Annotated in this window: 206 protein-coding genes, 2 tRNA genes and 1 pseudogene (1 of these 209 cut by a window edge); 90 read left to right on the top strand and 119 right to left on the bottom strand. The window is 66.6% G+C overall.

Annotated features, from left to right (window positions below; genetic code table 11):
- Positions 1–103 precede the first annotated feature (103 nt).
- Positions 104–3,478: an RHS repeat domain-containing protein gene (locus PX554_RS00005; protein WP_275497851.1), complete on the top strand. Its 3,375-nt coding sequence runs from the start codon at positions 104–106 to the stop codon at positions 3,476–3,478.
- Positions 3,479–4,279: 801 nt separating this feature from the next.
- Here the strand turns inward: PX554_RS00005 and PX554_RS00010 are convergent.
- From PX554_RS00010 to PX554_RS00020, 3 genes are all read right to left on the bottom strand, one after another.
- Positions 4,280–5,278 (bottom strand): HEPN domain-containing protein, encoded by a 999-nt coding sequence (locus PX554_RS00010; protein WP_275497853.1) that lies wholly within the window; start codon positions 5,276–5,278, stop codon positions 4,280–4,282.
- 335 nt (positions 5,279–5,613) lie between these two features.
- Positions 5,614–6,960, bottom strand: coding sequence for a sigma-54-dependent transcriptional regulator (locus PX554_RS00015; RefSeq protein WP_275497855.1), 1,347 nt, complete (start codon positions 6,958–6,960; stop codon positions 5,614–5,616).
- Positions 6,957–8,708 (bottom strand): sensor histidine kinase, encoded by a 1,752-nt coding sequence (locus PX554_RS00020; RefSeq protein WP_275497857.1) that lies wholly within the window; start codon positions 8,706–8,708, stop codon positions 6,957–6,959. The genes PX554_RS00015 and PX554_RS00020 overlap by 4 nt, the downstream gene beginning before the upstream one ends.
- A 151-nt stretch (positions 8,709–8,859) precedes the next feature.
- Between PX554_RS00020 and PX554_RS00025 the strand changes: the two genes are divergently transcribed.
- The 11 genes from PX554_RS00025 (at position 8,860) to PX554_RS00075 (ending at position 19,062) form a co-directional block, all read left to right on the top strand.
- The gene (locus PX554_RS00025; RefSeq protein ID WP_275497860.1) at positions 8,860–9,183 is read left to right on the top strand and encodes a hypothetical protein; all 324 of its coding nucleotides are present in this window, start codon (positions 8,860–8,862) and stop codon (positions 9,181–9,183) included.
- Between the two features lie 12 nt (positions 9,184–9,195).
- On the top strand, positions 9,196–10,473 hold the full coding sequence (locus tag PX554_RS00030; protein WP_275497862.1) for an SDR family oxidoreductase: 1,278 nt from the start codon (positions 9,196–9,198) through the stop codon (positions 10,471–10,473).
- Positions 10,466–10,939, top strand: a complete 474-nt coding sequence (locus PX554_RS00035; protein ID WP_275497864.1) for a DUF2269 family protein — start codon at positions 10,466–10,468, stop codon at positions 10,937–10,939. The genes PX554_RS00030 and PX554_RS00035 overlap by 8 nt, the downstream gene beginning before the upstream one ends.
- Before the next feature lie 494 nt (positions 10,940–11,433).
- Positions 11,434–12,636, top strand: coding sequence for an SIR2 family NAD-dependent protein deacylase (locus PX554_RS00040; protein ID WP_275497866.1), 1,203 nt, complete (start codon positions 11,434–11,436; stop codon positions 12,634–12,636).
- Positions 12,623–14,527: an ATP-binding protein gene (locus PX554_RS00045; RefSeq protein WP_275497868.1), complete on the top strand. Its 1,905-nt coding sequence runs from the start codon at positions 12,623–12,625 to the stop codon at positions 14,525–14,527. The genes PX554_RS00040 and PX554_RS00045 overlap by 14 nt, the downstream gene beginning before the upstream one ends.
- 5 nt (positions 14,528–14,532) lie before the next feature.
- Positions 14,533–14,751, top strand: coding sequence for a KTSC domain-containing protein (locus PX554_RS00050; RefSeq protein WP_275497870.1), 219 nt, complete (start codon positions 14,533–14,535; stop codon positions 14,749–14,751).
- 1 nt (position 14,752) lies between these two features.
- Complete coding sequence (locus PX554_RS00055; protein ID WP_275497872.1) at positions 14,753–15,790, top strand: hypothetical protein; 1,038 nt, start codon at positions 14,753–14,755, stop codon at positions 15,788–15,790.
- A gap of 465 nt (positions 15,791–16,255) precedes the next feature.
- Entirely contained in the window at positions 16,256–17,023 is a 768-nt protein-coding gene (locus tag PX554_RS00060; RefSeq protein ID WP_275497874.1) for a hypothetical protein, read from the top strand.
- Positions 17,020–18,225: a hypothetical protein gene (locus PX554_RS00065; protein WP_275497877.1), complete on the top strand. Its 1,206-nt coding sequence runs from the start codon at positions 17,020–17,022 to the stop codon at positions 18,223–18,225. Before PX554_RS00060 ends, PX554_RS00065 begins: the two co-directional genes overlap by 4 nt.
- A gap of 11 nt (positions 18,226–18,236) precedes the next feature.
- Positions 18,237–18,593 carry a hypothetical protein gene (locus PX554_RS00070; protein ID WP_275497879.1) on the top strand — a complete coding sequence of 119 codons (357 nt, stop codon included), beginning with the start codon at positions 18,237–18,239 and terminating at the stop codon, positions 18,591–18,593.
- A gap of 331 nt (positions 18,594–18,924) precedes the next feature.
- On the top strand, positions 18,925–19,062 hold the full coding sequence (locus PX554_RS00075; protein ID WP_275497881.1) for a hypothetical protein: 138 nt from the start codon (positions 18,925–18,927) through the stop codon (positions 19,060–19,062).
- 342 nt (positions 19,063–19,404) lie between these two features.
- On the opposite strand, the gene PX554_RS00080 is transcribed toward PX554_RS00075, so the two are convergent.
- The gene (locus PX554_RS00080; protein WP_275497883.1) at positions 19,405–20,589 is read right to left on the bottom strand and encodes a tyrosine-type recombinase/integrase; all 1,185 of its coding nucleotides are present in this window, start codon (positions 20,587–20,589) and stop codon (positions 19,405–19,407) included.
- Complete coding sequence (locus tag PX554_RS00085) at positions 20,586–21,839, bottom strand: tyrosine-type recombinase/integrase (protein WP_275497885.1); 1,254 nt, start codon at positions 21,837–21,839, stop codon at positions 20,586–20,588. Before PX554_RS00085 ends, PX554_RS00080 begins: the two co-directional genes overlap by 4 nt.
- Before the next feature lie 42 nt (positions 21,840–21,881).
- Between PX554_RS00085 and PX554_RS00090 the strand changes: the two genes are divergently transcribed.
- Positions 21,882–22,580, top strand: coding sequence for an NAD-dependent deacylase (locus PX554_RS00090; protein WP_093222803.1), 699 nt, complete (start codon positions 21,882–21,884; stop codon positions 22,578–22,580).
- 11 nt (positions 22,581–22,591) lie between these two features.
- Positions 22,592–23,128, top strand: coding sequence for a peroxiredoxin (locus tag PX554_RS00095; RefSeq protein WP_275497890.1), 537 nt, complete (start codon positions 22,592–22,594; stop codon positions 23,126–23,128).
- A gap of 30 nt (positions 23,129–23,158) precedes the next feature.
- On the opposite strand, the gene PX554_RS00100 is transcribed toward PX554_RS00095, so the two are convergent.
- The 3 genes from PX554_RS00100 to PX554_RS00110 are packed head-to-tail and all read right to left on the bottom strand — an operon-like array spanning position 23,159 to position 25,252.
- Positions 23,159–24,064, bottom strand: a complete 906-nt coding sequence (locus PX554_RS00100; RefSeq protein WP_093222806.1) for a bifunctional helix-turn-helix transcriptional regulator/GNAT family N-acetyltransferase — start codon at positions 24,062–24,064, stop codon at positions 23,159–23,161.
- Between the two features lie 34 nt (positions 24,065–24,098).
- Positions 24,099–24,764: an HAD hydrolase-like protein gene (locus PX554_RS00105; protein ID WP_093222993.1), complete on the bottom strand. Its 666-nt coding sequence runs from the start codon at positions 24,762–24,764 to the stop codon at positions 24,099–24,101.
- 5 nt (positions 24,765–24,769) lie between these two features.
- Entirely contained in the window at positions 24,770–25,252 is a 483-nt protein-coding gene (locus PX554_RS00110) for an EF-hand domain-containing protein (protein WP_275497893.1), read from the bottom strand.
- Positions 25,253–25,695: 443 nt separating this feature from the next.
- Between PX554_RS00110 and PX554_RS00115 the strand changes: the two genes are divergently transcribed.
- The 4 genes from PX554_RS00115 (at position 25,696) to PX554_RS00130 (ending at position 32,841) form a co-directional block, all read left to right on the top strand.
- Entirely contained in the window at positions 25,696–28,098 is a 2,403-nt protein-coding gene (locus PX554_RS00115; protein ID WP_093222808.1) for a TonB-dependent receptor, read from the top strand.
- Positions 28,099–28,121: 23 nt separating this feature from the next.
- Positions 28,122–29,009, top strand: coding sequence for a tyrosine-protein phosphatase (locus PX554_RS00120; protein ID WP_275497897.1), 888 nt, complete (start codon positions 28,122–28,124; stop codon positions 29,007–29,009).
- A 137-nt stretch (positions 29,010–29,146) separates the two neighbouring features.
- Positions 29,147–32,032: a beta-galactosidase GalA gene (gene galA, locus PX554_RS00125; RefSeq protein ID WP_275497899.1), complete on the top strand. Its 2,886-nt coding sequence runs from the start codon at positions 29,147–29,149 to the stop codon at positions 32,030–32,032.
- 47 nt (positions 32,033–32,079) lie between these two features.
- Entirely contained in the window at positions 32,080–32,841 is a 762-nt protein-coding gene (locus PX554_RS00130; protein ID WP_275497902.1) for a GntR family transcriptional regulator, read from the top strand.
- 6 nt (positions 32,842–32,847) lie between these two features.
- On the opposite strand, the pseudogene nagE reads toward PX554_RS00130, so the two are convergent.
- The 4 genes and pseudogenes from nagE to PX554_RS00150 form a co-directional block, all read right to left on the bottom strand.
- A pseudogene (gene nagE, locus PX554_RS00135) lies at positions 32,848–34,551 on the bottom strand (N-acetylglucosamine-specific PTS transporter subunit IIBC).
- Positions 34,548–37,061 (bottom strand): phosphoenolpyruvate--protein phosphotransferase, encoded by a 2,514-nt coding sequence (ptsP, locus tag PX554_RS00140; protein WP_275497904.1) that lies wholly within the window; start codon positions 37,059–37,061, stop codon positions 34,548–34,550. The pseudogene nagE and the gene ptsP overlap by 4 nt, the downstream one beginning before the upstream one ends.
- Entirely contained in the window at positions 37,058–38,236 is a 1,179-nt protein-coding gene (nagA, locus tag PX554_RS00145) for an N-acetylglucosamine-6-phosphate deacetylase (protein ID WP_275497906.1), read from the bottom strand. Before nagA ends, ptsP begins: the two co-directional genes overlap by 4 nt.
- Complete coding sequence (locus PX554_RS00150) at positions 38,233–39,303, bottom strand: SIS domain-containing protein (protein ID WP_275498932.1); 1,071 nt, start codon at positions 39,301–39,303, stop codon at positions 38,233–38,235. The genes nagA and PX554_RS00150 overlap by 4 nt, the downstream gene beginning before the upstream one ends.
- A 623-nt stretch (positions 39,304–39,926) precedes the next feature.
- On the opposite strand from PX554_RS00150, the gene PX554_RS00155 reads away from it, so the two are divergent.
- Genes PX554_RS00155 through PX554_RS00175 form a run of 5 tightly spaced genes read left to right on the top strand, consistent with a single transcriptional unit; the run spans position 39,927 to position 49,134 of the window.
- The gene (locus PX554_RS00155; RefSeq protein WP_275497908.1) at positions 39,927–42,623 is read left to right on the top strand and encodes a TonB-dependent receptor; all 2,697 of its coding nucleotides are present in this window, start codon (positions 39,927–39,929) and stop codon (positions 42,621–42,623) included.
- A 37-nt stretch (positions 42,624–42,660) separates the two neighbouring features.
- Positions 42,661–44,937: an alpha-N-acetylglucosaminidase gene (locus tag PX554_RS00160; protein WP_275497911.1), complete on the top strand. Its 2,277-nt coding sequence runs from the start codon at positions 42,661–42,663 to the stop codon at positions 44,935–44,937.
- Complete coding sequence (locus PX554_RS00165) at positions 44,934–46,067, top strand: acyltransferase family protein (RefSeq protein WP_275497913.1); 1,134 nt, start codon at positions 44,934–44,936, stop codon at positions 46,065–46,067. The genes PX554_RS00160 and PX554_RS00165 overlap by 4 nt, the downstream gene beginning before the upstream one ends.
- A gap of 33 nt (positions 46,068–46,100) precedes the next feature.
- Positions 46,101–47,762 carry an alpha-L-fucosidase gene (locus PX554_RS00170; RefSeq protein ID WP_275497914.1) on the top strand — a complete coding sequence of 554 codons (1,662 nt, stop codon included), beginning with the start codon at positions 46,101–46,103 and terminating at the stop codon, positions 47,760–47,762.
- On the top strand, positions 47,755–49,134 hold the full coding sequence (locus PX554_RS00175; RefSeq protein ID WP_275497916.1) for a family 43 glycosylhydrolase: 1,380 nt from the start codon (positions 47,755–47,757) through the stop codon (positions 49,132–49,134). Before PX554_RS00170 ends, PX554_RS00175 begins: the two co-directional genes overlap by 8 nt.
- A gap of 10 nt (positions 49,135–49,144) precedes the next feature.
- Here PX554_RS00175 and PX554_RS00180 read toward each other — a convergent pair whose 3' ends face one another.
- The 3 genes from PX554_RS00180 to PX554_RS00190 all read right to left on the bottom strand — a co-directional run bounded on the left by PX554_RS00180 (position 49,145) and on the right by PX554_RS00190 (position 54,418).
- On the bottom strand, positions 49,145–51,265 hold the full coding sequence (locus PX554_RS00180) for a right-handed parallel beta-helix repeat-containing protein (RefSeq protein WP_275497919.1): 2,121 nt from the start codon (positions 51,263–51,265) through the stop codon (positions 49,145–49,147).
- An 82-nt stretch (positions 51,266–51,347) separates the two neighbouring features.
- Positions 51,348–53,351, bottom strand: a complete 2,004-nt coding sequence (locus tag PX554_RS00185) for a glycoside hydrolase family 97 protein (protein ID WP_275497921.1) — start codon at positions 53,349–53,351, stop codon at positions 51,348–51,350.
- A 62-nt stretch (positions 53,352–53,413) separates the two neighbouring features.
- Positions 53,414–54,418, bottom strand: coding sequence for a glycoside hydrolase family 43 protein (locus PX554_RS00190; protein ID WP_275497922.1), 1,005 nt, complete (start codon positions 54,416–54,418; stop codon positions 53,414–53,416).
- Between the two features lie 173 nt (positions 54,419–54,591).
- On the opposite strand from PX554_RS00190, the gene PX554_RS00195 reads away from it, so the two are divergent.
- Together PX554_RS00195 and PX554_RS00200 are read left to right on the top strand one after the other, a co-directional pair.
- A complete protein-coding gene (locus PX554_RS00195) occupies positions 54,592–54,891 on the top strand; it encodes a hypothetical protein (protein ID WP_275497924.1) in 300 nt (99 codons plus the stop codon).
- Positions 54,892–54,942: 51 nt separating this feature from the next.
- Positions 54,943–55,545: a septal ring lytic transglycosylase RlpA family protein gene (locus tag PX554_RS00200; RefSeq protein WP_275497926.1), complete on the top strand. Its 603-nt coding sequence runs from the start codon at positions 54,943–54,945 to the stop codon at positions 55,543–55,545.
- A 12-nt stretch (positions 55,546–55,557) separates the two neighbouring features.
- On the opposite strand, the gene PX554_RS00205 is transcribed toward PX554_RS00200, so the two are convergent.
- Positions 55,558–56,361 carry a SirB1 family protein gene (locus PX554_RS00205; RefSeq protein ID WP_275497927.1) on the bottom strand — a complete coding sequence of 268 codons (804 nt, stop codon included), beginning with the start codon at positions 56,359–56,361 and terminating at the stop codon, positions 55,558–55,560.
- A gap of 163 nt (positions 56,362–56,524) precedes the next feature.
- Here PX554_RS00205 and htpG point away from each other — a divergent pair, with 163 nt between their 5' ends.
- Positions 56,525–58,411 carry a molecular chaperone HtpG gene (gene htpG, locus PX554_RS00210; RefSeq protein ID WP_275497929.1) on the top strand — a complete coding sequence of 629 codons (1,887 nt, stop codon included), beginning with the start codon at positions 56,525–56,527 and terminating at the stop codon, positions 58,409–58,411.
- 79 nt (positions 58,412–58,490) lie between these two features.
- Here htpG and PX554_RS00215 read toward each other — a convergent pair whose 3' ends face one another.
- Positions 58,491–58,691 (bottom strand): hypothetical protein, encoded by a 201-nt coding sequence (locus PX554_RS00215; RefSeq protein WP_275497931.1) that lies wholly within the window; start codon positions 58,689–58,691, stop codon positions 58,491–58,493.
- Positions 58,692–58,883: 192 nt separating this feature from the next.
- Here PX554_RS00215 and PX554_RS00220 point away from each other — a divergent pair, with 192 nt between their 5' ends.
- From PX554_RS00220 to PX554_RS00230, 3 genes are read left to right on the top strand one after another with little or no spacing between them, the layout of a single operon-like run.
- Entirely contained in the window at positions 58,884–59,903 is a 1,020-nt protein-coding gene (locus PX554_RS00220; RefSeq protein WP_275497932.1) for an SDR family oxidoreductase, read from the top strand.
- Positions 59,900–60,724 carry a patatin-like phospholipase family protein gene (locus PX554_RS00225; RefSeq protein WP_275497934.1) on the top strand — a complete coding sequence of 275 codons (825 nt, stop codon included), beginning with the start codon at positions 59,900–59,902 and terminating at the stop codon, positions 60,722–60,724. Before PX554_RS00220 ends, PX554_RS00225 begins: the two co-directional genes overlap by 4 nt.
- Positions 60,660–60,938, top strand: coding sequence for a DUF3734 domain-containing protein (locus PX554_RS00230; protein ID WP_275497935.1), 279 nt, complete (start codon positions 60,660–60,662; stop codon positions 60,936–60,938). Before PX554_RS00225 ends, PX554_RS00230 begins: the two co-directional genes overlap by 65 nt.
- A gap of 22 nt (positions 60,939–60,960) precedes the next feature.
- Here PX554_RS00230 and PX554_RS00235 read toward each other — a convergent pair whose 3' ends face one another.
- From PX554_RS00235 to PX554_RS00245, 3 genes are read right to left on the bottom strand one after another with little or no spacing between them, the layout of a single operon-like run.
- Positions 60,961–61,512, bottom strand: a complete 552-nt coding sequence (locus PX554_RS00235; protein ID WP_275497936.1) for a hypothetical protein — start codon at positions 61,510–61,512, stop codon at positions 60,961–60,963.
- A complete protein-coding gene (locus PX554_RS00240; protein ID WP_275497938.1) occupies positions 61,497–62,726 on the bottom strand; it encodes an alginate export family protein in 1,230 nt (409 codons plus the stop codon). Before PX554_RS00240 ends, PX554_RS00235 begins: the two co-directional genes overlap by 16 nt.
- Before the next feature lie 13 nt (positions 62,727–62,739).
- On the bottom strand, positions 62,740–64,113 hold the full coding sequence (locus PX554_RS00245; RefSeq protein WP_275497939.1) for a cation:proton antiporter: 1,374 nt from the start codon (positions 64,111–64,113) through the stop codon (positions 62,740–62,742).
- 225 nt (positions 64,114–64,338) lie between these two features.
- Between PX554_RS00245 and PX554_RS00250 the strand changes: the two genes are divergently transcribed.
- Positions 64,339–65,706, top strand: a complete 1,368-nt coding sequence (locus PX554_RS00250; RefSeq protein WP_275497941.1) for an MATE family efflux transporter — start codon at positions 64,339–64,341, stop codon at positions 65,704–65,706.
- A gap of 58 nt (positions 65,707–65,764) precedes the next feature.
- Complete coding sequence (locus PX554_RS00255; protein ID WP_275497943.1) at positions 65,765–66,265, top strand: DUF4232 domain-containing protein; 501 nt, start codon at positions 65,765–65,767, stop codon at positions 66,263–66,265.
- A gap of 113 nt (positions 66,266–66,378) precedes the next feature.
- Here PX554_RS00255 and PX554_RS00260 read toward each other — a convergent pair whose 3' ends face one another.
- A complete protein-coding gene (locus tag PX554_RS00260; protein WP_275497945.1) occupies positions 66,379–66,972 on the bottom strand; it encodes a hypothetical protein in 594 nt (197 codons plus the stop codon).
- Between the two features lie 121 nt (positions 66,973–67,093).
- On the opposite strand from PX554_RS00260, the gene PX554_RS00265 reads away from it, so the two are divergent.
- Positions 67,094–67,759 carry a response regulator gene (locus PX554_RS00265; protein ID WP_275497947.1) on the top strand — a complete coding sequence of 222 codons (666 nt, stop codon included), beginning with the start codon at positions 67,094–67,096 and terminating at the stop codon, positions 67,757–67,759.
- The gene (locus PX554_RS00270; RefSeq protein ID WP_275497948.1) at positions 67,756–69,099 is read left to right on the top strand and encodes a sensor histidine kinase; all 1,344 of its coding nucleotides are present in this window, start codon (positions 67,756–67,758) and stop codon (positions 69,097–69,099) included. The genes PX554_RS00265 and PX554_RS00270 overlap by 4 nt, the downstream gene beginning before the upstream one ends.
- A gap of 49 nt (positions 69,100–69,148) precedes the next feature.
- Here PX554_RS00270 and PX554_RS00275 read toward each other — a convergent pair whose 3' ends face one another.
- Positions 69,149–70,003 carry an MlaA family lipoprotein gene (locus tag PX554_RS00275; RefSeq protein WP_093222844.1) on the bottom strand — a complete coding sequence of 285 codons (855 nt, stop codon included), beginning with the start codon at positions 70,001–70,003 and terminating at the stop codon, positions 69,149–69,151.
- Positions 70,004–70,295: 292 nt separating this feature from the next.
- Between PX554_RS00275 and PX554_RS00280 the strand changes: the two genes are divergently transcribed.
- From PX554_RS00280 to PX554_RS00300, 5 genes are all read left to right on the top strand, one after another.
- Positions 70,296–71,087, top strand: a complete 792-nt coding sequence (locus tag PX554_RS00280; protein WP_275497951.1) for a glycosyltransferase family 2 protein — start codon at positions 70,296–70,298, stop codon at positions 71,085–71,087.
- A gap of 151 nt (positions 71,088–71,238) precedes the next feature.
- Positions 71,239–71,739 carry an RNA polymerase sigma factor gene (locus PX554_RS00285; protein ID WP_275497953.1) on the top strand — a complete coding sequence of 167 codons (501 nt, stop codon included), beginning with the start codon at positions 71,239–71,241 and terminating at the stop codon, positions 71,737–71,739.
- A complete protein-coding gene (locus tag PX554_RS00290; protein WP_275497955.1) occupies positions 71,736–72,674 on the top strand; it encodes a FecR family protein in 939 nt (312 codons plus the stop codon). Before PX554_RS00285 ends, PX554_RS00290 begins: the two co-directional genes overlap by 4 nt.
- Positions 72,652–74,958 carry a TonB-dependent receptor gene (locus tag PX554_RS00295; RefSeq protein WP_275497957.1) on the top strand — a complete coding sequence of 769 codons (2,307 nt, stop codon included), beginning with the start codon at positions 72,652–72,654 and terminating at the stop codon, positions 74,956–74,958. Before PX554_RS00290 ends, PX554_RS00295 begins: the two co-directional genes overlap by 23 nt.
- A gap of 77 nt (positions 74,959–75,035) precedes the next feature.
- Positions 75,036–75,863 carry a shikimate 5-dehydrogenase gene (locus tag PX554_RS00300; RefSeq protein ID WP_275497959.1) on the top strand — a complete coding sequence of 276 codons (828 nt, stop codon included), beginning with the start codon at positions 75,036–75,038 and terminating at the stop codon, positions 75,861–75,863.
- Between the two features lie 4 nt (positions 75,864–75,867).
- Here the strand turns inward: PX554_RS00300 and PX554_RS00305 are convergent, their stop codons facing one another.
- Together PX554_RS00305 and PX554_RS00310 are read right to left on the bottom strand one after the other, a co-directional pair.
- Positions 75,868–76,842, bottom strand: a complete 975-nt coding sequence (locus PX554_RS00305) for an SDR family oxidoreductase (RefSeq protein ID WP_275497961.1) — start codon at positions 76,840–76,842, stop codon at positions 75,868–75,870.
- A 150-nt stretch (positions 76,843–76,992) separates the two neighbouring features.
- Entirely contained in the window at positions 76,993–77,775 is a 783-nt protein-coding gene (locus tag PX554_RS00310) for a 2-keto-4-pentenoate hydratase (RefSeq protein ID WP_093222855.1), read from the bottom strand.
- 110 nt (positions 77,776–77,885) lie between these two features.
- On the opposite strand from PX554_RS00310, the gene PX554_RS00315 reads away from it, so the two are divergent.
- A complete protein-coding gene (locus PX554_RS00315) occupies positions 77,886–78,923 on the top strand; it encodes a LacI family DNA-binding transcriptional regulator (RefSeq protein WP_093222856.1) in 1,038 nt (345 codons plus the stop codon).
- Positions 78,924–78,991: 68 nt separating this feature from the next.
- On the opposite strand, the gene PX554_RS00320 is transcribed toward PX554_RS00315, so the two are convergent.
- The 10 genes from PX554_RS00320 to PX554_RS00365 form a co-directional block, all read right to left on the bottom strand.
- A complete protein-coding gene (locus PX554_RS00320; RefSeq protein ID WP_143023321.1) occupies positions 78,992–79,207 on the bottom strand; it encodes a hypothetical protein in 216 nt (71 codons plus the stop codon).
- 178 nt (positions 79,208–79,385) lie between these two features.
- A complete protein-coding gene (locus PX554_RS00325; RefSeq protein WP_275497964.1) occupies positions 79,386–80,387 on the bottom strand; it encodes an NAD-dependent epimerase/dehydratase family protein in 1,002 nt (333 codons plus the stop codon).
- Positions 80,384–81,685 (bottom strand): UDP-glucose dehydrogenase family protein, encoded by a 1,302-nt coding sequence (locus tag PX554_RS00330; protein ID WP_275497966.1) that lies wholly within the window; start codon positions 81,683–81,685, stop codon positions 80,384–80,386. The genes PX554_RS00325 and PX554_RS00330 overlap by 4 nt, the downstream gene beginning before the upstream one ends.
- A gap of 67 nt (positions 81,686–81,752) precedes the next feature.
- Positions 81,753–82,994 (bottom strand): outer membrane beta-barrel protein, encoded by a 1,242-nt coding sequence (locus tag PX554_RS00335; RefSeq protein ID WP_275497968.1) that lies wholly within the window; start codon positions 82,992–82,994, stop codon positions 81,753–81,755.
- Positions 82,995–83,008: 14 nt separating this feature from the next.
- Positions 83,009–84,160, bottom strand: a complete 1,152-nt coding sequence (locus PX554_RS00340; protein WP_275497970.1) for a glycosyltransferase family 4 protein — start codon at positions 84,158–84,160, stop codon at positions 83,009–83,011.
- Complete coding sequence (locus PX554_RS00345; RefSeq protein WP_275497972.1) at positions 84,160–85,161, bottom strand: glycosyltransferase family 2 protein; 1,002 nt, start codon at positions 85,159–85,161, stop codon at positions 84,160–84,162. Before PX554_RS00345 ends, PX554_RS00340 begins: the two co-directional genes overlap by 1 nt.
- A gap of 3 nt (positions 85,162–85,164) precedes the next feature.
- Complete coding sequence (locus PX554_RS00350; protein WP_275497974.1) at positions 85,165–86,313, bottom strand: acyltransferase family protein; 1,149 nt, start codon at positions 86,311–86,313, stop codon at positions 85,165–85,167.
- Complete coding sequence (locus PX554_RS00355) at positions 86,310–87,518, bottom strand: glycosyltransferase family 4 protein (RefSeq protein WP_275497976.1); 1,209 nt, start codon at positions 87,516–87,518, stop codon at positions 86,310–86,312. The genes PX554_RS00350 and PX554_RS00355 overlap by 4 nt, the downstream gene beginning before the upstream one ends.
- Positions 87,519–87,621: 103 nt before the next feature.
- The gene (locus tag PX554_RS00360; protein ID WP_338061550.1) at positions 87,622–88,509 is read right to left on the bottom strand and encodes a glycoside hydrolase family 16 protein; all 888 of its coding nucleotides are present in this window, start codon (positions 88,507–88,509) and stop codon (positions 87,622–87,624) included.
- Positions 88,510–88,579: 70 nt separating this feature from the next.
- Entirely contained in the window at positions 88,580–89,767 is a 1,188-nt protein-coding gene (locus PX554_RS00365; RefSeq protein ID WP_275497978.1) for a glycosyltransferase, read from the bottom strand.
- A gap of 12 nt (positions 89,768–89,779) precedes the next feature.
- Here PX554_RS00365 and PX554_RS00370 point away from each other — a divergent pair, with 12 nt between their 5' ends.
- A complete protein-coding gene (locus PX554_RS00370) occupies positions 89,780–90,091 on the top strand; it encodes a hypothetical protein (protein WP_275497980.1) in 312 nt (103 codons plus the stop codon).
- Between the two features lie 37 nt (positions 90,092–90,128).
- Here PX554_RS00370 and PX554_RS00375 read toward each other — a convergent pair whose 3' ends face one another.
- From PX554_RS00375 to PX554_RS00405, 7 genes are all read right to left on the bottom strand, one after another.
- Positions 90,129–90,839: an exosortase C-terminal domain/associated protein EpsI gene (locus tag PX554_RS00375; protein ID WP_275497982.1), complete on the bottom strand. Its 711-nt coding sequence runs from the start codon at positions 90,837–90,839 to the stop codon at positions 90,129–90,131.
- On the bottom strand, positions 90,836–91,729 hold the full coding sequence (locus PX554_RS00380; protein WP_275497984.1) for an exosortase/archaeosortase family protein: 894 nt from the start codon (positions 91,727–91,729) through the stop codon (positions 90,836–90,838). The genes PX554_RS00375 and PX554_RS00380 overlap by 4 nt, the downstream gene beginning before the upstream one ends.
- Positions 91,729–92,544: a tyrosine-protein kinase family protein gene (locus PX554_RS00385; protein ID WP_275497986.1), complete on the bottom strand. Its 816-nt coding sequence runs from the start codon at positions 92,542–92,544 to the stop codon at positions 91,729–91,731. Before PX554_RS00385 ends, PX554_RS00380 begins: the two co-directional genes overlap by 1 nt.
- Positions 92,541–93,935, bottom strand: a complete 1,395-nt coding sequence (locus tag PX554_RS00390; RefSeq protein ID WP_275497989.1) for a GNVR domain-containing protein — start codon at positions 93,933–93,935, stop codon at positions 92,541–92,543. The genes PX554_RS00385 and PX554_RS00390 overlap by 4 nt, the downstream gene beginning before the upstream one ends.
- A 15-nt stretch (positions 93,936–93,950) precedes the next feature.
- A complete protein-coding gene (locus tag PX554_RS00395) occupies positions 93,951–94,766 on the bottom strand; it encodes a polysaccharide biosynthesis/export family protein (RefSeq protein ID WP_275497991.1) in 816 nt (271 codons plus the stop codon).
- Complete coding sequence (locus PX554_RS00400) at positions 94,763–95,653, bottom strand: peptidyl-prolyl cis-trans isomerase (protein ID WP_275497993.1); 891 nt, start codon at positions 95,651–95,653, stop codon at positions 94,763–94,765. The genes PX554_RS00395 and PX554_RS00400 overlap by 4 nt, the downstream gene beginning before the upstream one ends.
- Before the next feature lie 101 nt (positions 95,654–95,754).
- Entirely contained in the window at positions 95,755–96,291 is a 537-nt protein-coding gene (locus PX554_RS00405; RefSeq protein ID WP_275497995.1) for a hypothetical protein, read from the bottom strand.
- 489 nt (positions 96,292–96,780) lie between these two features.
- Between PX554_RS00405 and PX554_RS00410 the strand changes: the two genes are divergently transcribed.
- Entirely contained in the window at positions 96,781–97,878 is a 1,098-nt protein-coding gene (locus tag PX554_RS00410; RefSeq protein ID WP_275497997.1) for an acyltransferase family protein, read from the top strand.
- Positions 97,879–97,881: 3 nt separating this feature from the next.
- On the opposite strand, the gene PX554_RS00415 is transcribed toward PX554_RS00410, so the two are convergent.
- Positions 97,882–99,231, bottom strand: a complete 1,350-nt coding sequence (locus PX554_RS00415) for an O-antigen ligase family protein (protein ID WP_275497998.1) — start codon at positions 99,229–99,231, stop codon at positions 97,882–97,884.
- A gap of 218 nt (positions 99,232–99,449) precedes the next feature.
- On the opposite strand from PX554_RS00415, the gene PX554_RS00420 reads away from it, so the two are divergent.
- From PX554_RS00420 to PX554_RS00435, 4 genes are all read left to right on the top strand, one after another.
- Positions 99,450–100,880, top strand: a complete 1,431-nt coding sequence (locus tag PX554_RS00420; protein ID WP_275498000.1) for a lipopolysaccharide biosynthesis protein — start codon at positions 99,450–99,452, stop codon at positions 100,878–100,880.
- A 65-nt stretch (positions 100,881–100,945) separates the two neighbouring features.
- On the top strand, positions 100,946–101,152 hold the full coding sequence (locus PX554_RS00425; protein WP_275498001.1) for a ParD-like family protein: 207 nt from the start codon (positions 100,946–100,948) through the stop codon (positions 101,150–101,152).
- Between the two features lies 1 nt (position 101,153).
- Positions 101,154–101,930, top strand: a complete 777-nt coding sequence (gene map / locus PX554_RS00430) for a type I methionyl aminopeptidase (RefSeq protein WP_275498003.1) — start codon at positions 101,154–101,156, stop codon at positions 101,928–101,930.
- On the top strand, positions 101,899–103,344 hold the full coding sequence (locus PX554_RS00435) for an alginate export family protein (RefSeq protein WP_275498005.1): 1,446 nt from the start codon (positions 101,899–101,901) through the stop codon (positions 103,342–103,344). Before map (PX554_RS00430) ends, PX554_RS00435 begins: the two co-directional genes overlap by 32 nt.
- A gap of 21 nt (positions 103,345–103,365) precedes the next feature.
- Here the strand turns inward: PX554_RS00435 and PX554_RS00440 are convergent, their stop codons facing one another.
- Positions 103,366–103,584, bottom strand: a complete 219-nt coding sequence (locus PX554_RS00440) for a hypothetical protein (protein WP_275498007.1) — start codon at positions 103,582–103,584, stop codon at positions 103,366–103,368.
- A 347-nt stretch (positions 103,585–103,931) separates the two neighbouring features.
- Here PX554_RS00440 and PX554_RS00445 point away from each other — a divergent pair, with 347 nt between their 5' ends.
- Positions 103,932–104,255, top strand: coding sequence for a hypothetical protein (locus PX554_RS00445; RefSeq protein WP_093222894.1), 324 nt, complete (start codon positions 103,932–103,934; stop codon positions 104,253–104,255).
- Positions 104,256–104,353: 98 nt separating this feature from the next.
- Here PX554_RS00445 and PX554_RS00450 read toward each other — a convergent pair whose 3' ends face one another.
- Both PX554_RS00450 and PX554_RS00455 read right to left on the bottom strand, forming a co-directional pair.
- Positions 104,354–104,743 carry a MerC domain-containing protein gene (locus tag PX554_RS00450; protein ID WP_275498010.1) on the bottom strand — a complete coding sequence of 130 codons (390 nt, stop codon included), beginning with the start codon at positions 104,741–104,743 and terminating at the stop codon, positions 104,354–104,356.
- A 78-nt stretch (positions 104,744–104,821) separates the two neighbouring features.
- Positions 104,822–106,342: an ABC1 kinase family protein gene (locus tag PX554_RS00455; RefSeq protein WP_275498012.1), complete on the bottom strand. Its 1,521-nt coding sequence runs from the start codon at positions 106,340–106,342 to the stop codon at positions 104,822–104,824.
- A 246-nt stretch (positions 106,343–106,588) separates the two neighbouring features.
- On the opposite strand from PX554_RS00455, the gene PX554_RS00460 reads away from it, so the two are divergent.
- The 7 genes from PX554_RS00460 to PX554_RS00490 all read left to right on the top strand — a co-directional run bounded on the left by PX554_RS00460 (position 106,589) and on the right by PX554_RS00490 (position 113,539).
- Positions 106,589–107,971, top strand: coding sequence for a phospholipase D-like domain-containing protein (locus PX554_RS00460; RefSeq protein ID WP_275498014.1), 1,383 nt, complete (start codon positions 106,589–106,591; stop codon positions 107,969–107,971).
- A 187-nt stretch (positions 107,972–108,158) separates the two neighbouring features.
- On the top strand, positions 108,159–108,770 hold the full coding sequence (locus tag PX554_RS00465) for a glutathione S-transferase family protein (protein ID WP_275498016.1): 612 nt from the start codon (positions 108,159–108,161) through the stop codon (positions 108,768–108,770).
- 66 nt (positions 108,771–108,836) lie between these two features.
- Positions 108,837–110,906 (top strand): 2Fe-2S iron-sulfur cluster-binding protein, encoded by a 2,070-nt coding sequence (locus PX554_RS00470; RefSeq protein ID WP_275498018.1) that lies wholly within the window; start codon positions 108,837–108,839, stop codon positions 110,904–110,906.
- 137 nt (positions 110,907–111,043) lie between these two features.
- The gene (locus PX554_RS00475; RefSeq protein WP_275498020.1) at positions 111,044–111,592 is read left to right on the top strand and encodes a carboxymuconolactone decarboxylase family protein; all 549 of its coding nucleotides are present in this window, start codon (positions 111,044–111,046) and stop codon (positions 111,590–111,592) included.
- A gap of 81 nt (positions 111,593–111,673) precedes the next feature.
- Positions 111,674–112,138, top strand: coding sequence for a nuclear transport factor 2 family protein (locus PX554_RS00480; protein WP_275498022.1), 465 nt, complete (start codon positions 111,674–111,676; stop codon positions 112,136–112,138).
- Between the two features lie 55 nt (positions 112,139–112,193).
- On the top strand, positions 112,194–112,586 hold the full coding sequence (locus PX554_RS00485; protein WP_275498024.1) for a hypothetical protein: 393 nt from the start codon (positions 112,194–112,196) through the stop codon (positions 112,584–112,586).
- Between the two features lie 62 nt (positions 112,587–112,648).
- Entirely contained in the window at positions 112,649–113,539 is an 891-nt protein-coding gene (locus PX554_RS00490) for a LysR family transcriptional regulator (protein ID WP_093222906.1), read from the top strand.
- Positions 113,540–113,636: 97 nt separating this feature from the next.
- Here the strand turns inward: PX554_RS00490 and PX554_RS26750 are convergent, their stop codons facing one another.
- From PX554_RS26750 to guaA, 3 genes are all read right to left on the bottom strand, one after another.
- A complete protein-coding gene (locus PX554_RS26750) occupies positions 113,637–114,041 on the bottom strand; it encodes a hypothetical protein (protein WP_476712847.1) in 405 nt (134 codons plus the stop codon).
- Positions 114,042–114,115: 74 nt separating this feature from the next.
- Complete coding sequence (locus PX554_RS00500; RefSeq protein WP_275498027.1) at positions 114,116–115,369, bottom strand: tyrosine-type recombinase/integrase; 1,254 nt, start codon at positions 115,367–115,369, stop codon at positions 114,116–114,118.
- A gap of 291 nt (positions 115,370–115,660) precedes the next feature.
- Complete coding sequence (gene guaA, locus PX554_RS00505) at positions 115,661–117,217, bottom strand: glutamine-hydrolyzing GMP synthase (protein ID WP_275498029.1); 1,557 nt, start codon at positions 117,215–117,217, stop codon at positions 115,661–115,663.
- Positions 117,218–117,364: 147 nt separating this feature from the next.
- On the opposite strand from guaA, the gene PX554_RS00510 reads away from it, so the two are divergent.
- Positions 117,365–117,679 carry a tetratricopeptide repeat protein gene (locus PX554_RS00510; RefSeq protein ID WP_256326345.1) on the top strand — a complete coding sequence of 105 codons (315 nt, stop codon included), beginning with the start codon at positions 117,365–117,367 and terminating at the stop codon, positions 117,677–117,679.
- A gap of 38 nt (positions 117,680–117,717) precedes the next feature.
- On the opposite strand, the gene PX554_RS00515 is transcribed toward PX554_RS00510, so the two are convergent.
- Entirely contained in the window at positions 117,718–118,290 is a 573-nt protein-coding gene (locus PX554_RS00515; protein WP_256326346.1) for a TetR/AcrR family transcriptional regulator, read from the bottom strand.
- Positions 118,291–118,442: 152 nt separating this feature from the next.
- Between PX554_RS00515 and PX554_RS00520 the strand changes: the two genes are divergently transcribed.
- Positions 118,443–118,931 (top strand): hypothetical protein, encoded by a 489-nt coding sequence (locus PX554_RS00520; RefSeq protein ID WP_093226318.1) that lies wholly within the window; start codon positions 118,443–118,445, stop codon positions 118,929–118,931.
- A gap of 46 nt (positions 118,932–118,977) precedes the next feature.
- Here the strand turns inward: PX554_RS00520 and PX554_RS00525 are convergent, their stop codons facing one another.
- The 7 genes from PX554_RS00525 to PX554_RS00555 form a co-directional block, all read right to left on the bottom strand.
- On the bottom strand, positions 118,978–121,122 hold the full coding sequence (locus PX554_RS00525; protein ID WP_275498036.1) for a prolyl oligopeptidase family serine peptidase: 2,145 nt from the start codon (positions 121,120–121,122) through the stop codon (positions 118,978–118,980).
- A 79-nt stretch (positions 121,123–121,201) separates the two neighbouring features.
- Complete coding sequence (gene rplQ, locus PX554_RS00530; RefSeq protein ID WP_275498038.1) at positions 121,202–121,621, bottom strand: 50S ribosomal protein L17; 420 nt, start codon at positions 121,619–121,621, stop codon at positions 121,202–121,204.
- 215 nt (positions 121,622–121,836) lie between these two features.
- Positions 121,837–122,901: a DNA-directed RNA polymerase subunit alpha gene (locus PX554_RS00535; RefSeq protein WP_093226322.1), complete on the bottom strand. Its 1,065-nt coding sequence runs from the start codon at positions 122,899–122,901 to the stop codon at positions 121,837–121,839.
- 97 nt (positions 122,902–122,998) lie between these two features.
- Positions 122,999–123,388: a 30S ribosomal protein S11 gene (gene rpsK, locus PX554_RS00540; RefSeq protein WP_034161671.1), complete on the bottom strand. Its 390-nt coding sequence runs from the start codon at positions 123,386–123,388 to the stop codon at positions 122,999–123,001.
- A 96-nt stretch (positions 123,389–123,484) separates the two neighbouring features.
- Entirely contained in the window at positions 123,485–123,853 is a 369-nt protein-coding gene (gene rpsM, locus PX554_RS00545) for a 30S ribosomal protein S13 (RefSeq protein ID WP_093226324.1), read from the bottom strand.
- 183 nt (positions 123,854–124,036) lie between these two features.
- Entirely contained in the window at positions 124,037–125,425 is a 1,389-nt protein-coding gene (locus tag PX554_RS00550; protein WP_275498050.1) for a sensor histidine kinase, read from the bottom strand.
- On the bottom strand, positions 125,394–126,086 hold the full coding sequence (locus PX554_RS00555) for a winged helix-turn-helix domain-containing protein (protein WP_275498052.1): 693 nt from the start codon (positions 126,084–126,086) through the stop codon (positions 125,394–125,396). Before PX554_RS00555 ends, PX554_RS00550 begins: the two co-directional genes overlap by 32 nt.
- Before the next feature lie 293 nt (positions 126,087–126,379).
- Here PX554_RS00555 and PX554_RS00560 point away from each other — a divergent pair, with 293 nt between their 5' ends.
- Entirely contained in the window at positions 126,380–127,075 is a 696-nt protein-coding gene (locus PX554_RS00560; protein ID WP_093226327.1) for a hypothetical protein, read from the top strand.
- A gap of 27 nt (positions 127,076–127,102) precedes the next feature.
- Here the strand turns inward: PX554_RS00560 and PX554_RS00565 are convergent, their stop codons facing one another.
- From PX554_RS00565 to rpsL, 27 genes are all read right to left on the bottom strand, one after another.
- The gene (locus PX554_RS00565; RefSeq protein WP_093226328.1) at positions 127,103–127,750 is read right to left on the bottom strand and encodes an adenylate kinase; all 648 of its coding nucleotides are present in this window, start codon (positions 127,748–127,750) and stop codon (positions 127,103–127,105) included.
- Positions 127,751–127,783: 33 nt separating this feature from the next.
- Positions 127,784–129,148, bottom strand: coding sequence for a preprotein translocase subunit SecY (secY, locus tag PX554_RS00570; protein WP_093226330.1), 1,365 nt, complete (start codon positions 129,146–129,148; stop codon positions 127,784–127,786).
- Between the two features lie 169 nt (positions 129,149–129,317).
- On the bottom strand, positions 129,318–129,860 hold the full coding sequence (gene rplO, locus PX554_RS00575; RefSeq protein WP_093226332.1) for a 50S ribosomal protein L15: 543 nt from the start codon (positions 129,858–129,860) through the stop codon (positions 129,318–129,320).
- 173 nt (positions 129,861–130,033) lie between these two features.
- A complete protein-coding gene (gene rpmD, locus PX554_RS00580) occupies positions 130,034–130,210 on the bottom strand; it encodes a 50S ribosomal protein L30 (protein ID WP_093226333.1) in 177 nt (58 codons plus the stop codon).
- Positions 130,211–130,215: 5 nt separating this feature from the next.
- The gene (gene rpsE, locus PX554_RS00585; RefSeq protein ID WP_275498057.1) at positions 130,216–130,941 is read right to left on the bottom strand and encodes a 30S ribosomal protein S5; all 726 of its coding nucleotides are present in this window, start codon (positions 130,939–130,941) and stop codon (positions 130,216–130,218) included.
- A gap of 2 nt (positions 130,942–130,943) precedes the next feature.
- Positions 130,944–131,303 (bottom strand): 50S ribosomal protein L18, encoded by a 360-nt coding sequence (gene rplR / locus PX554_RS00590; protein WP_093226336.1) that lies wholly within the window; start codon positions 131,301–131,303, stop codon positions 130,944–130,946.
- Positions 131,303–131,836: a 50S ribosomal protein L6 gene (gene rplF / locus PX554_RS00595; protein WP_093226338.1), complete on the bottom strand. Its 534-nt coding sequence runs from the start codon at positions 131,834–131,836 to the stop codon at positions 131,303–131,305. Before rplF ends, rplR begins: the two co-directional genes overlap by 1 nt.
- The gene (rpsH, locus tag PX554_RS00600; protein ID WP_069206798.1) at positions 131,836–132,231 is read right to left on the bottom strand and encodes a 30S ribosomal protein S8; all 396 of its coding nucleotides are present in this window, start codon (positions 132,229–132,231) and stop codon (positions 131,836–131,838) included. Before rpsH ends, rplF begins: the two co-directional genes overlap by 1 nt.
- 10 nt (positions 132,232–132,241) lie before the next feature.
- Positions 132,242–132,547 carry a 30S ribosomal protein S14 gene (rpsN, locus tag PX554_RS00605; protein ID WP_093226339.1) on the bottom strand — a complete coding sequence of 102 codons (306 nt, stop codon included), beginning with the start codon at positions 132,545–132,547 and terminating at the stop codon, positions 132,242–132,244.
- Position 132,548: 1 nt separating this feature from the next.
- Positions 132,549–133,130 carry a 50S ribosomal protein L5 gene (gene rplE / locus PX554_RS00610; protein WP_093226341.1) on the bottom strand — a complete coding sequence of 194 codons (582 nt, stop codon included), beginning with the start codon at positions 133,128–133,130 and terminating at the stop codon, positions 132,549–132,551.
- Positions 133,123–133,440 (bottom strand): 50S ribosomal protein L24, encoded by a 318-nt coding sequence (rplX, locus tag PX554_RS00615; protein ID WP_093226342.1) that lies wholly within the window; start codon positions 133,438–133,440, stop codon positions 133,123–133,125. The genes rplE and rplX overlap by 8 nt, the downstream gene beginning before the upstream one ends.
- The gene (rplN, locus tag PX554_RS00620; RefSeq protein WP_093226344.1) at positions 133,440–133,808 is read right to left on the bottom strand and encodes a 50S ribosomal protein L14; all 369 of its coding nucleotides are present in this window, start codon (positions 133,806–133,808) and stop codon (positions 133,440–133,442) included. Before rplN ends, rplX begins: the two co-directional genes overlap by 1 nt.
- 59 nt (positions 133,809–133,867) lie before the next feature.
- Positions 133,868–134,140, bottom strand: coding sequence for a 30S ribosomal protein S17 (rpsQ, locus tag PX554_RS00625; protein WP_093226345.1), 273 nt, complete (start codon positions 134,138–134,140; stop codon positions 133,868–133,870).
- Between the two features lie 10 nt (positions 134,141–134,150).
- Positions 134,151–134,357, bottom strand: a complete 207-nt coding sequence (rpmC, locus tag PX554_RS00630; protein ID WP_093226347.1) for a 50S ribosomal protein L29 — start codon at positions 134,355–134,357, stop codon at positions 134,151–134,153.
- Between the two features lies 1 nt (position 134,358).
- Positions 134,359–134,793: a 50S ribosomal protein L16 gene (gene rplP, locus PX554_RS00635; RefSeq protein ID WP_093226348.1), complete on the bottom strand. Its 435-nt coding sequence runs from the start codon at positions 134,791–134,793 to the stop codon at positions 134,359–134,361.
- A gap of 10 nt (positions 134,794–134,803) precedes the next feature.
- A complete protein-coding gene (gene rpsC / locus PX554_RS00640) occupies positions 134,804–135,511 on the bottom strand; it encodes a 30S ribosomal protein S3 (protein WP_093226349.1) in 708 nt (235 codons plus the stop codon).
- Positions 135,511–135,888 carry a 50S ribosomal protein L22 gene (gene rplV / locus PX554_RS00645; RefSeq protein ID WP_093226350.1) on the bottom strand — a complete coding sequence of 126 codons (378 nt, stop codon included), beginning with the start codon at positions 135,886–135,888 and terminating at the stop codon, positions 135,511–135,513. Before rplV ends, rpsC begins: the two co-directional genes overlap by 1 nt.
- Positions 135,888–136,163, bottom strand: coding sequence for a 30S ribosomal protein S19 (gene rpsS / locus PX554_RS00650; RefSeq protein ID WP_010164582.1), 276 nt, complete (start codon positions 136,161–136,163; stop codon positions 135,888–135,890). The genes rplV and rpsS overlap by 1 nt, the downstream gene beginning before the upstream one ends.
- Positions 136,164–136,166: 3 nt before the next feature.
- Entirely contained in the window at positions 136,167–137,018 is an 852-nt protein-coding gene (rplB, locus tag PX554_RS00655) for a 50S ribosomal protein L2 (protein WP_093226352.1), read from the bottom strand.
- Positions 137,019–137,022: 4 nt separating this feature from the next.
- Positions 137,023–137,337, bottom strand: a complete 315-nt coding sequence (locus PX554_RS00660) for a 50S ribosomal protein L23 (protein ID WP_093226353.1) — start codon at positions 137,335–137,337, stop codon at positions 137,023–137,025.
- On the bottom strand, positions 137,330–137,956 hold the full coding sequence (gene rplD / locus PX554_RS00665) for a 50S ribosomal protein L4 (RefSeq protein WP_093226354.1): 627 nt from the start codon (positions 137,954–137,956) through the stop codon (positions 137,330–137,332). Before rplD ends, PX554_RS00660 begins: the two co-directional genes overlap by 8 nt.
- A 2-nt stretch (positions 137,957–137,958) precedes the next feature.
- On the bottom strand, positions 137,959–138,714 hold the full coding sequence (gene rplC / locus PX554_RS00670; protein ID WP_093226401.1) for a 50S ribosomal protein L3: 756 nt from the start codon (positions 138,712–138,714) through the stop codon (positions 137,959–137,961).
- 207 nt (positions 138,715–138,921) lie between these two features.
- Positions 138,922–139,230, bottom strand: coding sequence for a 30S ribosomal protein S10 (gene rpsJ / locus PX554_RS00675; RefSeq protein WP_069206811.1), 309 nt, complete (start codon positions 139,228–139,230; stop codon positions 138,922–138,924).
- Between the two features lie 257 nt (positions 139,231–139,487).
- On the bottom strand, positions 139,488–140,681 hold the full coding sequence (tuf, locus tag PX554_RS00680; protein WP_093226356.1) for an elongation factor Tu: 1,194 nt from the start codon (positions 140,679–140,681) through the stop codon (positions 139,488–139,490).
- Between the two features lie 161 nt (positions 140,682–140,842).
- Complete coding sequence (gene fusA, locus PX554_RS00685; RefSeq protein WP_093226357.1) at positions 140,843–142,939, bottom strand: elongation factor G; 2,097 nt, start codon at positions 142,937–142,939, stop codon at positions 140,843–140,845.
- A 180-nt stretch (positions 142,940–143,119) separates the two neighbouring features.
- The gene (gene rpsG / locus PX554_RS00690) at positions 143,120–143,590 is read right to left on the bottom strand and encodes a 30S ribosomal protein S7 (RefSeq protein ID WP_275498087.1); all 471 of its coding nucleotides are present in this window, start codon (positions 143,588–143,590) and stop codon (positions 143,120–143,122) included.
- Between the two features lie 61 nt (positions 143,591–143,651).
- Positions 143,652–144,023 (bottom strand): 30S ribosomal protein S12, encoded by a 372-nt coding sequence (gene rpsL / locus PX554_RS00695; protein WP_093226361.1) that lies wholly within the window; start codon positions 144,021–144,023, stop codon positions 143,652–143,654.
- Between the two features lie 343 nt (positions 144,024–144,366).
- Here rpsL and trhO point away from each other — a divergent pair, with 343 nt between their 5' ends.
- Positions 144,367–145,308: an oxygen-dependent tRNA uridine(34) hydroxylase TrhO gene (gene trhO, locus PX554_RS00700; RefSeq protein WP_275498091.1), complete on the top strand. Its 942-nt coding sequence runs from the start codon at positions 144,367–144,369 to the stop codon at positions 145,306–145,308.
- A 112-nt stretch (positions 145,309–145,420) separates the two neighbouring features.
- On the opposite strand, the gene PX554_RS00705 is transcribed toward trhO, so the two are convergent.
- From PX554_RS00705 to cyoA, 5 genes are all read right to left on the bottom strand, one after another.
- A complete protein-coding gene (locus tag PX554_RS00705) occupies positions 145,421–146,956 on the bottom strand; it encodes an aminoacyl--tRNA ligase-related protein (RefSeq protein WP_275498092.1) in 1,536 nt (511 codons plus the stop codon).
- A gap of 98 nt (positions 146,957–147,054) precedes the next feature.
- Positions 147,055–147,444 (bottom strand): cytochrome o ubiquinol oxidase subunit IV, encoded by a 390-nt coding sequence (cyoD, locus tag PX554_RS00710; RefSeq protein ID WP_093226366.1) that lies wholly within the window; start codon positions 147,442–147,444, stop codon positions 147,055–147,057.
- The gene (gene cyoC, locus PX554_RS00715) at positions 147,444–148,124 is read right to left on the bottom strand and encodes a cytochrome o ubiquinol oxidase subunit III (RefSeq protein ID WP_275498094.1); all 681 of its coding nucleotides are present in this window, start codon (positions 148,122–148,124) and stop codon (positions 147,444–147,446) included. The genes cyoD and cyoC overlap by 1 nt, the downstream gene beginning before the upstream one ends.
- Positions 148,121–150,124 carry a cytochrome o ubiquinol oxidase subunit I gene (cyoB, locus tag PX554_RS00720; protein ID WP_275498096.1) on the bottom strand — a complete coding sequence of 668 codons (2,004 nt, stop codon included), beginning with the start codon at positions 150,122–150,124 and terminating at the stop codon, positions 148,121–148,123. Before cyoB ends, cyoC begins: the two co-directional genes overlap by 4 nt.
- Positions 150,125–150,127: 3 nt before the next feature.
- A complete protein-coding gene (gene cyoA / locus PX554_RS00725) occupies positions 150,128–150,988 on the bottom strand; it encodes a ubiquinol oxidase subunit II (protein ID WP_275498097.1) in 861 nt (286 codons plus the stop codon).
- A 227-nt stretch (positions 150,989–151,215) separates the two neighbouring features.
- Between cyoA and PX554_RS00730 the strand changes: the two genes are divergently transcribed.
- Both PX554_RS00730 and poxB read left to right on the top strand, forming a co-directional pair.
- On the top strand, positions 151,216–151,599 hold the full coding sequence (locus PX554_RS00730) for a response regulator transcription factor (RefSeq protein ID WP_275498100.1): 384 nt from the start codon (positions 151,216–151,218) through the stop codon (positions 151,597–151,599).
- Positions 151,600–151,833: 234 nt separating this feature from the next.
- On the top strand, positions 151,834–153,555 hold the full coding sequence (gene poxB / locus PX554_RS00735) for a ubiquinone-dependent pyruvate dehydrogenase (protein ID WP_275498102.1): 1,722 nt from the start codon (positions 151,834–151,836) through the stop codon (positions 153,553–153,555).
- Positions 153,556–153,652: 97 nt separating this feature from the next.
- On the opposite strand, the gene PX554_RS00740 is transcribed toward poxB, so the two are convergent.
- From PX554_RS00740 to glpK, 4 genes are all read right to left on the bottom strand, one after another.
- On the bottom strand, positions 153,653–155,026 hold the full coding sequence (locus PX554_RS00740) for an aminotransferase-like domain-containing protein (RefSeq protein ID WP_275498104.1): 1,374 nt from the start codon (positions 155,024–155,026) through the stop codon (positions 153,653–153,655).
- 89 nt (positions 155,027–155,115) lie between these two features.
- Positions 155,116–155,424: a hypothetical protein gene (locus PX554_RS00745; RefSeq protein WP_093226375.1), complete on the bottom strand. Its 309-nt coding sequence runs from the start codon at positions 155,422–155,424 to the stop codon at positions 155,116–155,118.
- A gap of 39 nt (positions 155,425–155,463) precedes the next feature.
- The gene (locus tag PX554_RS00750; protein WP_093226377.1) at positions 155,464–155,922 is read right to left on the bottom strand and encodes a DUF983 domain-containing protein; all 459 of its coding nucleotides are present in this window, start codon (positions 155,920–155,922) and stop codon (positions 155,464–155,466) included.
- A 115-nt stretch (positions 155,923–156,037) separates the two neighbouring features.
- On the bottom strand, positions 156,038–157,543 hold the full coding sequence (gene glpK, locus PX554_RS00755; RefSeq protein ID WP_093226378.1) for a glycerol kinase GlpK: 1,506 nt from the start codon (positions 157,541–157,543) through the stop codon (positions 156,038–156,040).
- Positions 157,544–157,662: 119 nt separating this feature from the next.
- On the opposite strand from glpK, the gene PX554_RS00760 reads away from it, so the two are divergent.
- From PX554_RS00760 to PX554_RS00790, 7 genes are all read left to right on the top strand, one after another.
- Positions 157,663–159,192 carry a glycerol-3-phosphate dehydrogenase gene (locus PX554_RS00760; protein WP_275498108.1) on the top strand — a complete coding sequence of 510 codons (1,530 nt, stop codon included), beginning with the start codon at positions 157,663–157,665 and terminating at the stop codon, positions 159,190–159,192.
- Positions 159,189–159,977, top strand: a complete 789-nt coding sequence (locus PX554_RS00765) for a DeoR/GlpR family DNA-binding transcription regulator (RefSeq protein WP_275498110.1) — start codon at positions 159,189–159,191, stop codon at positions 159,975–159,977. Before PX554_RS00760 ends, PX554_RS00765 begins: the two co-directional genes overlap by 4 nt.
- Before the next feature lie 69 nt (positions 159,978–160,046).
- The gene (locus PX554_RS00770) at positions 160,047–161,303 is read left to right on the top strand and encodes an MFS transporter (RefSeq protein ID WP_275498112.1); all 1,257 of its coding nucleotides are present in this window, start codon (positions 160,047–160,049) and stop codon (positions 161,301–161,303) included.
- Complete coding sequence (locus PX554_RS00775; protein WP_275498115.1) at positions 161,300–163,714, top strand: glycoside hydrolase family 31 protein; 2,415 nt, start codon at positions 161,300–161,302, stop codon at positions 163,712–163,714. Before PX554_RS00770 ends, PX554_RS00775 begins: the two co-directional genes overlap by 4 nt.
- Before the next feature lie 69 nt (positions 163,715–163,783).
- Entirely contained in the window at positions 163,784–166,069 is a 2,286-nt protein-coding gene (locus PX554_RS00780) for a TonB-dependent receptor (RefSeq protein WP_275498116.1), read from the top strand.
- A gap of 15 nt (positions 166,070–166,084) precedes the next feature.
- The gene (locus PX554_RS00785) at positions 166,085–167,392 is read left to right on the top strand and encodes an alpha/beta hydrolase family protein (RefSeq protein WP_093226386.1); all 1,308 of its coding nucleotides are present in this window, start codon (positions 166,085–166,087) and stop codon (positions 167,390–167,392) included.
- Positions 167,393–167,409: 17 nt separating this feature from the next.
- Positions 167,410–169,281, top strand: coding sequence for a glycoside hydrolase family 2 protein (locus tag PX554_RS00790; protein ID WP_275498117.1), 1,872 nt, complete (start codon positions 167,410–167,412; stop codon positions 169,279–169,281).
- Positions 169,282–169,358: 77 nt separating this feature from the next.
- Here PX554_RS00790 and PX554_RS00795 read toward each other — a convergent pair.
- Together PX554_RS00795 and PX554_RS00800 are read right to left on the bottom strand one after the other, a co-directional pair.
- Positions 169,359–169,432 (bottom strand) — tRNA-Gly (locus tag PX554_RS00795).
- An 82-nt stretch (positions 169,433–169,514) separates the two neighbouring features.
- A complete protein-coding gene (locus tag PX554_RS00800) occupies positions 169,515–170,270 on the bottom strand; it encodes a competence/damage-inducible protein A (protein WP_275498118.1) in 756 nt (251 codons plus the stop codon).
- Between the two features lie 64 nt (positions 170,271–170,334).
- On the opposite strand from PX554_RS00800, the gene map (PX554_RS00805) reads away from it, so the two are divergent.
- The 3 genes from map (PX554_RS00805) to glnA all read left to right on the top strand — a co-directional run bounded on the left by map (PX554_RS00805) (position 170,335) and on the right by glnA (position 173,279).
- On the top strand, positions 170,335–171,159 hold the full coding sequence (gene map / locus PX554_RS00805) for a type I methionyl aminopeptidase (protein ID WP_275498940.1): 825 nt from the start codon (positions 170,335–170,337) through the stop codon (positions 171,157–171,159).
- A gap of 262 nt (positions 171,160–171,421) precedes the next feature.
- Positions 171,422–171,760: a P-II family nitrogen regulator gene (locus PX554_RS00810; RefSeq protein ID WP_069206832.1), complete on the top strand. Its 339-nt coding sequence runs from the start codon at positions 171,422–171,424 to the stop codon at positions 171,758–171,760.
- A gap of 106 nt (positions 171,761–171,866) precedes the next feature.
- Positions 171,867–173,279 (top strand): type I glutamate--ammonia ligase, encoded by a 1,413-nt coding sequence (glnA, locus tag PX554_RS00815; protein WP_093226390.1) that lies wholly within the window; start codon positions 171,867–171,869, stop codon positions 173,277–173,279.
- A 288-nt stretch (positions 173,280–173,567) separates the two neighbouring features.
- On the opposite strand, the gene PX554_RS00820 is transcribed toward glnA, so the two are convergent.
- Complete coding sequence (locus PX554_RS00820; protein ID WP_093226392.1) at positions 173,568–178,184, bottom strand: NAD-glutamate dehydrogenase; 4,617 nt, start codon at positions 178,182–178,184, stop codon at positions 173,568–173,570.
- Between the two features lie 160 nt (positions 178,185–178,344).
- Complete coding sequence (locus PX554_RS00825; protein ID WP_093226393.1) at positions 178,345–179,406, bottom strand: PAS domain-containing protein; 1,062 nt, start codon at positions 179,404–179,406, stop codon at positions 178,345–178,347.
- 190 nt (positions 179,407–179,596) lie between these two features.
- On the opposite strand from PX554_RS00825, the gene PX554_RS00830 reads away from it, so the two are divergent.
- Positions 179,597–179,672, top strand: a tRNA-Thr gene (locus PX554_RS00830).
- An 86-nt stretch (positions 179,673–179,758) separates the two neighbouring features.
- Here PX554_RS00830 and PX554_RS00835 read toward each other — a convergent pair.
- The 3 genes from PX554_RS00835 to PX554_RS00845 are packed head-to-tail and all read right to left on the bottom strand — an operon-like array spanning position 179,759 to position 185,414.
- Positions 179,759–181,078, bottom strand: coding sequence for a peptide MFS transporter (locus PX554_RS00835; protein WP_256326301.1), 1,320 nt, complete (start codon positions 181,076–181,078; stop codon positions 179,759–179,761).
- Positions 181,075–183,078: a serine hydrolase domain-containing protein gene (locus tag PX554_RS00840; RefSeq protein ID WP_093225460.1), complete on the bottom strand. Its 2,004-nt coding sequence runs from the start codon at positions 183,076–183,078 to the stop codon at positions 181,075–181,077. Before PX554_RS00840 ends, PX554_RS00835 begins: the two co-directional genes overlap by 4 nt.
- Positions 183,078–185,414, bottom strand: coding sequence for a TonB-dependent receptor (locus PX554_RS00845; RefSeq protein ID WP_275498122.1), 2,337 nt, complete (start codon positions 185,412–185,414; stop codon positions 183,078–183,080). The genes PX554_RS00840 and PX554_RS00845 overlap by 1 nt, the downstream gene beginning before the upstream one ends.
- Before the next feature lie 123 nt (positions 185,415–185,537).
- Here PX554_RS00845 and PX554_RS00850 point away from each other — a divergent pair, with 123 nt between their 5' ends.
- The gene (locus PX554_RS00850) at positions 185,538–186,194 is read left to right on the top strand and encodes a helix-turn-helix domain-containing protein (RefSeq protein WP_275498124.1); all 657 of its coding nucleotides are present in this window, start codon (positions 185,538–185,540) and stop codon (positions 186,192–186,194) included.
- 51 nt (positions 186,195–186,245) lie between these two features.
- Positions 186,246–187,244 carry a dipeptide epimerase gene (locus tag PX554_RS00855; protein ID WP_275498143.1) on the top strand — a complete coding sequence of 333 codons (999 nt, stop codon included), beginning with the start codon at positions 186,246–186,248 and terminating at the stop codon, positions 187,242–187,244.
- Between the two features lie 23 nt (positions 187,245–187,267).
- Here the strand turns inward: PX554_RS00855 and PX554_RS00860 are convergent, their stop codons facing one another.
- Positions 187,268–188,518: an arsenic transporter gene (locus tag PX554_RS00860; RefSeq protein WP_275498145.1), complete on the bottom strand. Its 1,251-nt coding sequence runs from the start codon at positions 188,516–188,518 to the stop codon at positions 187,268–187,270.
- A 28-nt stretch (positions 188,519–188,546) separates the two neighbouring features.
- On the bottom strand, positions 188,547–189,833 hold the full coding sequence (locus PX554_RS00865; protein WP_275498146.1) for an MFS transporter: 1,287 nt from the start codon (positions 189,831–189,833) through the stop codon (positions 188,547–188,549).
- 200 nt (positions 189,834–190,033) lie between these two features.
- On the opposite strand from PX554_RS00865, the gene PX554_RS00870 reads away from it, so the two are divergent.
- Positions 190,034–190,966 carry a VOC family protein gene (locus tag PX554_RS00870; protein WP_275498148.1) on the top strand — a complete coding sequence of 311 codons (933 nt, stop codon included), beginning with the start codon at positions 190,034–190,036 and terminating at the stop codon, positions 190,964–190,966.
- Positions 190,963–191,805 (top strand): hypothetical protein, encoded by an 843-nt coding sequence (locus PX554_RS00875; protein ID WP_275498150.1) that lies wholly within the window; start codon positions 190,963–190,965, stop codon positions 191,803–191,805. Before PX554_RS00870 ends, PX554_RS00875 begins: the two co-directional genes overlap by 4 nt.
- 18 nt (positions 191,806–191,823) lie before the next feature.
- Here PX554_RS00875 and PX554_RS00880 read toward each other — a convergent pair whose 3' ends face one another.
- Positions 191,824–193,356, bottom strand: coding sequence for a carboxylesterase/lipase family protein (locus PX554_RS00880; RefSeq protein ID WP_275498152.1), 1,533 nt, complete (start codon positions 193,354–193,356; stop codon positions 191,824–191,826).
- Positions 193,357–193,523: 167 nt separating this feature from the next.
- On the opposite strand from PX554_RS00880, the gene PX554_RS00885 reads away from it, so the two are divergent.
- Together PX554_RS00885 and PX554_RS00890 are read left to right on the top strand one after the other, a co-directional pair.
- The gene (locus PX554_RS00885; protein ID WP_275498154.1) at positions 193,524–193,847 is read left to right on the top strand and encodes a DUF485 domain-containing protein; all 324 of its coding nucleotides are present in this window, start codon (positions 193,524–193,526) and stop codon (positions 193,845–193,847) included.
- Entirely contained in the window at positions 193,844–195,547 is a 1,704-nt protein-coding gene (locus PX554_RS00890) for a cation acetate symporter (protein WP_275498156.1), read from the top strand. Before PX554_RS00885 ends, PX554_RS00890 begins: the two co-directional genes overlap by 4 nt.
- Positions 195,548–195,552: 5 nt before the next feature.
- Here the strand turns inward: PX554_RS00890 and PX554_RS00895 are convergent, their stop codons facing one another.
- The 3 genes from PX554_RS00895 to PX554_RS00905 are packed head-to-tail and all read right to left on the bottom strand — an operon-like array spanning position 195,553 to position 196,633.
- Complete coding sequence (locus tag PX554_RS00895) at positions 195,553–195,813, bottom strand: hypothetical protein (RefSeq protein ID WP_275498158.1); 261 nt, start codon at positions 195,811–195,813, stop codon at positions 195,553–195,555.
- Between the two features lie 23 nt (positions 195,814–195,836).
- Positions 195,837–196,091 (bottom strand): hypothetical protein, encoded by a 255-nt coding sequence (locus tag PX554_RS00900; RefSeq protein WP_143023376.1) that lies wholly within the window; start codon positions 196,089–196,091, stop codon positions 195,837–195,839.
- The gene (locus PX554_RS00905) at positions 196,091–196,633 is read right to left on the bottom strand and encodes an SAM-dependent methyltransferase (RefSeq protein ID WP_275498162.1); all 543 of its coding nucleotides are present in this window, start codon (positions 196,631–196,633) and stop codon (positions 196,091–196,093) included. Before PX554_RS00905 ends, PX554_RS00900 begins: the two co-directional genes overlap by 1 nt.
- A 225-nt stretch (positions 196,634–196,858) precedes the next feature.
- Between PX554_RS00905 and PX554_RS00910 the strand changes: the two genes are divergently transcribed.
- Complete coding sequence (locus tag PX554_RS00910; protein WP_275498164.1) at positions 196,859–197,752, top strand: diacylglycerol kinase family protein; 894 nt, start codon at positions 196,859–196,861, stop codon at positions 197,750–197,752.
- Positions 197,753–197,755: 3 nt separating this feature from the next.
- On the opposite strand, the gene PX554_RS00915 is transcribed toward PX554_RS00910, so the two are convergent.
- On the bottom strand, positions 197,756–198,766 hold the full coding sequence (locus PX554_RS00915) for an alpha/beta hydrolase (protein ID WP_275498166.1): 1,011 nt from the start codon (positions 198,764–198,766) through the stop codon (positions 197,756–197,758).
- Between the two features lie 92 nt (positions 198,767–198,858).
- Entirely contained in the window at positions 198,859–201,255 is a 2,397-nt protein-coding gene (locus PX554_RS00920) for a DUF3772 domain-containing protein (RefSeq protein WP_275498168.1), read from the bottom strand.
- Positions 201,256–201,369: 114 nt separating this feature from the next.
- Here PX554_RS00920 and PX554_RS00925 point away from each other — a divergent pair, with 114 nt between their 5' ends.
- Positions 201,370–201,627 (top strand): hypothetical protein, encoded by a 258-nt coding sequence (locus PX554_RS00925; RefSeq protein ID WP_093225518.1) that lies wholly within the window; start codon positions 201,370–201,372, stop codon positions 201,625–201,627.
- A 70-nt stretch (positions 201,628–201,697) separates the two neighbouring features.
- On the opposite strand, the gene PX554_RS00930 is transcribed toward PX554_RS00925, so the two are convergent.
- Positions 201,698–202,336 (bottom strand): outer membrane protein, encoded by a 639-nt coding sequence (locus PX554_RS00930; protein ID WP_275498171.1) that lies wholly within the window; start codon positions 202,334–202,336, stop codon positions 201,698–201,700.
- Positions 202,337–202,695: 359 nt separating this feature from the next.
- On the opposite strand from PX554_RS00930, the gene PX554_RS00935 reads away from it, so the two are divergent.
- On the top strand, positions 202,696–203,436 hold the full coding sequence (locus PX554_RS00935) for a DUF72 domain-containing protein (RefSeq protein WP_275498173.1): 741 nt from the start codon (positions 202,696–202,698) through the stop codon (positions 203,434–203,436).
- On the opposite strand, the gene PX554_RS00940 is transcribed toward PX554_RS00935, so the two are convergent.
- Positions 203,406–206,522, bottom strand: a complete 3,117-nt coding sequence (locus PX554_RS00940) for a helicase-related protein (RefSeq protein WP_275498175.1) — start codon at positions 206,520–206,522, stop codon at positions 203,406–203,408. The genes PX554_RS00935 and PX554_RS00940 overlap by 31 nt on opposite strands.
- Before the next feature lie 193 nt (positions 206,523–206,715).
- Between PX554_RS00940 and PX554_RS00945 the strand changes: the two genes are divergently transcribed.
- From PX554_RS00945 to PX554_RS00955, 3 genes are all read left to right on the top strand, one after another.
- A complete protein-coding gene (locus PX554_RS00945; RefSeq protein ID WP_275498176.1) occupies positions 206,716–209,103 on the top strand; it encodes a membrane-bound PQQ-dependent dehydrogenase, glucose/quinate/shikimate family in 2,388 nt (795 codons plus the stop codon).
- Positions 209,104–209,175: 72 nt separating this feature from the next.
- Positions 209,176–209,373, top strand: a complete 198-nt coding sequence (locus PX554_RS00950) for a hypothetical protein (protein WP_275498177.1) — start codon at positions 209,176–209,178, stop codon at positions 209,371–209,373.
- Between the two features lie 86 nt (positions 209,374–209,459).
- Positions 209,460–210,662: a dicarboxylate/amino acid:cation symporter gene (locus PX554_RS00955; RefSeq protein WP_275498178.1), complete on the top strand. Its 1,203-nt coding sequence runs from the start codon at positions 209,460–209,462 to the stop codon at positions 210,660–210,662.
- Between the two features lie 106 nt (positions 210,663–210,768).
- Here the strand turns inward: PX554_RS00955 and PX554_RS00960 are convergent, their stop codons facing one another.
- Together PX554_RS00960 and PX554_RS00965 are read right to left on the bottom strand one after the other, a co-directional pair.
- Positions 210,769–211,770: a class I SAM-dependent methyltransferase gene (locus PX554_RS00960; protein ID WP_275498179.1), complete on the bottom strand. Its 1,002-nt coding sequence runs from the start codon at positions 211,768–211,770 to the stop codon at positions 210,769–210,771.
- A complete protein-coding gene (locus PX554_RS00965) occupies positions 211,740–212,657 on the bottom strand; it encodes an iron-containing redox enzyme family protein (RefSeq protein WP_420833408.1) in 918 nt (305 codons plus the stop codon). Before PX554_RS00965 ends, PX554_RS00960 begins: the two co-directional genes overlap by 31 nt.
- Positions 212,658–212,939: 282 nt before the next feature.
- Here PX554_RS00965 and PX554_RS00970 point away from each other — a divergent pair, with 282 nt between their 5' ends.
- The 6 genes from PX554_RS00970 (at position 212,940) to PX554_RS00995 (ending at position 220,229) form a co-directional block, all read left to right on the top strand.
- Positions 212,940–214,853, top strand: coding sequence for a CocE/NonD family hydrolase (locus PX554_RS00970; RefSeq protein ID WP_275498180.1), 1,914 nt, complete (start codon positions 212,940–212,942; stop codon positions 214,851–214,853).
- Positions 214,854–214,916: 63 nt separating this feature from the next.
- Entirely contained in the window at positions 214,917–216,710 is a 1,794-nt protein-coding gene (locus tag PX554_RS00975; protein WP_275498181.1) for a diguanylate cyclase, read from the top strand.
- A gap of 32 nt (positions 216,711–216,742) precedes the next feature.
- Positions 216,743–217,420: an HAD-IA family hydrolase gene (locus PX554_RS00980; protein ID WP_275498182.1), complete on the top strand. Its 678-nt coding sequence runs from the start codon at positions 216,743–216,745 to the stop codon at positions 217,418–217,420.
- A gap of 177 nt (positions 217,421–217,597) precedes the next feature.
- Complete coding sequence (locus tag PX554_RS00985) at positions 217,598–218,734, top strand: Gfo/Idh/MocA family protein (protein WP_275498183.1); 1,137 nt, start codon at positions 217,598–217,600, stop codon at positions 218,732–218,734.
- Positions 218,731–219,219 (top strand): cupin domain-containing protein, encoded by a 489-nt coding sequence (locus tag PX554_RS00990; RefSeq protein WP_275498184.1) that lies wholly within the window; start codon positions 218,731–218,733, stop codon positions 219,217–219,219. Before PX554_RS00985 ends, PX554_RS00990 begins: the two co-directional genes overlap by 4 nt.
- Positions 219,216–220,229 (top strand): SMP-30/gluconolactonase/LRE family protein, encoded by a 1,014-nt coding sequence (locus PX554_RS00995; RefSeq protein WP_093225425.1) that lies wholly within the window; start codon positions 219,216–219,218, stop codon positions 220,227–220,229. Before PX554_RS00990 ends, PX554_RS00995 begins: the two co-directional genes overlap by 4 nt.
- A 177-nt stretch (positions 220,230–220,406) precedes the next feature.
- Here the strand turns inward: PX554_RS00995 and PX554_RS01000 are convergent, their stop codons facing one another.
- Positions 220,407–221,645: a capsule biosynthesis protein gene (locus PX554_RS01000; protein WP_275498944.1), complete on the bottom strand. Its 1,239-nt coding sequence runs from the start codon at positions 221,643–221,645 to the stop codon at positions 220,407–220,409.
- A 309-nt stretch (positions 221,646–221,954) separates the two neighbouring features.
- Here PX554_RS01000 and PX554_RS01005 point away from each other — a divergent pair, with 309 nt between their 5' ends.
- A complete protein-coding gene (locus tag PX554_RS01005; RefSeq protein WP_275498946.1) occupies positions 221,955–223,382 on the top strand; it encodes an LTA synthase family protein in 1,428 nt (475 codons plus the stop codon).
- A 3-nt stretch (positions 223,383–223,385) separates the two neighbouring features.
- Here the strand turns inward: PX554_RS01005 and PX554_RS01010 are convergent, their stop codons facing one another.
- On the bottom strand, positions 223,386–224,156 hold the full coding sequence (locus PX554_RS01010) for an SDR family NAD(P)-dependent oxidoreductase (protein WP_093225422.1): 771 nt from the start codon (positions 224,154–224,156) through the stop codon (positions 223,386–223,388).
- 165 nt (positions 224,157–224,321) lie between these two features.
- On the opposite strand from PX554_RS01010, the gene PX554_RS01015 reads away from it, so the two are divergent.
- Positions 224,322–224,933: a sterol desaturase family protein gene (locus PX554_RS01015; protein WP_093225421.1), complete on the top strand. Its 612-nt coding sequence runs from the start codon at positions 224,322–224,324 to the stop codon at positions 224,931–224,933.
- Here the strand turns inward: PX554_RS01015 and PX554_RS01020 are convergent.
- From PX554_RS01020 to rfbA, 6 genes are all read right to left on the bottom strand, one after another.
- Complete coding sequence (locus PX554_RS01020) at positions 224,930–226,120, bottom strand: glycosyltransferase family 4 protein (protein ID WP_093225509.1); 1,191 nt, start codon at positions 226,118–226,120, stop codon at positions 224,930–224,932. The genes PX554_RS01015 and PX554_RS01020 overlap by 4 nt on opposite strands.
- Entirely contained in the window at positions 226,117–227,625 is a 1,509-nt protein-coding gene (locus PX554_RS01025) for a capsular polysaccharide export protein, LipB/KpsS family (protein ID WP_275498189.1), read from the bottom strand. Before PX554_RS01025 ends, PX554_RS01020 begins: the two co-directional genes overlap by 4 nt.
- Positions 227,626–227,760: 135 nt before the next feature.
- Complete coding sequence (gene rfbB / locus PX554_RS01030) at positions 227,761–228,813, bottom strand: dTDP-glucose 4,6-dehydratase (protein WP_275498191.1); 1,053 nt, start codon at positions 228,811–228,813, stop codon at positions 227,761–227,763.
- The gene (rfbD, locus tag PX554_RS01035) at positions 228,806–229,663 is read right to left on the bottom strand and encodes a dTDP-4-dehydrorhamnose reductase (protein ID WP_275498193.1); all 858 of its coding nucleotides are present in this window, start codon (positions 229,661–229,663) and stop codon (positions 228,806–228,808) included. The genes rfbB and rfbD overlap by 8 nt, the downstream gene beginning before the upstream one ends.
- A complete protein-coding gene (gene rfbC, locus PX554_RS01040; RefSeq protein WP_275498195.1) occupies positions 229,660–230,205 on the bottom strand; it encodes a dTDP-4-dehydrorhamnose 3,5-epimerase in 546 nt (181 codons plus the stop codon). Before rfbC ends, rfbD begins: the two co-directional genes overlap by 4 nt.
- A protein-coding gene (gene rfbA / locus PX554_RS01045) for a glucose-1-phosphate thymidylyltransferase RfbA (protein ID WP_275498197.1) crosses the window boundary here: on the bottom strand, positions 230,202–230,686 show its 3' portion. It continues 397 nt past the right edge of the window; 485 of the gene's 882 nt are visible here — the last part of the coding sequence; its start codon lies off the right edge, out of view — the gene reads right to left on this strand; its stop codon occupies positions 230,202–230,204. Before rfbA ends, rfbC begins: the two co-directional genes overlap by 4 nt.

A 230,686-nucleotide genomic window follows, 5' to 3' on the forward strand; every position in this document is an offset into this window, starting at 1 on the left:
ACTATCTCCTTTGCTCTGACCCCCAGGCGAGCAACGCAGATCGGAGCCAAAATGGCTCCCGGCAGTCATTGGGTCTACGATAGGGTACGATGGCAATGGCCGGGTGTCGTCGATCTCCAATGGCAGCGCGAGTTGGGGCTATTCGTGGAATTTAAGCGGGACGACGTTAACCGCGACAGTCACCGATCCACTGACGCACGTCCGAGTGACCACGGCCGACATCAACCGCGTGGTGCTCCTGACCGATAAGGATGGGCTTAACCGGACAACGACCTACCAATATGACAACGCGGGCCGGCTTGCCTATATCGTGCCTCCGGAAGGAGCGATCGTCAGCGGGACACCTACAACCGGCTACAGGAATTTTCTGTACGATGCTCGGGGCAACGTTACGTGCACGATGTCCGTTTCCAAAACTGCCTCGACGGCGCAAACATGCGCCCTACCAAGCACGGCCGATAAGATCGTCACTTTGGCAAGTTATCCTGCGAGTTGTACTAATCAGCTTATCTGCAACAAGCCGATTACGACCACTGATGCGCTCGGCCGCGTAACGGACTATACTTACGATACCAGTACGGGTTTTGTCTTGTCAGAAACATACCCTGCGCCTTTTACAGGCGGAATACGACCGCAAAACCGCGATACGTATTCCTCACTGTACGGCTATTATAAGCAAGCAAGCGGCGGTTTGCCCGTTCCGGCGCCCACGCCCATCGTCAAACTCACCGCTGTGTCGACTTGCGCCACCTCTGCCTCATGTTCCAACGGGACAGATGAGATCAAGACAAAGCTCGATTATGGGCCGCAAACCAGCGGCACGCTCAACAATCTCCTGCCGAGGATCGTGTCGCGAGGATCTGGTGACGGCTCGCTCACCGCGTCAACCAGCACCGTCTATGATATGGTGGGTAACGTGTACACTGTCGATGGCCCGCTTCCCGGAACGTCGGACACGACACGCTATCGCTTTGACGCCGTGCACCAACTCGTCGGCGCCGTCGGCCCCCGTCCCGATCCGGATGGACCGAACACGCTCAATAATCGCGCGGTTCGATACAGCTACAACCTCGACGGACAGCCTACACGCATTGAACGTGGAACCGTGTTGAGCCAATCCGACGCCGATTGGGTTAATTTTGCCTCGCTGCAGCAGGTCGATACGAAGTACGATACCCTTGGACGCAAGATTTCCGATGCTGTTAGCGACGGTACAACGACCTTTTCCGTGGCACAATATAGCTATGATGCCGCCAATCGGGCCGATTGCTCGGCACAGCGTATGGATGCGACAAAGTTCGGGGCGCTGCCGTCCTCAGCCTGCGCGCTAACCGAAGTGGGTAGCCCAGACCGAATCGTGAAGAACGGCTATAATGCCGCCAATGAGTTGATCAATGTCACCACCGGCTACCTTTCACCGGTACAGCGTGTTGATCAGACTTATACGTACACGAACAACGGCCGACTTGCGACGCTGCTCGACGGAAAGAGCAATCTGACAACCTTTGAATATGACGGTTTCGATCGGCAGCTCAAAACGCGCTTTCCTTCGCCGGCCACGCAAAACAGCAGTTCCACCACAGATTATAGGCAGATACTGCTCTATGACGCGGCGTCGAACGTCAAACAGCTACGCCAACGAGATGGAACGATCATCAACTTATATTATGATGACCTCAACCGGCTCATCACGAAAGATCTACCCAGTGGCGAGCCTGATGTCACCTATGGCTATAATTTGCTGGGCCAAGCCACGTCGATGTCGTCGAGCATCGCGACATTGGGCTTTACCTACGATCAACTCGGCCGGGTGACGCGGCAAGCCGGCCCCCAGGGCAATACAGATTCGGTGTACGACCTCGCGGGCAGGCGGACAAAGCTAACTTGGCCCGACGGCTTCTATTTGACCTATGATTATTTTGTTACCAACGAGATGTCCCATATCCGCGAGAGTGGCGCCACGTCCGGCATCGGCGTGCTAGCGACATTTCTTTATGACGATCTTGGTCACAGGAAGAGTCTGACACGTGGCAATGGCGCCGTGACCAGCTACACGTTCGACGGCGATTCTAGGCTGACCATCCTGCAGCAAGACCTTGCCGGGACGGCGTGGGATCAGACGCAAACTTTCACCTCTTACAATCCAGCCAATCAGATCACGGGCCAAACTCGCAGCAATGATGCTTATGCTTTCACGCAAAGCTATAATGCCAATCGCGATTATACCACCAATGGCCTCAATCAATACACGGGGGCTGGGTCGATCATACCGACCTACGACGCACGGGGAAACCTGACCAATTTCGCCGGAAATAATTATTCGTACAGCAGCGAAAATTTGTTGACATCCGCCCCCGGCAATACCTCACTGAGCTACGATCCGATGCTGCGATTGTACCAGATATCGGGAGGCATCACTTCCCGGTTCAGCTACGATGGCACTGACGCGATTGCGGAATACGACGGGTCAAATAACTTGCGTAGGCGCACTGTCTTCGGCCCTGGCACTGATGAGCCGCTGGTTTGGTACGAAGGTTCCGGCACGACCGACCGTCGGTGGCTGCATGCCGATGAACGTGGTAGCATAACCGCGATCTCAAATGACACGGCTGCGGCCATCGCGGTTAACAGCTATGATGAATATGGGATGCCGGCGACGGGCAATATGGGCCGGTTCCAATATACCGGGCAGATGTGGCTGCCGGAAACTGGATCGACGCCCAATGGCCTCTATAATTATAAAGCCCGCGTCTACAGCCCCCGCCTTGGCGGGTTCCTCCAAACCGACCCGATCGGTTACGGGGATGGCGTGAACATGTACAATTATGTTCATTCCGATCCGGTTAATAACAGCGATCCAAGCGGGCTGCAATGTGGCACGGATTGCGAGAACATCCTCGTCTGGGGCGACATCTGGAGGGGGTTTAGCGGCTTTCCTAGTTTACCTTCCACGACCTATTCCCAGGGCGGCGGCGCGATCACTCCCATACCGCCGGACGAGACACCGCCAATGTCCGATATCGTTGTGACTGCTAATAAAACCAAAATCAGTCCGTTTAGCGACGTAATCTTACTGCCCATTCGTTTCGATCTTGGCTCTTCGTTTGGACCTCAAAGGGACAATACGGGACGAAGAAACAGACTCGCCTGCAACTATCTCCTCAACAACAATTTCAACGCAGAAGATGCCTGGAACGCTGCCGTAAACGACAGGAACCCCGGCACACGCGATACCGCGCGCTCTTGGAACAATATTGATCTCAGACTTGCGGAGAACTTCTTGTATGCAGCTTACACGGGGCCTAGCGATTTTGAAATCTGGTTTTACCAAAACGTCACAAAACCTTGGAAACGGATTGTTGGACCTGGCAGTTCACCATACTCAGAGGACGCGATACAGGCGGGCTATGCCGGCACTCGTCTTTACGGAAAAACCCCCAAAGAAATAGCGCAATGGTGTCAAGATGCGACAGATTGAGAAAACTCTTATATATTCCGCTTTACTATGCGCCACAACTTCGGCATTAATTTTAATTTTACTTTTTTATGTCGAGAGCACTTTAATCATAACTATAAAGTTTTTATTATCAGTTATGTTGGCGAGTGGTTTTATCGGCCGCCTCATTTCTAAGCGATACTTGATTGCAATAGGCTGGTTAGGGATAGCATTATTTTTGCCAAATTCTCTTATATTTTCTGTTCCAGATCCTGAAATAGGTCACCCTATAATATCCGGTCGAGCGCAGTTCGATATTAGGTACATGGTAATACTCCTGACCTCTGTACTTTGGGCCTCTTTCTTTTACTTGACGGGTCGCTTACCTAACAAGGCCGTTTAGTAGCCGAGCATCCGCTCAAAGATGGATATTGCTCCGCCAGCAGAGCTAAAATACTACGAAATACGTCGTAATTCGCTAGCTAGACTGGAGGAGGACTTACTGGCTAGTGACGCTCCTATGGAGGCTGTCGATCACGTCGGAAAAGCGCTCGCTATCTGCAGTGCCGACTTCAAGGCGAGGTTTCATTCGAGTTAGCACATTCACCCGATCACCGTCCCATCATCCTGACCGGCACGGAACGAGAGAGGCCCATTCCAATCGACCACTTCAAAAGCTCTATGGAGGTAGTTTATGGTTAGGCAGTTTAAATTGACTACCATGATCATGACTTCGCTGTCTCTTTGGGCACCTCAAGCTCGCCCAAAATGCGCCAACTACTTCGCCGCCGCAGGATACGATGCAGACTGAACGGAATCTGCTTTAGACCTGTCAGCAGATATCTATTCGGATTCGTCCGCGCGCAACGACGCCAGACGCGCCTCGCAGATCGCGACAACATTGGCCTGCAGCACCTCGATCCGCTCCGCCATCCATGCCAGCTCCTCGGCCGTCACCCGATAATGCCGCGAGTAGCGCGCCTTCACATAGGCGGCGCGTACCAGCTCGAAGCACCGCTTCTGAAACTTGGTATCGGTCGGCCATATTGCGGCCAGCTCGGGGTGGTCGGGCTCGGTGAGCTTGCGCAAGCGCACCAGATTGTGGCTCTTGGGCGTGTACAGCGTCGTCACCAGCAGCAGCCCGTTGTAGAGGCTCTCGGCCGCCTGATGCTGTTGGAACGCGGCGGGTCTCAAGTCGCCTTCGCTGATGAAGAAGCGGGCGCCTTTCAGCCCCGCAGCCGCACCCTCCCGCAGCTCCTCGTAATAGCCCTCGGCCTCGGCCAGCGCCGTGGCCAGCGCCAAGGGCTGCGGCTCGACGAACGGGTGGCCCGGTTCCTCGAACAGCACCACGCCCTCGCGCACGATGTCCATGAAGAAGTAGCGGCCCCGCGCGAGCTGGTCGTTCACGTCGGCCAGGCTATGGACGATCAAGCTGACCGGCGTGCGCAGCAGCCTGCCCGACGACAGCTCGTCCAGCAGCCGCTTCTCGGCCGTCTCCCAGAACTCCAGCACGTCGGTGTGCGCCTCGTCCGCCACCACCACCAAGAGGTCGTAATCCGAGAAGTAGCGGCCGACCGGGTCCTCCACCCAGTCGCCCCGCGCATAGCTTCCGTACAACACGACCTTGAGGACCGCGCCGTCGCGCAATGCCGGCGACTGGCGCGTCGAACATTCCTGGGCGAACGTCTCACGCAGCACGTCTACCACGAACGCCAGCTCGCGCCGCTTGCCGGCGGGAAGATGATCCAGGGTGCGATTCATGCGTCCGGTGTCGCCGTTCGACCGCCCTCTGGCAACCCTGCCCTCCGTGCGCTGCGCGCGGCTATAGTCCCGCCGGATCATCGTCGTTCCTCATCCCCCTCGCGCGGCCCGAACGCGATCACGGTGATCGCCCGCGCAAGGTGCCGCTCGGTCGCATCCCCGTCGATGCCCAACCACCTGAACCGATATCTGGCGCCCAGACAAGACGGTAGCGATGATGGAATGTCGTGTGACAAACGACCGAATCCATAACCCGTAAAGGGGCGAAGCCTGTATCCGACTGAAATCGGATGGATTTTCCTCTGCGGACTCTATAGCATTGAATTTGTGCGCCGGTGGAAAGTTCTTGCTCTTTCGTCACATTAACAAGCGGCAGGATAGAAAACGCAGTGGCAATCTGAGCGGCAAATTGTGAGTCAGCGCAGCCCCATGCGATCCATTTTCTTGAGCAGGCCAACGCGCGATAGTCCAAGTTCGCGAGCGGTATGCGTGTGGTTATGGCCGGTGCGTCCAAGCGCCTCAAGGATGCGTCGGCGTTCGAGTGCAGCAACCTCTTCGTCCAGCGTATTAAACACGGCGGAGGCGGAGACCGACGGGGGCGGCTCGTCACCAACTGCAAAGGCCAGATCGGCTGCACCGACCATCAAACCCGTCACTCCGGGAATAGCGAGTGCGGCCGCACACTCTACGGCTGCGCGCAACTCGCGGACGTTACCGGGCCAACGTCGTTCCGCCAGCCAGTCGAGCGCGTCGGGCGTGAAGTGCGCGAGGCCCTCGCTCGTCCGCCGCAGGAATATGCGAGCGAGCAGCGGCACGTCACTTGCGCGCTCATCAAGGGACGGAGTCCGCAGGACAACGCCTTTTAGCCTATAGAACAGATCCTCACGAAAGCTGCCCTCCGCCACCGCTGAGGGTAAGTCGCGGTGGGTAGCCGCGACGATGCGGACATCGGCGATACGGGGCGTGCGCGCGCCGACCGGTTGGTAGCTGCCGTCGGCAAGGAACCGCAGCAGCTTCACCTGCATCGCAGCCGGCATCTCGCCGATCTCGTCGAGAAACAGCGTCCCACCGTTCGCGGTCTCGATCAGGCCGGGACGATCCGTGGTGGCACCGGTGAAGCTACCCTTGAGATGGCCGAACAGCTCGCTCTCGAGCAGTTCTGCCGGCACTGCGCCACAATGGACCGGCACGAGCGGCCGAGTGGCACGCGGCGATGCGGCGTGGATCGCGCGCGCGACCAACTCCTTGCCCGTCCCGCTCGGCCCGAGCACCAGCGCCGGCAACCGCGTTGGCGCGACGCGCCGGATCAATTCGCGCAAGGCTGCCATTGCCGGAGAGGCCCCCACCAACCCCATGTCTTCGTCCGCGCCAGCTTGCGCCTTGAGCGTTGCCACCTCGCGCGCCAGCCGCGCCCGCTCCAGAGCACGGGCGACCACGACGCGCAGCAGGTCGGGATCGACTGGCTTGGCGAGGAAGTCCCACGCGCCCGCCTCTATCGCCTTCAGCGCCAGCGCATGGTCGGCATGGCCGGTCATCACCACCACAAGCGCCGGCGCGAACGCCGGGATCAGGGCCAGTCCGGCCTCCGGGTGGTGGTGCGGCGGCATGGCGAGGTCGAGCAGGACGAGCTCCGCAGGCTTGGCTGCAAAGGCGGCGCGCGCGGCATCGCCGTCGCCCACTACTTCGACCTCATGGCCGAGGCCGCGAAGCCAAGCCCCGGTCAGTCGCTGGAAGGCGGGTTCATCGTCGGCGAGGAGAATCATGGCTTCGCTCCGAAAGTCAGACGGAAACAAGTGGACCAGCCGTCACGATGGGCAAGCACGACGGTGCCGCCATGCGCCTCCATGATCCGGCGGACGATCGCGAGGCCCAGTCCGGTGCCGCCGGGGCGCCGGGACACGAACGGGCGGAACAGGCTGCCGGCGATCTCCGGCGCGATCCCCGGGCCGTCGTCGCAGACGTCGAGGATGACCGGCACGGCTTCAGCGAAGACCGCAACTCGCGTGCCGAGCGCGCGGGCGTTATCGACAAGATTCGTCAGCACGCGCAGCAGCGCCTGGCGGTCGGCCACGAGCGTCAGGTCGTCCGGAACCTGCGCCTCCACTCCCAGGGCTGCAACTAGGTCGGCGACACGCAGCGGCTGTGGTGCGATCGTCCAGGCGCGCGCATAATCGAGAATGTCGGTGACGAGGTGATTCATCCGCGCGACCTGTTCGCCAATCTCGGCGCGCACCTCCGCCGGAGCGCCGGTCGCGGCCATCTGTACGATGCCGAGTGGATTGCGCAGGTCGTGCGCAATCGTCGCCGCAAGCGCGCCGATCTCGGCGAGGCGGGCTTCGCGCTCTGCCTCGACCAGCAGGCGAGCGGCGCCAAGACGGCGCGCGCTTTCGGCGACAAGGATGGCGAAGCGCTCAGCGACGTGGCGGGTGGTGGGCGGGGCGTCATCCCAGCCGACCAAGGTCACGACGTCACCCGCAATTGTGAGCGTCGGGCCGTCGGCAGGCAGGTTCAGTCGATCGCGCAGCAAACCGCGTGCCGCCTCGACAAGGGCTCCTTCATCTGGCGCCGCAGCCAATCGGTCGCGCCATTCGGCGACGTCCGCCTCGCTGACCCGCCCGCCGGGGAAGACGAGACGGTCGGCAAGCCGCTTCAAGGGCGCAAGGATCATGAGCCCCAGCGCGAGTGTCGCGGCCAACGCGGCCCAGGTCGCGAAAAGCCCGGCAGGACGCCCGGCGAGGGTGAGGGGCAGCGACGCAATGAGTGCGCTGGCGGCGCCCGCGCCGGCGACCAACAGCAGCCAGACGAGGCCACGCCGCGCCCACACGTCTGCCGCCATAAAGCGGTGGCGCAGGATGCCATAGACCAGCACGACCGAATACAGTGGAAGGAGCAGGATGGGCCAGGGGTAGGCGTCGATGCCGAGCGCGGGAAAGGCGAACCCGGTCAGCGCGATGAGGCCGATCAGGCTCGACATGAATACCGCGCCGGCCTGACGCTGATGCTCTCCCGCCTGCTCGCGCCATGCGCGTGCGAGGCGCAAATGACCTGCAACGGACAGCAGCGCCGCCAGGGCGAGCACGCCCCAGCCGACGGCCGAAGGTATGAACATGCCGGGAAAGCCCCGCCACGGCACGACTTCGCCGACACCGAACAGCAAGCCAACCAGCGCGGCGAAAGCGGCGGTCGCGTAGCTGACGATCGCAACCGGCCGAAGCGCCCCGCACAGAGCGAACGCGAAGACGAGGTGCACGAATGCCGCTGCTGGTAGCGGGGAAAGCGCGATCAGCGTCGTCGTGATTGGCGACGCTTCAAAGCCAAAGATGGCTGGCAGCGCCTGCGCAATGCTCCAAAGCGCGACACCGCCAAGGAAAAGGGCAAGAAGCGTCGACCCAGGCAGCGCGCGCGCGCGCAGAGCAACGAACACGGCAAGCAGCGCACTGGCAAGCGCGGTCAGCGATAGCGCACCGATATAGGCGAAGAGGCTGATAGCCGTATCCATCGTTGACAGCATAGCAGATCGCTCCGTTCACTGCGTTAACATTCCCGCACGTTGCCGGATCGGGAAAGCACGGTTTTCCGCCGATCTTCGCAACTGGCATGCCATTCGCAATGCGTCTTCCGAGCCGGGCGATCATCGCGCGGCGTTTGCAGGGAGACTCTCCATGTTGTTGCCGATCGCAGCCTTGCTGCTGACCTATGCGCTGACCGCGCTCATCGCGATCCTGGCCGCCGTCGTCCTGTGGCGGCCCCTGTCGATCCTACTGGCCGAACTCTGCGGCACCGAGCAGCGCTCGCGCTTCTGGGCGGTGTGGTCGACGGTGATGATGGTCACCACCCCGATGCTGTTCGTCTCAATCCGTAGCATCGCCACTAGCCCGACCGACCTGGTGCAGGGCACGATGACCAGCGCGCTGTTCGGTGTGTTGCTGGCGCTAACCGGCATGGGTTTCGCGGTCTGGAGCCGCACGCCCCGCGCCGCCGCGTGAGAGGACACCTCAATGCACGTTCTGATCGTCGGAGGCGGCGGCTTCATCGGCCGCCATATCGCCGGGCGGCTGGTGGCGGAAGGCGTCCGCGTCACTACCGCCGGTCGCGTCCCGGCACGCTTGGAACGGCTGATCCCCGGCGCGAGCGCGCTGACCTGTGACCTGTCGCGCGACACCGTCGAGGCGTGGCGCGGGCGGCTCGCCGGGGTGGATGCCGTGATCAACTGCGCCGGACTGTTCGGGGACGCGCGCGGCTACCCCTTGGTTCATGCATTCGGACCGGCCGCCCTGTTCGACGCCTGCCGTTTGGCGGGCGTCAACAGGGTCGTTCAGGTTTCCGCGCTGGGCGCACACCCTGAAGCAGCCAGCGCCTATCACCGAAGCAAGGGCGCTGCAGACGATCATCTTGCCGCGCTCGATCCTACGGGCAGCAACATGGGCTGGGTGGTGTTGCGTCCTTCGCTGGTCATCGGTCGCGGCGGGCGGAGCAGCGCACTCTTCGCGGCGCTGGCCGCGCTGCCGGTCACGCCGCACCTGGGGCGAGCCGGCGGTCTTGTGCAACCGATCCACATCGACGATCTGATCGAGGTCGTCGTCCGGTTGCTGCACGCGCCGCTGCCCCTGGCTGAAAGGCTCGATATCGTCGGTCCGGAGCCGATGACGACCGACGCGCTCACCGCGTGCTTCCGCCAATGGCTCGGCCTCCCGTCCGCTTGGCGCGTAACCGTGCCGCCGATGGTGCTTGCCGCCATCGCACGGTTCGGAGCCGGACCGGTCACCCGTGAAGGCATGGGCATGCTCGCTGCCGGCAATACCGCTCCATTCGCCCCGCTGGTTGCCGCGACCGGATATCTACCGGCACCCCTGGACCGGGCATTGGCGCGCCGCCCGGCGAGTGAGGCTGACCTTCAGGCGGCCCGATTTGTATCGGTGGCGCCTATCCTGCGGCTGATGCTGGCGCTGGTGTGGCTGGCGGGCGGGATCGTGCCGCTCGTCCTAACGCCAGAGGCGACAAGCGCCGCGTGGCTCACCCGCGTCGGACTCATCGGCATACCCGCAACAACTGCTCTGTGGGCAGGATCGCTGGCGGACATCGCAATCGGTTTGGCGTTGCTCACCGCCATGCGCGGCGCGGCACTCGCCGGGATCGGATTGATGGCCGTCTACACTCTGATCCTTGCCGGCATGGCGCCCGAGCTCTGGGCCGATCCATTCGGCGCGCTCGTCAAGAACGCAGCCGTGCTGGGGCTGTCGCTCGCCGTCCATACACTGGAGACCCGTCGTGGCTGACTATCTGCTGCTCAAAACCGTTCACATTCTCAGCTCGACGTTGCTGTTCGGCACCGGGCTCGGCACCGCCTTTCATGGGTGGATGGCGAACCGATCGGGAGATGCCGGCGCGCGTCGCGTCGTCAACCGCAATGTCGTGATCGCCGACTGGCTGTTCACAACGCCGGCGGTCATCGTCCAGCCGATAACCGGCGTGTGGCTGGCGCACATTGCTGGCTTCCCGCTGACGACGAGCTGGCTGGCCGCGTCGATCGCGCTTTACCTGCTGGTCGGCGCCTGCTGGCTGCCGGTCGTCGGCATCCAGATCGAGATGCGGCGGATCGCCGATCGCACGCCGGTGGGCGAGCAATTGCCGTCGCGCTACTTTCGTTTGTCGCGGTTGTGGTTCCTGCTCGGCTGGCCGGCGTTCATCGGCGTCATTGCGATCTTCTGGCTGATGGTGACCAAACCGGAGCTCGCTTGGTGACCGAATTTTGGTTTTGACGCCCGTTCAGCCCATCATCAGCACGTGACCGCCAGTGCTTCGGCCCCGCCCTGCTCGCTCGCAACGGCGTCACCGACCAATTTCCCCACTGGAAAGAGTGATGTTTTGAGGGGATCGGGATTCTACGGATCTGATGTGGAAGCAACCATTTGGACCCGAGGCGATGAAAGGGTCGGAAGCGGTTCGGCCCAGTAGCCGAGCCGCTTCCGCTCTCGACCCGGAGCCGGTCGTTCGCCGATCGGGCTTGGAACGGCAGCTTCCATCAAACCCAGCCATTCATTTCGGCAGATGTTCGCAAGTCATCGACAACTCTTTTGCGCAATCAAAATCAAAAACCGTAGGCGACGAAGCAATATGGGTATCAGTCTGGGAAACAGAAAAATACGGTCGTTTTAGCTTAACGGAGTTGTAACGGCAGAAGATAAAAGGCAAATGATTCCCGGTCGAACAAGAATGCCTGCAGGGGGGGGTGTAAAATGCATAAACATGATCCGGCTCGTCAGATCAGTTTCATTCAACAAGCCCTCTCGCAGAACCGTAAACCGATCGGCTTCTTCCTAGGTGCGGGATGCCCGTTGTCGATCCGCGTCAATGAACGGGAGGAGGGCGGAAAGACAGTAACAGACCCGCTGATCTGGGACGTGGCGGGGTTGACGAAAGTGATAGCGGAGCATCTGTCCAGCAAGGACGCCGCCAACCCATCGACCTGGGACAAGATAGTTGCGATCGTGACCGATGACGGCGGCGATGGTGGTAATATTGAGCTCCTGCTCAGCCGCATCCGCGTGTTCGCGAGCGTTGCCGGCGCGGGCGACGTGCGTGGACTGACTGCCGCCGAGCTCATCGCCCTCGACACGAGGGTCTGCGACGTAATCTCCAAAGAGGTCCGGCGCGAGCTTCCGGCCAAGGAAAGCCCCTACCATAACCTTGCGATCTGGAGTCGTTCGATCCGACGCGAGCGGCCGGTCCATCTCTTCACGACCAACTACGACCTGTTGATGGAGCAGGCGCTCGAGGAGAGCTCGGCACCCTATTTCGATGGGTTCATCGGCGCGCGGAAGGCCTTCTTCGACCTTGGCGCGGTCGAGGATGAGGGCTTGCTGCCGCCGCGCTGGACGCGGCTCTGGAAAATACACGGCTCGCTCAACTGGCGTCTTGAAGGGAAGACCGATGTCGTGCGCAGCGACGAGAAGACCGACAAACAGAGCTATCTGATCTACCCGTCGCACCTCAAATATGACCAGAGCCGCAAGATGCCGTATCTCGCGATGCTCGATCGCCTGAAGGCCTTCGTGCTCGCGCCATCGTCGCTGCTCTTCATCTGCGGTTATTCGTTCGCAGACGAGCATATCAACGATGTTATCTGCCGCAGTCTCGAGGCTAATCCGACCGCGCATGTCTTCGCTTGCGTGTTTGGTGAGCTTGAGTGGGAGAATTACAAACTCGCACGCCAGTGCGCCCAGGCGACGCCTAATCTGAGCCTTCTTGGGTTCGACAAGGCGATCGTCGGCCGCACGCTCGGTGAGTGGTCGGGCGAAGGGACCGATGATCTCGCGCTGCCGTCCAGCATCCTCGTTAAGGATGGCGACAAGGTTACCCTGCGGCTTGGAGACTTCGCCGCGCTCGGTATGCTGTTGCGTGGCCTTTCGGGTGATGGGATTAGCGATGATCCGGCCTGACGTTGCCAACCGGGCGACCGTCATCGGCACGGTCCAGGACGTCAGCGGCACGTCGGTCAGCGTCACTTTGACGTCGGACCGCTTCTCGGGCCTGAGCTTCGTCCAGGGCCAGGGACACAAGATCGGCCAGATCGGTAGTTTCGTCAAAATCCCGGTCGGTTATGTCGATCTCTACGGCATTGTCTCGCAGGTGGGAGCAAGTGCGGTCCCCGAGAAGGCGGCCCTCTCGATGCCCAATGGCCTACGCTGGATGACGGTCCAGCTGATCGGCGAGGGCTATCGGACGGGCCGATTTCAGCGCGGTATCTCGCAGTATCCAACCTTCGAGGACGAGGTCCATCTCGTCTCCGAGGCCGATCTTCAGGCGATCTATGGCCGGTCGGACAAGCAGAACCACCTTGTCCGCGTCGGTCATGTCGCGGGCAGCGAGTCGATTGATGCGCTGGTCGACGTCAACAAGCTGGTGACCCGTCACAGCGCCGTGGTCGGGACAACCGGTTCGGGCAAGTCGACGACGGTCGCGGGACTCTTGAATGTCTTGTCAGACGAACGCCGCTTTCCGTCAGCGCGGATCGTCGTGCTCGATCTCCACGGCGAATATGGCAGGGCGCTCGGCGATCGCGCGAACATCTTCAAGATCAGCCCCGACGCCCGCTACGCCAACGAACACCGGCTGTGCATTCCCTTTTGGGCGCTGAGTTTCGACGAGTTGTTGCGGGTGACGTTCGGGAGCCTCCCGCCCGATGGCAAGGCCCGCAACATCATCCTCGAGGAGATCCTCGCGGCCAAGATCGCGAGCCTCGCAGTCCAACCCATCGCCGGCGTGGACCCTGCCAGCATCACCGCCGACAGCCCAGTTCCCTTCTCGCTCAACAAGCTCTGGCACGGACTCTATTGCCGAGAATTCGGCACCTATCTCAGTGCTGGTGGTGCGAGCCCAGCGGATCAAGCCAACTGGGCTTATGAGCTTGACGCCTCCAACGCGAAAATCTTGGGCGATGCCCAAGCCGGCATTCCACCACGCTTTCGTAAGGTCAAAAGCGTCGCGAACGACCCGGAGAAGATCAACTGGCTTCCGGACGTCCTCAACATCCGGGGGGCGCTCGAGGCGTTGGGTGCTCGGCTCCGCGTCGCCCGGTACGACTTCTTGCTGAAGGCGGGTGACTGGCATCCCGACCTTGACGGCAAGACGACCAAGACGCTTGCGGACCTGGTCGGTCAATGGCTCGGCAGCGACAAGCCGATTACTATCCTTGACCTGTCGGGCATCCCCTCGACCGTGACGAACGACATCATCGGTAACATCCTGCGCGTTCTCTACGATGGCCTCTTTTGGGCCCGGAACCTGTCGGAGGGCGGGCGCGAGCGACCGCTGCTCGTCGTGATGGAGGAGGCGCACAGCTATCTTGGCGACGACGGAAGCAGCGCGGCCTCGATCGCGACGCAGCGTATCGTCAAGGAAGGTCGCAAATATGGAATTGGCGCGATGATCGTCAGCCAGCGCCCCGCCGAGATCAACCCGACTATCCTGTCGCAGTGCGGGACCTTCTTCGCGATGCGGTTGAGCAATTCCACCGATCGCTCTCACGTGACCAGCGCGCTCTCGGACAATCTTGAGGGTCTGACCAGCATGCTGCCCGTGCTGCGCACCGGCGAGGCGATCATCTTGGGCGAAGCAGTGCGGCTGCCCATGCGCACCATGATCCAGGCGCCACCCCGCGACCGTCGTCCCGACAGCCAAGATCCGCTGATCTGCGACGAGGTCGCGCCCGAGGATTCGATGACGCCTGGCGGTTGGAATCTGAAGACCCATATTGCCGCGGACTACCGCTATTTCGTCGAGACCTGGCTCCAGCAGAACCCGGTCCATACCCCACCCAAAAAGGAATGACGCATATGGCCTGGCAGGAATTCAACCCTTTCACCTCGTCGAACCTCGCGGCGATCCGTTATGATGAGGATCAGCTGCTGCTCGAGGTCGAATTTCTCAACGGCGGCCGCTATCATTACTATGAGGTGCCGCCGCAGATAGCGCAGGCCTTCGATCAGGCCGGATCGAAGGGGGAATTTCTCGCCGCCTCCATCAAGGGTCATTATCGTTACAGCAAGGTTTAAGATGCCGCTCGTCAGCCTCGATCAGAAAAATAGTCGCGTTCAGTTCGGTGCCTTCGAGGTCGACAACAAGATCTTATTCGAGTTCTTCAACAAACTTGCCGCCGCTGATCGCGACGAGCAGCTCCACAAGGCACTCTACATCGGTGTTCTGGCGCTCATGGAGGATCGGCTTTCGAGCTTCCTCTCGCGAACCGCGAACGAGCTCGGGACCGAGCTCGAAAGCCTGAAACTCATCTTCGACATGAAGAAGGAGCTGTTCTACCGATCCGCAGTGAAGGGCGTGCTCGCCGAGACCGATATCGCCGACTTTCTGTCCGAGTTTTTTGATCGGCAGAGAATCGGTGACCGGATCGAACTGACCGGCGACCGCGCAGGTAAGATCCGCCGCAACAAGACCGGCGACATTGTCTGCCATCTCGCCGGCGACAGCGGCAAGCGGATCGCGATCGAGTGCAAGTTCGACAAGAGCATCCGCCTAGGTGACATCCAGACCAAGGACATCTTCACTAAGAAGGCGGACACCGCCTGGAGCCAGCTCCTCGAAGCGCAGGCCAATCGCGACGGCCAGGCCGGGATTATCGTCTTCGACGCCTCGCTCGTCGACAACAGTATCCTAGTCGCCGTGCAGGACCTGAAGTTCCTGCCCGGTATCGGGTTGATCGCGATCATCGACTCTCAGAAGGGCGATTATCGCAATCTCGCCATCGCCTACATGCTCGCGCGCGACATTGCGCTCAACGCTAAAACTCTGGAGCTAGACACCGACGTCCTCAAGATCATCGTGAGCCGGCTGATCAAAGACGCTCGCGATATGGTGCTGGTGAAGCATCTCGTTGTCGCTAATATTGATAATTTGAGGCAAATCCTCACACAAATCGAGAAAAGCATTCTCCTTGCCGAGTTCAATCAGCGCTACCTCATCAAGTTCCTAGCCAGCGGAACACTCACAAAGGAGGATTTACTTGCCTTCTATGCTGGAGAAGAGGTTAAGGAACACTTCCGTCCTGTTGAGCAGGAAATAGTAAATCTTTGCTCATGATGTTGGCACCCCCCTTAATTACAGCGTATTTAATATGGGAGCCACCTTGAAAGGTTGACGATTCAGCGACGCATTGCGGATTGCGCCGCGTCTTCCGCGCCATGGCTGCCGCGCCCAGCGCCTCCTCGTGCCTCCAACGCCAATCTGAGCGGGGCTCTTCGAACCGTCCGATTGTTTCGCTGCGGCACCAGCCCGCTTCCAACCACAACCACAGAATTCTGTCGTTGGTTGGCGACGCGGGGGCTGGTGCCTCAATGCGCGCTTAGGCGCATTCTCAAACGTACACTTTGCCCACTGAGGTTTTTGCTATCGTTGCTTAGGTTCTCAGTGTTCGGACAAATATAACTGACTTGCTCGGATGATTTTTTGACTCACGTCGGTCACGTATTTTTGCGTTGTTAGCCATATTGCCAAGAGACCTATTTGCAGGGATAGTAACACCACTCGATTCGGGGGGGGTGTCGGATGCGGGCGACCTTAGGGATTATCTGTATTTTATCAGTAACTTGTTTAACTGCATGTGGCGGAAGGTTTAGCGAGGTTCATTATTTCGCAACAGTCGATAAACCGACGCAGCAACCGGTCAATTTCTTCCGGTTGAGCGTGAAGGGGGCGGCCGACGCCACCAACGCTCGCTATATTGCAGGCTTCTACGACGAACGGGCTGTAGATATCTTCCTGAATCAGACGAACAATGGTCGCGGCACCGCCACGGACAATCCCCGGGGGGAAGTCCGGTCACTCTTCGACGGCGCATTGTGCGCATCGGTGGCCACCGCGACCGAATGCGCAGCCAAGCGCAGCGCGCAACTCGAGGTTGTTCCGGTTGGCGGAACCTCATCGACCCTGGATCACGGCGCCTTTGTGATGATTATGAGTTCCAATGCCGATGCTATTGCAAAGACGATCGGCTCGCTTGCCGACAATGAAGCCGCGCTCAGCTCGACCCTTTTTCTGCTTAACCGGGATCAGATCGCCGCCAGCGCGAAAGTGAAGGCTGTGGCTGCGGTGGCCGGCGCGCAGCGCGATGCAGTAAATGCGGAGATCGCCACGTTACTGACAGCCGCAGCAGCGGTTACGGACACTGGCCAAGCAGGCATAGACAAGCGCACCGAATTGTATCTCGCGGCAGTGCGAGCGGCTGCCCGGGCTAGCGGCAGCAATATGCCGATTGGCAATATCGACGAAGCTCGGGAATGGCTGCAAACGGTCAACGCGGGGGGGCGGCCATGATCCGTCCTGCCGCCTCGCTTGTCGCCCTTGGGCTGGTCAGCGGTTGCTCCTCGCTCGGGGTTCAGGTCGATGTGCTTCGGCCGACCTACGCCGCGACTGCTGCTGCTGCTACGGAGGAGCGGGCTGCTGTCCGGAATCTACTCGACGGCAACGCTAGGCCGCGCGCCGTCTATGTCGCCAGCGTGGTCGATCGCGCCATCGCCATCCGAAAGCTATGCTATAAGGCAGCGGAGACGCGACTAAAGGCTATAGTGCCGGCAGCGGCCGACCGAGAAGCCCATGCAGTGGCCCTGACGAGGCTTGCAACCTACAGCTCAACCCAGGGAGTAGCTGCATCGCGCGCGATCAACTTCCAGGATTTTACGCCCTATTTCGCGCGGATCGATCAATCCGCTCAGGCGGCGCTGAGTGCCTCCAGTGAAGCAAGGGCCTTCATCACGCGAGAGGATGCGCAGATCACGCCTTTGATCCGCAGCGCCCTGGATCGACATGCTGCAGACTATGAACAGCAGGCACGTATATTTTTGACGGATCAACAGAGATGCCAGTTCATTGCCGGGGGCAGAGATGGGCCTGCTGTCCTCACGGCGACGAGCCAGCTTGCGTCAGGGTTGCTGCAAAGAATCGCGCCAGCGATTGCGTCGGAAGTTTCTGACGCGACGGCTAGCCTTGCTTCCCCTCCGCCGACAATTCTCGGCAATGGTATCGCGCTCACCGATCTTTCCGAAGCCTATTACGTCGCGAGTGCCCCCAAGGAGGCTTGGCAAACGCGCTTCAACGTCGCGCGCGGCAAGGGCACGTTCGGGTCAAACGATATCGTGATCAAGCTCAATTCAGCTGCCGACTTCACCGTCAAAGGGTTCACTTTTGACGGTCGTAGCACTGCGGACATGGTGAGCAAGGCCGGCGTCGCGGCAGTAAAGCTCGTCGCTGAGGCATATGGCATGCCCATCCGGGCTGGGGGCGCAGGCGAACCAAGCGCCACGACTCCGTCGCCCGCCATGACCGCGGACATCGAACTGGCGGTAGCAGAGGCACGTGAAGCTGCATTCAAGGCGACGCTCACCTCCGTCTCCAACGTCATAGTCGGCGACTGGGTTCGGCTGACTGCGGGCAACGCCGCAGCGCAGACGGCGTTGTCGGCGTCATTCGATGCCGGGAAGAATGCTTGGAAGGCCTCTTCAACCACTCCCGACCAATAGGAGAAACTCTCGTGGCTATGTATCGTGCCGGTGATGCCGTGACATATCTGTGCGGCGGAGCGCCGCGACCAGCAACCGTCTTGAAGGACGTGATTTCTGGCGACCTTGACGCCTCGATAGAGGTTGAGGGGAGCGGCCAGGGCATCGAAGTGCCGATCGGCTGCATCACCTCTGCTGGCGGATTTTCCGACGCTGCTGTTGGCGACGATGTTTTTCTGCACCGGCACAACCAGGGCCTGCTTTGGCATGGCAATGTTTCGGCCATCAACGATGGTATGGCCACTATAGCCCTTGATAGCCTTGCCGGGCAAACGCTCGTGTTGCCCTTGTCGGCATTGACGCAAGGTGTTTTAACGCCGCGGAGCTGATTGCCCCGCGACGAGTTCCGACACGAAATGGTTAGGACCTTTTGTATGCACACCCAAACAGGAATTTGGCCATCACCCTCGGTTCCTCCGGCGAAGCGGCGGTAACCATCCACGCCGCACACGCGCACGCACGCGGTACTCGGCTGGTCATACGAATGGAGCGAGCGGTTCACTGTCGGGCCCGTTTCCAACATTCGCGACGGGCAAAAGCGTCTTGTCCACATCGTAACGAACAAGCCGACCCCAGCGAGCTGGCACTCGTTTCTACGCTTTCGGCCGGATGCCTCGGGTTGGTCGAGCGGGACGGGCGCGCGGCTGACACGACACATTCGTGCCAATGCTGCTCGCGTTGATCGGTTACTGGATCGTCAGGCTGGGAACGGCGGTGGTGCTCGGCTTCTGGCTCGGCTGGGGCGGCGTTGGCGTGCGGATCGGTTGGCTGCGGGCCTTGCCACGGTGGCGGTGCTGATGGTCGCGCGCTGGGCGATGCGCAACCGCTCCTTGGGATAGTCAGGGCGCGTTCATTCGCTCGGCGAGCACGTGAGCATGGATGGCGATACAGATACCAGCTCATCTTCAGTTGCTGTGCAATGCAGGTCGAGCGAAGGTTGATTGTCGCCTTCCTGCCAGAGCTGTCGTTCGACATGTGGCGCGCCAATGGCGGCAAAGTTGCCGTCCTCCGTCATAGATGATGCAAATGGACGCCGCCGATGGCGCAATCGGCGAGATTTGCGTTCAGCGGACGTGACAAGGACCGCCCACGCCCCCCTACTCGTGGCCATATAGGCTAAAATCTCGCGGCATTCGGTCGTCAAGAAACCTCCAGCAGCTTGCTGATCAATCGACCAATACGCTCGTTATCCTCGATAGCGGCACCGTCCGACAGATGCGCATAGCGCGCCGTCATTTTCACGCTCGAATGCCCGAGCAACTTGCTGATCATCGGCAGCGTCTCGGACATGGCGGCGGCGTGGCTCGCGAAGCTGTGGCGAAGATCATGCATGCGGACATGCGCCAAGCCTGCCGCCAAACGGGCGCGCCGATAGACACCGTCGATGCGCGCCACGGTCAACGGCTTGTCCTCGATCCAGAACACCGAAGAAAGGTCCGCATGGCGAGGCATCCGCTCCAGCAGCTCAGCCGCTGCCGTACCCAGCCACACCGTGCGAGGCCCGGTTTTCGCATCGTGGAGCAGAAGGCGACGCCCCCTCACCTCGCTCCAGTCCAGGCCGCAAATCTCACCCTTGCGGCACCCGGTCAACGCGATCAGCCGGATCGCATCTGTCTCCATCGGCGCCGACACGCGTAGGTCAGCCAGCGCAGATCCGAATCGCGAAAACTCTGCGTCGGACAGCATACACTCGTGTTTGCGCGTTGGGTTGCGCCTTATCTGGGTGCAGGGATTCGAATTCGCCGGGATGACACCCCATGCATCGGCTTTGTTGAACAGCTCACTGAGCAACTGAAGCGAGCGGTTGGCCGCAGCGGGTCCCGACTTCGCAGAGAGCGCGGCGAACCAACGCGCAACGTCCGCCGGCTCGATCTTGTCGAGGAAGCACCGGGCGAAGGCGCGTTCGAGGTGCCTGCGATAATAGATGTTGCGGTCGAGCGTCGACGGCTTCCAGCGCGGCGACACCTTGTCCCAGAATTCCGAGAGGAACGCGTCGAAGCGCGGGACGCGACGGGTGCTCATAAGCACGTCGGCTGGGTTCTCACCGACCTGGGCGCGCACGAGGACGCGCCGCGCGACATCGAGCCCTTGCGCGCGCGAGATCACGCGCGCATCGCCGATCGTGACGGTTCGGGTGCGACCGCCCATCTGTGCCTGGACGACATAGATTCGGCGCCCGCTCGCATAGGATCGCATGCCAAATCCGGGCAACTCACTGGACCATTGTGTCAGCCGGCACCTGTGCACGGGCCGGACGTCAGTAGGTGGCAGGTTCGCCGTGGCGAGTTCCAGAGCGACGATGTCGCGGAGCGTGCGCGCGTTCACAGCCCGAGCTCCATCTTGTCGGCAATGGACGCGCACACCCGCGCCGCGGACTCGGAGACCGCGTCGTCCGCTAGATGCGCGTAGCGCGCGGTAGATTCAGGAAGAGCATGGCCAAGGAGCTTGCCGACCGCCGACAGCGAGACGCCATTGCGGATCGCAAGCGACGCGAAACTGTGTCGCAGATCATGCAACCGCACGTCCGTCAGGCCGGCGCGCGCGCGCAGCTTGGACCATGCCGGGTCCGGGTTAAACGGGTCCCTTGGATTTCGCCTGCCGGGGAAAACCAGGCCAGAAATCCGTTCGCCGCGAAGGTCGTCGAGGATCTTGCGGGCGGGTGCGCTGAGATAGATCACCTTCGCGCCGGTCTTGCTGTCCGGCAGGAAAATACGTGGCGGCTTGATCCACTCCCATCGCAAACCCGCGATCTCCTGTCGCCGCGCACCCGTGTACATCAACAGCCGGATGATGCTCACCGCCTCGTGCATCTCGGCTTGTGCCGCCTTCAAGACCGAAGCCAATGTGCGATACTCCGATCCGCTGAGATAGCGTTCCGGGAGCTTGCGCCTGTAGCGGGCAATGCCCTTGCAAGGATTGGAACCGGCGAGCCGATAACCGAGCGTTTCGGCCATCTTGAACATGGACGCCAGTACCGGCACGGACCGATTAAATGCGGCAGGCTTCTGACCCATCGCGTCGCGCCATTTCACGATGTCGGCACGGGTCATTTGCGCGACTGGAAGCGCACCGAATGACGGCAGAATATGCGCCTTGATCGCCCATGCGTTTCGTTTCGCGGTGCTGGCTTTCCAGCCCACCATGCACTGCATGAATTCCGGGAAAAACTGCTCGAACGTCAGCCCCGCGCTGGGCCTCGCGACGGGCCTTTGGGGTAGTCCGTCGAGTGCGCTCGATCGAAGAATTTTGAGTGCTTTGCGACGGGCCTGCCGGACATCCATTGTGGCTGTTGAGCCCAAAGTTTCGAACCTGGCATTGCCGCGTTCTCGATGCCGTAATACCCAGGTCTTGTGTCCCGAAATTCGGCATCGCAGTCCGAATCCAGGCAGGTCCGTGTCCCAGTAAATCATCGGATTTTTGGGAGCACGGCGCCGAGCGATATTGCCGTCGAGGCGGACACTTTCGTTGCCGGTGGACGTCCCCGAAAGTGGCGGCGACTCGGCTCTCAAATAGCCATCTGGACCCTCCGAAATGCTCCCTATTGCTCCGTTTTCATCCTTCTGATACTTCACCATAAATGCTTCCTTTCAACGGCTTAGCCGTGTAGGGTGTGCACCATGTCCGACATTCGCGACCTCGTGATCCTCACCGGCGCCGGCATCTCCGCCGAGAGCGGGCTCGCGACTTTTCGGGGGCCGGGCGGGTTGTGGGAGGGGCACCGCGTCGAGGATGTCTGCACGCCCGAGGCGCTCGCGCGTGATCCCGAGCTGGTTCACCGCTTCTACGACGCGCGGCGCGCCGCGCTCGCGGCGGCCACGCCCAATGCCGCGCATGTCGCGCTGGCGCGGCTCGACGCCGAATGGCCTGGCGACCTGCTGATCGTCACGCAGAATGTCGATGACCTGCACGAGCGCGCCGGGGCGACGCGGGTGCTCCACATGCATGGCGAGCTGCGCTCGGCGCTGTGCGCGCTGTGCGGGGTGCGTACCGAATGGAGCGACGCGCTGCCGCCGGGCGCGCCCTGCCCGAACTGCGACGCGCCCGCGCTGCGCCCCGACATCGTGTTCTTCGGCGAGATGCCGTATCAGATGGAGCGGATCGAACAGGCGCTGGCGGAGGCCGATCTGTTCGTCTCGATCGGCACCTCGGGCGCGGTCTATCCGGCGGCGGGGTTCGTGCGATTGGCGAGCCGCTATGGCGCCGACACGCTCGAACTCAATCTGGAAGCCTCGGCCGGGAGTGGCTATTTCGCCGCGACACGGCTCGGCCCGGCGACTAAGCTGGTGCCCGAATGGGTCGACGCGATGCTCGCCTGAAGGAGATTTCAATGCTTGGACGGACCATCCCCGAAGTCACGCTGAAAACGCGCGTGCGCGACGAGAGCGTCGGCGGCCCTAACCCGTTCCGCTGGCAGGACGTCGCCACCCGCGATCTGTTCGCGGGCAAGCGCACGGTGGTGTTCAGCCTGCCCGGCGCCTTCACGCCGACCTGCTCGACCGAGCAATGCCCCGCCTTCGAGCGCGAGTATGACCGGCTGAAGGCGCTCGGCGCGGACGAGGTCTGTTGCATCTCGGTCAACGACGCGTTCGTGATGTACCAGTGGGGCCGCCACCTCGGCGTGGAGAAGGTGAAGCTGCTGCCCGACGGCTCGGGCGATTTCACGCGGCGGATGGGCATGCTGATCCGCAAGGACCATCTCGGCTTCGGCGAGCGGAGCTGGCGCTATGCGATGGTGGTCGAGGATGGGGAGATCGTCGCCTGGTTCGAGGAACCCGGGATCAACGACCAGGGTCTCGACGAAGACCCCTATGGCGAAAGCGCACCGGACAAGGTGATCGCCTGGCTGGAGGCCAATCCGCGGTAACGCGCGGCCCGTCCCGAGCGGATGGTGGGTTTACAGCGTCAGCTCCCACGTCTCGCCCTGGACGGGTTCGCCGAAATCGCTGTGGGTCGCGGTCGCGGTGATGCGAAAGCCGTGCGCGGCATAGATGCGGCGCGCGCTTTCGAGGATGGTGTGCGTCCACAACGTCATGCGGGTGTAGCCCGCCTCCCGCGCGAAGGCGATGCAGCGCTCCACGAGATCGTTGGCGATGCCGAGTCCGCGCGCGCGTGGCTCGACATACAGCAGGCGCAGCCTGGCGATGCCGTCGCCACCGTCGGCCGCGAAGATCGAACCGGCGATCGCGCCGCCGCATTCGGCGATCCAGCAGCGTTCGCGGGCCGGATCAAAGCCGCGCAGGAACGCGGCCGTGACCTCGCCGAGCAGCGCCTCCATCGGCGCGCCCCAGCCGAACTGTTCGGCATAGAGGATCGCCTGGCGCGCGGCTATCATGCCCATGTCGCCGGGACGGTGCGTGCGAATGGTGTAGCCGGCGCGCGCTTCGCCCGAGAGCAGGCCGCGTGCGGTATCGAGCGCGCCGACCAGCGCGCGCCGGTCGGCTTCGCCCAGCGGCGCGAGGCGCGTCTCCAGCACCGCGCGCTGGCGTGAATCGAGATCGGCGAGGAGCGCCTGGCCCGCCTCGCTCAACGCCACCGGCCGGCGCCGCGCATCGCTGCCGCGGCCGCGCACGATCCAACCTTCGGCCTGGAAGCGGCGCAGCAGCCGGCTGGCGTAGCCGGGATCGAGCGCGAGGAAGTCTTGCAGATCGACCGCGAGCGCTTCGCCGCGCGTGCCGATCTCATATAGCAACCGCGCCTCGGTCAGTGTCAGCGGCATGCCCAGATAGTGCGCGTCGAGACCGACGACGAACTGGGTGTGGAAGCGGTTGAAGGCGCGCAGCGCAAGCAGGGTTTCGTCCATGCCGCGATGCTGCCAGAAAACTTGACCCAGTCAACTATTCGACGGCGATTCCGAAAAATTCCTCGAGCACCTCGCGCGGGTGTTCGAACACCATGTCGGGTTCGCAGCGCAGCAGCACCTCGCGGTTGGCATAGCCCCACAGCACCGCGCCCGCCGTGATACCGACCTTCCTCGCGGCGGCGATGTCACGAGTCTCGTCACCGATCGACAAGGTGGCTTCGCGCGAAATCCGCATCCGCCGCAGTACCTTGCGATAACGTGGCGCCTTGCCGAACAGCGACGCGCCGCATTCGAACATCTCGATGCGCGCGGCGAGCGAGCCGAGCACGGCGCGGGCATTGTCTTCGGAATTGGAGGTGACCACCGCGATCCGGACGCCCGCGTCGGCGAGCGTGTGGATCACGTCCTTGACGCCGTCGAACAGCGCGATCCGGTCGATCTGCGTGGCGAGCTTCGCGTGGACATAGCGGCCGATCGCCGGCAGCTTCCAGCGCGGAATGCCGAGGTGGCGGATCACCTCGCGCGTGGTGCGGCCGCGCAGCGATTCGACCTCGCCGGGCGGGACGCGGCGGAACTTGAAACGGTCGGCGAGTTCATCGGCGATCGACAGGAACCAGTCGCCGCTATCGGCGAGCGTGCCGTCGAAATCGAAGATCGCGAGAGCATAGCGCGCGGGCCGGGCGCCGCCGGGCTGGAGCATCCCGGTCACGATGCGTCCGCCCCCCCGCGCCGCTTGCTGCGCTTGCCCGGCGGGCGGTCGCCGGCGCCGACGCCGCTGCGGATCGTGAGCAGTTCGGCACGGGTGAGATTGCCGTCGCGATCACGATCGAGCCGGGTGAAGATCGCATCGAAACGCGCCTGCAGTTCGGCGAGCGTGACCCGGTTGTCGCCATCGCCGTCGACCTCGAACGGGCTCGGCAGGGCGTTGGCGTCCCCCAGCCATTTCAGCGCCCAGTCGCCATAGTCGATATAGCCGATCGACCCCTTATGGGCGCTGTCCGCGCTCGCAAAACTGTGCGCCACGCACGCGGCGAGTTCCGCGCGGCTGACGATCGCATCGCCGTTCTGGTCGCACGCCGCGATCATCATCGCGACCGGCTCGGCGACGATCGTGGCGAGCGGCTGGCGCGGCGCGGCGGCAGGCGGCGCGGGCTGTTGCGCGCTGGCCGCGCACGCGAGCGCCGACAAGGCCGCGAAAGCGAGGCCGTTGCCAAAGCCGCCGGATCGTACCGGATCTATCGACCGCCCGGATGGCGCGCGGGCGCTGCCGTTCCGCGACGTGAACGGCGTGAGGGCGGGTCGAGCGATGGACGCCGGACGGGGCTCGGCGCTTCGCCAAGGTCTCGCAAGAACGGCAATCCCAACACTCGGCCTCATCACGCCCTTCCCCCGGGAATCGGCCGCCGGCACCGCCGAGGCCGCCGGTAGCGATAGCCGAAATCGGCGGTGTGGCGATAGGCTTGCCGCGTCGCGATTGCCGCGCCCCGCGCCGGCGGCATGGGCGGGAGAGGCCGCGCGGGGGCCGGACATTGCTGCATTGCGTCAAAATATAATTCTGTGATCGAAACGTCACGGCACCGAAACACCCCGCACCCAGAGCGCGCCCGAACTGATCCTGGGGGGACTGATCCATGTTGCCGTATTCGCCGTCTTCGTCGCGCCGCCTGCTGGCCGCGACCGCGCTCTGCCTGAGCCTCGCCGCCACGCCCGCCTTCGCCGAGGAGCCCGCGCCCGCCGCCGCGCCGGCCGACGCGAGCGATACGCAGGGCCTCGCCGACATCGTCGTCACCGCGCAGAAGCGCCCGGAAAGCCTCCAGAAGACGCCGATCTCGATCTCGGTCATCAGCGATCAGGGCCTGCAGGACCGCCATGTCGTCTCGCTGGTCGATCTCGGCGACGGCGCGATCCCGTCGCTCAAGGTCGCGCCCTTCTATTCGCGCAATTCGGCGCTGATCGTGAACATCCGCGGCGTCGGCGTGCTTTCGGACGGCAACCAGCCGGCGCGTGACCAGGGCGTCGGCGTCTATATCGACGGCGTGTACATGGGCCGCGCGCAGGGCCTGGGCACGGCGCTGTTCGACGTCAACAGCATCGAAGTGCTGAAGGGGCCGCAGGGCACGTTGTTCGGCCGTAATACCGAGGGCGGCGCGGTCAACATCACCACAAAGAAGCCGACCGGCGAATTCCACGTCAACGCACTCGCCGGCGCCGGAAATTACGGCAGCTACAAGGGCGAACTGCACGTCGACCTGCCCGAATTCCACAACATCAGCATCAAGCTCGACGGTGTCGTCGCGCATCGCGACCCGCTGGTGAAGAACCCGCTGCAAGGCGCCTATGGCTTCAACTTCTACGACAAGCACGGCGCGCACGTCGAAGCCTTGTGGCAGCCGAGCGACGCGTTCAGCGCGGACTATTCGTATGACACATCGTACGATGCCTCGACCTCGCTGTACCTGCAACTGGTCGCGCCCGGCACCAATAAGCAGGCGGCGCTCGGCACGATCCAGTCGACTCGCGCCAGCGTCGCCAATGTCGGCGTACCCGAGCAGCCGAGCGTCGGCCGCACCGACGGCCACCGCCTGACACTCGAATACAAGCTCGCGCCGAGCCTGTTGGTCAAGTCGATCACCGCCTACCGCGAACTGACGCAGAGCCAGTATGACAACGGCTCGGCGGCGACGACGATGTCGGTGGCGCTCTCCGCCGCGAACCCGACCGGAAATTTCACCGGCATCGGCTTCTCCCGCTACAGCCTCGCGCAGTTCCGCCAGAACCAGTTCAGCCAGGAAGTGCAGGCGATCGGCGATCTGCCGGGCTTCAAATATGTGGTCGGCGCGCTCTATTATCAGGAGCACGTCCAGGACAATGCGCAGGCGTTCAACACCAACCAGTTCACCAACGCCGCCGGCAGCGCCTACACGCTCCTGTCGGGGCCGGCCTTCAACGATTACACCAAGCAGTCGATCGATCGCGCCAGCTACGTCCAGACCACCAGCATGGGCGTGTTCGGCCAGGGTACCTACACGCCGCCGCTGCTCGACGACGCGATCCACATCACCGGCGGGCTGCGCTGGACCCGCGACATCAAGCACGGCAAGCTGCTGACCGTGAACAACGCGCTGCCAGTCGACCGTAACGGCGTGTCGGGCGCGATCCACCTCGACCATAGCTGGTCGCGGGTCGACCCGATGATCAACGCCGCGGTCGACGTCGCGCAGGGGGTGATGCTCTACGGCAAGTGGAGCACGGGCTACAAATCGGGCGGCGCCAATTCGCGCTCGCAGGAATATGACGAGTTCAACCCCGAGACGGTCTCGATGTTCGAGATCGGCGCGAAGACCGAATTCTTCGACCGCCACGCGCGCTTCAACGTCGCCGCCTATGCCGGCAGCTACAAGGACATACAGGTCGATTTCAGCCGCCCGTACGAAACCGGCGGCGTGCGCACCAACCGCACCACCACCTCGACGATCAACGCGCCGGGCACCGGTGGCCTGCACGGCGTCGAGGCGGAACTCACGCTGCTGCCGGTGCGCGGCCTGACGCTGACGGGTTCCTACGCCTATAACTATGTACGCATCCCGGCGACGGTGAACCCCTATCCGAACGCGGCGGGCAACCTCAGCACGATCGCGGTGCCGATCTACCAGACCTACACGCCCGAGCATTCGGGCAGCGTCGCGGTCGATTACGAGCTGCCGATGGACGGCTTCACCGTGCGCGCGCATCTCGACGGCAATTTCGACTCGGGCTTCTACTCCAACGCCAACGATCCGGTGTATCTGGGTGTCGGCGCGGCGGGCAACGTGCCCCAGCCCAAGGGCGAGAAGGCGACCGTGTTCAACGGCAACATCGCGCTCGCCGATATCGACATGGCCGATACCGGCGCGAAGGTCTCGCTCTCCTTCTGGGTGCGCAACCTGTTCGACGAACAGCACATGTTCTACAAGGCGCTCAGCCCGACCAGCGGCATGAACGGCTTCTTCAACGAACCACGCACCTTCGGCGGCCAGGTGCAGGTGAAGTTCTGATGATCGCCGGCCAGGGAGCAACGATGATGCGTCTTTCCAACCCCATTCGGCGTATCGCCGCGCCGGTTTTGGCCCTGTCGCTCGCGGCGGGCGTGCCGGCGGCGCCCTGGCTGTTCGCCCGGACCGGCCCCGTGGCGGCAGCGGCGCACGAGCGCCTGCTGCCGCTGCAAGGCGGCCGCAATTTCCGCGACCTCGGCGGCTATCGCACCGCCGATGGCCGCAGCGTGAAATGGGGCGTGCTGTTCCGCTCGGGCTCGATGCACGGGCTGACCGAGGCGGATTACCGGTCGCTCGAAGCGCGCGGCATCCGCGTGGTGTGCGACTTCCGCGATCGGCGCGAGCGGGCGGCGGAGCCGGTCACCTGGCCGGCGGCGGGCGCGCCGCGCGTGCTCAGCGACGATTATGATCTCGACATGCGCTTCCTGCCTGCCGGCAGCCCGAAGAGCTGGACGCCCGAACAGGTCCGCGCGGCGATGACCAAGGCGTATCCGGCGATGCTCGGCCAGTTCAACGGTCAGTATCGCCGCATGTTCGCCGAGTTGCTCGCGGGCCATGCCCCGCTCGCGTTCAACTGTTCGGCGGGCAAGGACCGGACCGGCATCGCGGCGGCGCTGCTGTTGACCGCGCTCGGCGTGCCGCGCAAGGACGTGATCGCGGATTATCTGCTCACCAACCGCTATCTCGACGCGAGCGCGCTGACCAAGGGCACGCCGAACCCGGCCAACCCGCTCGCCGGGCTTCCGCCGGAGACGGCCAAGCCGCTGATGGCCGCCGATGCCGCCTATATCGAAGCGGCGCTGGCCGTCGTCGATGGGCACAAGGACGGAGCGAAGGGCTATTTCCGCGACGAATTGGGGCTCTCCGCCGCGGATCTGGTCAAGCTGCGTAACGCATACCTCGTGCGCGCGTGAGCCGTGCGGGGCGCGTCCGCGTGGGCGCGCCCCGCCGGGACGTTCGCGCGGGCGTGGCGGCGATGTCTTTCGGGACTTGAGCCGCCCGCCAAACAATGTATCTTTTTGGCCTTATAGATGTATTTCTAGGAGGCCCGATGCTAGATCGCCGCACGTTCATCGGCTCGTCCGCGCTGGCGGTGGCGACGGTTCCGCCCGCCTTCGCCAGGGGCGAGTCCGCGCCCCTGCCTCCGCTGTCGCCGGACATGCCGATCCCGCTTGGCTACCTCCCCGCCCCCGTGCCGCCGGCCGACCCCAGCCTGTACGCGTTCAACCACGGCTGGCTGTTCCACGAAGGCGACCTGCCCTTCCCCGCCGTACGCGGCAACGACCAGACCTATGCCGCGACCAAGGCGGGAAACGCGCAAGGCGCCGCCGGCGTCGATTATGACGATTCGGACTGGAGCCCGGTCCGCCTGCCGCACGATTGGGCGATCGCGCATCCGATCGAATCCGACCAGAACGACGCCTTCGGCTATCGGCGGCGCGGGATCGGCTGGTATCGCCGCTATGTCGTGTTCCCCCGGGAATGGCATGGCCAGTATCTCGAACTGCAACTCGGCGGCATGGCCAACACTGCCACCGTCTGGTTCAACGGCATTCCCGTCGCGCACAGCCTGTCGGGCTATGTCCAGCAGAATATCGACGTCACCCCCTACGCGCGCTTCGGCGACGAGCCGAACACGATCGCGATCCGCGTCGATGGCGATGTCATGGAGGGCTGGTGGTATGAGGGCGCCGGGCTGTACCGCGAATGCTGGCTGGCGGTGCGGCCGGCGCTGCATATCGTGACCGACGGCGTCCACGCGACGCCGCGCGCCCAGCCCGACGGCACATGGCGCGTGCCAATCGCGGTGACGATCAACAATGCCGGCGCGGCGGCCAGCGACGCGACGGTCGAAGCCATCTTGCAGGACGCCGAGGGCCGCACCGTCGCGCGGGCGAGCGTGCCCGCCGGCGCGGCGCCGCTCGACACGGGCACCGCGCGCATGACGCTTTCGCTGGCGAAGCCGATTCTGTGGTCGCCCGACACGCCGACGCTGTACGCGCTACAAACGCGGCTGGTGCGGGACGGGACGGTGATCGACAGCCGGCGTACCGAACTCGGCTTCCGCACCACCCGCTTCGATCCGGCGACCGGCTTTCACCTCAACGGCAAGCCCCTCAAGATCAAGGGCGTCTGCATCCACCACGACCATGCCGGCGTCGGCGTGGGCATTCCCGCCGCCTTGCTCGAATGGCGGGTGCGGCGCCTCAAGCAGATCGGCGCCAATGCGATCCGCTTCGCGCATGCGGCGCCCGCGGCCGCGCTGCTCGACGCGTGCGACCGGCTCGGCATGATGGTGATGGACGAGAACCGCCATTTCGACCCCAGCCCCGACTATCTCGCCCACGTCACCTGGATGGTGCGGCGCGACCGCAACCGGCCGAGCGTGATCCTTTGGTCGGTGCTCAACGAAGAGCCGATGCAGGGCACCGAGCAGGGTTATGAGATGGTGCGCCGCCTCGCCGGCGCGATCCGGGCGCTGGATGACACGCGGCCGATCACCGCCGCGATGAACGACGGCATGTTCACGCCGAAAAACGGCGCCGATGCGGTCGATGTCGTCGGCTTCAACTACAAGCACGATTGGTACGACCGCTATCATGCGGCGCACCCCGAACGCCCGCTCATCAGCACCGAGGATACCAGCGCGGTGATGACGCGCGGCGAATGGGCGACCGACACGCAGCGCAACGTGCTGACCTCCTACGACAGCGAGGCGCCCGAATGGGGGCTGACGCATCACGAGAGCTGGCAAATGATCGGCAGCCGGCCGTTCATCGCCGCGACCTTCGTATGGACGGGGTTCGATTATCATGGCGAGCCGACGCCGCTGCCGTGGCCGGCGGCATCGAGTTCGTTCGGCATCCTCGATCTGTGCGGTTTCGCCAAGATGGCGTATCATCTGCGGCGCGCGCAGTGGACCGACGACGCGCCCGTGCTCGCGATTGGGCCGCATTGGAACTGGGCCGGGCGCGAGGGCCAGCCGATCCGGGTCATCACGCCGGGCAATGTCGATGAGGTCGCTCTGTTCCTCAATGGAAAGCCGCTCGGACGGCAGGCGCGCAAGCCGTTCGTCACGCCGGAGTGGCAGGTGCCGTTCGCGCCCGGCAAACTGGAGGCGGTCGGCTATACCGGCGGCCGCGAAGTCGTGCGGTTCGCGGTGGAGACCGCCGGGCCGCCGGCGGCGCTGCGGCTGACCGCCGACCGGCCGATGATGCTGGGCGACGGCGACGACGTGCAGCCGATCAGCGTCGATCTGCTCGACGCCGCCGGCCGCCATGTGCCGACCGCGACCGACCGGGTCACGTTCGCGATCGAAGGCGGCGAGATCATCGGCGTCGGCAACGGCGACCCCAACGACCATGATCCCGAGCAGGGCAACGCCCGCAAGCTGTTCGCCGGCTTCGCGCAGGTGCTGGTGCGCCCGTCCGCGGGCGCGAAGCAGCTCGTGCTGACCGCGCGCGTGGCGGGATTGCCTCCGGCGCGCGCGGCCTTCCCGCTGGTGGCCGCGCGGGCGCGCGAGGTCACCGCAATCCCCGCCGTCCACCACCTCACCGAATGGCGGCGAACGCCCTTCGCCGCGCAGGCGCCCGACGCGCGCGAAATCTACCCGGCGCAGCAATGGCGGGGCTTGGGCTACGTACGCACCGGGCGGCTGGAGGAGGCGCCGGCAGCGCATGGCTTCACGCTGATCCAGGGCCGGTTCGTGCCCCGCCGTGCGGTCGCCGCGCATGGCGGCACGCTGCGGCTGGCGGGGGTGATCGGCCGCGCCGAACTGTGGGTCGACGGTGTGAGGCTCGCGACCAAGGCCGACCGGGCGGAAGCGCCGATCGTCGTCCCCCTGCCCGCTGGCGACCAGGAGCGGGTGGTGACGCTGCTGCTCGAAGCCGATGCGGGCGAGGCAGCCGGCCTCAGCCGGGGCGTGAGCGTCTGGTGACGCGACAGCGATGACACGCGGCTTCGACAATGTTAGCTGGCTTCGACATGTCTTTCATTGATCTTCTCGACATCGCCGGCACGGCCGAAAGCGGGCCGCGCTATTTGTGGCTGCAGAAGCTGATCCGTACCGCGATCGAGACGCGACGGCTGCCGGCCGGAGCGGCGCTGCCCAGCGAGCGGGAATTGTGCGACGAGTTCCAGCTCTCGCGCGTGACGATCCGCAAGGCGATGGAAGCCCTGGTCAACGACGGGCTGCTCGAACGGCGGCGTGGCGCGGGCACCTTCGTGGCGGATGCGCCGGCCGACAAGGAGCCGGGCCGGGTCGAGAAGAGCTTTTCGATGCTGTCCTCCTTCACCGAGGACATGCTGGCGCGCGGGCGCCGGCCGTCGAGCGAATGGATCGACCGTTCGGAAGGGTCGGTCACGCCGGAGGAAGCGCTGGCGCTCGGGCTGTCACCGGGATCGCCCGTGTACCGCTTCCAGCGCATCCGTTTCGCCGACGGGGAGACGATGGCGATCGAATATGCCGCCGTGCCCGGCTGGGGGCTGAACGGGCCCGATGATGTCGAGTCATCGCTTTACGGCGCGCTCGAGGCGCATGGCAATCGCCCGGTGCGCGCGTTGCAGCGGGTGCGCGCGATCGGGTTCGAGCCGGAACAGGCGGCGCTGCTCGGCATCCAGCCGGGCGATCCCGGCCTGCTGATCGAGCGCCGCGCGTTCGCCGCCGACGGGCGGATCATCGAGGTGACGCATTCCTATTATCGCGGCGACGCCTACGATCTGGTCGCCGAACTGCATCACATCTAGGCGGCGTCAGTCGCCGAGCCAGCCGCGCAGCTCCGCCGGCGCGAACAGCACCTGCCACCCGCCCCGCACCTGCACGACGCCGCGCGCGCCGAGTTCGCCGAGCGCGGCTTCATCCGGGGCCGCCGCCGCACCGAGCAACAGCCGCCCGTCGATCGCCCGCGCGCGCCGCACGACATCCGCTCCGCCGAGCGCGACGACCAGCGCGGACGGCATCCGCGCCGGATCGACCGGGCGCTCGGAGGGGCGCGGGGGCGCCGCGACCGAGCCGGCGGAGCGCCCGGCGGCGGCGCGCATCTCCACCGCGATCTGGTCCGCCTGCGGGCCGAGCACGACTTGCAGCGCCTGTGGCGCGGGCCGCACGAAGCCCTTGGCGCCCAACCGGCGCAACGCCGCCTCATCGACCGCGCTCTGATCGTTCACGACCAGGCGGAGCCGCGTCGTGCAGGCGCCGATCTCGCGCAGATTGTCCGCGCCACCAACTGCGGCGAGGAAGGCGCCGCCCCGCTCGCTCGCGGCGACCGGCGCGAAATCCTCGGCGGCTTCGTCCTCACGCCCGGGGGTGCGAAGGTTGAACCGGACGATGGCGAAACGGAACGCGACGTAGTAGATCACCGCATAGGCCAGCCCGACCGGCAGCAGCAGCCACGGGCGCTGCGCCTTGGGGAAGTTCAGCACGAAATCGAACAGCCCCGCCGAGAAGCCGAAGCCGAGGTGCGCGCCGAGCATCGCCATCAGCGACATCGCCGCGCCAGTCAGCACCGCATGGAGCACGAACAGGCCCGGCGCGAGGAACATGAAGCTGAACTCGACCGGCTCGGTCACGCCGGTGAGGAACGAAGTGGCCGCGAGGCTCAGCAACATGCCGCCGGTGGCCTTGCGGCGTTCGGGCCGGGCGGTGTGGTACATGGCGAGGCACGCGGCCGGCAGACCGAACATCATCACCGGGAAGAACCCGCTCATGAACGCGCCCGCGCCCGGATCTCCGGCGAAGAAGCGGCGCAGATCCCCGGTGACGCCGTGATAATCCCCCAGTACGAACTAGGCGATGTTGTTGAGGATGTGGTGCAGCCCCGTCACCAGCAGCAGGCGGTTGAGCAGCCCATAGACGAACAGGCCGATGTCGCCGCTGGCCAGCGCCACCGTGCTGGCCGTGTTGACCGCGTGATCGAGCGCCGGGAAGCTCGCGCCGACGACACCGGCGAGCACGAGGCCGGCCAATCCACTGACGATCGGCACGAAGCGGCGACCACCGAAGAACGCCAGATATTCGGGCAGGCGGATCGCCGAGAAGCGATTGTAACCAAGCCCGCCGACGATCCCCGAGAGAATGCCGAGCGGCACCGCGACCCGGTCGATCTGCGCGCTGCGCCATCCGGCCATGACGGCGGCGCGCGACGCGTCGGGCACGCCCGCGAGCACGCCGGGTGGCACCGCCAGCAAGGCCTTGGCGCCTTCGGTGGCGATGAGGAAGCAGACCACGCCGGCGAGCGGCGCCGCCCCGTTGCCGTCGCGCGCGAAGCCGGTAGCGACACCGATCGCGAACAGCAGGCCGAGATTGGCGAACATCGCGTTGCCGGCCGCGCTGACGAAATCGAGGCCGAGCATATCGGCCTGCCCAAGCCGCAGCAGCAACGCCGCCACCGGCAGCACCGCGATCGGCAGCATCAGCGCGCGGCCGAGGCTTTGCAGATGTTGCAAGGTCGATTTCACAGCCCCAACTCCCCAAGCAGCGCGGACGCGCGTGAGCGGACCTCGGCGGCGGTCGAGACGTGCAAGACCGCCGCCGCGAGCGCGCGGCAGCGATCGAGCGAGACGCCGCGCACCAGCGCCTTCACCTCGGCGACCGCCGCCGGCGCGGCGGACAGCTTGGTGACGCCGAGCCCGATCAGGATCGGCACGGCCAGGCGATCCGAGGCGAGACCGCCGCACACGCCGACCGGCTTGCCATGCGTCGCGGCGCCGCGACAGCACAGGTCGATCATGCGCAGCACCGCCGGATCGAGCCCGTCCACGCTGCCGGCCACCGCCGGGTTGCCGCGATCCATCGCCAGCACATATTGGGTGAGGTCGTTGGTGCCGATCGACAGGAAATCGCACTCCGCCGCGAGTCCGTCCGCCATCACCGCCGCCGCCGGGGTTTCGACCATCACGCCGAGCGGCATGTCCGCGCCGAGGCCGAGCGCGGCGCTTTCCGCCTGCATCGCGGCACGCACCGCGCGCAGCTCCGCGACCGTGGCGATCATCGGTGCCATCACCCGGACGTCGCCCGCCTCGCTGGCGCGCAGCACCGCGCGCATCTGCGCGGCGAGGATGTCCGGATGGGCGAGCGCCACGCGGATGCCGCGCAGGCCGAGCGCGGGATTCTCCTCGGGCGCGATCGGCAGATAGGGCGCCGGCTTGTCGCCGCCGATGTCGAGCAGGCGGATCACCAGCGGGCGCCCCTCCAGCGCGCGGGCGATCGCGGCATAGTCCGCCGCCTGTTCGTCCTCGTCGGGCGCGACGGCACGATCGAGGAACAGGAATTCGGTGCGCAGCAACCCGCAGCCCTCGGCGCCACCGGCGACGGCTGGCGCGGCTTCCGCGCGCTTGCCGAGGTTCGCGGACACCTCGATGCGGGTGCCGTCCAGCGTGCGGCCCTCGAGCATGGCGGCGGTCCGCGCCGCCGCCTTGCGGGCGGCGCGGGCCGCCGCCTCGGCCTGCGCGTGTCGCCACCCGTCGGTGTCCGGATCGACCGTGAGCGTGCCCGCCGCCGTGTCGAGCACCAGCGGCGTGCCCGCCGCGATCGTGAGTACGCGCCGCCCGGCGGCGACCAGCGCCGGGATGCCGCGACTGGCGGCGATAATCGCGACGTGCGAGGTCGGGCCGCCGCGCGCGGTGACGATGCCGGCGACGCGCGCGGGATCGAGCGACGCGACCTGCGACGGCACGAGATCGTCGGCGAGCAGGATCGCGTCGGCGGGAAGCGCCACATCGGGCGGAGCCTGACCGGCGAGCCGCCATTGCAGTTGCACCTCGACGTCGATCAGATCGTCGGCGCGCGCGGCGATGTGCGGATCGGGCGCGGCGCGGAGCGCATCGGCCTGATCGCGCATGACGCTTCGCCAGGCGACGGCGGCGCTGTCGCCCGCGTCGATCCGGGCGTGGGTGCGCTCGATGAGGTCTTCGTCGTCGAGCAGCGCGCGATGCGCGGCGACGATGGCGCGCTGCTCGGGGCCGGCCGCGCCACGCTCGGCTTCGAGCGCGACGGCCAGCGCCGCGAGGGCGTCCGCGAAACGCGCACGCTCGGCCGCGATGCCTTCGCCGGTTCGGGCGAGGATCGGTTCGGGGCGGACGAGATGCGCGGCGATGCCGGTCGCGAAGCCGGGCGACGCGGCGACACCGGTCAGGATGCCCTCCGGCTGCGGCACCGGGGGCGCGGCGGCTACTGGGGCGGCCGGCGCCGGGCCGGCGAGCGGCTTGCTCTCGCCCATGCCCGTCGCGATCAGATCGACCAGCGCATCGACGGCGGCGCGCGCGTCCGCGCCCGAAGCGGCGATGGTGATCGTGTCGCCGTGGGCGATGGCGAGCGTCATCATCGCGCTGGGGCTGCGCAGCCGGGCCTCACGGTCACCCTCGATCGCGCGCACCTCGGCGTCGAAGCTCCGCGCGAGATCGGCGAGCTTCGCACAAGGCCGCGCGTGCAGCCCGTGCGCGAGCGGGACGCGCACCGTGCGGGTGGCGGATGGTGCGAAGTCGGCTCCGCCGCCGGCATTACCGATGGGTTGATCGGCGGCGAGCGCGAGCAGCGGATCGCCGCGACGAACCCGGCCCGGCGGGGCGCGCCACGTGATTGCGTGGTCGCCCTCGGTCACGACGATCGGCGTGACGAGGCTCTTCGCGCCCGCCGCGACCGTGGCGAGATCGACCGCGAGCAGCGGCGCGCCCACGTCGACGCGGTCGCCGGCCTGGACCAGCGGCGTGAAGCCGGCGCCGCCAAGGCGTACCGTATCGAGCCCGACGTGCATCAACACCACCGGCCCCGCGTCCAGCCGCAACGTCACCGCATGCCCAGCCTCGTGGACCGAGACGATCACCCCCGACGCAGGCGCGTGGAGCGTGTCACCGAGCGGGTCGATCGCAACGCCGTCGCCGAGCAGCCGGTCGGCGAACACCGCATCGGCCACGTCGGCGAGCGGGACGAGCCAGCCGTCGACCGGCGCGACGAGCGTCAGGCGTGTCATCGGCCGGTCAATTCCCCCTGGGCGTGCGCGTCAACCGGCTCGGCGGCGACCTTCACCCCGCCGATCCAGGTCTGGAGCGGTTGGAGATCGGCATCGAGCACGACGAAATCAGCGCGCTTGCCGGGCGCCAGCGTGCCGCGTTCACGGTCCAAGCCGAGGAACGCGGCGGGCGAAGCGCTCGCCATCCGGCTCACGAGCGGCAGGTCGGCGCCGGTCGCGGCACGCATCGTCCGAACCGCCTGCGCCATATCGAGATGCGCGCCGGCGAGCGTGCCGTCGTCGCCCTGGCACACCCCGTCACGCACCACCATCCGGCGGCCGTTGAGCAGGAACGAATCGTCGTCCGAGCCGACGCTCGGCATCGCATCGGTGACGAGCATCAGCCGGTCGGCGCCCTTGACGCGGAGCGCGACATCGAGCGCGGCGGGCGCGACATGCACACCGTCCGCGATCAGGCCGCACCAGATCCGGTCGTCGGTGAAGGCCGCGCCGACGACGCCGGGCGCGCGGTGCAGCAGCGGCGACATCGCATTGTAGAGATGGGTCACGCCGGTGATGCCGGCGGCGAACCCCGCCCGCGCCTGTTCATAGGTCGCGTCGGTATGCCCCGCGCTGAGGATGACGCCCGCCGCCACGAGACGCGACACGTCCTGCGCCGTCACGATCTCGGGCGCCAGCGTCATCATCACGACGCCGCGACGTGGCACGCACAGCGCCTCGATGACCTCGCGATCGAGCGCGCGGATCAGCGACGGATCGTGGATGCCCTTGCGCGCGCCGCTGATGAACGGCCCTTCGATATGGACGCCGACGATCCCCGGCACCCCCGCCAGGATCGCCGCGTCGACCGCGTCGAGCGCGGCGCCGATCGCCGCGTGCGTGTCGCTGATGAGCGTCGGCAACAAAGCGGTCGTACCGAAGCGCGCGTGCGCGGCAGCGATCGTCGCCAATCCGTCGACGGTCAGCGCGTTGTTGAACAGCACCCCGCCGCCGCCATTGACCTGCGTGTCGATGAAGCCGGGCAGCAGCCAGCCGCCGGCGAGGTCAATCTCGATGTCGCCCGCGCCGGCGGGCTCGACCGCGCGCAGACGCCCGTCCGCCAGGACGAAAGTGGCGTCGGACAGGATTGCGTCGCCGACCAGAATGTGGCCGCCGTGGATCGTGATCGTGCTCATCGCGTCCGCGTCACCTTGGCGAGATAGGGCGGCTGATCGGGATCATGGCCGCGCGCCAGCGCGAGCGCGTTGACCATGCGGTAGAAGCTGGCGATCATCACGATCGGCGCGAGTTCCGGTGATACCGCGAGCGCGGGCAGCCGTTCGATTCCCACGTGCGATGTCTCCGCGTTGCTGGCGAGCCAGACCCGCGCGTCGCGTTCGGCGAACGTGTCGGCGAGCGCGCGAACATCCTCGCCGGCGATGCCGCCGGTATCGAAGGCGATCACCGGAAAGCCCGCGCGCACGATCGCCATCGGACCGTGGCGAACCTCGGCGGCGCTGAACGCCTCGCCGTGGAGCCCGCAGGTTTCCTTGAGCTTGAGCGCCGCTTCCTGCGCGATCGCGAGGCCGTAGCCACGGCTGACCAGGAACAGATTGGTCGCGTCCTGCAACCCGCGCGTCACCGATGACCAATCGAGCGCGAAGGCGATATCGACCAGCGCCGGCAGGGCGGCGAGATCCGCACGCAGCGCCTCGTCGTCGCGCCACGCGGCGACGATCGCGGCGATGCCGGCGAGCGAGGCGATATAGGATTTGGTCGCCGCGACCGATTTCTCCGGGCCGGCGCACAATGGCAGCACGACGTCCGCCGCGTCGGCCAACGGTGAGCCCTCGTCATTGACGAGCGCGACGACCAGCGCACCCGACGCGCGTTGCCGCGCCACCGTCGCGAGCAGATCCGGGCTGCGGCCCGATTGCGAGATGGCGATGCAGAGCGTGGAGACGCCTGCGCCCGCCCGCGCGGGCCGCGCATCATAGAGCGACACCGTCGAGAAGGCCGCCGAGGCGGTGGGCGTGCCGAGCAGCGTTTCGACCATGTATTTCGCATAGGTCGCCGCATGATCGGACGATCCTCGCGCGCAGGTGACGACGATCGCGGGGGCGAGCTTGCGCAGCCGCGCGCCAAGCGTGGCGAGCGTGGCTTGGTTGCGATCCAGAAAACGCGCGATCGTGGCGCCGGCTTCGCCCGCCTCCGCATACATCAGCGTCGCGGCGACTGTCGCGTCGGAGGCGTGGTCCGCCATCTGAAAGCTCACTGAGTACCTCCGCCTGACAGGAACGGCGCCGCGCGTCCAAGGAGACGCCCCGCCCCTCGGGACGGCAGCCGGCATGCGGGGCATTATGCATGGTTCGGATGTCATGACAATGGTATCTTATGTGTATTTTTAGCGTTCGGCTTCGGGTGGACACGCCATTCCATTTTCGGACGTTGCGGGACGGCGTCGAACGAGTCCCAGCCGAACGACGGGCCGTCGATCGTAACTTTACGTCGCTGACGTTCACATAGTTGATACTTTCTGTGCGATTCGGTGACATATTCCCCTGCCCCCAGTACCGATCTGCCGTAGCCCAGCCCCGGCCGGGATATGTTCCGCACCCGGCCATCGCCTTGATAGGGCGATTGTTTTCCTCGTGGTTGCGATACCAATTCGCGTTTTCGCTTTTAAATGTTATGTTTTTGTCTTTGTTTCCGCTTGACAGGCGGCAGACTTCTCCGTGACACTCGCATTACAGCCGCAGGATTCCGGTGGGGCGAAAACGGGCGGAAGGTCCGGGCGCCGCACGTAACCGACGATAACGCAGAGGGGGTTTGACGATGTACGGTATGCGAGCAGGCAAGCGGGCAATCGGTGCGAGGGAATGGCTGTTGGCGACGAGTTGCGTCGCCGCGATCGCCGCGATCACGCCCGCCGACGCGCAGACGGTGCCGGCCGGCGGCGCGGTAGCGGCGGACGTCACAGCGCCGGCGGGCGTGGGCGCGCAGAGCGACGAGACGGTCGGCCCCGACATCACCGTCACCGGCTTTCGCGAGAGCCTCCGGTCGGCCGCCGACGCCAAGCGCCGCGACATCCGCATCTCCGACGGCATCTCCGCCGAGGATATCGGCAAGTTCCCCGCGCAGAACATCACCGAGGCGATCCAGCGGATCGCCGGCGTGCAGATGTCGAACATCAACGGGCGTGGCTCGACGATCAGCATCCGCGGCCTGGGCGCGCAATATGCGCGCACCACGATCAACGGGCAGACCTTCGCCAGCGCCGACTTCAAGGACGGCTTCCGCTACGACATCATCCAGACCGATCTCGCCAGCGCGATCCAGGTCATCAAGTCGCCGACCGCCGACATGGACACCGGCGGCCTTTCCGGCACGGTCAACATCGATACGGTCAAGCCGCTGGGCTACAAGGGCCCGCACTTCATCCTCGGCGTGAAAGGCTATGATTCGGAGTATCGCGGCGGGGTGACGCCGAAGGTCAGCGGCGCCTATGTCAACCAGTTCGCGGGCGGTACGCTCGGCGTGATGGTCAACGTCGGCTTCCAGAAGCTGCGCGACCGCGGCGATTATCTGTTCATCAAGAACTGGTATGATCCCGGCGTGCTGCTGCCCGACGCCTATGTTCCCGGCAACCTGCGCTTCCGCCGCATCGACCGCGATACCGAGCAGTTGATGGCGAGCGGCGCGATCCAGTGGCAGCCGACCTCGAACTTCGAAGTGCTGTTGCAGGGCGAATATTCGAAGGACCACACCACCTACGACACGCGCCAGTTGGTGTTCGGCCGCTGGGCGACATCGGCGGTGACGGTCAACCACGTCGCGAACCGTGTCGCGGACAAGATCTCGATCAGCGACTTCAACGTCGACAACAACGACCAGCCCGAACTGCGCAACCTCGCGAGCCAGGCCTATACCGGCACGATCAACTGGGAACCGGCCGAAGGCTGGAAGATCCACGGCGTCGGCCATTATACGCAGGGCGACGCGCATCTCTATGAATGGGCGTCGATCGACGAGGTCCATTTCGCCGGCGGCGGCACGCTCGACATTTCCGATCCGAGCAACGTCAAGTTCAACACGCAGAGCGTGACCAGCGGTGCGCCCTACACGACCGCCAACCGCACCTGGTTCGCGTTCCTCGACGGCGCCACGCACATCCAGTCCGCCAAGGATACCGCCGGGCAGCTCGACGTGACGCGCGACATCGGCTGGCATGGCGTGAAGGCGCTGGTGTTCGGCGCGAAATATCACCACGAGAGCTTCCAGACCGACGCCTATCGCCATGACCGCGACGGCGACGTGAGCGACCGCGTCACCTACCCCGAATATGCCTATATCCCGGATCTGGCGACCACGGGCGTGCCGGTCACCAATTTCCTCGGCAATGCGATGGGCGTCCCCGGCACGTTCCTGTCGGTGAACGCGCCATTGTGGCAATCGGTACTCGCGCAGCACGGCATCACCGTGCCCGACACACGCGACTGGCCGAACACCTACCGCGTCGACCGCTACATCCCCTCGGTGTACGGCATGCTCAACATCGACGGCGACATCGGCGGCAAGCGGCTGCGCGGCAACATCGGCGTGCGGTATGAACACACGCATCAGAACGTCACGACCAGCATCACCAACGGCACCGACAGCAGCGCGACGCTGATCGGGCAGGAGCATGTCGTCCAGGACTACGGCAACGTCCTGCCGAGCGCCTCGTTCGCGCTCGACCTCACCCCCAAGCTGGTCGCGCGGCTCGCGCTCGCCAAGGTGCTGGTGCGCCCGCTGCTCAACAGCCAGACGCAAATGGCGGACACGATCAGCACCTCGACCAGCAGTTCACGCCCCAGCGTTTCGGTGGCGCAGGGCGAATCGCGGCTGAAGCCGCTGACCGCCAACCAGGCCGACATCAGCCTCGAATATTATTACGGCGCGGGCAATTCGATCAGCCTCGCCGGCTTCTACAAGGCGGTGAAGAACGGCACCTTCACCCAATTCTACTGCCCGACCTCATACAACGGCGTCGCGCTCAACGGACAGACCACCAACTGCCAGTCGGCCGACCTGCGCACCGACTACAGCTTCAGCCGCGTGCTGAACGACAGCAGCACGATCCACATCAAGGGCGTGGAATTTTCCGCATCGCAGAACTTCGATCCGTTCCTGCCGCTCAAAGGGTTCGGCGCGACCGGCAACATCACCTATGTCGACGCCGATAGCCCGGCGGCGGGCACCGGCTTCCACCTGCGCGACCTTTCCAAGCTGACCTGGAACCTGACGCCCTATTGGGAAAACGAGATGTTCAGCGTGCGCTTCTCGGTCAACCACCGCAGTTCGTACCAGCAGGACGCGGCCGACAGCTTCTTCGTCAACGGCGGCGAAATCCATACGGTGCGCGCGCGCACGCAGATGGACCTCGCGCTGGGCTTCACGCCGACGAAGTTCCTGAGCTTCACCGGTGGCATCATCAACCTCAACAACACGCACGAAGACGCCTATCAGACCAACGAGGACACGTTCCAGTTGGCCAGCCGCACGGGCCGGACCTTCTATCTGTCCGCAACCGCCCGGTTCTGATCCGAACGTCCAGCCAAGAAGAGCGATCGCCCCAGCCGTGAAGAGGCCGTTTCCACCCTGTATCTATGGTCTCTTGCTGCTGGCGGCGGCCGGTGCCGCCCAGGCGCAACCCCGCGATACCTTTCCGGCGCGGGAATCGCTTGGGCGGCTCGGCATCCCCGCCGGTCGGATCACTCTGGCGATCCGGCCGGCGGCAACGCCCTATTACCGGGTGCGGGTGGCGGCGGGCCGGATGACGGTCGAAGGATCGTCCGCCGTCGCGCTGGTACACGGCGCCGCGCAATATCTGCAGAGGCACGGCCGCCTGTCGGTCAGTTGGGAAGGGCGCCGCGTCGCGCCGCTCACCAATCTGCCGGCGGGCGATACCGGACCGGTCGCCTCTGCCTTCACGCTGCGCACATATCTCAACACCTGCACCTTCGGCTATACGACGCCGTGGTGGACGTGGCGGCGATGGTCCGACGAGATCGACTGGATGGCCGCGCGCGGCATCGATACGCCGCTGGCGATGGAGGGGCAGGACTACGTCTGGCGCGCGCTGTGGCGCGATCAGGGGCTGGACGACGCCACCATCGCCGCGGGCCTGTCCGCCGCACCGTTTCTGCCGTGGCAGCGGATGGGCAACATCGCCGGGTATCGCGCGCCGCTGCCGGCGGGGTGGATCGAGAAGAAACACCGGTTGCAGCTTCGCATCCTCGCCCGGATGCGCGACCTGGGCATGAAGCCGATCCTGCCGGCGTTCTCCGGCTATGTGCCCAAGGCGTTCGCGGAGCGGCACCCCGAGGCCCGCATCTACCGGATGCGCGCGTGGGAGGGGTTCGCGCCGACCTATTGGCTCGACCCGTCCGACCCGTTGTTCGCCACGCTGGCGAAGCGGTTCACGCAGCTCTACACGCAGACCTATGGCGCGGGGGACTATTACCTCGCCGATGCCTTCAACGAGATGGTGCCGCCGATCGCTGAGGACGGCAGCGATGCGAGCGCCGCCAAATATGGGGACAGCATCGCCAATTCCGCCGCGACCCGCGCCGCCGCCCTGCCCGCCCCGGTGCGCGACGCGCGGCTGGCGGCATATGGCGAGAAGCTGTTCCAGTCGGTCACCGCCGCCGCCCCCGGTGCCACATGGGTGATGCAGGGCTGGCTGTTCGGCGCCGACAAGACGTTCTGGACGCCCGAGGCGATCCGCGCGTTCCTGAGCCGCGTTCCCGACGCACGGATGCTGGTGCTCGACATCGGCAATGATCGCTATCCCGGCATCTGGCGGACAAGCGGCGCGTTCGACGGCAAGAACTGGGTCTATGGCTATGTCCACAATTATGGCGGCAGCAACCCCGTCTATGGCGATCTCGGTTTCTACCGCGACGATCTGGCGGCGCTGGCGACGAGCCCGGTGCGCGGAAAGCTGACCGGCTTCGGGCTGTTCCCGGAGGGACTGCACAGCAATTCGGTCGTCTATACCTACGCTTATGATCTCGCCTGGGGCGAGGATGCGCGGCGCCCCGTCGCGGAGTGGATCGCGGACTATGCTCGCGCGCGCTATGGAAGCGCGTCGCCCGGACTGATCGCGGCGTGGAGCAAGGTGATCGCGGGCGCATATTCCACACGCTACTGGACGCCGCGCTGGTGGCAGAACAAGGCGGGTGCGTATCTGTTCTTCAAACGCCCGACGCTGGCCGGCGCGGACTATCCCGCCGCGCCCGGCGATCCGGCGGCGTTGCGCGACGGGATCGCCGGCCTGCTGGCCAGCCGCCCACGCCAGCCCGCTCCCCTGTTCACCTACGATCTCGTCGATTTCGCGCGCCATTACGCCAGCCTCAAGCTCGACGCGCGGCTGCGCGGCGCCGTCGCCGCCTATGCGGCGGGCGATGTGACCCGCGGTGACGCCGCCGCCGCCGCCGCCGCGCGGCTGGCGCGGGAGATCGACGCGCTGATCGGCAACCAGCAGGAAACGCTCGGCAGTTGGATCGCGGACGCGCGCGCTTATGGCGACACGCGCGCCGAGAAGGATGCGTTCGAGGAACAGGCCAAGGCGATCGTCACCGTCTGGGGTGGCGAGGGCAATCTCTCGGATTACGCCTCGCGCGCATGGCAGGGGCTGTACGCCGGATACTACCTGCCACGCTGGCAGATCTTCCTCGCCGCGCAACGCAAGGCCGCGCTCGCGCATCAGCCGTTCGACGAGGCGGCGGCTACAGCGGCGGTCAAGGCGTGGGAGCAAGGCTGGCTCAGGGACGGCCGCGTGTGGCCACGGCGCCGCCCGGCGGCACCGCTCGCGGGCCTCGGCCGGTTGCTCGCCGACGCGGACCAGCCATGACCGACACGCTCGCTCCGTCCAATCCGCGCCGCTTCACCGCGCTCGATGTGTTTCGCGGCCTCACCATCTTCCTGATGATCCTGGTCAACACCGCCGGGCCGGGGGCGCCGGCCTATCCGACGCTGGTCCACGCCAAATGGTTCGGCTTCACGATGGCCGACGCGATCTTCCCGAGCTTCCTGTTCGCAATGGGCAATGCGATGAGCTTCGCGAGCCGGCGGCGCATCGAGACCGCACCGTATCTGGCGCGGCTGTTGAAGCGCGGCGCGATCATCTTCGCGCTCGGGTTCCTGATGTACTGGTTCCCGTTCGTCGCGCGCGGCGAGGCCGGCTGGGCACCGATCCCGTTCGCGCTGACCCGCGTGCCCGGCGTGCTGCAGCGGCTCGCCTTATGCTATGTCGCCGCCGGCCTGCTGGTGCGCTGGCTCGGCGTGCGCCAGATTTTGATCGCGAGCGCGCTGCTGCTGCTCGGCTATTGGGCGATGCTCGTGTTCCTGTCGCCGCCGGGCATGGCCTATGACAAGTTCGGCACGATCGGTACGCGGCTGGACCTGTGGCTGTTCGGGCCGGGGCACCTCTACAAGAAAGACGGCGGCTTCGATCCCGAGGGGCTGCTCGGCACGCTGCCGGCGATCGTCAACGTGCTGGCCGGCTATCTCGCCGGGCTGGCGGTGCAGCGCGGCGGCGATCTGGCGCGGACGACACGCACGATGGCGGTGATCGGTGTGGCGCTGATCGTCGCGGGACTGGCATGGTCGCCGTGGTTCCCGCTCGCCAAGAAGCTGTGGACCGGCTCCTACGTGCTGCTCACCATCGGCATCGATTGCGTCGCGCTGGCCGCGATCATCGCTCTGGTCGAGATCATCGGCGTGCGGCGGGGTACGCGCTTCTTCATCATCCTCGGCCGCAACCCGCTCGCCATCTATCTGTTTTCGGAACTGTTCGTGACGGCGATCAACATGATCGACACGGGGCCGGACGGCGGCCTGTACGGCTGGATCGGCATCGAACTGTTCCAGCGGATCGCGCCTGGCGCTTTCGGATCGTTGCTGTGCGCCCTTGCCTATACCATGCTGTGCTGGTCGGTAGGATGGTGGATGGACCGCAAGGGCCTGATACTGAAGGCATGAACCGGCGCCGCTGCGCCACGATGGAGGTTTCGCATGATCGTCAATCGTCGTGACGCGATCGGTACGGTCGCAGGTGCCGGTCTCGCCCTGCCGGCGGCGGCGCAGGGCGCGCGCGCGGCCGCCCCCGCCTTCACGCCGGACTGGGGATCGCTGACACAGGGCTATCGCGCGCCCGAGTGGTTCCGCGACGCCAAGTTCGGCATCTGGGCGCACTGGAGCGCGCAGTGCGTGCCGGAGGAAGGCGATTGGTACGCGCGCAACATGTACCTGCAGGGCACGCGCGCGAACAAAGCCCATGTCGCCAAATACGGCCACCCGAGCGAGGTCGGCTATCTGGAGATCATCGGCAAATGGCGCGCCGAACGCTGGCAGCCCGAACGGCTGCTCGATCTCTATGTCGCCGCCGGCGCGCGCTATTTCGTCGCGCTGGCGAACCACCACGACAATGTCGATACGTTCGCGTCCTCGCACGGCTGGAACACGACGCGGGTCGGGCCGCGCCGCGACATCATCGGCACGTGGCAGCGCGCGGCGCGGGCGCGCGGCCTGCGTTTCGGCGTCTCGAACCACGGCGCGCATGCGTGGCATTGGCTGCAGCCCGCCTACGGCTATGACCCCGAGGGGCCGCATGCCGGCCAACGCTACGACGCCGATCGCCTGACCGCGCGCGACGGGCGTGACACGTGGTGGGACGGGCTCGACCCGCAGGCGCTCTACACCGGCCGCACCCTGCCGCTGCCGGCCGGAGTCCGCACGATCGCGGAAGCCGATGCCATCCACGCGCGCACCGACGAATTGTGGGTGGAGGAGGCGCCGGCGGCGAAGGCGGCGTTCGTCCGCGCCTGGGCGCAGCGCTGCCGCGAGCTGATCGACCGCTACGGGCCGGATCTGCTGTATTTCGACAATTTCGGCCTGCCCTTCGGGCAGACCGGGTTGGAGGTGGCCGCGCATTTCTACAATGCCAGCCGCGCCCGCGCGAACGGCCGGCTGGAGGCCGTGCTCAACGCCAAGATGATGCCGGCAGAGCATCGCATGGGGCTGGTGGAGGATGTCGAGCGCGGCGGCAAGGCGAACATCGAAACCTATCCGTGGCAGACCGACACCTGCCTGGGCAACTGGCATTACGACCGCGCGCTCTACGACCGCGACGGCTACAAGAGCGCGGCGACGGTGGTGCATACCTTGTGCGATGTCGTGTCGAAGAACGGCAACCTCCTGCTCAGCGTGCCGATGCGCGGCGACGGCACGATCGACGAGAAGGAGGAGAAGATCCTCGGTGAGATCGCGGGGTGGATGCGGCTCTATGGCCAGGCGATCTACGGCACGCGGCCCTGGCGGCTCCACGGGGAAGGGCCGACCAAGCCGGTATCGGGCATGTTCGCCGAAAGCGGGCCGAAATCGCCCTATACGGCGCGAGACGTTCGCTACGTCCGCCGTGGTGACGACGTACACGCGCTGGTGCTGGGCTGGCCCGACGACGGCGTGGTGCGCCTGAGGCTGTTCGCGAGCGGGAACGCGGTGGGGCGCGGGCGGATCATGCGCGTGGCCCTGCCCGGCGATCCGGCGCCGCTCGCGTTTCGCCAGACCGACACGGCGCTCGAGGTGACGGTGCCGGCGGCGCGGCGCAACGCGATCGGGGTGGCGCTGGTGCTGTCCGGGAGCGGGCTGACCGAAGGGAGTCTGCCGGATGCGTGACATGCGCCGCGTGGTGGCGTGGGCGGTCGGGCTGGCCTTGACCGCCCCCGTTGCCGGCGCGGCGGCGCCGCCGCCGGCGACCCGGTGGGACGCGCCCGGCGCACGCAACCCGCTGTTGCCGGGCTATTTCGCCGATCCCTCGATCGTCCATGACAAGGGGCGATGGTACATCTACGCGACGATCGATCCGTGGGGCGACGACCGTCTCGGCTTGTGGACCTCTGACGATTTCCGCAACTGGACCTTCTCGACCCCGGCATGGCCGGCCAAGGCCGCCGCGACCAGCCCGACCTCGGGCGATGCGAAGGTGTGGGCCCCCTCCGTCGTGCGGGCCGCCAACGGCCGGTGGTATATGTACGTCTCGGTCGGGAGCGAGATCTGGGTCGGAAGCGCCCCCTCCCCGGCTGGCCCGTGGTCCGACGCGAACGGCGGCAAGCCGCTGATCCCAGGGAACTTCCGCCCCGGCTATCACATGATCGACGCCGAAGCGTTCGTCGACGATGACGGCACGGCATATCTCGTGTGGGGATCGGGGCTGAACTGGGTCAACGGGCGCTGTTTCGTCGCGCGGCTCGACAGCAGCATGACGAAGCTGGACGGCGCGCCGAAGGATTGCACCCCGGCGCATTATTTCGAAGCGCCGTTCCTCATCAAATCGGGCAAATCCTACCTGCTGACCTATAGTTGGGGCAATACCACCAAGGATACGTATCAGGTGCGCTACGCGGTCGGCACGTCACCGATGGGGCCGTTCACCGAAGCGCCGAACAGCCCGATCCTGGAAACGCATGCCGACCGGCAGATCATCAGCCCCGGCCACCACGCCATCTTCCGCGACCACGGCCGCGCCTTCATCCTCTATCATCGGCAGAGCCTGCCCTGGCCGCCCGCCGATGGCGCGGTGCTGCGCCAGGTCGCGGTCGACGCGCTGACGATCACCGGGGACCGGATCGCGCCGGTGACGCCGACGCATGACGGTGCGGACATTCCCGGCACGGCGCGGCGGCGCGATGCCGGGCTCGCGTGGCGCGCCAGCGCGTCGAGCGCGCGCGACGCCGCGCATTCGCCCGAGCGCGCCGACGACGACTCGTACGCGACCGGCTGGGCGGCACGCGCCGACGATCCCGCACCGTGGTTGCAGGCCGATCTCGGGCGCGAACGGACGCTGCGGGAAAGCCGGTTACGCCCGCTTTTCCCGACCCGCCCGGTGCGTGTCACGCTCGAAAGCTCGCGCGATGGGCGGCATTGGAACACCGCCCTCGCCGAGGTGGCGCGGAGCGGCTCGCCGATCGTGCTGCGCCATGCCGTTACGGCGCGTTACCTGCGCCTGCATGTCACGCCGGCGAGCCTGCTGGAGTGGACGATCGAGTGACGCCGCCCCGTCAGGGGTTCAGCCGGGGGTCGATCACCAGGGACTGCCCGCTGCGGAGATCGGCGAGCGGACCCGCGATTCGCGTCGGACCGGTCGCCCTGCCGCGAATGTCGGTCTCTATCCCGCCCGGCGCACGCAGCCGGGGCAGACGAGCCGTGGTCGAGACGGTGAGCGTCAGCGTGGCGGAATCGAACGCGATCCGCGCGTCGGCGGCGAGCGAGGTCCGGTCCCAGCCGTAGGCGCTGCGCCAGCTCGCCAGATCACTGTACCGCACCCGACGCCACGCATCGGGGGCGGAGGCGACGGTCTGCGGCTCCGGCAGAATGCCGAGAAAGTCGTTCGGCATGTCGACGTACACATTGCCGTCCGACCGATTGTTCGTACTGAGGAAGACCATCGCCGACTTGCAGGCGACGAAAATGTTGTTCGCGACCTCGTTGTTGTCCGCCACCGGGCGGCGGCGGTCAGGCCGGACAATGGTGAAAACGCCCGCGTTGTCGCAGCGGCCGATCAAATTCTGCGCGATGACGAGGTTGCTGCTCGCATTGTCGAAGATGCCCGACCCCGCGCACCCGCGCTGCCCCGGCGTACCGGGTTCGGCGTTGCGCACGTCCCAGACGATGTTGGTGTCGATCATGTTGCGCGCCGGCGTCATTTCGAAATGGACGGCGGCGCTGACCGTCAGCACGTCGGCGACGACGTTGCGGGTGACGCGGCAATTGTCGTTATCGACATCCCACCACGCCGCATTGGCATGGCGCATGTGACGGATGACATTGCGGCGGAACAGCATGTTCCTCGCGCGGTGGAACTTGGCGCCCGCCGCCTCCCAGCCGCGTTCCGCATCGGCCCAGCCGCACCATTCGATCAGATTATCCTCGATCAGCGCATCGGTGGTGCCCATGCCGCCGATCCCCTCGACGCCGCAGTAGCGAATGGTGTTGCCGCGCACGACGATCGACGTACCGGGCTGCGGCGCCCCGGCGCTGTTGCCGTCGCTGCCGATGGCCAGACCGATGCCGTTCGCCCATTCGAACGTATTGCCCTCCAAGATCCAGTGATCGCCGCCGGCGAGCGAGACCATGCCGTATTGCGGGAACGGATAGGCGTTTCCCGCGTGCCGAAAGGTGATCCCCTTGACCCGGATGAAGCCGGTGCCGCTGCGCGCGGGGATGAAGGCGTGCTGGCGGGTGGTGACTTCGATCTGGTGATCGGCGGGCGTGCCCGACGCAAGCCGCACGTACACCGCCGTGCCGGCATGATCGGCCCAGAAGCGCGCGGTGGGGGCACCGCCGATTTCCTGCATGATCGGCCCGCCGCGCCGCCGCGCCGGCATTCCGTTTTCCGGCACCGCCGCGCGCGTGAAGTCGGGCATCGGCGGCAGATCGGGCATCGCGAGTTCGCGAAGCTGCTCCATCGGCTCGAGCGGTTTGCCATCGACGAACACCAGCCCGCGCCGGCGCAGATACGGCCCCAGATCGGCGGTCGCGCCGTCCAGCCATCCCCATGATCCCATGATGCTGGGGAGCGCGAACGGATTATAGGCATCCGGAAACAATGCGCCGGTGAGGTCGTGACGCCACACTGTGACGCCCGGCCCGGCCGGGCTGCCAGGAAAGGGGAAACCGGGCGTTACCGTTTCCTGTTGCCAGCCATCCTTCAGCACTTCCGAGCCGGTGATATGGACGGTCGCGCCCGGTGCGGCTTCGTAGCTTATCATCCGCGCCGGGCTGGTGCCGCCGCGCGCGGGACGGACGCATTCGCGGTAGGTGCCCGCCGCGATGATGACCCGCTCGCCCGGCTGGAGGATTTCGGCGGCCTTGCCGATCGTGCGGAAGGGCCGTGTCGCGTTGCCGGGGCCGGCATCGTCGGCGTTCGACGCGGTGTTGTCGACATAATAGGTCTTGGAGAAGGTCAGCGGCCGATCCCAGCGCCGGAAGCGCGAGCCATCGGGCAGGCGCGCATCGTCCGCGACGGTCTCGCCACGCGGCGCTGCGGCGGCCTGATCCCACGCTCCGACGCCGGCGAGCGCGCCGATCCACGCCGCGCTTTCGAGGAAGCCGCGCCGATCGACGCCCTCGCGCGCATCCGTGGCGGACGCGGCGCTTCGCTGCTCTTGCTCTGAACTCACCAATCCTGCTCCTGTTTTATAGTGCCGGCGCGGCCGGCTTCGTTCGCGAGATTCTGGAGGGCGGATGGGGCCGGCCCGGCGCCTAGTCGCCCGCCGGTTCCAGCACCATTGCCGCCCCGCCCGATGGCGCGAGGGTGAGTTGGACATGGTCGCGCGACTGGACCAGCGTAGTGGACGTCTTGAGGTGGTTCATATCCGCGCCGTCCTGCCAGATGCGCGCGCGCCAGCGCTTGCCGGCTCCCAGCGTCGCCAGCGGCACGGAGATCTTGCGCCCCTGCTCGTTGGTCATCGCACCGATATACCAGCGATCGCCCTTGCGGCGCGCGAGCACGATCGACTGGCCGATCTCGCCCGAAATGAAGCGGGTCTCATCCCAGCTCGTCGGCACCTGCTTGAGAAAGTCGGCGCCGTCGGTCAGCCGGCCATCCGCGCCGATATAGGCGTCCGGGCTGTCCGACAGCATCACCAGCGGTGATTCATAGACGACGTACATCGCGATCGCCTGCCCGCGCGTGGTCTGGACATAGGGGCGCAGCAGCCGGTGCTTGGTCGCGAACTCGGCCGGCGGCAGCGCGCGGAAGCCGCCGGGCGTATAATCCATCGGCCCGAGCAACATGCGGGTGAAGGGCAAGGTGACGTTGTGCGTCGCGGTGATGCGCGCGCCGAATTTGTTATACTCGGCGCCGAGCACGCCTTCCTGGGTCACGAAATTGGGATAGGTGCGCAGCAGCCCGTCGGGCGGATAGGCGCCGTGCAGATCCACCATCAGGTGATGCGCCGCCGCCTTGGAGAGCAGTTCATGGTAGAATTCGACCATTTCCTGGTCGTTGCGGTCCATGAAATCGACCTTGATGCCCTTGATGCCCCATGCCTCGTACAACGGCAAAGCGGCATCGAGCTGGCGCTGGAGCTGCTTCCACTGCAGCCACACCCACACCCCTACATTGCGCTCGGCGCCGTATTTGACGAGACCGGGGATATCGACCGCCGGCACGGGCACGGTGACGTCCGCCGGGCGCGGCCCTTCCGAACTGCCCTTGTACCAGCCCTCGTCGATCAGGATGTATTCGAGGCCCATCGCCTTGGCGAAATCGATATAGGCCCGGTAGGTCGCGGTGTTGATGCCAGGATTTGGGACGTTGACGGCCCAGCCGTTCCACCAGTCCCAGGCGGACTTGCCCGGCTTGATCCAGCTCGTGTCCGCGATCGCCGAAGGCGCGGCGAGAAGCTGGACGAGGCTCGATTCGATCAGGTCGCCGGGCCGATTGGCGATCATCACCGTCCGCCACGGCGTCAGCAGCGGCCCCTGCGTGAGCGCGGCGTGCGCGGACACTTTGAACGCGGGGCTGTCGGGAATGTTGTCGCGCCGCGACGTCAGCGCGACGTTGACGCCCAAGCCGGCATCGGCACGCCGCGCGTAATATGCGCCGGGATAGTCGCGTTTGTCGGCCTCGACGATGGCGAAGCTGGTCTCGCCCTTGCCGGTCCGGCACAGCAGCGGCGCGTCATAGAGGTGGAAGCCGCGCATCGCCGACGCCTTGATCGGATCGAACTCGGTCTCGTGCGAATTCTCGAACCGACCGCTGTTCGCGCCCCAGCACGCGTAATCGGCCGGGAAATAGAAGCCGGTCGTTTCCCAATACACGTCGAGGGCGTCGAAGCGGGGCTGCGCGGCGACCACGAAGCGGAAGGCGACGCCGTCATCATATGCGCGCGCGACGAGATCATAGGTGACGCCGTCCTTGCCGCGCGTGAGGTGCAGCACGACCTGATTGTAGCGGTCGGCGACGCGGCTCGCCTTGCCCGCGACCGGAACGTACGTGTCGTTGACCGCGCTCGCCTCCGACGATGTGACGGCGGACTCGCTGGTGCCGAAACCGCCCTGGCTCGTCACCATTCCGATCGGCGAGGTGGCGATCACTTCGGCGCCGTCGCGCACGACGCGGTAGCGCAGCCCGGAGGCCGCGTCGATCTCCAGCCGCGTGCGGCCATCGGGCGAGACCACGACGGGCGGCGTCTGCGCGTTCGCCATCGCCGGCGCGAGCGTGGCGACCGCCGCGAGCAGGATCGGTAGCAGTCTCATCATCTTCCCCCTCGTTCGAATCGCGGCGACGCCGGCCGGCTGTGGCGGCGCGACCTGCCGGCGCCTTACTTGGGCGGCGCCGAGACTCCTGCCTCGGTCTGGACCACGGGCTTCATCGTGCCGTCGGGATTGTAATGGAGATATTCGACGGTGACCGCGCGCCGCCCGATCGCCCCGCTCTGGTCACCGATCGCGATGTTCGCATTGTGCAGGAACAGGTACCAATTGCCCTTGAACTCGGCGATGCCGGGATGGATCGTGAAGCTGTACTTGCCCGATCCGGTCAGTTCGCCGCGATACGTCCACGGTCCAGTGATCGCCGGCGCGGTCGCGTAGGAGACATGCTCGTCGCGCTGGGTCGCGCGATCGAGCGACGCGTAGGTGAGATAGTACATCTTGCCGCGCTTATGCAGCCACGGCCCCTCTTCGTAATGCGGCGGCGTGATCTCGGTGATCGGGCCGTCGAGCTCGATCATGTTGGGCTTGAGCTTGGCGATGTAGCAATTGCGGTTGCCCCAGGCGATCCAGGTGGTGCCGTCGGTGTCGGTCAGCACGGTCGGGTCGATGTCCTCCCAACTGTGCGGCCCCTTGGGCGTCATCTCGTTGGTGATGAGCGCCGACCCGCGCGCATCGACGAACGGGCCGGTCGGCTTGTCCGAAACCGCGACACCGATCGCCTTGCCGGGGTGCGTGTTATCGTGTTCGACGGGGGCGTAGAAATAGAACTTGCCGTTCTTCTCGATCGCTTGCGGCGCCCAGGCGTCTTTCTTGGCCCATTTGAAATCGCTGACCTTCATGACCGGGGGGTGCGCGGTCCAGGTCTTCATGTCGGTGGTCGAATAGACCAGCCACTCGCGCATGTTGAACATCTCGTCGCGCTGCGCCTCGTCATGATCGACGTAGAGGTAGAGCGTGTTGCCCACGACGAGCGGCGCCGGATCGGCGGTGAACTTGTCGCGGACGATCGGGTTCGATCCGGGAGCCGGCCTCGGCTGATCCGCCGCACCGGACGGCCCCGCCGTCAACGCCGCCAGCACCACGAGAGCCGTCGCACCGAATGTCCGTCCCATCATCATCCCCTATTCTTCGTTAGCGTTAACAATAGTCCGACAAAACGCCGCGTCAACAGGTGACGGACCGCGCGCGGGCATCTCGCGAACGACGATTTCCGCGATCCTCGCACGCGACCAAATCGGCGCGCGCGCGTTGGCGCTGGCATCATCACGAGACCAGGGAGACTGACATGGCGACGATCACGGCGACCTTCGAAACGCGGCGCGAGGCGGAACTCGCGGTGGAACATCTCGTCCAGGAGCATGATATCGACCGCGACGATATCGTGATCGAGAGCGCGTCGGATGAGAATAGCGCCGGCAGCGAGGCGAGCGGCGCCGATCTCGAGACCGAATTCGAGGACGGCAGCGAGGAGGACGCGGCGTTGAACGGCGGCGTCAAAATCACCGTCACGCTCGACGATGTGGACATGGCCGAGGATATCGAAGACGTGTTCCACGAGTTCGGGGCGAGCGAACTCCGCGACTGACCGCGCGCGTGACCGCTTTTCGCCGGCGCGGGGCTGGCCTACACTCAACCCATGTTTGGCCTCGCGTTACCCCGATCGGCATGTCTTGCCGGCGCACTCGCGCTCTCCGCATGCGCCGGCGGCACATTCCGACCCCCGAGCGACGTTCCGGTTCGGATCGGCAAACCCTATGTCGTGCGCGGCACGACGTTCGTGCCGGCCGCCGACCCTACCTATGACATGCTCGGCTATGCGAGCTGGTACGGCAGCGAATCAGGCAACCGGACCGCGAACGGCGAGCGTTTCCGTCCCGACTGGATCACCGCCGCGCATACGACGCTGCCGCTGCCGACCTATGTCGAAGTCACGGCGCTCGCCACCGGGCGGCGGATCGTCGTGCGGATCAACGACCGTGGCCCGTTCATTCCGGGGCCGCGAATCATCGATTTGTCACGCGGCGCCGCCGAGCGGCTCGGCATTCGCGCGGCGGGTCAAGCGGCGGTGCGCGTGCGCCGGATCGAGCCATCCGACGCCGAGCGCCGGCGCTTGCTCAAGGGCAAACCGACCCCCGAGCTTCCGCCGGTGACACAGCCGGTCCTCGATACGCTGCGCCGACAATTCGAGGCCGCCGGGATGACCGTGACCGGGCCGACGCGGCGGGCCGCCGGGCGGTGACGGCCGGCCGCGTCAGGGCGCTACGAGCGCGGTGAGCGTCTCCGCCACGCGGGCGCGCAGTTCGGGGTCGCGCGTCACTTCGAGCAGGGACGTAAGGCTGTTCCTCGCCGCGGCCACGTCGCCGTCGATGCCTTCGAGCCGGGCGCGCTCCCACCATGCCGGCCCATGATCCGGCGCCATCATCGTCATGCGCGTGTAGAGTTCGAGCGCACGACGCCCCTTCCCCGACCGCTCCGCCCGGATCGCCTGGTTGAGCAGCAGCCTGACCAGAACCGCACGGTTCGGCATGGCCGCTACCTGGCGGACGGCGGGCGACGGGCCGGGGCTCGCCGCCATCAACAGCGCGCCGAGATCCTCCGGTTCCACCAGAGCGCCGCCGCGAAACGGATCGACGATCACCGGCGCGCTCTCATCACCGACCAACACGAGGACATGGCCCGGCACGTCCAGCACGTTGGCCGCCCAGCCGAGCCGCCGCGCGGCGGACACGTACAGGATCGACAGGCTGACCGGCAGGCCGCGACGCCGATCGATCACGCGGATCAGATCGGCGTTCGCCGGATCGTCATAGGTCGTCTCGTCGCCCGCGAAGCCGAACGCGTCGGCGAGCACAGACGACAGCGCCGCCGCGCGCTCGTGCGCGGTGGCGGCGCCCTCGCCGATCGTCTCGAGCCGGACCGCCACGGCTTCGAGCAGGCGGTGGTATGGTCCTTCATCCACATCCGGGTGGTCCAGCCGCGCCAGCGACAGCGCGGCTTCATCGAGCACGATCTCGTCTTCATCGACGAGGCCAAGGCGGATCACATCTTCGAGCATGGCCGATAGATGGGGGCGCCGCCGGCGCGCGCCAAGCCGGGTCGCGGACCCGACCGGCGCGGCCTGAAAACATGACGCGCGATGCCGGGGCGCGATCTTGAAAGGTGCGGGGTCATCGGCCATCTGCTGCGCGACCCACCTTTGGAGATCATTGGGAAACAGCATGACCACGACGACCGAAGCCGCGCCGGAAACCCGTTCCTTCGAAGCCGATGTCGCCAAGCTGCTGCACCTCATGGTGCATTCTGTCTATTCGGACAAAGACGTCTTCCTGCGCGAACTGATCTCGAACGCGGCGGACGCGTGCGAGAAGCTCCGCTACGAGGGGCTGAGCGACCCCGCCCTGCTCGGCGACGACGGGCAGCCGCGCATCACCGTGACGCTCGATGCCGAAGCCCGGCGCGTGACGATCGAGGACAATGGCATCGGCATGAGCGAAGCCGAACTCGCCGATGCGCTCGGCACGATCGCGCGCTCGGGCACCAAGGCGTTCATGGACAAGATCGCCGGCGCCAAGGACGCGCAGGAGAGCCATCTGATCGGCCAGTTCGGCGTGGGTTTCTATTCGGCGTTCATGGTCGCCGACCGGGTCGAGGTGATTTCGCGCCGCGCCGGCACAGATACCGCCGCGTCCTGGGCGTCCGATGGCCTGGGCACCTATACGATCCAGCCGGTCGACACCGCCGATGCGCCGGCGCGCGGCACCCGCGTGCTGCTGCATCTGAAAGAGGACGCGACGAGCTATACCGAGAGCTACACGGTCGAGCGCACCATCAAGACCCAGTCGGGCCATGTGCCGGTGCCGATCTTTCTGAAGGACGCACCGGACGCCGAGCCGAAGCAGATCGCCGACGGCGCGGCGCTGTGGACCAAGCCGAAATCCGAGATCACGGCCGAGGACTACAAGGATTTCTATCGCAGCGCGGCCGGGCAGTTCGACGAGCCGGCGCTGACGCTGCACTACCGCGCCGAAGGGCTGCACGAATATACCGTGCTCGCGTTCGTGCCCGAGACCAAGCCGTTCGACCTGTTCGATCCCGACCGCGCCGGCCGCATGAAACTCTATGTGCGCCGGGTGTTCATCACCGACGAGGCGCAGATCCTGCCACGCTACCTGCGTTTCGTGCGCGGCCTGGTCGATTCGAACGATCTCCCGCTCAACGTCTCGCGCGAGATGATTCAGGAAAGCCCGGTTCTCGCCGCGATCCAGAAAGCCGTAGCGAACCGTGTCCTGTCGGAACTCGACAAGCTCTCGACCAGTGATGCCGACCGCTACGTCAAGCTCTGGGAGAATTTCGGCGCGGTTCTCAAGGAGGGTCTCTACGAGGATTACGCGCGGCGCGAGACGTTGCTCGGGCTCGCGCGCTTCAAGACCACCGCGTCGGGGGGCGAATGGCGTTCGCTCAAGGACTATGTCGCCGGCCTGAAGGACAATCAGACCGCGATCTATTATGCGACCGGCACCGATCTCGATCGTCTTGCCACCTCCCCGCAACTCGAAGGCTTCCGCGCGCGCGGGATCGAGGTCTTGCTGCTCGCCGACCAGGTGGACAGCTTCTGGGTCACCTCGGGGATGGACTATGAAGGCAAGCCGTTCAAATCGGTGACGCAGGGGCTCGCCGATCTCAGCCTGATCCCGCACGCGGACGGCGAACAGCCGGCCCCGGCCGCTTCCGAGGCGGTGAACGGATTTATCGCGTTCGTGAAGGAGACGCTGGGTGACGCGGTCGCCGACGTGCGCGCGTCCGATCGGCTCACCGAGAGCGCGGTCTGCCTCGTCGCGCCCGAACATGGCATGGACCGCCAGCTCGAGAAGCTGCTTGCCGGCGCCGGCAGGCTCGACGCGGCGGCGAAGCCGGTGCTGGAGATCAACCCGCGCCACGCGCTCATCGAGAAGCTGAGCGGACTCGAGACGGGCGACACGGACGCGCGCGCCGACGCGGCGCACCTGCTGTTCGACGAAGCCCGGATCGCCGACGGCGAACTCCCGGTCGATCCGCGCGCGTTCTCGGCGCGATTGATGCGCGCGTTGCAGCGCGGCATCGGCTGATCGGGGCGGCGACCGCTCGCCGCCCTGAATAGCGCTGTCGGCCCCGACGCCTCACCGCGTCGGGGCCGGACTCCCGCGCCTATTGGTAGCCGCCGTTTTCCTCGCGTTCCTCGGCGGCCTCTTTCTGGGCCTCTTCCATCTCCTCGGCTTCATCGGCCGCGTCGCTGCCGTCTTCCTGCCCGCGCGTGAGGTCGTTCGTCGTCGTTCCGCCGGGGTTCTGCTTGTGGATGTCGTTCGAGGGATCCGCACCCTCGTTCGTGTTCGCTCGATCGTCGGACATGCTACACTCCCATATCGGTGATCCCTCAACGAGCGGGCGCGCGGATCGGGCCCGGCCGATGCGGAAACGATCGCGCGAAACGATCATGCCCCCTTTCTGCGGCGTTGATCGTTAGGGCGACGGGCGCGTCTGCCGCCCGCATCGACCGACACCGCGCGGCGCACGCCGCTCCACACCGGCCAAGGACATGACATGGCGATCCCATTGAAGCCGCTCCGCGAGCAGGTGCTCGTCGTGACGGGGGCGACCAGCGGCAACGGCCTCGCGACCGTCGAAGCCGCGACTGCCCGAGGCGCCGCCGTGGTCGCCGTGGCGCGCGACCGTGCCGCGCTCGACGCGCTCCACGAGCGGCTTTCCGCCAAGGGCGCGCGTATCGCCATCTGCGCCGCCGACGTGAGCGACCCCGTCGCGGTCGAGCGGATCGTCACGGTCGCCGTCGCGGCGTTCGGTGGCTTCGATACCTGGGTCAACAACGCCGGCACGGGTACCTACGGGACGCTCGAGCGAGTGCCGATCGCGGACCATCGCCGCGTGTTCGACGTCAATTATTTCGGCGTCCTCCACGGTTCGCTGGTCGCGGCGCGGCATCTGCGGGCGCGCGGGGGCGGCGCGATCGTCAACGTCGGCTCGATCCTCGGCGATCGCGCGATCGTGCAACAGGGGCCATATTGCGCGACGAAGCACGCGGTCCAGGCGCTTACCGACACGCTGCGCATGGAACTCGAACAGGCGGGCGCCGGCATTTCGGTGACTCTGATCAAGCCGGGCGCGGTCGACACACCCTTCCCCGAACATGCCCGCAACTTCATGGATGAGCCGGCGCGCTTGCCGCCGCCGCTCTACACGCCGGAGGTCGTCGCCGATGCGATCCTGTTCGCCTGCGCCACCCCGCGCCGGACGCTATATGCCGGTGGCGGCGGGCTGCTGTCCTCGCTGCTCGGACGCGCGGCGCCGCGCCTTACCGACGCGATCATGGCGGTGGCCGGCACGCGGCAGCAACAAGAGCCCGGCGATGCGGGAGACCCGGCGCGGTGGGACAATCTCTACCATCCCCGCGCGAACGCCCTGCGCGGCAGCCGGCACGCCAGCGCGCGGGGTTCGAGCGTTGCGTTGCAGATCCAGAAAGCGGCATCGCCGATGGTGATGCTGGGGATACTGAGCGGGGGAGCGGCGCTGGCCCTCGGCGCGCGCATGATGCGGGCGCGGCGATGACGCCCGACACCGCCGCTCCGAAAGCGGAACGCGACTTCGATGTCGTGCTCGTGCTGAGCGGCGGCAACGCGCTCGGGGCGTTCGAAGCGGGTGTGTCCGAGACGCTGCACACGCACGGCCTCCAGCCCGATTGGGTGGTCGGCGCTTCGATCGGCGCGATCAACGGCGCACTGATCGCCGGATTGGCGCCAGACCGAAGGATCGAGACGCTGCGGGCGTTCTGGCGCCCGAACCCGCTGGGCGCGACGGGCATGGCGACGCCGTGGCTTCCATCCGCGATCGAAACCGCCCGACGGACCACGGCGGTCGCCTGGACGGCGGCGGCCGGACGGCCGGGCGCGTTCGGACCGCTTCTGTCCTCGCTCACGCCGTGGACCGACGCCAAGCCGTCCCTCTTCGAGACCGACCAACTCGGCGTCACGCTCGCGCGGCTGATCGATTTCGATCTTTTGAATGCCGGCCCGTGCCGGTTCACCGCGACGGCGGTCGATCTCGAGACCGGAGCCGATGTCGCCTTCGACAGCCGGCACCGGGCGATCGGACCGGATCACATCCGTGCCAGTGCCGCGCTGCCGGTCGTGTTCCCGCCGGTCGAGATCGACGGCCGCTGGGATGGTCGATGGCGGGCTGTCGGCGAACCTCCCGCTCGATCCCGTGCTGGCCGATGCGCCCGCGCGGCCGACCCTGTGCATCGCCGTCGATCTCCTGCCGTTGTGCGGGCCGCTGCCGGCGACGCTCGGCGAAGCCGCCAGCCGCATGCAGGATCTGATCTTCGCGGCACAATCCCGCCGCACGATCGCACGGTGGCAGGCCGCGTATGACCAGCACGGCGAGAGCCGGTTAGCGTTGCTGAGGGTCGCCTATACCGAGCAGGACGACGAGGTGGCGGGCAAGGCGCTCGACTTCTCGGGATCGACGATCGAGCAGCGTTGGGCGGCCGGGCGCGCCGCTGGCCGGCGTATCGCCGCGCGCATCCAGGCCGGGGCCGTGGCGATCGGCGCGCCGGGGTTGAACGTCGTCGACCTGGAAGGCTGACCCGGGCGTGGCCGCGGCGGCTCTAGCCGCGCCACCGCCGCATCGCCGCGTCATAAGTGGCCTGGGCCCGCTCGGCCTCGTCGCGCAGCTTCGCGAGCTCCGCCGCCTGGCGCCGTTCGGTCTCGCGCCGTTCGCGGGCCAGCGCCGCCTCGCGCGCGGCGAGCGCGTCGATTTCGCGACGGTGGCGGGCGGCGGCGGCGTCGAGCGCGGCGCGTGCCGCGTCGCGTGGTGCGCGATCCGGTTTGGGCTTCGGCTTGGGCTTGGTGGCGGAAGGCGGCGATGGCTCTACCGCCGCCCGAGGTGCCCGCTTCGGGCGATCGGCGGGAAGCGCCGCGATCTGTTCGGCGGTTGTGCCGCGTGAACGGCGGATCACCTCGCCGGGCCGCGCGAGCGGCTCGCGGGTGAGTTCGGGATCCTCGACGCGCTCGGCGACCCCGCGCGCGAACAGATCATGCTCGCTGCCCCAAGCCGCCAGCGCCGCTTTTTGACTTGGCGCCGCGACATAGGTGTCATGAAACCCGATGGGGGTACGATAGACCTTGAGTTTCGCCGCGCGCGTCAGTTGAACACCCATTCCACCGACAGCCACAGCTTGTCGGTATCGGTCGCAAACGCGTCGGCACGATAATGCGCGTAGCGTGCGCCGACCGTATAGCGCGCGATCTTCGCCTGCGCGACGACATCCAGTTCGTCACCATAATGGCGCGACATGCGATCGCTGTCGAAGCGGTGGAAGCTCGCGCTGATGCCGTAGCCGCTCAGCGCCCCGGCATGTTTCCAATTGGCGCCGACCGTCACATAGCCGTCGCGCACGCCGTCCGGCGGGGTGGTGGCGAACTTGTCGGCCCACCCCTGGAAGCCGAAGATCGACCCGAGCGGCGTCTGCACGCTGGTCAGCGCGCGCCCTGCGGCATCACCGCGCGCGGCGCCGAGCACCTCGTAGCCGACCGTGCCGCTCAACGCCTTGCGCGACAGGGTCGCCTCGCCGAGCCAATAGGTCGCCGCATAGCGGTTGGGGTTGCGTGCGTAATCGCTCTGCCGTGCGACGCTGGCGATATAGCCGAGCTTCCATGCGCCGCCGAACGTCTGGGTGCCCGCATAGCGTCCGCCATAGGTTTGGCTCGACAGGCGGGCGCCGGCGATGCCGTTCGATCGCTCGTCGAGCAGATAGGCGAAACCCGAGAGCGTGCCGAGCGGCGCCGTATAGGCGACAGTGCCGAACCAGAAATTGCCGTCGATCGCCTGGGGGCGCTCGGGCGTTCCCTGGATACCGGTGATATCGCGCACCGACCAGGAATAGGTCGCATCCACGGCGAGGCGGGGCGACACTGCCCACTGCCCGCGCACCGCATCGAAGGTGCGCCGGTTCTGCCGCCAATTCGCCGAGCCGACGAATCGCTGGTCGCCGAGTTCGACCAATTGCCGCCCGGCGGTGAGGCCGACGCCGTGATCGGCATAGCGGAGTTGCGCGCGGTTGAGTTCGATGTTCTCCGCATCGCCCACCACCGGCAGCGGCTTGCCATTATAGCCATCGTTATAATGGGGGCCGATCGCGAGCGTGCTCTCCGCTTCGACCAGCGCCGAGAACGGTCCGGTGCTCGCCTGCACGCCGCTGCGCACGCGCAGCGTCACCGCGTCGGCGGTGTCGGCGATGCCCTGCTGATCGACATGTTCGTAGCGCAGCCGCGCGTCGATCAGCGGCTTGAGCACGACATCCTGTGCCCGTGCGGCGGACGCACCCGCCACACAGGCCGCGAGCGCCAGCGCGCCCGCAGCCACGTTCTTCATGCAATTCCCCGATTCAGGCGGCTTTGGCCACCATAAGCGTGTCGAGCGTGCCGATTTCGCCATCGGCGCGCGCGCGGCGGCCATAGACGAGCTCGAACAGCGGTCCGGCCATCATCGTCGTGACGATTGCCATCAGCACGAGCATCGCGAACAACGTCGGGCCGATGATGCCCTTTTGCAGCCCGATGTTGATGATGATGAGTTCCATCAGCCCGCGCGAGTTCATCAGCGCGCCGATGCCGAGCGCGGTGCGATTGTCCTCCCCCGAGAGCCGCGCCGCCGCCCAGCACGCGCCGAACTTCGCCAGCACCGACACCGCGAGGACGACGAGCGCCACCAGCAGCAGTTGCGGCGAATTGACCATGTCCATCCGCGTGTTCAGCCCCGAATAGGTGAAGAACATCGGCAGCAGCAGCACCACCGCGAGCGGCTCGACCTTGCGCTTCAGTTCGGCGACGAACAGCCCGCGCGGCATGCATGCGCCGAGCAGGAAGCCACCGAAGATCGCGTGGATGCCGATCGCGTCCATGAGGAAGGCCGACAGGCAGAACAGGGCGAGCGTGATGGCGAGCACCGACATGCTCATCTCGCCCCGTGCCTCGACCGCCCGGCCGAGCAGAGCGAGCAGCCGCCGCCCGACGAGGAACATGAAGGCGACATAGAGCAGCGCGCCGCCGATCGCGAGCAAGGCGACGCCGGACCCGCCGCCGAAGGTCGCCAGCACCACCGCCAGCACGCACCAGGACGCGGCATCGTCGAACGCGCCCGCGGTCAGCGACAACGTACCGAGCGACGACTCCGCCAGCCCGCGTTCGTTGATGATCCGCGCGAGCATCGGAAAGGCGGTGAGCGCGATGCACGCGCCGAGGAACAGCGTGGCGTTGGCGGGGCTGATGCCGGGGGCGAACAGACCGTCGATGCGGGTCAGCCACGGTGCGAGCAGCGCGGCGAGCAGGAACGGCACGATGATGCCCGCCGCCGAGACCATGCTCGCGCTGCGCAGCTTGCTCTGGACGTGATCGAGCCGGAGCGTCAGCCCGACCAGGAACATATACAGGCCCACGCCGAGCTGCGCACCCGCATAGAGCACGTTGCGCGTTTCCTTGGGGAACAAGGCGAGCTGGAAATCGGGAAACAGCAGCCCGAGCAACGACGGGCCGAGTATGACGCCCGCGATCATCTCGCCGACGACCTGCGGCTGGCCGAGCACTTTCTGCCCCAGCCAGCCGGCCACACGACACGTCAGCAGGATCACCGCCAGTTGCAGGAAGAAATGCACGCTGAAGTCGCCAGGCGTATAACTGCTGGCCGCCTGCACCGCCGGCCCGTGCGGCGAAAGAATTTCCGCCAGCGTTTTCGACAGACTTCCGATCGCGTCCTGCGCCATATCCACCCCCACAGCGTCGGCGTCGCGATCCGTTCACCGCGACGCGGCGCAAGGGACACCAGACTTCGCGGAATCGCAAGCGGGAAATGGTAGCGCTACAGTCATTCGTCGAACCATAGCCGCGCGCATGTTGCCGGTGCGTTGCCAATAGTTGACGTTATGTATCTGCTTTCGCTTCGTCATGGCGGACTTGCTCCGATCGCTCGACCCGTCCATCGGCGACGCATGGCACGGGACGAACGACATTGGTGGCGGCGCGAGGCACTGGCGATGGTGGTGCTAGCCTATCCCCTGGTGCTGACCAATCTCGCGCAGGCGCTGATCGCGACGACCGACGTGGTTCTGCTCGGCTGGGCCGGCCCGCATGCGCTGGCGGCGGCGTCGCTCGGCGTAAACCTCGTCAATGCCTGCGTGTTCTTCGGCACCGGCCTCGTCACCGCCGCGGCACCGATGATCGCGCGCGCGCTCGGCGAGCGCAGCAACGCGGTGCGCGACGTGCGCCGCACGGTGCGGCAGGCGCTGTGGGTCTCGGTGACCCTGGTGGTGCCGATGTGGCTGGTGCTGTGGCAGGCTGAGCCGATCCTGCTCGCCTTCGGCCAGCAGCCCGATCTCGCGCATGACGCGGTGCGGCTGGTCCGCCCGATGATGCTCGGATTGCTGCCGCTGATGGGATATTATGTGTTGCGCGCGTTCGTCTCGGCGCTGGAGCGGCCGATCTGGGCGTTCATCATCGGCGCGGCGGCGGTGCTGTTCAATGCGGTCCTCAATTATGCGCTGATCTTCGGACGGTTCGGCCTGCCCCCGCTCGGGCTGTTCGGCGCCGGGCTCGGCAGCGCGCTGTCGAACCTGTGGATGTTCGTCGGTCTCGCCGTCGTGGTCTCGCGGCACAGGCGCTTCCGCCGCTACCACCTGTTCGGCAACTGGTGGCGCGCCGACTGGCCGCGGTATCGCGCGCTGTGGCGGCTCGGCCTGCCGATCGCGGTGACGGTCGGGCTGGAGGTGACGATCTTCAACTGCGCGGTGTTCCTGATGGGGCTGATCGGCGCGCCCGAACTGGCCGCGCACGCGATCGCTATCCAACTCGCGGCGCTGTGCTTCATGATTCCGCTGGGGCTCGCACAAGCGGCGACGGTGCGCGTCGGGCTCGCGTTCGGGCGGGGCGACGCGGCGGGCGTGTCGCGCGCCGGGCGGGTCGCGCTCGCCATCACGATGGCGGTCATGGCGTGTACCGCGACGATCCTGCTGGCGTTCCGCCACCCTCTCGTGGCGCTGTTCCTCGCGTCGAGCACGCCGGCCGAGGCGCATGTCGTCTCGCTGGCGGTATCGTTCCTGATCGTGGCGGCGCTGTTCCAGTTCTTCGACGGCGCGCAGGCGGTCGGCGCCGGGATGCTGCGCGGGCTGCACGATACGTTCGTGCCGATGCTGCTCGCGCTGATCGGCTATTGGGTCGTCGGGCTGGGGACGGCGGTGGCGCTCGGCTTCTGGCTTGGCTGGGGCGGTGTCGGCGTGTGGATCGGACTTGCCGCCGGGCTCGGCACGGTCGCGGTGTTGATGGTCGCGCGCTGGGCGATGCGCGCGCGCCCCGCCGGCTAGTCATCGCGCGTTCACGCATCGCGCTTCATGCCGGGCACGTAGCTCCAAGGAGACGATGATGCCGCTGATCGCGCTGATGATCGCCGCGCAAGCCCTCACCGGCACGCCGGCCGCACCCGCTTGCCGTCCGGCGCAATTGCGCGTTTCGCTCGATGGACGCGACGGGGCGTTCAACGGCATGTCGCACGCGGGCACCCAACTTTCGATCCGCAACACCGGGCGGGATTGCGCCCTGCCCGCGCTACCCACGATCCAGTTCCGCGATTCGCGCGGGCGCGTGCTGCCGGCGGTGCGGCGCGCGCCGGTCGGGATGCACCCCGGCCCGGTGATGCTGCCGCTGCGGCTCGCCGGCGGGCACCGCGCCACCACCGATCTGCGCTGGGTGGCGGGGCCGGTGTTCTCGCAGAACCGTAGCGTCCACGCGGCCAGCATCGCCGTGAGGATCGGGGCGGGTACGGTGCGCGTGCCGACGACGGCGGTGCTGTATGGCGAGACCGGCAAGAGCATCGGCTTCGAGCAAAGCCCGCTGCATGCCGAAGAAGGCATGGCAGCGGGCTGAAGTCACCCTCACCCTTCCCACCCGGCTGCGCCGGGCGGGCCCCTTCCCTCTCCCATTGGGAGAGGGAGGGAGGCGCCGTAGGCGCCGGAAGGGTGAGGGTGAGCCGGCTTCCGTCAGTTCGCGTTCTGCACGGCTGGCGCGGGTGCCGGTGCGGGAGCCGTGGGGCCTGCCGATACTGGTGCGGGAGTCGTTCCGGCCGGAGCGACACCAGCCGGCGGCGGGGGCGGCGGGGCGCGATCCGGACCTTCATCGCCCGGACCGGGGCCATGCGGACCAGGGCCACCCGGACCGCCGGGACCACCGGGGCCATGCGGCGGACGTCCGACCGCCACGACCTTGCCCGAAGGATCGACGAGGAACATCGGATGCAGCGTGCCGCGATCGAAGCGGCCCTGCACGCTGACGATCGCCCCCTTCGGCGCGAGCGATCCGTCCTCGACCGCCGGGCCGCCGTCGATCAGCGCTTTGCCGGTGCCGTCCTCGATGGTGAACTGGTTGCCGTAGGTCTCGGCGACGCGGCCTTTGACGGTGACGATGCCGCCGTCATCGGCGAGACTCTTGATCGCGACGGCATGCGTCGGCGCCATCGCGATCGACGGCTGGATGGCGTGACCGGCGACCGCACCGGCGGCACCGCCCACGGCGAGCAATGCAATGGCGGCGGCGCCGAGGCCTAGCTTGCGGCGTGAAGAGAAAGACGTGGTCATAAGTGTCTCCGTTCGTGGTTGATGTCCGCTTGTACGGCGACCACGCCGACGCAGACTGAACCAGGGCGTTCAGTTTCGGTTTAACCCCGTGGCATAACGCGGCCGGCAAGGAGGCGAGACGATGCGGGTGTTGCTGGTCGAGGACGATGTCGCGCTGGCCGAGTCGATCGCGCGCGCGTTGCGCGCCGAGGCGTTCGCGGTCGATGTCGCCGACAATGGCGAGGATGGCGGCCATCTCGGCGCGACCGAGGCGTATGACGTCGCCGTGCTCGATCTCGGTCTGCCACGCCGCGATGGTCTGTCGGTGCTCGCCGAATGGCGCGGCGGCGGGCGCACGCTGCCGGTGCTGATCCTCACCGCGCGCGATGCCTGGTCGGACAAGGTGCTCGGCTTCAAGGCCGGCGCCGACGATTATCTCGTCAAGCCGTTCCGCGTCGAGGAACTGGTGATGCGGCTGCGCGCGCTGGTCCGCCGCGCCGCCGGCCATGCCGCGAGCGTGATCCAGTGCGGACCGCTCAGCTTCGAGGCGCAGACCGGCCAGTTCCAGCTTGATGGACTGCCGCTCAAGCTGACCGCGTTCGAATGGCGCGTGCTATCCTGTCTGATGCTGCGCAAGGAAGCGGTGGTCGAGCGGCTCGACCTGCTTGAACGCGTCTATGAAGGCGATGCCGATGTCGATTCGAACTCGCTCGAAGTCATCATCGGCCGTCTGCGCCGGAAGATCGGGGCGCCCCTGATCGAGACGGTGCGCGGCCTCGGCTACCGGTTGACGGCGGGGCCGGCATGAGGCTGCTCCCGCGCTCGCTGGCGGGCCGGCTGCTCGCGACCGCGGCGGTGACGATCCTGATCGCGCTCGCGCTCGCCGCCGCCGCGATCGGCCATGTCCTCGAACGGTTCGTGATGAGCGGCCTCGACGACCGGCTCGACGCGCAGATCGCGATCGTCGCGCGCGCGGTCGGGCCAGACGGCACGCTCGACCCGGCCAAGGCGATCGACCTGCCGCCGTTCGATCAACCGGGCTCGGGCTGGGCATGGGAGGTGATCGGCCCCGGCGCCACGCTGCGCTCCGCTTCCCTCAATGGAACAAACCTACCGCTACCACCAACGCCAGACGATCGGTTCGGCCCGGAGCGGCGCGAGCATATCCCCGAGCGGCCGCATCCGCTCGAAGGCGTGGATGCCGGAGGGCAGCGCATCCACTATCGCATCGCGCACGTTCCGACGCTGCGCGGCGATGCATTGGTGCTGGCGGCGGGGCCGCGCGCGATCGTCGATCGACCGATCCGCGCGGCGATGGTGCCGCTGCTGCTGTCGGTGCTGCTACTGGGCGGGTTCCTCGCGGTAGCGTTGGTCGTGCAGTTGCGCATCGGCCTGCGCCCGCTCGCCAAACTGCGCGACCGCGTGGCGGAGGTGCGCACCGGCCGCGTGCGCCACATCACGGTCGAAGAGCCGACCGAATTGCTGCCTTTGGTCTCCGAACTCAACGCGCTTATCGACGCCAACGAAACGGCGGTCGCGCGCGCGCGCGGCCACGTCGCCAACCTCGCACACGGCCTCAAGACTCCGCTCGCGACGCTCAAGCTCGATCTCGCCGAGGGCGACGGGCGCCTGCGCGAACAGGTCGAGCGGATGGAACGCCAGATCCGCCACCACCTCGGCCGCGCCCGCGCCGCCGAACCGGGTGCGGCTGCGGCGCGCGTCGAACTCACCCCCCATCTGAACGACCTGATCGCGGCGATGGCGCGAATCCATGCCGATCGCGATATTACCCCACTGGTCGATCTCGCGCCCGCTCTGGAGGTGCGATGCGACGCGCAGGATCTCGACGAGATGCTCGGCAACCTGCTCGACAACGCCTGGCGACACGCCCGCACCCAGGTCCGCATCAGCACACGCGTAACAGACCGGATGGTGCGGATCGACATCGCCGACGACGGCTCCGGCATGACGCCCGCGCAAATCGCCGAAATCACCCGCGGCCACCGCCTCGACGAGCGCGGCGAAGGCCACGGCTTCGGCCTGGCGATCAGCCGCGAACTCGCGGAGTTGCACGGCGGCACGCTCGAACTTGGCGCAAGTGCCGACGGCGGGTTGGCGGTCGTCCTGAACCTACCCGGCGCGGTTTAGCCGGAACAAACTCCCCTCCCTGACAGGAAGGGAGGGAAGGTCGGGCGCCTCAATACGGCTTCACACCTCCAGCCGCCGGCGTGTCCTTGCCGCGCAGATGGTCGATCTCGGCCTTGCGCCCGTTCAGGTAGAAATCGCGCCGCGCGCTATACGGGTCGCTGGTCGCGCGGAACGCCTTTAGCTGATCGTCGAATTTGACGCGGCGATCGAGCGTGACGCCGGTGCCGGTGCCGATGTTGTAATAGGGGCTGGTGAACGGCGAGCCGACGATCGTCGGCAGGATCAGCCGGTCGAGCGTGCCGCCGATGAGATCGCGCAGCGTCGTCGGCCCGGCGATCGGCAGGAAGAAGAACGGTCCGGTTCCGACCCCGTAGAAGCCGAACGTGTCGGCGAAGCCATTAGGGCGACGCGGCAGATGGAAGGGCTTGCGTCTGGCGATGTCGAACAGCCCGGCCACGCCCACCGTCGAATTGATGACGAAGCGGCCGACCGTCTCGGTCGCCTTGCCGATCTTGTGCTGCAACACGAAGTTGATGAACACGGCGGGTTCGCGCAGGTTCTTGATGAAATTGCCGAGTCCGTCGCGCATCGGCTCCGGCACCACCGAATCGAACCCCATCGACACCGGCTCGACCACCGCCGTGTCGAATTTCTGCGTCAGTTCGAAGCTCTTGGCGTTCAGAGCGACGAACGGATCGCCGGGCACGTTGCGGCGCGCGTTGACGACGATGTCGGCCGGTTCGGCCTGGTGCGGCGCGGGTTTGTCGGCGGGTTCGCGAACCGGTTCTTGCGGCGGGACGGCGGTTTGCAGCGCATCGGACGCGATCGCGCCGGGCGCCGGCGCGTTCGCGGCGGGAGAGCCGGGTGTCAGCATCAACGCGGCGATCGACAGTGCAACGCTCATCCGGGGGTGTTCGCCATCGTCGCTCGCATCATTCGTGCCCCCTGATCTTGGTCTCGTGCTTCTGCCAAGACGCCACCGACTATCATGTCCGCAGTTTGCGACCATGACAAATTCTTCATCGATGCCGGGCTGCGGTTTGTTTCGGGTGCGGCGTCTCTCGCTTGGGGCAAGGGTGGGCTGATCCACCCGACAGAGCGAGTGGGACCGAATGTATCAAAGTTTCGGGAGCGACGAGACGGCGTCGCCTAATCGGAGCGGCAGCGTGCGGGGGCACGTATGCGCTTGGAGCGTCGTGCTTCCTTTCTTCAACGAAGCGGAGCATCTCGCCGACACGATCGCGGGGCTGGCGCGGCAGAGCGTGCCGTTCGAGCTGATTCTGGTCGATAACGGCAGCACCGATGGCAGCGGCGAGATCGCAGGTGCCGCCGCGCGCCAGTTCGGGCTCGACTGGCGGCTGCTGGTGCAGCGGCGGCCGGGCAAGGTCTCGGCGCTGGCGATGGGGCTCGCGGCCGTCACGACGCGCTGGGTGGCGACCTGCGACGCGGACACCTGGTATCCGCCCCACTATCTCGAAGCCGCCGGCGCTCTGCTCGCACGGCCGGGCTGCGTCGCGGCGGGGGCCTATTACGTCCGCACCGATCAGCCCGTCGGGCGCGCCGAGCGGGCGGCGCGGAAGATCCTGCTCGCCTCGCGGCTGCTGCCCGGCCAGTGCCACACCGGCGGCGCGGGCCAGGTGTTCGACACCGCCGCGCTCCGCCGCGCGGGCGGCTTCGATCCGGCGCGCTGGGATCTGGTGCTGGAGGATCACGAGATCATCCACCAGATGCTCAAGCACGGCCGTGTCGATTATGCGGCGGCACTGTGGTGCGCGCCCTCCCCGCGCGAGCGCAAACGCCCTTCGACGCGCTGGACGCTGGTCGAGCGGATCGCCTACCATATGCTCTCGGATCGCGCCGGCGACTGGTTCTTCACTGCGTTCCTCGGCCCGCGCCTCGCCCGCCGCCGGTTGACCAGCGAGCGCCTGCGCGAGATCCCCGCGCCCGCGTGGCATGAGGCGGGCATGCTCCAGCAGGCGGCGGCGTAGCGCGGTGCGCGCCGGGCATGCCATATCCACGGACCAGGACGGGGCGCATGACGCCCTGCTATGGTCTTGCCCGGCACCGCAAAGCGCGCCAAACACCGCGTCCTTGTTTGTCGAGGGATACCGGCCCGTTAGCACGCAATCTTCCGGACTCATGCAGATCTATCAGGAGTCGCGTGGCGAACTGCTGCGTTTCCTGACGGCGCGCGTCGGCGACCGCGCCGAGGCCGAGGATCTGCTCCACGACCTTTGGCTGCGCATCCAGAGCGCGGACGCCGGGCCGATCGCGAACGGTCGCTCGTACCTGTACCGTGCCGCGCAGAATCTGGTGCTGGACCGGGCGCGGGCGCGCCAACGGCGACTGGTGCGCGAAACCGCGTGGTCCGAGCGCGGCGACGATCACGCCACCGAACCGGCCGATCCGCGCGCCGATATCGAGGCGGAGATCGCCGCGCGCGAGGACGCCGCCGCGCTCGCCGCCGCGATGGCGAAGCTGCCCGAAAAGGCCGGGCTGGTGTTCAGGCTGCACAAGATCGACGGGCTGCGGCACGCCGAAATCGCCGCGCGGCTCGGCATCAGCCGCAGCGGCGTGGAAAAACATATCGCGACCGCCATGACGCATCTGCGCCGGGCGCTGGACGGGGGCACGACATGACCGACGCGATCACGGAGGCCGCCGCGCGCTGGCACGCCGCCCAAGCGGATGACGCGATGGACTGGGATGGCTTCACCGTCTGGCTGGAGGAGAGCCCGGCGCACCGAACAGCCTATGACGCGGTCGCTCTGCTCGATGATCGGATCGATCGCGCCGTTCCGGCGCTGCGCGATCTCATGCGAGAGGACGAACCCGTCGCCTCGCGCGGACGCCTGCGCCTGGTCGGCTGGAGCGCCGCGGCGGCCGCGCTGCTGATCGGAGCGATCGGCCTCGGCACCTGGCACACCGCGCGGCCCGGCGCCGCCGAGGTCGCGCTGTACCGGGCGCCCGCCGGGCAGACCCGCGCGGTCGCGCTCGCCAACGGCTCGCGCGCGACGCTCGCGCCCGGCGCGACGCTGCGCGTCTCCGCCGGCGCGCAGGTCGCGCTGGAGGGCAAGGGCTATTTCGAGATTCGGCACGATCCCGCGCACCCGTTCACGGTGACGGCCGGTGCCTATCAGATCCGCGATATCGGCACCCGCTTCGAGCTGGTGTCGGACGCGGGCATGCTGCGCGTCGCGGTCGCGGAAGGGACCGTGGGGGTAACCTCCCGCGCCGCGAACGGCGAAGTGCTGGTTTCGGCAGGCAGGACGCTGACCGCGTTCGCCCCGGATCAGCTCGCCGAAGTGCGCACCACCCCGCCCGCGCCAATGGCCGCGTGGCGGGGTGGACGCTTCAGCTATGACAACGAACCTTTGGGGTTGGTGGTGGCGGACATATCCCGCTACGTGGGCGCTCCGGTGCTGATCGACGGCGCCCCGGCGCGGCGGCGATTCTCCGGGATCATCGCGCCGGGATCGCGGGCGGTCATGGTCCGCAATTTGGAGCAGTTGACGGGTCTCGATGCTACGACCGAAGGCGACGCGATCCGTCTTGGCGACCGTACTGGCGGTTAGCGGCACGTTCCATGCGCACGGCGCGGCCGCGCGCGAGGCACGGTACCGCGTGACGATCGCACGCGGCGATCTAGCCGCCGCGCTGGAGACGCTGGGCGCACAGACCGGAATCTCGATCGGCTGGGACGGGCCGCTGCCAAGCGCCGCCGCCGCGGCGGTGAGCGGACAGATGACGGCGCGCGCCGCGCTCGAGCGTTTGCTGCGCGAGACCGGCTTCCACGCCGTCCGCGCCGGGCCGACCACGTTCCGGCTCGTTCCGACCGGCCCCGGCGGGGCGCCCCGCACGGACATTCCCGAGACGATGCCCGACGTGATCGTCACCGCGCGCAAACAGCCCGAGGCGCTGTCCACCGTCGCCGCGCCGGTGGCGACCTGGGTGCCCGGTGCCGACCCCGCCCCGTCCCGAAACAACACGCACGGCGTCGCCGAGGATGTCGAGGGGATGGTGGTCACCCACGCCGGCGCCGGCCACGACCGGGCGTTCATGCGCGGCATCGCCGACAGCCCGTTCAACGGCTTCAGCCAGGCGACGGTCAGCGTCCAGCTCAACGATGCGCGCATCACCTACGACGCCGCCGAGCCTGGGCTGAGCCTGATCGACGTCGCGCGCGTCGAGGTGCTGAAGGGGCCGCAGGGGCCGCTCTACGGCACCGGCTCGCTCGGCGGCGTGTACCGCGTCGTCACCAATCCGCCGGTGCTCGGCTCGGTGGCGGGATCGGCGGGCATGGGCGTCACCGCGATCCAGCACGGCGGCGTGGGCGCCTCGTCCGAAGCGACGTTCAACCTGCCGGTGATCGACGACCGCGCCGCGATCCGGCTGGTCGGCTATGCATCGGTAATGCCGGGCTGGGTGAATGTGGCTGGCGGCGCGCGCGGCACCAACCGCAGCGAAACCTACGGCGGCCGCGTGTCGGTCCGCATCGCGCCCGCGGCGGGCTGGATGATCGACGTGGTCGCGACGGAACAGTCGGTAGCGGCGCGCGACAGCGCCTATGTCGATGTCGGCAGCAGGGATCTTACGCGCCACGTCGCCTTTCTGGAGCCGCGCGACGGGCGCGTGCGCGTCGCCGAAGGCAAGGTGACCGGACAGATCGGCGCGACCCAGCTCACGCTCGTCACAGGATATACGCGGCAAGACCAACGCGAAGTCTATGATGCCACGGCCTCGGCGGTGGCATTGGGCCTGCCGCGCGGAGCGTCGGCCAGCTATCAGGACACCCGCGCCTACAGCGTGTTCGATCAGGAGGTGCGGCTCGCCGCGCCGTCCGGGCACAGCTTCAACTGGGTGGTCGGCGCGTCCTATCTCTCCGCCACCACCGCCGCCGATGGTGAGCTGTTGCAACCCGGGCGGCCACTGCGCCCGATCTTCGCGCTCTCCCGTTGGGCGACCGAGATCGCGCTGTTCGCCGACACGTCCTTTCCGCTGCTCGATCGGCTGCGCGCGTCGGTGGGCGCGCGCGCGTTTCGCGCCACCACCGAGGACAGCCGGCGCGAGCGACGCAAGCTCGAAGCCGACGCCAAGGCGACGTTCGGCCTCACCCCCAGCGCGTCGCTCGCGTACCGCTTCGCGCGCGACCAGCTCGTGTTCCTGCGTTTCGGATCGGCGTTCCGGTCGGGCGGGCTCGATTCGACCAATACGGCCACGGGCCGCTATGCGGCGGACAAGGTGCGCACGCTCGAACTCGGCGGGCGGCTGCGCGTCGGCGATCGCCTCTCGATCGAGGCCGATCTGTTTCGCTCGGTGTGGACCCATCTGCAATCGGACTATCTCGAGCCGAACGGGCTGACCGCCACGCACAACGTCGGCGACGCGGTGATTCCGGGCGGGGAACTCGCAGTGGAATGGCGCCCCATAACCGCATGGCACATCAAGAGCGGCATCACCTGGCAGCGCCCCCGTCTCGACCGCGCGATGGACGGCAAGCATCTCATCAAGGACGCCCGGCTGCCGGTAGTGCCCGACCTGTCGGCACGGATCGAGGTCCGGCGCGACTTCACCGCCGGGGCGTGGCGCATCACGCCCTATGCGGCGGCCAATTACGTCGGCGCGTCGCGCCTGAGCTTCGATGCCGGGCTCGACCGTCACATGCCGGGCTACGGCCTCGCGCGCGCCGGTGTCGCCGCCGTCTCGGACCCGCTGACGGTGCGGCTCGACATCGACAATCTGTTCGATGCGCGCGCGGACACGTTCGCGTTCGGCAACCCCTTTTCGGTGCGCACCGCCGCGCAATTCACGCCCGCCCGCCCGCGCGCGGTCACCCTCTCGGTCTCGCACCACTTTTAGCGGCATCGCCATCTCGCTATGACGCGCCGGACCGACAGCGCCTGAGCGGCGCGACTTCACCGCATGAGGAAACCGGGATGACCAAGCCGATGGTTGGGCGCGATACCAAATTGTGCATGTCGCTGGCGGCGCGGCCGGGGACGTTCGGCTCGCGCTTCCACAATCGGCTCTATGAGATGCTCGGGCTGGATTTCGTCTACAAGGCGTTCACCACCACCGATCTGCCCGCCGCGATCGGCGGCATCCGTGCGCTCGGCATTCGCGGCTGCGCCATCTCGATGCCGTTCAAGGAGGCGGTGATCCCGCTGCTCGACGGTCTCGACGCCTCCGCCGCCGCGATCGACAGCGTCAACACGATCGTCAACGATGACGGCCGGCTGACCGGCCACAACACCGACTATAGCGCGGTGCGCGCGTTGCTGGAGGAGAGCGGACTGGCGCCGGACACGCCGTTCCTGCTGCGCGGTTCGGGCGGGATGGCGAAGGCCGTCGCCGCCGCGCTGCGCGACGCTGGCTTCACTATCGGCACGATCGTCGCACGCAACGCGGATGCGGGCCGCGCCATCGCCGAAACCTATGGCTTCGCATGGCGCGCCGAGATCGGCGATGAAGGCGCGCCGTTGCTCGTCAACGTCACGCCGATCGGGATGACCGGGGGCGATGCCGACCCGCTCGCCTTCCCGCCGGCGATGATCGAAGCCTGCGCCGCGGCGTTCGACGTGGTCGCGCTGCCGGCCGAGACGCCGTTCCTCAAAGCCGCGGCGGCGGCCGGCAAACAGCGCATCACCGGCACCGATGTCGCCAAGCTGCAGGCGCTCGAGCAGTTCGTGCTCTACACCGGCGTCACGCCCACGCCCGATCAGGTCGATGCCGCCGCCGCCTTCGCGCGCGGCGAGACCAACTGAGCGCTCAGATCACGCCGGTGCCGCCGTTCGCGCCGAACACACTGCCCGACGTGAAGCTGGTGCCGCTCTCCGCCAGCGTGACGTAGAGCGAGGCGAGTTCGGCGGGCTGGCCGGCGCGGCCAAGCGGGGTGTCCTGTCCGAACTCGCCCATCTTGCCCGGCAACTGCCCGCCCGCGACCTGAAGCGGCGTCCACACCGGCCCCGGCGCGACCGCGTTGACGCGGATGCCTTTGGGGCCGAGCTGCTTGGCCAACCCCTTGGTGAACACCATGATCGCGCCCTTGGTGGTCGCGTAATCGAGCAGTTCCTCGCCCGGATTGACCGAATTGACCGAAGCGGTGTTGATGAAGCACGCGCCCGGCTTCATCAGCGGCACCGCCGCCTTGCTGATGTGGAACATCGCATAGACGTTGGTCTTCATCGTGCGGTCGAACTGTTCGGCGCTGATCTCCGCGATCGATTGCTTCGACTGCTGATAGGCGGCGTTGTTGACCACGATGTCGAGCCCGCCCAACGCCTTTGCCGCCTTGCCCGGCAGGCTGTCGCAGAACGCCACGTCGGTGAGATCGCCGGGGATCAGCACGACCTTGCGACCCTCACCGCGCAGCAGCCGGGCCACATCCTGCGCATCGGGCTCCTCGGTGGGATAATAGTTGATCGCGACATCGGCGCCCTCCCGCGCGAAGGCGATCACCGCCCCGCGGCCGATCCCCGAATCGCCGCCGGTCACCAGCGCCTTGCGGCCAGCCAGCCGCCCGCTGCCCCGGTAGCTCGCCTCACCGCAATCGGGCACCGGCTTCATATCGCGCTGGAGCGCCGGCCAAGGCTGCCGCTGTTCGGGGAAAGGTTCGCTGCGGAACTTCGTCTTGGGGTCGGGCGCGGGGCGGGCCGCTTGCGCCAGCGCAGGCGCGGCGGCGAGGCCGGCACCGGCAACGGCCGCCCCTTTGAGCATCGCGCGGCGGGTGGTGTCGTCGGTCATGAGGGGCCTCGTCATGTCGGGGGACAAGGGCCGCGAGGCGGCGCCGGCGTTGCCCCCGGTGCGCTCGAAAGCCTGTGTCCTCAACGGTTTGCCGCGTTGCCCGTTCCGAACGACCTGGTTGATCTGGCCTGTTGATCTGGATTGTGTTCGCTACCGCGCGACGATCGCGCACGTCACCGCCAGCCGCGCGTCGAAACGCGCCCGTACCCGATCTCCCGCGACGACGCGATGGACACCGGTAACCGCGCCGGTGGAGATCCACTGCCCCGCCTCGACCGGAATACCGCGCGCGGCGAGCAGTTCGAACAGGAACCGCGCCGCGCCGAACGGGCCGTCGAGCATCGTCGCGGTCGTGGCGCTGCCGATCAGCGCATCGTTGATCCACAGTTCGACAGGCCATGTGTCGAGATCCACGTCACGCCAATTCTCGATCGCCGCGCCGACGATCAGCCCGTTGTTGTTGCCGAAATCCGAAACGGTGACGGTCGGCCCATGATCGTTGATGCCCGGAAACGGCGAACTCGCGATTTCGATGCCGACATGTACCGCGTCGATCAGCGCGGTCGCTTCCGCGATCGTGTAGCGTGTCTTGGCGGGGTCCGGCGCGGTGCCGACGCGCAGCAGGAACTCGGCTTCGGCGGCGCCGAAGCCCTGCGCGAAGATCGGCATGGCGAGATCGTCCGTCGCCGGCACGACATGATCGGCGAAGATCGGGCCGGCGAGGCGATCAACCCCGTCGAACGGCGGGCTGATCTTGCCGACCTTCCACCCTCCGATCCGCGCATCGGACAAAGCGATCGCCCGCTCCTGCACGGCATAGGCTTGCGCCAGCGACTCCGGGATACGGCCGGGGAACTCTGGCAAGGCCATCCCGGCGCGGCGCGCGTCGGTGAACGACCGTGCGATCCGCTCTGCATTGTTGTCCGGCGTCACCGCATCCCTTTCCCGATCCGTACTGCGGTAATGTGTATTGGAAACCGGTGTCAGTGACAAGCATCCCGCTAAGACTGGCTCGCACGGTCACCAGCGACTATGCAGGTGCGATGGAGAAGACCGGCCAGCCAACCATCAACGATGTCGCGCGCGTCGCCGGCGTGTCGAAAAAGACCGTGAGCCGCGTCATCAACCGCTCTCCCCTGCTCAACGAGGACACCCGCCGACGCGTGGAGGAGGTGATCGGTGACCTCGGCTACATCCCCAACCCGCAGGCGCGCGCGCTCGCGCTCGGGCGCAATTTCCTGATCGGGCTGGTCCATGACAACCCCAACGCGCAGACGGTGATGAATGTGCAGCAGGGCATGCTCGAAGCCTTGTACGATACCGAGTTCGAGATGATCGTGCGCCCGCTCAACCGCGGTTCGCCGACCATGCTCGAGGATCTGCGCCACTTTCTCGAGCGCCAGCGGCTGTTCGGCGTGCTGCTGATGCCGCCGATCAGCGAGAATGACGCGATCGCCGAATTGTGCGTCGAGATCGGCTGCCGCTATGTGCGGATGGGATCGACCGAACTCGACACCGACGAGCATATGGTCGCCTCGAACGATCGCGAGGCGGTGCGGGACGCGACCCGCTATCTGATCGAGCTTGGCCATCGCCGCATCGGGCTTGTGTCGGGGCCGCACGGGTTCCGCTCCGCGCGCGAACGCCGACTCGGTTTCGAGGACGCGCTGCGCGACGCTGGTATCGCCCTGCCCCGCAGCATGATCGCCGACGGCGATTACCGCTTCGAATCCGGGCTTGTCGCGGCCGACCGCCTGCTCGATCTGGTGCCGCGGCCGACCGCGATCTTCTCGTGCAACGACGAGATGGCGGCGGGCGTCATCCACGCCGCCTGCCAGCGCGGCCTCACCGTTCCGCGCGATCTCTCGGTGATCGGCTTCGACGACACGCCGATCGCGGCGCATATGTGGCCACCGCTGACGACGGTGCGCTGGCCGATCGCGACGATGGCGCGTTCGGCGGCGTTGAAACTGATCGCGGGGGTGAGTTCACAGGAGACCGAGGCGGCGGTGGCCGAACCGTCACTGTTCCGCTCGACATTGATCCGCCGCGCCTCGGTCTCGGCACCTGCGGCGGAGTGACGCCCCCTTCGCGACCTGACGCGCTCTGACCGCGCTGGGAAACGACGATCTGGCGCGTCTCTCGCGGATCAGCGCAGCTCGTCCTTCTTGCGGCTGACGAGGCGCACCGCGATCGACAGGCCGACGAGGATCGCGGGATAGAGCAATGTACCGCGAACCGATGTCCACATGCCGCCGGGCTTGCGCTGCGACAGCCGCGGCGGCTTCGACGAGGTGCGCGCCGAAGCGTCGCCGGATTGGCCGAGGCGCGGCAGCCGGGCGACCGCCGACTCGGCTGGAGACATGGAGCCATTCCGCGACTTGGCCATTCGATACCACCATTCTCGACGCGTCCGTTACGCTGGGGCGTTCGTACGGCAGGGATCGGATGATATCCACACCCAAAACCGTCCACACGGCCTGAACCGATCCGCGGCGCGGGGTGCGGGTGCGGGTGCGGCGGGGTATCGAACGCTTCCGGTCTCAGCCCGGCTCCGCGTAGAACGCGCGATACCAGGCGGCGAAGCGCTTCAGCCCATCCTCCAACATCACCTGCGGGTGATAGCCGGTCAGCGCATGCAGCTTCGACACGTCGGCATAGGTCGCGGTCACGTCGCCGGGTTGCATCGGCCGCATGATCTTGCGCGCGGTCCGCCCGAGCGCGGCCTCGAGCGCCTCGATCATCTCCATCAGCCCGACCGGGCGGCTGTCACCGATGTTGAGGACGCGGTGCCCGCCCGTAGCGGGCGGATGATCGAGCGCGCCGATGATGCCGTCGACGATGTCGTCGATATAGGTGAAATCGCGGGCCATCCGGCCTTCGCCATATACCTCGATCGGCTCGTCGTTCAGGATCTTCCGCGTGAAGCCGAAATAGGCCATGTCGGGCCGGCCCCAAGGGCCATAGACCGTAAAGAAGCGCAGCCCGGTCTGCGGGAAGCCGTAGAGCTTGGCGTAGCTCTGGCTCATCAGCTCGCACGCGCGCTTGGTGGCGGCATAGAGCGAAACCGGGTCGGTCGCCGGCTCATCCTCGGTGAACCCCGCCCCGCCCATCGGCTTGTCGCCATAGACCGACGACGAGGAGGCGTAGACGAGATGTTCGAAGCCCGGTGCGTGCCGGCTCGCCTCCAACAGCGACAGATGCCCGGCGAGATTGGAGCGTTCGTACGCGAACGGATTGTCGAGGCTGTAGCGCACCCCCGCCTGCGCGGCGAGATGGACGATCCGCTTGACGCCGTTGTCGCGCACCAGCGCGGCGATCGCGGCGGCATCGGCGATATCGCGCTTGTGGAAGCTGAAGTCCGCAATCCCCGCGAAGGTCGCCAGCCGCGCCTCCTTGAGCGCGGGATCGTAATAATCGTTGACGATATCGACGCCGATCACGCGTTCACCGCGCGCGAGCAAGGCATGCGCCGTCGCGTGGCCGATGAAGCCGGCGGCGCCGGTGACGAGAACGGGGTCGCCGTTGGCGCGCGGGCCGCTCATCGTCCCACCCCCGTATAGGTGAAGCCGGCCGCCTCGACCATGTCGCGCGGATAGATGTTGCGCAGATCGACCAGGATCGGTCGCGCCAGCAGGCTTTTCACGCGCTCCAGATCGAGCGCGCGGAACGCATCCCATTCGGTGACGATGACGAGCGCGTCGGAGCCCTCCATCGTCTGATAGGCGTTGCCGCAATATTCGACGTCGCTCAGCACCCGCTTGGCCTGCTCCACCCCTTCCGGATCATAGGCGCGTATCGTCGCGCCGGCATCCTGCAAGGTCTGGATCACCGCGATCGCGGGGGAATCCCGCATGTCGTCGGTATTGGGCTTGAAGGTGAGGCCGAGGACCGCGACCGTCTTGCCGCGCACGTCGCCGCCCATCGCCGCGATCACCTTGCGCCCCATCGCGCGCTTGCGCGTGTCGTTGACTGCGACCACCGCCTCGACGATCCGTTGCGGCGCGTCATAATCCTGGCTGGTCTTGAGCAGGGCGAGCGTGTCCTTCGGGAAGCATGAGCCGCCATATCCCGGCCCGGCATGGAGGAATTTCGCGCCGATCCGATTGTCGAGCCCGATGCCGCGCGCGACCTCCTGCACATCGGCGCCGACCTTCTCGCACAGATCGGCGATCTCGTTGATGAAGGTGATCTTCACCGCGAGGAAGGCGTTGGCGGCATATTTGGTCAGCTCCGCGCCGCGCCGGCTCATCTCCACGATCGGCGAGCGGTTGAGGTAGAGCGGGCGATACACCTGCCGCATCACCTCCATCGCGCGCGGATCGTCCCCGCCGATGACGATCCGGTCGGGCCGCTTGAAATCGTCGATCGCCGCGCCTTCGCGGAGGAATTCAGGGTTGGAGACGACCGCGAATTCGGCATGGGGATTGGCCTCGCGCATGATCCGTTCGACCTCGTCGCCGGTGCCGACCGGCACGGTCGATTTGTCGACGATGACGGTGAAGCCGGTGATCGCCTGCGCGATCTCGGCGGCGGCGGCATAGACATAGGACAGATCGGCATGGCCATCGCCGCGCCGAGAGGGCGTGCCGACCGCGATGAACACCGCGTCCGCGCCCGCCACGCCCGCCGTCACGTCGGTCGTGAACGACAGCCGCCCGGCCGCGACGTTGCTCGCGACGAGCTGGTCGAGTCCGGGTTCGAAGATCGGGATGCGCCCCGCCCGAAGCGCGTCGATCTTCGCCGCATCCTTGTCGACGCACACCACATCATGCCCGAAATCGGCGAAACACGCTCCGGATACCAGGCCGACATAGCCCGAACCGATCATCGTAACCTTCATGGAATAACCCCCGGTTGAATGTGCGATATGTGCAAAAGGTTACCGATTTGACGCGAGCCGACGCGCATCACGAACCGAACGCGCGGGTGACGGAAAACGTCACCGCATCCGCGACATAGGGAAACGCGACCTTGGTCGATTCGCGCTGGGCATGTTCATAGGCGAGGCTCAGCGTGAATTTGGACCCGGTCGCATAGGACAGGCCCGCGCTGACGCGCGTCGTCACCTCGTTGCGGTTTAGCGCGAGCGGTGCGGGCGCCTGCACGTCGTAGCGGAAACGCCGGCTCCCCCGGCTCACGCCGAGATTGAAATTGACCCTGCCGAACAGCGTCTCGCTCGCGCTGATGCCGTAGCTCGTCACCTGCACGCCATTGGAGAAGACGCGGCTCTCGGTCGAAAAGCCACGGCGGAAGGTCGGCGTGATGACGAGGTTGGGCAGCGGCGACCAGACCAGCGCGATATCCGCCTGGATGCCGCGCCCATCCTTGTTCAAGATCGAACGATCGTCGTGCCAAGTATAGCCGAAGCTGCCGCGCAGGCTGGTGATGCCCGTCAGATGATAATCGATATAGGAGATGACCGAGCGTTCCCGAAAATCGCTGCGATAGGGCGCCAGCCCGCTCCCGGTCTGGATTTGCGTGGTCGCGAGGCCGTCGGCGCGCTGCTCCGAATATTCGAGCGTGACGCTGTTGCCGGTCGGAGAGAAATAGCCGAGCCCGCCCGAGAAGCGCACGATACGGGTGCCGTTCGCCTCAAGCTCTCGGCTGTCGACCGCCGAACGCTGATAGCCGGCCCGCCCGACCACGCGAAAATTGCCGAGCAGATCGCGCGAAGCGACCACACCGACGTCGGCGGTCGATCGTAGCGTCTTGTGGGTGATGAACGCATCGTCGAACAGCACCGGTTCGCGCAGATAGGATGCGGTCGCATTTACCTCGCCTTGCCCGGTCTTGTATGTCGCCGCCGCGCTGCCGGCGAAATTGAATGCGTTGAAGCGCGGATTATAGGCATGGATGCGCTGCCCGGCCGTGCCTTTGAGGTCCACCGCGACCACCCCGATCCGCGTCGCCACCCCGCCGCGCACGACCAGATAGGTCACGACTTCCTCGCCGCTGTCGGGCAGCGTTTTGCGCAGCGCCGAGGGAACGCGATAGAGGTTGTCATCATAGCGGATCGACGCGGACGCCGCGAGGTCGTAGCTCTGCGCTTCGGCCTGCGCCGGCAGCGCGACCCACGCGACGCCGATGAGCAGACAGGCCGCGCGGGCGCCGGCGGCGCGCCCCATCACGCCGCTGACCGGCATCGGCATTCGCCCCCCTACGATCATGCGGAAACCCCGCCGAGCAGTTCCGGAAAGCTGTCCCGCGCGCACTTCGCCCAGGTGAAGCCGCTCGCCCGCCCTCGCGCGGCCGCGCCACGATCAGCGCGCAACGCCGCATCGCCCGCATAGGCCGCGATCGTCGCGGCGAAGCCCTCGATATCCCCCTCGGCGACGAGCGATCCCGTATCCCCCAGCACCTCGGGAATACCGCCGGTCGCGGCGGCGACCGAGGGACAGCCCTGCGCCGCCGCTTCGAGCAGGACGAGGCCGAAGCCCTCGATCTTGCCCGGCAACGCGCGTGCGAACAGCAGATGCGCCGCCGCACGGCGATAGATGCGCTTGATATCGTCGATCGAGAGCCGCCCCGGCATCGCGATCCGCACCCCCACATCGCTCGCGGCGGCGCGGATCGTGCGCGCATAGCCGTCATCCTCGGCGCGGCCGATCACGACATACACCGGATCGGCCATGCCGTGCCGGTCGCGCGCGAGCGCAAGCGCGGCCAGCGTCTCGACATGGCCCTTGCGCGGCTCCAGCCGCCCGACGCTGCAAAACAGCGGCGCCCCGTGCGGCAGCGCGGCGAGCGCCGCATCGTCGAACGCACCGCTTGTCGGTGGATCGAACCACTCGCGGCCCACGCCCAGATAGGTGATCGCCTCGCGCCGTGGGCGGCCGAGCTGCGCGCGGAAGATGTCGCGCGTCGCCCGCGAATTGTAGGCGACCAGCTCGGCGGCGAGATAGGCGTTGCGCGCCGCCGCGAAGATCACGCCGCCCTTGCGGACCTTGCTCGCCTCGCTGCCGTGAACCATCACGCGGTAGCGGCGGCGGTGCAGCGGTTGCAGCATCCGCACCAGCAACAGGCTTCGGATATCGGCGGCGAGGACGATCGCACCGGCGGGCAGGCCGCGCAGGATCGCCGGCAGCGCCCGTACCGCGCGCGGCGGAACGGCGTGGTGGCGAAGGATGAAATGATGCTCGACGTCGGCTGGGAGCGCCGCCGCGCCGGCGTCATAGGCGGGCGCGACGACGACGACCCGGCAACCGGCGCTCGCGAGCGCGCGCGCCAGCTCCGCCGAATAGGTGCCGATCCCGCCCGCGAACGGCGGATATTCGCAGGTGATGATGGCGACGGTTCGCGCCGGCCGCTGCAACATCACGACACCCCCAGCGCGGCTTGCCGCGCGCGCCCACCGCTGCCGAGCAGCCGAAGCGCCAGCGCCGGAAACAGCGTCGCGGCGAGCAACGACTGCCACGCGCGGCGGTTGAGCGGATCGAGCCGCACCGCCAGCCGTAACAGCCGCACCGCCCCGGCGCGGTCGTTGAGGAGGAAACGCTGGTTGCCGAGCTTGCGCGCCCGCTCGGCCAGCCGGCGCGGCACGAGCGGCAGCAGCGCCGGCTCGTCGGCCGCCGCCTTCAAGGCGACGAATGCGTGATGCGCCATCAGATCGGCGCGGCCCCCGGTGATGCTGCTGCCGCGCTGGCGCTTGTAGAGGAGCGGCGCTTCGACCAGGGCGAACCGCGTGACGCGGGCGAGCCGCAGGTAGAAATCGGTATCCTCGAACACCCGCACCGCCGCATCGAACCCGCCGGCCGCGTCATAGGCGGCGCGGCGCAGCAGCGTGGTCGACGGGATGATCGGCGGATCGTTGAGGAAATAGCGGCGCGACAGCCGCGCGTCATGCGTGATGTCGAGCACCCCCGCGCGCCGGGCGGCGGCCAGGTTCTGGTTGGGAAACACGCAGAAATCGGCATAGACCAGCCCGATCGCCGTGTCCTCCGCGAGCACCGGCCATTGTCGTTCGAGCTTATCGGGCGTCCACAGATCGTCGCCGTCGAGTATCGCCAGCACCGGCGCATCGGTTTCGGCGATCGCCTTGCGCCGTTGCCCCGGCAGGCCGACACCGCCCGGCCCATATAGCACCCGGATTCGCACGTCCCACGTCTCGATGTCGCGCAACACCGCCAGCGTCTCGCCGTCCGATCCGTCGTCGGCGATCACGATCGCGTCGATCCACGCGGCGCGGCTCTGGTCGAGCACGCTGCGCACCGCCGCGCCGATATACGGCCCCTCATTATAACACGTCATGATGACCGCCACGCGCGGCGGCGCGGCCTGCTCCGGCGTGGGCCGGGGATCTGGCGGGGATACTGCCATCGCTCAGGCGACCGGCGCTTCTACCGGTCGCACCGGCGTGGTCGGGTTGGGCTGGGCGAACCGCTCGAACAACCGCTGTCCAGGCAATTCGATCCAGCGGTGGCTCAACACCGCTAGTCCGATCACCATCGCGGCACAGACCAGCGCCAGCAGGTCCATCGTCCCCGGCGGGCCGAAGTCGATCAGCGTGGCGCCGCCGACGCCGCGATACAGCGGCACGTGAAGCAGACTCTGCGCCGCCCGCACCACCCCGCCGAGCGCCGAGAAGAGCACGAAATGCAGCAGGTAGATCGAATAGGAGAGCTTCCCGAGCAACGCCCAAGGCCGCCCCGCCAACACACGTGACACCGCGCCGCCATCGAACGCGAACACCAGCACGACCAGCGCGAAGATCAGGATCGACGAGAAGCCATCGACCGGCGCGAACCAGTATAGTCCGACGACCAGGCCGACCGCGCCGACCTCCCACATCGTCGCATGAGGCAACCGCGCGCCGCGCAGGCTGTGAAAGATCCGGTACACGAGATGCCCGGTGAAGAAGCCGCAGATACAGCTCGCCAGCCCTTTGAACTGCGTCTCGGGCCAATCCGGGCGATAGAGTTCGAGTGCGACCAGCGCGGCGCCCCCCGTCGCGACCAGCAGTACGGCGGGCACGATCGTCCGGCCGCGACATGCCACGGCAACCGCGCCGAACACCAGGCAGGTGTAGAATTCGACGCTGATCGACCAGCTCGGCCCGTTCCAGCTATAGTCGCGAAGCGGGATGATCGCTTGCAGCAAGAGTACATTGGCGACCAGCGAACCGATCCCGTTCGCGCCGACGAACGGCGGCTGGCCGCTCGGCACCCCCGCTTTCACCATCGCCCATTTGACCAGTTCGAGCGCCACCAGCGCGCCGAGCGTCACGACGTGCAACGGGTAAAGCCGCCCGATCCGCCGCACGACGAACCGCCGCGCCTCCCCGCCACCGGCGAGCCGGGCGCCGTAAGCGTGGGTGATGACGAAGCCCGACAGCACGAAGAAGAACGGCACCGACAGCCCCCCATGCCGGATCGGCGGAAACGCGTAAAACGCGCCATTGGCGGACAAATGGAATAACAGCACGAGCAGCGCCGCCAGCCCGCGCCACGAATCGAGCGCGCGGAACCTCATGCCCCGCCCTCCCCGATCAACAGGCCGCGCGCCGACCGTGACATTGCCGCCGACGGGCCATGTCGCACGCTGGCGATCGCCGCCAGCGTGCGTTCGGCAATCGCGTCGATACCAATATTGTCCTGTGCGAAGTCCCGCGCGGCGAGCGACATGCGACGCCGCGCCGCCGGGCTGAGTGCGAGGGCGCGGCGCATTGCCCCGGCGAAAGCGGCCGGCGTCGCCTCATCGACGATGACGCCATTATGCCCATGCGACACGACCTCCGCCACGCCGCTCGCCCGGAACACGATCGGGATGACCCCCGCCGACATCGCTTCCAGCAGCGCGTTCGACTGGCCTTCACGCCGCGACGCGCAGACGAAGAAGTCGCTCGCCTGCAACTCGGGATAGACATCGGCGACGAAGCCCGCGAACGTCACCGGGGATCCCGCGGATGCGAGCGGCGCGAGCCGGTCCCGCTCCGGCCCGTCCCCGACGAGCCGCAAGCGGAAGTCGATTCCCGCCGCCGCCAGCGCCATCGCGGCTTCGTACAGCACATCGACATTCTTGTCGGGGTGAAGCCGCGCGGCATAGATGAAACCGCGCCCGTCGCGCTGCGCGAGCGCGAGGTGCAGATCGTCGAGCGGCGGCAAGGCGACGCCATTCGGAAACTCGGCGATCCGTGCCGGTGCGACCCGCGCCTCGCGCAGTTCGTTCGCGATCTGGCTGCTGTTCGCGACGAACATATCGACCCGGCCGCGCAGCAACCACTCGACCAGCCGCCCGTACAGAAACTTCTTGCCGCGCAACGCGGCGAACTCGGACGCGTCGCCGCCGCCGCCGAGCTTCACCAGCAGCGGCGCGGCATTCCACCATGCCGCCAGCGCCGGCCCCAGCGCGTGCAGCCGCGCATGGAAGACATAGACGGGAACGCCGCGCCACTCCGGGCCGCGCAGCCGCCACGGCACCCATAGGCTCCACGCCAGGAAAGACAGAATGTTGCGGCCACCGAGGTTGGGCCAGGCGCGCACGCGTTTGCGCACGATCCGTCCGAAGTCGGTCCGCTCCTCGAGCCGCACGTCTCGCGAGCGCGTCGGCGCGACCAATGTCACCGTCACGCCCTTGCGCCCCAGCGCTTCGGCGAGGATGCGCGCCTGCCGCTCCGCACCGCCGTAGCTGTCGGGGAAATAGGTCGCCACCGCGAGGATCAACGATCGCTCAGCCATCATACCCGCCGGTCGCGTGCGAGGGAGCGCGCGCCGCGCCGCCTTCGCTGCCGTCGTATCTCGCGCGCATCGCCGCCCCCACAGACGAAACCAGGATTCATCACTATTTGTAGACCCGCAGGTCATCGAAGGAGACCGTCTGCGGCAATGTCCGCACACTATCCTGAGGATTGATGGACAGCGTCATGTTGAAATAGAAAGGACGCGTGAAGAAGTCGGCATCGGCCGCGATGCGCGCGACTTCCTTGCGGTCCATGTACACGACCAGCGCCGGCTTTCCGTCGATCTCGGCGATCCCGCGCAGATCGACACCGTAAAGATGCCAGCCGAAGTCGGCGATCGCATCCATGCCGGTGTAATCGGATCGTTTGGCATGCCCGCCCGGCTCTTGCGGACCCCAACGGTGTATCGAGTGATGATGGCCGCGCTTGTCGCCCGCGCCGAAATATTCGATCGCATCGACTTCGAGATGGCCGCGGCGGCGTGGGTCGTCCGGCGTCAGCAGCCAGAAGGCGCCCCAGGTACCGCGTGCGTTGGGGAACTGCGCGCGCACTTCGAAATAGCAGCCGACACAGGTGAAACCGTTGCGTCCGGGCACGATCTGCGCGCCCTGATAGGCTTGGTTGGCGTTGGTCGATTGCACGTTGCCGCTGTGGATGCCGTCCGCAGCCTGATAGGCGCGCAGCTTGAGCACGCCGCCGGCGATGCTGTATGCGGCGGCGCCCGCCGGATCGAACGTCTCCAGCCCCACGTCGGCATGTTGCTTGGCCCAGAGGATCGGGCCGTTCAACGTGTGCGGGGTGTTGAAAAGGTCTTCGAACGCCAGCTTCGACGTGCCCAAAACAAGCGGGCTGCCGCGCTGGGCCTCACTCCAGCCATTGTCGGCGTGAGCGACGCCCGGCAACAGGACGAGTACCGGCGCGAACAACAGCGCGGCAAGCGATGATCCCGCCCGGCCGCTCAGCCTCCGCATCTCCAATGCCGTCATCACCTGTAACCCCCGTCACCGTGGCCTTTGCCAATCGGCACCCTCTCCTGAACCTCCGCTTCGGTGCGCTGCCTCACGCCCAGCGGTAAACCACTTGCTCCCCCCGCGCGGCGTCGCGCGCGGCCAGCCGCTCCGCGACGCGCGGCAACGCCAGCGTCTCGCGATATGCCTGGTCGAGCTGCGCGAACATCGCCGCGAACTTCCAGTCCTCGACCGGGGCGCAGGATGCCGCATGCGTCATCCGCGCGAGCCGCACGTCGTCCCGCAACAGACCCACCGCCTCGTACGCGACCGATTGCGCGTCGGTACGCCGCACCACGATGCCGTTGACGCCGCTCTCGATGATCTCCTCGATGCCCCGCAGCGGGCTGACCACCGCGGGCTTGCCGCCGGCCAGGCTTTGCACGATCGTGCGCGGCAGGCCCTCTCGAAGCGACGCGAGCGCACAGATGTCGGCGAGCGCGACGAGCCGCTCGGGGTCCGATCGATGCCCGAGCAGTTTCACCCGGTCGCCGACATCGAGCCGCTCGACCAGCGCCGCGAGCGTCTCGCGCTCGGGCCCATCTCCGGCGATCAGCAACCGGATATCCTCGCCTGGCCGCGTCACCTCCGCGAAACCGGTGATGAACTCGGCCTGCCGCTTACGCGCTTCCAGCACCGCCATCATCAGGATCGTGCGTGGCTTGGCGGCGTCGGGTCCGACGCCGATCAGATCGCGCCAGTCGTCGGGCCATGGGGCATTCTGGTAACGGTCGATATCCATGCCCGAGCGGACCACCGAGTGCAGCCGATTTCCGCCGAGCCGGGCAAGCGCATAGGCATCGCGCGTGCCGTGGCTGACGTGGATGAAATGGTCGGTCAGCGGGGCAGCGATATGTTCCGCCGCGAGGTAGATCACCTTTTCCGCGAGACCGACATTGCTGAACGGCAAGATGTGGACCCCGTGAATGACCGCCGGCACCTTGGCGTTGCTCGCGGCGAAGCGACCGACGATCCCCGCCTTGCTGGTATGGGTATGTACGACATCGGCCTGGATTTCCTCGAATAGCGCCGACAGGCGACGGTAGGCGGCGATGTCGCTCTTCGCGGACACCTCACGGACCATCTCTTCGACGAGATGCACCCGGACCGGAGTGCCGCGCGCGGTATATTCCTCGACATCCGACGAGCGCCCGCAAAACAGATGCACGATGTGGCCGGATTGCGCCTGATGGACGCACGACGCCCAGGTGTTCTCCTCGGCACCGCCCAACCGGTTCATTCGGGTCTGGACATGCGCGATAACGAGCGGCTGCTCGAAGCGCATCGATCTTGCGACATTCTCCCGCGCCCGCTGCATCATGACGGATTTCCCCAAATCCCGCGCACCATCATCCGCAATCTCACCGCGGAGACTTACGCAAACCACCCTTACTTCATCGAGATTTTTACGATCATCCCCACGGTGATCGTGGCATCATTTCTATGCGCGGCGCGCTATCGCGTCAATATTATGATCTATACTTACGTATATGACGTGTCCGTTTCGGATTTATATGAAACTCCCTTGAAGGTGCGGGATATGATTCCGAAATCCGGGGCTTAACCTGGTCCGCATCATCCGCCTAACATCGCGCAGCCGCTCACGCCGATCGGAGCGCGTCACCGATGAGCATCTTCAACAATGGGCGCCCCGCGTCGGCGAGCAGTTTCTCGAAGAAGCTCGCGAGCACGGCGTCCGCCGCGGCCGGATCATCGGTGTCGAGCTCGTCGGTCAGGAACGAGGCACGCACCATCACCCCATCGGGCAGGCGCAGCGCCAGGCTTTGACGGAACAAGGCCGCACGCACCGCCAGCGACCCCGCCGGCAGCGCATCACCGATCCGCATGAAATACCCGACCAGCTCGTTGCGCCCGAAGCGATCGCCGAGGAACCGTGTCACCACCGGCCCATCCGGCAGCGCAAGAGGCGCGAGGCGGCGGACCTTGAAGCCCTGGGTGGCGTAACAGAATTCGGGCCAGTGAAACCGGTCCTCCTGCCGAAGCTCGCGCTTGTAGACGATGCTGAGCATGATGCGCGGCAGCGCCGGTGCGACATAGTCGCGCTCGACGATGCGATCGTACATGTCCAGCGCCGCCGCGAAGGCGGCGTCGAGTTCGATGGGATCGACCATGTCCGCGCGGGAGGGCTGCAGCCGCCACGCGCCGAGTTGCGGCGGCAACGCCGTGAGCACCACGTCCCCCCCCGGCGGCACCGCGCGTTGCGCGCGCCGAAAGCCGATCGCCCCGACCGACGTGGCACCTGCGAGACCCGCGAACAACGCCGCGCCGAGCACGTCGCGGCGCTGGATCATGCCCGCGCCTCCACCGGGCCCAAGGCGCGGCCGAGCAGCATGAAGGCCGTCAACACCACACCCACCTCGACATAGGCGGCGACATCATGGACGATCGCTTCGCCCGATACGCCGAACAGCGCGGCGGTGACGATCAACGCAAAGATCCGGATGAAATTCGCCGACAGGGCGATCACCGGCATCAACACCACGAACAGCAGTGCGGCACCGCGCGACCGTGCCGGGAAGAAATGCAGGAAAAGAAAGCCGATCGCGGTCATCGACACCATCGCACGCAACCCGACGCAGGCGCCCGCGACGTTGAGCCGGACGAAGCCGACATAGATGAGCACGCCGGAGGTCGTCACCGGGAAGCCCAGCGCGGCGGCGAGCCGTGCCGCCGAATGCGTCAGCGCCAGCCGCAGCGGCACCAGCAGCGCATCCGCGATCGGGCCGAACCACGGCACGATGAAGATCAGCAGCGCGGCGAGCAGCAACCAGCGCCGCGCGAGCGCCGTTCCGCCGGTCGCGAGCGCGAGGCTGGTCATCACGATCGGCAGCGACACGCCCTGGAGTTGCACCGAATCGGTGACGCGGCCGATGAAGTAGAGAATCAGGGCAACGAAGACCCCAGACGCGCCGACCACCCGTTCGCGCCGCGTCGCCGACCAGGTGAAGGCGCGCCGATCGCGCCAATACGCGAACAGCACCAGCGCGAGCAGCAACCCGCTGTGATTGTCCTCCTCGCTCCACAGCAACAGCGCGCCATATTCGACCAGCACGGGCACGTAGAGCGCGACCAGACCGAACAGGATCAGCGCCAGCGCGACACCCTCGGTTCGATGCACGGGCGCGCCCGCCGCACGCTCGCGCACATGGGCCGGTCCCGGCGTGGCGGTCGCGGCCGTCATCATGGCCGCAACATCACGCCGCCGACGATCACGATGCCGGCGTCTTCGCACAAATCGAGCATCCGCGACGAGCGGCGGGCGCGGGTGACGCCGGCGCGCGTCACGCACAGCGCACCCGTCGTCGCGAGCGCGGCGACCTGATAGTCGTTCGAGGTCGCGGCCGCGGGCGTATCGACGAAGATCACTTCGAACTCCTCGCGCATCGTCGCGATCAACGATTGCAGCGCGGACTGCATGAAATGATCGTGGCGCAACGCGGTCAGCGTCGCAGCCGGTGTCACCCACAGATTCTCGACGCCACGCACGGGCCGATGGGTCGCCCCCGGGGGGGCATCCGCGATGCTGAACTTCGTGTGGATCGCGGGGTTATGCAGATCCGCGTCGATCAGCAACGTGCGGACCCCCGATTGCGCGAAGATGCAAGCGAGGTTGCTGGCGACGGCGGTCCGGCCCTCGCGCCGGTCGGCACTGATGATCGACAGCGCCTTATGCTTTGGCTCGGCCAGAAACCAGCGCATCGCGAGGGTCTGCGCGACACGACGCAGTTCAGCGACGCGGGGCGAATGCGGGCTTTTGAGCGCGAACAGATCGTCGGCGAAGCCTGGTCCGGCCGCGGGCGGCCAGACGCTCTGCACGGTGCCGGCCGCGGCCGAAGCATCGCCGAGCATCGCGGCGGCGCGCCGGAACAAGAAGGTACGATCCCGCGACAACCTTGCCGCTTCCTCGGGCAAGGTATCGCCAACCCGAGCCTCCGCGACGAGCAGATCGGCGATCCGCACCGACAGTTCATCCCATTCGCGGCTGTTGTACTTCATTCCTCGACCCTCATGTTCGGCAACAGGCCGGCTACCATTCGCGGCAGGCGGAGCGGTCGCGGCGGGCTGATGCGAATGGTGCCGAGATCGGGAATGCCGAGCCAGGTCTCCATCTCGCCACTGAAGCGGATGCGGCGGTCGAAGAAAGCGATGCCGATCACGAGCACCGTCCCCGCGGCCAAGCCGAAGGCGAGACCGAACGCCATCGTCACGAACCGCCGCGGCAGCACCGGCTTCTCGCTGGGCGTCGCCGGGGACAGAATCGAGATGTTGGTCTGCGCGGTGGCGTCGAGAACCTGCAATTGCGCGCGACGCTGCGCGATCTGATCGTAGGATGCCTGTTGATTGGCGATATCCTGCTGCAATATCGACACTTCGTTTTGCGCCGCGCGGACCTTGGTGACGCGGTCGCGCTGCGCCGCCACCGCGCCGCTCAGCCCGGCCTGCACCGTTCGCGCCTGTGCCGCGCTCGCCGCAGCCGTCTTGCGGATCAGCGCCTCCTGCCCGGCGAGCTGGCCGCGCATCGCGGTGATCTGCGCGACGAGCTGACGATAATCGGGATTGTTGGGCCCGGCGGTCGCGCTGAGCTGGCTGCGTTGCGCCTCCAGCCGCGCGATCTCGGTTTGCAGGCCCATCACCACCCCGCTCGCCATCGTGTCGGGCAGCGCCGCGCCCCCGGCGTGCGACGAGGCCGCGACGCTCTGCGCCTGGGCGGCGGCGAGTTGCGTCGACAAGGCATTGAGCCGGGCGCTGTCGGGATCGGCCTCGCCCTTACCGGCAACGAGATTGAGCGCGCGTTCCTTGGCGGCGAGTTGCGCCTGCATCCCGTGCAGCGTGCGGCTCATGTCGTTGAGCTGCCGAGTATAAGACGCGACCGTCCGCCGCGCCGGATCGGCCTGTAGCTGGATGTTGACGTCGATGAACGCCGCCGCGAAGGCGTTGGCCATCGTCGCGGCGAAGCGCGGGTCGCCGCTGAGAAAGCTGATCTCCATCACCCGGGAATTGACCGCGCTCGAATCGATCATCAGCGAGGCCCGCAGCCGGCGCGCGAGGAAATCGGGCAGCGCCCCGTCCTTGGGTTTCCAACCGAACTGACGTGCCGCATCGGGCATGGTCGCCAGCCCGGTGTCGGTGACGACCTGGCGCGCGACACGATCGCTCTTGAGGATGTCCTCCTGCGTCAGCAGATAATCGGCCGAAAGCTGCTCTGCGACCGATTGCGGCCCGATCGTCTCGGGCGCGCGCACCCCCGCCACCACCGTCGCGGTCGATTTGTAGATCGGGCGCGTCATTACCAGGCTCAGCACCGCGAACGCGAGCGATACCGCGACGCATGCGGCGACGATCCGCCACTTCTCGAACAGAACCCTGCCAATATGTCTGGGAGTCACGCTCTCGCCCCCTGCCTAGAACAGACGCGCGCCGACCAGGATGAGGTCGCGCGGCTTTACCGGGTCTTGCGGTTTGGCACGGATGATCGCGTCGGCGGTGCCTTCGTGCCGCGTCACCTTGAGCCGGCTACGCGCGCCGCGCTGCGTGATGCCGCCGGCGAGCGCGATCGCGCGCTCCATCGTCAGCCCCGGTTCGAGCGGGAAGTTGCCGGGCCGCTGCACCTCGCCCGAAATGTAGAAGGTCGCGCTTTCGGTGACGATCAGCGTGTCATGCGGTTGCAGCGTCGGATTGGCGGTACCCGCAAGCAACTGGTCGGCGGGCAGATCCTGCTGCGTTCCGTCCCGCCGCACCACCCGTACCGTGCCGCCGCCGACGCCGAGCGTGGCGCCGGCGCGCGCGAGGATTTCGGTGGTGGTCATCCCGCCACGGTCGAGCGGATATTCGCCAGGCTTTCCTACCGCCCCCAGCACCGAAACGGTGCGACTGCGATAGGTCTGCACCATGACGTTGACGAGCGGATCACGGAAGATCCCGCCGGTTTGCAGCCGCCGCGTGATCTCATTGCCGACCTGGGCCGGCGTCATTCCCGCCGCTTGCACCCGGCCGACCGCGTTCAAAACGATCGTGCCATCCTCGGCGACTTCGACCACGCTGTTGTAGTCCGGGGCGCGGTACACCGTCACCGCCAGCACATCGCCCGCGCCGACCAGATAGGCGGCATCGTTGGCGACGCTCACCGCGGCCGCCGAGCCAGACGTGGCGGTCTGCGCCTGCGCGAGGGGCGAAACGGCCGACGCGGAGAGCGCGAGCGCGCAGGCGAGCCGCCTCACGACCGGGGGCCCTTGGGCGGGATCTCGGCGACCGCCTGCTTCAGATTGGCGTTGAGAATCTCGACATTGCGCGATTTGCGCAACGTCTTCACCGCGGCTTGCGCGATCTGCTCGACCCGATCGTCCGCGAGGCTGCGCTCGATCTTGCCGGTCGCCGCCTCCAGCGGGACCGGCTCGAGGGTGACCGACTGAATTCGGCCGAGGTGAAGCTGGCCCGGCGATTGATAGACGATACTGGACCCGACCGTCAGCGTATCGAGCATGTCGCGATTGTCGGGAAGTTCGTCGGTGAACCGGGCCACGGTGGTCGGCTGCAAGAAGGGAATCTTGTTTGAAACCACCGCCGCGAGCGTGTTGAAGTCACCATTGGTGAGTGCGTCCACATAGCTGCGGATGTCCGGCATGTCGCTCTTGAGGACATATTCCTCGACGATGAACCGGCGGCGGTTGGAAAACAACGCGGGGTGCGCGTTGTAATAAGCCTCGATCTCGCGCGGCTCGGCCTTCGGCAGCTTGCCGGTCAGATTACGGATATAGGCTTGCGCGAGGATCGCTCTTTTCGCTGCGGCGATCGCCTGGCTGTTGGCGGGATCGTCCTCCATTTTCGCCGATATCGCCGCTTCCGCGAGCAATTTCTCATTGACGAGTTGCTGGAGCAGCATCCGCCGCATCGGCGCGACCGCCTCCTTCGTTACCGGCGGCATCTGCCGCAGGAATTGGTCATACTCCCCAAGCGTGACCTCGAACTTGTCACCTTTGGCGATGAGCTGATCGGGGGTCTTCGGCGTACCGCAACCGGCAAGCCCCGCGGCGGCACCCAGCACCGTAGCGACCTTGATAACGTGAAAGCGCCGGGCGATCCGGCACACGATGCCATCCTCGAACATCAATTTCCCCGCATAGATGATACCGCCGTGCCCCCGGCGGCCCCCGCTCCCGCTCGACGAAATCGGTGCGGCCACATGGATGGCCGCACCGATCCGCGACTTCAGGCAAGCGCGAGCTTGGCTTTCTGACGGCGACGACGCGACGCCATCAACGCGGCCGCACCGCCGACGAACAGGAAGCCGGCCGGCCCAGGCGCCGCCGCCGGGAGGAGGTTCAGACTGTAGCTCCCCCCCAGCCCGTTCACCGACGTGCCGGTGACATCGACGTAGTAACTGCCCGCGACCAGGTTCGTGAAGGTCTTGGTCTCACCGGCGATCAATTCGCCGAGGAACACGTTGCCCACGACCGAATAGAACTTGGCGCTGAGCGTGGTGAGGCCGATCGTGACCGACCCGATCGTGACCGGCGGGCTGACATTGCCACTGCCGCCAACGTCCCACGGCTTGCCGGCCGGGGCAAGCGTGAAGGTGATGTGATCGCTCGGGTTGCTGGCGCTGCCGATGAAACCGCCGGTGCCGGTCCCGACATTGTTCGTAAGCGTCCCCAGGTTGATGGTGTTCGCCATCGCGGGACCGGCGAGGAAAATGGCCGAAGCCCCCGCCAGAACAGCGATTTTTTTGCCAAAACCTACCCCCATGAAATCCCTCCTCCAAAATGGGCCCGAGAGCCAAGCGAATGATCCGTGCTTTGATTACGTGGTTCGCAATCGGCACTATCAAGCGCCGTATTTATACGTACGGAAGGCCGAGTCATCAAACCGCATCGGCACGATATCACACATTATACGTCCGATCCGGATCATGTGCTTTAAAATAGGGAATGCTAAGGTGAATTATCCATAATGGATGTATCGCGTTCTTGTTTCTATTCTCTACGGTTTAACTTGTAACTGACGTTCGCTATCGTGTTGACTGTCGCCTTAGGACGACAGAAATCCATCGAAGCAGGGTGTTTTCCGACGCCGACATTTGCGGACGACACATGAGCATACCGCGTCCTCCTTCATCTGCGTCGTGATATCCGATCGAGGCGGTAACTCGACTTCAACCGCCGCTGAACGAGGCGCGGCGGCTCGCTTCAGCGCTGGAGCGGCCGGTGCGATGTGTCCAAAACGACGGAGGGCATAGTGTCATATAGGCAGGTCGGTCACGGCTCCGTGCCTCCGATCGCGATCGCACCGGAAACCGCGTCGCTGGTGATCGGTGCCGGGCGCGCAAAGACGGTCGCGGGCGCCCATGCCTGGCGTGGCGTTCTGATCGCATTGATCGTGCTCGGACACAATCGCCTGTTCGAATCGCATTTCTACGGAGCCTATCGGCTTCTCTACAATTTTCACGTCGAGGCGTTTCTGCTCATCCCTTTCCTGCGCCGGGCAGATAGCGGTCGCCGGGTGGATTGGCTGTTTCCGCTGAAGGCATATTACCGTCCGTTCTGCGTGTTCGTGACGGCCTATGCCGCGCTGTTCGCTTTGTCCGGGGTTGCCGAAGCGCCGCGATCCGTCGGTGATGCGTTCATGCGCTATGCGGCCGCGCTCGGCCTGGCGAACAGCGCCGCGCTGGATCGCGCGACCGGGTTCGAAATGTTCTGGTTCCTGCCAGTCTTCATCGTCCTGGCGACGATCCGGCCGTTGCTCGAACGTGCCACCCGTGCGGGGTTGATCGCCGCGCTGCTCACCGCCGCCGCCCTGCACGTGATGGTCGGCTATCTCGATGCGGCGGCCGCCGCGATGCTGCCGTGGGGACTGCCGATCGTCTGCTACATGCTGTTCCCGTGCCTGATCGCCGCCGCTTTGGCGAAGTCGGGATGGGCCGAGGCGGTTCCCGTCTGGGCGGCGGGTGCGGCATTCGTCACGATGATCGGCCTGTGCTTCATCGATAAATTCTGGATCAACCTGTCGGACTTCAAGGTTTACGATGCCGGACATCCCGGCGGCCTGATCGTCACCGATACCGTCATGATCGCCGCCTCGCTCGCCTTGTATCGCGGCGGCGCGCGCCTTCGTTCACCGTGGCTCGACGCGTTGGGGCGCTACTCGCTCCAGATCTACCTGATCCACGGCGTGATAGGCTATGCGCTGGTGCGTGTGGCCGGGCAGGATCATACGCTGGCCGCGACGATATCGCTGCTCGCGGTCACATACGCCGCGACTCTTCTGCTATCGTTCCTCGTCGCCCGGTGGATGATGCGCAGCCCGATCGGCGGCTGGATCTTCGCGCCGCGGTGACAGTCAGGATCGGGCGCGCAAGCTGCCGGACAGGGCCTGCGTGCGCGCGCCGGAACCGGGCCCGGCGATCCGGGCGACACGCGCGCGCAAGCTGCCCGCCGGCACCGGTAGCGCCCCAACGACCACCCCGACCCCGCCGATCAGCAACAGCATCGCGGTATCGACCGCCTCGGCATAGCAATAGCTGAGCAGCAGGATGATGCCATAAAGCGGCATCCGGTCGAGCGACGCCGCCGCGAACCCGCCACTGTTCACCAGATGCCGTACCGCCCGCCACAATGCGAGGCCGAAGAAACCCGCGACGAGCGCGATCCCGAACACGCCGCCCTCGGCGGGGATGCGGTGGACCTCGCCGTGGACGTTCATCGCGAACCCGGTCGGGCCATAGGTCGCGGCCGCCCACGCCCAATAGCCGGTCGCCCCCACCCCGAACGCGGGATGATGCACGAACAGGGTCCAGGCGTTGCGGTTGACGAACTCGCGGACGATGTCGCTCTGATCGTAGATGCTCTGTACGGTGAAGAAGTAGCGCGTCGGCGTGTGCGAATAATCGTGCGAGGCACTGGTGAGTTCGCGGTGGATATGACCATCGTCGAGCAACAGCGCCAGGCTGGCGACGGCGCCGATCATGGCAGCGAGGCCGAGCTTCGCCCCGAGCGAAAATCGGCACAGCGCGAACAGCGCGCAGAACAGGATCAGCGCCTTGCGCTCCCCGCTCAGCAGCACGATCGCGAAGGCGACCACCAACAGCGCGGGGAAGAGATGGCGCCCCTTGGCCTTGATCCAGTCCTCCAGCCCGAACAGCGGCATCAGCGCCAGCGACAGGACGAGCTTGGTGTCGGACAGATATTTCCAGGTGACGAGATGGTGATGCAGCACGTGCCAGATCACCAGATGCGCGGTGACGAGCGCGCACAGCGCCCCCATGCCTTTGAGCAGGAACTCCGCGTCGGCGCGCGTTGCGGACTGCGCATAGGCGTACAGTCCGACCAGCGCGACCACGATGATCCCGAACTGCACCGTCCGCGCCACGCCCGCCGGAAAGGACACCATGAAACTCGTCACCGTCGCATCGGCGATATAGGCGAGCGCCAGCACGAAGACGCCGTCGAAGCGGCGGAAGCTCTCGCGGCAGGTCCAGATCGCGAGGCCGAGCGCCAGCATCACGACCACACCCAGCGCGGCGATCTTGTAGCACAAGGAGAGGACGAGAAGCGCCAGCGCCGCGAACACGGCCCGCGCCGCAAGTGGATGAGCGACGCTCCCACGATCGAGCGCGCGTGGCCGCATCTGCGCCCGCGCGCGACCGCGCCGGAGCGGCGCGCGGTGCCGGTGGCTGAAGACCCTGCTCACGCGCTCCTGATGCCCCCACTTCCGACCTCGCCCGGCATGCGCGGCGGCAGCCGTTCGAAACAAGCCATCCGCGCCATAACGGAGCATTCCAGTCGGCATGACGCGCCCGCGTGACCTTGGCGCACCACTCGGCTATCGCGGCGAGGCCGCCGATCGGTTCGGCGGACAGCGGGGGTTCAGTGGCAGGCAGTCTGATTCGCCGACTCGGCGCGAGCCGGATGGTGACGAACACGGGCGCCTATCTGCTCGGCACGGTGATCAACCGGCTGTTCCCGCTCTTGCTCGTGCCGCTCTACACACGGCTATGGAGCACCGGCGAGTTCGGCGCGTGGGGCTTCTGCATGACGGTGCTCAACGTGCTGCTGATCGTGTCCGGCCTCGGGCTCGATGCGGCGACGACGCGGCTGTATTACGACCATCACGACCCGGATGAAATCCGCCGCTTCCTCGTCGTCGGCTTCGTGCTGCGGATCGTGGTGGCGGTCGGCACCGCGCTGCTGCTGATCGGGCCGCTGATCGCGGTCTGGCCGTGGATCAGCGGCGGCGCCATCCCGGCGCTGCCATTCGTGCCGCTGCTGCTGGCGGGATCGTCGCTGCAGGCGGTGGTGGCGTTCAACCTCGCCAACGCGCGCGCCGAGCGTCGCGCCAAGGCATTCGTCCAGATCCAGCTCCTGCAGGCGCTGTTGCAGGCGCTCGCCAGCGTCGCGCTCGTATTGGCCGGGTGGGGCGCGGCCGGCGCGTTCTACGGCTATGCGATCGGTGCGGGGATCGTCGCGGTCGCGGCGGGCGCGCGCTTCCTGCGCCGTAACCGCACCGCGGGTCCGCTGCCGTGGCGGCAGATGCGCGAGAACCTCGGCTATGGCGTCAAGACGCTGCCGGTGGCGCTGTCGACATGGCTACGCCGCATGGCGGATCGCGTCATCATCGGCCGCTCGGTGTCGATGACCGACCTTGGCCTCTACCAGCTGAGCGCGAGCGGCATGGCGCCGCTGTCGGTGCTGATGGGCGCGTTCAACGCCGCCTATCTGCCGTTCTTCTACGAAAAACGCCGGCAGGGCGACGCCGCGCTGCCCTTGATCGCGGCGATGGACATGGCGATCGTCGCGGTGCTGGCGACGCTGTCGATAGGCGTGATGGCGCTCACGCCCGAGCTGATCCGCTTCCTCGGCCCGCCGCGCTATGCTGGCGCCGCGCACATGACGCCCGCGCTGGTGCTGGCGGTGATGCTCGACGGCATCCAGTTGCAATTCACCAAGGAACTGATGTTCCACAAACGCCCGGGCCTCGCGAGCTGGATGACCACGCCGCCCTCGCTGCTCGGCGTGGCCGCCGACATCGCGCTGATCCCGCATTTCGGCGCGATCGCGGCGGCATGGGTGGCGGCGGCGGTGTCCGCGACGATTTTGATCGGCTGCGTCGCCGCGACCCGGCGCGTCGAGCGCACCGGCCACGATTTGCCCCGGCTCGCGCTCGCCTGCGCGCTAGTGGCGGGCTACGCGCTGGCGGCGAGCGAACTGCTGCCGATCACCCCATTCCACCTGCCAGCGCTCGCGGCACGGCTGGGCAGCGGCGCGCTCGTCTGCGCGGTGATCCTGCTGATCCTGGCACCCGGCAATGTCCGCACGGTTCTGAAGGCACTCGGACGCTGAGAGCGCGGGAGCGTTGACCTAAGACGATACGAACCATATACGGTTCGTATATTGGGAGCGCGCGCATGGGCATCGTGAAAATCGCCGACGATCTGCATGAGGAGGCGCGCCGCGCCAGCGCCGTGATGTGCCGCTCGATCAACGCGCAGGCCGAATTCTGGATGAAGATCGGCATGTTGGCCGAGGCCAACCCCAGCCTGTCCTTCAACGACATCGTCCAGGCGCGGATCGCCGCCGCGCATGTGCGCCTCCCCGGCGCGACCACCGCCTGACATGGTCAAGACCCCCGACGAACTCGCGCTGATGCGCATCTCGGGCAAGCTGCTCGCCTCGGTGTTCGAGATGCTCGACGGCCAGACCCTCGCCGGACTGTCGACGATGCAGGTCAACGACATGGTCGATCGCTTCATCACCGTCGATCTTGCCGCGCGGCCCGCGAGCAAGGGGCAATATGGCTTCAAATACGTCCTGAACTGCTCGATCAACCACGTCGTCTGCCACGGCGTCCCCGACCCGGACGAGATCATCCGCGACGGCGACATCATCAATCTCGACATCACGCTCGAAAAGAACGGCTTCATCGCCGATTCGAGCAAGACCTACCTCGTCGGCGATCCGCCCCCCGCCGCCCGGCGGCTGGTCCGGGTCGCGCAGGAGGCAATGTGGCAGGGCATTCGCGCGGTGCGGCCCGGCGGCTATCTGGGCGACATAGGCTTCGCGATCGAGCGGCACGCCAAGAAGCACGGCTATACGATCGTCCGCGAATATTGCGGGCACGGCATCGGCCGCGAAATGCACGAGGCGCCGCAGGTGCTCGCGTTCGGCAGGCCCGGCACCGGCCTCAAGCTCCGCGAAGGCATGGTCTTCACGATCGAGCCGATGGTCAACCAGGGCACGCGCAAGGTGTCGACCGAGGACGACGGCTGGACCGTCGTCACCGACGATCGCAAGCTGTCCGCGCAATTCGAACACACGGTCGCGGTCACCCGCGACGGGGTCGAGGTTCTGACGCTGCGCCGTGACGAAACGCCCATCCGGGGGCACGCGTAACGGCGATCACGCCGCCGAAAGCAAATCTCCATCGACCCGCCGCGTCGGCCATGCGAATGCCGCCGGATCGGGGGCAGGTGCGATGGCGATAGCGGGAAAATGGACGTTCGCGGCGGTCGCGCTGATCGCGACGCCGGCGGTCGCGCAGGATCGTGAGGGGCTCGACCTCTCCGGCACGATGCGGCTGCGCTACGAGGCGATCGCCAATCAGCCACGCGCGGGCTTCGGGCGCGACGACGATCTCGTCAACCTGCGCACCACCCTGCTCGCCAAGTACCAGACGGGGCCGTTCACGATCGGCGCGGAACTGTGGGACAGCCGCGTCTATGGCGAGGATGCCGCCACGCCGGTGACGACGGGCGAGGTCAACGCGTTCGAGCTCGTGCAGGCGTGGGTCGGCGCGCGCGCCACGATCGGTTCGACCAAGCTGAGCGCGCAGGCCGGCCGGTTCACGCTCAACATCGGCTCGCGCCGGCTGGTCGCGGCCGACGAGTATCGCAACACCACCAACGGCTATACCGGGCTGCGCGCCGACCTCGCGACCGCCAGCGGCATCACCGCGACCGCCATCTACGTTCTTCCGCAGCAGCGCCGGCCCGACGATGCCGAGGCCTTGCGCGCGAACGCCGTCGCCTTCGACCACGAAGGCTTCGATCTGGTGCTCTGGGGCGGCACCGCGGCCAAGGCGCGTGCGCTCGGCCCCGCCACAATCGAGGCGAGCTTCTACCATCTTGGCGAACGCGACGAGCCTGCCCGCCCGACGCGCGACCGCTCGCTCGACACCTATGGCGGCCGCGTTTTTCGTGATCCCGCGAAGGGCAAAGCCGACGGGGAAGTCGAAGCCTTCTACCAGTCAGGCTCGATCAGCGCCTCGCTCGCGCCGGCGGCGGCACGCCTGCCGGTCTCGGCCTGGTTCGTCCACGCGTCCGCCGGCTACAGCTTGCGCGACCCGCTCAACACGCGGGTATCGCTGCAATATGATCGTGCCAGCGGCGACCGCGCGGGCGGACGCTACGGGCGGTTCGACACGTTGTACGGCATGCGCCGTGCCGATCTGGCGCCGGCTGGTCTCTACAATGCGGTCGGGCGGGCCAACATCTCGACGCCCGGCGCGCGCATCGAGATCGCACCGTCGAGCCGCTGGGACGCGTTCGTCACCTATCATGCATTATGGCTGGCCGAGCGAACCGACGCTTTCTCGACGACGGGGGTGCGCGACGCGAGCGGGCGATCGGGCGGGTTCGCCGGACATCAGATCGACAGCCGTTTCCGTTGGTGGCTACGCCCCGCCAAACTCCGCTTGGAGCTTGACGGGGTGTTGCTCACCAAGGGGCGCTTCCTCCAGGCGGCATCCAACGCGCCGCCGGGCGGAACGACCACCTATGGCGCGATCAACCTGAGCGCGTCCTTCTAGGCGATCGGCCGACCCGACGGGTTACTGGTGCGCCCGCGCCGCCTTTTGCGCGCGCGCCTGTTTGGCGTAATAATGGTGCGCGGCAACGCAACCGGCGACCGCGCCCATCACGGCATGGCCCTTGCCGACGTAATGCCCGGCGACGCCGCCGGCCGCCGCGCCACGGATACAGCCCTTGGCCAGCGCCGGCGAAGCGGACGCCACGAGAAGGGGCAGCGCGATCAGCGATACGAAGCGCATGGCGGTTTCCTTAAACAAGATGCCTCGCCTGCGAATACCAACGACAGTCTCAGGATGTTCCGTGACGTTTCGTTCATGGGACGCGGGTGCCGGATGTTGCAGTCGATCTCGAACGCGCGACCTATCGCGCGCAAATGAAAATCGGCTTACTCGGTCAACGCACGTGCGTTTGGCCGTACATCTCAAGCAGAGCCACGCATAAAGGCAGCTCATTTCGGGCATGGTAATTTTCCGCGATCCGGCATCATCGGTGTTTTTCCGCGAAACGTATCAGATCGGCACCGTTGCACGCGTGGAACATTCGAGAAAGCCCGGTGTTTTTGCCTCTTCAACGAGGGAGAGTTACGATGACCGAGTATCGCAATGCAGACGGCACCACCACCTATGTGGAGAAGCGCAGCAACACCGGCATGGTCGTCGGTGGCATCATCCTGGCGATCCTGATCGTCATCGGCGTACTGTTCGCGACCGGCTTCTGGAGCGCGGACGTGAAGGGTGGCGCGCTGCCGAAGGTCAATGTCAGCGCCAAGGGCGGCGACCTGCCGGATGTCGACGTGCATTCGAAGGAAGTCGTGGTCGGCACCAGCAAGCAGACGGTGACGGTGCCCAAGGTCGAGACCAAGAAGACCTCGATCGACGTGCCGACCGTCGGCGTGAAGGACGACAAGTAAGCCAAGCGAGCAATGGGTGCCGGCGCGGGAGCGGCCCGGCACCCTTTCTTCATGCCGATCGGCAGTACGCCAATGCGCGCTCCTGACCGAGCGACTTTCTAATTCGCGGCGCGCCGGTTGAGATCATGCCCGAGCGCGAGCACCGCGACGCCGGCCAACGTCCAGATCGTCTCGCCGCCGCCATCATGCGGCAGCGACATCGCGCCGGCCATCATCCCCAGCCCGAACGACCCAACCGCGGCGGGCAGCATATAGCCGTGCGTCACCGCACCACGCCCCAGCGCGATCACGCCGAGCAGGATCGCGATCGACAGGCCGACCTCGTGGAAGATCGGGTTGAGCAACAGCCCGCCCGCCGACGCCGCGAGCGCGACCAGAACGGAACTGGCGACACAGTGGATCACGCATAGCCCCGACAGGCCGATCGCGAGGCCGTCGAAGCGCGACTCGATCCAGTGGATCGCCGGATGATGGACGTGAGCGCTCATTGCCGGACGCATGTGGCATGGCCGGTCCGAAGTTACAACATATCATCGCAAGGATTTTGCGGCTCCCGTCCAGCCCGCTCAAGAAAGCAGCAGCGCGCCCGACAGCAGCGCCGCTCCGACGACGATGGCACCCGCGATCCAGCGGGCCGCCGACAGCATCGCCTCGGCCTGCTCCGTCGAGGTGGCGCCGTTCACGGGATCGGCCTCGAGGCGGCGGATCGCCGCACGCAAAAGGCGGGGCGTGTCGTCGCTGACCTTGCTCAGTTCCCACGCCAGTGCGCGCAAGGTCGGCGCCCAATATTCAGGCGAGAGCCGCGCCCTGGCGATCCGCAGCGACGAGCGCTGCATCGCCGCCGACAGATCGAAATCGGGTTCGATCCTGGAGAGCACGCCATCGACCGTGACCAAAGCCTTGAAGATGAGCAGCAGGTCCGGCGGCATCGTCATGCCCTCCTCGCGCATCAGTGGCAGGAAATCGCCGACCATCGCGCTGAGCACGATCCGGCCCCCGCCGTGGCGCGCGATCAAGCGTTCCGCCGCCCGCTGCGCACGCTCGCGCGGCACGCCGCTTCCGGCCGACCACGTCGCGAGCACGTCGGCCAGTTGCGCGGGATCGGCTTCGTTCAGCGCCTGAACGAAGCTGATGAATTCCTCCCGCCTGCGTGGCGAGACGTGTCCGATCATGCCGAGATCGAGGAGCGCGATGCGATCGCCGGGCAGGCACAGCAGGTTGCCGGGATGCGGGTCGCCGTGGAAGCGGCCGTTCACCAGCACCATGTCGAGGACGATATCGGCGCCGAGCGCGGCGATCGCGGCCGGGTCGATCCCGGCCGCCCGCAGCGTATCGCCGTCGCGCGGCGGCACGCCGTCGATATAGTCCATGACGAGCAGGCTTTCGGACGTCCACGCCCAGTGGATTTCCGGGACTAGCACGCGCGGCTCGCGCGCGAAATCCGCGCGGAGCCGGTCGGCGTTGCGCCCCTCCGTCGTGAAGTCGAGTTCCTCAAGCACCGCCTCCGCCAGTTGACGTATCATCGCCGCCGGGGCGAAACGGCGCGCCTCGGCGCTCGCCGTTTCTACGACGGCGGCGAGTTGGGCGATCAGCCTGAGATCGGCCTCCATTCGCGGCCGGATGCCGGGGCGGCGGATCTTGAGCACCACCTGCCGACCGTCGTGTAGCGTGGCGCGATGCACCTGCGCGATCGACGCGGCTGCGAGCGGCTCGGGATCGAAGCGCGCGAACGCGGTTTCGGGAGGCTCGCCCAATGCATCCTCGACGGCGGCGCGCAGATCCTCGAACGGCAGCGTGGGCGCGCGGCTGTGGAGCTGCTCCAGCTCCGATATCCACTCGGGCGGCAGCAAGTCTCCCCGCGTCGCGAGGATCTGGCCGAGCTTGACGAAGGTCGGCCCGAGTGCCTCCAGCGCAAGGCGCGTCCGCCGGGGAAGCGTTTGCGGTTCGGCGGCAGCTTTGGCTTCCCCCTCGGGGCGTTCGAGCCCGAGCCGCGCCAGCAGCACGCCAAGCCCGAAGCGCGAGGCGACATGCAGGATTTCCGCGAGGCGATGATGGTCCCGGCCGGCGATGAGCAGCGTCTTGATCATGCCGGCCTCTATAACGGGGAGATCGGCCCGGTCATCCACCCGCTTGCGGAACTGTGAAGATCGGCGATGGGCGCAATCTTGGTCCCTCTCGGCCGGCGGTGACCGCCACGTCGTTTCGCGACCGAGCTTGCTTGCGCCAGCCGCCTTCGCCACTGAGCGCTCAGGCGCAATATTCGTTTATGGGTTGGGAAACATCGGGTGAGCATGGGCAGCAAGGCATTCTGGCGCGTCACCAAGGCCACCCGAATGAGCGTGCTCATCGATGCCGACGAGTATTTCAAGAATGCGCGGCTCGCGATGCTGCAGGCGAAGCGCCGGATCATGTTGATCGGCTGGGACTTCGACGCGCGCATCCACCTGGTCGGAACGAGGGGGGAATCGGACGAGCCAGTCGCGGTGGGCGATTTCATCTATTGGCTCGTCGAGCGGAACCCCGACCTCGAAATCTTCCTGCTGCGCTGGGATGTGGGTGCGCTCAAGACGCTCGTCCGGGGTTCGAACATCGTCACCCTCGCGCGGTGGATGCGGCATCCGCGAATTCACACGAAGCTCGACGGCGTCCACCCGACCGGCGGCTCGCACCACCAGAAGATCGTCGTGATCGACGACTGCCTCGCCTTCTGCGGTGGAATCGACATGACGAGCGAGCGGTGGGACACGCGGCGGCATCGTGATGTCGAGCCTCGCCGGGTCGTCCCGAACGGCAAACAGTATAAACCCTGGCATGACGCGACGACGGCGTTGCAGGGGCCGGTCGCGGCGGCGCTCGGCGAGCTGGCGCGCGACCGCTGGGAGCGCGCGAGCGGCGAGGCGCTCACCCCGGTCGATGCGCTCACGGATTGCTGGCCCGAGGGCCTGCCTGTGGGGTTCAAGGACGTCGAGGTCGGGATCGCGCGAACCTCTCCCGAGATGCCGGATTGCCCGGGAATCCGCGAGATCGAGACTCTGTTCGTGGAGCAGATCGCCTCTGCTAAAGTCTCGATATACGCGGAAAGCCAATATTTCGCGTCGCGCCGCATCGCCGAGGCGATCGCCGCGAGGCTGGCGGAACCGCACGGCCCGGAGATCGTGATCGTCAATCCGCAGCAGGCCGAAGGCTGGCTCGAGCCGGTGGCGATGGACACCGCGCGTGCCCGCCTGGTGGTCGCGCTGAAGCGGCGCGACGCGCATGCCCGTCTGCGGCTCTACCACCCATTCACGGCCAAGGGTGCGCCGATCTATGTCCATGCGAAGGTGATGATCGTCGATGGGCGCACCCTGCGCATCGGATCGGCGAATATGAACATTCGCTCGATGGGTCTGGATACCGAGTGCGACGTGACCATCAATGCCGGGGACGAAGGCGCCGACGCCATTCGCGCGATCCGGGATGGCCTGATCGCGGAGCATCTCGGCCTGCCCGTCGAAAGAGTCGCGGCACAGATCGACGCGCAAGGTTCCCTCATCGGCACGATCGAGGCATTGCGCGGCAACGGCCGGTCGCTTCGGCCTTATGAAGTCCCCGATCTCAGCACGGTCGAGGCGTGGCTCGCCGACAATGAGGTGCTCGATCCCGAAAGCCCTTCCGAGATGTTCGAATTAACTGCCAAGCGCGGCCTTTTTCGCCGCCTTCGTCATCCCTTCGGTTGACGCGGAAGCCTGCCCGCCGGTTTCGCTGACCGGCCAAAGCCGCGCCTGTCCCCTGCCACACACCTGGCCATTATTGCATGTGCCGGAATAATGAAGTGCAGTCGCGGATCGTTCTCAACGGATCACGATAGACGCACAATGGCCCTGCGGATCGGGACTGGCCCGAACCCTATCGCAGGATATCGTCATGAAGCTGTATCATCATCCCCTTTCGGGTCACGCGCATCGCGCCGCGCTGTTCGCCTCGCTGCTTGGCATTCCCCACGATTTGGTCGAGGTCGATATGGCGGCCGGCGCGCACAAGCGTCCGGAATTTCTCGCGCTCAATCCGTTCGGTCAGGTGCCGGTCCTCGAGGATGACGGCGTCGTGATCGCGGATTCGAACGCGATCCTCGTCTACCTTGCCAAGAAGACCGGCCGTACCGACTGGCTGCCGGAAGAGCCCCAGGCCGCTGCAGCGGGACAGCGTTGGCTGTCGGTCGCGGCCGGGGAGGTCGCCTACGGCCCCGCAGCGGCGCGGCTCATCACGGTGTTCGGTGCCAAGTTCAACGCGGACGAGGTGATCGGCCGCGCGCACACGCTGCTCGGCCGTCTCGAAGCCCATCTGAAAGACACCGACTGGCTGGCCGGCGCGCAGCCGACGATCGCCGATGTCGCGATCTACAGCTACGTCGCGCGTGCGCCGGAGGGCAATGTCGATCTCTCGGGCTATCCGAATGTGAATGCATTCCTGCGTCGGGTCGAAGCCCTCCCCAGCTTCCGGCCCTTCATGCAAACCCCGATCGGCCTGGCGGCATAATCCTGCCGCCGACAGCGGGCGCGCCGCCGGTGCGCCCGCCGGCCCCGAACATGAGGCGCGAGAATGATGACGGCGAACCTGACAAAGCTTCCGGTTTGGCATGAGGGCGAGCGCCTCATCCAGGAGAGGCTCGGCGTGGCCGAGCGCATGGCCTCGGTCGGGCAGCGGGTCATCCGGGACTATATGCCCGATCAGCACCGCGAGTTCTACGCGCAGCTCCCGTTCATCGTGGTGGGCAGTGTCGACGAGGCAGGTGCCCCGTGGGCGACGATCCTCGAGGGACGTTCGGGGTTCATCACCTCCCCCGATTCCGCTGCGCTCGAGATCCATGCCAGCGCGGACCCGGCCGATCCCGCCGCGCCGGGGCTGCGGTCGGGCAAGCCGATCGGGCTGCTCGGCATCGAAATGCACACGCGCCGGCGGAATCGCCTGAACGGCGTGATCGGCGAGGCCGAACACGGCGTTCGGGTCGATGTCGAACAGAGTTTCGGCAATTGCCCGCGCTACATCCAGCTTCGCGATGTCAGCTACGCGCGCGATGTTGGCATTCCCTATGACGGCGAGAGCGAGGCGCTGGCCGGACTCGATTCCTCAGCGCGGGCCATGATCGGGGGCGCGGATTCGTTTTTCGTCGCCTCCTATGCCGATCGCGGCGATCGCCGGCAGGCCGACGTCTCCCACCGCGGCGGAAGGGCCGGGTTCGTCCGCGTCGCCGAAGATGGCACGCTCACCATCCCCGATTTCGATGGCAATCTGTTCTTCAACACGCTTGGTAACATCGTCCTCACTGGCAGGGCCGGGTTGCTCTTCGTCGATTACGCGACGGGCGACATGCTGCAAATGACGGGCACGGCCGCAGTGATCTTCGACAGACCCGAGATCGCCGCGTTCCAGGGCGCGGAGCGGCTCTGGACGTTCGAGCCGCAAACGATCGTGCGTCGGCGCGGCGCGCTCGCCTTGCGCTGGACCATGCAGCGCGAACCCTGGTCGCCGAGTTCGCTCTTGACCGGTGATTGGAACGAGGCCGCCAGCCGCCTCCGCGCCGCCGAGCTATCGTCCTGGTGGCGCCCGTTCACTGTGACGAAGATTGTCGACGAGAGCAGCACGATCCGCTCCTTTCACCTTCAGCCCGACGACGGCGCGGGGCTGCTGCCCCACCGGGCGGGACAGCATCTCCCGATCCGGCTGACGCTTCCCGGAGCGGACAAGCCCATCATCCGCAATTACACGCTTTCCTCCGCCCCGTCCGACGGGATCTATCGCATCAGCGTCAAGCGCGCGGGCGCGGCCTCGCGGTATCTCCATGAGACGATGCGGGTCGGCGACGTGATCGAGGCGCGCGCACCCGCCGGCGATTTCACCATCGATTCGCGCGAGACGCGCCCCGCCGTCTTGCTGGCGGGCGGGGTAGGCATCACGCCGATGCTCGCGATGCTGCGCCACATCGTCTATGAAGGTGTGCGCAAACAGCGGGTTCGCCCGACCTACCTGTTCCATGCCGCGCGCACGAAGGCGGAGCGTCCGTTCGGTCCCGAACTGGCCGAGCTGGTCGAGACGTCTTTCAATGCGGTGAAGGTCATCCGGGTGCTGAGCGATCCAACGGGTGCGGTCGAAGGCGATGATTACGACGCGCTTGGCCGGATCGACATGGCGCTCCTCACCCGCGTGCTCCCTTTCGACGATTATGATTTCTACCTCTGCGGGCCGCCGGCCTTCACCCAGGCGCTCTATGATGGCCTGCGCGCCCTGAACATCGCCGACGCGCGCATCCATGCCGAAGCCTTCGGGCCGTCGTCCCTGATACGCTCGTCGGGCATCGAGGCTAGCGCTCAAGCGCCGCTGCGGCCCGCCGCGACGAAGCCCGTGCCGGTCGCTTTCATGGCATCCGCCAAGGAGGCGCGGTGGACGCCGGCGTCCGGAACGCTCCTGGACCTTGCCGAGGCGCGTGGCCTGTCGCCGGAGTTTAGTTGCCGGGAAGGCACGTGCGGAACCTGCAAGACGAAGCTGCTGCGCGGGGCCGTCACCCACATCCGGCAGCCGGGCGTCAGCCTGGCCGATGATGAGGTGCTGATCTGCAGCGCAGTGCCCGCTGAACAGCCGTCGGCCGAGGAGGACCGGATTCACCTCGATCTGTGAACGCACTCGGCCAGCGAACGGCAGTTTGCATCCACCAAGTGAAACGATCCCTTCCGGCTTTTCGACATTCATCGCCGCCCGGTGAGGCGCCATCTTCCCCTTAGCGAAGACGTCCCGTCTTCCAGGAGTTCGATACCATGTCCGTGATCCCGACCCCCGCCACGATCGACGACGCTCCCGAGGCATCGCGCCCGATCCTCGAAGCCGTCCAGAAGCAGCTCGGCACCGTGCCGAACCTCTTCCGGCTCGTCTCCGCCAGCCCGGCCGCGCTCAATGCGCTCGCTGGTCTTCAAGGTGCGCTCGGCAAGGGCAAGCTCTCCCTCGCGACGCGTGAGCGTCTGGCGCTGACGATGGCCGAAGCGAATGGCTGCGATTATTGCCTGTCGGCACACACCTACACCGGCGCCCGCTTCGCCAAGCTCGATGACGCCGAGATCACCGCCGCGCGTGCCGGCACGTCCAGCGATCCCAAGGCCGCCGCCGCGGTGGCATTCGCCCGAGCGCTGACCGCCGCGCGCGGTTCGGTCGCGCCGGCCGAGGTCGAGACGGTCCGCGCCGCCGGCTACTCGGACGCCGAAATCCTCGAGATCATCGCGCACGTCGCGCTCAACACCTTCACCAATTACGTCAACGAGGCGCTCGGCACCGAGATCGACTTCCCCCGCGTCGATCGCCTCGCGGCATGACCTACGGTGGGCGGCCGACCGCCCATCCCGGCCGCCCGCCCCACCGATCCCGACACACGCCCCCGACCACAGGAGATTAGCATGAGCCGTCCCCCTCTCCCTCCGTTCACCCGCGAGAGCGCCATCGAGAAGGTGCGCCTGGCCGAAGATGGCTGGAACAGCCGCGACCCGGCCAAGGTGGCGCTCGCCTACACGACCGATACACGCTGGCGTAACCGCGTGGAGTTCGCGACCAACCGCGAGGAAGCGCAGGCGTTTCTCGCCCGCAAGTGGAACAGGGAGCTCGAATACCGGCTCATCAAGGAGCTGTGGGCTTTCACCGACAACCGCATCGCCGTCCGCTACGCCTACGAATATCGTGACGACAGCGGCCAGTGGTTCCGCGCCTATGGCAACGAGAATTGGGAATTCGCCGAGGATGGGCTGATGGCGCACCGCCATGCCAGCATCAACGAGCATCCGATCCGGGAAGAGGATCGCAAGTTCCGCTGGCCGCTCGGCCGCCGCCCCGACGACCATCCCAGTCTGAGCGACTTCGGCTTCTAGCCGGTCTGGGGGTGCGCTGTAGCGCACCCGTCGCGCGGGGATCTGACCGATACGAATGTTCACCCTCGATGCGCCGGCCCGCTTGTCCATCGCAATGGCGCTGACGGGCAATCGCGGCGATCCCGCCCTGATGCGGCGCCAGGATGAGGAAGCGGCCCAATTCGGCATGTCCGGTGCCGAGATCGACGCGGCGCGGGCCGGGCGCAGCTTCGACCTGCGCAGGGCGCGGGTGCTGCGGCTGGCGCTGGCGGTGAAGGGCGAAGAGCGAGCAGACGCGCGAAGGCTCGCCATCCAGGCGGGGATCGACAGTCAGGTCTGCCGTGAGATCGAAACCATCGCCAAGGCCCATCTCCCGCCCACCTCCATCGTCGGCACCGTTCTTGATCCATATCCGAAGCCTGTTCGGCCGAGCGGGCTTGGACAATCCCCGACCCGATTATTACGCTGACCTGATAGGCATGGTCGGCCGCGGATGCGGATACTCTGACGGTCAAAGCGAACGGGGGCCAGATGGATCGGTGGCAGGCGATGCGGATATTCGTGAAGGTGGCGGAGACCGAAAGCTTCGCGGAGACCGCGCGCGCGATGCACATGAGCGCCCCGGCCGTCACCCGCGCCGTCGCCGCGCTCGAGGATCTGATCGGCGCGCGTCTGTTCGTCCGCACGACGCGCTCGGTCAAGATGACCGAGGCGGGCGCGCGCTATTTCGAGGACTGTCGCCGCATCCTGTTCGATATCGCCGAGGCCGAAGCGGCCGCGGCCGGCTCCTACGCCACGCCCGCGGGCACCATCGCCGTCACCGCTTCGGCCATGTTCGGGCAGATGTACGTGCTGCCGATCGTCACCGAATATCTCGACGCTTACCCGACGATGGGCGCCCGCACCTTCTTCGTCGATCGGCCGGTCAACATCGTCGAGGAGGGCATCGACGTGGCGATCAGGATCGGCCGCCTCCCGGATTCCGGTTTCAGCGCGATCAAGGTCGGCACCGTCCGGCGGGTCGTCTGCGGCGCCCCGGCCTATTTCAACAAGCATGGCGTGCCCACGACCCCTGCCGAGTTGAAGCGGCACCGCATCGCAGCATCGACGAGCGCCTGGGCGTCACCGGAGTGGCGCTTCGCCAACGATCAGCGGATCACGATCGACGCGGTCCTGCAAACCAACACGAACGAGGCCGCGATCGCGTCGGCCAAGGCCGGCTGGGGCCTGACCCGGGTGCTGCACTATCAGATCGGCCCGGCGCTGGTCGCGGGGGACCTCCAGATCGTGCTCGCCGATTATGAGGAGCCGGCGCTCCCCATCCACGTCATGCATCCGGAGGGCCGCCACGCTCCCGCCAAGGTGCGCGCCTTCGTCGACATGGCCGTATCGAGGCTGCGGAAAAACCGGCTGCTGAACTGACGCGGATGGCGTGACGGCGCCGCTCTGAGCGTGCCGCTTGCGGACTCGACGATCTACGAGATGGAGCAGCGGGGCGAATTCCCGCGGCGCTTCGCGCTTACGAGCCGTGTAGTGGTGTGGGATCTTGATGAGGTCGAAGCGTGGCTCGCTGTTCGTCGCAACGAGACTCATAGCCGCGCACCCAATCCGAACGTGCGGTTGCGGAAGACCCGTCCGGTTTGCAGCTCCCGTCGAGCGTCATAGCTTGCCATGCGAAAGGTGGGCGTCCGAGTTCCCGATACACTGGACATCCCTGATGGCTTCGCGAGGCGCGCTTACCACGCTCGCGGAGCAGTCCCCATTTTCGTCGCGACAGCCAGTTCAATCTCATGAGATCATCGCGCGACAGCGCGCCGGCGTGAGCGAGCGGGCGCATCAGTTCATCGACCATAGCGGCCAGAAAATGCACCTCAGCGCGCTCACTTCCAGTGTCTTCGCCGGCGTCGTTGATCTCAGATGTCATGTCTTGCCCTCCCGGGTGACCAAGAGGGGCATTGGACAGGATCGTCGATTGTCGTGCAACCACCCTTGCAGCGTTCAGAGTGCGGGATCGAGGGTAACCGGCAGCGTCGCTACAGCGGCGACATTGGGGCTTCGGGTTTCGCCGATGACCCATGCATCGACGGTGTCCGACCATTCCTGCATCATGTGGCGACGCTGCGTCTCGTACTCGGCCTTGTTGTAGACGCCCCGAGACGAACGGCCATCCTCGTGCGCAAGGCACTTTTCGACCCAGTCGCTGTTAAAGCCCATCTCGTTCAGCAAGGTCGATCCGGTCCGCCGCAGATCGTGAACAGTGAACGGCTCCAGTGGAAGCCCTTCACGCATCGCACGCTCTGTCACCGCGTAGGTGATCCGGTTGAAGGTCGCTTTCGACATGTGGGCGTCCGCGTCGTACCGGGACGGGAACACGTATCGGGAGTTCCCGGCGCAGGTCTTCAACGCGATGAAGATGTCATACACCTGGCGGGACAGGTAGACGTTATGCGCCTTGGAGCGCTTCATGCGCTCCTTCGGGATCGTCCAGACCGCATTCTCGAAATCGACTTCATCCCAGGTCGCTTCCAGCAGTTCGGATTTGCGGACGAGGGTGAGAAGGTACAGACGGATACCGAGCCGAAGCGTCGGTGTCGTGGCGACATGCTCTAGTTGATTGAGCATGATCCGAATCTCCTTCGGCGAAAGCGCCCTGTCCCTCGGGACGAAGTGCGCAATCGAACTCGGGCCGACCTCCGCCGCGGGGTTGGCGACCTTCTCGCCATGGACGATAGCGAAAGCGTAGATCAGTTTCAGGATGTCGCGGACATGCACGGCCGTGGCGGGCGCGCCGCGCGCGACGATCTTGGCGCAGTGTGCCCGGAGGTCGCCAGGCGTGATCTCCGTCAGGAGCCGGTTCCGCCAAACGACCAGGTCGGGATCGTAGACCCCTTTGCGCATCGCTCTCGTGCTCTCGGCCATCGGCGTCTTCTCGAACCATTGCTGAGCGAATTCGTCGAAGGTCTTGGCCTGCTTCAGACGGATCTTCTCGCGCTGCTTCTCGATCGCCAGCGACACGCCTTCCCGGATTTTGCGCTTCGCATCGATGCACATTTCCCGGGCGACAGCGAGCGAGAGGTGGCCGTGTCCGTAGCGGCCGAACTGGATGGTCTCCCGGCGGCCGTTAAGCCGGTAGTCCAGACGGAAGGTCAGAACGCCGCCGACGGACATGTGGACGTAGAGGCCGTAACCGTCGGTGACCTTGTATGGTTTTTCTTTCGGTTTCAGAGACTTAAGAGCAACATCCGTCAGCATCGCAAAATTCCGCTACCAAAATACCGTCACGTGGTTTTGACGGGTTCAGTGACCATATTTTGCTTATTCTTCAGGAACTTATCCCGAAAAAAATACCGTCACGAGCCCGATGCCCCTGACGGTATTTACGTTTCGGCCTAACGGCAATTGCACCACGTACCGTCAATCAGGCCATCACGTAAAAGCGTTGGCCACTGATAGACTGCGACGATCAATCGGCAATTGTGTTGTTTATTCAGATACTTAGGATCGTACTAGATCGTAGAGATAGAAGGGTTTGGCGGGGCCAAATCACTCCCACTCGATCGTACCGGGCGGCTTGCTCGTATAGTCGTAGGTCACGCGGTTAACCCCGCGCACCTCGTTGACGATGCGGGTGGAGACGCGCGCGAGGAAGCCGCCGGGGAATTCGAACGCCTGCGCGGTCATGCCGTCGGTCGACGTGACCGCGCGGAGCGCCAGGACGTTGTCATAGGTGCGGCCGTCGCCCATCACGCCCACGCTGCGGACCGGCAGCAGCACCGCGAACGCCTGCCAGATCGCGTCGTACAGACCTGCGGTGCGAATCTCTTCGAGATAGATCGCATCGGCCTTGCGCAGAATGTCGCAACGCTCCTTGGTGACCTCGCCGGGGATCCGGATGGCGAGGCCGGGACCGGGAAACGGATGACGACCGACGAACGCCTCGGGCAGACCCAGCTCGCGGCCCAGTACACGCACCTCGTCCTTGAACAATTCGCGCAGCGGCTCGACGAGCTGCATGTTCATCCGCTCGGGGAGGCCGCCGACATTGTGGTGGCTCTTGATCGTCACCGACGGGCCGCCGGTGAAGCTCACGCTCTCGATCACGTCCGGATAAAGCGTGCCCTGGGCGAGAAAATCGGTCCCCCCCACCTTCTTCGCCTCGGCCTCGAACAGATCGATGAACGCCGCGCCGATGAACTTGCGCTTCTTCTCGGGGTCGGTGACGCCCGCGAGTCCTTCAAGGAAGGTCGCCTCGGCGTTCACATGGACGAGCGGGATGTTGTAGGAGTTGCGGAACAGGCTGACGACCTGATCGGCCTCGCCGCTGCGCATCAGCCCGTGATCGACGAACACGCAGGTGAGCTGGTCGCCGATCGCCTCGTGGATCAGCACCGCCGCCACCGCCGAATCGACACCGCCCGACAGGCCGCAGATCACCCGGCCCTTGCCGACCTGCTTGCGAATTTCGGCGATCTTGGCGGCGCGGAATTCGGCCATCGTCCATTCACCCGCGAGACCGCAGACGTGGCGGACGAAATTGGCGAGGAACTTGGCGCCGTCGGGCGTGTGGACCACCTCGGGGTGGAACTGCGTGGCATAATAACGCCGCGCATCGTCGGCGACGACCGCATAGGGCGAGCCCGGGCTGACCGCGACGGGGCGGAACCCCGGCGCAAGTTCGATCACCTTGTCGCCGTGGCTCATCCACACCTGATGACGCTCTTGCGGAGCCCACAAGCCATCGAACAGCACGCATTCGTCTTGAATCTCGATGAAGGCCTGCCCGAACTCGCCCGACTCGCCCAGCACGACCTGCCCGCCGAGCTGCTGCATCATCACCTGTTGCCCATAACAGATGCCGAGCACCGGAACCCCGCTCTCGAACACCACCGGCGGCACGCGCGGGCTGCCGTCATCGAGCACCGAGGCGGGGCTTCCCGACAGGATCACGCCGCGCGGCCGAAGGCGGGCGAACGCCTCGGCGGCGGTCGTGAACGGCGCGATCTCGCTATAGACGCCCGCCTCGCGCACGCGCCGCGCGATGAGTTGCGTCACCTGGCTGCCGAAATCGACGATCAGGATCGAATCAGTGGGATGTGTCATGCCGAGCCGATACCGGCTCGGGCCCGATCGCGCCAGCCTGTGCCGTTCCCGGAGGGACTGTAACAAAAAACCATTTCACATATCTGACGCATTTGTGTCATCATTCTGTAACATCGCAAAAACGCGGTGATATGGAAGGATGATCTCATGGCTAAGATGATTGCTCTGGCATTGCTTGTCGCCGCGCCGCTGTCGGCTCCGGCAGTGGCCGCCCCCGCCGGTTCCGGCTCCGTCTCGACGCTGGAAGCCGTTACCCTCGTGAACCCGAACGATGGCGGTACCGCGATCGAACTCGCGCAGGCCTATCTGCGCGCCGACCGCCCCGGCGAGGCGATGACGGCGTACCGCCGCGCGCTCACGCTCGACAATGTGATGCTCGAAACGCGCTTCGGCGATGCCGTATGGTCGCACACGGTCGCGCGCCAGGCGCTCAAGCACGAGACGGCGCTCTCCGCGCGGTGACATGATCGGCAGGGGCGCCGTGGCGCCCCTGCTCGTCCTCACGACTCGTTTGGCTCCGCGATCACGTCGAGCGGCCGAGCGCCCCGCGCCTTGAGATCGGCCAACAGGGTCCGCATCGCCCAACCCGTGGCGCGCGCGATCTGCGCACCATCAAGCCCCCATTGATCGCGCATTTCCAACCACAGCGTCGTATGCAGCGCCTGGAGCATCGCCGTCGCGAGCAGCCGATCCTCCGCGGGCAACTCGCGCACCGCGTCGGCGGCGGCGGCGCGATATTTCTCCACACGCAGCGCGCGTTGCGACAATCGCATCGCCCGCCCTTGCGGCGTGCTGCGCACAACCGTGGCGAGCGGGGCGATCGCGTCGAACCCGGTATGGATCGCGTGGAGCGCCTCGGTCAGGTCCGCCTCGCTCTCCGGGAAAGCGACGCGCGGACCGGCGCGGGTCCGCACCGCCTCGTTCGCCGATTGCATCAGCGATTCGCGGTCCGGGAAATACCGATAGACCGTCCGCCGGCTGATCGCGGTTCTTTCGGCGACGCGGTCATGCGAAATGTCGGTGCCGCCCTCGGCAAGCAGGTCGATCACCGCATCGACAATGCGGTCTCGCACACGGATTTTCGCGACTTCACGCCGTCCAGGCACCCGCGGATCGATATCGGCCATCCCGCACGCGCTACAAACTGGCACGATTGGTGTCAAATTTATGTTGACACTTTTTGTGCCATATTTTAGCAGGTGCGTGACGAGAGGGGAGGTTCACGATGCTGTTCCACATGTCCATGAGCGCGAACGACCATCGCAAGGTCGCTGCCGTCATCGCCGAACTTTGGAACGGCAAGGCGTTGCCCTTCCCGCCTGTCTCGGATGACGGCTGGATCGTGCTGGCCGGCGATGATCGCGGCACCGCGATCGAGGTCTACCCCGCCGGCACGGTGCTGCGCGAACGGCCGGGCGACGCCGACGCCTATGGCGAAGCCGGCGAAGTTCGTGCCTACACGCCGACCCACGCGGCGATCGCCAGCCCGCTCGACGCCGATGCGATCCTGGCTATCGCCGCGCGCGAGGGATGGCCGGCGAAGTACCGCAAGCGCGGCGGCGCGTTTGGCGTGATCGAAATGTGGATCGAAGGGTGCCAGATGATCGAAGTGCTGGCGCCCGAGATGCAGCGGGAATATCTCGCCACGATGACGATCGCCCAATGGGAGGCGATGCTCGCCGCGGGCCCGCCGGCGCGAACCGCCACCCTGTAGGCGACGGCGGGACACGCGGCGACACCGGCCATTATCGCGCAACCGGTCAGTTCACCGGTCTGATCGCCAGCCCGGTCCATTTCGCCGCAAACGCCCATGCATCCGCCGTCTCGGCGATCACCTTGTCGGTGGGCTTGCCGCTGCCGTGGCCGGCGCGCGTCTCGATGCGGATCAGGTGCGGCTTGGGCCCGATGTCCGCCGCCTGCAACGCCGCCACATATTTGAAGCTGTGCCCCGGCACGACACGATCGTCCGTGTCGGCGGTTTCCGCCAGGATCGCGGGATAGTCCCGGCCGCCCTTGATATTGTGGTATGGCGAATAGGCGTAGAGCGTACGGAAATCGGCTTCCTTCGCGGGATAGCCGTAGTCATCGACCCAATAACGCCCAGCCGTGAACCGGTCGAAGCGCAGCATGTCCATCACCCCGACCGCCGGCAGCGCCGCCGCGAACAGATCGGGCCGCTGGTTGGTGACCGCACCGACCAGCAGGCCGCCGTTCGATCCGCCCTGAATGGCGAGACCGTCCTTGGACGTGATCCCCTGCGCCTTGAGATCCTCCCCCGCCGCGATGAAATCGTCGAACACGTTCTGCTTGTTGGCGAGCCGGCCGCCGTCGTGCCACGCCTTGCCATATTCGCCGCCGCCGCGAATGTTCGCCACCGCGAGCACCCCGCCCTGCTCCAGCCACGCGATCCGCGTCGCCGAAAAGGCCGGCGTCACCGAGATGTTGAACCCGCCATACGCATACAGCAGCGTCGGCGCCGGCCCGCGCACATCCTTGCGGCGCACGATGAACATCGGCACCCTGGTGCCATCCTTCGAGGCGTAGAAGCGCTGTTCCACAGCATAGGCGGTGGGATCGAAAGCGACCTTGGGTTGCGCCCACACGGTCGATGTGTCGGTCTTGACGTCGTAGCGGTAGATCGTGGTCGGCGTGGCGAAGCTGGTGAACGCATAGAAGGCCTCGCTGTCGGCCTGGGTGCCGCTGCCGCCCACCACCGCGCCGATCCCCGGCAGCGCGACCTTGCCTTCGGGCGTACCGTCGAGGCCGTAACGGCGCACCTCGGATTTCACATCGACCAGATAGTCGGCGACGATCTTGCCGCCGAGGATCGAAGCGCTCTCCAGCACCGCGCCGTTCTTGTCCTCCGGCACGACTTCATGGATCGGCACTTCGGCCGAGCGCGCGAACAGGTTGGTCGAGACGATCCGCAGCCGCGGCGCATCCTTGTTGGTCGCCCAATAGAGGTTCGGGCCATCATTGCCGACGAGCGTCCACTCATTCTCCAGCCCCTTGAAGATCGTGCGCGGAACAGGTTTGGCCGCGGTGAGATCGATGACGGTGATCTCGTAGCGGTTGTCGGTGCCCTCGGTGGTGGTGATGACCAGCCATTTCCCGTCTTCGGTCAGTTGCGCGCCGTGGCCGCGCTTGGGGTGATCGGGCGTCTCGTAGATCAGCCGGTCACGCTCCTGCGATGTGCCGAGAGCGTGGAAATAGACCTTCTGGTTCTCGTTGAGCGCCTGGAACTTCTCGCCCGACGGCGGGGCCGGGAAACGCGAATAATAAAACCCGGAACCGTCCTTCGCCCATGCGAGGCCGGAGAATTTCACCCACTCCACCGTATCGGGCAGCACCGAGCCGCTGGCGACGTCGAGGATCTTGAGCGTCCGCCAGTCGGTGCCGCCATCCTGCACGCCGTAGAGCAGCTTGCCGCCATCCTCCGATGGCACCCATTCGGAAAGCGCGGTCGCGCCGTCCTTCGACCATGTGTTCGGATCGAGCAAGACGCGCCCCGCGCCGGTCAGGCTGTCGCGGACATAGAGTACCGCTTGATTCTGAAGGCCGGCATTGCGCGTGTAGAAATAATGGCCGCCTTTCTTCACGGGGACGCCGAACCGTTCGTAATCGAGCAAGGTCTTGAGCCGCTCTGCGAGGATGTCGCGGCCGGGCAGCGTCGCGAGATAGGCGTTGGTCGCCGCGGTCTGCGCATCGACCCATGCCTTCACCTTCGCGTCGGTACGCACGTCGTTCTCGAGCCAGCGATACGGATCGGCGACCTTGACCCCGAACTGTTCATCGACCTGATCGACACGGGGGCTGGCGGGATAGGTCATGGTCGGGGCCTTGCTGGTCTGGGCGATAACGGGGGCGGAAAGAACAAGCGCGATCAACGGCATAACGATGCGCATCGGGCACTCCAGATACGAAAAAGGAGCCGCACCCTAGCAGGTGCGACTCCTTTCTCAACTCGGTCTCAAACCGTTCGGTTTACGCGGCTTCGTAATCCTCGTCCGTCATCACCGGGCCCGAATCCTGCCCCTTGGCCGAGACGTCGCGATCAACGAACTCGATGATCGCCATCGGCGACGCGTCCGAAGCGCGGATGCCGGCCTTGATGATGCGGGTGTAGCCGCCGTTGCGATCCGAGTAGCGATCGGCGAGCACGTCGAACAGCTTCACCAGCATCGCATCGTCGAGCAGACGGGCATGCGCGAGACGGCGGTTCGACAGGCCACCCTTCTTGGCGAGCGTGATGAGCTTCTCGACGTAAGGGCGCAGTTCCTTCGCCTTGGCGACGGTGGTGGTGATCTGCTCGTGCTTGATGAGCGCGGCCGACATGTTGCGGAACAGCGCGATGCGGTGGGCCGAGGTCCGCTGAAGCTTACGGCCGCCTACACGGTGACGCATGGGTATATCCTTTTCGTTCGTTAAGGGGCCGTGTGAGGTACCCCAGACCTGGTGGCCGTAAGGCCGCCACCACCGCCATGTTCCCCCGCGAAGGCGGGGGTCCAGTCCTGCCAAACATCGCCGCGGCAAAGCCGCGTCGTCGGACGGGCTGGCGCCCGCCGGCCGAGCCTGCCGATTGATCCGGGATTAAGCGAGCTTAATCCCGGACGGCAGGCTCAGCCCATAATCTCCTGCTCGAGCTTCTTCGCCATCTCTTCGATGTTCTCGGGCGGCCAGCCGGGGATTTCCATGCCCAGGCGGAGACCCATCGAAGACAGCACTTCCTTGATCTCGTTGAGCGACTTGCGGCCGAAGTTCGGCGTGCGCAGCATCTCGGCTTCGGTCTTCTGGACCAGATCGCCGATGTAGATGATGTTGTCGTTCTTGAGGCAGTTGGCCGAACGAACCGAGAGTTCGAGCTCGTCGACCTTCTTGAGCAGGTAGCGGTTGATCTGCTGGGTATCGCCCGACACCTCGCTCGCCGCCGCCGGCGCCGCGACGCCGATCGGTGCAGACCGCGTCATCGCCGAATCGTCGAAGTGGACGAACAGCGCCAACTGGTCCTGCAGGATGCGACCGGCATAGCCGACCGCGTCCTCGGGGGTGACGGTGCCGTCGGTCTCGACCGTCAGCGTCAGCTTGTCGTAATCGAGCTCCTGCCCGACGCGGGTATTCTCGACCTTGTACGAGACCTGCCGCACCGGCGAGTACAGGGCATCGACCGGGATGAGGCCGATCGGCGCATCGGCAGGACGGTTGGCGACCGCCGCGACATAGCCCTTACCGACATCGGCGGTGAGTTCCATGTTGAGCGTCGCGCCATCGTCGAGATGGCACAGCACCAGCTTGGGGTTCATCACTTCGATGTCGCCCGTCACCGCGATGTCGCCCGCCGTGACCGTGGCCGGCCCGGTCGCCGAGAGCTGGAGGCGCTTCGGCCCCTCGCCCTGCATGCGCAGCGCGATCTGCTTCACGTTGAGGACGATGTCGGTCACATCCTCGCGCACGCCAGCGAGCGACGAGAATTCGTGCAGAACGTTCTCGATCTTGATCGAGGTGACGGCGGCACCCTGCAGCGACGACAGCAGCACGCGGCGCAGCGCATTGCCGAGCGTGAGGCCGAAGCCGCGCTCGAGCGGCTCGGCGACGAAGGTCGCCTTGCGCTTGGCGTCGCCGCCCGGCTTCACTTCGAGGCCGTTGGGCTTCTTCAATTCCTGCCAGTTCTTAGCATTGACGGACACGGGCTTCCCCTTGGTTTTGGGCGGGAGCAGGAGGGCAACTCCGGCCTAGGGCGACTCGTCCGCGCCGCGTGATCAATCGCGCGCGGACGAGACGAATTCAGACGCGGCGGCGCTTCGAGGGGCGAACGCCGTTGTGCGGGATCGAGGTGACATCCCGGATCGAGGTGATCTGGAAGCCGACCGCCTGCAGCGCGCGCAGCGCCGACTCACGGCCCGAACCCGGACCCTTGACTTCGACTTCAAGCGTGCGGACGCCGTGCTCGGCCGCCTTCTTGCCGGCGTCCTCGGCGGCGACCTGGGCCGCATACGGGGTCGACTTGCGGCTGCCCTTGAAGCCCATCATGCCCGCCGACGACCACGAGATCGCATTGCCCTGGGCATCGGTGATCGTGATCATGGTGTTGTTGAAGCTGGCGTTCACATGGGCGACGCCCGAGGTGATGTTCTTCCGCTCGCGGCGCTTGATGCGCTGTGGTTCGCGTGCCATTTTTTCGTCCTGTTCCTATATCCTGAGCGGAAGGCGGCAGCGCTGAGCATGACCGCCTCCGACGTAAAAGAGGTAAAGATCGCCTAGAGCGACCTCTTACTTCTTCTTACCGGCGATCGGCTTGGCCTTGCCCTTGCGGGTGCGCGCGTTGGTATGCGTGCGCTGGCCGCGGACCGGCAGGCCCTTGCGGTGACGCAGGCCGCGATAGCAGGCGAGGTCCATCAGACGCTTGATGTTCATCGCGGTCTGGCGGCGCAGATCGCCCTCGACCGTGTGATCGGCGTCGATCGTCTCGCGGATCTGCAGCACTTCCGAATCGGTGAGATCCTGAACGCGGCGCTCCGGCGCGATGCCCAGCTTGGCGGTGATTTCCTTCGCCTTGGTATCGCCGATACCGTGGATATAGGTCAGCGCGATCACCACGCGCTTGTTGGTCGGGATGTTGACGCCCGCGATACGTGCCATGAAACTCTTTCTCCTGCTCCACAGGGTCTGCATGGCTGCACACCCCATCTCAACGCGTTGCCTGTTCCAACACGCACGATTGCGGCGCGCGCCATGAGCGCCGCCGTAGCCGGTGTGTCGGAGGGAAGCGCACGTAAGGGTTCAGCTCTACGCTGTCAAGCGAGTCGAAGCGGCGCATCGGCGCTATAATGGTACGACAATGGTGACGATCAGCCCCGGCGCATTGTCACCCAATTCGAGCCGCCCACCATGCAGCCGCGCGACCGCTTCGACCAGCGCCATCCCCAGCCCCGCACCGGGCGTGGTGCGCGCGCGGTCGAGCCGGCCAAAACGGCGGAGCGCCTGGGCGCGATCGGCCTCGGCGATGCCGGGGCCGCGATCCTCGACCTGGAAGCGCAGCCAGCCTCCCTCCGGGATCAGCCGCAACGTCACCGCCCCGCCCGCGCCGGCGTGCCGCAAGGCGTTGTCGATCAGGTTGGTGATCGCCTGCGTCATCAGCTCACGGTGCAAGACCACGCGCGCGGCCTCGCCCTCGATCGCGGTGGTAAACACCATGCCGGCATCCTCGACGACCGGCGCATACAATTCGGCGATCTCCTCGACCAGCGCGACGGGATCGACGCTGGTGAAGCGGTCGCGAGACACAGATTCCGCGCGGCTGATCTCGATCAGCGTCGTCAGCATCCGCATCACCAGATCGGTCTCCACCAGCAGCCCGCTCATCGCAGCCTCGCGCTGTTCGGGCTCGGCGTGAAGGACGGCGGCCTCCGCCTTGCTGCGCAACCGCGCGAGCGGCGAGCGCAGATCGTGCGCGAAGCCGTCGGTGACGACACGCAGTTCCGCCATCAGCCGCTCGAGCTTGTCGAGCATCGCGTTGAGCCGTGACGCCAGCCGGTCGAACGCGTCCTGCCCGCCGGCCAGCCCCTGCACCCGCCGCGTCAGATCGCCGGCGGCGACTCCTTCGATCACGTCGGACACTTCGTTGAGACGGTGGCCGACGTAGCGGGTCACGGCCAATCCGACGAGAATGCCGAGCGCGAGCGAGAGCAACGTCGCCGCCACCATCGCCTGTTCGATGCCGCGCTGTTCCTGCTCCCAATCGTCGAGCAGCCGGCCGCTGATGAGGAAATCCGGGCCGAGCCGCCGCACCGAATAGCCTGCCTCACGTTCGGACCAGGGGCGATCGCCGCCGAGCGTACCGATCCGAAAGGTGACGGGTTCGGGCGCGCCGACCAGCGCGATGTCGCGTGGGCCGACACCGATCCGCCGCTGGCCGCCGCCATCCACCACCGCGAGGATCAACGAGATATCTCCGGGCGCGCGTGCCTCCGCGATCGCCCGCGACAGCGCGGGCAGGCCACCGGAACGCCACACCGAGACCAGCGCGTCGGATTGCTCGATCGTGTCGCGCCGGAGCGCGTCGATCGAATCGTCATGGATCTGCCGCCACACGAACGCGACCAGCACGAGGTTCGAGATCAGCGCCAGCCCGATCGCCAGCAGCGCGATGCGCGCCGTGACGGTGAGGCGAAACGGGCGCTTAGCCGTCGGCAGAGAGTCGGTATCCGGCACCGCGCACGGTATGGAGGATCGGCGCGCGGAAGCCATCCTCGATCTTGCGCCGCAGCCGCCCGATGTGAACATCGACGACGTTCGAACCCGGATCGAAATGGTAGTTCCAGATCTTCTCGAGCATCATCGTGCGCGTCACCACCTGCCCCGCGTGCCGCGCCAGATATTCGAGCAGGTTGAACTCGCGCGCGCCGAGCGGGATTGCGCGCCCCTCGCGTGTGACCGTCCGCGCGAGCAGATCGATTTCCAGATCGCCGACGCTGAGCTTGGTCACCTGGTTCTTGGATACCGCGAGATCGACCCGGCGCAGCAGCGCCTCGATCCGCGCGAACAGTTCGGCGAAGGAGAAGGGTTTGCACAGATAATCGTCTGCACCCACCTTCAGCCCGTCGATACGATCATCGACGGTGGCGAGCGCGGAGAGCATCAGCACCGGCGTGCGAATCCCCGCCGCGCGGATCGCCCCGATCATCGCGAGGCCGTCGAGCCCCGGCAGCATGCGGTCGGCGATGACGAGATCGAAAATGCCCTCGCTGGCAAGGAACAGCCCGTCGCGTCCGTCGCTGGCGGTCTCGATGGAAAACCCCGCCTCACCCAGCCCCTTGGCCAGATAGGCGGCGGTACCGGCGTCATCTTCGACGATCAGGATCTTGCGGGTCATGGGCTGCGACATTCCGGACGGGCCCTTTAGCCTAGAACGGATTGAGGCCGGCGGAAAGACAACCTTCCGCCGGCCAACGGCGCCCCCGGGAGTGCGGACGCCGATCTCGAAAATCTCTTGGGCCAAGCGCATCGGCCATGCCGCCTTCCTAGCGGAGGCGCGGAAGCGATTCGGTGAAGCGAGCATGACGAAGCCGTCATATTCCAATTCGCACCGAATCGGATCAACGGCTGACCGACACGGCGGCCGGCGCGGTGTACCGCGCACGGAGGATCAGGAGAGGAAAGCTTGCGATGACAAGCGCCACGTCACTCGTTCGTCAGGTCGCGCGCCGTGCCGGGCTGTTGCCGCGCGATTACGCCTCGGCCGCCTTCGGGGTGCCGAGGCGCTGGTCCAACGCGGAACTGCGCCGCTTCGCACCTTTGTTCGAAGGCGCCGCCGTCAACGTGAGCGCCTGGGAGGACCGCGACAAGGAAGGCCGATTCTATCGCAGCTATTTCGTTTCGGCGTCGTCGTGGAGCATCACGAACTTCGGCACCGACCAGGGCGCGCTCCAGGGCGCGGACAACGAAATCTTCCTCGATCTGGAAGCGGAATTGCCGCCATCTCTCTCGCGCAAGTTCGCGACCGTGTTCAACCACACGACGCTGGAGCACATCTGGAACTTCCGACTGGCGTTCCACAATCTGTGCGCCATGTCATCGGACGTCGTCATCATCGTCCTGCCGTGGCTACAGCCTCAGCATGCCGATTACGGGGACTATTGGCGGTTCTCGCCGCAAGCGACCACGCGATTGTTCGAGGAAGAAGGCTTCGAGCCGCTGTATCTCTCATGGACGCAGACCCCGAACGCCGCGGTCTACATCTTCGCGATCGCGTCGCGACAGCACGGCAAATGGAACGCCCATTTCCCCGCGCCGCCCATCCGCTCATGCGATCCGGCGTCCCTGCTCACCACCAAGGGCGCGGCCGGCACATGCGCGTTCTGAACGCGCGCGCGCGCCGACCCAGCCGCGCTACCGGTCGAGCACACTCGCGATCTGCGCGCTCACCTCGTCGATATCGGCCATGCCGTCGACCTTCGCCACGATGCCGCGCGCCTCGTACAGCGGCAGGATCGGCAGCGTCTTGGCGCGATATTCGGCCATCCGCGTGCGCACGGTTTCCTCATTATCGTCCGGGCGGCGCTTGAACTCGGTCGAGCCGCACACGTCGCAGACGCCCGCGACGAGGGGCTGCTTGAAATGATCGTGATAGCCTGCGCCGCATTTGGCGCAGGTGTACCGCCCGACGATGCGCTCGACGAGCGCATCCTCGTTCACCTCGAGTTCGACCACGACGTCGAGCTTGCGGCCATGCCGCGCGAGAATCACATCAAGCGACTCGGCCTGCGCCGCGGTGCGCGGATAGCCGTCGAAGATCGTGCCCTGCTCGGCCGAAAGCGTGCCGAGCTTCTCGTCGATCAGCGCCGAGACGATCTCGTCGGAGACGAGCGCACCCGAATCCATCACCGCCGCGACCTGATGACCCAGGGGCGTGTCCGCCTTGCGCGCGGCGCGCAGCATGTCGCCGGTCGAGAGCTGCACCATCCCGCGCTCGGCTTCGAGCCGGCTCGCCTGCGTGCCCTTGCCCGCTCCCGGCGGCCCAAGCAGAATGATGTTCACGAGTCTCCGTCCCCTATTCTCTCTCCGCCCCGCTTAACGCAGGCGGCCGCCCTTCAGCTTCGATTTCTTGATTAGATCGCCATATTGATGCGCGAGCAAGTGGCTCTGGATCTGGGTCACCGTGTCCATCGTCACGTTGACGACGATCAGCAGGCTCGTGCCGCCCAGGTAGAAGGGGATCTGCAGCATCGAAACCAGCTCTTCGGGCAGCAGGCAGATGATCGCCAGATAGCCCGCGCCGATCACGGTGATGCGCGTCAGCACGTAATCGAAATACATCTCGGTGTTCTTGCCGGGGCGAATGCCGGGGATGAAGCCGCCGTAGCGCTTCAGATTGTCCGCCGTCTCCTCCGGATTGAACACGACCGCGGTGTAGAAGAACGAGAAGAAGATGATGCCCGCCCCGTAGAGGAGCATGTACACCGGCGAACCGTGTTGGAGATACTGGTTGAGCGTCAGGATGACGTCGCTCCACCAGCTATTGCCCTCCACCCGCTTGCCCGCGAACTGCATGATCGTCAGCGGCATCAGCAGCAGCGACGAGGCGAAGATCGGCGGGATCACGCCGGCGGTGTTGATCTTGAGCGGCAGATGGCTGCGATCGGCCTGCATGCCGCGCTGGGTCTGGCGCTTGGGATATTGGATCAGGATGCGGCGCTGGGCGCGCTCCATGAAGCAGATGAACAGGACGAGGCCGACGACGGCGACGATGATGCCCACGATCCGGAAACCGTCGAGATTGCCCGAACGGCCGCCCTCGAACAGATTGTAGAGCGTCGTCGGGAGGTTCGCGACGATGCCGGCCATGATGATGAGCGACATGCCGTTGCCGATGCCGCGGCTGGTGATCTGCTCACCGATCCACATCAGGAACATCGTGCCGCCGATCAGCGAGATGACGGCGGCGATGCGGAACATCATGCCGGGATCGACCACCGCCTGGACGCCCTGGTTGGCGCCGAGCGTCTCGAGGCCGACCGCGATGAAATAGCCCTGCACCGCCGTGAGCGCGACCGTGCCGTAGCGGGTATATTGGTTGAGGCGCTTGCGCCCGCTCTCGCCTTCCTTCTTAATCGCGGCCAGCGTCGGCGACAGCGAGGTGGCGAGCTGGATCACGATCGAGGCGGTGATGTAGGGCATCACGCCGAGCGCGGTCAGGCTCATCCGCTTGAGCGAGCCGCCCGAGAAGGCGTTGAAGAAATCGAGCACGCCCCCGCTCGTCGATTGCGAGAGCTGGCTGAGCGCGGTCGGGTCGATGCCGGGCAGCGGCACATAGCTGAGCAGCCGGAACACGATCAGCGCGCCGATCGTGAACCACAGGCGCTTCTTGAGATCGGTCGCCTGTGCGAATTTCGACAGGCTGATGCTGGATGCCATCTGGTCGGCTGCGGATGCCATGCTGGAAATCGTCCCGAACTACGGTCTAGGAAACAAAAGCGGCGGAAAGCGTTTAACCGCCCCGCCGCTCATATAGTCATGCGTTTGGGGTTGCCTAGCGCCATTGTGCCGCCGCGCCCGGCGGGGACGCCGCAGCCCGCTCCAGATTTCGCTGGAGCGGGCCGGCGGATCACGCCTTGAACGACGCCTTGTGCGCCTTGCGCTCGGCGTACTTGACGCCCTTCTTCGCGGCAGCCTTTTCGGCGGCGGGGACGACCGCGATCACCGAAACCGAGCCGCCCGCCTTCTCGACCGCCTCGATCGCGCCCTTCGAGGCGCCGGCGACGGTGAAGGTCAGCTTCGCGGTCAGTTCGCCCTTACCCAGCAGACGGACGCCGTCCTTGCCGCCGCGTGCGAGGCCAGCGGCCTTGAGCGACTCGTGATCGAGCGCTGCGCCAGCGGCGATCTTGCCGGCATCCACCGCCTTCTGGATCGCGCCCAGGTTCACCTCGGCATAATCCTTGGCGAAGATGTTGTTGAAGCCACGCTTCGGCAGCCGCATGTGGAGCGGCATCTGGCCACCCTCGAAGCCGGCGATGCTGACGCCCTCGCGGCTCTTCTGACCCTTCTGGCCGCGCCCGGCGGTCTTGCCCTTGCCGGAACCGATACCACGGCCGACACGCATTTTGGACTTACGGGCGCCCGCGTTGTCGCGGATTTCGTTCAACTTCATGGGATGCACTCGCTTTCGCTTTTGTCGCGCTGATGGATTGGAAGGCGGAGCGTCTAACGAGACGCTCCACCCTTGTCACGCTGATTCTGGGCCACGAAGAACGCCGCGGCCTCACATAGAAAGGGCCGCCACGCCGGTGACGGCCCTTTCCTGTTGTCGACGCCGAGCGAAGCTTACGCTTCGATCTTCACCATGTGCGCGACCTTGCGGATCATGCCCCGAACCTCGGGGGTGTCCTCCAGCTCGCGCGTGCGGTGCATCTTGTTGAGGCCGAGACCGATCAGCGTCGCGCGCTGGTCCTTCTCGCGGCGGATCGGCGAACCGGTCTGCGTGATCTTGATGGTTGCCATGTGTCTTACTCCACCACGGCCGCGGCGTCAGCCTCGGCGGTCTGCGAGCCGCCACGGCCCAGCAGATCGGCGATCTTCTTGCCACGACGCTGCGCGACCGCCTTGGGGCTGGTCTGCGAGGTCAGCGCCTCGAAGGTCGCGCGGATCATGTTGTACGGGTTCGACGTGCCCACCGACTTCGTCACCACGTCGGCGACGCCGAGCGATTCGAAGACGGCGCGCATCGGGCCACCCGCGATGATGCCGGTGCCCTGCGGCGCCGAGCGCAGCGTGACGAGACCGGCACCGAAATGGCCGTTGCCGTCATGATGCAGCGTGCGGCCTTCCTTGAGCGGAACGCGGACCATCGCCTTCTTGGCAGCAGCCGTCGCCTTGGAAATGGCTTCCGGCACTTCGCGCGCCTTGCCATGCCCGAAGCCGACCCGGCCCTTGCCGTCGCCGACAACGACCAGCGCCGCGAAGCCGAAGCGCTTGCCGCCCTTCACCGTCTTCGAGACGCGGTTGATGTGGACCAGCTTTTCGATCAGCTCTTCGCCGCCGTCGTCAGCACCCGGACCACCACGGCCACGGTTGTCGCGACCGCCGCGATTGTCGCGACCGCCACGGTTGTTGCTGCCGCCCGGGCCGCCACGACCACGGCCGCCACGCGGACCACGGTTCTGCGGCGCTTCGGCGGTGCCGGCCTCGGCCGGAGCGCCTTCCTGCGACTGGATTTCGTTGGTGTCGGCCATTCTTAAAACTCCAATCCGGCTTCACGCGCGGCAGTCGCCAGCGCCTTGACGCGACCGTGGAACAGGAAGCCGCCGCGATCGAACACGACCTGCGTCACGCCAGCGGCCTTCGCCGCCTCGGCCACGCGCGTGCCGACCGCCGTCGCCGCGTCGATGTTGGCGCCGGACGTGCCGCGCACGTCCTTCTCCAGCGTCGAGGCCGAAGCGATGGTGCGGCCTTCCGCATCGTCGATCACCTGCGCATAGATGTGCTTGCCCGAGCGATGCACCGAAAGGCGCGGCCGGCCTCCGCTGCGCGCACGCAGCGCGGAACGGTTGCGGCGACGCCGCTTCTCGAAGAGAGACATACCCTTGGTCGACATTACTTCTTTTTCCCTTCCTTGCGGAAGATGAACTCGCCGTCGTACTTGATGCCCTTGCCCTTGTACGGCTCGGGCTTACGCCAGCGGCGGACTTCTGCGGCGAGCTGACCGACCTTCTGCTTGTCGGCGCCCGAGATCTCGACCGTCGTGTTGTCCGGGGTCTTGACCTCAAGACCTTCCGGCACGTCGATGTTGACGTCGTGGCTGTAGCCGAGCTTCAGGTTGAGCACCTTGCCCTGCGCGGCGGCGCGGTAGCCCACGCCGTTGATCAGCAGCTTCTTGGTGAAGCCCGTCGTCACGCCGGTGATGAGGTTCTGCACCATCGTGCGCTGCATGCCCCAGAAGGCACGCGCAGCCTTGCTGTCATTGGCCGGCTGCACCGAAATGCCGCCATCCTCGAGCGTGTAGGTGATCTCTTCACGCAGCGAGAGGCTCAGGGTGCCTTTCGGCCCCTTCACGTTCAGCTTGCCGCCGTCGATCGTCGCGGTGACACCGCTCGGGATCGCGACCGGCTTTTTACCGATGCGGCTCATCAGAATACCTCCGCCAGCACTTCGCCGCCGACGTTCTGCTCGCGCGCTTCCGCGTCGGAGAGAACGCCCTTCGGCGTCGAAACGATCGTGATGCCGAGGCCGTTCATGACGCGCGGCAGTTCGGTAGACCCCGAATAGACGCGGCGGCCGGGCTTCGAGACGCGCGCGACGTGCTTGATCGCGGGCTGGCCCTCGAAATACTTCAGCTCGATGCGGATGCCCGCAGCCGGGCCCATCTGCTCTTCGCTGTAGCCACGGATGTAGCCCTCGCGCTGGAGCACGTCGAGCACGCGGACACGCAGCTTGGAGCCCGGCGTCAGGACCGAGTCCTTGCGCGCGCGCTGGCCGTTGCGGATGCGGGTGAGCATATCACCCAGGGGATCGGTCAATGCCATCTCGTGATCCTTACCAGCTCGACTTCGTGACGCCCGGGATCATGCCCTTGTTGGCCAGATCACGAAGCTGCACGCGGCAGAGGCGGAACTTGCGGTAGTAAGCGCGGGGACGACCCGTCAGCTCGCACCGGTTGCGAATGCGCGTCGGATTGCCGTTGCGCGGAATCTCAGCCATCTTGAGGCGCGCGATCATACGCTCGCCATCGTCGAGCGTCGCGTCGGCGGCGATCGCCTTGAGCTTCGCGTAGCGGCCGGCGTACTTCTTGACGAGCAGCTTGCGACGCTCGTTCTTGTTGATCGAACTCAGCTTTGCCATCTTATGCCGCCTTCTTTTCTGCGTCGGCTTCAATCGGGAACGGGAAACCGAACAGACGGAGCAGCTCGCGCGCTTCGTCGTCGGTCTTCGCCGTCGTCGCGACGATCACGTCCATGCCGCGGATCTGATCGACCTGGTCGTAGCTGATTTCCGGGAAAATCAACTGCTCCTTGAGGCCGCAGGCATAGTTGCCGCGCCCGTCGAAGCTCTTGTCGCTCAGCCCACGGAAATCGCGGACGCGCGGCAGCGCGATCGTGATGAAGCGGTCGAGGAATTCGTACATGCGCTCGCGACGCAGCGTGACCTTCACGCCGATCGGCATGCCCTCACGCAGCTTGAACTGCGCGATCGACTTCTTCGCCTTGGTGACGACGGGCTTCTGGCCGGCGATCAGCTCCATTTCGGACGCCGCCTTGTCGACCTTCTTCTTGTCCTGCGTCGCCTCGCCAACGCCCATGTTCAGGACGATCTTGTCGATGCGCGGAACTTCCATCGCGTTCTTGTAGCCGAACTTGTCGGTCATCGCCTTGACGATCTTGTCGTCATACAGGCCCTTCAGCCGGGGCTTATAGGCATCAGCCACTGATCTTCTCCCCGGTCTTGACGGCGACGCGGACCTTCTTGCCGTCCTGGGTCTCGAAACGGACGCGCGTCGGCTTGCCGTCGGCGGTCACGTGCGCGACCTTGGAGACGTGCAGCGGCGCTTCGGCGCGCTTCAGGCCACCCTGCGGGTCGCCCTGGGTCGGCTTGGTGTGACGGACGTGGACGTTGATGCCCGAAACGACGACCTTGCCGTCCTTCGGGAATGCCTGCGTCACTTCGCCGGTGCGGCCCTTGTCCTTGCCGGACAGGACGATCACGCGGTCACCCTTCTTGATCTTTGCGGCGGCCATTACAGCACCTCCGGCGCGAGCGAGATGATCTTCATGTGCTTCTTGCCGCGCAGTTCGCGCACGACCGGGCCAAAGATACGGGTGCCGATCGGCTCCTCGTTCTTGTTGACCAGCACCGCGGCGTTGCCGTCGAAGCGGATCACCGAACCGTCGGCGCGGCGAATGTCCTTCGCCGTACGCACGATGACGGCACGATGCACGTCGCCCTTCTTCACGCGGCCACGGGGGGCGGCTTCCTTGACGCTGACGACGATGATGTCGCCGACGCTGGCAGTACGGCGCTTGGAACCCCCAAGCACCTTGATGCACATGACCCGCTTCGCGCCGCTGTTGTCAGCGACGTCGAGATTGGACTGCATCTGGATCATAGATCCGCTTCCTTCTCATATGGGGCCGATACCGACCGGACCCCGCCTAAAAGTGACGCTTACGCGTCGACGTCGACCCGTTCCGGCGTCGCATGGGTGTTCACCCGATCGATCACCTTCCAGGTCTTCAGCTTGGAGATCGGCGCGGTCTCTTCGATGCGCACCGTTTCACCCTGCTTGTACTCGTTCGCCTCGTCATGGGCGTGGTACTTCTTCGAGCGGCGGATGATCTTGCCGTAGAGCGCGTGCTTGACCTTGCGCTCCACGTTCACGACCACCGTCTTGTCGCCCTTGTCCGAGACGATCAGTCCCGTGAGCACGCGCTTCGGCATGTCTAAATCCTTACTTGGCGGCCGCGTCGCGCGAGCGAGCGGTCTGCAGCGTCTTGATACGGGCGATGTCACGGCGGACTTCGCGAACGCGGCTCGGCTTTTCGAGCTGGTTGGTCGCGGCCTGGAAGCGGAGGTTGAACGCCTCGCGCTTCAGGTTGCCGAGCTCCTCGACCAACTGGTCTTCGGACTTCGCCTTCAAATCGTCGATCCGTGCCATATTACACGACTCCCAGATGCGAGGTGTCGCCGAGACGGGCAACGACCTTAACCTTGATCGGCAGCTTCATCGCCGCGCGGCTGAACGCGACCGCGGCGATCTCGCCGGGCACACCATCCAGTTCGAACAGGATGCGGCCGGGCTTGACGCGCGCCGCCCAGAATTCCGGCGAACCCTTACCCGAGCCCATGCGGACTTCGGCGGGCTTGCCCGAGACCGGCACGTCCGGGAACACGCGGATCCACAAACGCCCCTGGCGCTTGATGTGGCGCGTGATCGCGCGGCGAGCCGCTTCGATCTGGCGGGCGGTGAGCCGGTCCGGCTCCATCGCCTTCAGGCCGTAAGACCCGAAGTTGAGCGTGGTGCCGCCCTTGGCGTCGCCGTGAATGCGGCCCTTGAAGGCCTTACGGAACTTGGTCTTTTTCGGTTGCAGCATGAGTCAGTCCTTAGCGGCGGTCGTCGCGCGCGGGGCGCACGCCGGAGGTCTGAGCCTCCATCATGATGCGCTCCTGCGCGAGCGGGTCATGGCCGAGGATCTCACCCTTGAAGATCCAGACCTTGACGCCGCAGACGCCATAGGCGGTGTGCGCCTGCGCTTCGGCATAATCGACGTTCGCGCGCAGCGTGTGAAGCGGCACCCGACCCTCGCGATACCATTCGGTCCGCGCGATTTCGGCGCCGCCGAGGCGGCCGCCGCAGTTGATCCGGATACCCTCGGCGCCGAGCCGCATCGCCGACTGCACCGCGCGCTTCATGGCGCGGCGGAACGCGATACGACGCTCGAGCTGATCGGCGATGCCCTGCGCGACGAGCTTCGAATCGACTTCCGGCTTGCGGATCTCGACGATGTTCAGCGACACGTCCGACGAGGTCATCGCGCCGAGCTTCTTGCGAAGCTTCTCGATGTCCGCGCCCTTCTTGCCGATGATGACGCCCGGACGCGCGGCATAGATCGACACGCGGCACAGCTTGGCCGGACGCTCGATCACCACCTTGGAGATCGCCGCCTGCGGCAGCGTCTTCATGATGTACTGGCGCATCTTGAGGTCTTCGAGGAGAAGACGGCCGTAGTCGGCGCCCTCCGCGTACCAACGGCTGTCCCAGGTGCGGTTGATCTGCAGACGCAGACCGATCGGGTTCGATTTCTGACCCATTATGCTTCTTCCTGCTCGCGCACGACGATGCGCAGACGGCTGAACGGCTTGAGGATGCGGGTCGACTTGCCGCGACCGCGCGTGGCGAACCGCTTCATCACGATCGACTTGCCAACCGAAGCCTCGGCGACGACGAGCGCGTCGACATCGAGGTTGTGGTTGTTCTCGGCGTTGGCGATGGCCGAGGCCAGCACCTTGCGCGCGTCGATGGCCATGCCCTTGGTCGAGAACTGCAGGATGTTCATCGCATCGCCGACCTTCTTGCCGCGAATGAGCGCGGCGACGAGGCCGAGCTTCTGCGCGGAACCACGGATCTGCGTGCCGACCGAGAGAGCTTCCTTCTCACCGACCTTGCGGGGGGATTTCGGCTTAGACATCAGCGCTTGCCCTTCTTGTCCGCGGCATGGCCGGGGAAATAGCGCGTCGGCGCGAACTCGCCGAGCTTCATGCCCACCATGTCCTCGTTGACGGAGACCGGCACGAACTTGCGGCCGTTATAGACGCTGAACGTGAGGCCGACGAACTGCGGCAGGATCGTCGAGCGACGCGACCAGGTCTTGATCGCACCACGCGCGTTGGTTTCCTGCGCGGTTTCTGCCTTCTTCAGCAGGTGAAGGTCCACGAACGGACCCTTCCAGACGGAACGAGCCATCGTTTAGCCCTTCTTCTTCGCGTGACGCGACCGGATGATCATCTTGTCGGTCGACTTGTTGTGACGGGTGCGCGCACCCTTGGTCGGCTTGCCCCACGGCGTGACCGGATGACGGCCACCCGAGGTCCGGCCTTCACCACCGCCGTGCGGATGGTCGACCGGGTTCTTCGCGACGCCGCGCGTCAGCGGGCGGATGCCCAGCCAGCGGTTGCGGCCGGCCTTGGCGAGGTTGGTGTTGCCGTTGTCGGGGTTCGACACCGCACCGATCGTGGCCATGCAGCCCGCGTGGATATAGCGCTGCTCGCCCGAGTTGAGGCGGATCATCACCATGCCCTTGTCGCGGCCGACGACCTGCACATAGGTGCCGGCCGAGCGCGCGAGCTGACCACCCTTGCCGGGCTTCATCTCGACATTGTGGACGATCGTGCCGACCGGGATCTGGCCGAGCTCCATCGCATTGCCGGGCTTCACGTCGGTCTTCTTGCCGGCGATCACCTTGTCGCCGACCGCGAGCCGCTGCGGCGCGATGATGTAAGCCTGGTTGACCTTGCCCGCGGCATCGGCGCCATAGTTGATGAGCGCGATGAACGCGGTGCGGTTGGGATCATATTCGATCCGCTCGACCGTGCCTTCGACATCCCACAGGCGACGCTTGAAATCGATGATCCGGTAGCGCTGCTTGTGGCCGCCGGCGATGCCGCGCGACGTGACATGGCCCTTGTTGTTGCGACCACCGGTCTTGCGCTTGCCTTCGGTCAGCGCCTTGACGGGGCCGCCCTTGTGCAGGCCGGAACGGTCGACCAGGATGAGACCACGGCGCGCCGGGCTCGTCGGGTTATAATGCTTCAATGCCATCGGATCAGATCCCCGTCGTCACGTCGATGGACTGGCCGTCCTTCAACGTCACGATCGCTTTCTTGACGTCCGAGCGCGTATAGTCCGCGCCCTTCCACTTCTTGGTCTTGCCCTTCTGGACAATGGTGTTCACGCCAGTGACGTTCACCCCGAACAGCGCCTCGACCGCAGCCTTGATCTCAGGCTTGGTGGCATCGTTCGCGACCTTGAACACGACGGCGTTGTGCTCGGAGAGCAGGGTCGCCTTTTCGGTGATGTGCGGCGCAACGATCACGTCATAGTGACGGATCGCAATATCGCCCTTCTGCTTCTTAGCCATTGAAGCGCGCCTCCAGCTTTTCAACGGCAGCGCGGGTGAGAACCAGCGTGTCGTGCTTCAGAATGTCATAGACGTTGGCGCCGGCGGCCGGCAGCACGTTGATCGTCGACAGGTTGCCCGCGGCGAGCGCGAACGTCGTCTCGACCGTGTCACCGTCGATGACCAGCGCCGTCTTGCCGGTGCCGAGCTTCGCCCAGTCGGCGATCAGCGTCTTGGTCTTGCCCTCGGCAACCGCGAGGCTGTCCAGAACGACCAGCGAGCCGGCCTTGGCGTGGCTGCTGAGCGCCATCTTGAGACCGAGCGCGCGGATCTTCTTGTTCAGCGACGGATTGAAGTCGCGGGTCCGCTGACCGTGCGCCTTACCACCGCCGATGAACACCGGAGCGCGGCGATCGCCGTGACGGGCGGTACCGCCACCCTTCTGGCGACCGAACTTCTTGCCCGAGCGCGCCACGTCGGCGCGCTCACGCGTGCCGCTGGCCGTCGCACGGCGCTTCTCGAGCTGCCAGGTGACGACGCGGTGAAGAATGTCACCACGCGGGTCGAGGCCGAAGACCTCGTCGTTGAGCTCGATATCGCTGTCCGCGGTACCGGCGAAGGATTGAAGCTTAACCTTCACGATCAGCCCTCCTGGCCGTCGGTGGCCGCTGCATCGTCCACCGTCTCGGCGGGCGTCTCTGCGGGCGCATCGTTGTTGTTCTGAGCGGCCTTGAGGCCGGCGGGGTACGGAGCGGCAGCCGGACGAGCGACCTTGACCGCGTCCTTGACGAGCAGCCAGCCGCCCTTCGAGCCGGGCACCGAGCCCTTGACGAAGATCAGGCCGCGCTCGACGTCGGTCGAGACGATCTCGAGGTTCTGCTGGGTGCGCTGCGCGTCACCCATGTGGCCGGCCATCTTCTTGTTCTTGAAGACCTTGCCCGGATCCTGGCGCTGACCGGTCGAACCGAGCGAGCGGTGCGAGACCGAGACACCGTGCGTCGCGCGCAGACCGCCGAAGCCCCAGCGCTTCATACCGCCCTGGAAGCCCTTGCCCTGCGTGTAGCCCTGAACGTCGACGATCTGGCCAGCGACATAGTGATCGGCCGAGATCTCGGCGCCGACTTCGAGGACGGCGTCCTCGGCGACACGGAATTCACGGACGATCGCCTTGGGCTCGACTTCGGACTTGCCGAAGTGGCCGCGCTGCGGCTTCGAAACGTTCTTTGCTTTGGCAACGCCAGCGCCCAACTGGACGGCGACATACCCATCACGATCGGCCTCGCGAACGGCCACGACCTGGAGATTGTCGAGCTGCAGAACCGTGACCGGCACGTGCCGACCATCGTCCTGGAACAGACGCGTCATCCCCATCTTCTTCGCGATCACGCCAGTGCGCATGATCTGATCCCTTTCCATAACAGAGGCACGCCACGGACGATTCCGCAGCGTGCGTGCTCAACCCGAAAACATTTATACTGCGTCGGCCCCGACCCGGGCTGGAGCTTCCTTGAGGCAGGAAGCCTGTCGGGGGACGCAGACCCGAGCAAGCCCGGCGGTATCCCTATCCGCCCCGGTTACAGGGTCGAATCTCTTGAAGCGGCGCGTTTACGCGAGCTTGATCTCGACGTCAACACCGGCCGCGAGGTCGAGCTTCATCAGCGCATCGACGGTCTGCGGGGTCGGCTGCACGATGTCGAGCAGGCGCTTGTAGGTGCGCGTCTCGAACTGCTCGCGCGACTTCTTGTCGATGTGCGGGCCACGGTTGACCGTGAACTTGTCGATGTGAGTCGGCAGAGGAATCGGGCCACGGATGAGTGCGCCGGTGCGGCGGGCGGTGTCGGCGATGTCGCCGGCAGCCTGATCGAGCACGCGATGATCGAACGCCTTAAGGCGAATGCGGATGTTGCTGTCCATGTACCCTACCAATGCGAAAGAGCGGGGTGACTTTCCTCCTGCTCCGTCATCCCAGCGAAAGCTGGGATCTTGTGCCACAGCCGCGAGGCCGGAGGCGAGAGACCCCAGCTTGCGCTGGGGTGACGAAGTGGACTGGGGCCACCGCTGATTGTTCAGTTCAAAACCGGAGGCGCGCCATTACAGGCGCCTCCTATAAAAAGCAACCGCCCGCGCCTCTTGTGAGACGCGGGCGGCAAACTTTTTTTAGAAGCGTCGGATTACTTCGAGATACCGCTGACGATACCCGAACCAACCGTACGACCACCCTCGCGGATCGTGAAGCGCTGGCCCACGTCCATAGCGATCGGGGCGATCAGCTTCACGCCGAGCGCGATGTTGTCGCCAGGCATGACCATCTCGGTGCCCTCGGGCAGCTCGACGGTGCCGGTCACGTCCGTCGTGCGGAAGTAGAACTGCGGACGATAGTTGGCAAAGAACGGCGTGTGGCGGCCGCCTTCGTCCTTCGACAGCACGTACACTTCCGACGAGAAGTCGGTGTGCGGCTTGATCGAGCCGGGCTTGCAGAGCACCTGGCCACGCTCGACCTCTTCACGGCCGACGCCGCGGATCAGCGCGCCGATGTTGTCGCCGGCCTGGCCCTGATCGAGCAGCTTGCGGAACATTTCGACGCCGGTGACCGTGGTCTTGCGGACCGACGGGTGGATGCCGACGATCTCGACTTCCTCGCCGACCTTGACGACGCCGGTCTCGACTCGGCCGGTGACGACCGTGCCGCGACCCGAGATCGAGAACACGTCTTCGATCGGCATCATGAACGGCTTGTCGAGCGGACGCTCGGGCTGCGGCAGATAGGTGTCGACCGCTTCCATCAGCTTCAGAACGGCTTCCTTGCCGATCTTGTCGTCCGAACCGTCGAGCGCCTTGACCGCCGAACCGGCGATGACGGGGATGTTGTCGCCGTCGAAATCATACGACGACAGCAGCTCGCGGATTTCCAGCTCGACGAGCTCGAGGATCTCGGCGTCATCGACCAGATCGACCTTGTTCATGAACACGACCATCGTCGGCACGCCGACCTGGCGGGCGAGCAGGATGTGCTCGCGGGTCTGCGGCATCGGGCCGTCGGTCGCCGAAACGACGAGGATCGCGCCGTCCATCTGCGCGGCGCCGGTGATCATGTTCTTCACATAGTCGGCGTGGCCCGGGCAATCGACGTGCGCATAGTGACGCGCGGTCGTCTCATACTCGACGTGCGCGGTCGAGATCGTGATGCCGCGCTCGCGCTCTTCCGGGGCCTTGTCGATGTTGGCATAGTCGACGAACGTCGCGCCGCCGGTCTCGGCCAGAACCTTCGTGATCGCTGCGGTCAGCGAGGTCTTGCCATGATCGACGTGACCGATGGTGCCGATGTTGAGATGCGGCTTAGTCCGCTCGAACTTTGCTTTAGCCATGATTCCCTACCTTAATTGATCGTTTCCGTGCCGGGATTGCCGCGCGAAAGCGGCCCCATAGCGGCTCAAAAAGAATTGCGCCAGCCCTGCGTGTCTTAATACGCAACGTCAAGCGCGTTGTGGATCGGCACGCGGCGCCGGGCGCCGCGTGCCGGCTCCGATCAGGCCAGCTTCGCCTTGACTTCGTCCGCCACGTTCTGCGGAACTTCGTCATAATGCGAGAACTGCATGCTGTACTGCGCGCGGCCCTGCGTGAACGAGCGCAGCGAGTTGACGTAGCCGAACATGTTGGCCAGCGGCACCATCGCCTCGACCGACTGCGCGTTGCCGCGCGTGTCGGTGCCCTGGATCTGGCCGCGGCGGCTGTTCATGTCGCCGATGACGTCGCCGAGATAATCCTCGGGAGTGACGACCTCGACCTTCATGATCGGCTCGAGCAGCTTGATGCCCGCCTTCTGTGCCGCTTCGCGCATCGCGGCGCGGCCGGTGATTTCGAACGCCAGCGCCGACGAGTCGACGTCATGGTACGCACCGTCATACAGCAGAATCTCGAAGTCGATGATCGGGAAGCCGACCAGCGAGCCCGTGGCCGCCGTCTCGCGGAAGCCCTTCTCGATCGCGGGGATATATTCCTTGGGAATGTTACCGCCCTTGATCTCGTCCTTGAAGATGATGCCCGAACCGCGCTCGCCCGGCGTCAGCTTCACCTTGACGCGACCGAACTGACCGGTGCCGCCCGACTGCTTCTTGTGCGTGTAGTCGATGTCGACCGGCTTCGCGAGATACTCGCGATACGCCACCTGCGGCGCGCCGACATTGGCCTCGACCTTGAACTCGCGCTTCATGCGATCGACGATGATCTCGAGATGGAGTTCGCCCATGCCCTTGATGATCGTCTGGCCGCTCTCGGCGTCAGACGACACGCGGAACGAGGGATCCTCGCGCGCGAGACGGTTGAGCGCGACGCCCATCTTCTCCTGGTCGGCCTTGGTCTTGGGCTCGACCGACAGCTCGATGACCGGCTCGGGGAATTCCATCCGCTCGAGGATGATCGGCGCCGACGGCGCGCAGAGCGTGTCGCCAGTCGTGGTGTCCTTGAGGCCGGCCAACGCGACGATGTCGCCCGCATAGGCCACCTGGATGTCCTCACGCTCGTTCGCATGCATCAGCAGCATACGACCGACCTTCTCCTTCTTGTCCTTCACCGTGTTGGTGACCTGCGAGGAGGTTTCGAGCTTGCCCGAGTAGATGCGCGCGAAAGTCAGCGTGCCGACGAACGGATCGTTCATCACCTTGAACGCGAGCGCCGCGAACGGCACGTTGTCGTCCGAAGCGCGCTCGTCCGGCGTCTCGCCGTCGAGCTTGACGCCCTTGATCGCCGGAACGTCGAGCGGACTCGGCAGATAATCGACCACCGCGTCGAGCAGCGGCTGCACGCCCTTGTTCTTGAACGCCGAGCCGCAGACGACCGGAACGAACGTCATGTTGAGCGTGCCCTTGCGGATCAGCTTCTTGAGCGTCGCGACGTCGGGCATTTCGCCTTCGAGATACGCCTCCATCGCCGCGTCGTCCTGCTCGACGACCAGTTCGATCAACGCCTCACGCGCCGCAGCGGCCTTGTCGGCCAGCTCGGCGGGGATGTCCTGATATTCGAACTTCGCGCCCAGGCTCTCCTCGAGCCAGATGATCGCGCGGTTGTTGACGAGATCGACCAGGCCCTTGAAATCGCCTTCCATGCCGATCGGCAAGTAGAGAACGGCCGGCTTTGCGCCGAGGCGCTCGATGATCGAGTTGACGCAGAAGTCGAAATTCGCGCCGGTGCGGTCGAGCTTGTTGATGAAGCACATCCGCGGCACGCCGTACTTGTCGGCCTGGCGCCACACCGTCTCGGACTGCGGCTCGACACCGGCAACGCCGTCGAAGCACGCGACCGCGCCGTCGAGCACGCGCAGCGAACGCTCGACCTCGATCGTGAAGTCAACGTGGCCCGGCGTGTCGATGATGTTGATGAGGTGCTCGTCGCCCTTGCCGTCCTCGGCGCGCCACTTGCAGGTGGTCGCAGCGGACGTGATCGTGATGCCGCGCTCCTGCTCCTGAACCATCCAGTCCATCGTCGCGGTGCCTTCGTGCACTTCGCCGATCTTGTAGGACTTGCCGGTGTAGTAAAGGATGCGCTCGGTCGTCGTCGTCTTGCCGGCGTCGATATGCGCCATGATGCCGATGTTGCGATAGCGTTCGAGCGGATGGCTGCGGGCCATGATGCGTCACTCCTGGGTGCCTGGGCGGCGATGAATTGGTAGGCGTTCTTTGCGCAACCCCCGTTCGGGCTGAGCGAAGTCGAAGCCCAAGCCTCGAACCGCGCCTCGTGCCCTTCGACTACGCTCAGGGCGAACGGATGTTGGGGTGAGGGGAACGAATCCCCTCACCTCATATAGTCATTACCAGCGATAATGCGAGAAGGCGCGGTTGGCCTCGGCCATGCGGTGCGTGTCTTCGCGCTTCTTCACCGCGTTGCCGCGATTGTTCGACGCGTCGAGCAGCTCGCCCGAGAGACGCGCCGACATGGTGTTCTCGCTGCGCGAGCGCGCCGCCGAGATCAGCCAGCGGATCGCCAGCGCCTGCGCACGCTCGGGACGAACCTCGACCGGCACCTGGTAGGTCGCGCCGCCGACGCGGCGGCTGCGGACCTCGATGCCCGGCTTCACGTTCGCCAGCGCGTCGTGGAACACGCCGAGCGGATCCTTCTTCGCACGCTGCTCGACGGTGGCGAGCGCGGTATAGACGATGCCTTCGGCGACGGACTTCTTGCCGTCGAGCATCACGCTGTTCATGAACTTGGAGAGAACCTCGTCCCCATACTGGGGATCGGGCAGGATGACCCGCTTTTCGGGCCGACGACGACGTGCCATTTCAAATTCCTTATCTGTGCTTCAGCCGGTCCGGAACCTGTCCGGGGCTTACTCTGGCGGATTACTTCGGACGCTTGGCGCCGTACTTCGAACGCGACTGCTTGCGGTCCTTGACGCCCTGCGTATCGAGCACGCCACGCAGAACGTGGTAGCGCACGCCGGGAAGATCGCGAACGCGGCCGCCGCGGATCAGCACCACCGAGTGCTCCTGCAGGTTGTGGCCCTCGCCCGGGATGTAGCTGATGACTTCGCGGCTGTTGGTCAGGCGGACCTTGGCTACCTTGCGCAGCGCCGAGTTCGGCTTCTTCGGGGTCGTCGTGTAGACGCGGGTGCAAACGCCACGCTTCTGCGGATTGGCTTCCATCGCAGGAACCTTGGACTTGGCCTTCTGCGGATCGCGGCCCTTGCGGACCAACTGATTGATCGTCGGCATGAATCTCTTCACCTTGAGAGTTGGTTACTTTGCTGGAGCCATGACGCCCCCCCGGAACAATTTGGGGAATACAAAAGGGCCTTCGGGAATCGTGCGATTCCCCCTGGCCCTGAATGCATCCAGCAATGTTCAAGCACCCACATGAAAACGTCAGTCCTCATGCGAGCAGCGGCGCCTATACAGGGGGAGTCGAAAACCGTCAATGCCGGCGCGTCGCCCCGGCACAGGCCGGGGCCGCTGGATGGCTTGGCAGGCCGATTTCCTCCTAAACACAGCGGCCCCGCCTGCGCCGGGGCGACGGTGGCTTTGACGGCACCCGACAAATTCCTCTAGCGAGCGCGCGATGAATGCCCCCCTGCCCATCCGTGTCGCCGCGCTCTACCGATTCGCCCGCTTCGACGATCCCGCCACGCTGCGCGCGCGCCTGCACGATCTCTGCGCCGGGCTCGGCATCAAGGGCACCTTGCTGCTCGCGCGCGAAGGGATCAATGGTACGATCGCCGGCGGCGACGCCGCGATCGAGACGGTCGTCACGGCGATCCGCGCGTTGCCCGGCTGCGCGGGAGCCGAGATCAAATATGCGCATGCCACCGAGATGCCGTTCCACCGGCTCAAGGTGCGCCTCAAGCGCGAGATCGTGACGATGGGCGAACCCGAGATCGATCCGCTTGAGGATGTCGGTACCTATGTCGCGCCCGCCGACTGGAACGCGCTGATCGCGCGTCCTGACACGGTGGTGATCGACACGCGCAACGCTTACGAGGTGCGCGTCGGCAGCTTCGAAGGCGCGATCGACCCCGGTACCGACACGTTCAGCGACTTCCCCCGCTGGTTCCGCGAACACCAAACCGACCTCGCCGGCAAGACGATCGCGATGTTCTGCACCGGCGGCATCCGCTGCGAGAAGGCGACCGCGTTCGTGAAGGCGCAGGGGTTCGATTCGGTGTTCCACCTGCATGGCGGCATTCTCAAATATCTCGAAGAGGTGCCCGCCGAGGAAAGCCGCTGGCAGGGCGAATGCTTCGTGTTCGACGAGCGAGTCGCGGTCGGCCACGGTCTTTCGCCCGGCAGCCATGCGCTGTGCCGCGCGTGCCGGATGCCGGTCAGCCCGGAAGATCTCGCCTCACCGCTTTACGAGGAAGGGGTGAGTTGCCCCGCCTGCCATGGCACGCGTGACGCGGAAAAGCGCGCACGGCTTGCCGAACGGCACCGCCAGGTGAAACTCGCCGAGTCGCGCGGCGAGGCCCATGTCGGCGCTGCTCCAAAGTTCGACCCGCGTTCTTAAGGCATCGGTAGAGCCATAGCCGTCGCCCCGGCGCAGGCCAGGGCCGCTATGCGCAGGGCGTCCGGCCCGCCAAGCTATCCAGCGGCCCCGGCCTGCGCCGGGGCGACGGGCATCAGTACGCCCGACCCACGATCACCCGCTCGACCGCAGCATCACCGGTGAACACGCACACGCCATCGGCGGGCGCCGCATCGGCGGGAACGTTGCGCAGCGTCAGCTTGAGCGCTTTGAGACGCTCGACCACCTTTTCCAGCGCCGCGCCGGTCGGCTTGGACCATTGCACTTCGAGGAAGCCCGGGTTCTTGACGCCTTCCGCGAAGAACGCCTCGACGCCGGCGAAGTCGGTCACGTCGCGGACGATATTGGCGTCGAGCCGCGCCTTGGCGTCGGCGTAGAGCACCTGCTGGATCTCGGCCAGCATCGCCGCCGCGTCGCGCACGAAATCGCCCTTCGCCACCACCGCGCTGTCGAGCTTGCCATCCTCGCGGTACAGCCGGTCGCGACGGATCACCGAGACGTTGCCGCCCGCCACGTCGCGCCCGCCGACCTCGATCACGATCGGCGCGCCCTTCTTGACCCAGCCCCAGCGCTTGGTCGCGGCCTTGACCGCCTTGAGATCGAGCAGCGCGCGCACCGGTTCGCCGAGCGCGGTCAGCGCGCCGAGTTCGGCACGGAGCGCCTTGCAATAGTCGACGATCGCCGCATCCTCGGGCTGGTCGCGCAGCATCGGCACGATCACGATCTGCCACGGTGCCACGCGCGGCGGCACGCGAAGGCCGTCGTCGTCACCGTGGACCATGATGAGCCCGCCGATCATCCGCGTCGAAACGCCCCAGCTCGTCGTGTGCGCCAGCTCGACCTGACCTTCCGCATTCTGGAAGGTGATGTTCTGCGCCTTGGAGAAATTGGTGCCGAGGAAATGCGAGGTGCCCGCCTGGAGCGCCTTGCCGTCCTGCATCATCGCCTCGATCGAATAGGTCGCGACCGCGCCGGGGAAGCGCTCGTTCTCGGGCTTCTCGCCGGCGATCACCGGCAGCGCGACGCAGTCCTCGGCGAACTCACGGTACACTTCGAGCATCCGCAAGGTTTCCTCGCGCGCCTCGGCTTCGCTGGCGTGCGCGGTATGGCCTTCCTGCCAGAGGAACTCGGCGGTGCGCAGGAACATACGCGTGCGCATCTCCCACCGAACGACGTTCGCCCATTGGTTGATGAGCACCGGCAGATCACGCCACGATTGCACCCAGCGCGCGAAGGCGGTGCCGATCACCGTTTCCGAGGTCGGCCGCACGACCAGCGGCTCCTCCAGCCTGGCGGCGGGATCGGGCACGAGTCCGCCCTTGCCGTCCGCGATCAGCCGGTGGTGCGTGACGACCGCCATTTCCTTGGCGAAGCCATCGACATGCTCGGCCTCCTTCTCGAAGTAGGAGAGCGGGATGAACAGCGGGAAATAGCAATTCTCGTGGCCGGTCGCCTTGATGCGGTCATCGAGCAGCCGCTGCATCCGCTCCCAGATGCCGTACCCCCACGGCCGGATCACCATGCAGCCGCGCACCCCCGATTCCTCGGCCATGTCGGCCTCGGTGATGACGGTCTGATACCAGGCGGCGAAATCGGCTTCGCGCGAGACGGGAAGGGCGTGCTTGATCATGGTGCGCGCCGATAGCGCTTGGCCGCGCCCGCGTCACCCCCTGCGAGATCCGCTCCCGTTCCGGCGCGATCGACCGATTGGCGGAGAGCCGTCGCCCGTCACGGCTGGGCCTGTGGTGACATCATCGCCGGCATCGGCATCATGTTGGCGTTGAGGTTCGACATGATCCACAGCGAGCCGGCGACCACGAGGAAGACGATCAGCACGCCGAACGCGAGCGCCAGCAGGTTGTTGGTGTTGTCGGGGCCGCTGGTGATATGCAGGAAGAACACCAGATGAATGCCCATCTGCGCGATCGCGAGCACGCACAGCCCGATCGGCACGCCCGGCCCCCACAGCATATGCGTCCTTACCGCCCAGAATGAGATCGCCGTCAGCCCGAGCGCGAGCACGAGCCCGAGGGTATAGGTGGCGACCTGGACGAGCACCGAGGCTTGATGGCTGCCGGGCGTCCGATCGTCCTCACGCTGATGATCTCGATCGCTCATCACCGAACTCCAAACAGATAGACGATCGTGAACAGCGCGACCCAAATGATATCGAGCGCATGCCAGAACAGGCTGAAGCACATCAGCCGGCGCGCGATGTTGGGCTTGAAACCGCGTGTCCAGACCTGCGCCATCATCGTACCGAGCCACAGCAGTCCGGCGGTGACGTGAAGCCCGTGGCAGCCGACCAAAGTGAAGAAACCGGACAGGAACGCGGAGCGCTGCGGCCCGGCGCCGCGACCGATGAGATCGATGAACTCGCGCAGTTCGAGCGCGAGGAACACGGCGCCCAGGAGGCCCGTCGCAAGCAGGAAGACCTGCGTCCATACAGCGCTCCGCCGCTCCGCCGCGATCGTCGCCAGCCCGCAGGTGAAGCTGGAGAACAACAGGCACACCGTCTCGACCCACGCATTGTCGATATCGAACAACTGCCGCGCGGTGGGTCCGCCGTCGGTCGCACCTTCGATCACCGCATAGGTCGCGAAGATCGCCGAGAACATGACGATGTCGGACAGCAGGAAGATCCAGAAGCCGAAGCCGACCACGGTGCGCTTGTCGGCCGGCCCGCCGGCGCCATGGCCGGTGACGCGGTCGCCGCCCCCTCCGCCGGCGCCGCGACCGATCCGATGGGGGTCGTTGGTGGGCGGTCGCGTGTCTCGCCATTCGGTCGTCGCGGTCATGCGGCCCTCCGGGCGGCGAGAAGCTGTTCACGGGAACGGCGGCGCTCGCGGTCGATCGCGGCGACCTTGTCCGCCGGGATCACATATTCCTCCTCCTCCCGCCAGGCGAAGACGACGAATACCGCGTAGGCGCCGACCAACCCGAGAATCACCAACCACCAGATGTGCCAGATCAGCGCGAACCCGGTGACGGTCGCGAAGAACGCGGTGACGAAGCCGGTTGCAGTGTTTCGGGGCATCTCGATCGGTTCATATTCGGGTTCGTCGGCGAGCCGCTGGTCCTCGATCGCGCTCTGCTTGACGCCCCAATACGCCTCCTCCCCCTGAACGTCGGGCAGAACCGCGAAATTGAACGGCGGCGGCGGCGAGGTGGTCGACCATTCGAGGCTGCGGCCGTCCCATGGATCGCCGGAAAGGTCGCGGTTCCGATCGCGCTGGCGGATCGAGACGACGAGCTGGAGCGCCTGACAGCCGATCCCGGCGAGGATGATGAGCGCGCCGACGAAGGCGGCGATCATCAATGGCTGCCAGTTCATGTCGTCATAATGCTGCATCCGCCGGGTCGCCCCCATCAGACCCAGCGCGTAGAGCGGCATGAAGGCGATGTAGAAGCCGGTCAGCCAGCACCAGAACGCCGCGCGGCCGAGCCCGTCGTGGAGCTTGAAGCCGAACGCCTTGGGGAACCAATAGGTATAGCCGGCGAACGCCCCGAACAGCACACCGCCGATGATGACGTTGTGGAAATGCGCGACCAGGAACAGCGAATTGTGCAGCATGAAATCGGCCGGCGGCACCGCCAGCAGCACGCCGGTCATCCCGCCGATCACGAACGTCACCATGAAGCCGACCGACCATAGCATCGGCACTTCGAAGCGCACCCGCCCGCCGTACATGGTGAACAGCCAGTTGAAGATCTTCACGCCGGTCGGGACCGCGATAATCATCGTCATCACGCCGAAAAAGCCGTTGACGTCGGCGCCGGCGCCCATCGTGAAGAAATGGTGCAGCCAGACCAGGAACGACAGCACGCAGATGCACATCGTCGCCAGCACCATCGAGCGATAGCCGAACAGCGCCTTGCTGGAGAAGGTCGAAATCACCTCCGAGAAGACGCCGAACACCGGCAGCACCAGAATATACACCTCGGGGTGGCCCCACGCCCAGATCAGGTTGATGTACATCATGGCGTTACCGCCGCCATCGTTGGTGAAGAAATGGAAGCCGAGATACCGGTCGAGCGTGAGCATCGCGAGCGTGGCGGTCAGGATCGGAAAGGCCGCGACGATCAGCAGGTTCGAGGCGAGCGCGGTCCAGCAGAACATCGGCATGCGCGTGTAGGTCATCCCCGGCGCGCGCATCTTGAGGATGGTCGTCACCAGATTGATGCCGGACAGCAAGGTGCCGACCCCGGCGATCTGGAGCGACCAGAGATAATAGTCGACGCCCACGCCGGCGGAGAATCGCAGTTCGGACAGCGGTGGATACGCCAGCCAGCCGGTGCGCGCGAACTCACCGATCACGAGGCTCATGTTGGTGAGAAGCACCCCGCTCGCGGTCAGCCAGAAACTGACCGAATTGAGCGTCGGGAACGCGACGTCGCGCACGCCGAGTTGCAGCGGCACGACGAAGTTCATCAGCCCGACGACGAAGGGCATCGCCGTGAAGAAGATCATGATCGTGCCGTGGGCGGAGAATATCTGGTCGTAATGGCCGGGCGGCAGATAGCCTTGTGATGTGCCCGCCGCGATCGCGAGGTGCGAGCGCATCATGATCGCATCGGAAAAGCCCCGCAGCAGCATGACCAGCGCGAGCATGCAGTACATCACGCCGATCCGCTTGTGATCGACCGAGGTGATCCACTCGCGCCACAGATACGGCCACCAGCCCTTGAGCGTGATGAGCCCGAGCACCGCCGCGAGGACGAGCACGACGACGCAGCCCGTGACCAGCGGGATCGGCTCGCCGAACGGTATCGCGCTCCAGTTTAGCTTGCCGAGCATCGGTCAGACCTTCTTGCCGGGAATGGACGCGGTTGTATCGACTGTATCGGCGCTGGGCGGCGCCGACTTCTGCCCGACGATGGCATCGAACAGGCCGGGGGCGACCGCGCCGTAGGTGAACGGCGCCAGCCCCTGGCTCGGTTCGCGCAGCGCCGCATAGGAGGCCGCGTCGAGTACCGGAGCCCCGCCTTTCGCCTGCGCCGCCCACCGCGCGAACTGCGCGTCCGGAACGGCATCGACGGTGAAGCGCATGCGCGAAAAGCCATCGCCGCTGAACTGCGCCGACAGGCCCTGATAGCTGCCGGGACGATCGGCCTGGAGATGCAGTCGGGTGGTCATCCCCGCCATCGTATAGATCTGGCCGCCAAGCTGCGGCACGAAGAAGCTGTTCATCACCGTGGCCGAGGTCAGTTGGAAACTGATCGGCGTACCGCTCGGCACGACGAGGCGGTTGACGCTGGCGATGCCGAGATCGGGGTAGATGAACAGCCATTTCCAGTCGAGCGACACGACCTGAACGGTGATCGGCTCGGTCTTGGAAACCAGCGGCTTGGGCGGATCGAGATCGTGGCTGCCGACCCAGCCGATACCGCCGAGCAACAGCACGACCATCGCCGGGATCGACCATGTCACCAGTTCGATCCGACCCGAGTAGGACCAGCTCGGACGGTAGCGCGCGCGCGTGTTGGAGGCGCGGAACCACCATGCCACCGCCAGCGTCCCGATGATCGTCGGGATCACGATCGCGAGCATGATCGCGAGCGAGTTGAGCAGGATCAGCTTCTCGGCGGCACTCACCGGGCCCCGCGGATCGAGCACACCGCCCGCACAGCCGGGCAGCATCAGCAAGATACAGAGCGGCATCGCTGTCGCCGCGCGCGATCGGCTGGGCCGTTCTCGTATCATGATCGCGTCCCCCGGTTCTTGATATTGCTTAAAGTGGCTGAACGAAGGAGCCTTCGCTTTGTTACATCGAAGATGCGAAGCGCGGGGCGGCTAGAAACCTCCGTATGATAGCCAGCGGGGTTTCGATCGGCGAAGAGCTTGGGGAAACAGGCCCGACGTCCGTATCCCACGCTGAAAGACTCCTTATGCCGCCTCCATCCACCATCGGCGTGGTCGACGACGATCCCGCGATACGCGGGAGCATCGACAGCTTCATCCGCTCCATCGGCATGGCGACGATGGCGTTCGAAAGCGCCGAAGGCCTGCTCACCTCGGGCATGGAGGGCGAACTCGCGTGCATCGTCACCGACATCCACATGCCCGGTCTTTCCGGTCTCGACCTTCAGCGCGAGATGAAGCGACGCGGATGGCCGCACCCGATGATCCTGATGACCGCCTTCCCCACGCCCGAAGCGCGCGAGCAAGCGATGCGCGCCGGCGCGATCGCGTTTCTCACCAAACCGATCGACCCGGATCACCTGCTTGACGCGATCGAGAGCATTACCGGAAGAGACCGGCCGCACCATTGAGCGTCGCTTGAAAGTAGCGGGGCCGAATGATCCCCGCCGTCCCGGACGCCCAAGCGAGCGACTAAACCAAAGGGTGATTCAGTCCGGCAGCGGCGGCCGGTAAATGACCCGTGTCGGTCGGTATGCCGATCCGGTCGGGCACGAGTTCGACCTCGGCGGGTCCGGTACGACCGTTGGCATCATCATCCCCGGGGCGCTCCGCGTGAGCCCGCGCCGGTTTCGAAAGGAACGACAATGGGCAGGACGGCAGCGGATTACATGGCGGAGACGCTCTCCGCGGCAGGCGTCAAGCGGATCTACGGCGTGGTGGGGGATTCGCTCAACGGCTTCACCGATTCGTTGCGCCGCCTGCGGACGATCGACTGGGTGCATGTCCGCAACGAGGAGGGCGCCGCTTTCTCGGCGGCGGCGGAAGCGCAACTCACCGGCGAGCTCGCCGTGTGCGCCGGCAGTTGCGGGCCGGGTAACCTTCACCTCATCAACGGGCTGTTCGACGCGCATCGCAGCGGCGCGCCGGTGCTGGCGATCGCCGCGCACATTCCGAGCACCGAGATCGGCATCGACTATTTCCAGGAGACGCATCCGCAAATCCTGTTCCGGGAATGCAGCCACTACGTCGAGCTGGTGAGCCGTGCGGACCAACTGCCGCAAGTGCTGTTGCGCGCGATGCGCGTCGCGGTGGCCAAGCGCGGCGTGGCGGTCGTGGTGCTTCCGGGCGATGTCGCGCTCCAGAAGCTCGACAAGCCGGTCCCCGGGCTGGTCGTCCCCAATCTGCCCGTCGTTCGGCCCGCCGAGGCGGACGTTCGGGCGCTCGCCGCGAATCTCAATGCCGGCGAGCGCGTGACGCTGTTCTGCGGCGCCGGCTGCGCGGGCGCGCACGATCAGGTCGTCGCGCTCGCCCGCAAGCTGCAGGCGCCGATCGTCCATACGCTGCGCGGCAAGGAATTCGTCGAGTACGACAATCCTTATGATGTCGGGATGACCGGCCTGATCGGCTTCGCCTCGGGCTATCACGCGATGAAGGCGTGCGACACGCTGCTGCTGCTCGGCACCGACTTCCCGTACCGGCAATTCTACCCGGAGGATGCGCGCATCCTCCAGATCGATCTTCGCCCCGAGGCGCTCGGCAACCGCGCGCCGGTCGATGTGGGCGTGCTCGGCACGGTCAAGGACACGCTCGACGCGCTACTGCCGCTCATCGCCGAGAAAAAGGATTCTACGCATCTCGACCGCGCGGTGAACGACTATCAGGAGGCGCGCGCCGCACTCGACGCGCTGGCGGAAAGCGGCCCGCATAGCCGGCAGATCCATCCGCAATATCTGTCCCGCGTGGTCAGCGAACTCGCGTCGGACGATGCGATCTTCACCTGCGACGTCGGCACGCCGGTGGCGTGGGCCGCCCGCTACCTGAAGATGAACGGTAAGCGTCGGCTGATCGGCTCGTTCAACCACGGTTCGATGGCCAACGCCATGCCGCACGCGATCGGCGCGCAGGCCGCCCATCCGGGCCGGCAGGTCATCTCCTTCTCGGGCGACGGCGGGTTCACGATGATGATGGGCGAGTTCGTCACGCTCCTCCAGACCGGACTGCCGGTGAAGATCGTAGTGCTCAACAATGGCACGCTCGGCTTCGTCGAGCTGGAGATGAAGGCGTCGGGTTTCCTCGACACCAACGTCGATCTCAAGAACCCCGATTTCGCCGCGATGGCGGAAGCCATGGGCATCAAGGGCATTCGTGTCGAGACGCCGCAGGACTTGCCGGACGCGGTTCGGGCGATGCTCGCGCATGATGGACCGGTGCTGCTCGATGTCGTCAGCGCGCGGCAGGAATTGGTGATGCCGCCGACCGTGACGCTGGACGAGATCCACAAGTTCGGGCTCTTTACACTGAAGGCGGTGCTCGATGGGCGCGCCGGCGAACTGATCGATCTTGCCCGGACCAGCCTGCAACGCTGATCGCCAAACCTTCCCCCTTGCCGAGGCACGTCGCGAACGTGCCGCTCCGCGCCGCGCGCCAGCCCCCTCCCCCAAGCGCGTGGCGCGGAGACGTCAGTCAGACCAGCGATATCTTCCCGGTGGCGCCCGGCGCGGTCAGCGCTCCGAGCAAGCGCAGACCGCGTTCGAGGCGGTCTCGCGAGATCGTCCCGCCGATCGACACGCGCAACGCGGGGGGCGCGGTCGCGCGATCGACAGCGAACGCCTCGCCGCCCACCACCGACAGGCCGTGCGGACGCAGCGCGTTGACGATCTCGCCGGGGTTGGCGTCGGCGTGCAGCCGCATCCATATGTGATAACCCTCGGGCTGATAGTGAAAGCTATCGGGACCGAGAAACTCCGCCGCGAGGGACAGTCGCGTCCGCGCCTCGGCGCGAACCGCGCCGATCAGTTGCTCGAACACGCCGGTACCGATCCAATCCACCACGACCGCCGCGTTGAGCGGCGGTGCCATGATCGCGGTTTCGTGGAGTTCCCCCGCCAGCCCCCAAGCCTGCGCGACCGCCGGCGCACGCAGCCACGCGACCCGCAAACCGGGCGACAGGATTTTCGAAACGCTGGCGATATGCCAGGTCCGGTCCGGCGCGAAGGATGCGATCGGCGGCAAGGGGCGTTCGCGCAAGAGCCCGTAGGCATCGTCCTCGATGATCGTCAGGCCGTGCCGCTCGGCGATCGCCGCGAGCGCCTGGCGACGCTCGACGCGCATCGTTGCCGTCGTCGGATTGTCGTTGGTGGGCACCACATAGATGGCGCGTACGTCCCCTTGTGCGCAGGCGACGTCGAGCGCCTCCGGGATCAAGCCTTCGGCGTCCGAGGCGATGATGGCGAGCCGCAAGCCGTAACGGCGCGCGACCGCCTGAAAGCCCGGATATACGAAACTGCCGACCGCCACAGCGTCGGCCGGTTGCAATGCCGCACTGACGATGGCGTGGAGCGCGTGCTGCCCGCCAGCCGTGACGACAACGGTATCTTCATGACAGGGGATGCCGCGCGCGTTCAGCAGATCGGCCCCGGCCTTGCGCGCCGCGACCATCCCGCCGCTCGGCTGATATTGGAAGAGGGCGGCACCGTCCGGGCGGCCCGACAGAGTTTCCACGGAGTGCCGGAACGCGGCCGCCATGCGCCCGCCCGCAATCTCCGGCGGTGCGTTCATGCCGGTATCCCCGGGTTCGCCGTGGCCGGTTTTCGCGGCGTCCGCCGCCGTCTGGCGAACGAAGCTGCCGCGGCGACCGTCCCCCTCGATCAACCCGAGCCGCCGCACCTCGCCATAGGCACGCGTGACCGTGGTCAGATCGACGCCGAGCGCTTCGGCCAGGCTGCGCTGGGGCGGCAGGCGCATGCCGCCCGTCAAGCTGCCGGCCTGGATATCGCGCGCGAGCGCCTCGGCGATCGCGAGATATTTCGGCCCCGGCACCGCCGCGATATCAGGCATCCAACTTTGCATGGCCGTCACGACATCATCCCGGCTATCATCTCCATACATAAAGCCCATGCAACCATCCGTAAGATGCCGAGGCAGGATCAGTCGCGATGAAGTCCGTACAACTCCTTGCCGTCAAGCGCGGACCGGGCGATTTCGCCCTGATCGTGATGCGCCAGCGACGTATCCAAACAATCCGTTTCCCAGAAGCTCGCATCGGCATAGCAGGCGAGCGCCCGTTCGAGGCGCCCGACCCGCTCCGTCGTTTCGGCGAGCGCTTCGAGCGCCACACGAACCTCGACATAGTCATCGCCGCCGCCTTCTCGGACGATGCGGGCATCGCCCATTCGATCGGCGCCGGCGAGATACGCCGCGGCGATCCGGCGGGCATCGTCAATCAACCGTCGCATGGACTACCCCAGCATCGCGGCGCCGCACACGCCTCCCCCTTAATCGTCGAAATTGCTGCTGCTTTTGGTGCTTTCGCGTCCATGAAGCTGATCCCAGATCTTGTCGGTGCCCGCCTCCTGCGCGCGGTTCACATATTGCGACGCGACCAGCCAGCCCTTGATGGGACGCAGCGGCAAAAGGCAGCCGACCAACATGATCGGCAGCGAGGTGAACAGATGCACCCACCAGACTGGATCGAAAACGACCTGAAACCACACGATGAAGAAGGTCAGCGGGAACGCCACGATGCACAGCGAGAAGAAGGCGGGCCCATCATCCGGCGCCGCGAAGCGATAGTCGAGGCCGCATACCTCGCACCGATCCGCGACCTTCAGCCACGACCGGAACATGCGCCCCTTGCCGCATCGCGGGCACAGGCCTTTCCAGCCGGCTTTCAAGATCCAACGGAGTGTATCGCTTTGGGTATCCTGGGTCACGCGCGCACCGTTTGTTTGCATGTTTATCCATACATAATGTAGAATGTACGGATATCCAGAGGATCCCGGCGCGCCTCCGAAATCTGCCACGCGTCGAGGACCGATACGAGTTGGCTTCCCAGGAACGCCCGCCTGGTCAGTCGCTCTCGAAACGCGAACCGCTCAGGGTACGGCGAAGCGCGTCACGCCAGCCGGCGACGAGGAAGGCGCGTTTGTCCGCAGCCATCGCGGGCTCGAAGCATCGGGCGCGGGACCAAAGCGCGGCGAGTTCGGGCAGGCCCGACCATAATCCGACGGCGAGACCGGCGAGGAAGGCGGCGCCACGCGCCGTCGTCTCGAGATCGCCCGGACGCTCGACCGGCATTTCAAGCAGATCGGCCAGGAACTGCCCGAGCCAGTCGTTCGCGGCCATGCCGCCATCGATACGCATCATCGCCGGTCGCACGCCACCGTCGGCGACCATCGCCTCGATCAGATCCAGCGTCTGGTATCCGACCGACTCGAGCGCCGCGCGAGCGAGGTGGGCGGCGCCCGCGCCGAACGTGAGGCCGTGGATCGAGGCGCGCGCTTCCGGATCCCAATGCGGCGCGCCGAGGCCGACGAAGGCCGGCACCATGTAGACGCCGTGGCTGTCGGGCACCTGTGTCGCCATATCGTGAGTCTGGCTGGCATGGGTGATGACGCCGAGTCCGTCGCGCAGCCACTTCACCGCCGCGCCGGCCGCGAAGATCGAGCCTTCCAGCGCATAGGTGGTGCGCCCGGCGAGGCGATATGCGGGCGTGGTCAGCAGCCGATTGGCCGAACGCAGCGCCTCCTCGCCAGTGTTGAGCAGCATGAAGCAACCGGTACCATAGGTCGATTTGGCGCTGCCGCGCGTGAAACACGCCTGTCCGAACAGGGCCGCTTGCTGATCGCCCGCCATGCCCGCGATCGGGATGGCGGAATCGAACAGCCCCGGCGCGGTCGTGCCGTACAGATGCGCGTTGTCATGGACCTCCGGCAACAATGCCATCGGCACGTCGAGCAACCGGCACAAATCCGCATCCCAGCAGCCCCGGCGGATATCGAACAGCAGCGTGCGCGCGGCGTTGGTGACGTCCGTCGCATGCACTTGCCCCCCGGTCAGACGCCACAGCAGGAAGCTGTCGATGGTTCCGAACGCGAGTTCCCCACGTTCGGCGCGTGCGCGAGCGCCCGGCACATGATCGAGTATCCAGGCGAGTTTGGTGCCCGAGAAGTACGGATCGAGCAGCAATCCGGTCCGCTCGCGCACCATCGGCTCGGCGCCCGACGCCTTCAGGTGTTGGCAGCGCTCGGCGGTGCGCCGGTCTTGCCAGACGATCGCATGGTGGATCGCCGCGCCGGTGCGTCGATCCCACACCAATGTGGTTTCGCGCTGGTTGGTTATGCCGATCGCGGCGATGTCCGCGGCGCGCACGCCGCTCGTGGCGATCGCCTCGCGCGCGGTCGCGAGCGCGTCACGCCAGATCACCTCGGGATCATGCTCGACCCACCCCGGCTCGGGATAAAGCTGGGCGAACTCGCGCTGCGCCGCGGCGACGCGCTTCGCCTGCGAATCGAAGATCAGGCTGCGCGTCGACGTCGTCCCTTGGTCGATCGCCAGAATATGGGTGCCGGCCAACCTCGCTCTCCTGTTCGTTTGTTTTCGTTTGCACGATTTCTCATTTTCGTTCGCGCGTCAACGCTTTCATATTGGCGTTCCTTGCGGTATAGCGAGTCGCAACGGGAGTAAGCGAACCGATGACATCGGGCACAGCGCAAGGGGAGATGATCGACCTTCTGGTCGTCGGCGGCGGCATCAACGGTGCCGGCATCGCGCGCGACGCCGCTGGCCGGGGATTGTCGGTGCTGCTGGTCGAGCAGGACGATCTCGCCGGACATACCTCCTCCGCATCGACCAAGCTGATCCACGGCGGTTTGCGCTACCTGGAATATGGCGAGTTCCGGCTGGTGCGCGAGGCCCTGATCGAGCGCGAGCGGCTTTGGAAGATGGCGCCGCACATCATCTGGCCGCTGCGTTTCGTGCTGCCGCAAACCCATTCGCCCCGGCCCGCCTGGCTGGTCCGCGCCGGGCTGTTTCTGTACGATCATCTCGGCGGCCGCGACGAACTGCCAGGCACGAAGACGGTGCGCCTCGACCGGACGCCCTATGGCGCCGGATTGTCGGCCGGCGGGCGCGGGTTCGTCTATTCGGATTGCTGGGTGGAAGACAGCCGGCTCGTGGTGCTGAACGCACTGGACGCGGCCGAGCGTGGAGCGACGATCCTGACGCGTACCCGCCTCGTCGCGGCTGCGCGCGAGGCGCAAGGATGGGCCGCGACGATCGCCGACGCGGCAGGCGAGCGCCAGGTACGAGCCCGCGCGCTGGTCAATGCCGCCGGCCCGTGGGTGGCGGAGGTGATCGGCCATGTGGCGGGGGCGAAAAGCGAGCGCGGCGTGCGCCTGATCAAAGGCAGCCACGTCGTCGTTCCCAGGCTTTACGAAGGCGATCATGCGTTCATGCTCCAGAACGCCGACCGGCGGATCGTATTCGCCATTCCTTACGAGGGGCGCTTCACGCTGCTGGGCACGACCGACCAACCGTGGGACGGCGCGCCCGCGAAAGCCGCGATCGACGCGGATGAGACCGCCTACATCCTGGAAACCGCCAATCGCTATTTCACCCGCCGCCTCCGCCCGGATGATGTCGTGTGGAGCTATGCCGGCATCCGCCCGCTCTACGACGATCGGAAGGGAAGCGCCTCGGCGGTGACCCGCGATTATGTCCTCGATCTCGACGGCGGACATGGAAAGGCGCCGATGCTGAGCATCTTCGGCGGCAAGATCACGACCTACCGCAAGCTCGCCGAGCACGCGCTGGGTGAGCTCGCGCGGTTCCTGCCGAACGTCGGCCCGGCCTGGACGGCGGGCGCGCCGCTCCCCGGCGGGGCGATGCCGGGCGGCGATTTCGCGCGCTTCCTCGCCGGAATCGAGGCGGAGCGGCCGAATTTCCCGCCCACGCTGCTGCGGCGGCTGGCGCGCGCGTACGGCACGCGGATCACCGAAATCCTCGGTCCGGCGGCCAGCCCGGACGCGCTCGGCGCCGATCTCGGCGGCGGGCTGCACGAAGCGGAGATCGACTATCTCGTGCGTGCCGAATGGGTTCGCACGGCGGAGGACATTCTGTTCCGCCGCTCGAAGCTCGGCCTGCACGTACCGGCCGAGACCGCATCCCGCATCGACACGCTGCTCGCGGCACGTAGCGACCTTTCGCGGAGCGCGGCGGCATGAGCGTCGCCGATGCCGATGATATCGTCGTTCGGCGGCACCGCCGCATCCTGGAACTCGCCCGCCAGACCGGCAGCGTGTCGGTCGAGGCGCTCGCATCACAGCTCGGGGTGACCCCGCAGACGGTGCGGCGTGACCTCAACATCCTCGCCAGTCGCTCGATGCTGTCGCGCGTGCATGGCGGCGCGGTCATCACGTCGGGGGTCGACAATCTCGATCATGACGCGCGAGGACAAGTGGCGGCGGAGGCCAAGGCGGCGATCGGCGCCGCGGTCGCCCGGATCGTGCCCAACGGCGCGAGCCTGTTCATCAACATCGGCACCACCACCGAGGCGATGGCGCGCGCGCTCGTCAACCATCGCGACCTGCTCGTCGTCACCAACAATTTCAACGTCGTCGATATCCTCGTCGATCAGCCCTCGATCGAGGTGATCGCGGCCGGTGGGCGGGTGCGGCCGGGCGACCGCGCGATCGTCGGCGCGCTGGCGATGGATTTCGTGCGCGCGTTCAAGGTCGATATCGCGCTGATCGGCGCGTCCGCGGTCGATCCCGACGGCACCTTGTTCGACTTCGACGTTGACGAGGTGCGCGTCGCGCAAACGATCATCGCGCATGCGCGCAGCACGATCCTCGGAGTCGATCGGACCAAGTTCGGCCGCGCGGCGCCGGTGCGGATCGCCGGACTCGACGCGATCGACCATTTCGTCACCGACCGGCTCGACGACGCGGATCTCGCCGCCGCCTGCGCGGCCGCCGACGTGCATGTGATCGAAACAGAGGCCAGTTGAACCGAACACCATAAGCGCGAGCGACCGGTCATCAGAACCGGCGGTCGGATACAGGAGAGGAAGACGGAATTGAGGCGGGTGCGGCATCTTCGCTGGTGGATTGTGGCATTGATCTGCGCGGGCACGGTCGCGAACTACCTCGCCCGCAACTCGCTGGGCGTGCTCGCACCCGAGCTCAAGCTCCACCTGGCGATGACGACGCAGCAGTACAGCTACGTCGTTGGCGCGTTCCAGCTCGCCTATACGGTGATGCAGCCGGTCGCGGGCTTCATCGTCGATCGTTTCGGGCTGCGCGCGGGCTTCGCTCTGTTCGGGGTCGCCTGGTCGCTGGCCAACATGCTGCATGCCCTGGCCGCCGGCTGGATCAGCCTCGCGCTGTTTCGCGGGCTGCTCGGCCTGGCCGAATCCGCGGCGGTGCCGTCGGGTATCAAGGCCATCGCCGAGTGGTTTCCCGCGCGCGAACGGTCTGTCGCGGTGGGATGGTTCAACGCCGGTACGTCGCTGGGCGCGCTGATTGCGCCACCGCTCCTCGTCGCGGTATCGCTGTGGGCCAACTGGCGCGTGGCCTTCGCGGTCACCGGCGCGGTCGGGTTGCTCTGGGCGGGTGCGTGGTGGATCTTCTACCGATCACCGGGCGAACATCCCGCGATCACCGAAGGCGAGCGCGCGATGATCGCCGCCGATCGACCGGTGAAGCCGTCGCGCCCGGCCAGCGCCGGCGAGATCGTCCGCACCGCGCGCTTCTGGATCATCGCCGTGCCGCGCTTCCTCGCCGAGCCGGCGTGGCAGACGTTCAGCTTCTGGATCCCGCTCTACCTCGCGACCGAGCGCGGCATGGACCTGAAACAGATCGCCCTGTTCGCGTGGCTGCCGTTCCTCGCGGCCGATCTGGGGGGCGTGCTCGGCGGCTATCTGTCGCCGTTCCTGATGCGTCGTGCCGGGCTGCGGCTGGTGCCGTCGCGTGTCGCCGGCGTCGTGCTCGCCGCGCTGCTGATGATCGCGCCTGGATGCATCGGTCTCGCGGTCAGCCCGTATCTCGCCATCGCGCTGTTCTGCATCGGCGGCTTCGCGCACCAGATGCTGTCCGTCCTCATCAACACGCTGTCCGCCGACGTCTTCACCCCGGAAGAGGTCGGCACCGCCAACGGCTTCATCGGCCAAGCCGGCTGGCTGGGCGGCCTGCTGTTCTCGCTGCTGATCGGGCAACTCGCTGACACGATCGGCTACGCCCCGCTTTTCGCGGCCTTGTCGGTGTTCGATCTGATCGGCGCCGCCGTCCTGCTGCTCGGCATGAAGCAGCTTCGTTTGCCGGAGACCGTGCGATGAAACGCGTCACCCTGTCCGATCCGCCGCGCTTCAAGCTCAGCGAGCGCGCGCCTGGCCGCATCACCCTCGCCGCCGATACGGGCGCGATCGCCCATGTGTTCGTTCTCGAAGAGGACGTGATGCGTCTTCTCCTGCTGCCCACCGGCGCCGTCACGAGTCCGCCGAGCTGGGCGATAGCACCGGGCGCAGATGACATCGCCGAGCCCGGACGCGACCGGATGAGCACCGAGGGCTTCTCCTGCCCGCCCCCCCGAATCGCAGAAGACGACGGCATGCTGCGGATCGAGACCGCGCGGCTGCGGCTTACGATCGGCTTGCACGGCTTGCATTGCACCTGGGAGCAACGCGACGGCGACGCCTGGATCGCCGCCGCCGCCGACCGCCCCACCCAGGCTTATGACTTCGGCTGGTGGGACGGCCGCGCGCATCATTACGTCGCGCGCAAACCCGGCGACCGGTTCTTCGGGCTGGGTGATCGCACTGGCGATGTCGATCGCGCCGGCCGACGCTTTCGGCTGACCAATCTCGATCCGATGGGCTTCGACGCGGAGCATAGCGACCCGCTCTACAAAGCGATTCCCTATCTCTTGATCGCCGATGCGGCGGGCCGCTGCCACGGCGCCTTCTATGACAGCGTCGCCGACGTGACGGTCGATCTCGGGCGCGAACTCGACAATTATCATGGCCTCTACCGCCACGTCGTCGCCGACGCGGGCGACCTCGACCTGTGGATGATCGCCGGCCCCGATCCACTGGCGGTAACGCGGCGGTTCACATGGCTGACCGGCCGCCCGGCGCTGATGCCGCGCTGGTCGCTCGGCTATTCGGGTTCGACGATGACCTATACCGACGCGCCCGACGCGTCGACGCAGATGGCGGGTTTTCTCGAGAAATGCGCCGAGCATGATCTCGGCTGCACGTCCTTCCATCTGTCGTCGGGCTATACGTCGATCGGCGACAAGCGGTACGTGTTCCACTGGAACCGCGACAAATTCCCCGATCCGGCGGCGTTCGTCGCATCCTATGCCGAAGCGGGGGTTCGCCTCGTCCCCAACATCAAGCCGGCGTTGCTGCGCAGCCATCCGCGCTATGACGAGGTCGCCGCCGCCGGCCTGTTCGTGGCGGATGCGGAAGGCGTCCCGGTCGAAGCGCAATTCTGGGACGAAGTCGGCAGCTATATCGATTTCACCAAACCGGAGGCGGCGCGCTGGTGGCGCGAACAGGTCACCACCGCCCTGCTCGACACCGGCATCGAGGCGAGCTGGAACGACAACAACGAATATGAGCTATGGGATGCCCGCGCGCGCTTCGCCGGCTTCGGCGCGGCATGCGCCGCCGCGGCAATGCGGCCCGTGCAGCCGATGCTGATGATGCGCGCTTCGCGCCGGGCGCAGCGGGACGCGCGGCCCGATCGGCGCCCCTATGTGGTGACGCGATCCGGTATGGCGGGGCTGCACCGCTACGCCCAGACATGGAGCGGCGACAATCGCACCGAATGGAAGACCATTCGCTACAACGCTCGGCAGTCGATCGGCCTCGCCTTGTCCGGCATTTCCAACAGCGGGCACGATGTCGGCGGGTTTTCGGGACCGGCGCCCTCCCCCGAACTGCTGGTGCGGTGGGTGCAGGCTGGCGTGCTGATGCCGCGCTTCAGCATCCACAGTTGGAATGACGACCGCACCGTGAACGAGCCGTGGATGTACCCCGAGGTGCTGCCCGCGATCCGGCGCTTGATGGCACTGCGGCAGACGCTGCTGCCGTTCCTCTATGATCTGCTTCACCGCTATCACGCGCAGTACGAGCCGATGGTGCGGCCAACCTGGCTCGACTTCCCCGCCGATACGGCCTGTTGGGCGGAAAACGACGATCATCTGCTCGGCCCGGCGCTGCTGGTTCCGTTGGTGTGCGAGCCGGGGGTGACGATGCGGAGCGTGCGGACGCCCGCGGGCGCGGACTGGATCGACGTCTGGACCGGCGCGATGGTCACCGGCGGCCACACGATCACGCTGGACGCGCCGCTGGACGGGCCGCCCCCGCTCCTCGCCCGGGCGGGCTCGGCGATGCTCGTCGATCTCGCGGTCGGCGGCTGGCGGCCCCAGCCCTACACGCGTGGCCTGTGGCTGTTTCCACCACGGGCGGGGGTGTTCGCCTGCGACGCGCTCGAGGATGCCGGCGACGGGGACGGCCCGGTCGATCGATGGCATCTGCGCGGCAGTGCCGATGCCACGCGCATCGACGTGACGCTCAGCCGCGAAGGTCCAGGCACGATCGGCGATGACCGCGTGACGCTCCTACTGCCGCCGGGCGACCCGCGCACGCTGCTGGTCAACGGCGGCGCGGGTGAGCGCGTGACCATCGACGGCCGCGACGGCGTGGTCGTGACGATATCGTCGGGAGAACACCCCGACTGACCACAATCAGTCGATCTTTCACAACCACGCCGCCGACAGTGAATCGCGCGGCATCATGAGGAGGGGATAATGTTGAACTATCGTACCACCGTTTCGAGCGCCGCCCTGGCCGCGATCCTGACGCTGAGCGCGTCACCTGCCTTGGCGCAAACCGCACCGGACGCCGCGCCGCCACGGGAGACCGCGAATCCGCCCGCCGCCCCTGTCGATGCGGCGACGATCGGCGACATCATCGTCACCGCCAACAAGCGCGCGGAGAACATCCAGAGCGTCCCGCTCGCCGTATCGGTCATCGCGCCGGCGCAGCTCGCGGTCGCGGGGGTGCGCAACTTCGCCGATCTCGGCAAGATCGCCCCGTCGCTGGTCGTGCGTCCCGCCGAGCAGCCGCAGAACTCCAACATCTCGCTGCGCGGCGTGGGCACGCTCGCGTTCGGCATCGGTGTCGAATCGAGCGTCGCGGTGCTGGTCGACGAGGTGCCGGTGCCGCTCACCGCGCGCGCGTTCAACGACCTGCCCGACATCGAACGCATCGAGGTTCTGCGCGGGCCGCAGAGTACGCTGTACGGCAAGTCGGCTTCGGCCGGGCTGGTCAATCTCATTACGCGCGACCCGACCGATACCCTGCGCGTGCGCGCCAATGCCGTCGTGACGAGCGATCAGGAACGCGGCGCGAACGTAAGCGTCTCCGGTCCGTTGTCGCCCGATCTCGGCTACGTCTTCTCGGCGGCGTATAATTTCTGGGACGGGAACGTCCACAACGTCTTCGATGACAAGCAGGTCAATGGCCGCGAGGCGGTGAACCTCCGGGGCAAGCTGCGCTGGAAGCCGATGGACGACGCCTCGATCACGCTGTCGCTCAATTACGTCAACGGCAATACCGACGTCGGCCGACCGTTCATTCACGTCGCGCCGGGCGCGCGGCTGCGCGGGGTCGCCGCGCTCGATCCGGCGACGGTGTTCCCCGGCGTGACGATCGGCCCCGACAATCAAGACATCAGCAACAACTTCGATTCGCGCACGAAATATCAGGGCGGCGGCGGCTATCTGCGCGGCGAGTTCGGCGTGTTCGGCGACATGAACCTCATCTCGATCTCGTCGTACGATCGCTATCATCTCGACGACTATCTCGACCAGGACGACACATCCTCGACGACGACGTTCGGCAACAACAATCAGATCGGCTCTTTCGATTCGGAGCAGTTCACGCAGGAACTCCGCCTCCAATCGCCCGGCGACAAGCCCTTCCGCTATACGATCGGCGCCTATGCCGCGACCAACGCGTTCGCACGCGCCTTCGTTCGCGGGCCGTATTTCTCCATCGCGAATTGGGACGCCACCTCCAAATCGCGGCAAGTCGCCGGCTTCGTGCAGGCGGATTGGACGGTATATCCGGGCCTGACGCTGACGGGTGGCGGACGCGTGCAGAACGAGCGCGTGTCTTACTCCTTCGTCGATCACGCGGCGGGCAACGCGGCGTATAGCGGCAAGGCGTATGACACCGCCGGAACGTATCGCGGCAGCATCCGCTACGAATTCACGCCGACCGTCAGCGGGTTCTTCACCTATTCGACCGGGTACAAGGGCCAGACCTACGACCTGACGACCGGCTTCAACCAGAACCGCGCGCTCGCCGGGCCGATCCGCCCCGAACGCTCGCGCGACAAGGAACTGGGCCTGCGCACGCAGTTCTTCGGGCGTCGGCTCACGCTCAACGTCACGCTGTTCGACACCGATTACGACAATCTTCAGGCGCAGACGATCGAAACGCTCGCGGATGGAACCTCGAACTACCGGCTCACCAACGTCGGCGGGCTGAACACCAAGGGTATCGAGTTCGAAGGCTCGGCGACCCTCGCGAGCGATCTCACGCTCGGCGGTTCGGTGACGTACCTCGATGCCAAATATACGTCATTCCCGGTCGCGCAATGTTACCCGCTTCAGACGGCGGCGCTCGGCTGCACCGGCACGCCCGCGCGACAGAATCTCACCGGCACGCGCGTGCCCCAGGCGCCCGAATGGAAGTTCAACTTCAACGCGGATTACTCGCCACGGCTGACCGACACCCTCAACGGCATCGCGCAGGTGAACTGGCAGTATCAAAGCAGCCTCTATTATGCCGCGCGCGACCCCGAGACGTTCCAGCCCGCCTTCCACATCGTCAACCTCGGCATCGGCATTCGCGATGAGGATCGCCGCTGGGAGATCGTCGGCTTCGTCAACAACCTGTTCGACCAGCAATATTACAGCTCCCTGGTCAACACCGCCGGCAATTTCGGCAACCAGATCGCAACCCAGGCGCTGCTGCCGCGCGACTTCCGCCGCTATGGCGGCGTGCGGCTGGCGCTGAACTTCTAAACCAGGGGGGACGACATGCGGAAATGGACACGGGCGCTGACTGCGGCGGCGGCCGCGGCGGCGCTGATCGGCGCCGCGCCCCCCGCCGAACCCCCGTCGCGGCCGGGTGTGGATGCGCCGGAACTCGCGCGCCTCGGCGCCGATCCGGTCGGCGTCGCCGATCTCGAATTGGTTCAGCTCGCCCAGCCGAACGTACTCAAGGGGCAGGACCGGCCTATCGTGGAAGACCGCCATCTGCCGCTCAAGGTCTGGTATCCGGCGACCCGCTCCGGCCCCGGCACGATCTATCGCACGGCGCTTTCTGGCGAAACGGGGGTCGACGTGCCGTTCACGATCCCCGGCGTGGCGACGCCGGATGCGCCGCCACGCAGCGGGCGCTTCCCGCTCGTCATCCTCGCGCATGGCTATGGAAACACGCCCGAACTTCTGGCGTGGCTCGGCGAGAATCTGGCAAGCAAGGGCTATGTCGTCGTCGCCCCCGCGTTTCGCGACCCGCCGATCAGCGATCGCAGCGCATTCGCGTTCGCCGGGCCGCTCAGCCGGCGGCCGCTCGACATCGCCTTCGTCGCGGCGGAGGTACAGCGGCGCGCGCGGGCGGGGCAGGCTCCGTTCGCGGCGGCCGACCCCGACAGCACCGCGCTGATCGGCTATTCGATGGGCGGCTACGGCGTCCTCACCGCCGCAGGCGCGCCGCTCGATCCCTGGCTTGGCGGCACGACGCGCGGCGTGCTCGCGCCCTATGCGGCGGGTGGCGCGAACGCGGATTCGCTCGAGGTCGCGCACCTCAAGGCGGTAGTGGCGATCGCGCCGGCGGTGCGGCTGCAGGACAAGGGGCTCTGGGCCGGGGCGGGCGTGGCGGCGGTCACCGCTCCCACGCTGTTCATCGTCGGCAGCCAGGATCATGTCGTCGGCTATGATCCCGGCGTCCGCACCGCGTTCGACCAGCAGGTCCACGCCCCGCGCTACCTGCTGACCTTCAAGGAAGCCGGCCACAGCATCGCGCTGAGTGGCGCGCCGGCCGAAATGCGCCGCACCTTCTGGGATATCGACTGGCTGGAAGACGCCGTCTGGCGCAAGGACCGGTTGCTCGCGGTGCAGACGCATTTCATCACCGCGTTTCTCGACCGGTACGTGAAAGGCGACGCGGCCAAGGCGAGCTACCTCGACGGACTCGTGCCCGATTCGGACGCCGGTGTGTGGCCGGGTCTGCCGCGCGGCCGCTTCGCCGGTTTCAGCCCCGGCGCGCCGTCCGCGACCGTCTGGAAGGGCTTTCAGCCGAGCAAGGCGACTGGCATGATGTTCGAACACAAGCCCGCGTCATGACGGGCCGGGAGGGAAGCATGAAAACGCTGTTCCGCATGATCGGTGTGCTGATGCCGATAGCGATCGCCGCCGCGCCGCTCGGCGCCCAGGATGCTCCTCCCGCGTCGATGCCGACGCCGACGCTCGCCGCCGGGGATCTGCGGCCGGGCACCGATCTGTCCGGGCCGTGGCATTATTCGATCGATCCGTTCCGCTCGGGCATCGCCGGCTTTCATGGCGAGGCGCCCGATGCCGGCCAGCAACGCTGGCGGGACGTCGATCCGCGCGCGGCGATGGCGTCCGACAACCGCATTCTCTACGAATTCGATCTGGGCCATTCGCCGATCACGACCCTCCCCTCCTCATGGCTGACGGAGGCGCCGGAGTTGCGCCATTATCAGGGGCTGATGTGGTATCAGCGCACCTTCGCGGCGCCAGGCGGGCGGCAGGGCCGCGCCTTCCTCCGCTTCGGGGCGGCGAACTATGCGACAATCGTGTACCTCAACGGCCAGGAAGTCGGCCGGCACGAAGGCGGCTTCACGCCCTTCGCGTTCGAGGTGACGAAGCTGCTGCGCGACGGCGACAACCAGATCACGGTGGGCGTCGATTCGCAGGCGAGCGACACGACCGTGCCCCCCGCCGTCACCGACTGGGAGAATTACGGCGGCATCACCCGGCCGGTCCGCCTGATCGAGACCCCCGCGACCTATGTGGATGATGCGTGGGTGCGGCTGTCGCGTGACGGGCAGTTGGTGGTCGATGTTCATCTCGATGGCCCCCAGGCCGCGAACCGGCCCGTGCACCTGCGCATCGCCGAGTTGAAACTGGACCGCGCCGGCGTCACCGACGCGCAGGGCAATTGGCACGCGACCATGTCGGCGCCGCGCGCCCTCGTTCGCTGGTCGCCCGATCGGCCGAAAATGTATGACGTCGCCGTCGATACGGGCGAGGATGGCTGGCGTGACCGCATCGGGTTCCGCACGATCGCGGTGCGCGGGGCCGACATCCTGCTCAACGGCCGGCCGATCTTCCTGCGCGGCATTTCGATGCATGAGGAGGAACTCGGCGTCGATCCGACCCGCGCGATGACGACCGCCGCCGCGCGCGCCCTGCTGGGCGAGATCAAGGACGGCCTTCACGGCAACTTCGTCCGGCTGGCGCATTACCCGCATTCGGAGGTGACGCTGCGGCTCGCCGACGAAATGGGTCTGCTGGTCTGGAGCGAGATCCCCGTCTACTGGCGCGTGGCGTGGTCCAACCCCGATACGCTGGCGCGCGCGCGAACCATGCTGGCGGAAAACATCCGGCGCGACCGCAACCGGGCATCGGTCGCGATCTGGAGCGTGGCCAACGAAACCCCCGTCACCGACGCGCGTAATACGTTCCTGCGCACGCTGATCGCCGATGTCCGCCGGCTCGACGACACGCGCCTCGTGAGCGCCGCGCTGCTCGTCGAACGATCGAAGGCGGAGAGTCACCCGGTCATGACGCTCGCCGATCCGCTGGCCGACGCGCTCGATGTCATGGCGATCAACACCTATAACGGCTGGTACACGCAGGATCGGCTGACCGACCTTCCCGCGAGCGAATGGCGGGTACCGGCGAACAAGCCGCTGATCTTCTCCGAATTCGGCGCGGACGCACGCGCGGGCTTCCACGATCCGGTCAAGGAACAGAAGTTTTCCGAGGATTTCCAGGCCGGTTACTACCGCTATACGCTGCGGATGGCCGACAGGGTGCCGACGCTGCGCGGCATGTCACCCTGGATTTTGAAGGACTTTCGCTCGCCCCGGCGGCAGAATCCCGATTTCCAGCAAGGCTGGAACCGCAAGGGCCTGATCTCCGAGACGGGCCAGCGCAAACAGGCGTTCGACGTGCTCGCAACCTATTACCAACGCCGCGGCGGCTGACCGAGCGGCGCGACGCCTTGGCGCGACTCCCGCAAGCGAACGAGAGGCGGTCCATAGTTGTCAGCGGGGGAAGAGCTTGGAGCGGGTGAAGGGAATCGAACCCTCGTCGTAAGCTTGGGAAGCTTCTGCTCTACCATTGAGCTACACCCGCGTCGTGCCGTCAGTTGCACCGTCTTCGTGCGCAGGTCAATGCGTTTGCGCGCCGAACGCGGCGCTGTTGCCCGCGCGGTTCGCTAGATTCCGCCCGCCACCACCGCATGCCCGAGCGCTTCCAGCCGCACCGTCAGTTCGGCGAGACAGGCATCGACCAGCGCGGCATCGGTCGCGCGGACGACGAAATTGGCGCCGGTGCGGCCATCGCGGAAGAACGGATAGCTGCCGATCGACACCCCCGCGAACGCACGCTCGGTCGCCCCAAGCAGGTCCGCGACCTCGCTCTCGGCCACCCAGCAGCCGATCGTCCCCGCGACGACCGGGCGCCCGCCTTCCAGCGTTCCGGTCAGCGCGTCGAGCATGCCGGCGGTGATGTGCGGCACGCCGGCCATCACATAGATATTCTCGATATGGATGCCCGGCGCGCCCGACATGCGGTTCTCGATCAGCCCGGCGCCTTCGGGCACGCGCGCCATGCGTTTGCGCGGCTCGGTCAACCCGCCGCGCGTGGCGTAATATGCGTCGAGCGTGGCGAGCGCCTCGGGATGATACACCACCCCCACCCCCAGGGCGGCGGCGATCGCGTCGACCGTGATGTCGTCGTGCGTGGGGCCGATGCCGCCGGTGGTGAACAGATAATCGTTGCGCGCGCGCAAGGCGTTGACCGCCTCGACGATCGCCTCGGTCCGGTCGGGCACGATCCGCACCTCGACGAGCCTGATGCCCTGTACGTTGAGCCAGCTCGCCAGTTGCGCGACGTTCTTGTCCTGCGTCCGGCCGGACAGGATTTCGTCGCCGATCACCGCCAATGCGGCCGTCCAGATGCGCTCGTTCATGCGCACCCGCATAGCCCGCGCGGCCGATCTCGCAAAGGCCGGCCGTTGTCGCTATATGCCGGTGATGACCGATTATATCACCGTCACCGCCGACTCGGACACGGGCCGTACCGGCGCGATCAAGCTGCATGGCCCCGAGGCGTTCGAAGGAATGCGGCGCGCGGGCCGGCTCGCCGCCGAGACGCTGGACATGATCGTGCCGCATATGGTTCCGGGCGTCACGACGGGCGAGATCGACGACCTCGTGCGCACCTTCACGCTCGATCACGGCGCGGTTCCCGCGACGCTCGGCTATCGTGGCTACGCGCATTCGTGCTGCATTTCGATCAACCATGTCGTGTGCCACGGCATTCCGGGCGAGAAGACGCTCAAATCGGGCGACATCGTCAATGTCGATGTCACGCCGCTGCTCGATGGCTGGCACGGCGATACCAGCCGCATGTATCTGATCGGCGACGTGCCGATCAAAGCCAAGCGGCTCGTCGACGTAACCTATGAATGCCTGATGCTCGGCATCGAGCAGGCCAAGCCCGGCAACCATCTCGGCGATATTGGCCATGTCATTCAGCGCCATGCCGAGAGCCACCGCTACGGCGTGGTGCGGGACTTTTGCGGCCATGGCGTCGGCAGGATGTTCCATGATGCGCCCGAGGTGGTCCATGTCGGCCGGCCCGGTACCGGGCCGGAGTTGAAGCCCGGTATGATCTTCACGATCGAGCCGATGATCAACATCGGCCGCCCGGACGTGAAGCTGCTAGACGATGGCTGGACCGCGGTGACGCGAGACCGCTCGCTGTCCGCGCAGTTCGAACACTCGATCGGCATCACCGAAGACGGCTGCGAGATCTTCACCGGCAGCCCAAAGGGGTTCGACCGCCCGCCCTATTGAGGCGGGTGACGAACACCGCGCATCGCCCCGCCTCATCGTCACCCCAGCGTGCGCTGGGGTTGATGCGGACGATGGAACGACGTGGGCGAGCGCAAACCACGTGCCACAAAATACGGCACCTTTCGCCCGCATGCGCGTGTGTTAGGCATTCCCGCCGCACGGCGGTCGCCGCTTTGCGAGGTTGCAGGCCGCGCGCGCGAGTGGCACGTTTGTTGTAAGGTGCGGCGCGGGTGTTGTGCCGTTAACGACCGGGGGCTGTTGCGTGAAGAAGATCGAGGCGATCATCAAGCCGTTCAAACTCGATGAGGTGAAGGAAGCGCTCCACGAAGTCGGTGTGTCGGGCATCACCGTGACCGAGGCCAAGGGGTTCGGGCGCCAGAAGGGCCATACCGAACTCTATCGTGGCGCCGAATATGTCGTGGATTTCCTCCCGAAAGTGAAACTCGAAGTGGTGGTGGAGGACGGCATCGCCGACCGCGTGGTCGAGGCGATCGCCGCGGCGGCGCAGACCGGCCGGATCGGTGACGGCAAGATCTTCGTGATCCCCGTCGAAACGGTGCTGCGCATCCGCACCGGCGAGCGCAATGAGGACGCGGTCTGACGAACGTTTGACGCGCCGCAGCATAATGTGACAGGCAACGCTCCTCCGGGAGCAACATTGATTCTCCGGCCGGGCCGGACGAGCGAACCAGAAAGGGTTGGGACATATGGCTAATTCCGCGAACGACGTCCTGAAGATGATCAAGGACCAGGAGATCGAATGGGTCGATGTCCGCTTCACCGACCCCAAGGGCGCCTGGCACCACCTGACGATGTGCTCGGCGGTGATCGGCGAGAACGAACTGACCGACGGCCTGATGTTCGACGGCTCCTCGATCGAGGGCTGGAAGGAGATCAACGAATCGGACATGATCCTGAAGCCGGATCTGGACGCCGTGTATGTCGATCCGTTCAGCGCGACGCCGATGCTCATCATCGTCTGCGACATCGTCGAGCCGTCGGACGGCTCGCTCTACACGCGCGATCCGCGCTCGACCGCGAAGCGCGCCGAGGCGTACCTCAAGGAAACCGGCCTCGGCGACACCGTCTATGTCGGCCCCGAACCCGAATTCTTCATGTTCGACAGCGTCGAATTCGACACGACCTACAACGGCAGCTTCTTCAAGGTCGATGACGTCGAACTGCCGACCAACACCGGCACGAAGTATGAGAGCGGCAACCTCGGCCACCGTCCGCGCGCCAAGGGCGGCTATTTCCCGGTCGGCCCGGTCGATGTCACCACCGACATCCGCGCGGAGATGGTCTCGACGCTGATCGAGATGGGCCTGCCGATGGACAAGCACCATCACGAGGTCGCCGGTTCGCAGCACGAGCTCGGCCTCACCTTCGGCAAGCTGGTCGAGACCTGCGACCGCATCCAGATCTACAAGTATGTCGTGAAGATGGTCGCGCAGGCCTATGGCAAGACCGCGACCTTCATGCCCAAGCCCATCAAGATGGACAATGGCTCGGGCATGCACACCCACATGTCGATCTGGAACAAGGGCGAGAACACCTTCGCCGGCAACGGCTATGCGGGCCTGTCGGACACTTGCCTGTACTTCATCGGCGGCGTCATCAAGCACGCCAAGGCGATCAACGCCTTCACCAACCCGACCACCAACAGCTACAAGCGTTTGGTGCCGGGCTTCGAGGCGCCGGTGCTGCTCGCCTATTCGGCGCGCAACCGCTCGGCATCGTGCCGCATTCCGTATGGCGCCGGCACCAAGGCCAAGCGCGTCGAGTTCCGCTTCCCCGATCCGCTCGCCAACGCCTATCTCGGCACCTCGGCGCTGCTGATGGCGGGCATCGACGGCATCCAGAACAAGATCCATCCCGGCGAGGCGATGGACAAGAACCTGTACGATCTGCCGCCGGCCGAGCTGTCGCTCGTCCCGACGGTGTGCGGCTCGCTGCGCGAAGCGCTGGAGAGCCTGATCGCCGACCACGAGTTCCTGCTCAAGGGCGGCGTGTTCACGCAGGACCAGATCGATGCGTATATCGAGCTCAAGTGGGCCGAAGTGTATCGCTGGGAAATGCAGCCGAGCCCGGTCGAGTTCGATATGTACTACAGCGCCTGAGGCGCTGTCGGCCGGCGCCGCCCACGCGGCGGCCGACGACGCGGGCTTTGCCTGCGGCGGATTTGGAAAAGGCGTCCGGAGCGATCCGGGCGCCTTTTTTCGTTCAATCAGCGGGCAGCTCCGTTCGTTCCGAGCATAGCCCAGGAACCAGCGCACCGCGCCCGTGTCTCGACTGCGCTCGACACGAGCGGGTTGGCGGAATTGACACAGACAGGCTGACGTAGCCGACCCGAACGGGCCCGCAGAGCCAACCCGAACGGCCGGCGGGGGCGAGCCCCGCCCCCGCCCTTACCGCCCCAGCAACACGCGAGCCTGCCCCGCGATCTGTGCGAGCATTGCCGCGCTCGGCGCCGGCGTGCTGCGCGCGCGGTCGATGCCGGCGCGGAATTGCGCGACGCGGCTGGCGTTGTCGGCGAGCCAGCTCTCGACGCGCGCCTGCGGATCGCCGGTCTTGGCGCCGTCGGCGCCGCGCGCGAGGAATTCCAGCCGCAATTGCTGGAAATCACGCGCGAGGCCCGCGATCAGCAGGCGCTCCCAAGGATCGCTCGATGCGATGCGCGCGGCATTCGCCTGCGCCCAATCGAGCCCCAGCGCCTGCCCCAGCCGCGTGAACGCGCGCGTCAGCACGATCTCGTCGAGGCCGACGCGCTGGCCCAGATCGGCCAGCCCGACGGCGCCGTCCAGTTCGAACAAACGCACCACCTTCTGCGCGAGCGCGCGCGGCGCGCCGACCGCTTCCAGACTGGTGGCGATGCGCGCGCTCTGGCTGCTCGCTTCCTCCAGCAACAGCGCCTTGGTCTGCCGATCGAGCTGCCCGATACCGGCGCCGATCCGCGCCATCACCACGCCCGGCCCCGTGCCGCTCTTCGTGACGCGGAGCAGATCGGCGATGTGCGATCGTGTCGCCACCGCGACCTCATCGAACAGGGCGATGCGTGCGGCCTCGGGCATCGCCGCCGTCTCGATCTCCGCCCACAGCGTCGGCAGGTCGAACAGCCGTTCCGCGACGACGAACATCGCCGCGATGTCGGAGAGCGCCGCGCCCTCCTCCTCGGCCAGTTCGAACGGATGGAGCATGCCAAGCCGGTTGATGATCCGGTTGGCGAGCTTGGTCGCGACGATTTCGCCGCGCAGCCGATGCCGGTCGATCGCCGTCTTGTATTTCTTGCGCATCGCCGGCGGGAAGGCGGCGTGCAGATCCGGCGCGAGATCGGCATCCTCACCCAGACCGCCATGCTCGATCGCCGCTTGCAACGCGAGCTTGGCGGTCGCCAGCAGCACCGCCAGCTCGGGACGGGCCAAGCCGAAACCCTCCTGCGCGCGGCGCAAGAGGATGTCGTTCGCCGCGAGCCCCTCAACCGCCCGGTCGAGGCTGCCAGCCGCCTCGAAGACCTCGATAAGCCGTACGTAACTGGGGACGTCACGCGCGCCCGCGCCCTCGGCGATCGACAGGGCCAGCGTCTGGAGGCGGTTATCCTCCAGCACGATATGCGCGACGTCGTCCGTCATCGTGGCGAGCAGCGCGTTGCGCTTCTCATAGGCGAGCCGCCCCTCGATCATCTCGCGGTTGAGCGCGATCTTGATATTCACCTCATTGTCCGAGCAATCGACGCCCGCCGAATTGTCGATGAAGTCGGTGTTGATCCGCCCGCCCTTGAGCGCGAAGGCGATGCGCCCGGCCTGCGTCACGCCAAGGTTCGCGCCCTCGCCGATCGCCGTCGCGCGGACCTGCTCGGCATCGACGCGCAGCCGATCGTTGGCGGGATCGCCGACCTGGATGTTGTTCTCGGCCGCCGCCTTCACATAGGTGCCGATGCCGCCGAACCACAGCAGATCGACCGGGGCTTTCAGGATCGCCGAGATCAGCGCACCCGGTTCGAGCTCCGCCGCCTCGATGCCGAGCACGGCGCGGATCTGTTTGGAGAGCTTGATGACCTTGTCGGTGCGCGGGAACACGCCGCCGCCCTTGGAGATCAGGCTCGCGTCGTAATCGGCCCACGACGAGCGCGGCAGCGCGAACATGCGTGCGCGCTCGTTCCAACTCGCCGCCGGATCGGGATCGGGATCAAGGAAGATGTGGCGGTGATCGAACGCCGCGACGATCTTGAGCGTCTTCGAGAGCAGCATGCCGTTGCCGAACACGTCGCCCGACATGTCGCCGCAGCCGACCACCCGGATCGGCTGGGTCTGCACGTCGATGCCCCGCTCGGCGAAATGGCGCTGAACCGATACCCACGCGCCGCGCGCGGTGATCGCCATCGCCTTGTGATCGTAGCCGACCGAGCCGCCGCTCGCGAACGCGTCGCCCAGCCAGAAGCCGTGCTCGATCGCGATCGCGTTGGCGACATCGGAGAAGGTCGCCGTGCCCTTATCGGCGGCGACAACGAAATAGGGATCGTCACCGTCATGCACGACGACATCGGCGGGATGCGTCACCGCGCCCTCGACGATATTGTCGGTGACCGAGAGGAGCGCGCGGATGAACACGCGGTAGCTTTCGGTGCCCTCCGCCAACCACGCGTCGCGGTTCGAAGGCGAAGGCAGTTGCTTGGGATAGAAACCGCCCTTGGCACCGGTCGGTACGATCACCGCGTTCTTGACGCGCTGCGCCTTCATCAGCCCGAGGATTTCGGTGCGGAAATCGTCACGCCGGTCGGACCAGCGCAGACCGCCCCGCGCGACGGGGCCGGCGCGGAGATGGATGCCTTCGACACGCGGGCTGTACACCCAGATTTCGCGCCACGGCAGCGGCGCCGGCAGCCCGGGAATCGCGTGGCTGTCGAGCTTGAACGCGAGCGCCGCCTGCCCGGCGGGCGCGAAGGCGTTGGTGCGCAGGGTCGCGGCGATCACGCTGCGCAGCGCGCGCAGGATGCGATCGTCGTCGATCGCCGAGACTCCGTCCAGCCCGTGTTCGATCGCGGCATCGGCTGCGGCGACATCGCGACGCTTGCGCGCGGGATCATGCGCGGCATCGAAGCGCTCGATCAACGCCGCCGCGACCTTGGGCGCACGCCGCAACGCATCCGAGACGGTGGCGAGGCCATAGGTCAGCCCCGCCTGGCGCAGATAGCGGAACCAGGCGCGCAGCAGCACCACCGAACGCGGGGCCACGCCGGCGTCGATGATCAGCCGGTTGAACGCGTCATTCTCGGCCGCGCCCTCCAACACGGCGCGAATCGCCTCCTCCAGCACGGCGACATCACCGGCCAGCGGATCGCCCGCCGTCTCGACGAGGAATTCATGGACGAAGCTCCTGCCCTCGTCGCTGAGTGCGGTCGGCTGCTCCTCGATCACGCGGAAGCCGAAATTCTCCAGCACGGGCACCGCGTCCGACAAGGCCAAGGCACCGCCCTGCCGGTAGATGTTGAGCCGAAGCGCCCCGGCCGCGTCGCGGTAGAGCCGCACCGAACGCGCATCGGGCGTCTCCAACCGCGCGAGGCGGACGATGTCGCTCGCCGCTTCCTCCGGCGACTTGGCGTTGCGATAGCCCTGCGGGAAGCTCGCGGCATAGCGGAGCGCCAGCCGCGTCGCGCGCGCCGGCTCGACCTGTTCGCCCAGCGCCGCCTCGACCGCAGGAACCCAACCGCGCACCATCCGCGCGATCCGCGCGTCGAGCGCGGCGGCATCAGGCATCACCCCCGCCCCGCGCAGATCGAGCGTGTAGCGCATCAGCGCGGTCACGCCGTCCATCGCGATCGCCCAATTGAGCAGGCTGCCGTTCGCGGCCTCGACCAGCAACTCGCCGATCGCGACGCGCCGCCCGGTGGTAAGGTCGTCACGCGGCAGCCAGACGAACGCGAACAGATGCCTCCCAAGGATGCTGCGCACCAGCACCAGCTTGGGGCGTGGCCGGTCGGCGAGCGACATGGCGGTGAGCGCCAGTTCCTCGAGCGCATCGGGCGCGAAACCCGTCGCGAGATCGTGCGGCAGCGAGGCGAGCGCATGCGTCAGCGCCTTGCCGGCATGGCCGTTGGGATCGAAGCCGAACTTCTTCTCGAGCGCCGCCAGCCGCGTGCGCAGCACCGGCACCTCCTGCGGCGGCGACGCGACCGCCCCGCTCGTCCACAGGCCGGCGTGGATCGACAGGCCCACGACCTCGCCATCGCTCAGCACCGGCACCAGCGCGAGATCGAGCGGCACCTGGCGATGCACCGACGAAATCTGGTTGGACTTAAGCAGCAGCGGCGCCTCGCCCCCCTTGGCGAACCACGCCATCGCCAGTTCGCGCGACGTTTCCGCGAGGATCGGCACGGCATGGCCGTTGCGCGCGATGCCCAGCGCGGAGACCAGCCCATCGTGCCACAATTCGTGCGCGAGCAGGGTGAAGTTGCGATCGAGGAACCAGCGCAGCAGCGCCGCGCCCTCGCTGTCGCCGAGGGCGTCCGCATCGGCGGCCATCGCGGCCTGCAATGCGTCCCAATCCTGCACCGCCGCGCGCACGTCGGCGAGGCTGTGTTCGAGCGCGGCGATCAGCTCGCGCCGGTCGCGCGCGTCGGCCCGTTCCAGTTCGAGATAGATCATCGATTCGGGTGTGCCGCCCGCCCCGGCATCGCCGATCGCGGTGAGATTGCCCTCGGCGTCGCGGGTCGCGCCGATCACGGGGTGGATGATGCGGTCGATCGCGACGTCATGCGCGCCGATCACGGCGGCGATCGAATCGACGAGGAACGGCATGTCGTCGTTGATGATGGCGAGGCGCATGCGGCGGCGCGGATCGGTGACCGCGAGCGGTTCCAGTGCGAGCACCGGCGTACCGGGACGCCGCTTCGCGCCCGTCGCCGCGACGAACGCGGCCGCCTCCCTGCACGCCGCTTTGTCGAATCCCTGCAGCTCGCCCGGCAGCGCATTCTTGGTCAACCGGGCGGCGAGCGCCTCCGCCAGCGGTTTCTGCGTCGTCTTTGCCATGCCTCGTCCCATGCGTGTTCGTGTGCGAACTCTATAGGGTGCGGATTTGGTTGGGGCACCCTGTAGCGGGTAACCTGATGCGAAAAAATCAGGCAGACATCCGGCGGACTGCCTGATTAAGCAGCACGGAATCGTTGCCGCGCGTCAGGACGATAGCAACTCACGCCGGGTCGATGCGCGCATCGCGCTCGGCACAGGCGATGCCTTCAAGGCCACCCTCGGCCTGTTCGAGAAAGGCCCGCAGCCCGTCGGCCGCGATACCGATGCGGTGCGAATAGGCGAGGACCGCGGCATATTCGGCCAGTCGGGCCTGGTCGTAGTCGCGGCCGAAGACAAGTTCGAGGACCGGCACCATCGGCGCGCGTAGATGAAGGCGCACCCCGGCATCTTCCAGCAACGCCTCATAGCCGCGCGGATCGGCATTCGTCGCGGCAGCCAACGCATAGGCGCGATGCAGCGTACGAAAGAGCGCGTCGCGCGCCTCGGCCTCGGCGATGCGCACCGCTTCGGCGCTGTCGCGTGCAAGCGCGAGGTGATCGAATATCGTCGCGCCGGTCGCGGCGACCGGCAGGAGCGGGTCGTCGTCGAGCACGCCGCTCGGCCCGTCGGCCCATCCGAGCGCCGCGCCGGCGGCCGGTCCGCTCCGCACCGCCGCCGAGAGTTCGCGGTCGAGCGCGGTCTGCGTCGCGTCGTCGACCAGTTCCTTCCAGTTGATGACGCCGTAGATGAAGTCGATCGAGTCCCCGTGCGAGGAGAATGGCATAAGGATGCCGCGGTACAGCGTGTTGTGCCCGCGCGCGTTGACGAACTCGGCTTCGAAGCCGATCGGCGCGGCGTTCGCGATGATCTGGAGGTAATGGTCGGTCAGCCGCGACAGCAGCGATCGGCTCGGGACGTGCGATATATGCGTGATCGAGCAGTCGATCGCGCATTCCTCGCGCAGGGCACCGCCGACGAACGATATCGCGGGGTTCTCCACCCCTGCCGAGAAGTCGAGCAGCACACCGTTCGGCGCGAAATCCGTGGTCTCGGCGGGATCGAGATCGTCGATCGACGGGTAGGCGCGCCCGCGCAACAGCGAGACCCAATGGTTGTACGCGCGCACATGTAAACGCCGCTCGTCGGCACCGATGTCGAGCCGGGGCCCATCGACATCGCCCGCGCGAGCGTCCGTATCGCCCGCCGCATCCCGGTCGTCCCCGATCCCGCGAACATCATCCATGCGCCACCCGACCCTTTGCGCGATTCGGCTGCGAATCCCGTTTCCCGGGCGATCATGCCCCCGCCTTGGTAAACGCCGCGTAAATCGGCGCCGCCGACGGCTCCGCGCAATCCTGCGCTTGCCACACCCGCTTCCGCCTGATAAGCGCCCGCCCTCACGAGCGACGATCCACATCGTCGCTCAAGAAGATGCCGCTTTAGCTCAGTTGGTAGAGCATCGCATTCGTAATGCGGGGGTCACAGGTTCGAGTCCTGTAAGCGGCACCATTTTTCAAGATTCAGCGACAGTTCAGAGCGTCGGCGGGAAGCTTGCACCGCTTTCGCGCGAGCCATCGCGCACATATGCCGCTGACTTACCCGATCCGGATCGGCCGCGCCCGGCTCAGCGCCAGAAGGAACACCGCGGCGATGAACACCGAGCCGGCGCCGAGCCCGAAAAACAGCGTCGCCGGAACGGTTCCCCAATAGCTGCCGGTCGCTCCTGCGAGCAGGCTGCCGAGAAACTTGGCGATGTACCAGGATCCCATCGCCATTGCCGCGATCCGCAGTGGAGACAGGGCGCCGACCAAAGTCAGCCCGACCGGGATGACCAGCAATTCTCCGATCGTCAGCAGGACGAAATAGCCGATCACCCATGCGGCGGAGACCGGCTGACCGGTCTCGGCGTTGAGCGCGGCGGCGATCACCATCACCACCATCGACAGCGCCGCGATCAGGCAGCCAAGGCTCATCCGCGCGAGCAGGTTCGCCGGCCCCCGATGTCTGGCGCGGTACGCCCAATACCGCATCAGGAAGGGCGTCAGCACGATGATGAGCAAGGGATTGATCGACTGGAACCAGGTCGCCGGGATTTCGAAGCGCGTGCCGAACAGCGCGACGCCGCGGTCCGTCTGCTGCGCGACCCATAAAGCGATGACGTTGCCGCTCTGCTCGTAACCGATGCGGAACAGCACCACCACGCCGACGATGGCGATCAGCAGCCGCAGATCGCCCCATTCCGCCGCCGAAAGCCCGACGGGGGCACCGGTCAGCGTCCGCACCGTGCCGCGCGGTTCGTCCGGGAGCAGATGCCGGAAGCGCAAGTAGATGACGAGGCCCGCGAACATGCCGAAGCCCGCCGCCGCGAAGCCCCAGTGCCAGCCATAGAGTTCCCCCAGTGTGCCGCACACCAGCGGCGCGAGCAGACCGCCGAGATTGATACCCATGTAATATGCGCTGAACGCCTGCGCCTGCCGCGGGTCGCCGTCGGCGTAGAGATCGCCGACCTGAACCGCGAGCGGCGGCATGAACAGCCCGTTGCCGACCGCGACCAGCGCCAGCGCCGGGAACAACAGCGCCTCGAACGCCATCGCGAAATGGCCGCACATCATCAGCAAGGCACCGGCCACCACGCTGCGGGTCCGCCCGAGCCAGCGATCGGCGACGATGCCGCCGAAGAACGGGCTGAAGAACGCCGCCGCGCCATAGGCGCCGTAGATCAGCGACGACTTGGCCTGGCCGAAGCCGAGATGCTGGGTCATGTAATAGACCAGCAGCGCCTGCAGGCCGAAATAGGAGAATTCGGCCCACATCTGCGTCATGAACAACACGGTCAGACCGGGCGGATGCCCGAACAGGGTTCGCCCCTTCGCGGGAGGCGCCCCCGCCGTCACCGTGCCGAGCGGCGCGTTCAAAAGTTCAGGCTCGGCGTCAGGGTGCGCATGTCGAACATCAGCCACACCAGGAACAGCATCGCCACCGCGACAACGACCGACCATAGCAGCGCCACGATACGCCTTTGTGGCGCGCGCGCGATCGACACGGCGTTCCAGACCGCGAACGCCGTGCCGACGATCGCCGCCAGCGACAGCAACTGCAGCAGCCGCATCCAGATATCGAGACGCCCGTCGAAATAGGCGACGTCACTGCTCAGCGCGCTGAGCATTCCCATCCAGCCGACGGCGATGACCAGCATGATCCAGGCGGTGAGCGCGGTCGTGCGGCGCAGCACCAATGGCCTTCCCGACAGCGGCGAGCGATAGCCGTAACGCCGGCGGGCGAGCGCAACGATCGGCCAGTTCAGCGCAACCACCAGCATCACCGCCAGCGCGGCGAGCAGCACCGGCACGATCCACACCGCGTTCATGCCCGTGCTTGCCGGCACGAACAGGAAGATCGGGGCGAAACCCTGCGGCGCGAACGCGAGTACGCGACCGTCGCGCACCTTGGCGCCGAGCCGATCGGAGCCGCCGACCTCCTGCCATTGCCACGGCGCCACTTCGCGCCAGCGCTTCGGCACCCCGGCCGGATCGGTCAGCGCCGAGACCGTGATCGTGCCGTCCGCGTTCAGCGCCACGGTCGGCTGGCCGATCAGATTCGCGATGCGCAGCCAATTGGTCGTCGAACCGCGACTGCTGACATAATTGCCCGCCATCGCGCGGCCATGTTCGGCCGCGGTGTCGAGTGTCGGCTGCGCGGCAGGCTTGGCGGGGAAGTAACGGTCGGTGAAACTGTCGAACACGCGCTGGCGCAGGACGTGCGCGGCGCCGTCCTTACCCGCGCTGTTGAACGACATGTACAGCCCTACGCCCTTGTCGAGATAGAGGTGCAGGTCGGAGTGGAACCAGTCGGTATCACCGCCGTGGCCGATGATGTTCAGCCCGTTCCGATCTTCGTGATAGAAGCCGAGCGCCATACCCGGCATGCCCGGGATCGGCGTGTTGGCGGTGGCGTACATCAGCCGGGCGGTCTTCGCGTCGAGCAACGGATTCGCCGACGAGAGATGGGCGATCATGAACTTCGCCATGTCCGCGCCGGTCGCGGACAGCGCACCCGCCGGCGATAGCGGAATGATCTCATAAGGCTTGGGATCGTCGGACGCGGTGACATAGCCTTTCGACAGCAGCGGCGCGAGATCGGCCGGCAGGGGCTGTACGAAACTCGACCGGGTCATGCCGAGCGGCGCGAAGATGTGGCGCTGCACATAGGCCTCGAACGCCTCGCCGGAGACGCGCTGGACGATATACCCCGCCAGCGACGCACCGTAATTCGAATAGGCCGGCATGGTGCCGGGCGCGTAGATGCGCGCGGGGATCGAGCGTTTGAGCGCGACATCCAGCGGACGATTGTCGCGCGGATCGGTCGCGATCAGATATTTCGCGGTCTCCTCGAATCCGCCGGTATGCGTCATCAAATTGCGCAGCGTGACCGGCTTGCCGTACGCGGCCGGAATCTTGAAATCGAGATAGGTGTTGATGTCGCGGTCGAGGTCGAGTTTGCCCGCCTGGACCTGCTGCATCACCGCGGTCCAGGTGAACAGCTTCGAGATCGAGCCCGGGCGGAACAGCGTGGTGTCGGGATCGACCCGTTTGCCCGCCTTGCGGTCGGCATAGCCATAGCCGCGCTCGGTCACGACCTGCCCGTCCTTCACCACCACCACGACAGCGCCAGCGATGTTGCCGGTGTCGAGACCGTACGGGAACAGCCCGTCGAGCCAGGCGTCGACATCGGCCTTGGTCAGCGCCGGCACGCCGGTCGCCGCCGTCGCGGCGGGGGCGGTTTGGGTCGCCGCCGCCGGCTTCGCGGGAACGAGGGTCGCGGGTACCTGCGCGGCGATCGGCCCTCCGATCAACAGCAGGGACGGCATGACCAGCCCGAGCAAGCGGGCAACGGCTTGGGTGAGTTGCTTGCGCATCAGAATTCGAATCCCGCTGTGAGGCCGATCGTTCGTGGGCGGATGAGCGCGACGTCGCTCAAGCCCGCATAGCGTGTGCCGTAGGCGCCGGCGTAGGTCTGCCCGCCGGCATTGGCGAGGTTCCTGGCATAGACGCTGAGCGTGAACGGCTTCATCTCGAGGCCGGCGCGCAGATCGATCGTTTCATAGCCATCGAGGATGAGCCGATGCCCGAACGTGGTCTGATAGCCGGTGTCGAAATCCGCCGGACGGTCGCTGATCATCGCGATGGTGCCGCCGACGAACGCCTTCACCTTGCCGCCGATCGCCCAGTCGTAATCGGCGGAGAGCGTCGCGGTCCAGCGCGGCGCATAGGGCAGTTGATCGCCGTCCGCGCCGCCGACCAGGATGTCGCCCTTGAGCGCGGTGTAATTGTACGCGGCCGAACCGACGACGAGGAACCCGCGCGTCGGCCGCAGGGTCGCGGTCACTTCGCCGCCGTAGCTCTTCGCCCCCTCGCCGTTGCCGTCGGCGCTGACCGGTCCGATCGAGGTTTGGAAGGTCGTCGTGACCTGCGTGTCCTTCCAGTCGAGATAATAGACGGACGCATCCACGCCGAAGGTGCGGTCGGGGGTTTCGGCGCGGACGCCGGCTTCATAGCTGATCAGCGTATCGGCGCGGAACCGTGCGGGGTAGTCCGCTGGTGCGCCGGGTGGAACGACGTTTGGGCCGCCGGGGCGATAGCCCTTGGCGACGCGCGCATATACGGCGACCCGCCGGTTGAGTTCGTAGCGCGGCGAGAATGACCACGTCCACACGCCTTCGGACGATCGCCCCAGCGAGGTTACGTCCGCGCCCTGCACCACCGCGAACGCGCCGCCGAGCGTCTGCGCGGTGTCCTGCTCATTATGGCTGTAGCGGACTCCGCCGGTGATATCGAAGGCATGCGTCAGATGCAGCGTGGCGCTGCCGAACCCGGCATATTCCTTATAGGTGGAATCGAGTTGTGCAACGAGGAACTGGCTGAACGGCAGGGGCGCGGCCGGAACACCGGGGCCGAGCAGATCGGCCGGGATCGTCCCCGCCTGCGGCAGAAGCGCGCCGGTCGTCGGATCGAACGGACGATAGAGTTGGAAGATACGGCCCGGTTCGCGCGTGTAATAGCCGCCGATCAGCCACTCGAAACGGGAGGATTTGGCGGAGGTGAGCCGGATCTCCTGTGAAAACTTCTTCTGACGGATGTCGGAGGGCTGATTGGTGCCGAACGGCGTCGCCGCGCCGTAGAAAGGGCCGATGTCGCCGAGCAACGGGGTCGCATCGATGTCTTCGTGCTGGCGCAGTGTGGCGTAACTCGTGATCGACGTCAGGCTCACCGGCCCGAAATCATAAGCGACCGTCCCCGAATAGAGCCGGTAATCGACGCGGTTTCCTTCCCGCAGCGTCTGGTAGCGCAGCAGGCCCTTGCCCGGTTCGCCGGTGAACGGATCGGCGGTGATCGGCTTGAGCGTCGCCGGATCGACATCGACGGTGTCGCGTCCGTGCGCGCGGATATTCTGCGCGAGCGCGGTCAACCGGACCGAAAACCGCTCGCTGGGCCGGAACAGCAGCGACGCCCGCCCACCGTAATTCGCGGTGTGGTTTATGTCCGAGGCGCGGATGCCGACACTGTCGATATAGCCTGGAATCTCGCGATAAAAGCCGCTCGCGCGCACCGCGAGCGTATCGCTCAGCGGCACGTTGACGACGCCGTTCCCCGACCAGCCGACGCCGCCGCCATCTACGGTCTCGATGCCCCCCTGCCCCCGCACCGAAATCCGGTCGAATTTGGGCTCGGCGGTGACGTATTTGACGAGGCCGCCGAGCGAGTTGGCGCCGTACAGCGTGCCCTGCGGCCCGCGCAGCACTTCGATCCGCTCGATGTCGAAGGGATCGATATCGCCGGCCAGATGCGCGGCGTTGGTTTGGCCCGTGCTCGATCCAAACGGCGTGTCGTCGATATAGACCGCCACGGTCGGGCTCGAGCCGCCGGTGTTGATGCCGCGCAGGATGATGCGGCTCTCGCCAGCATTCTGCTGCTGGATGCTCAGCCCGGGAACAAGCGACGCATAATCGATCAGGCTGGTGGCGTGGCGCTGTTCGAGCACGTCGCCCGACACGACCGAGATCGACTGCGGGATTTCGATCAGCGTTTGCGCCCGCTTCTGCGCGGTGACGACGATATCGTCGATGGTGTCGGAATCGGCAGCCGTCCGATCAATGACGAGCGGCGGACTCGCTTGCTGCGCGTACGCGCCCGAGGCGGTGAGCAACGCCGCGGAGGACAGCCAGCACGCTCTCGCTCGAAATCCGGACGTCATTGCCATACTCCCCTGGATTTGGCCGCATCATGCCGCATGTTTCATTTAAAGCAACATTTTTCTCCTGCGCGCACGACAGTTCCCCACATCCAGGCTTTGCGCTAGGCTGCGCGCGGAGAAGCAATGACGAAACCGGCCCCCATTCCCCATCCCGGCCGCGTGCTGCGCGCCGCCCGCCTCGAAAAAGGGCTGACGCTGAGGGCGCTCGCGGCACGTCTCGACATGCCTTTTTCGACGCTGTCGAAGCTCGAAAACGGCAAGATGGCGATGACCTATGACAAGCTGGTGCGGTTGGCGCAGGGGTTGGAGATCGACATCGCCGGCCTCATCGCCGCCGCGGCTCCCGAGGAGAAGCCCCCTGCCGCGCTGGGCCGCCGCAGCGTCGCGCGCGCCGGAGATCGCCAGGGTGCCACGACGGACCGCTACGCCCATCTCTACCCGGCCGGTGATTTGCTCGACAAGATGATGGTGCCGATCATCATCGATGTGAAGGCGTGCAGCGTGGAGGAGATCGGCGGGCTCGTCCGGCATTCGGGCGAGGAATATCTGTACGTCCTCTCGGGCACGATGGAATTGCATTCCGACTTATACGCGCCGCTGCGGCTCAGCGCGGGCGACTCGGTCTATTTCGATAGCGGGATGGCGCATTGCTACGTCCGGGTGGGCGAATCGCCCTGCCGCGTGCTGTCGGTCTGCGCGGGACCGGGCATGCAGCGCTTCGCCACGCTCGCCCGACAGAGCGCGAGCTCTGACGGCGCGGAAAAACCGGCGGGCCACTGAAACGCTGTTTCTTATATTGAAACATGGCTGCATCCGTGGGATGGAACGGCCATGACCAGCGCCCTCATCCTCGCTCACCGCCGCGACGCCATGCTGTTTCGCGAGCCGTTCCGGATTTCCGGCTATCTGTTCGAATCGATGCCGGCGGTGATCGCGACAGTGTCGGACGGCACCTTCACCGGACGCGGCGAGGCGGCGGGCGTCTATTACCTTGGCGACGATCCCGATCATATCGAACGCGAACTCGAACGATGCCGAAGCGCGGTGGAGACGGGGATCGACCGGCAGGCGCTCCGCACGCTGCTGCCGCCGGGGGGCGCCCGGAACGCGCTCGATTGCGCGCTATGGGAACTCGAATCGCTTCGGGCGGGTACCCCCGTCTGGCGGCTCGCCGGCATTTCTGCGCCGCTGCCGCGCGTTACCACCTTCACGCTGCCGGCGGAGGATCCGGCGGAAATCCTTCGCCGCCTTGCCGGCTTTCCGATGGTGGCGGCGCTCAAGCTCAAGCTCGACGGCGATCTTGTCGCGGATGCCGAGCGCGTTCGCGCGGTGCGCGCCGCGCGGCCGGACGTCTGGCTCGGCGTGGACGCCAATCAGGGCTATGGCGCGACGGACCTGGATGCGCTGGCGGCGATGCTGGTCGACCACGACGTGTCGCTGCTCGAACAGCCGGTGCCACGTGGGGCGGAGGCGCTGCTCGACGGTTGGCGGTCGCCCGTTCCGGTCGCCGCCGACGAAAGCATCCTCGACTTGGCCGAGCTCGAAGCGCGCCACCATCTTTTTCAGGTTCTCAACATCAAGCTCGATAAATGCGGCGGCTTGACCGAGGCGCTGATGATGGTGGAGCGCGCGCGTCACCTCGGTCTCAAGGTCATGGTCGGCAACATGGCGGGGGCGACGCTCTCGGCGGCGCCCGCTTTCGTCCTCGCCCAGCTCTGCGACATCGTCGACCTCGACGGCCCGTGGTTCGTGGCGGACGATCCGCTCGCCGAGGGACTCTATGAGGATGGCAAAATCATGGTGCCGGAACGCCTCTGGGGCGCTGGCTGATCGCCGCCGGCGCGTTCGATGCGTCAGCCAAGCGCGAGACGCACGCCGAGCGCCGCGACCAGAGCCAACGGCATCGTCACCGCGCCGACCTTGAGGAACGCGCGGAACCCGACATCCTCCCCCTCGCGCCGGATCACCTGAAGCCACAGGATCGTCGCGAGCGACCCCGTCACCGACAGATTGGGGCCGAGATCGACCCCGATCAGCAGGGCGTCCGTGACGACGGCGGGTGGATGCGCCTGCGCCACCGCGGTGCTGGCGATCAGCCCGGCCGGCAGGTTGTTCATGAGGTTCGAGGCCAGCGCCACGATCGCGCCCGAGGCCGCGGCGCCGCCGCGTGGATCGCCCGTGGTCCCGCGAAGCGCGGCCGCGACCAGCCCGATCACACCGGTACGGTCGAGCGCTTCGACCAGCACGAACAGCCCCGCGACCAGCGGCAGCACGCCCCACGACACCCCCCGCACCAGGATCATCGGTGAGCGGCGGGCGAGCGCCGACACGCTCGCAGCCGTGACGATTCCGGCGAGTGCTGCGGGCAGGCCGAGTTGCCGGTCGAGCGCCGAGACCGTCACGAGGAGCGCGGCCGTCGACAGGATGCCGGCCGCGGCGACTTTCCCGCCGATCGACAGCGCCGGCCGCGCGACGTCGCTCTCGCAATCGCCCGCCAGCCGTTCGCGCTCGATCACGCGCAGCGCGACGAACGTCACCGCGACCGACGCGAGCGAGGGCAGCGCGAACGATCGCAGCCACTGCGCCAGCGGCGGCATATGTCCGCCGTATAGAACGAGATTGGCCGGGTTCGAGATCGGCAACACGAAGCTCGCGGCATTGGCAATCAGCGCGCAGGCGAACAGCAGCGGCAATGGGTCCGCCTTCGCCTTCCTGGCGGCGGCGAATACGGCCGGGGTCAAAACGACGGCCGTCGCGTCGTTCGACATGAAGGTCGTGACGACGACGCCGGTCGCATAGACGAGGGCGAACAGCCGCGCGCGTGATCGCCCGGCGTGGTTGACCGCCGTCGCCGCCACCCAGTCGAACACGCCATGTTCGCGCGCGGCTTCGCTGAGCAGCATCATGCCGACCAGGAACAGATAGACGTCCAGCCCCTTGGCAACGGCCACGCCCGCTGCCGCCGCCGGCATCAGCCCGAGCAGGATCAGCAGCGCCGCGCCCGCCAACGCCCAGATCCACTCGGGCCAGCGCATCGGACGCGCGATCACGCCCGCCGTGGCGAGCCCGGCGATCGCCCAGGTCGTGAACGTCGCCATCGTCATCGATCGCGACCGTGCTTTCGAGGGACGTTCATCGTTCTGCCACCGCGCGCCTGCCGGAGCAGGCCGGCCGCAGCGTGCCGGCGAAGCCGAGCCACAACGCGAGGCTCGCGAAGGCGAAGCTGCCGAGAATGAGGAACGCGGCGTGATAGCCGAGAAGCTGCGCCAGCCATCCACCGATCGCGGGCGACAGGCTTGCGCCGATCCCCTGAACGGTCATCACCGCGCCCTGCCCGACGTTCACGCGCCCGGTACCGTTGAGGAGACAGGCGACGAGGCCGGGCACGGCGACGCTCTGCAGGCCGGCGCCGATCCCGTCGAGCGCCTGCACCGGCCACACGCCCCAATGTTCGATGAACGATCCCGCGAGGAACGCGCGCAGCGGCAACGCCGCGAACGAGATCAGCAGCACCAGCCAATAGCCGCGCCCGGCGGCAACCTTCATCGCGACGAGGCTCGCGACGATCATCACCGCCTGCGCAACCATCACCGTCGTCGCCGTGAACATCGCCGCATTGCCCTTGCCCGCCCCGACCACCGCCATGCCATAGAGCGGCAGCATCGCACCATTGCCGAGGTGGAAGCAGGCCAATGCGGCGGCGAGGATCAGCATCGGCCTGTTGCCGAGCAAAGTCCTGAAGCCCTCGGCCTGGCCGCGATGCGTGCCGTCGCCATCCTTCTCCGTCTCGAGCCCACGCGCCGCGCGGTGATCGATCGCGCGCTCGGGGATCGAAAGCACGGTGATGATCGCGAGCACGCCGAAAGCGGCGGCGAGATAGAAGATCGCCGGCATCCCATATTTCCAGCCGAGCCAGCCGGACAATCCCGCGCCGACCATGTTCCCGGCGTGGTTCCAGGCCTGGTTGCGGCCGTTCTGAGCGTTGAAGCCGCTCTGCCGCACGACGCCGAGCGTCATGCCGGTGACGGCGGGGCCGATCGCCGCGCCGGCGACCGCCGTCGCCACCTGGCTTACCGTCACCACCGCCCAGGAATGCGACCACAAGATCAGGAACGACGCCAGCACCGTGCAGATGCCTGTGATGACGACGACCCAACGTTTCTTCTCGGTATGATCGATGAAGGCGCCCGCCGGGACGGTCATGACCATGCCGGCCACGCCGCCGATCGTCATCACCGTTCCGATCGGCCCGGTCGCCCAGCCGCGCTGCTGGAGAAACACGCCGAGGAACGGGCCGATCCCTGCCTGCATGTCGGCCATGAAGAAGTTGAGCGCCTGGAGCGCCCCAGTCGCGCGCTTCCGCTCCGCTCCCGCGGAGCCTTGCGGGGTGCCGATTCGCGAAAAGGCCGTCGCCGTCATGGTCTCCCCCCTGCTGGTCAGCGCCCAACTCCGGGGAGGGAGGAAATATCCGGTCCGAACCTTATCTCGATCAATTTTGGCAAGGCCCGGCGTGCCATTTGCAGCCGCCCCGTTCGATCGGCTGCGCCGCTATTCGGGCGACAGCGCAGACAGAACGCGGTACGGGAACGCTAACGACAAGACAAATCAGGAGAGGGTTCATGAGACCAAGGATCCACTGGAGCGCCGTATTGGTAGCGCTCGCGCTGCCGGCATCGGCGATCGCGCAGGCGCCGGCGCGTCCGCCGCTCGCCAGCGTGTCGCACATCGCGGTCTATTCGAGCGATATCGCAAAAAGCGAGCGGTTCTACGTCCATGATCTGGGGGCGGTGAAACTGGCCGATCCCGAAAACACGACGGGCGCACGCTATCATTTCGCACCCACCCAGTTCGTCGAGGTGCTGCCGCTGCCACCCGGCTATCGCTCGATCAACCGGCTCGCGCATATCGCGTTCGATACGCCCGACGCCGAGGGTATGCGAAAATACCTCTCGGCGAAGGGCGTCAAGGTTCCCGCGCGGCTCACCACCGCGCCCGACGGCAGCCGCTGGTTCGCCGTGACCGATCCGGAGGGAACGACGGTTCAATTCATGCAGCCGCCGGCGACGCCGCCCGCCGTGCCGGCCAACCCGCTGTCGAGCCATGTCATGCACGCCGGCTTCGTCATCCACAATCGCCCGAACGAGGACCGGTTCTACAAGGATATCCTCGGGTTCAAACCCTATTGGGAAGGCGGGATGCGCGACGACCATCCGACCTGGATCTCGCTCCAGCTTCCCGACGGGCGCGACTGGATCGAATATATGGTGATCGGCACCCCGAACACCACCGGCATCCCCGCCGATATGAGCGCGGCGAATTTGGGCGTGCTCAACCATTTCGCGCTCGGTGTGCCCGATATCCGCGTGGCCTATACCTTGCTGTGGAACGGCGAGCGACTCGACGGCCAGCAACAGACGCCCAAGATCGGCCGCGACGCCAAATGGCAGCTCAATCTGCTCGATCCCGACGGCACCCGCGCCGAGATCATGGAGCTGCACGCGATCGGCAAGCCGTGCTGCTCGCCCTTCGTCGCGGCGGACCCGGAGAAGTGAGCATCGCAACCCGCATCCGGCTGATCGCGATCGCAGCCCTCGCCGCGCAGGCGGCCCCGGTCGATGCGCAGGAGCACGCCGACGTGCCGGGCAGCTCGCTTCAGAATAGTCCACCGGGCGCGCCGATCGCGCCCGACTGGGCTTATCCGCAATCGACCACACACGCTCAGGTCGGCCCTCCGCCCGGCTTCCACCGCGACAGCCGCGTCGAGGCCACGCCGGTCGGCGTGTTCGAGGGGCAAGCCGATGTCGGCGCAGCGGTCGCGCCCGGCAGCGCGAGCTTCGCGAACGGCACCTACACGATCCGCTCGGCCGGGTACAATGTCTGGTACACGCGCGACGAATTCCGCTTTCTGTTCAAAAAGATGTCGGGGGACGTCTCGATGGCGGCGGACATCGCCTATCCGGCGGGCGGGTTCGGCGACCACAAGGCGCTGCTGGTGATCCGCCAGTCGCTGGAAGACGATGCCAAGGAGGCGTTCGTCGCGCTGCACGGTGACGGCATGATCCACCTCGCCCAGCGGCCCGAGCCGGGCAAACGGATCAGCGACATGGAATATCGCATCGGCAGCCGTGGCGGGTTGCCGGGGGGCAAGTCGCCCGACAGCCTGGTGACGCTCCACGCCAAGCGGATCGGCATCGAGAAGCGCGGCGACCAGTTCATGCTGTGGGTAAGCGAGCAAGGCGAGCCGATGCACCAATATGGCGCGCCGATCACGCTGCACGTCGCCGCGCCCTTCTACGTCGGCATCGGCTTCGCCTCGCACCTTCCGGGCGTGGTCGAAACCGCGACGCTGTCGAACGTCGTGCTGGAGAACCGCGCCGGGCGAGTACGCTGAGGCACGCCCGATCTCGGCTCAGCGGCGGGGATTGTCTTCGTTATGAAGCACCTGATCGAGCGCGCGGAGTGTGGCCGCGCGCAGCGGCCGCGCGTTTTTCAGGCCCGCCGGGCGGAACCACAGTGCCGTTCGTTCACCCGCATAGGGCGCCCAGCGCGGCAGGCCGGGGCCGTTCGGATCGCCGTTTCGCATGAAGGTAACCCAGTAACGCTGCATCACGCCGGCCAGCGCGGTGTCCGCCGCGGTCCAGCGCCGTGCCGGATCGTGATTGCCCCAGACATAATCGAGCTCGTCGGAATGCACCGCGCCGTCACTGCGCGATCCGTCCGCGCGAGGCGGCGGATTGTCGAACTGATACAGGAACACCGGCGCCGTCCCTCCGATCGCGCGCGCCTCGGCGATGCTCCAGCTCCGCCAGCCGAAGCTGATATCGCTCATCAGATTTCGCGCCGCACGCGGCGCCGTCGCATCACTGTTCGCTGGATACAGCCGTAACAGTTCGGGCGCGATGACCGGATAGGTCTGGCGGGTATCGGTGAGATACCCGGCCAGTGTGCCACCATTTCGGAAGCGCGCCGCTTCGTTACTGTTCCAGCCGAGCAGGACCGGAACGCCGGCATCGCGGCGGCTCCGATAGGCCGCGGTGATGTCCAGCGGGACGATCTTGCCATCGCGGATCGGCGCGGTGGCGATGCGCGGCGCGACCGTCGCGATCAGCGCCGCCGCCGGCATCGCGCGAAGCTGCGCGATCGTGCCGGCGTGAAGCCGCTGCGCAAACGCCACGCCGGCCTGCTCGGCCGAGGCGAGGCCAACGTCGCTCCCTGCCCCCGGTATGCCAAGCGCCGCGCCGCTTTCGAAGATCGCTTTGCGGAACAGCCCGCGCGCCAGCGGAGACACCGTCACCAGCATCGCCGAGCCGCCGCCCGCCGACTGGCCCGACACGGTCACGTTCGCCGGATCTCCTCCGAATTTGGCGATGTTCGCGCGCACCCAGCGCAGCGCCGCGATCTGATCGAGCAGCCCGTAATTGCCCGACGTGGCGTAAGGTGATTCCTTGCTCAGCGCCGGATGCGCAAGATAACCGAACACGCCCAGCCGATAGTTGATGGTGACGATCACCGCGCCCTGCCCCGCCAAAGTGGAGCCTTCATAGGTCCGCTGTGAGCCGGCGCCGGCGGTGTATCCGCCGCCGTGAAACCACACCAGCACCGGCAGGCGGGCACCGGTCGCCATGCGCGGCGTCCACACGTTCAGCGTGAGGCAATCCTCGCTCGTGCGATCGAGATCATGCCCGGCCCATCCCACCGGCGCCTGTGGACATACCGGCCCGAACGCGGTCGTCGCCCGCACGCCGGGCCAAGTGCGTGGCGGTCGCGGCGCGCGCCAGCGCAGGTCGGCGACGGGCGGCGCGGCATAGGGGATCGCCTTGAACGCCGACACGCCTCGCGTCGTGGTGCCCTCCAGCCGGCCTTGCGCGATGTTCACGATCGGGGCGGCCGATGCGGCGGAGCCGACGAAGCCAGCCAGCAGAGTCAGCAAGCGCACCTTCATCGATCGATCTCTCCATTTCGCGGCGTGCGGCGCCCGCATGCCATCCGTTGCGACGAGCTTGCCCCAGCAGGCACATTCACGCCAGAGATTTCAGATGCTTAGCACGGCAAATCGACCCGCATCCCGGCAGCCGTTGCCATCGCGGCCGTCCTCGCCGATGATGCGGCATGACGCCACACGCCGCTCCCGACACCGCCCGCGAAGCGCGGATCACAACCGACCCACGCTACCGCGCGCTGGTGCGTGACCGGCAACGCTTCTCCTGGACGCTGACGGCGATCACCGTGATCGTCTATACCAGCTTCATTTCGCTGATCGCGTTCGACAAGCCGCTGATGGCACAACCCATCGCCGGCGGCGCGACCAGCATCGCGGTCGTGCTCGGCGCGGCGATGCTGGTGGGAACGGTCGCGATCTGCGCGGTATATGTCTGGCGCGCCAACGGCAGCTACGACGCGCGGCTCGCCGCTTTGTTGGAGAGTATCGCGTGACGGCGCGGCTCGCACGGGGCGCCCTCGCGTTCGCGCTGCTCGGCTGGGCCTCGGTCGCGAACGCCGCGCTCTCTGGCGCGGTGGTGGCGCGATCGACCAACTGGACGGCGATCCTGATGTTCCTCGGCTTCGTCGGGATCACATTGTGGGTTACCGCCGCCGCCGCGCGACGCACGCGCACCGTATCCGATTTCTACACCGGCGGCGGTATCACCGGCTTCCAGAACGGGCTGGCGATGGCGGGCGATTATTGCTCGGCGGCGTCGTTCCTCGGCATCACCTCGCAGATTTTCAACGACGGCTATGACGGGCTGATCTACGCGATCGGCTTCCTCGTCGGCTGGCCGATCGTGCTGTTCCTCGTCGCGGAGAAGCTTCGCAACCTCGGCCGCTTCACCTTCGCCGATGTCGCCTCATACCGTTTCCTGCAAGGGCCGGTGCGCAGCTTCTCGGCGGTGAGCACGTTGCTGGTCGTGTCCTTCTACCTGATCGCGCAGATGGTCGGCGCGGGGCAGTTGATCCAGTTGCTGTTCGGCCTGCCCTATCTCTACGCGATCATCGTCGTGGGCGGGCTGATGATGGTTTACGTGTTGTTCGGCGGCATGCGCGCGACCTCCTGGGTGCAGATCATCAAGGCGGTGATGCTGTTGTGCGGCGCGACCTTCCTCGTGCTCGGCGTGATGTCGCACGTCGGCTTCTCGTTCGAGACGCTGTTCGCGCGCGCGGTCGCGGTGAAAACCCGGCTCGCGCTGGAAACCGGGCTGTCGCCGGCCGACGCCGCAGCGAAAGGCCGCGCGATCATGGGGCCGGGCGGGTTCATCAAAGACCCGATCTCGGCATTGTCGTTCGGCTTTGCGCTGATGCTCGGCACGGCGGGTCTGCCGCATATCCTGATGCGCTTCTTCACCGTTCCCGACGCGCGCGAGGCGCGCAAGTCGATCCTGTGGGCGACGGTGTGGATCGGCTATTTCTACGCGCTGACCTTCATCCTGGGCTTCGGCGCGATCGTGCTGATCTCGTTCAACCCGGCCTATGTCGATGGCGCGGGCGCGCTGCTCGGCGGCAACAACATGGCGGTGATGCACCTCGCCCATGCGATCGGCGGCAACCTGTTCCTCGGGTTCATCTCGGCGGTGGCGTTCGCGACGATTCTCGCAGTGGTCGCCGGGCTGACGCTGTCGGCCGCCTCGGCGATCTCGCACGACATCTACGCGAGCGTGATCCGCAAGGGGCGTGCCGAACCCGCCAAGGAGTTGCGCGTGTCGCGGATCACCACCGTGCTGCTCGGCATCGCCGCGATCATCCTCGGCATCATCTTCCAGAAGCAGAACGTCGCATTCATGGTCAGCCTCGCGTTCGCGCTGGCGGCGTCTGGCAATTTTCCGGTGCTGGTGATGTCGCTGCTGTGGAAGGGCTGCACAACGCAAGGAGCCGCCTGGGGCGGCGCGATCGGGCTGCTCAGCGCGTTCGGGCTGACCGTGCTGTCACCGGTGATCTGGGTCGCGGTGTTCGGGTTCGAACACGCGATCTTCCCGTACAGCTCGCCCGCGCTGTTTTCGGTGCCGGCCGGCTTCGTTGCGATCTGGCTGATCTCGACGCTCGATCGCTCGCCGCGCGCCGCGATCGACCGCGCCGGCTACCCGGCGCAGCGCGTGCGCTCCGAGACGGGCATCGACGTCCACCGCCCGGCGGATCACTGAGCACGCTAGACGCGACGATCAGGCGGTGGCGTCGATCGCTGCCGCCGCCACCGATCGCTGACAGCCACTCGATCGAAGACATGATCGCCGAGCCAAAGCAGCGCGCTGCCGAGGCTGCCGCATAGGAAGCCGATCGCGGCCAGTGCGAGCCGAGGCGCGGCGGCATCGACCCGCGCCACCGCGCCGATCGCGAAATACGCCGCCAGACAGCCCGCAACCCCGCCGCCCCGCACCGCCAGCGCACGCGCGCGGAGAAGGCGCGTCATGCGAGGTCGACGATCGGTCGCGGTCATCGATGCGGGCGCGCGGCACGCCGGCGCGCGCGGATCGCCGAGGCGAGCAGGCGGTGACGGCTGCGCTCGATCCGGACCAGCAGCGCGACACGCTTGCCCTGGAGCATCAGCACGATCGCAAAAATGGCGAGTACGAAGCGAACCACGCCATCCACCCCGCCGTTGCTCTGGCGATCGACCAGCGCATTCGCGCACGCGAGTCCGAACAGGACAGCGCCGCCGCAGCGCCACGCGAGATCACGGCGAGTCATCAGCGCGCTCCGCACCGCGCCGGCGCATCGGTGATGATCCGATGGGCAGCGGCGGCGACGGCGCGGACCACGACCGGCTGCTCGATCCCGGCGGCGTGGCCATGCCAGAGCAGGATGTCCGCCGGGAAGTCGTGCTCGGCGACGAGCGCGGTCATCAGGTCTGCGGTCTCGAAGCTGATGCCGATCGCCGGATCGATCAGCGCGGCGGCGGCGGCGCGGGCGCGGCCGATCAGCGCCGGCACGCCATCGACGCCGCGCGCCTCGATCGCGGTGAAGCCGAGCGCGCGGGCGTGACGGACCGCGTGCAGCAGCACGCTGCCGGCGCCGCAGTCCATGTCGAGGATGCGGATGCTGTGGCGGTTGGCGTGCCGCAGCTCGGCGAGCGCGGCGAGCACTGCAGGCCAGCGCGCGTCCTCGCAGACCGGCGGCGGCGCGAGGCGTGCGGCGCGCCGACCGCTGTCCTGAACCAGCCAGTGCCCGGCGGCATCCTGCCCGACCTGGCGAGTCTCAGGGTCGGGCTCCGGCGTGCAAACCAACGCCACGGCGATGTTCCTCATGCTGTTGCTGAGCGAAGACGCACGACGCCGCCGGACACCGTGGAAACAGCGCGATGAAGGCGGGCGCTCGGTCATGCGTGCAACGAATTATGCGTCGCCGCATAGCAATTCGAGAGCGATTCCGGGCCGCGCCATAGCATTTGCGTAAGGATTGCAGATTCCCTCGCGTCGCCGCCGGGAGCCGGTGCGCACGTCTCGCGTTGTTGCAGCATGGAAATGAAACCGCTGCCGCGCGAGGCCACGCTGATCGTCAACACGCATTCGCGCAAAGGGCAGGATCTCTACGATGCCGCGCGTACCAAGCTCGCGGCGGCGGGCGTGACGCTCCTCGCGACGCACGCCGTCGAGGAGCCGAAGGAACTCGCCGCGGTCACGCGCGCGGCGGTGGCGAAGGGCACGCCGATGGTGATCGTGGGCGGCGGCGACGGCACTTTGGCAGGCGTGGTCGATGAACTGGTCGGCAAGGATTGCGTGTTCGGCGTTCTTCCGCTCGGTACGGCGAACAGCTTCGCGCGCTCGCTCGATCTGCCGCTCGACCTCGATGCCGCGATACATGTGATCGCCACGGGTCGCAGGAAGCGAGTCGATCTCGGCATGATCGACCAGGATTATTTCGTGAACGGCGCGTCGATCGGCCTGTCGACGATGATCGGCGAGACGGTGCCGCACAAGCTCAAGAAATATGCCGGTCGTGCCGGCTATCTGGCCTGGGCACTCAAGTCCGCGGTCAGCTTCAAGGCGTTCCGGCTGGAACTCGACGACGGATCGCGGACGCACCGGCTGTGGGCGACCGAAGTCCGCATCCTGAACGGCACGCACCACGGCGGTGTGGAGCTTTCGGACAAAGGCGGGGTGGTTTCACGCGACCTGTTGATTCAGGCCGTCGTGGGGGAGAGCAAGCTGGCACTGGCGCAGGACTGGTTCGCCAAATTCTTCAAGCTGCGCAATCGGGACGCATGCAGCCGGGATTTCCGGGGCAAGTGCTTCCGCATCACGACGCGGCCGCCACAACGCATCTCGATCGACGGCGAAGTCCTCGCCTGCACCCCCATAGTGGCGAAGGTCGCCCCGGCCGCGATCGAAGTGGCCGTGGCCGCCTCCTGATCCTCAGCGCGGATAGCCGCGCCACAGCCATTCGAGCGCGCCGGGCAAGGTCTGGGCGATCACGTCGCCGTCGACATGCACCGCGCCGGCGGCGGTCACGTACCGATAGTCATACCGTTTGGCGCGGAGCGCCGCCGCCATGCGATCATTGGCCATCGGCCAATTGTGATAGGTGGTTTCCGGGTCTTGCCAGTGCAGGTCGCGCTCGCCCACCTCCATCCAGATGCGGATCGGCTTCGCCGGCGCCGCCGGGATCAGCCGGTCATGATAATCCCAGGCACCGTGCGGTGTCGCGGGATCGGCGGGCGACGCCTGATTCACGAACGTTCCCGAATAGGACAGCACCTTGCCGAACCACTCGGGATGGAACCAGGCCATCGTGAATGCCGCCGCAGCACCCGAGCTGCCGCCCATCGCCGCGCGGCCGGCAGGATCGTCGGTGAAGCGAACGCCGTAGAGGTGTTCCACACGCGGCAGCACCTCGGTCTGGACGAACCGCGCGTAACGGTCCGACACGGTATCATATTCCAGCCCGCGCTCGGACCCTTGCGCGTCGCCACCGCCGGACTGGATCATCACCGCCACCATCGCGGGCACGCGATGCCGCGCGATCAAGCCGTCGAGCGCCGCCGCCACCCGTGCCGCATAGTCGCGCCCGTCCTGCACCACCAGCAGCGGCGCCTTGGTGCCCGGCCGATACCCGGCGGGAACATAGACGAAAACCTCGCGTCGATACGGCGCCGGTTCGGACTGCGCCGCTTCGGGCGCGGCGAGCCGGTTGCCATATGGGTCGCGCCGGCGCGTCGCCTCGGTGTCGCGCTGGCGAATGCCCGGATAGATCCGGCTCTCGCGCGAGGTCATGATGAAACCGCGCAACGTTCCCTTGGGCTCGCCCGCGCGTGCCGTCATTTCCGGCGCATCCCGATAGGGTGGCGCGATATGAACGTCATCGGCTCGCGCTGGGCCAGCGGCAGCGAGCATCATGGCGATCAGGGTCGACGATCGGGTCCGCATGCATCTCTCCGCTTCTTCGCCCTGTAATCTTGGGTCTGAACACGGATTTGCGCGATTTCGCGCCCGGTGCCAACGCCGAAGTCGGCGCGCGCCTACGGCGTTCCGCCCGTTCCGCCGATCACGCCCTGCGCGCCGGTCGGCTGCGCGCCGATCCATTGCACCTGCTGCGGCGTGGTGCCCAGCTCGATGCCGGCTTCCGGCAGCTTCGTCAGCAGTTCGAACCAGATGTCGCTGCGCGTCGGATAGACCGCGCGCGGCGAGTTCACATAGGCGAAGCTGTTGAAATTGACGCGGCCATCGACGAGCGAGTCGATGAACAGCACCGGTTTGGGATCGTCTAGCACCGCCGGCTGCGCGTCGTAGATCGCCATCAGCATCGCGCGGACCTGCGCGATGTCGCTCCCCATCGGCACCGAGAATTGCAACTGGATCCGCCCGATCGGATCGGACAGCGTCTTGTTGACGATCGACTTGGTGATGAGCTCGGAATTGGGCACGATCAGCGTCGAGCGGTCCGCGATCTGGATCTCGGTGGCGCGCACGCTGATCCGCTTCACGTCGCCCTCCTGATCGCCGATCCGCACCCAGTCACCGATTTTGACCGGACGCTCGGCGAGCAGGATCAGGCCGGACACGAAATTCTGCGTGATCGCCTGCAGACCGAAGCCGATGCCCACCGACAGCGCCGAGAGCAGCAGCGCGATCCGCTCCACGCCGATGCCGAGCGACGCCAGCGACCACAGCACGACGAGGATCAGCCCGATATAGCGCGCGACCATCGCGATCGAGTTGCGCGCGCCCGCGTCGAGCTCGGTCGCCGGCAAATAACGCGTGGTCAGCCACTTCTGGATGCCGCGCATCACGAACAGCCCCACCGCGAGCACCGCCGCCGCGCGCAGGATCGCACTCGGCGAGATCGTCACCTGACCGATCGTGATGCCCTGCGCGATCCGGCTGATCTGCCCGAACAGAGTCGGGATGTCCGATCCGAACGGAAACAGCACAAGGCCCATCGCCAGCAGGATCATCATCAGCCGGAGCAGCGCGGACAGGGCCACACCGAACTGGTCGATCAGGCTGCGGCGCACCCCGAAACCGTGATGGACCGCGTCGGCGAGCTTGCCGTCGCGGCGGAACACCGTCGAACAAATGTCGTCGATGCCCACCAACAGCAGATATAATGCCGCCGCGACCACCGCGATCCAGACCGTGAACCGCGCGAGGAAATAGGCAAACGCCACATATCCGGTGGCGAGCGACACCGCGGATACCGCCAGCACCACCCAGGTGGTGAGCGAGAGGAAGGCGACGATCGACTGATCGCCGTGCTCCTCGTCCGCCGTCCGCGCAGCGGTCGCGCGCATGCGCGCGCCGGTCAGCAGGATGCCGAGCACGAGCATGAGATAGAGGACCGTGGCGAAGGCTTCGGTCACCGCCTGCACCGGGCCGCTCGCGCCCACGCCGCTGCGCACCGCGAGCAGCAGCACGCTCAGCATCGTCACCGCCGCCGCCGCGAAAGTCCACGGGCGCAAGCGGTTGGCGCTTTCGTCGGTGAGATCGACCAAACGCCACGATGCCTGGCGGCGCTGGAGCAGCGCGCCGCCCAGCGCCGCGATCAGCGCGGCGACGAAGCTGGTCTGTTCGAAGTTCGCGGCCAGCTTGTCCCAGGCCGGCGCGATCATGCCGCCCGCGCGCAGCCCGCTCACCACCGCGACCGAAGCCAACCACGGCACCAGCGTGCCAACGAACGTAAGCCACAGCGCGAGACCCGAACGTCGGATCCGATTGCCGGGCACCCGCTCGATGACGTAGCGCCGCCCCGCCGCGCGCAGCCCGATCCGCACCGGCCAGATCAGCGCGATGCCGACGATCAGGCCGAACAGCGCCGCCGGCAGGCCACCGCGCAGCGCGCCGGTCCTGATCGCGTCGGCCTCGGCGCCGACGAAGGCGCTCAGCCGCCGCCCGTCACGCGGCAGCGAGCGAATCAAAGGCCCCCAGAAATCCGGCGTCAGCGGCGAGGCGACCTGCACCGACATCCGCTCCGAAAAGGCTTCGGTGCGGCTGCGGCCGATCTCGGCGGAAAGCTGATCCGCCTCGGTGCCGAGCAACTTGCCGCGCTTGATCGCCGAATCGACGACCGAGCGCTGGCGGGTGAGCAACTTGCGCTGCGCCTGGATGTCCGGCGTCTCGATCACGCCGGGCGTGACCGGCCCGATCTGCGCGACGCGCGCGTCGATGAGCTGGAGCTGCGCCGACAGCGCGGCGACCTGCATCGCGCTATCCTGCTTCACGGCGTTCGCCCGGTCCTGCAACGCCTCGGCCTCGACCGGATCGGTATGGCCGTTGAAGGCGGCATCGACCGCGTCGAATTCGCGACCGTCATTGTCCAGCGCGCGGGTGGCGGCGATGATCGGATCGACATCCTGCGCGACGGCGGGGGTGATCGCCAGGAGCATGGACAGCAGCGGCACGAAGAAGCGCGAAATCATGCCGCTCCCTATCGCCTGCCAAACGCCAAGCCCAGATGGAACGCGCATCGCGTTATGGCTCGATCCGCGCCGATCCGGTAGGCGGTGCGGTGACGCGTGTGATGGAGGTGCCTGATGTCCGACGATTACGCGCATGGCCAGCGGGACGGCCTGCGCCTCGCGCTCGCGATCCTGGCGGCGGAGGAGGCCAAATGGGCCGCTTTGCTCGGCGAAAGCCGGTCGTGGCGCACCAACGCGATCCGCGATGTGCGACACAAGACGCTGCAGGTCGCGCAGAAACGGGTCCAGACCGCGCTCAACCGCCTGACACCCAAGGGCGGTACCGAGATCGACGTCGAACTCGCGTCCGCACTTGAGAAGGTCGGCCTCTGAGACCGGGCATGAGAAAGGGGCGGGGAATGTCGCATCCCCCGCCCCTTCCAGGCACACCAAGCCGGACGGCTTAGAAGTGCGTGATGACGCCCATCATCGGGCGGAAGCTGTGGAAATCGCCATAGGTGTTGACCTCCGCGCGGATACGGAAGCCCGCGTTGCCGGTGATGCCCTTCAGGCCGATGTCCTTGGGGCCGAACTCGGTGCCGATCCCGTAGGTCATGTCGTTATAGTTCTTCTTGTTCCGGTTGCCGGTCGAATAGGTGGAATAATGGTCGAAATCGACCCACTGATAGCCGACCTTGCCGTAGAACATGCCGCTATCGCCGGCGCGGACACCGAAGCGGCCGGCGGCGCCATATTCCCAGTCGATGTTGCCGGAAACGCCCTTGGCGACGCTACCTTCCACACCGACGAACACCGGCCCGAGCGGAACGTTGACGCCCGCGATGCCCTGCACCAGCGCGCCGGCGAGGCGATAGTTGTTCCGCAGCGAACCATTGGCGTTCAGCGCGCGCGGGATGCCGTGGTTCGGCTCGTTGTCGAACTGCTCCCAGCCGCCCATCACGCCGACATACGGCTCGATCCCGAACGCCTTGGTGCCGTCGGGCGCGGTCTCGGTCCCGGCCGGAGCCGCCGTATCCTGAGCGACAGCCGGAGCGGCTGCGAAGACGGCCAGAGCGGCGGCGGCGAGTTTAAGTTTCAGCATCTTTATGACCTTTTAATCTGACACGTCGGGCTGGCCGCCGAGGCGTCCGGTGTCCCGAGGCCCACTGAACTAGGTTCGACCGCGGTTGTTGCACTGCAACGGCGATTAATCGGCAACCGCCGAATTTGTCACATTTCTGCAACGGTTTCTTGCGGCAGGATGAACGAAAGGCGGCGACTTTGTGGCCTGCGTACGCTCAGGCGCCTCAGGACGAAAGTGTGGCGCAGAGACCGGATGCCGGTTTCGGCCGGCAAGCAACGCATTGGAACACGCAACCCCCGGCGTCCGCCCGCCGTTCCAGCAGCAACAGGAACTTTGCGTTATTCCAATATGATGCAAGTTATTGCGGATATGGTGCAATGGTGACGGGAACGGCTTTCAGGATCGGCACGGCAGGTTGGGCGATCTCGGCCGCGACACGCGGCGACTTTCCTGCCCAAGGCAGCGGGCTTGAACGCTATGCCGCGCGACTTGGCGCGGTCGAGATCAACAGCACGTTCTACCGCCCGCATCGCCCATCGACTTTCGCGCGTTGGGCGGCGAGCGTTCCGGCCGATTTCCGTTTCGCCGTGAAACTGCCCAAGACGATCACCCACGGCGCCCGGCTGGTCGGGTGCGACGACCTGCTGAGCGCGTTCGCCGGACAGATCGCACCGCTCGCGGAGCATCTCGGTCCGCTGCTAGTCCAGCTTCCGCCGAGCCTCGTGTTCGACCGGGCGGTCGCGGTTGATTTCTTCGCGACGCTGGCACGGACGATTCCCGCGCGAGCCGTGTGTGAGCCGCGGCATCCATCCTGGTTCGAACCCGAAGCCGACGCTTTGCTCGCCGAACACCGCATCGCCCGTGTCGCCGCCGATCCGGCTTTGTGCGAGGCCGCCGCACGCCCCGGCGGGTGGTGCGGTCTCGCCTATCACCGCCTCCATGGCAGTCCGCGAATGTATCGCTCGCCCTATTCGGACGAGCAGGTGCGGACACTCGCCGCGCGGATCGCACACGGCCAAGCGGCGGAAAGCTGGGTGATCTTCGACAACACCGCTTCGGGCGCGGCGCTGCCGAACGCGCTCGCACTTCAGGCCGCGAGGTCTTCCAGCAAAGCGTGAACGCGCTCACTACGGGCGGGGTCGTCGGCGGGCTCGCGCAGCAGCAGCCGCCCGTTCTTCTCGTCCAGCCCCGCCGCCTTCGCATCGGCATCGAACCCGCGCCTGGGCGTGAGCGCGATCGCCGCCGTGCCGGCATCGATCCGCTCGATCCTGAGCGCATGCGCGGCGATCCGGATGCGCGCGCGCAGCATCAGAGCGGCGGCGGCGGGCGGCAGCGGCCCGAAGCGATCGAGCAATTCCTCCTCGAACGCGTCGAGCGCGGCATCGTCCTCGATCCGCGCGTAGCGAACGTAGAGCGCCAGCCGCACGTCGGGTTCGGGTATCCAGCTTTCGGGGAACGCGCCCGCTTCGCCGAGATTGAGTTCGGGCGTCCAGTGCTCCACCGTTTCGCCCCGCGCCTCGCGCAAAGCGCCGCCGAGCAGATGCTGGTACAGATCGGTGCCGATCAGCTTCATATGCCCGGTCTGATCGTCGCCGAGCAGATCGCCCGCACCGCGCATGTCGAGATCGCGCGCGCTGATCTCGAAGCCGGCGCCGAGCCGGTCGAACGTCGCCAGCGTGCGCAGCCGCTTGAGCGTGCGCTCGCCGATCGCATCCTCGGTCTTGGTGAGCAGGATCACCTGCCCGCGCCGGTTGCCCCGCCCGACGCGGCCGCGCAACTGGTGGAGCTGCGCCAGCCCGAAGCGGTCGGCGCGCCAGACGATCATCGTATTGGCGCGCGGCACGTCGAGCCCGGCCTCGATGATGTTGGTGGCGAGCAGGATGTCGCCCTCGCCTTCCGCGAAGCCGACCATCACCGCGTCGATCTCGGCGGCCGGCAGCTTGCCGTGCGCCTGTACCAGCGCGAGGTCGGGCGCGGCGCGGCGCAGTTTCTCCGCGAGCGGCGCCATGTCCTCGATCCGCGGCACCACGACGAAGCTCTGCCCGCCCCGGCTTTTCTCGCGCAACAAGGCGGTGCGCAGCCGCGCGTCGTCATAATGGTCCACGCTGGTGCGGATCGGCTGGCGCCGCGCCGGCGGGGTGCCGATGACCGAGATTTGCTGGAGCCCGACCAGCGCCATCTGCAGCGTGCGCGGGATCGGCGTGGCGCTGAGCGCGAGCAGATGCGTCTCGCCCGATCCGCGCAGCCGCGCCTTGTCAGCCGCGCCGAAGCGCTGCTCCTCGTCGATCACCACCAGCCCTAGCTTGGCATAGCGCACGCCCTTGCCCATCACCGCGCCGGTTCCGACGACAATCTGGATCGATCCGTCGGCGAGCCCGGCCTTGACCGTCTTCTTCTCCGCCGCGCTCGACAAGCGCGAGAGCCCGGCGACGGTGATGCCAGATGCCGCGAAGCGACGGCGGAAGCTTTCGAGATGCTGGCGGACCAGCACGGTGGTCGGCGCGGCGACGATGACCTGATAGCCAGCGAGCGCGGCAAGCGCCGCGGCGCGCAGCGCAACCTCGGTCTTGCCATAGCCCACGTCGCCGACGACGAGCCGGTCCATCGGTTTGCCGCTGGCGAGATCGGCGCGCACCGCATGGATCGCGCGCGCCTGGTCGGCGGTCTCGTTGAACGGGAAGCCGTGGACGAACCGCTCATAGGCGGCGGGATCGGGTTCGATCACCGGCGCGGTGAGCGTCTCGCGCGCTGCCGCCAGCTTGGCCAATTGCCTGGCGCTTTCCGCGATCGCCGCCTGGATCGTGCCGCGCCGCTTCTGCCACGAGGACCCGTCGAGCTTGTCGAGCGTGACCGCATCGGCATCCGCGCCATAGCGCCAGATCCGGTCGGCATCGTCGATCTCGACCAGCCGGCGCGCGCCGTCGGCATATTCGAGCGCGATCATCTCGCGGCCCGCGCCACTCGCCTCGGGCGCGGGTTCGAGGCCGGCGACGCGCGCCGCGCCGTGATCCTCGTGGATGACGACGTCGCCGATGCGAATGTCGCCGACACCGCCGTTCCAGCGCTCCGACGCCAACGCCGGTACATCATCGAGCACCGCGCGGCTGCCGAGCAGGTCGCCGGCAGCGATCACGATCCGCTGCGCGTCGACAAACCCGCACTCGACCGGCATCACGATCGCGCTCGCCGCGCCGGGCGTGAGCGCGGCAAGGTCGGCGAGACTGTCAGCCTCGCCGATCTCGATGCCGAGCCGCTTGGCGATCTTGCCGCGCAAGAAGCGCAGGTCGCGCCGGCTGCCGGCCAGCACCAGCGCGCGCGTATCGAGGCGTGGCGTCGCGAACTTGGCGAGCGCGGCCAGCGCGCCGCGCTTTTCCGCGAAACGCGGCACAGGCTCGAACTCCTCACCGATTTCGGCGATCTTCCAGTCCGCCAGCGCCGCCGTCCAATCCGCCTCCGCGATGGCATCGACCGCCCCGCCGCCGCGCTCCGCAGCATCCGACGCCAGTTGCAGAAACCGCGCGCGCCGCCGGTCGGCCTTGTCGGCCAGCACGATCGCGCCGGTGGTCAGGTGCGACAGGATCGGCACCGCCTGGCCGAGCGGCGGCTCGGCGGCGCGACCGATTTCGAGCGCGTCGAGCGTTTCGACGGTGCGCTGGGTGGCGGGATCGTACGATCGGATTTCGGTGATCCGCCCGTCGGCGATGTCGATCCGCGCCGGCAGCCCGGCATCGGCAGGATAGATGTCGATCACGGCGTCGCGGATCGCCATCTCGCCCGGCTCATCGACGCGGTCGTCGGCGAAATAGCCGAGACCTTCGGCCAGCGCGGCGAAAGCCTGCGCGTCGATCGACGCGCCCGCGCGCAGTTCGGGCGGCGCGCTGTCGAACGCCTCGGCGGGCGGATAGCGCCGCGCCGCCGCCTCGCCACTCAGGACCAGCGCGACATGCGCGCGGTCCTGCCGCTGTTGCACAAGCCGCAGCCGCCGCAGCGCCGCGACGCGCTTGCCGGTATTGGCCGGGGACGCTGGCGAGCTGTCCCCCGGCAACGCATCACTCGACGGCACGAAGATGACGCGATCGTCCGACAGCAGCGCGCCGAGCGCGGCGGCGAGCGCCTCGGCCTGTTGCTCATCGTCGGCGAGGAACACGACATCCTGCTCGGCCAGCATCTCGGCGAGACGAAATGCGGTGAAGGCGAGGTTCACGCGCCGGGGTCCGCGTAAATTTCCGCGACACAACGCTTTCTCGGGGAATCAGCCATTATCTCTCCACTTCAGGCAGGCAAGAACAGGAGAGCGCGAACGGTGTTCCACGCGGGAGATGCGCGAACCTGAATCGCATGGCGGAACCATCGCGCCGCCGCGATGGTATTGCGGCAGTCGCTTCGCGGAGTCTCCCATGCCCCATACCAGCCATCCTGCCCGGCTGCCGCATATCCTCGCCGTGCTGATCGGCACGGTCGGGGTGCTCAATCTGGTCGGCGGCGGGTGGCTGATCCTGCTCGGCGGAAGCCTGTTCTACGCGGTCGCCGGTCTCGCGATGCTGGCGACGGCGGTGCTGCTGTGGCGGCGGAACGTCGCGGCGCTCCATCTGTTCGCCGCGCTGGTGCTCGGTACGGTGATCTGGGCATGGGCCGAAATCGGCGCGGACTGGTGGCCGCTGGTGCCGCGCGGCGACCTGATCTTCCTCTTCGGCGTACTGCTCGTGCTGCCGTGGACGGTGAAGCGCCTCACGCCGCGTACCGGCTGGCTGCGCGGCGCGGGGCCGCTGGCGGCGATGCTGGCGCTCGCCGCGCTGTTCGGCGGCGTATCGCTGGCGCGCGATGTGCATGACCTCGAAGGCACGCTGCCCGGCCCGCCCAACGCGCTCGCCGCGAACCTGCACGGGGTTCCCGACGACGACTGGCAAGCCTATGCGCGAAGCTGGTACGGTGACAAATTCTCGCCGCTCACGCAGATCACGCCCGCCAACGTCGGCAAGCTCAAGGTCGCGTGGCAGCTCGAGACCGGCGACCGCAAGCGCGATACCGATCCGGGCGAGACCACATATGAAATGACGCCGATCAAGGTCGGCGACACCGTCTATCTGTGTACGCCGCATGATTGGGTGATCGCGGTCGATGCCGAGACCGGCAAGGAGCGTTGGCGCTTCGATCCCAAGATCGCGACCTCGAAGACGAACATGCAGCACCTCACCTGTCGCGGCGTGTCTTATTGGGACGGGGCGAAAGCCGGGGCGCGTGTGGACGATTGCCCGCAGCGTATCTTCCTCGCCACCAACGACAGCCGGCTGATCGCGCTCGATCCGCGCACCGGCGCGCCGTGCCGCAGCTTCGGGCGGAACGGCACGGTCAGCCTGCTGCCCGGCCAGACCGACTATAATCAGGGCTGGTATCAGGTCACGTCCGCGCCGCTGGTCGCGCGCGGCATGGTCGTGACCGGCGGCGCGGTGTTCGACAACATTTCCACCAAAGTGCCCTCGGGCGTGATCCGCGGCTATGACGCCGCGACCGGGCGGCTGGTGTGGAACTTCGATCCCGGCAACCCTGACGACACCGCGCCGCTCGGCGCCGGCAAGCATTATACTCCGTCGTGGCCGAATAGCTGGAGCACGCCAGCCGCTGACGAGGCGCTCGGCCTCGTCTATCTGCCGATGGGGATGGGCGCGGTCGACCAATGGGGCGGCAACCGCCCGGCGACCACCGAGAAGTTCGCGACTTCGGTACTCGCGCTCGACATCGCCACCGGCAAGCCGCGCTGGATCTACCAGACCGTCCACCACGACCTGTGGGACATGGACGTGCCCGCGCAGCCCGCCCTGGTCGATCTCAACCTGCCAGGGCGCGGCGCCGTTCCGGCGCTGGTACAATCAACCAAGACCGGCAATCTGTTTGTGCTCGACCGGCGCACCGGCGTGCCGATCTTCCCCGCGCCCGAACGCCCGGTGCCCGGCGGCGCCGCGCCGGGCGACCACACCGCGCCGACGCAGCCCTTCTCCGCCGTGTCGCTGATGCCGCAGCGCGCGCGAGAGACCGATATGTGGGGCACGACGATGCTCGATCAGCTCTGGTGCCGCATCCGCTTCAAGTCGCTCGATTATCAAGGTCCGTTCACGCCGCCCTCGCTCAAGGGATCGCTCGTGTTTCCCGGCAATTTCGGGGTGATGGACTGGGGCGGCATCTCGATCGATCCGGTGCGTCAGGCGATCTTCGCCCATCCCAATTACGTCGCCTTCGTCGACCGGCTGGTGCCGCGCAAGGACGATAGCGGCGGCCCGAACGAACGCGGTCCGGCGGGTGGATCGGATCGCAAGGGCTCCAACGAGCAGGGCTATAATCCGAATACCGGCGCTCCGTTCGCGGTCGACATGAACCCGTTCCTGTCGTTCGCCGGCCTGCCCTGCCAGGCGCCGCCCTGGGGCTATGTCGCCGGGATCGATCTGACCACCGGCAAGACGGTGTGGAAGCACAAGAACGGCACGATCCGCGACGAGACGATCCTGCCGCTTCCGTTCAAGCTCGGCGTTCCCTCGCTGGGCGGACCGATCACGACCGCGGGCGGCGTCGCCTTCATGGCGGCGGCGATCGACGATTACGTCCGCGCCTATGACACGCGCACCGGCAAGGTGCTCTGGCGCGCGCGTCTGCCCGCTGGCGGTCAGGCGACGCCGATGTCGTATCGCTCGGCGGCGAGCGGCCGGCAGTTCGTCGTCGTCGTCGCGGGCGGACACGGCTCGCTCGGCACCAAACTCGGCGATCACGTGATCGCTTACGCTCTGCCGAAATAGACGGCACCGACACGCCGCCCGGGCGTTCACCGCACAGCGGCGTACCCCCGCGCCGCGCATCAGGAGGATCTCATGGCCGACGAAACCGCCGCCCCGACCAGCAACGGCAAGACAGCGCTGACCGACGCATTCCGCGAGCACTTCTCGGGTGACGCACCCCTTACCGAGAAAGCCAAAAGCTTCGCCAAGGCCCGCCCGTGGACGAGTGCCGCCTTCCTTGGCGTCGCCGCCATTGCGGTACTGAACTCGATCCGCGGCGTCCGTCGCTAACCGATCAGCGCGGCGCGGCGGGTCACCGCAGCCGCCCGCCGCGCCGCTCGCAGCGGCTTTCCCACCCCGCCACCCGCGAGCCCGCCATGAACCTTCGTTCGATCCTGATTCTCGCGGGCCTCGTGCTCGGCCTCGGCGTGGGCGCGCTGCTCGGCGACTCAGCGACCGGGATAACGGTCGTGGCGGTGGCACGGCCGATCGGGACGCTGTGGCTCAACGCCTTGACGATGACGGTCGTGCCGCTCGTGTTCTCGCTGCTGGTGACCGGGATCGTCGCCGCCGGACGTGAAGCGGGCGGCAGCCGGATCGGCATACGCGCGTTGGTCTGGTTCGCGATCCTGCTCGTCGCGGCATGCCTGCTCAGCGTGGTGGTGACGACGGTGCTGCTCGATGTCTGGCCCGTTCCCGCCAGTGCGGCGGCCCTGCGCACCGGTGCCGACGCCGCACCCGCGATCGGATCGACCAGCGACTGGCTGACCGGCTTCATCCCCACCAACCCGATCAAGGCGGCGAGCGACACCGCGATGACGCCGCTGGTGGTCTTCGCGCTGCTGTTCGGCTTCGCGATCAGCCGGATCGAGCCGGAGCTTCAGCGCCAGCTCGACCTGGTGTTCAAGGCGATCGTCCAGGCGATGCTCGTCATCGTGCAATGGATCCTGTGGCTCGCGCCGATCGGCGTCTGCGCGCTCGCGATCGGCGTGGGCGCGAAGATGGGCACCGGGGCGGCGGGGGCGCTCGGACATTATGTCATCGTCATCGCGATCGCCTGCATCGCCACCGCGCTCGCCTGCTACGTCGCCGGCCCGCTGCTGGGGCGTGTTTCGCCGCTGGCGTTCGCACGCGCGGTGTTGCCCGCGCAGGTGGTCGCGCTCAGCACGCAGTCCTCGCTCGCCTCGCTCCCGGCGATGATCGATGCGGCGAATGCGCTCGGCGTCCGCAAGGCGGAGGCGGGCGTGGTGCTGCCGCTGGCGGTGTCGATCTTCCGTGCGGCCAGTGCCGCCGCCAATGTCAGCGTCGCGATCTACCTCGCGCACCTGCTCGGCATCCCGCTCGGCGCTGGGCTGCTGTTGCTCGGCGCATGCGTCGCCGCGGTGGTGAGCCTCGCGGCGGTCGGCCTGCCCGCGCAGGTTTCGTTCTTCGCGACGATCGGCCCGGTCTGCCTCGCGATGGGCGTGCCGATCGGCATCCTGCCGCTGCTGCTGGCGGTCGAGACCTTCCCGGACATCTTCCGCACCGTCGGCAACGTCACCGCCGATCTCGCGGTCGCGCGGATCGTGGGGAGCCGCTAGCCGCGTTCGGCTGGGCAGGACGCGGTGCTGGAGGCGGGGCGCGCGTGACACGAAGGACAGGCACAGCGCGCAGCGATCGCCTACCCGCGGCCCGCACGCAGGATCATCACGCCGGTCGGGTCAGAACCGCCGCGACTAGTGCGATCCGCTCGACATCGGCATAGCCGGGCTGATCGAGTTCCTCGCCGAACACGTCAGGGTCCAGTTCGCGATAGTCGAGGCCGAATCCCCCTGCCGATGCTGCGTCGGCGAGCGCCCGCTTCAGCGCATCGTCACCCTCGACGATCGCGCTGCCGGTGTACAGGATCATCCTGCCACCCGGCGCGAGCCGGTCGAGCGCCATGCGCGTCATGTCGAGCGAGAGTTGCGCGCCGTGCATGCCGCCGCCGTCGCGGTACAGGCGGCTATTCGCATCGATGATATAGGGCGGATTGGCCGTGATGACGTCGAACGCGCCCTCGACCGTGTCGAGCGTCGGTGCGTGATGCGCGTTCACCGTCACCCCGGCGGCCGTGGCGTTGATGCGCGCGAAGCGTAGCGCGCGCGGATTGATGTCGGTCGCGCAGACCTGCGCGTCGCGACAGGCCGACGCGGCGACGATCGCCCCGACGCCCGAGCCGGTGCCGATATCGAGGATGCGCAGCCGCGCACGAACGGCAATTGAAGCCAGTTCCACGCGGATCAGATCGGCGAACCGGTAACTGTCCGGGCCGAAGAACACCGCATCGGTATCATGAGTCGGATAGGCCGAATGCAGGAACAGCCGGTCGTGCAGCGACGACACGCGAACGCGCGATCGCGACAGCGCGCCATCGGCGTGCAACATTCCCGCGCGATCGAGCAGCATCTCGACCTCGGCGTCGATCTCGCCGCGCGCGAACGGCAGCGACCAACCCAGCACATCGCGGACACAGCGCGCGCGTTGGCGGTCCGCACGCGCCACCACACGCGCATGCGTCAGCGGCGTCGGCGTGACGAACGCATATCCACCTTCGTCCAGCCGCCGGAGCAGCGCCAGCAACGCCGCGTCTTCAGATCCCGAGGCAACCGTATCGGCCTCCCCGGCATGCGCCGCAATCACCCCCGCGACCGGTCGCCGCCGTTCCACAACGACGCGCGATACTGATCGAAACAACGCTCGCCGCAGCGCAGCCGGATCAGCGCGCCTTCGGCGATCGCGGTCGCGCGCCGCGGGTCTTCCGCCACTGCCGGGCGCAGCGCCTCGCGGTTCCAGTCCTCGCTATGCTTGATGTCGAGCACGGCGTGGAGCTGGAAGTAGCGGCGCTCGCGATCGGACAGGCCGATACGGCGCAGACCCTGCGCGACGCACGCGGCGCGCGCGGGCGCGGTGAGTTCGATGACGCCGAGCGCACCGACCGAATGCCACGCGTAACGCCGCGTCGTGGCCATCGCGGTCATCGCATTGGCGAGCGAGAGGCTCTGCCACACGGTGTTCTCGATCACCGGGTTGACCTCCAGCGTCTCGACCAGCGCATCGAGCATCGGGCCGTGCATGCCCTTGGCGTTGCCGCGTCCCATCTCGTCCCAATAGTTGCGGGCGAGCTCCATCTTGGGGGCGGTCGGCAGCTTGACCTGCGTATAGGCGACGAGATCGTCGAACCCGGCCTCGCCGGCGGCCTCCTGCTCGAAGAACCAGCGCAGTTCGTCGCGCGTGGCATGTTCGGCGAGCCACGGGAAAAGCGGATCGCCCTGCCCCGGCCCCGTCGCCTTCAGCTCTTCGAACCAGGCGATGAACCCTTCGACATCGGTCGGCGCGGCCGCCGCCTCGTCGCGGATTTCGGCGCGCAGTTCCTCCAGGAACGCACCTTCCAGCCGCAACATGCGGCTGTCGCGCTCGAACTGGCCCTGCCAGTCCGCGCTCGGAAAGCCGGGCTGGAGCCGCTCCCGGTTCCAGCGGGCGAGGCCGCGCTGGAAACTGTCGGTCAGGAACTGCGACGTGCTGGTGGGCACGCCTTGATCTAGAGTGTGAAGCAAGGGATCGATCCTCTCAGTCTTGCCGCTCCAACGAACCGACTTCGCCGAAGTTGCTTTCAGGGGCGGAGTCCCGCGCCACAATCGCGTTGATATACCTCAAGTCCTCGGCGCGGCGGGCCGCGACGTGCCCGGTCTGCGCGGCCACCAAACGATGCTGGAGGCCTGTCGCGAAGCGCGTGCCGTTCGGGGGGACTTGCTCTAGCGGCATCGCCGCGCCGAAATCCGCCTGTGCGAAACCCGCGCGCTGTGGCACGGCGGGACGAGACTGAGGACAGGACGGATATGAAGACTTTCGGGAAGCTGCTGGCCGGCGCGGCCTTGATGATGGCGGCTGCGAGTGGCGCGCAGACCCTGCCCAACGGCATCCCGGCCAAGTTCACGCCGGTCCGGACCACGTTCGACTACGACCGCCGCGAAGTCGACGTGAAGATGCGCGACGGTGTCACGCTGCACATGGTGCTGATCGTTCCCAAAGGCACGCGCGACGCGCCGATCCTGCTCGAACGCACGCCTTATGGCGCCGACAAGGCGACCAGCCGCGCGGAGAGCAGCCATGGCGTGATGCTGGTGGGCGCGGCGTTCGCCGAGTTCCTCAAGGCCGGTTACATCCTGGCGTTCGAGGATGTGCGGGGCAAACATGGTTCGAAGGGCCAGTATGTCAACGAACGCCCGCTGATCGGCCCGCTCAACGGCACAAAGGTCGATCATTCGACCGACGCCTATGACACGATCGACTGGCTGACCAAGCACGTGCCGGAATCGAACGGCCGGGTCGGCATCGTCGGCACCAGCTATGACGGGATGATGGCGGCGATGGCGCTGGTCCATCCCCACCCCGCGCTGAAAGCCGCCGCGCCGATGAACCCGGTCATCAACACCTGGATGGGTGACGACGACTTCCATGGCGGCGCGTTCCGCCAGATCGGATATGATTACTATTTCAGCCAGGATACCGCGCGCGGCGAGGGCGATGATCTGTGGCGCGACGCGTACGACGACTATGACACCTTCCTGCGCGCCGGCTCCGCCAGCGGCTTCGTCAAGAGCCGCGGACTCGACCAGATCCAGGTCGTCAAGGATCTGCACGATCACCCCGCCTATGACGCGTACTGGCAAGCGCAGGCGCTCGAGACGATCCTGCCCAAGCAGCCCCAGACCGTACCGACGCTGTGGATCGCCAGCCAATGGGATCAGGAGGACATGTACGGCGCGGTCGCCGCCTATGAAGCGGTCAGCAAGAGCGACCCGAACCACGTCAACCATCTGGCCTTGGGGCCGTGGGCGCATGGCGGCTGGAGCGGCACCGGCGACAGCTTGGGCGCGATCCGCTTCGGCTCGGATACCGGCGCGTGGTTTCGCCAGCAGGTGCTGATCCCGTTTCTCGACGGCCACCTCAAGACCGGCGGCACCCCCGCCGACATCGCGCCGGTCACCGCGTTCCAGACCGGCACCAACACCTGGCAGCGGCTGCCCGGCTGGCCATCGGCCTGTGCGGCCGGCTGCCCGGCGCCGACGCGGAAACTGTATCTCCAGGCCGACGGCGCCCTCGCCTTCACCGCGCCCTCCGCAGAGGGCGCGGACGAGTATGTGTCGGACCCGGCCAAGCCGATCCCCTACCGGCTTCGCCCGATCCGCCCGACCTACGCGACCGGATCGACGTGGCGGCAATGGCTGGTCGACGACCAGCGCCCGTTCGCCGACCGCACCGACGTGCTGACCTATCAGACCGCACCGCTCGATGCCCCGGTCGCTCTGGCCGGCGCGCCGGTCGCAGATCTGATCGCCTCGACGACCGGCAGCGACGGCGATTTCGTCGTCAAGCTGATCGACGTCTACCCCGACGAATATGCCGAGAAGCCGGAACTCGGCGGCTATCAACTGCCGGTCGCCATGGACATCCTGCGCGGCCGCTATCGCGAGAGCTTCTCCGATCCCAAACCGATCACCCCGGGCGCGGCGCTCAGCTATCGCTTCGCCTTGCCCAACGTGAACCACGTCTTCCTGCCCGGCCATCGCATCATGGTGCAGATCCAGTCGAGCTGGTTCCCGCTCTATGATCGCAACCCGCAAACCTTCGTGCCGAATATCTTCGATGCGAGGCCACAGGATTACCGCAAGGCGACGATCCGCGTGATCCATTCGCCGGCACAGGCCAGCGCGATCGAACTGCCGGTGGTGGACGCCCCCGCGAAATAGCGCTCCGCCATACCACGAACCGCGCTTAACGCTTCATCATGATCCTCAGAGTATAAGACAGCCATGCGGCTCGCGACCATCACCAACTGGGCATATGGCATCACCGTGCTGCTGACCCTCGCCTCGGGCAGCACGATGCTGCTGGCCTCCTCCGCCCAGGAGCGCGAACGCGTCGCGATGGTCCAGCGCGCCGATCTCGACCAGGCGACCTCGACCATCGACGAGGACGTCGCGCAGTTGAGCAGCCTCGCCCGCCAGTTCGCGATCAGCGGCAGCCAGGCCGATCTGATCGCCTATCGCCGCGAGTCGGGATTGCTGAAAGCGGTGGAGACACGCACCGCCGCGATCCGCGACGCCGGCGCGACCGCACCCGAGCTGCGCGCGCTCCATGAGACGCTGCACTGGGCCGATGCGCTGCGCGGCGAACAAGCCACCGCGATCGAGGCGCGCGCGCGCGGGAATCAGCAGGCGGCGCTGGCGATCCTGTTTTCGCCGGAATATGAGCGCGAGCTCGACCGCATCCAGTCGAGCGTCGAGCATTTCCAGGACCGTATCGATCAGCGCACCGCTGCCGCCGTGGACCTCGCCGTCTCGGCGTCGCGCACGTGGCGCCGCGTTTCGGAGATCGTGCTCGGGCTCACCGGCCTCGTGTTTCTGTGCGTTTTGTTCTTCGTATTCCGCCAGCGCGTGCTGCGCCCGGTCGTGCGGCTGAGCGATGTCGTTACCCGGCTCGCCGCGCAGGACTATGCCACAGAATGGCCGCATTATCCGCAGGTCGACGAGATCGGCGACATGGCCCAGGCGCTGCGGGGCTTCCGCGAGAACGGCATCGTCCGGCAAAGGCTGGAGAAGGAGCGCGATGCCGATCGCGCCGTCCGCGATCTGCTGTCGCGGATGACGCAGCGGATGCAGCGCTGCGACAGCGTGCAGGATCTCACTGGCGTGATCGAGCGGTTCGCGCCCGAAGTCGCGCCGCGGCTCGCCGGCAGCTTCTATCTGTTCGATCCCGAACGCAACGCGATGCAGGTCGCGGCGCAGTGGCACGGCCCGGTCCGTTCGCGCGACGCATTCGTGGCGATGGCGTGCTGGGGGCTGCGGCGCGGCCGGCAGCATCGGCCGGCGGGCGATCATATCGATGTGCCGTGCGATCATGTCGTGCAGGACGGTGACACGCTGGTCGACAGCATCTGCCTGCCGCTGATCGGCCAGAACGGCATACTCGGGCTGCTGTACTTCGAACGCCGCGGCGACACGGCGGAGATCGGCCCGGACGAGAATTACCTCAAGATGCTCGCCGAGAATGTCGGCCTCGCGCTCGACAATCTGCGGCTGCGCGACGCGTTGCGCGCGCTCGCGATGGTCGATCCGCTCACCGGCCTTTCCAACCGCCGCCAGCTCGACGACGCGTTCGAGGCCAGCCTGGCAGTCGCCACGCGGACCAACACGCCGGTCAGTTGCGCGATGATCGACGTCGATCATTTCAAGCACTTCAACGACAAACACGGGCATGACGCCGGCGACGCCGTGTTGCGCGCGGTCGGCGAGGCGCTCAAGCGTTCCATTCGCAGCGAGGATCTCGCGTTCCGGTACGGTGGCGAGGAGTTCCTGCTGCTCATGCCGGGGCTTGGCGTCGCCGATGCCCGCGCGCGCGCCGAGGATATCCGCGCGCGCATCGCGAACTTGGCGGTGCGGCATGACGACCGCGATCTCGGCCCCGTCACCGCGTCGATCGGCGTCGCCAGTTGGCCCGAACAATGCGCCGCCGACCGCCTCGTGCAAGCCGCCGACGCCGCGCTGCTGCGGGCGAAGCGCGGCGGCCGCGATCAGGTCGCGACCGTGGTGACACGCGACACTTGATCTCCGCGCCATTTCCGGGGAACGCGGGCGCGATGACCAAGCCCCCCATCCCCTATTCCGATCGCCGCTTTCAGGCGCTTCTGTTCGACATGGACGGCACCTTGCTGACCTCGATCGAGTCCGCGGAGCGCGTGTGGTCGCGCTGGCTGACCCGCCACGGCCTCGATCCGCTCGACATCCTGCCGACCATCCACGGCGTCCAAACGCTCGAAACGATCCGCCGGCTCGGTATTCCCGGTATCGACCCTCGGCAGGAGGCGGACTGGATCGCCCGCGAGGAACTCGCCGATCTCGAAGGTGTCCGCGCGATCGAGGGCGCCGCCGAGTTCGTCGCCGGCCTGCCGCATGACGGTTGGGCGATCGTCACCTCCGCCACCCGTACGCTGGCGGAAGCGCGGCTGGCGGCGGCGGGGCTGGTGCCGCCGCCCCTGTTCATCACCGCCGAGGACATCGCCAACGGCAAGCCCGCGCCCGATTGCTATATCGAGGCGGCACGCCGCCTCGATGTCGACGTGACGCAATGCCTCGTGTTCGAGGATGCGCCGGCCGGCATCGCGTCCGGTCGCGCCGCCGGTGCGGACGTCGTCGTCATCACCGCGACGCACACGCATCCGCTCGCCACCGATTATCCCAGCATTCGCGACTATCGCGGTCTCACGACCGCGCACTCAGAAGGTATGGCCATGCTGCGGGCCGGCACGGCGCGCTGAGCGTCCCGGCGCCCCAACCGGCGCTTGTACTCCCCCGCATGTTCGCGCTACCAACGCCGCACACGCCTCCGCGCCGGGGTTCGCCCCGCGAACGGCGGCGTGGCCGCAGCAGGCCCGAGAGCTTGCGCAACGAGAGGGCCGGCGGATGCCCGGCGCGCCAGTGAGAGGATACGCCCGATGGATCTTGGACGCCGCGACTTCCTGCTTTCCGCCGCGATCGGCTCGATCGTTCCCGTCGCGCTCGCGCCGCACGCGCTTGCGCAGGGCGCGCCGGTGCCGCTGCCGGGCGGGCGCAAGCTCGGCTATGCCATCGTCGGGCTCGGCACCTATGGGCTCGGCGTCATCATCCCGCAGTTCGTGAATTGCACGCACAGCCGGCTCGCCGCGGTCGTCACCGGCGATGCCGCCAAGGGGCGCAAGGTCGCGGCCGAGCACGGGCTCAGCGACAGCGCGGTCTATTCCTACGCCACTTTCGACAGCATCCGCGACAATCCCGATGTCGATATCGTCTATGTCTGCCTGCCCAATTCGATGCACGCCGAATATACGATCCGCGCCGCCAAGGCGGGCAAGCACGTGATGTGCGAGAAACCGATGGCGATCTCGGTCGCCGAATGCGAATCGATGATCGCGGCGTGCAAGGCCGCCAAGCGCAAGCTGATGATCGGCTATCGCTGCCATTTCGAGGCGTTCAACCTCGAAGCGATGCGGCTCGCGCGCGCCGGCGCAGCGGGCAAGATCCGCTATGTCCGCTCCGAACATGGTTTCGTCCAGCGCGATCCGTCGAAGTGGCGGCTCAAGCGCGCGCTGGCCGGCGGCGGCTCGCTGATGGACATGGGCGTCTATTCGCTCCAGGCGGCGCGCTACATGACCGGTGAAGAGCCGATCGCGGTGACCGCGCGCGAATCGACCGACCGCAACGATCCGCGCTTCCACGAGGTCGAGGACATGATCGAATGGACGCTCGAATTCCCCTCGGGCGCGATCGCCGGATGCCAATCAATGTACAGCGCCAACCAAAACCACATCCTGCTGATGGGCGACATCGGCCGGATCGAGCTCGAACCCGCGACACGCTACGACGGCAACCATATGTGGACCGGGCGCGACGGGCGCGAACGCGAGCTGACCCCACCGCCGGGGCCGCGCGCGACTCAGTTCGCGGGCCAGCTCGATCATCTCGCCGAGTGCATCCTCACCAACCGCGAACCGATCGTCTCGGGCGAGGAGGGGCTGCGCGATCTGCGGATCGTCGAGGCGATCTACCGCTCGGCGCGCGAAGGCCGCACGATCCGTCTGGACGGCCGCGCATGAGGGCGCTCCGCTACATCGCGGCGCTCGCGCTGGTCGCGACCGCCGCGCCAGCGCTCGCCCAGACGGCGCCTGCCGATCCGACCGGCCTCGCCAGCGCCGCCGACATTCGGGCGCAAGTCGCGACGATGGCGCGCGAGATGAAGCCGGACCAGCATTTCGCCTGGCGCCCGCTGCTGCATGACGGGCAGACGATCGCCGCGCTCGAATATTGGACGGCGCCGGGCAAGCCCGCGACCCACCCGACCGATGCGGAATATACCACCGTCATCGAAGGCGCGGGAACGCTCGTCTCCGGCGGCCGGATGGTTGATCCCGTCACCACCAAGTCCGGGATGATCGAAGGCAGCCGGATTGAGGGCGGCACCACCCGCGATCTCAAGCCGGGCGACGTCATCCTGATCCCCGCCGGCACGCCGCACTGGTTCGGCATTACCGGCGGCAAGCTGGTGCTGCTCGGCATGAAGCTGCCGCGGGCGGCGAAATGAGCGGCTATCCGATCGGCCGCCGCGGCTTCATCGCCGCCGGCGCGGCGCTGGTCGCGACGCCGGGCTTCGCCGCCGCTCCCACCCCGCACGTGCGACGGCTGTCCCCCGCCCTCGACCGGATCATCGCGCCCGACAGCACGATCGAGACGATCGCCACCGGCATCCGCTGGGCGGAGGGGCCGCTGTGGGTGCCGGGCACGGGATTGCTGTTCTCCGACCCGCCCGCCAACCTGATGCGTCTCTGGACGCGCAACGGCGGCGTGACGCCGTTCCTGTCGCCTTCGGGTGCGGCGGGCACCGATCCCAAACTGGTGCGCGAGCCGGGATCGAACGGGCTCGCGCTCGCGCATGACGGCGCGCTGCTGATCGCCAACAGCGGCGGCCGCAGCATCGATCGCTTCGACCTCAAGACGCGGCGGCGTCGCGTCCTTGTCGATCGTTTCGAAGGCGCGCGCTTCAACAGCCCGAACGATCTGCATGTCGCCAGAAGCGGCGCGATCTATTTTACCGATCCGCCCTATGGCTTTGCCGATGGCGATACTTCGCCGCTCAAGGAAGCCAAGCAGAACGGCGTCTATATGTGGTCGCCGGGCGGCAAGGTCGCGCTGATCGATGGCACGCTCACCCGTCCCAACGGCGTCGCGCTGTCGCCCGACCAACGCCGGCTCTATGTGTCCGTCTCGGACGAGACCGCGCCCAGGATCATGGTCTATGATCTCGACGCACGCGGCACGCCCACCGCAGCGCGTGTCTGGCTCGACGCCGCACCGTTACGGACGGGCGACGCCCCCGGCCTACCCGATGGGATGAAGGTAGCCCGAAACGGCATTTTGTTCTGCTCGGTGCCCGGCGGCATGATGGTGCTGAGCCCGCAAGCCGAGCCGCTGGGGCTGATCGTGTCGGGCAAGGCGATCGCCAATTGCGCGTTCGGCGAGGATGGCGCGACGCTGTTCATGACCGCCAGCGACCGGGTGCTGCGCCTGAGGTTGCGTGGCGGCAACGGCGCGTGACCGGAACCGCCGGTGGGCCGCACGGGCTTTAGGCGCCCGGTCTCGGCATTTGATGGGGCGGGAACGGGAGAAACCCTGTGCGACCGTGGCGGCTCCTTCGTCAACGCCTTCCCGCCGCAAAGATGCTCGAACGCCCTCGGTCGTGCGAACCATGCTGCCGTCTGATCGCAACCCGCTCTAGCTGTCCGCCGCAGGGATTTTGGTTTGTCCGTAGGTCAGTCGGCTTTGCGGCGCCGCCACCTTCAGCGGACTCCCGGCTTCAAAACGGGCGAGCACCCCCTGCGTTACCTTGTCCAACGCCTCGTCCGAGAAGAACCCCCCGGCCACCAGGCAGCGGTCGATCAGCACCCGGCAGAACGCGGCGAACGTCTCGGCATCGGGCTTGCCGGGGTCGCGCCAGAAATCGTCGAGCCGGCCCTGGAAGGTCACGTCCTCGATATCGTACACCGCCTGCCCGAGCGCGATCACCGGCACGTCGAGCGCCAGCGCGAGGGTGCCGCTGGTGCTGTTGATCGTCACCACGCCTTCCGAATCGCGCGCGATCGGCACGATATCGCCGGCTTCAAGATAATCGACCCGGTCGCCGACGCCATACAACTTGGCGAGAGCGGCGGTCTCCATACGCCAATCGCGTACGCCGTTGTCGAGCGGATGCTCCTTCACCACCAGCCGCATGTCGGAAGGCGCGTGAGCGGCGAACGAGGCGATCACCATGCGCAGCGCATCGGCGATGCCGGCGAAGGAAGAATGCAACCGAATCTGCGCGTCCGAATCGAGTTGAAGCGGAAACAGCATGTAGCGCGGCTTGCCCGCAGCGAGTTTCGCCAGCACCTCCTGCGCCCGCGCCGCCGCCGCTTTGCGGCGCAGCAGCCGGCGAGCCCAGCCCATTCCCTCGACCAAGGGGTGCCAGGGGCGGTGATTCTCCCAAAAGGGATAGTACCAGCGCGTCAACACATCGGCGGCGTTATAGGCGAGGCCCTCCAGCGCGCGCCGCTGGAACGAGGACGGCACCGGGTGATGCTGGGCCACCGGCGGCAGCGCGGCGGCCTCGGCACGGTACCAGGCCGGATCGCGCGGCAGCGATGAATGACCGTTCACGCCGCCGAGTTCGAGCGTGACCCAGTCGGGCCGGATATAGCCTTCCTCGAAGACGTGGACCGGAACGTGCAGATCGCGGCACAGCGCGATCGCTGCCATATGCAGCGGGCGACAATCGCCGAACAGCACGACGTCGGTGATCTGGCGCTCGGCGATGATCCGCCGGAGCGCCTCCGGCCAGCCCTCCGCGCTGCCGCGATACTCAATCCCGTTCGGCAGGCGCCAGAACAGCCGGTCTCCACCATTGAAATTGACCTTGTGGACGCCGTAGCCCGCGCGGCTGAGCGCCTGCCCGAGCCGCCGGAACAATGGCCCCATCAGCCCCTGCAACAGCAGGATATTGCGTTGCGCGAGCGGCTGCGGGACGCCGGGCGCGGCGACCTGCGGAATCAGCGCCGGTGCTTGGACGGGCAGTTCGGGCAATCAAACATTCCTTCTTCGTGCCCGGCACTTCCCTGGAATTGTCGCCGGTGCGCGCGGCCATATAGATCGCGCTTGGTCTTTCAAGTCACGGCGCGGTGACAGCCACAAGGACCGCCGCTATAGCCGCCGCGTCGTTCTCTCTTTTGGGCGCGCGGCGTGGCATAATCGAGGCTGGCAACGCGACCAATTGTGGCAAAGGCTGTGATGTATTTGCTGGCGACGCTGGTCGGGTCGTTGCTGCTCGACTCGATAGTGCGTCCGCGCCCGATTCGCGGGCGCCACGGTCTCGGCGTGGCGCTGCACCTTCTGGTGGTGACGGCGACATTCGGGCTGTTCCTCACCTTGGCGGGGAACGCGGCGGTGGCGGCGGTGCTTGGCTGCGCGCTGATGGCGCTGTTCACGGTGGCATCGAACGCCAAATACAAGATGCTCGGCGAGCCCCTGGTCTTCACCGATCTGGCGCTGCTCGCGGCGGTGGTGCGCCACCCGCGCTTCTATTTCACGGCGATTTCGGTCCGACAGCGCGTGTTGATGGCGTTTGGTGCGGCGGCGGCGCTGGTCGCGCTGATCTCGCTAATCTCGCTGGAGGCGTCGCCGCATGTGACGGGCGCGGTGATGTTGCTGGCGGCCAGCGGCGGATTGTGGCTGATGCTGCGCGAGGGTGCGCTCGGCGACGCGATGCGCGTACCCGACCTGGAACGCGACCTGCTGCGCTTCGGCCTGATCGCGACGTTGGTGAGCTATTGGCGGCGCTGGCGTGACACCGCCGACCCGCCGCCCTGCCCGCCCCGTGCCGCGACCGCCCCCGCCGCGCCCGAACTGATCGTGATCGTGCAGTGCGAATCCTTTGTCGACCCGGTCGAGATCGGCGGCGACGCGAGCCTCGCCCTGCCGGGCCTGACGCGCGCGCGCGTCGGCGCATGGCAACATGGCGATCTCGCGGTGAGCGGATTCGGCGCCTACACGATGCGAACCGAATATGGCGTGCTGTTCGGCCGCAGCGAGGCCGAGCTCGGCTTCCGCCGCTACGGTCCGTTCCTGACCGCGCACGGCGAGACGACGCTCGCGCTGCCGGCGCGGTTGGGCGCGGCGGGGTATCGCGGCATTTTCGTCCACCCGCACGATCTGGGCTTCTACGGGCGCGACCGGCTGATGCCCGCGATCGGGTTCGACCGGGTGATCGGCGAGGACGGCTTCGCCCCGATACCGCCGGGCGCCGGCCGCTATGTCGACGATCGTACTCTCGGCGCGAAACTCGGCGACCTCGCCGAGACGGCGGAGGCGCCGACCCTGCTCTACGCGGTGACGATGGAGAATCACGGCCCGTGGGACGCCGGTCGCGTACCGGGGTCGCCGGGTGGGCTCGACGCCTATCTCCAGCATGCGCGCAGCAGCGACACGATGCTGAGCGACCTCGTCGAACGGCTCGCCGCCGACGGCCGCCCCGCGCTGCTCGTGTTCTTCGGCGATCATCGGCCGAGCATCCCCGGCGTCAGCATGCCCGGAGGCGCGCGACATACGCCCTATGTGATGATGCGCTTCGCCGCCGGTGGCGTACCGATGCGGGGGCCGGGCCGGATCGACCTGACGCCCGACGAACTGCACCACGCGGTCTTGCGCAGCGTCTTGTGAGGCTCACACCTCGGGCGGTGTGAGGCTGAGCAGCAGGCGGTCGCGCAAGGCGCGGGGCAGCAGGCGGTCGAACCAGCGCAGCCACACGAAGGGCCATGGCAGGATCGCGTGCGCTTGCCCCCGCGCCGCCGCCCGTGCGATCCGCGCGGCCGCATCGGCCGGGCGCATCAGGAACGGTTTGGGGCCGGGCGTGCGCCGTGCCGCCGCAGTATCGATAAAGCCTGGCGAAACGAGGGTGACCCGGACCCCGTGCGGCTTCACCCCGATCCGCAGGGCCTCGGCGAAGCGCGCCAGCCCCGCCTTCGATCCGGCATAGCCCGCCGCGAAGGGCAAGGCATGGAAGGCCGCCGCCGATCCGATCAGGACGATCCCGCCCCCGCCGCGACGTGCCATGCGATCCGCCAGCGCCGCCGCCAACGCCGCCGGCGCGACGAAATCGACGAGAGCGAGCCGCGCCACCTGCGCCGCGTCCTCGACCAGCGCGCCGGGTGCGCGGGTATCGCCGAGTCCCGCCGCGAAGATCGCGAGGTCGATCGCATTCGTGGCGTCGTCCTCGTCCAATGCGCTGATGGCGGCGCCGCTGTCCGAAAGGTCGAGCATGCGGATCACGACGCGCGCGCCCGCCGCGCGGCAGGCGGCGGCGACCCCCTCCAGCCGCGCCGCGTCTCGCCCCCATAGCAGCAGGCTGCGGCTTGGCGCGGCATACTGTCGCGCTAGCGCGCCACCCAAGCCACCCGACGCGCCGGTGATGAGGATATGGTTCGGGGGCGTCATTGGCCCATCATGCTAGCGACATTGAAAGTGTTGCTTTTATGCATTCGGTCCCAGTCTTATGCACATTGGCGGGTTTCTGCTGCGTCGCAACTTGACAGCGGGCGCGCGGCAGTGCCCATACGATCCGAACGTGTACGCGTCGATCCGGGAAGAGCGAAGCAATCCATGATGAAGTCCGGGTCCAGGCCCCACCGCATAAGGCTGTTCCAGAACAATCTGCTCGAGCGCTTCACGTTGATCTCGCCGCTCGCCTTTGCCGCGACATGGGCGGTATTTCTTGCGATCACGGTGCGCGCGAGCTGGGGCGCGGTGAGCTTTCTGCCCTCGCTCGCGCTCGTCGCGGCGGGGCTGCTGATCTGGTCACTGTTCGAATATGCGATGCACCGCTTCATCTTCCACCTCAAGCTGCGCTCCAAGTTCGGCCAATGGCTGATCTTCCTGACCCACGGCAATCACCACGTCATGCCGAACGACGAGATGCGCAACATCATGCCCCCGATCGTCAGCGTGACGATCTCATGCGGGGTCTGGGCGTTGTTGTACGCGGCGTTCGGGCCAGCCGGATCGGTGATCTTCCTTGGATTCGCCATCGGCTATGTCGTGTACGACAGCGTGCATTATGCTTGCCACCAGTTCCCGATGCGCGCGCCGGTGCTGCGGCAGTTGCGCAAACACCATATTCGGCATCATTACGCCAAGCAGGAAGGCAATTTCGCGATCACCGCGATCTTTTGGGATCGGGTGTTCGGCACCGAGGTTCCCATCAAGAAGCGCTAGGCGCACAGCGCTTCGATCGCATCGCACAGGATGGCGATGTGATCCTCCCAGCTTGGCGCCCGCCACGCCGCAAGCCGCGCATGTTGGGCGACATGGAGCGGCCCGCCGCGGAAATGATCGAGGATCGCCGCGCGCCAGCCAGGGCCGTCGAGCGGGTCGATGAAGTCGGGCGCGTCGCCACCGGCTTCGCGCAAGGCCGGCAGATCGCTGCAAATCACCGGCGTGCCGACCGATAAAGCCTCCGTCACCGGCATGCCGAACCCCTCGGCGAAAGACGGCAGCAGCAGCGCGCGCGCGCCGCGGAGCAGATCGCGCAGAGCGCCATCGGAGCAGCCGTTGCGTTCCTCGACATGGCCGACGAGCGCCGGGCAGCGTTCGAGCATGTCGATCACCTGTTCGTTCTCCCAACCGCGCCGACCGACGATGACGAGGCGCGGCACCGCGGCGGCCTGCAGCGATTCGGCCATCGCACGCCACAGGTTGAGCAGCAGCAGGTGATTCTTGCGCGGTTCGATCGTACCGACGCAGAGGAAATAGGGTTGCTCGGGGATCGGCTCGCAAGCCTCCACCCGGGGCATGTCATGCGTGCCGAGCAACGCGACGTGAGTCGGGATATCGCGCCCCGCCCGCTCCAGCCATGGCCTCAGCGATTCGCCGGTCGCGGCGGAGTTGACGATGACGCCGTCGGCAAGCGCGGCGACCGTTTCTATCCGCCGGCGGTGGAGCGCCGCGCCGTTGGGGCGGGCATATTCGGGATAGTCGATCGGGATCAGATCATGGACGAGGCACAGGAAGCGCGCCTGTTCACGCGTCAGGATCTGTCGCACCAGATCGGGTTTGGTGAGGTGATGCGGCGAGGCCTGCACGTAAACGCTGCTCGTCGCCCCGCGCGGCGCTATCGGCAGCAGGTCGAGCAGCGCGGGCAAAACGGTCGCGATCGAACGGGGTTTGGCGTCGCCATCCTCGAGCGCCCAGCGCGCCTCCAGCATATCGAGAAACCGCAGCGCCTTGGCGGCGGGCAGCCGGCCATAGCGCCCGAACGGATGGACGATCGCGAAGCCCAGCCGATCACCGTATCGCGCGTGCAATCCGCGCGCATAGGCCATTTCGACCCGGTCGACGCCGGACGGCGTATGATGCCGCACGCGCGACACCAGCCGGGACAGATCGAGAATCACCGCGCTCATCGCCGCCACGTCACCAACCGCCCTTGTACTTGCTTGAGCCGGGTCACCCAGCCGAGCCGATTGCGCGCCGCGCCCGCTTCCATGCGGCCGATCAGCACCTCGGGCGTACAGGGTAGTCCAGTCACCGGATCGAGGTAGCGCGGGTAGGCGATCAGCACCCCGGCGACGAGCGCCTCGAGCGTCAGCGCGCGCGCGCGCCGGGCGGGCACGGCGGCGAGATCGCGCGTCAGGCCCCAACCCGCGTAAAAGGGCACGCCGTGACAGGTTACCTCACGTCCGCGCAGCAGCGCCTCGAACCCGGTCAGCGAGGTGAGAACATGCACTGCGTCGACGGTGTCGAGCAACGGCGCCATCCCGCCGCCGCGCACGATCCGGTCGGCATGGAGCAGAGCATCGGCATCGCGCACCGCGCCGACACGGTGCCCGGCATCGACATCGGGATGGGGGCGGAACCAGATCTCCGCATCCGGCTCGAGCGCACGCGCGCGCCGCAACACCTCGAGATTGCTGGCCAGCCCCGCCCCGCCCAGCCGCACCGACATGTCATCTTCAACCTGCCCCGCCACCAGAACGAGCCGGCGGCCCGCGTTCCGGCTCCGGACCGGCTGAGCGGCATCCTGGCCATATTTGCTGATCCCGGTCGAGACGATCGTCTCGCGAAGCCGCGCGGCGCGGGCGAGCATCGCGGGTGGGAAATCCTCGTGCGCGAGCAAGGTTTCGAGGTCGCTCGGATCCGCGGGATCATAATGGATGCCGAGCCGGTCCACCGCGATCGAAGACGGCGGCACGAGATTGCTGCCCAGCCCGACCGAGCGCACAAAGCCATCCTCGACCCGCACCAGCGGCACCCCGCGGGCCGCCGCGTCCGCGATCAGCGCCGCCGAGACCCGCGACGGCCACACCGCCAGCGCGCCGCGCTGTCGCTCGGCATGGGCCAGCGCAGCGCGTTCGGAACGGAAGAAGCGCATCGGGTGTGCGGGCGTCCACAGGAAGCGCGCGATCTCACGCCGCTTCCACCAACTGAAGCCGCAACCGGCGACGATATTGCGATTGGCGGCGAAGATCCGCCGCCACTCGCCGAGCAACGCCACCGTCGCGTCGACAGTCGCATCCTCGCCTGTGAACGGATCGCGGTAGCGCGTCGCCGCGAGGTCGTCCGCTACGCGGCGGCGCAGCACCATAGCATCATCGCCGGGCGCACCAAATCTACCGGGGCTGAGGACGCGGACCGGGTCGCCCGCGATGATTGCCAGCCCCAGCCATTCGTCGTCACCATCCGCGACCAGCGTCGCACCGCCGCCGAGCAGCGACCACGGATCGACCGCCGCCGCCGGATCGACCAACAGCGCATCCGGCACGTCGGCCAGCGCGGCGCGGGCGCGCACGATCGCGGTTTCGCCACCCCGCTCCACCGGCCGCGCCCAGAACGTGCCGCCGACGCGGGCCTGTCGAACGCTCGTGAACAACCGCTCAGCCGCCGCAGGGGCAAGCGTCCGCGACGGCATCGGATCGAGCCGGGTGACGCACGCATCAATTCCGGGAAATGGCGGAGAACGAAGCAACGGAGCACCCATCCTCGCGCTCTTCCGCAATGGCCCGATGGATGCAAGCGAAGGTTCGGCAGCGGTACGTGCCGCGCACTATCGTGTCAGCGGCTTCCACCAGTCCTCGCGGTCGAGATACCAGCGCAACGTCTCCGAAAAGCCCTGCGCGAAATCGCGTTTCGGCGCATAGCCGAGTTCGGAGCGCGCCTTGGTTTCGTCGATCGCATAGCGGCGATCATGTCCCTTGCGGTCGATGACGAAGGTCTTGAGCTCGGCGCTCGGGCGCCCACGCGCGGCGGGCGCGTCCGGATAGCGACCCGCAAGCGTCGGATCGCTCGCGAACGCCGCGTCGACGGCGTCGCATATCTCCTGAACCACCCGGAGATTCGGCAGTTCCTGCCCACCCCCGATATTATACGCCTCGCCCGGTCGGCCGGCGCAAATCGCCAGTTCGATCCCGCGGCAATGATCCTCGACGTGAAGCCAGTCGCGTACGTTCATGCCGTCGCCATAGATCGGCAGGGGCCGGCCGCTGAGTGCGTTGATCAGGAACAGCGGGATCAGCTTTTCCGGAAATTGGTACGGCCCGTAATTGTTCGAGCAGTTGCTGGTCGTCGTGTCGAGGCCGTAGGTATGGTGATAGGCGCGAACGAGGTGGTCGGACCCGGCCTTGGACGCCGCATACGGAGAGTTGGGCGCATAGGGCGTATCCTCCCGAAACGCGGCATCATCGGGACCGAGTGATCCATAGACCTCGTCGGTCGAAACATGGTGAAAACGGTGCGGGCGCCCCGTTCCCTCGTCCAGCCAAACAGTTCGCGCGGCCTTCAACAAACTGTGCGTACCGACGACGTTGGTCGTGACGAAAGCGTCGGGGCCGGCGATCGAGCGATCGACGTGGCTTTCGGCGGCGAAATGAACGATCGTGTCGATCCCGCGACCACGCAGCAGCGCCTTCACCAGATCGTCGTCGCAAATGTCCCCGACGACGAGTTCCACGCCCGGCAGGCCACCGAGGTTGGCCGGGTTGCCAGCATACGTGAGCGCATCGAGCACCACGATCGCATCATCGGGCGCGACCTTGCGCCAATAATGTACGAAATTGGTGCCAATAAAGCCGGCACCCCCGGTCACGAGGAGGTCAGCCATCAGCCTTGATCGCTTCGATCATGACACGCAACTGTACGCGCCAATGCGGTGCGGGATCACCAAGCATCGCAGAGGTCAATTGCGTGTCGAGCACAGAATATGGTGGCCGCTCGGCCAAGGTCGGATAATCCGCGGTCTTGATCGGAACGATCGGGACCGCCCGGTCGAGCAGGCCCGCGGCCAGTCCCTCTTCCTGGATCGCGACCGCGAAATCATACCAACTCGCCACGCCGCTGTCGGTATAATGGAAAATCCCTCTCGCGCGGCGCGCCGCCAGTTTCCACAGAGCGTGGGCCAGCCCAATCGCATAGGTCGGCGTACCGACTTGGTCGGCAACCACCCGCACTTGGGACCGCTCGCGCACCGCGCGAAGCATCGTCCGCACGAAATTATGGCCCGTCGGCGCATAGAGCCACGCGGTACGCACAATCAGCCCCTCGGGTCCGGCGGCGTGTTCCCCGGCGAGCTTGGTACGGCCATACACGCCGAGCGGCCCCGTCGGCGCGTCCGGGGCATAGGGCACGCCGGAGCGGCCGCCGAATACGAAATCGGTGGAGACGTGGACGAAATGCGCGCCCACACCCCGCGCCGCGTCGGCAAGATGGCGAACCGCGATCGTATTGATCGCATGCGCTCGCGCCGGCTCGCGCTCGGCCTCGTCGACCGCGGTGTAGGCGGCCGAGTTGAACACCACGTCCGGCGCCTCGGCCGCGACCACGGCCGCCACGCGCGCCATGTCGCAGATGTCGAGCGCGCCGCGATCGAAGGACGCGACCACCGCTCCCGGTGGCACGGTCATCAGCAACGATCGGCCGAGTTGTCCGCCGGCTCCGACGACGACAGCCTTCACGGATAGCCCTGGATATCGGCGAAGGCGCCGCCGAGCGTGTCCTTGCCCGAGAGTCGCGGCTCGAAGCCGTCGATCGGCCATTCGATGGCAAGATCGGGGTCATTCCACATCAGCGCTCGCTCCGATGCGGGATCATAAAAGCTGGTGCACTTGTAGAGGACGTCGGTATCATCCGCCAAGCTCAGGAAGCCATGCGCGAAACCGGGGGGCACCCAAAACATGCGCTTGTTCGCCGCCGATAGCTCGAGTCCGAACCATTTGCCGAAATGGCTCGATGAGCGGCGGAGGTCCACTGCCACATCCCACGCCCGCCCGGCGGTGACGCGAACAAGCTTCCCTTGCGCATTCGGGTTCTGATAGTGCAACCCGCGGAGCACGGCGCGCGCGGACCGGCTGTGATTGTCCTGAACGAACACCGAACCGAGACCCAGCTCGGCGAACCGCGCGGCGTTCCAGCTCTCGAAGAAAAAACCGCGAGCGTCATCGAAGACCACTGGCTCCACGATCAACAGGTCGGGAATGCCGGTTGCGATGATCTTCACGCGAAAACCTTCCCGTCGAGCAGGCTCATCAGATACTCGCCATAGCCGCTCTTGCGCAGCGGCGCGGCGATTCTTTCGAGCGCCGAGTCGTCGATAAATCCCTTGCGCCAGGCGACTTCTTCAGGGCAGCAGATCTTCAATCCCTGCCGCTCCTCGGTTATCCGGACGAACTGGGCGGCGTCGATCAGGGAATTGTGCGTGCCGGTATCGAGCCAGGCATAACCACGCCCCATCAACTCGACCGAAAGTTTCCCCGCCGTGAGATACAGCCGGTTCAGATCGGTGATCTCCAGCTCGCCGCGCGGCGACGGCCTCAGCGTGCGGGCGCGATCCACCGCCGTGCCATCGTAAAAATACAGGCCGGTCACCGCATAATTGGAACGCGGGTAGGTAGGCTTCTCTTCGATCGTCTCGGCGCGCCCTTCCGCATCGAAGGAGACAACACCGTAAGCGGTGGGATCGGCGACGTAATAGCCGAAGA

This window comes from Sphingomonas pollutisoli (assembly GCF_029167165.1).
Taxonomy (GTDB): Bacteria; Pseudomonadota; Alphaproteobacteria; order Sphingomonadales; family Sphingomonadaceae; genus Sphingomonas; species Sphingomonas pollutisoli.

What these genes read in the sequence shown, in the direction of transcription:
- PX554_RS00050 (WP_275497870.1), top strand. Translation starts at nt 14,533, where the DNA reads ATGGCCTGGCAGGAATTCAACCCTTTCACCTCGTCGAACCTCGCGGCG.
- PX554_RS00825 (WP_093226393.1), bottom strand. Translation starts at nt 179,406, where the DNA reads ATGGATGATGTTCGCGGGATCGGGGACGACCGGGATGCGGCGGGCGAT.
- rplN (WP_093226344.1), bottom strand. Translation starts at nt 133,808, where the DNA reads ATGATCCAGATGCAGTCCAATCTCGACGTCGCTGACAACAGCGGCGCG.
- PX554_RS00090 (WP_093222803.1), top strand. Translation starts at nt 21,882, where the DNA reads ATGTCCGACATTCGCGACCTCGTGATCCTCACCGGCGCCGGCATCTCC.
- PX554_RS00980 (WP_275498182.1), top strand. Translation starts at nt 216,743, where the DNA reads ATGACCAAGCCCCCCATCCCCTATTCCGATCGCCGCTTTCAGGCGCTT.
- PX554_RS00765 (WP_275498110.1), top strand. Translation starts at nt 159,189, where the DNA reads ATGAGCGTCGCCGATGCCGATGATATCGTCGTTCGGCGGCACCGCCGC.
- PX554_RS00915 (WP_275498166.1), bottom strand. Translation starts at nt 198,766, where the DNA reads ATGCGGACCCGATCGTCGACCCTGATCGCCATGATGCTCGCTGCCGCT.
- PX554_RS00055 (WP_275497872.1), top strand. Translation starts at nt 14,753, where the DNA reads ATGCCGCTCGTCAGCCTCGATCAGAAAAATAGTCGCGTTCAGTTCGGT.
- PX554_RS01005 (WP_275498946.1), top strand. Translation starts at nt 221,955, where the DNA reads ATGTATTTGCTGGCGACGCTGGTCGGGTCGTTGCTGCTCGACTCGATA.
- rpsH (WP_069206798.1), bottom strand. Translation starts at nt 132,231, where the DNA reads ATGGCATTGACCGATCCCCTGGGTGATATGCTCACCCGCATCCGCAAC.
- PX554_RS00185 (WP_275497921.1), bottom strand. Translation starts at nt 53,351, where the DNA reads ATGATGAGACTGCTACCGATCCTGCTCGCGGCGGTCGCCACGCTCGCG.
- rpsG (WP_275498087.1), bottom strand. Translation starts at nt 143,590, where the DNA reads ATGGCACGTCGTCGTCGGCCCGAAAAGCGGGTCATCCTGCCCGATCCC.
- PX554_RS00200 (WP_275497926.1), top strand. Translation starts at nt 54,943, where the DNA reads ATGTTTGGCCTCGCGTTACCCCGATCGGCATGTCTTGCCGGCGCACTC.
- PX554_RS00225 (WP_275497934.1), top strand. Translation starts at nt 59,900, where the DNA reads ATGACGCCCGACACCGCCGCTCCGAAAGCGGAACGCGACTTCGATGTC.
- PX554_RS00095 (WP_275497890.1), top strand. Translation starts at nt 22,592, where the DNA reads ATGCTTGGACGGACCATCCCCGAAGTCACGCTGAAAACGCGCGTGCGC.
- PX554_RS00870 (WP_275498148.1), top strand. Translation starts at nt 190,034, where the DNA reads ATGAGACCAAGGATCCACTGGAGCGCCGTATTGGTAGCGCTCGCGCTG.
- nagA (WP_275497906.1), bottom strand. Translation starts at nt 38,236, where the DNA reads ATGAGCACGATCACGATCCACGGCGGCCACATTCTGGTCGGCGACGCA.
- cyoA (WP_275498097.1), bottom strand. Translation starts at nt 150,988, where the DNA reads ATGCCGCTCTGTATCTTGCTGATGCTGCCCGGCTGTGCGGGCGGTGTG.
- PX554_RS00880 (WP_275498152.1), bottom strand. Translation starts at nt 193,356, where the DNA reads ATGAAGGTGCGCTTGCTGACTCTGCTGGCTGGCTTCGTCGGCTCCGCC.
- PX554_RS00425 (WP_275498001.1), top strand. Translation starts at nt 100,946, where the DNA reads ATGGGCATCGTGAAAATCGCCGACGATCTGCATGAGGAGGCGCGCCGC.
- PX554_RS00730 (WP_275498100.1), top strand. Translation starts at nt 151,216, where the DNA reads ATGCCGCCTCCATCCACCATCGGCGTGGTCGACGACGATCCCGCGATA.
- rpsC (WP_093226349.1), bottom strand. Translation starts at nt 135,511, where the DNA reads ATGGGTCAGAAATCGAACCCGATCGGTCTGCGTCTGCAGATCAACCGC.
- glnA (WP_093226390.1), top strand. Translation starts at nt 171,867, where the DNA reads ATGGCTAATTCCGCGAACGACGTCCTGAAGATGATCAAGGACCAGGAG.
- PX554_RS00780 (WP_275498116.1), top strand. Translation starts at nt 163,784, where the DNA reads ATGTTGAACTATCGTACCACCGTTTCGAGCGCCGCCCTGGCCGCGATC.
- PX554_RS01020 (WP_093225509.1), bottom strand. Translation starts at nt 226,120, where the DNA reads ATGAGCGCGGTGATTCTCGATCTGTCCCGGCTGGTGTCGCGCGTGCGG.
- rfbB (WP_275498191.1), bottom strand. Translation starts at nt 228,813, where the DNA reads ATGGCTGACCTCCTCGTGACCGGGGGTGCCGGCTTTATTGGCACCAAT.
- PX554_RS00865 (WP_275498146.1), bottom strand. Translation starts at nt 189,833, where the DNA reads ATGACGGCGACGGCCTTTTCGCGAATCGGCACCCCGCAAGGCTCCGCG.
- cyoB (WP_275498096.1), bottom strand. Translation starts at nt 150,124, where the DNA reads ATGCTCGGCAAGCTAAACTGGAGCGCGATACCGTTCGGCGAGCCGATC.
- PX554_RS00820 (WP_093226392.1), bottom strand. Translation starts at nt 178,184, where the DNA reads ATGGCAAAGACGACGCAGAAACCGCTGGCGGAGGCGCTCGCCGCCCGG.
- PX554_RS00205 (WP_275497927.1), bottom strand. Translation starts at nt 56,361, where the DNA reads ATGCTCGAAGATGTGATCCGCCTTGGCCTCGTCGATGAAGACGAGATC.
- guaA (WP_275498029.1), bottom strand. Translation starts at nt 117,217, where the DNA reads ATGACACATCCCACTGATTCGATCCTGATCGTCGATTTCGGCAGCCAG.
- PX554_RS00170 (WP_275497914.1), top strand. Translation starts at nt 46,101, where the DNA reads ATGATCGTCAATCGTCGTGACGCGATCGGTACGGTCGCAGGTGCCGGT.
- rplP (WP_093226348.1), bottom strand. Translation starts at nt 134,793, where the DNA reads ATGCTGCAACCGAAAAAGACCAAGTTCCGTAAGGCCTTCAAGGGCCGC.
- tuf (WP_093226356.1), bottom strand. Translation starts at nt 140,681, where the DNA reads ATGGCTAAAGCAAAGTTCGAGCGGACTAAGCCGCATCTCAACATCGGC.
- PX554_RS00885 (WP_275498154.1), top strand. Translation starts at nt 193,524, where the DNA reads ATGACGCCACACGCCGCTCCCGACACCGCCCGCGAAGCGCGGATCACA.
- PX554_RS00480 (WP_275498022.1), top strand. Translation starts at nt 111,674, where the DNA reads ATGAGCCGTCCCCCTCTCCCTCCGTTCACCCGCGAGAGCGCCATCGAG.
- cyoD (WP_093226366.1), bottom strand. Translation starts at nt 147,444, where the DNA reads ATGAGCGATCGAGATCATCAGCGTGAGGACGATCGGACGCCCGGCAGC.
- PX554_RS00490 (WP_093222906.1), top strand. Translation starts at nt 112,649, where the DNA reads ATGGATCGGTGGCAGGCGATGCGGATATTCGTGAAGGTGGCGGAGACC.
- PX554_RS00785 (WP_093226386.1), top strand. Translation starts at nt 166,085, where the DNA reads ATGCGGAAATGGACACGGGCGCTGACTGCGGCGGCGGCCGCGGCGGCG.
- PX554_RS00085 (WP_275497885.1), bottom strand. Translation starts at nt 21,839, where the DNA reads ATGGTGAAGTATCAGAAGGATGAAAACGGAGCAATAGGGAGCATTTCG.
- PX554_RS00350 (WP_275497974.1), bottom strand. Translation starts at nt 86,313, where the DNA reads ATGAGGTTCCGCGCGCTCGATTCGTGGCGCGGGCTGGCGGCGCTGCTC.
- PX554_RS00330 (WP_275497966.1), bottom strand. Translation starts at nt 81,685, where the DNA reads ATGAAGGTTACGATGATCGGTTCGGGCTATGTCGGCCTGGTATCCGGA.
- fusA (WP_093226357.1), bottom strand. Translation starts at nt 142,939, where the DNA reads ATGGCCCGCAGCCATCCGCTCGAACGCTATCGCAACATCGGCATCATG.
- rpsN (WP_093226339.1), bottom strand. Translation starts at nt 132,547, where the DNA reads ATGGCAAAGCTGAGTTCGATCAACAAGAACGAGCGTCGCAAGCTGCTC.
- PX554_RS00165 (WP_275497913.1), top strand. Translation starts at nt 44,934, where the DNA reads ATGACCGACACGCTCGCTCCGTCCAATCCGCGCCGCTTCACCGCGCTC.
- PX554_RS00045 (WP_275497868.1), top strand. Translation starts at nt 12,623, where the DNA reads ATGATCCGGCCTGACGTTGCCAACCGGGCGACCGTCATCGGCACGGTC.
- PX554_RS00315 (WP_093222856.1), top strand. Translation starts at nt 77,886, where the DNA reads ATGGAGAAGACCGGCCAGCCAACCATCAACGATGTCGCGCGCGTCGCC.
- rplB (WP_093226352.1), bottom strand. Translation starts at nt 137,018, where the DNA reads ATGGCATTGAAGCATTATAACCCGACGAGCCCGGCGCGCCGTGGTCTC.
- PX554_RS00840 (WP_093225460.1), bottom strand. Translation starts at nt 183,078, where the DNA reads ATGCGCAAGCAACTCACCCAAGCCGTTGCCCGCTTGCTCGGGCTGGTC.
- ptsP (WP_275497904.1), bottom strand. Translation starts at nt 37,061, where the DNA reads ATGACACGCCTGACGCTCGTCGCGCCGGTCGACGGCTGGCTCGTCCCG.
- PX554_RS00235 (WP_275497936.1), bottom strand. Translation starts at nt 61,512, where the DNA reads ATGGGTGTTCAACTGACGCGCGCGGCGAAACTCAAGGTCTATCGTACC.
- PX554_RS00510 (WP_256326345.1), top strand. Translation starts at nt 117,365, where the DNA reads ATGGCTAAGATGATTGCTCTGGCATTGCTTGTCGCCGCGCCGCTGTCG.
- map (WP_275498003.1), top strand. Translation starts at nt 101,154, where the DNA reads ATGGTCAAGACCCCCGACGAACTCGCGCTGATGCGCATCTCGGGCAAG.
- PX554_RS00560 (WP_093226327.1), top strand. Translation starts at nt 126,380, where the DNA reads ATGACAAGCGCCACGTCACTCGTTCGTCAGGTCGCGCGCCGTGCCGGG.
- rplQ (WP_275498038.1), bottom strand. Translation starts at nt 121,621, where the DNA reads ATGCGTCACCGTGTAGGCGGCCGTAAGCTTCAGCGGACCTCGGCCCAC.
- PX554_RS00525 (WP_275498036.1), bottom strand. Translation starts at nt 121,122, where the DNA reads ATGCGCATCGTTATGCCGTTGATCGCGCTTGTTCTTTCCGCCCCCGTT.
- rpsK (WP_034161671.1), bottom strand. Translation starts at nt 123,388, where the DNA reads ATGGCACGCGAACCACAGCGCATCAAGCGCCGCGAGCGGAAGAACATC.
- PX554_RS00120 (WP_275497897.1), top strand. Translation starts at nt 28,122, where the DNA reads ATGATGCGTCTTTCCAACCCCATTCGGCGTATCGCCGCGCCGGTTTTG.
- PX554_RS00935 (WP_275498173.1), top strand. Translation starts at nt 202,696, where the DNA reads ATGGTGACGGGAACGGCTTTCAGGATCGGCACGGCAGGTTGGGCGATC.
- rpmD (WP_093226333.1), bottom strand. Translation starts at nt 130,210, where the DNA reads ATGGCAACCATCAAGATCACGCAGACCGGTTCGCCGATCCGCCGCGAG.
- PX554_RS00300 (WP_275497959.1), top strand. Translation starts at nt 75,036, where the DNA reads ATGACCAAGCCGATGGTTGGGCGCGATACCAAATTGTGCATGTCGCTG.
- PX554_RS01025 (WP_275498189.1), bottom strand. Translation starts at nt 227,625, where the DNA reads ATGCCGTCGCGGACGCTTGCCCCTGCGGCGGCTGAGCGGTTGTTCACG.
- PX554_RS00130 (WP_275497902.1), top strand. Translation starts at nt 32,080, where the DNA reads ATGTCTTTCATTGATCTTCTCGACATCGCCGGCACGGCCGAAAGCGGG.
- PX554_RS00040 (WP_275497866.1), top strand. Translation starts at nt 11,434, where the DNA reads ATGCATAAACATGATCCGGCTCGTCAGATCAGTTTCATTCAACAAGCC.
- PX554_RS00925 (WP_093225518.1), top strand. Translation starts at nt 201,370, where the DNA reads ATGTCCGACGATTACGCGCATGGCCAGCGGGACGGCCTGCGCCTCGCG.
- PX554_RS00920 (WP_275498168.1), bottom strand. Translation starts at nt 201,255, where the DNA reads ATGATTTCGCGCTTCTTCGTGCCGCTGCTGTCCATGCTCCTGGCGATC.
- PX554_RS00115 (WP_093222808.1), top strand. Translation starts at nt 25,696, where the DNA reads ATGTTGCCGTATTCGCCGTCTTCGTCGCGCCGCCTGCTGGCCGCGACC.
- PX554_RS00950 (WP_275498177.1), top strand. Translation starts at nt 209,176, where the DNA reads ATGGCCGACGAAACCGCCGCCCCGACCAGCAACGGCAAGACAGCGCTG.
- PX554_RS00500 (WP_275498027.1), bottom strand. Translation starts at nt 115,369, where the DNA reads ATGCTGACGGATGTTGCTCTTAAGTCTCTGAAACCGAAAGAAAAACCA.
- PX554_RS00010 (WP_275497853.1), bottom strand. Translation starts at nt 5,278, where the DNA reads ATGATCCGGCGGGACTATAGCCGCGCGCAGCGCACGGAGGGCAGGGTT.
- rplF (WP_093226338.1), bottom strand. Translation starts at nt 131,836, where the DNA reads ATGAGCCGCATCGGTAAAAAGCCGGTCGCGATCCCGAGCGGTGTCACC.
- PX554_RS00355 (WP_275497976.1), bottom strand. Translation starts at nt 87,518, where the DNA reads ATGGCTGAGCGATCGTTGATCCTCGCGGTGGCGACCTATTTCCCCGAC.
- PX554_RS00290 (WP_275497955.1), top strand. Translation starts at nt 71,736, where the DNA reads ATGACCGACGCGATCACGGAGGCCGCCGCGCGCTGGCACGCCGCCCAA.
- PX554_RS00385 (WP_275497986.1), bottom strand. Translation starts at nt 92,544, where the DNA reads ATGAAGTACAACAGCCGCGAATGGGATGAACTGTCGGTGCGGATCGCC.
- PX554_RS00370 (WP_275497980.1), top strand. Translation starts at nt 89,780, where the DNA reads ATGCGCGATAACGAGCGGCTGCTCGAAGCGCATCGATCTTGCGACATT.
- PX554_RS01010 (WP_093225422.1), bottom strand. Translation starts at nt 224,156, where the DNA reads ATGACGCCCCCGAACCATATCCTCATCACCGGCGCGTCGGGTGGCTTG.
- rpsL (WP_093226361.1), bottom strand. Translation starts at nt 144,023, where the DNA reads ATGCCGACGATCAATCAGTTGGTCCGCAAGGGCCGCGATCCGCAGAAG.
- PX554_RS00860 (WP_275498145.1), bottom strand. Translation starts at nt 188,518, where the DNA reads ATGACGATGGCGACGTTCACGACCTGGGCGATCGCCGGGCTCGCCACG.
- PX554_RS00740 (WP_275498104.1), bottom strand. Translation starts at nt 155,026, where the DNA reads ATGCCTGATATCGCGGCGGTGCCGGGGCCGAAATATCTCGCGATCGCC.
- PX554_RS00105 (WP_093222993.1), bottom strand. Translation starts at nt 24,764, where the DNA reads ATGCTCCAGCCCGGCGGCGCCCGGCCCGCGCGCTATGCTCTCGCGATC.
- PX554_RS00485 (WP_275498024.1), top strand. Translation starts at nt 112,194, where the DNA reads ATGTTCACCCTCGATGCGCCGGCCCGCTTGTCCATCGCAATGGCGCTG.
- PX554_RS00900 (WP_143023376.1), bottom strand. Translation starts at nt 196,091, where the DNA reads ATGACTCGCCGTGATCTCGCGTGGCGCTGCGGCGGCGCTGTCCTGTTC.
- PX554_RS00460 (WP_275498014.1), top strand. Translation starts at nt 106,589, where the DNA reads ATGAGCGTGCTCATCGATGCCGACGAGTATTTCAAGAATGCGCGGCTC.
- PX554_RS00285 (WP_275497953.1), top strand. Translation starts at nt 71,239, where the DNA reads ATGCAGATCTATCAGGAGTCGCGTGGCGAACTGCTGCGTTTCCTGACG.
- PX554_RS00340 (WP_275497970.1), bottom strand. Translation starts at nt 84,160, where the DNA reads ATGTTGCAGCGGCCGGCGCGAACCGTCGCCATCATCACCTGCGAATAT.
- PX554_RS00335 (WP_275497968.1), bottom strand. Translation starts at nt 82,994, where the DNA reads ATGCCGATGCCGGTCAGCGGCGTGATGGGGCGCGCCGCCGGCGCCCGC.
- PX554_RS00520 (WP_093226318.1), top strand. Translation starts at nt 118,443, where the DNA reads ATGCTGTTCCACATGTCCATGAGCGCGAACGACCATCGCAAGGTCGCT.
- PX554_RS00100 (WP_093222806.1), bottom strand. Translation starts at nt 24,064, where the DNA reads ATGGACGAAACCCTGCTTGCGCTGCGCGCCTTCAACCGCTTCCACACC.
- PX554_RS00025 (WP_275497860.1), top strand. Translation starts at nt 8,860, where the DNA reads ATGTTGTTGCCGATCGCAGCCTTGCTGCTGACCTATGCGCTGACCGCG.
- PX554_RS00400 (WP_275497993.1), bottom strand. Translation starts at nt 95,653, where the DNA reads ATGTTCGAGGATGGCATCGTGTGCCGGATCGCCCGGCGCTTTCACGTT.
- PX554_RS00750 (WP_093226377.1), bottom strand. Translation starts at nt 155,922, where the DNA reads ATGCAAACAAACGGTGCGCGCGTGACCCAGGATACCCAAAGCGATACA.
- PX554_RS00440 (WP_275498007.1), bottom strand. Translation starts at nt 103,584, where the DNA reads ATGCGCTTCGTATCGCTGATCGCGCTGCCCCTTCTCGTGGCGTCCGCT.
- PX554_RS00850 (WP_275498124.1), top strand. Translation starts at nt 185,538, where the DNA reads ATGACGAAACCGGCCCCCATTCCCCATCCCGGCCGCGTGCTGCGCGCC.
- PX554_RS00270 (WP_275497948.1), top strand. Translation starts at nt 67,756, where the DNA reads ATGAGGCTGCTCCCGCGCTCGCTGGCGGGCCGGCTGCTCGCGACCGCG.
- PX554_RS00365 (WP_275497978.1), bottom strand. Translation starts at nt 89,767, where the DNA reads ATGAACCGGTTGGGCGGTGCCGAGGAGAACACCTGGGCGTCGTGCGTC.
- PX554_RS00990 (WP_275498184.1), top strand. Translation starts at nt 218,731, where the DNA reads ATGAGGGCGCTCCGCTACATCGCGGCGCTCGCGCTGGTCGCGACCGCC.
- PX554_RS00245 (WP_275497939.1), bottom strand. Translation starts at nt 64,113, where the DNA reads ATGGCGCAGGACGCGATCGGAAGTCTGTCGAAAACGCTGGCGGAAATT.
- PX554_RS00030 (WP_275497862.1), top strand. Translation starts at nt 9,196, where the DNA reads ATGCACGTTCTGATCGTCGGAGGCGGCGGCTTCATCGGCCGCCATATC.
- PX554_RS00775 (WP_275498115.1), top strand. Translation starts at nt 161,300, where the DNA reads ATGAAACGCGTCACCCTGTCCGATCCGCCGCGCTTCAAGCTCAGCGAG.
- PX554_RS00455 (WP_275498012.1), bottom strand. Translation starts at nt 106,342, where the DNA reads ATGATCAAGACGCTGCTCATCGCCGGCCGGGACCATCATCGCCTCGCG.
- PX554_RS00220 (WP_275497932.1), top strand. Translation starts at nt 58,884, where the DNA reads ATGGCGATCCCATTGAAGCCGCTCCGCGAGCAGGTGCTCGTCGTGACG.
- rplC (WP_093226401.1), bottom strand. Translation starts at nt 138,714, where the DNA reads ATGCGCACTGGCGTGATCGCGAAGAAGATGGGGATGACGCGTCTGTTC.
- PX554_RS00760 (WP_275498108.1), top strand. Translation starts at nt 157,663, where the DNA reads ATGACATCGGGCACAGCGCAAGGGGAGATGATCGACCTTCTGGTCGTC.
- rplV (WP_093226350.1), bottom strand. Translation starts at nt 135,888, where the DNA reads ATGTCTAAGCCGAAATCCCCCCGCAAGGTCGGTGAGAAGGAAGCTCTC.
- rplX (WP_093226342.1), bottom strand. Translation starts at nt 133,440, where the DNA reads ATGGCCGCCGCAAAGATCAAGAAGGGTGACCGCGTGATCGTCCTGTCC.
- PX554_RS00705 (WP_275498092.1), bottom strand. Translation starts at nt 146,956, where the DNA reads ATGATCAAGCACGCCCTTCCCGTCTCGCGCGAAGCCGATTTCGCCGCC.
- PX554_RS00465 (WP_275498016.1), top strand. Translation starts at nt 108,159, where the DNA reads ATGAAGCTGTATCATCATCCCCTTTCGGGTCACGCGCATCGCGCCGCG.
- PX554_RS00895 (WP_275498158.1), bottom strand. Translation starts at nt 195,813, where the DNA reads ATGACGCGCCTTCTCCGCGCGCGTGCGCTGGCGGTGCGGGGCGGCGGG.
- PX554_RS00255 (WP_275497943.1), top strand. Translation starts at nt 65,765, where the DNA reads ATGCCGCTGATCGCGCTGATGATCGCCGCGCAAGCCCTCACCGGCACG.
- PX554_RS00470 (WP_275498018.1), top strand. Translation starts at nt 108,837, where the DNA reads ATGACGGCGAACCTGACAAAGCTTCCGGTTTGGCATGAGGGCGAGCGC.
- PX554_RS00995 (WP_093225425.1), top strand. Translation starts at nt 219,216, where the DNA reads ATGAGCGGCTATCCGATCGGCCGCCGCGGCTTCATCGCCGCCGGCGCG.
- PX554_RS00855 (WP_275498143.1), top strand. Translation starts at nt 186,246, where the DNA reads ATGACCAGCGCCCTCATCCTCGCTCACCGCCGCGACGCCATGCTGTTT.
- PX554_RS00320 (WP_143023321.1), bottom strand. Translation starts at nt 79,207, where the DNA reads ATGTCTCCAGCCGAGTCGGCGGTCGCCCGGCTGCCGCGCCTCGGCCAA.
- PX554_RS00375 (WP_275497982.1), bottom strand. Translation starts at nt 90,839, where the DNA reads ATGATCCAGCGCCGCGACGTGCTCGGCGCGGCGTTGTTCGCGGGTCTC.
- PX554_RS00945 (WP_275498176.1), top strand. Translation starts at nt 206,716, where the DNA reads ATGCCCCATACCAGCCATCCTGCCCGGCTGCCGCATATCCTCGCCGTG.
- rpsQ (WP_093226345.1), bottom strand. Translation starts at nt 134,140, where the DNA reads ATGCCGAAGCGCGTGCTCACGGGACTGATCGTCTCGGACAAGGGCGAC.
- PX554_RS26750 (WP_476712847.1), bottom strand. Translation starts at nt 114,041, where the DNA reads ATGACATCTGAGATCAACGACGCCGGCGAAGACACTGGAAGTGAGCGC.
- PX554_RS00660 (WP_093226353.1), bottom strand. Translation starts at nt 137,337, where the DNA reads ATGGCTAAGAAGCAGAAGGGCGATATTGCGATCCGTCACTATGACGTG.
- PX554_RS00175 (WP_275497916.1), top strand. Translation starts at nt 47,755, where the DNA reads ATGCGTGACATGCGCCGCGTGGTGGCGTGGGCGGTCGGGCTGGCCTTG.
- PX554_RS00015 (WP_275497855.1), bottom strand. Translation starts at nt 6,960, where the DNA reads ATGATTCTCCTCGCCGACGATGAACCCGCCTTCCAGCGACTGACCGGG.
- PX554_RS00345 (WP_275497972.1), bottom strand. Translation starts at nt 85,161, where the DNA reads ATGGCAGTATCCCCGCCAGATCCCCGGCCCACGCCGGAGCAGGCCGCG.
- rplR (WP_093226336.1), bottom strand. Translation starts at nt 131,303, where the DNA reads ATGTCGACCAAGGGTATGTCTCTCTTCGAGAAGCGGCGTCGCCGCAAC.
- PX554_RS00450 (WP_275498010.1), bottom strand. Translation starts at nt 104,743, where the DNA reads ATGAGCGCTCACGTCCATCATCCGGCGATCCACTGGATCGAGTCGCGC.
- PX554_RS00845 (WP_275498122.1), bottom strand. Translation starts at nt 185,414, where the DNA reads ATGACGTCCGGATTTCGAGCGAGAGCGTGCTGGCTGTCCTCCGCGGCG.
- PX554_RS00800 (WP_275498118.1), bottom strand. Translation starts at nt 170,270, where the DNA reads ATGAACGAGCGCATCTGGACGGCCGCATTGGCGGTGATCGGCGACGAA.
- PX554_RS00265 (WP_275497947.1), top strand. Translation starts at nt 67,094, where the DNA reads ATGCGGGTGTTGCTGGTCGAGGACGATGTCGCGCTGGCCGAGTCGATC.
- PX554_RS00230 (WP_275497935.1), top strand. Translation starts at nt 60,660, where the DNA reads ATGCAGGATCTGATCTTCGCGGCACAATCCCGCCGCACGATCGCACGG.
- PX554_RS00975 (WP_275498181.1), top strand. Translation starts at nt 214,917, where the DNA reads ATGCGGCTCGCGACCATCACCAACTGGGCATATGGCATCACCGTGCTG.
- rpsS (WP_010164582.1), bottom strand. Translation starts at nt 136,163, where the DNA reads ATGGCTCGTTCCGTCTGGAAGGGTCCGTTCGTGGACCTTCACCTGCTG.
- PX554_RS00305 (WP_275497961.1), bottom strand. Translation starts at nt 76,842, where the DNA reads ATGACCGACGACACCACCCGCCGCGCGATGCTCAAAGGGGCGGCCGTT.
- PX554_RS00745 (WP_093226375.1), bottom strand. Translation starts at nt 155,424, where the DNA reads ATGCGACGGTTGATTGACGATGCCCGCCGGATCGCCGCGGCGTATCTC.
- rpsE (WP_275498057.1), bottom strand. Translation starts at nt 130,941, where the DNA reads ATGGCCGACACCAACGAAATCCAGTCGCAGGAAGGCGCTCCGGCCGAG.
- PX554_RS00020 (WP_275497857.1), bottom strand. Translation starts at nt 8,708, where the DNA reads ATGCTGTCAACGATGGATACGGCTATCAGCCTCTTCGCCTATATCGGT.
- PX554_RS00260 (WP_275497945.1), bottom strand. Translation starts at nt 66,972, where the DNA reads ATGACCACGTCTTTCTCTTCACGCCGCAAGCTAGGCCTCGGCGCCGCC.
- PX554_RS00060 (WP_275497874.1), top strand. Translation starts at nt 16,256, where the DNA reads ATGCGGGCGACCTTAGGGATTATCTGTATTTTATCAGTAACTTGTTTA.
- galA (WP_275497899.1), top strand. Translation starts at nt 29,147, where the DNA reads ATGCTAGATCGCCGCACGTTCATCGGCTCGTCCGCGCTGGCGGTGGCG.
- PX554_RS00150 (WP_275498932.1), bottom strand. Translation starts at nt 39,303, where the DNA reads ATGGCGGACCACGCCTCCGACGCGACAGTCGCCGCGACGCTGATGTAT.
- poxB (WP_275498102.1), top strand. Translation starts at nt 151,834, where the DNA reads ATGGGCAGGACGGCAGCGGATTACATGGCGGAGACGCTCTCCGCGGCA.
- PX554_RS00240 (WP_275497938.1), bottom strand. Translation starts at nt 62,726, where the DNA reads ATGAAGAACGTGGCTGCGGGCGCGCTGGCGCTCGCGGCCTGTGTGGCG.
- secY (WP_093226330.1), bottom strand. Translation starts at nt 129,148, where the DNA reads ATGGCATCCGCAGCCGACCAGATGGCATCCAGCATCAGCCTGTCGAAA.
- map (WP_275498940.1), top strand. Translation starts at nt 170,335, where the DNA reads ATGACCGATTATATCACCGTCACCGCCGACTCGGACACGGGCCGTACC.
- rpsJ (WP_069206811.1), bottom strand. Translation starts at nt 139,230, where the DNA reads ATGGACAGCAACATCCGCATTCGCCTTAAGGCGTTCGATCATCGCGTG.
- htpG (WP_275497929.1), top strand. Translation starts at nt 56,525, where the DNA reads ATGACCACGACGACCGAAGCCGCGCCGGAAACCCGTTCCTTCGAAGCC.
- PX554_RS00475 (WP_275498020.1), top strand. Translation starts at nt 111,044, where the DNA reads ATGTCCGTGATCCCGACCCCCGCCACGATCGACGACGCTCCCGAGGCA.
- rplO (WP_093226332.1), bottom strand. Translation starts at nt 129,860, where the DNA reads ATGAAGTTGAACGAAATCCGCGACAACGCGGGCGCCCGTAAGTCCAAA.
- PX554_RS00970 (WP_275498180.1), top strand. Translation starts at nt 212,940, where the DNA reads ATGAAGACTTTCGGGAAGCTGCTGGCCGGCGCGGCCTTGATGATGGCG.
- rpmC (WP_093226347.1), bottom strand. Translation starts at nt 134,357, where the DNA reads ATGGCACGGATCGACGATTTGAAGGCGAAGTCCGAAGACCAGTTGGTC.
- PX554_RS00065 (WP_275497877.1), top strand. Translation starts at nt 17,020, where the DNA reads ATGATCCGTCCTGCCGCCTCGCTTGTCGCCCTTGGGCTGGTCAGCGGT.
- PX554_RS00930 (WP_275498171.1), bottom strand. Translation starts at nt 202,336, where the DNA reads ATGCTGAAACTTAAACTCGCCGCCGCCGCTCTGGCCGTCTTCGCAGCC.
- PX554_RS00790 (WP_275498117.1), top strand. Translation starts at nt 167,410, where the DNA reads ATGAAAACGCTGTTCCGCATGATCGGTGTGCTGATGCCGATAGCGATC.
- PX554_RS00250 (WP_275497941.1), top strand. Translation starts at nt 64,339, where the DNA reads ATGGCACGGGACGAACGACATTGGTGGCGGCGCGAGGCACTGGCGATG.
- PX554_RS00190 (WP_275497922.1), bottom strand. Translation starts at nt 54,418, where the DNA reads ATGGGACGGACATTCGGTGCGACGGCTCTCGTGGTGCTGGCGGCGTTG.
- PX554_RS00195 (WP_275497924.1), top strand. Translation starts at nt 54,592, where the DNA reads ATGGCGACGATCACGGCGACCTTCGAAACGCGGCGCGAGGCGGAACTC.
- PX554_RS00380 (WP_275497984.1), bottom strand. Translation starts at nt 91,729, where the DNA reads ATGACGGCCGCGACCGCCACGCCGGGACCGGCCCATGTGCGCGAGCGT.
- rpsM (WP_093226324.1), bottom strand. Translation starts at nt 123,853, where the DNA reads ATGGCACGTATCGCGGGCGTCAACATCCCGACCAACAAGCGCGTGGTG.
- PX554_RS00420 (WP_275498000.1), top strand. Translation starts at nt 99,450, where the DNA reads ATGGTGACGAACACGGGCGCCTATCTGCTCGGCACGGTGATCAACCGG.
- PX554_RS00215 (WP_275497931.1), bottom strand. Translation starts at nt 58,691, where the DNA reads ATGTCCGACGATCGAGCGAACACGAACGAGGGTGCGGATCCCTCGAAC.
- cyoC (WP_275498094.1), bottom strand. Translation starts at nt 148,124, where the DNA reads ATGACCGCGACGACCGAATGGCGAGACACGCGACCGCCCACCAACGAC.
- PX554_RS00955 (WP_275498178.1), top strand. Translation starts at nt 209,460, where the DNA reads ATGAACCTTCGTTCGATCCTGATTCTCGCGGGCCTCGTGCTCGGCCTC.
- PX554_RS00405 (WP_275497995.1), bottom strand. Translation starts at nt 96,291, where the DNA reads ATGGGGGTAGGTTTTGGCAAAAAAATCGCTGTTCTGGCGGGGGCTTCG.
- PX554_RS00985 (WP_275498183.1), top strand. Translation starts at nt 217,598, where the DNA reads ATGGATCTTGGACGCCGCGACTTCCTGCTTTCCGCCGCGATCGGCTCG.
- PX554_RS00325 (WP_275497964.1), bottom strand. Translation starts at nt 80,387, where the DNA reads ATGAGCGGCCCGCGCGCCAACGGCGACCCCGTTCTCGTCACCGGCGCC.
- PX554_RS00910 (WP_275498164.1), top strand. Translation starts at nt 196,859, where the DNA reads ATGGAAATGAAACCGCTGCCGCGCGAGGCCACGCTGATCGTCAACACG.
- PX554_RS01000 (WP_275498944.1), bottom strand. Translation starts at nt 221,645, where the DNA reads ATGGGGCCATTGTTCCGGCGGCTCGGGCAGGCGCTCAGCCGCGCGGGC.
- trhO (WP_275498091.1), top strand. Translation starts at nt 144,367, where the DNA reads ATGAATGCCCCCCTGCCCATCCGTGTCGCCGCGCTCTACCGATTCGCC.
- PX554_RS00445 (WP_093222894.1), top strand. Translation starts at nt 103,932, where the DNA reads ATGACCGAGTATCGCAATGCAGACGGCACCACCACCTATGTGGAGAAG.
- PX554_RS00555 (WP_275498052.1), bottom strand. Translation starts at nt 126,086, where the DNA reads ATGACCCGCAAGATCCTGATCGTCGAAGATGACGCCGGTACCGCCGCC.
- PX554_RS00275 (WP_093222844.1), bottom strand. Translation starts at nt 70,003, where the DNA reads ATGAGCGTTGCACTGTCGATCGCCGCGTTGATGCTGACACCCGGCTCT.
- PX554_RS01015 (WP_093225421.1), top strand. Translation starts at nt 224,322, where the DNA reads ATGATGAAGTCCGGGTCCAGGCCCCACCGCATAAGGCTGTTCCAGAAC.